Raw genomic sequence first — 164,750 nt, forward strand, 5'->3', positions numbered from 1 at the left:
CCCCTTGCCCATGTCGGACAGGCCTTCCAGCATCCATGCCCGTAGGCGACTGGAACGGGTGGCGGTGGGCGTGGCCATCGAGGACTCCTGCTGTCCGGTACGGCGGAAGGGTCGGTTTTCGGCCATCGGTCGGACGGCGGCCGAGCCACTGTACGCAAAGGACGCGTACGGAACCGGGCGGAGCGCGTATGGAAGCCGTCAAGATCCCCCCGCTGGGCGTTGCCCTCGTCACAACGGACCCGGCCCGAGGGTGCGTCGCGGGCCCGTTCGCCCCGCCGGACACGCCGACCTGGAGCCCGCCGGCAGACCTCTACGGCCCGCCGTCCCCGTGGCCGGGCGACACCGCCGGTCCAGCCACCGCCGATCGCGATTCGGAGCGCACCCCTCCGGACAGCTTGAAGATCATTTTGGACCGGCACACCTTGTGACCCCCTACGCGCCCGCCCTACCGTGCCGGATGCCGCGCCGACCAGTACGACCATCACGACCATCACGACCAGCGTCGTCGGCGCCGGCTCACACCGACTCGCATCGATTCAGGGGGAATCCATGTCCGCAACCGCAGCGCAGCCAGGCCCGCCGGCCCGCTCCGGCGCAGCCACCGCCATCGGCTGGGTGCTCACCATCGGCCTCAACGTGGTGGCCCCGATCGTCACGTACGGGGCACTGACCGACCACGGCTGGAGCGACTTCTCCGCACTCCTGGTGAGTGGCGCCTGGCCGGTCCTCGACACCGTCGTGCACCTGCTCTGGCACCGCAAGCTGGACGAGTTCGCGATCGTCACGATCTTCTTCCTCGTCCTCACCGCCGTCGTCTCGCTCGTCGGGACCCACTCCACCCGCGCGCTGCTCGTCAAGGACTCGGCCGTCACCGGCCTCTTCGGCGTCCTCTGCCTCGCGACCCTCTTCGCGCCCCGGCCGCTGATGTTCTACTTCGGCCGCCGCTTCTCCACGGACGGCACCCCGGAGAGCCACGCCTGGTGGAACGGCCTGTGGCAGTTCGAGGGCTTCCGCGGTGTGATGCGGACGATGACGATCGTCTGGGGCGTCGGGTACCTCGTCGAGGCCGCCGCCCGCGTCGTCCTGTCGTACGTGCTGTCCACCGACGCCATGGTCGTCGTCAACCCGGTCCTCATCTACGGCACCCTCGGCCTCCTCGTCCTCTACACCATCCGCACCGCCAAGCGCTCCCGCGCGGAGGGCGCGGCCCGCGCGGCAGCGGCCGCGGAGGCCGCGGAGGCGGCCGCGACGGCGGCCTGATCCGCGACATGTGCCGGACCGACAGGTCCGGGGAGGGGGCGGGGCGCTGATCTGTGCGCCCCGCCCCCCGACGTACCGTCAGTTCATCCGGTATCCACAGCTATCGAACTCGCATGCGAATGCGGCTATGATCACTCACAGCAAGGCCGTAGCGCAGAGGTCGTCGCGCCCACGCATCGAGCTGGAGGACGTCGGTTCGAATCCGACCGGTCTTGCGCCTACTTGATGCCGACGACGCCGGCATCGCAGATGAGTCGACGATGTCCAGGTCGAAGCGGAACGCCGGTCCCCGGCGACAGACCGGTGGAGTGGTGATGGCCCAGCCGACAACGCCCGTACGCTGCCCGGCGATCGAGCACCCCGACCTGCCCCTGGCCGACCCCGCGCGCCTCGTGCCCCTGCTCGACCGCCTCGCGGACCCACGCGCGCTCACCGGGGACGAGACCTTCCCGCTCGGCACCCTGCGCGCCGACGGGCGCGTCGACCTGTGCAAGCAGGGCCTCGGCCCCGGCGGCGCCGCCCGCCTCGTCCCCGTGGCGGTCGCCTCCCCGCACGCCGCGCATCTGCTCCTCGGCACCGACTCCCTCGGCGACGAGGGCGTACGTTCCCTCGCCGAAGCCCTCACCGAGGCACGCCGCACCGGCAGCGACACCGGCACCGGCGCCGGCCACGGGGTGCGCACCCTCTACCTCGGCTGCAACCGCATCGGCCCGGCCGGTGTGGCCACCCTCGCCGAGGCACTCGCCGACGACACGACCGTCCGCGCCCTGTGGCTCAAGCGGAACCCCGTCGGCGCGGCCGGCGCCCGTACCCTCGCCGGCCTGCTGCGGCGCAACACCACGCTGCGCACCCTCGACCTGGTCAACACCGGGGCCGGAGCGGAGGGCGTACGGGTCCTGCTCGACGCGCTCCTCGACCGCGAGGCCCCGCTCGAACGCCTCTTCCTCGGCGGCAACGGCCTGACCGCCGCCGACGCCCCGCTGCTCGCCGCGCTCGTCCGCGACGCCGGAGTCCGCGAGCTCTACGTCCCGGCCAACCACCTCGGCGACGCGGGCATCGCGATCCTGGCCGCCGCGGCCGACCCCGCCCGCCCCGTCCGGCTCGGCCTCGGTGGCAACGGCATCGGCCCGGCCGGCGCCGCGGCCCTCGCCGACGCCCTCGACGGCATCGACGCCCTCGACCTCGGCCGCACCATGTCCGAACGCAGCCTCGGCGCCCCCGGCAACACCACCGGCGACGCCGGCGCCCACGCGCTCGCCGCGGCCCTCCCCGGCAGCCCGCTGCGCCGCCTCGAACTGCGCCACACCGGCCTCACCGGCCGCGGCGCCAAGACACTGCTCGCGGCCCTCGACGACGCCCACCGCCTCGAATACGTGGGTCTCGGGCCCGGACTGCCCCGCCGGGTCAAGCGCTCGTTCACCGAACGGCTCCGCCCGGTCCGCCCCTCCCACCCCGACCTGCGCGCGATCGGCAGCCTCTACCGATGAGCCGGCCCACGACACCGCCGCCCGGGGCCCTCTCGCCCGCCGACGCCTCCGCCTGGGCCCGTATCCGCCGCTTCGCCGTCCCCGCCTGGATGATCGAGCGCGCCACCGAGGCCCGCCTCGCGGGCGACTGGCGGGAGGCCTGCGCCGCGGCCGCCGTCGACGTTCCGGACGAGCTCGACCCCGAGCGTGTCGCCGACCGCCACGGCCCGGACGTGGCCGCCCGACTGGCCGACGACCTGCGCCACTTCGCACCCGACCTGCTGCGCTGGCACCTGCCGCGCGCCCTGGGCGGCCACACCACCCTCGCCGTCTGCCGCCGGACCGTCCTCGCCGTCTACGGCACCGCAGGGCCGGTCCTCTCCGTCACCAGTCTGCCGATGCTAGAAGGCCCGCAGCGGCTGCGTCTGCACCTCGGCCCCGCTGTGCCTCCGGGCACGCGCGACAGGCTCCACGGCATGGGGTACGCCGTGGAGGACTGGACCTGTGCCCGCCGCTTCTGGGACGCCCGCCACACCGGCGAACTGCGCCTCAGCGCGGGTCCCGTGGCCACCGGCCGCCTGCCCTTCCTGCACCCCGACGGCACCCCGCTCACCCCGGACGAACTGCCCGACACGGACCCTGGTGCGAGCGCCGACCCGGCCACCCGCGCCGAATGGATCGCCGTGCTGCGCTCCCGCGGCGCGCACGTCGAGGCCTACGCCGCCGCCGGAGTCGACCTCGACCTCACGCCACCGGATCCGCAGGCCCAGGGCGGCAGGTACGCCTACCCGCGGATCACGGACGTCGCCGACCTCGTCGCGCACGACGCCCTGGACCTGATCCGCCTCGCCCCCGAACTCCGCCTGCTGTGGAACGCCGGACGGGGTACGCGCTTCCGCGTGCCCGTGAACTGGCGCGGCCTGCTCCGGGCCACCCTCGACGTCACCGACACCGACGCTCCGGTCGTACGGGTCGCGGGCATCGAGCGCCGCCAGGACGAGGACGTCCCGGTGCTGCCCTTGTACGCCCGGCAACTCCTCCCCGACATCGCCCTGCTGCGCGCGGACCGGATCCGGCCCGAGCACCTGCACCCACTGGTCTCCGCCGCCCTGTTCCCGCAGGCCCCGCCCGCCACCGGCCCGGTCGGTTCGTGCGCATCAGTCGAACCGGTACGGGTCCGCTGCGGCGGTGCCTGGCACGAGGTCGTTGTCAGGAGCGGCACCCTGGACATCCCGCACACGCAGCAGGAGCAGCAGCGCGAACACGCCCTGCGTGCCTTCGGCGGCACCATCTCCGGCTGTTTCGCCACCCAGTCGGCCTGGACGACGGGTGAGGGGCGGCTGCCCAGGGCCCTGCAGGCGCAGCGGCGCCGGCTGTTCGAGCACGTCCAGCACGGCGACACCCCCGCGGTCACGGCGCTCCTCGACGCCGGCTGGGACCCGCACGCCCGCGACGCCCGGGGGCGCGGCCTGCTGCACCTCCTGCACCTGCTGGACCACCGGGAGCTGCTGCCGCGGCTGCTCGCCGCCGGGCTCGACCTGGAGGCACGGGACAAGGCCGGCTCCACCCCCCTTCAACTGGCCGTCGCCCAGCAGGGATCGGCCGACCTGGTGCGGGACCTCCTCGACGCCGGGGCCCGTATCGACGTCTTCGACGAGATGGAACTCTCACTCGACCAGGTGATCCGCCGCTACCGGCGGACCGACCTGATGTTCCTGCGCCGCCTCGTACGGAAGGAGCATCCGGGCATCGGCGCCGAGTGGTACGACGACTACCTGGACGAGCGGAACGAGAACGAGGGCTGGGACGAGGAGCCGGACTGGGACGCGGAACCCGCGCCGGATCCCCTCGACGGCCCGTCCGGACCCGACGGACCCGACGGACCCGAATCCTCCCGTGAAGCCGACCCGTTCGGCGACACCGACCCCTTCGACACACCCCGGTCCGCCGCGCCGACGGACAAGGACGACGACGAGATCGAGATCGAGAACGAGGACGAGGACGCCTCCGTATGACCACCACTCCCGCCGCGCCCCGCACCGCCGCCGTCCCCGCGCCCCTCGCGGCGGCCGACGCGCTCAACGCCCGCCTGCGCGCCACCCGCACCGAGACCTCCGCCAACCCGCAACTGGAGGCCCTCGCCCTGGCAGTGACGGCCAACCAGCCCGTCCTGCTGTGGGGCGAGCCCGGCATCGGCAAGTCCGCCGGCATGCAGCAGCTCGCCGACGCCCTCGGTGTCGAGCTCGAGACCGTCGTCGCCAGCGTCCACGAGCCCTCCGACTTCGCCGGCCTGCCGATCGTCGGCGACGACCCGGCCACCACCGGCGTGCCGATGGCCCCGCCGGACTGGGCCGTCCGGCTCGCCCGCACCGGCCACGGCCTGCTGTTCTTCGACGAGTTGTCCTCGGCCCCGCCCGCCGTGCAGGCCGCCCTGCTGCGGGTCGTGCTCGAACGCCGCGTCGGCAGCCTCACCCTCCCCGAGTCGGTACGGATCGTCGCCGCCGCCAACCCGCCCTCCAGCGCCGCCGACGGCTGGCACCTCAGCCCGCCGCTCGCCAACCGCTTCGTCCACCTCGACTGGACCCACGACCCGCGCACCGTCGCCCGCGGCATGGCCGGCACCTGGCCCGAGACCGCCCTGCCGACCGTCGACCCCGCCCGCGTCTCCGGCGCCGTCGCCCGCGCCCGCGGTGTGATCTCCGGCTTCCTCACCGCCCGCCCCGGCCTGGTCCACCACCTGCCCAAGGAGGCCGAGGGCCGAGGCCGCGCCTGGCCGTCCCCGCGCTCCTGGGAGGCGGCGCTGCGGCTGCTCGCCACCGGTTACGCCTCCGGTGCCGGGCAGCAGGCGACGGCGGCCGCCGTCATCGGCGCCGTGGGCGAGGCCGCCGGCATCGAGCTGCTCTCCTACCTGGAGAACCTCGACCTGCCGGACCCCGACCGCGTGCTCGCCGACCCGTCGGCCTTCGCCCTGCCCGAACGCGGCGACCGCCAGCTGGCGTTCCTCGTCGCCGTCGTCGCCGCCGTGCAGAGCGAACCCACCCGCCCGCGCTGGGAGGCGGGCTGGGAGGTCCTCGCCAAGGCCGTCGACGCCGGAGTCCCCGACGTCGCCGCCCGTGCCGCCCGCGACCTCGCCGTCATGCGCGAACCCGACTGGCCCATCCCGTCCGGCATCGACGCCTTCCTGGAACTCCTCCAGCTCGCCGGCGCCCTGCCCGGCGCACGCTGACCGGCGCCGACGACGTGACCGCCACCCGTGGGGGCGAAACCGTGCCGGACGAAGCCGCACCGGGCGAAGCCGTACCTGACGAAGCCGTGCCGGACCGCGACACGGCGCCGCCGCCGGACCTCGACCGCGCCAAGCTGCTCGCCGCGCGCTACAAGGCCACCGAGGCGCGCCCGTACCTCGCCTCCGCCCTCTACGCCCTGACGATCGTGCCCTCCCGCCAGGTGCGCACCATGGCCGTCGACCGCCACTGGCGCTGCTACGTCGCACCCGCCTTCGTCACGGCCACCGCCATCGAGGAACTGGCCGGCGCGTGGATCCACGAGGCGGCCCACCTCCTGCGCGACCACCACGGCCGGGCGGAGCGGCTGCCCGCGGCCGACCAGCGCGACCGGCTGCGGATCAACATCGCGCAGGACTGCGAGATCAACGACGACCTGCTCGCCGACGGACTGCGCCTGCCCGAGGGCCGCATGGTGCCCGGCCTGTTCGGTCTGCCCGACGGCGGACTCTTCGAGGAGTACGTGCCCGGCATCCCGGCCACCCCGCCGCACGCGCTCGACTGCGGCTCCGGCGCCCACGGCGTCCCGGCCCCCTGGGACCTGGGCCAGGGCGGCGCCGACGCCACGAGCGGCCTCAGCCCGGTCGAGGCCGAGGCCCTGCGGCGCCAGACCGCCGAGGCGATCCGGGCCCACCAGCGCTCCCGCGGCTCGGTCCCGGGCGGCTGGCGCCGCTGGGCCGACCAGACCCTCGAACCCGTCGTCGACTGGCGCAAGGCGCTCACCGGCGCCGTCCGCGAGGCCGCCGCCTGGGCGGGCGGCGCCGTCGACTACACGTATCGGCGCCCCTCACGCCGTACTCCCGCGCTCGGTGGCCGGGTCGTGCTGCCCAGCCTGCGCCGCCCGCTGCCCCGGGTGGCCGTCGTCGTCGACACCTCCGGCTCGATGGGCGACGACGACCTCGCCGCGGCCCTCGCCGAGATCTCCGGCGTGCTGCGCGAGGTCGGCATCGGCGGCAACCGGGTCGCCGTCCTCGCCTGCGACGCCGACGTCCAGGCCGTCGCCCGGGTCACCGCCGTCGACCAGGTCGAACTCGCCGGAGGCGGCGGCACCGACATGAGTGTGGGCATCCGGGCCGCGCTCGCCGCACCCGAACCCCCGCAGATCGTCGTCGTCCTCACCGACGGCTACACCCCCTGGCCCGCGGAACCGGTCACCTGCCGCCTGATCGTCGCCCTGATCGGAGCGGACGCGCCGCAGCCCCCGGCGTGGGCGGAGACCGTACGGATCACCTGAACGCGCCCCGCGATCGCACCCGGCACGGAGAACGACGGAAGGGGACAAACGCGAAGCTGGGAGCCGCGGAACCATGCGGGCGGCCGAACCGAAGAGCGCTCGCCCCTTATGTCTCGGATAGGGTGATTCGGTAGGAATCGAGGATTACGCCCCTCGGGGCCCGGCCGATGCGTAGGTCGATGCGTTGGACACTCACCAGTCGCCGAGCAGGGTCCCGCAGCCGCCCCGGGCGGCCGTCGGGTACGCGGGCGTGCTCAACGACCTGCTGCCCATCGCCCTCTGGCGCGAGGACGCCCGCGGGCGGATCGTCGAGTGGTCGCTCGCCGCCCAGGACCTGCTCGGATTCCGTCCCGAGGACGTCATCGGCCGCTTCGCCACCCCCCTCCTGGTGCCCGACGCCAACCGCGAGCTCGCCGCCCGGCTCACCGACCAGGTGCACGCCGGCGAGACCGTGGTGGGCACCCTGCCCGTACGCCACCGCGACGGGCACTCGGTCGCCATGGAGATGTGGATCGTGCCCGCCGCCGACCCCGACGGCCGGCCCGGTGCCATGCTCATCGCCTTCGAGACCTCCCAGGTCCTGCGCATGCGCGACAGCCTCGCCGCCCTGGAATCGCTCTTCACCCAGTCACCCATCGGCCTCGCCACCCTCGGCCCCGACCTGCGCTTCGTGCGCGTCAACGACGCCCTCGCCCGCATGAACGGCGTGCCCGCCGCCCAGCACGTCGGCCACCGGCTCACCGAGGTCGTCCCCGGCGTCAACGCCGGCGCCCTGGAGGCCCTGATGCGCCAGGTCCTCGACACCGGCACCGCCGTCGTCGACGCCCGCCGGGCCGGCCGTACCCCCGCCGACCCCGACCACGACCACATCTGGTCCAACTCCTACGCCCCGCTCCTCGACCACGGCGGCAACCCGCTCGGCGTCATCGCCTCCCTCATCGACATCACCGAGAGCCAGCAGGCCCACATCGAGGTCGAACGCGCCCGCCACCGCTTCGCCCTGCTCGCCGAGGCCGGCGGCCGTATCGGCACCACCCTCGACCTGAGACAGACCGCCGAGGAGGTGGTCGACTTCCTCGTCCCGCAGCTCGCCGACTCCGCCGACGTCCAGCTCCTCGAATCCGTCCTCGAACCCGACGAGTCCACCGCCGCCACCCGCGGCATCCTGCGCCGGCTCGCCGCCCGCTTCCCCGACCCGAGCGCCCCGACCGCCCTGCTCGCCCCCGGGCAGACCTTCCAGATCCCGCTCGACTCCGTCTACGAGTCCGTCATCACCGACGCCACCCCCATGAACCTACGCGTCGACGACATCCCCGCCCTCCTGCGCGACCCGCGGCTCGAAGCCCTGCGCCGCTATCTCGCCACCCGCATCGGCTCCGCCCGCCTCATCCCCCTCGTCGCCCGCGGCAAGGTGCTCGGCACGGTCTCCGTGACCCGGCTGCGCAGCCGCGAACCGTTCGACGAGGAGGACCGGGTGCTGATGGACGAGGTCGTCGCCCGCGCCGCCACCAACATCGACAACGCCCGGCTCTACACCACCCAGCGACAGGCCGCCCTCACCCTCCAGCGCAGCCTCACCAACAACGCCCTCCCCGACGTCCCCGGCCTCGAACTCACCGGCCGCTACCTGCCCGCCAGCGACCACGACGTCGGCGGCGACTGGTTCGACGTCGTCCCGCTGCCCGACGGCCGCACCGCGCTCGTCATAGGCGACGTGATGGGCCACGGTATCCACGCGGCGGCCGTCATGGGCCAGCTCCGCACCGCCGTGCGCACCCTCGCCCGCCACGACATACCGCCTGCCCGGATGCTGAGCTCGCTCGACGCGGTCGTCGCCGACCTCGGCGAGGACGAGATGGCCACCTGCGTGTACGCGGTGTACGACCCCGCCGCCGACCGCTGGACCATCGCCCGGGCCGGCCATCCGCCACCGGCCGCCGTCACCCCCGACGGCGCCGTCACCTTCCTCGACGGCCCGCCCGGCACCCCGCTCGGCACCGGCGCGCACGCGTTCTGCGCCCAGGAGGTCACCCTCCCGGCCGGCAGCCTCCTGGTGCTCTACACCGACGGCCTCGTCGAGGCCCGCGACCGGGACCTCGACGAGGGCATGACCCGCGTCGCCGACGCGCTGCGCGACGCGGACCGCCCGCTGGACGCGCTGTGCGAGGACCTCCTGTCCGGCCTGCCGGAGGGCCCGGCGCAGGACGACGTGGCGCTGCTGCTCGCCCGTACGACCGCGAGCTGAGAGGCGGCGTACGGGTACGGGCGGCGGGCGCCGTCACGGGTGAGAGCGCGGCCGGTCAGCCGGGGCCGCGCTCCAGGATGTCCTTCAGCGTCGCCTCGTCGCGCGGCATCTCCTTGCGCGCGGCGGGTTTGACGACGAGCGGCACCAGAGCGCGGCCGATGCCGTGCCCCTCGAAGTCGAGGGACAGGGTGAGCCGCGAACGGGTGCCCTGGTCCAGCGGCTCGATGCTGCCCTGGACGTCACCACGGACCGGCCCGTCCACCCCGTGGATGTGCCAGCTGTGCGGCGGATCGAGGTCCATGACCTGCATGGTCATGTCGAAGTTCCGGGCGCCCATGTGCCGGGTGACGGCGACCTGCGAACCGACCGCGCCGGGGGTACCGCTCCGCGGTGTCACCTTGACCGCGCTCGCCTGCCACTCGGGCAGGTGGGAGGGGTCGGTGATGTAGGCGAAGACCTCTTCGGGTGTCCGGGAGATGTCGACGGAGGCGTTGATCCTGGACATGTCGCCTCCTTCGCTTGCGCGAGGATGGATCCCTCCCATCGTCCCACGCGGAACGGCCCCCGGGTCGGCCCCGGCCCCGCGTCAGCCCTGGGCTCGGACCCGGTACAGATCCCTGAGCAGGGCGATCTCGGCGCCGTGGGCGAGGAGCTCCTGGTTCATCCACCAGACGACCTCCACGAGCGGGTCCTCGGGGTCGCTGCCGTGCGGATAGCTGCTGAAGCCGACCGTGTCGAGGTCCGCGTCGGTGAGCGTCAGCAGCATCGCGTGCCAGCCCGCCATTCCCCGCTCCAGGTCGGCGAGCGCCGTGGCCGCGTCCCCGCGGCTGTGGAAGTCGTCCCGGGTGAGCGTGCGCCCGCCCGCGGTGTGGTCGGTGCGCAACGTGAACATCTCCGCGAGATGACTCATCCGCCACGCGATCGTGGTGAACGGCGCCGGCTCCGGATGCGGCGCCGGCGTCGCGTCCCGCCCCCACTCCCCGCCCCCGGCAAGGACGGTGGCCCGCTCCCCGGGCCCGTCCTCCCGCCGCCGCACCGACCAGCAGCCCGTCACCGGCTCCCACAGGTATTCGGCGTCGGTCATCGGCGCCACGGAGACCTCGGAGCCGTTGCCGCTGTCCATCACCGGCCCGCGCAGCCGGTTCACCAGCCGGTCGCGGGCGAACGCGAACTGCTGGAGGAGGGGGACGAGACGGGGCGGCGTCGCCATGGAACGCTCCGAGGTGCGGGTGCGGGTGCGGGTGCGGGTGCGGGTGCGGGTGCGGGGGTGGGGCCGGGCACCCGGCACGGTGGCACAGAACTGCGGCCCCGGCCATGGGATTTCGACGTGGGGGAGGGGTGGGGTTGGCCCCGCGGCCCGTCACAGCGTGACGACCGTGACCTCCGTCGCCTTGACGCCCGTCCAGACCGGCGCGCCGTCCGTCAGGCTCAGGTCGGCCGCGGCCTGGGGGGTGATCTCCGCGACGAGCGGGGGGACCCGGTCCGAGGTGATGAGGACGCGCAAGCGGCTGCCGCTCGCCGTGATCTCCCGTACGGTGCCCGGCCAGGCGTTGCGGGGGCTGCCGCCGGGGCGGTCGCGGTGGACGGCGACCGCCTCGGGCGGGATGATCGCGAGGACCTCCGTGCCCGCCGGTACCGGGTCCGCCGCCACCAGCGTGCCGCCGTCGGCGAGGGCGAGCCCGCCGCCGTCGCCGGTCGCCGTGGCCGGCCAGGCGTTGCGGCCCAGCATGCGCGCGACCCAGGGCGAGCGCGGATGGCGCGAGACCTCGGCGGGGGCGGCGTCCTGGAGCGCGCGCCCGTCCTCCAGGACGAGGACCCGGTCGGCCAGGGACACCGCCTCGACCGGGTCGTGGGTGACGATCAGACAGACCCCGCCGAAGCCCGCGAGGTGGCTGCGCAGGGTGTGCCGTACCTGGGCGCGGGTGGTCTGGTCGAGCGCGGCGAGCGGCTCGTCGAGCAGCAGCAGCCGGGGGCGGGCGGCGAGCGCGCGGGCCAGGGCGACCCGTTGGGCCTGACCGCCCGAGAGCTGGGCCGGCCGGCGCCGGGCGAGAGGGCCGACGCCGAGCCGGTCGAGCCAGAGCTGCGCGGCCCGCCGCGCCTCGGCCCGCGGCACGCCCCGGGCCCGTAGACCGTACGCGGTGTTCGCGAGTGCCGACAGATGCGGGAACAGCGCCCCGTCCTGCGGCACCCACGCGACCTGACGGCGGTGCGGCGCGAGGTCGGTGACCTCGGCGTCGCCGAGGGTGAGGCGGGCGTGGGCCCGCGGAGTGAGCCCGAGCAGCGCCCGCAGCAGGGTGGTCTTGCCGGACCCATTGGGGCCGACGACGGCGATCGTCGTGCCGGGCTCTGCGTCAAGGGTCAGCTGATCGAAGCCGGTGACCTCGGCGTGCAGCGCCCAGCGCGCCCCGCCCTCGTCCACAGCGGCCGGCTCGACCAGCCCGACCGGCCCGACCGGCTCGACCGGCTCCGACGCTCCGGGCCCGGGCTCCGAGTCCGTCGGCACGGCCGCGGCCGCCCGCTCGCGCCGCCGCCCGCCCCCCGGCGCCCCCGTCCAGCGCCCGCGCAGCGCGATCAGCACGCCCATCGCGATCACCAGAAGCAGCAGCGAGACGGAGGTCGCGGCCTCAGGGTCGTCCTGGAGCAGCAGGTACACCTCAAGGGGCAGGGTCTGCGTCGTGCCCGGCAGATTGCCCGCGAAGGTGATCGTCGCACCGAACTCGCCCAGCGCCCGCGCCCAGGTGAGCGCCGCGCCCGCGACCAGGCCCGGGGCGACCATCGGCAGCGTGACGGTGAGGAAGACCCGGAGCGGCGAGGCGCCGAGGGACGCCGCCGTCTCCTCGTAACGCGGCCGGAGCCCGCCGAGCGCACCCTCCAGGCTGATGACGAGGAACGGCATGGCGACGAAGGTCGCCGCGACGACCGCGCCCGAGGTGTGGAAGGGCAGCGTGATGCCGAAGGTGTCCTCCAGCCACGGCCCGAGCAGCCCGCGCCGCCCGAAGGCGAGGAGCAGCGCGACACCGCCCACGGTCGGCGGCAGGACCATGGGCAGCAGCACGAGCGAGCGGACGAAGGCCTTGCCGGGGAAGGACACCCGGGCGAGCAGCCAGGCGAGCGGCACGCCGAGCAGCAGCGAGAGGCCGAGGGCCCAGAAGGAGACGAGCAGCGAGAGCCTGAGGGCCTGGACGGTCCCGGGGTCGGTCAGGTGCGTGCCGAGTTCGCTCCACTCGGTGCGCACCAGGATGCCGAGCAGCGGCAGCAGCAGGAACGCGATCGCGAGGAGGGCGGGGACCGCGAGGGCGATCGGGGTGCGGGACCGTTTCATCGGTGCTCGTGCTCGTGCTCGTACTCGGGTGCTCAGACGCGGTCGATGTGCACGTTGGTCGACTTGACCCGGGCGGTGGCCTGCATGCCGACCTCCAGGCCCAGCTCCTCCACCGCCTCCCGGGTGAGCAGCGAGACCAGCCGGTGCGGACCCGCCTGGATCTCGACCTGCGCGGCGACATCGCCGAGCTTGACGGCGGTCACGATGCCGGGGAAGGCGTTGCGGGCCGAGGTGTACGGCTCGTCCTCGTCGCCCGGGCCGCTCTGGGCGAGCTCCACGGAGAACGCGGCCAGATCGCGCCCGTCGATGAGCCGGCGCCCGCCCTCGTCCCGATGGGTGGTGACCCGGCCGGCGTCGGCCCAGCGGCGCGCTGTGTCCGGGCTGACGCCGAGGAGACGCGCGGCCTGGCCGATGGTGTAGGACTGCATGTGCGTCACCCTAGGCGGGGGCCGATCTCATCTGCAATCGCCTGTGGGAGATCCTCCTGGCACCTGCCGTGCTTCCTGGAGGAAGCTCCGAGCCGGCCTCAGACCTGGCTCCGCCCCACCGACTCCACCAGTGGCAGCAGCCGGTGCGCCACCCGCTCGCGCAGCGCGATCTCGGTGCGCGTGCGCACCACCCCCGGCAGCTGGATCAGCCGCTGGATCACGTCCTCCAGGTGCCCGGCGTCCCGCGCCACCACCCGGGTGAGCAGATCGCCGCCGCCCGTGATCGAGAAGGCCTCCACGATCTCCGGCACGCCCGCCAGCGCGTCCCCGACCTCGTCCAGATGCCCCTGGGTGACCTCGATGTGCACGAAGGCGAGCACCGGGTGCCCCAGCGCCGCCGGGGACAGCACGGGCCCGGTGGCCGTGATCACCCCGTCCCGTTCGAGGCGGTCGATCCGGGCCTGCACGGTGCCTCGGGCCACGCCCAGGATCCGCGCGTACTCGCGCACGCTGGTGCGCGGCTGCTCGATGAGGAGCCGCAGGATGCGGGTGTCGAGCTCGTCCACCGCCATGGTCCGTTGGCCCCCTTCTGGTCGAGGTGCAGACGCTCCGACTGTACCAATGGCCCACCTGTGCGAGGCTCGGTTGAGCCAGTGGGCCACCGGATGCTTTCCTTCCGGGGAGAGACGACTGATGGCGCCGCGCACGCGCCGGACCGGCGAGGACGCCGGACCCCGGACCCGCGGCGCCTTCGTCATGTGCAGGTACGTGTGGCGTGAAGAGGGTGTGTGTACGACAGCGGGGGCGGAACGACCGTCGTGAAGAAGGACCCGGCGAAGGGCCTGGCGAACGGCCCGGCGAAGGACCTGGCGAACGGTCTGGCGAAGGGCCTGGAGAGGGGCCTCGCGGCCACCGGCGGGCTGCTGCGCACCATGTGCGTGGCGCCCGACCCCGGCCGGGTCCGGCTGCGCGTCGCGAGCCGCGCCGTGCTCGGCGTCGGCCTCTCCGTCGCCGTCGCCGAACTGGCCGGGCTCTCCCTGACCGCGTCCATCACCGCGGGCCTCGCCGCGCTCCTCGCCCTCTTCACGGTCGCCGACCCCACCGTCCGCAGGCAGGCCGTCACCACCGCGCTGCTCCCGCTCGCGGGCTTCCCCGTGCTCGCGCTCGCCACGCTGCTGCACGGCGCACCGCCGCTGCGTGACCTCGCGTGGCTGCTCGTGATCTTCGCCGGCGTGTACGCGCGCCGCTGGGGGCCGCGCGGGCACGCGCTCGGGATCTTCGCGTTCATGCAGTTCTTCGTGACCCAGTTCCTGCACGCGGTGCCCGCGCAGCTGCCGGAGCTCTTCGGTGCGGTGCTGCTCGCGCTCGGTACGGCCGGTGCGGTCCGCTTCGGCGCCTGGTGCATCGAGCGGCACGTACCGCCGCCGGCCGCGCCCGCGCCGCTGCCCGGCACCGGTCTCGCCCGGCCCAGCACCCGGCAGGCCTTCCAGGCCACCGCCGCCTGCGCCGTGGCGCTCGCGGCCGGTCAGCTGCTCTCGCAGGAGCGCTGGTACTGGGCCGTCGGCACCGCCTGGTGGATCTTCGTCAACACCGCCTCGCGCGGCGAGACCCTGGTCCGCGGCTTCCGCCGGGTCGTCGGCACGGTCACCGGCATCGCCGCCGGCCTGCTCGTGGCGATCCCGCTGGGCGGCTCGCCCGCGCCGACGGCCGCGCTCGTGGCGGTCTGCGTCTTCGGGATCTTCTACACCGCGCCGCTCTCGTACAGCTGGATGATGTTCTTCGTGACCGTCATGGCCGGCCTCCTGTACGGCCTGATGGGCGTCCTGCACCCCGGGCTGCTGCTGCTCCGCTTCGAGGAGACCGCGGTCGGCGCACTCGGCGCGGCGATCGGCGTCGCGCTCCTGCCGGTCACCACCCACGCGGCCACGACCGCCTGGATCCAGCGCGCGGTGAGCTGTGTGCACGCCTGCACCACGGCCGCGGCCCGCCGCCTGGCCGGCGACCCGCACGCCGACCCGGCCGCCCACGCCCACGAGCTCGACCTGCTGCTCGCCCGCGCCCGCCTCACCCTGGCGCCGCTGGTCCACCCGCTGAGCCCGCTGCGTGCCCGCAAGGCCCGTGCCCGGCACGTTCTCGACCTGCTCGACGCCTGTGCCCGCGCGAGCCGTGGCCTGGCCGCCGTGGCCGCCGATCCCGACGCCTCGCACGACGCCCGCCTCGCGGCCGCCGCCTGGCGCGTCGAGTCCGCCGTCCACGCGCTGCTCCCGGCCGTGCCGCCGAGGCGCTCGCAGACCGCCGCCGAGGCCGCCCTCCCCGCCCACCACCCCGGTGCGGAAGCCGCTCTGACCCACTTCCACGCCCTGGAGCACGCCCTCACGGCCCTGGCGACCCCGCTGAGCACCTCTCCGCGCTCGCCGCTCGTCCCGGCGGCCTGACCGCTCCTCTCCCCGGTCCCCGCTGCTCTCCCCGGCCCCCGCTCCTCTCCCCGGCCACCCTCCTTTGACTCCTTTGGCCCTCCTTTGGTCTAGACCGCCTGCTAGCGTCACCCGCAACGGCGGCCGGCAAGTCGTGGCCGGCCCCAGGGACAGGGGAGGCGCCGTGGGTGACACGCGGACAGGGCAGGCGGGCGCGCGGCGCCCGGGGCGGGCGTACATCGGCTCGTTCACGTCGGCCGGCGGGCGGGGGGTCCTCGCCGCCGACGTGGATCCGGAGACGGGCGCTCTCGACATCACCGGTGCGAGCGACGCGGTCGCCGATCCGTCGTTCCTCGCGCTCGACGGAGGCGTGCTCTACGCCGTCTCCGAGACCGAGGACGGCGCCGCGGCGGCCTTCGGCATCGGCGGACCGGCGCCGCGCCCGCTCGGGCGGCCCACGTCCGTCGAGGGCGCGGGACCCACGCACCTCGCCGTGACCGGCGGGCACGTGCTCACCGCGAACTACGCCTCCGGCAGCGTCACCGTGCTGCCCCGCACCGCCGACGGCACCCTGGAGCCGGCCACCGGCCAGGTGCGCCACGAGGGCGGCGGGCCGGTGGCGGACCGGCAGGAAGGGCCGCACGCGCACCAGGTCCTGCCCGACCCCAGCGGGCGCTGGATCCTCGCCGTGGACCTCGGGACCGACTCCGTGTACGTCACCGCCCTCGACCCCGCCACGGGCGCGCTCCGGCCGCACGGCAGCACCGCGCTGCGCCCCGGTACCGGCCCCCGCCACCTCGCGTTCCACCCGGGCGGCGACCACGCCTATGTCCTGAACGAGCTGGAGCCCAGCGTCACCGTGTGCCGCTGGGACGCCGGCGCGGGCGTGCTCACGCCGCTCGGCGAGACCTCCGTCGTCCCCGAGGGCGCCGCCGGGCCCAGCCACCCCTCCGAGGTCGTCGTCGCCCCCGACGGGCGCTTCCTGTGGGCCGCCGTACGCGGCGACGACACCATCGCCGTACTCGCGCTGGACGAGGACGGCGAGAGCGCCCGCCTGGTCGCCTCCGTGCCCTGCGGCGGCCACTGGCCCCGCGACCTGACCCTCGCGCCCTCCGGCCGGCACCTGTACGCGGCGAACGAGCGCTCCGGCGACGTCACCTGGTTCGCGGTCGACCCGGACACCGGCCTGCCCGAGCGGGCCGGGGCGATCCCGGCGCCGGCCGCCTCCTGCGTGGTCTTCGCCTGACGGCCGGCCGCGGGTACGAGAAGGGCCCGCACCGGATCTCTCCGGTGCGGGCCCTCCCCGTCACGGTCGTCGGGTCGTTCCGGCCACGGCGCGTCCGGCGCGCCGGCCGCGGTCAGTGCACCGGCGCACCCGGCTGCGGGGCGATGCCGAGGGCCGACATGAACTGCGAGAGCACCAGCCGGCCGATCGCCGGGTACGCGCCCAGCGGCTCGGCCACCGCGCAGCCCGCCTCCTTGGCGGCCGCGTCGAGCAGGCCCTCGGGCAGCTCGGGGCCGATCAGGTACGGGGCGAGCGCCAGCTGCTCCGAACCGGCGCCGCGCAGCTGCTCGGCGATCGAGGAGATCGAACCCTCCTGGTCGAGCGCCGCCGCCATCACCGGCACCGCGAGGCGGGCCGCGAGCAGCATGCCGGTGATCCCGGCGGCCTGCACGGCCTCCTCGCCGCCGACGGTGGCCAGGATGATGCCGTCGGCCGCCGTGGCGACCGTGAACAGCCGCGCGCGGTCGGCACGGGCCAGGCCGGCCTCGGAGAGCCGCACGTGCAGCGCCTCGGCGAGCAGCGGGTGCGGGCCGAGCACGTCGGTCAGTTCGGCCTTGTTGCCGGCGTCCATGACGGACTGGCGGATCCGGCGGGTCAGCGCGCTGTCGGGGCCCGCGAGCAGCGGCACCACGACCGCGGACGGACCTTCGGGGGCGGCGACCTCGCGGCCGGCGGCCACGGCGATCTCGTAACGCTCGGTGCGCAGGGCGGAGACCTGGGTGAGGACCGCGCCCAGGGTCGGGTACTCGGTGTCGTCGCCGTCCAGGTAGCCGATCACGGCCTCCAGGCCGGGCAGCTCCGAGCGGGCGATGCTCACGACCTCCTCGGCCAGCGAGCGTATGGCGGCCGACGGCGCGCCGGGGACGGCGAGCACCAGGGTCGGAGCGCCCTCGGGCGCCGCCACGGGTTCAGGGCGACGGTGCCGCCCGGACTGGCGGGGTCGCGGCATTCGTACGGGAAGCCCGGGAGTGGGCCCAGTGGGGGAGCTCATGGCGCCGCATGCTACTGGTTTCACGCGCCGCCCGGCTCGCTGAGGTGCGGTCGGGCGACTTCTGCCCCGCTATGTCCGAACTGGCTGGGAACCGCCGTTTACCTGGCGAGTTGGAGCATGCGAACGCCCACCGGACAGGCCCTGGCGGACCCTCGGCGCCGGTCCGCCGAGTGCGGCGCGCGGCGGCCCGAGCGACAGCTCGCCCGTCCTGGACAACCCGCCGCTGAAGGCGACTTCACCCTCCGCCCCGGCGGGAAGCGCGGCGGCCTGGGCGAGGATCCGGGCCGCGACCGGCTCGCCGGCCGCCGCGACGGCTCGGTGAGGGCGCCGGGGAGTCGGGCCCGCAGCCGGTCGCCGGGCGTCGCCATCCCGGCAGCGCAGACGGCGACCGCGAGGACCGCCCCGCCGCCGGCCCGGGCCGCCGGAGCCCACCCCGGCGACGTATCCCGCGCACCGGGGCGGCGGCCGTCACGGCAGCTGCCAGTCCACCGGCTGGGCGTCCTGACGGAGCAGCAGCTCGTTGGTGCGGCTGAACGGCTTGGAGCCGAAGAAGCCGCGGTCGGCCGACATCGGCGAGGGGTGTGAGGACTCGATGGCCGGCAGACTGCCGAGCAGCGGGCGCAGATTGCGCGCGTCCCGCCCCCACAGCACCGACACCAGCGGCTTCCCGCGCGCGGCCAGCGCCCGGATGGCCTGCTCGGTGACGGCCTCCCAGCCCTTGTCCCGGTGCGCGCCCGGACGGCGCGGGGCCGTCGTGAGCGCCCTGTTGAGCAACAGGACGCCCTGCCGGGTCCACGGCGTCAGGTCGCCGTTCGAGGGCCGGGGGAGCCCCAGGTCGTGGTGCATCTCCCGGAAGATGTTCTCCAGGCTCGGCGGCAGCGGGTGCACGTCCGGAGCGACGGAGAAGCTGAGGCCCACGGCATGGCCGGGGGTCGGATAGGGGTCCTGGCCGACGATGAGGACCCGCACCTCGTCGAAGGGCTGCTGGAACGCCCTCAGGACGTTCGCCCCCGACGGGAGGTAGGTCCGCCCGGCGGCGATCTCCTGACGGAGGAAGTCACCCATCCCGGCGATGCGTTCGGCCACCGGCGCGAGCGCGTGCGCCCACCCGGCCTCGACGATTTCGTTCAACGGTCGTGCTGCCACGGCGTCACTCTACTGGCGCACACCGACAACACCCCCGGCCCGGCCGCACGAGGACGGCCCGAGGGCCGCTACACGGCGGTCGTGAAGTGCGCGGCGGCGTCCACGACTCCGGGCACCGCGCGGGCCAGTTGGAGCGCGAGGTCCTCCGGCACGGATTTCGGCAGGGACCCGGTGAGTGTCACCGCGCCGTCCAGGACCCGGACGGTGAGCAGGGCGTTGCCCTCGGGGATCAGGTGCGCGAGGAGTTCGTGGCGTACGTCCTCGGCGAGTTCGGCGTCGGAGCGCAGATAGACCTTGAGCAGGTCGCCCCGGCTGACGACACCGACCGGGCAGCCGTCCTCGTCCACCACCGGCAGCCGCTTGAGGTGTCCGCGCCCCATGAGCCGGGCCGCTCCGGCGATCGTGGTGCCGCGCGGCACGGTGACGGGCGGGGCGGACATCAGAGCGCGGGCCGTCACGGCATGCGCGCCGTCCTCGGTGTCGCCCGGGACCTTGGCGAGCATGTCCGCCTCCGACACCACGCCGACCACCCGCCCCTCGGGCGACAGGACCGGCACCGCGTTCACGCCCCAGCGGCGCAAGGTGCGGACGATCTCCTGGACCGGGGCATCGAGCCGCACGGAGATCACCGCGTGGGTCATCACGTCGTCGACAGTGCGTGGATGCTTCATGGCGGGCCTCCGTCGCTCCTACGCCCAGGGTCCCAACGATCCGAGGGTGCCGTCGCCGTTTCCCGTACGACAAGGGCCGAACGGGGGCCGTCGGGGCCCGGACGGCCCTGGCAGGAGCCGTCGGCGCGTGATTTCCTGAAGGGGAGGAGAGGTCCTCCTGGAAGGACGCGGAGGAACGGCTTCGGGCCGCGCACCGCGCAATCAGGATCCGCGAGAAGTGGATGGGCCCCTCCTCCCGCCGCGCCGGGGGCCGTGAGCGAACCCGACGCGTGCGGGTGCGTCCGTCCTGGCCGGGTGCCAGTCTGGTAGGGCGTGTGCCTCCGCTCACGGCCCGCGCATCCCTACGGGTCCCGGCTCGTATCGTGAGACGCACGGGGCGAACCCCCTCTTCTCGCCCCTGGCATTCGGGTCGTCCACAGGCACGGAGGCGTCCTGGGAAGGGGAGAGAACAGTGGGAGCTCTGATCACCCCTGTCGCCCGGCCTCAGGGGCTCTACGACCGTGAGGCCGAGTGGGACCGGCTGGTCGCACTCGTCGGCGACCCGCGTCCCAGGCCCGTGATCGGTGTCGTCACCGGTCCACGGGGGCACGGCAAGTCGTTTCTGCTCAAGGCACTGGCCCATGCGACGGGCGGGCTCTACTTCTGCGGTCAGGAGGCCGCTCAGGCCGAGACCCTGCGCGCACTCGCCCGGCAGTACGCGCGCCATGCCGGTCTCGCCCAGGCACCTCGATGGACGGGATGGAAGGACGCGCTGCTCGCGCTGGCGGACACGGCACGAGGATCGGCCCTGGTGGTCGTCATCGACGGATTTCCCGAGGTCGTACGGGAGAGCCCAGGGCTCCCGGCCGTCATCAGCGAGGTGTGTCATCGGCTGGGTGACGGCCCGGGCGGTTCCTCCCGGCTGCGGCTGCTGCTCTGCGGCAGCACGACACCGGTGATGAGCCGGCTGCTGAGCGGATCGGCCGCCTGGGTGGACCAGGTCGTGGAGATGGCCCCCCTCGACTACAGACAGGCGCGACGCCTGTGGGCGATCGACGAGCCCGCGCTCGCGCTGCGCGTGCACGCCGTCGTCGGGGGCAGCACCGCCTTCCGCTTCGATCCCGCGGGCGACCGGCCTCCCGGCGGTTTCGCCGACTTCGACCGGTGGATACAAGAACGTGTGCTCAGCCCGCGGTTGCCGCTGTTCTGGAAGGCCGGACACCTCCTGGACACGGTGCCGGATTCCTGGGACGTCGCCGTGTGCCACAGCACCGTGGCCGCGCTCGCCACCGGCCGCACCACCCCCGGAGAGATCGCGGACTTCCTCGACCGGCCGGCGACGGACGTGCCGCACATCCTGTCCCACCTCGAAGGACGCGGCCTGGTCCGCGGCGAGCCCGACGCCTTCCAGCCCGGGCTGATCCACTACCGCATCACCGAACCGCTGCTGGCCTTCGACCACGCCGTCATCCGCCCCCACCGCTCCGAGCTCCTGGACGCGGATGCGGATGCGGATGCGGACGCGGACGGCACGAGGACCGGCGCGGTCTGGCGGCAGGCCCGGTCCGTGTTCGAAACGGACGTCGCGGGCCCGCACTTCGCTCAGATCTGCCGGGAGTGGGCGGCCCGGTTCGCCCCGGCGGCGCTCTTCGCAGACGCGCCGGAATCCGCGGTGTCGGGGTCCCTGCCCCACACGGACAGCGAGCCGGTCGTCATTGACGTCGTGGTGCGCGGCCGGCAGGCCCGCCTCCCCGGTCCGCTGCTGTCGATCGGCCTGGTCTCCTGGGCGCACCCCATGGACACGCCCCACCTCGAACGGCTGCGCGGCCATCTGCCGCACCTCGCCGCCCTCGGCGAGGACACCGGCCGGACCCGCCTCGTCTGCTACTCGGCCGCCGGGTTCGGCCCGGGACTCCGGGAAGCCGAGGCGAACGGGGACGTGCTTCTCGTATCACCCGAGCAGCTGTACGGCGACGGACCGTGGCCGTACGCGACGGAGGAAGGAGGACGCCCGTGACCGACTCGACGCAGCCGTCCCGCACGGGGGAGACCCGGGGCAAGGTCCGCTCCGGCCGACGGGAGATCCCGAGCGACGTGCTCCCCGCGCCGAACGCGGCGGCGCATCTCCAGGTGAAGGGGTTCAGGGCACGTCCCGGGCGCCCCGTGCACACCGTGCGCGTGAGCGCCGTCTTCCTCTGACGTCCCGGCACGACGCCGGAAGCAGTGCCCGACCACCGTCCATGACAAGGGGGGGCGGAAGGAAAAGGAGGAGGCGGCCATGACGACCGCACGCGAGATCATGCACGCCGGTGCCGTCTGTGTGCAGGAGAACGAGACGCTCGTGGACGCCGCGCGCCGCATGAGCGACCTCGGCGTCGGCGCCCTGCCCATCTGCGGGCCCGACAACCGGCTGCACGGAATGATCACCGACCGCGACATCGTGGTGAAGTGCCTCGCCAAGGACAAGGACCCCCGCGACATGACGGCGGGCCACCTCGCCCAGGGCAAGCCGATCACCGTCGACGCGGACACCGACAGCGAACAGGTGCTTCGGACGATGGAAGAGCACCGCATCCGCCGGGTCCCCGTGATCGACGACCACCGGCTCGTCGGAATGATCAGCGAGGCCGACCTGGCCAGGCACCTCGACGAGCAGCAGGTCGGGAAGTTCGTCGAGGCCGTCTGCGCCTGACCGGACCACGGCAGCGGCACGCCGGCCGAGGCGGTCGCACGGGCCGGGACCGCGGCGCGGCCCGAGGCGACAGCGCGGGTGGGCGTGGCGAGACTGGAAGAGAGACGAGAGTGAGGAGGTCGCCGGATGCGACTTCGGTCCTTCCTCGCCCGGTTCCGCTTCATGGGCGCGCCTGGTGCGGCCGTGGCCGCCGTGCCCACCGACCGGACGGGCGATCCCGCCGCCGAACTCGCCCCGGTGCTCACCCGGCTCATGGACGTGCAGGAGGAGGCGGCGGAGATCCGCGCCAGAGCCGCGGAGGAGGCAGCCGCCATCATGCGGCGGGCGGCCCGGCGGGCCGCCGAGATGGCGGCCGACGCGGAGGGCCGGGCACGCCGGGCGCGGGAGGAAGCCATGGCGGCCGCGCTCACCGAGGCCCGGACGGAGGAGGCCGCCCTTCTCGCGGCCGGCCGGAGCGCGGCGGAGCGGGTGCGCAGACGGGCCGGCGAGCGGATCCCCGGTCTTGCCGACCGCGTGGCCGAGGACGCCCTCGGCCGTCTTGAGGGCGGTCGCCTCGACGGCGGTCGCCTCCACGGTGGTCGCCTCGACGGTGAGGGGGGAACCGCGTGGGCGCCGGGTGGGTCGCCGGAGTGATCAGGGCCAGAGCTCTGACATCCCAGCGACTGGGGGCCGCGGCCGCCCGGGAGCTGGCGTCGAGCACGTCTCTCGCGCAGGCGCTGCGCGGCCTGACCGACTCGCCCTATCGAGGAGCCGCCGCGGACGCTGCCACCGCCGCAGGCGCGGACGCCTCGCTCGCCGACGCACAGCGCGGGGTCGCGGAGGCACTGCTGTGGAATCTGCGAGTGCTCGCGGGGTGGCTGCCACCCGGCGGCACGCGCCTGCTCCGGCCGCTTGCCGCGGGCTTCGAGATCGCCAACGTCGAGGCGCTCCTGAGCTCCTTCTCCGGAGCGTCGCCCCCTCCGCGGGCCTACCGGCTCGGTGTGCTCGGCACGGCATGGCGGCGTCTGGAACGGGCCGGTTCCGCAGGCGCTGTCCGCCGGACACTCGCCGCTTCGCCCTGGGGCGATCCCGGTGCCGGAACCCCCTGGGCCGTGTCCGTCGGCATGCGCATGGCCGCCGCCGCCCGGACCGCGGCGGTGGCGCCCGCCCGCTCCTGGGCCGAGGGCAGGGCGGCCCTCCTGACCGCCCGCGAGATGTACGTCCATGGCCGCGTCCTGCCGGAGGCGGTACGGCTCCGCGCGGCGGACGTCCTGGGGGAACGGGCCCTGAGGGCGTCCGGCTTCCGTGACTTCCGCGACCGGCTCCCCGCCGGAGCCCGCTGGGCAATGGAGGGCGTCGACGACCCGGCGGACCTGTGGCGGGCGGAGGCCCGCTGGTGGACGGTCCTCGGCAGGGACGCGGAGGACATGCTGCACGGCGACGGCCCCGCGTACGGCCCCGTCACGGTGGTGGGCGCGGTGGGCGCGTTGTCCGTGGACGCGTGGCGCGTGCGGGCGGCACTCGAACTCGCGGCGCACGGCGGAGGACCGAGGGAGGTGTTCGATGACCTGGTCGGCTGAGCACCTTCTGCCGGTACGGATGCGGCGGGTGGCCCTCGTCGCCCCGACGGCCGCGCTGCGGGACACCCTCGTCCGCGTCGCCGACGCGGGCTGCGTCGAACTGGACCGGGTGGAGCCGGAACAGATGGAGCCGGTCCGGATCGAGAGCGGAGCTGCTCCCGGAGCGGCCACGCCGTCGCCAGGACCCCCGTCCGGCACCGGCCCGTCCGGCACCGGCCCGTCCGGCACCGGCCCGTTTGGCCCGGGCGCCGGAGCGGTCCTCGCACCGGCCGCCCCCGACCTCGACGCGCTGCGGCGGGAACGCCGCGAGGACCTGCTGGCCGGTGAGGCGCAGCTGGCGGCCTTCGACCGGAGCGCCGTCCGGCGCGGCGAGGTCGCGGCGCTGACGGGCTGGTGCCCGGCGACGGACGTGCGGCGGCTCTCGGAGAGGCTGGCTGCCGTGGGCGCGTCGGTGGTCGTGCTCCCGGCGCCACGGGACGTCGAGCCGCCGACGCTCCTGCGGGGCTCGCGTACACCGAAGGGTTCGTTCACCGACCTGGTGACCACCTACGGCGCGGTGCCCTACCGGGACGTGGACCCCTCCTGGCCCTCCGGCGTCGTCTTCGTCGTGATGTTCGGCGTCATGTTCGGAGACGTCGGCTACGGCCTGCTGCTGCTCCTGCTCGCCCTCGCGCTGCGGCGCGGTGTCCCCGCCCTCCTCGCGCGATACCGCCGGCTCTGGCCCTTCCTGGCCGGGGCCGGGACCGCCACCGTCCTGGCCGGCATCGCCTACGGGGAGTTCTTCGGGCCGACCGGGATCCTGCCCGTCCTGTGGCTGGATCCCCTCGACGCGCCGGAGCGGCTGCTGACCGCCTCGATCGTGTTCGGCGGGCTGCTCCTCGCCCTCGCCTACGTGGCGGGCACGGTCAACCGATGGCGCGAGGGCGGCCCGGTGCGTGCCGTGTACGCGCCGTCCGGCTGCGCCGGTTTCGCCGTGTACACGTCCCTCGCTCTCCTGGGTGCCGGGCTGTATCTGGACCAGCGGGCGTACGTCGTCGCGGGCGCCGCTCTGGCCCCGGTCGGGCTGCTCCTCTCGGGCGCGGGGTTCTTCGCCGCGACACCCGGCGGTGCGGCGGGCGCGGCCGAGACCGGGGTGCGCCTCTTCGAGGTCGTCGTGCGGGCCGGCACGAACACCGTGTCCTTCGCCCGCCTCGCGGCGTTCGGCCTCACGCACGCGGCCCTGGCGGACGTCATCTGGACGGGGACCACCGGGCTCGCCCGGCAGGGGCCCGTGCCGTTCGCGGCGGCCGTCGTCCTCTTCACCGTCGCCACCGCCGCCGCGTTCGCCCTTGAGGCACTCGTCGCCGGCGTCCAGGCGCTCAGGCTGGAGTTCTACGAGCTGTTCTCACGCGTCTTCGAGGCGCAAGGACACCCGTTCCGTCCCTGGCACGTGCCCATCGCCGACTCGGAGGTGACCACATGATCGCCTGGTTGCTCGCACTGCCCTTCCTGGCCGGCGGCTTCTGGGTCTTCCGCACGCTCGCCCGGCGCGACGGGAGGCGCTCCGTCCGATGGCTCCTGGTGTCCAACCTGCTGATGCTGGTGGGATCCCTGGCCGTGCTCGTCCTGGGCCTCTCCGGGGTCGCGCTGGGCGCGCCCGCCCAGGCCGCCGCGGCCGAGCCGAACGGCACCGCGCTGATCGCCGCGGCCATCGCGGTGGCCGGGGCGTCGCTCGGCGCGGCCGTGGCCGTCGCCTACACCGGCGCCGCGGCGCTGGCCGCCCTCAGCGAACGGCCGGAGCTCTTCGGACGGGCGATGGTCATCGTGGGGCTCGCCGAGGGCATCGCCGTCTACGGCCTGGTGGTCGCGATCCTTCTGATCGGAAAGGCCTGAGGGATGGGGACCGTCGCGGCCGTCGGTGAGCACATGCGGGTGCGCGGCTTCGTCCTGGCCGGAGTCGACGTCTTCCCGGCGGAGCACGCGGAGGAGGTACGCGAGGCATGGCGGTCGCTGCCGGACCAGGTGTCCCTCGTGATCGTCACCTCTGCGGCGGCCGAGGCACTGGGGCCGGAACTGGAGGACGCCCGCTTCCTCACGGTGGTGATGCCGCGATGAGCCCGCGACGGGACCGGGCGGCACGGCAGGACCGGTGGGACTGGCGGGACCGGCGGGAAACCGCCGGCGGGGAGCTCGACCCGGTGCGCGACGCGCTGCTCCGCGCGGCACGCGCCGACGCCGAAGCCGCCCTGGCGCAGGCCGCCCGCGAGGCCGAGGAGCTCCTGGCCGCGGCCCGTGACGAGTGCGCCGCGCTCGTGGAGCGGGCCCGGCGCCAAGGACAGGCGGACGGAGCGGCGGCCGCGAGGGAGCGCCGCGCCGCCGCCCTGAGGGCCGCCAGAGGCCTCGAACTGGCGGCTGAGGCCGAGGCGTACGCCGAGCTGCGCGCCCGGGTACGTGAGCGGGTCCGCCGGGCGACCGCCGACCGGACCGCCCGCGCCCGCCTGCGGCGGCACGCCCTCGCGCTGCTCGGGCCCCGGGCCGCGACGGCCCCCGGCCCGGAGGGCGGGCTCACGATGGTGGCCCCGGGCCGCCGGGTCGACCTCACCCCCGACACCCTGAGCGACCGGGCCCTTGAGCGGTTCGGCGCGGAGGCGGAGGCCCTGTGGACGCCGTGACCCCGCCGCCCCGGGTGCGGCGGGTGGCCGGCCCCCTGGTGGAGATCGACTACACCGACGGCCTGGCCATGGGGGAGCTGGTCCTGCTGGGCGAGGCCGGGCTCACCGCGGAAGTGGTGGCGATCAAGGGCGAGGCGGCCACCCTCCAGGCGTACGAGTACACCGGCGGTCTGGCCCCCGGCCACCCGGCCCGGCGCCTGCGCAAGCCGCTCTCGGTGCGGCTGAGCCCCGGCCTGCTCGGCGGAGTGTTCGACGGTCTGCTCAGGCCCCTCGGCGGCGCGGGCGAACGCCTGTCACCAGGAGCCTCCGCGGCCCCGCCCGACGAAGGCGGAAGGACCTGGGCCTTCACCCCACGCTCGACCGCCGGACAGCATCTGACGGAGGGCGGGCTGCTCGGCGACCTCGGGGATCTGGGCGACCTCGGCGACCCCCGGGACCTCGGCGGCGGGGCGACGCGCACGGTCCCCCTCCGCCTCCTGGTGCCGCCCGGCTGCACGGGACCCGTCGAGCGCATCGCGCCGGAGGGCCGGTACGGACCGGACGAGGTGCTCGCGGTGGTCGCCGGCACCGAGGTCCGCATCGCGTCCGAGTGGCCGGTGCGCGTACCCCGCCCCGTACGCGAACGCCTCGCCGCCCGCGATCCGCTCACCACCGGACAGCGGGTGATCGATCTGCTCTTCCCTGTGGCCCGGGGGAGCACGGTCGCCGTTCCCGGCGGCTTCGGCACCGGGAAGACCCTGCTGCTCCAGCAGATCGCCAAGTGGTGCGACGCCGACGTCATCGTCTACGTGGGCTGCGGAGAACGCGGCAACGAGATGGCCGACGTGATCGACGAGCTGGCGCAGCTGGAGGACCCGCGCACCGGCGGCCGGCTCTCCGACCGCACCGTGACCATCGCCAACACCTCGAACATGCCGATGATGGCGCGCGAGGCGAGCGTCCACACCGGGGCCACGGTCGCCGAGTACTTCCGGGACATGGGGCTCGACACCGTGGTGATCGCCGACTCCACCTCCCGCTGGGCGGAGGCGCTGCGGGAGTTCGCCGCCCGCATGGGCCGGCTGCCGGCCGAGGAGGGCTACCCGGCCGACCTGGCCTCCGAACTGGCCGCGTTCTACGAACGGGCCGCCGCCGTACGCACCCTCGGCGACACCCGGGGTTCCGTCACCGTCATCGGAGCGGTCTCGCCGCCCGGCGGAGACCTGACCGAACCCGTCACCGCGCACACGGAGCGCTTCGTACGGTGCCTGTGGTCCCTCGACCGCGACCTCGCCTACGCCCGTCACTACCCCGCCGTCTCCTGGCCCGACTCGTTCTCCCGGGACACCGCCGTCTCGGCGGAGGGAGAGCCCGAGGCGGCGACCGAGCGGCGTGCCCGGGTCGCGGCGCGCCTGGCCGAGGCCGACCGGCTCGCCGGCCTGGTCGAACTCCTCGGCCTGACCGCCCTGCCGCCGGGCGAGCGTGTCAGCGTGCTCGGCGGCCGGCTGATCCGCGAGGGCGTTCTCCAGCAGAGCGCGCTCTCGCCCCGGGACGCCTACTGCACCCCGCGGAAGACAGCCGCTCTCGCGGACGCGGTCCTGACCGTGATCGACCGCTGTGCCGTCCTCGTCGACGCCGGCACGGACGTGGAGAGCGTCGAGGCCGTCGACTTCACGCCGGTGCTGCGCGCCCGCGACGCGGCGGGGCCCGAGGACACGGCCGCCGTCACCACGGCCCGTGACACGGTGCTCGCGCGACTGGCGGAGCGGGCGGGGGAGCGGTCGGCAGAGCCGGCGGGGGAGCAGGCGGCGGAGCACTCGGCATGAGCGGCGGCTACGAGGTCGAGTACACCGCCGTACGGGAGCTGCACGGCCCGCTCGTGGTGGTCGAAGGTGTCACGGGCGTGGGCTGGGACGCGTACGTCCGGATCACCCTCGACTCCGGCGAACAGCGCCACGGACTGGTCCTGGAGGTCGACGGGGACCTGGCCGTGGTCGAGGTCTTCGAGGACACCGCCGGGATGAGCCCGGACACCACGCGGGTCGCGTTCGCGGGGACACCCCTGCACGTGCCGGTCGGCGACGGCTGGCTGGGCCGGGTGTGCAACGGGCGGGGCGATCCCGTCGACGGCGGACCGCCGGTCCTGGGCCGGGTCCGGGCGGCGATCGGCGGCACCCCGATCAACCCGGCGCACAGAGAGCCGCCGACGGAGCCGGTACTGACCGGCGTGGCCGCCGTCGACGTGCTCACCACCCTGGTACGCGGCCAGAAGCTGCCCGTCTTCTCCGTCGCCGGCCTGCCCCACCTCGAACTCGCGATCCAGATCGCCGCCCAGTCCTCGTGCGGGGACGAGCCCTTCAGCGTCGTCTTCGCCGGGATGGGGCTCACCCACGCCGACGCCGTGCTCGTCCGCGACGGGCTCGCGGACCGCTCCGCCGACGGCGATCTCGTCCTGCTGCTGAACACTGCGGACGACCCGGTGATCGAACGACTCCTGACGCCACGCCTCGCCCTCACGGTCGCCGAGGACCTGGCGTTCCGCGGCGGCCGTCATGTCCTCGTCGTCATGAGCGACATGACGGCCTACGCGGAAGCGCTGCGCGAGGTCTCCGCCGCCCGCGGGGAGATCCCCGCGCGGCGCGCCTACCCCGGCTATCTGTACAGCGACCTGGCCTCGCTGTACGAACGCTGCGGCCGGATCCGCGGCCGGCCGGGATCGGTCACCGTCCTCCCGGTGCTCACCATGCCGGCCGGGGACATCACCCATCCCGTCCCCGACCTGACCGGATACATCACCGAGGGCCAGATCGTGCTGTCGAACGAGATCCACGCCCAGGGCGTCTACCCTCCGGTCGACGCGCTCGCCTCGCTGTCCAGGCTCATGCGCAAGGGCGCGGGGGAGGGACGGACACGCGAGGACCACCTTCCGGTCGCCGCGCAGCTGATCGCCGCCCTCGCCAGGGCGCGGCAGGTGCGGGAGTTCGCCGATCTGATCGGAGAGCAGGCGCTGAGCCCCGTGGACCGCCGGTACCTGGACCTGCGACAGGCCTACCTGCGGCGCTTCCTCGCGCAGCGGCCCGGCGAGCCGCGCCCCCTGAGCGGGGCACTCGACGAGGCGTGGCACGTGCTGCTGACGCTGCCCGAGGGCGAGCTCGGGATGCTGCCGGAGGCCCTGCTCCGGGCCAGGACGGAGGCGGCCGAGGTGGCAGAGGGCGTGGCACAAGGCGTGGCGGAGGCCGTGACGGGGGCCGTGGCGGAGGACCAGGAGGAGGGCTCATGAGCGGGCGGCGGATTCCGCCGGGCCGGGCGGGCCGGCTGCGCGTGCGCCGGCAGCTCGACACGGCGCTGCGGGGAGCCGGCGTACTGGAACGCAAGCTGATGTTCCTGCTGGACCGGGAACGCGTGCTGCGGGAGGCCGAGGAGGCCGCGGCCCGGCTCTGGTCGTCCCGGCTCCGCGAGGCCGAGACCTGGCTGGTGCGCGGCATGCTGCTGAGCGGGGAAGCGGCCCTCGCCCCAGGGGCCGCGGCCGGCCGGGCGACGGTCACGTTCGCGTACACGACCGCCATGGGCGTACGGCACCCCTCCGGCGTGACGTGCGCACCCGCCGTCCGGTCGCCGGACGACCCGCCCCCGCGCAACACCGCCCTCACCCAGGCAGAGGCTGCCTATCGCGACCTGGTCGAGGCGGCCGCCGAGTACGCCGCCGCGCACGAGGCGTCCCGCCTCGTGGCCGCCGAGGTCCGCAGGACACGGCAGCGCGTCCGCGCGCTGCGCCACCACTGGATCCCGCGCCTCGGCGGAGAACTGGCCGCCGCAGAACAGAGCCTGGAGCAGGCGGAGCACGAGGAATCCGTCCGCAGACAGTGGGCATCCGCACCGACAGGAGCGACGGGCGCGCGTCCGTCGTCCATCTGACTCGGGAGTGCACCATGCGGCCGACGTTCGTTCTGGGGCGTGTCGCGGGGATCCGGATCGGGGTCCACTGGAGCGTTCTGCTGATCTTCGCCGTGATCACCCTCGGGCTCGCGGAGGGCCGCCTTCCCGAGGCCCACCCGGGTCATGGGTGGCCGGCCTACTGGGCGGTCGGGCTCCTCGCCGCCCTGGTCTTCTTCGCCTCGCTGCTCGCGCACGAGCTGGCACACGCGATCCTGGCCCGGCGCAACGGGGTCGAGGTGGACGACATCGTGCTGTGGCTGCTCGGCGGCGCGGCCCGGCTCAAGGCGGAGGCGCCGAACCCGGCCGCGGAGCTGCGGATCGCGGGGGTCGGCCCCCTGGTCAGCCTTCTCCTGGGTGGTCTCTTCACCCTCGCCGCGTGGCTGCTCGACCTGACGTCCGCGCCGGGCCTGGTCGTCGAGGCGGCGGTCTGGCTCGCCGTGATCAACATCCTGCTCGCGGTCTTCAACGCCATCCCGGCCGCGCCGCTCGACGGCGGGCGCCTGCTGCGCGCCTTCCTGTGGTGGCGTACGGGAGACCGGCTGCGCGCGACCGCGGGGGCGACCGCGACCGGACGCGCCTTCGGGTGGCTGCTGATGGTGGTGGGCCTGCTGCTGTTCGTGCGTGGGGATGTCGGGGGCGGACTGTGGCTGGCGATGATCGGCTGGTTCCTGTCCACGGCCGCCACCGTGGAGGGACAGCAGGCGCAGCTGCGTGGGCTGCTCGCCGGGATTCCGGTACGGCAGGCCATGACGCCGGACCCGGTGACGGTGCCGGCCGGCCTCACGGTCGCCGGATTCCTGGCGGGCTCCCGGTACCGCTACCGCCATTCGGCGTTCCCGGTGACCGGAGACGACGGAGGGGGAGGCGGAGAAGGTGACGGATACGGACACGGGGACGGAGTCGGCGCCGTGCCCCTCGGCCTGATGACGCTCGACTCGGCCAGGAAGGTGCCGGAGGACCGGCGCCACACGGTGACCATGGAACAGATCATGGTGCCGCTGTCCCAGGTCACCGTCGCCGGCGCGGACGACCCGCTGGCCGACCTGCTGCCCCGCGTCCAGCCGGGCGCGGAGCACCGCGTCCTCGTGCTCCACGAGGGCAGGCTGGTCGGCATCGTCTCCGCGTCGGACGTCAGCCGCACGGTCACCTGGCTGATGTCGACGACTCCGCGCCCGCGCGGCGGCCGCCGGGGCGCGTAGTGCCCCCATGACGGCATACGGTCGGTGGGACGGGACACGGGAGCGAGGCGGGGCCATGCCGGGACCGGCGAGCGGCGGCGGTGGCGGTGGCGTTGGCGGTGGCGGTGGACGCGGCGGATATCGCGGCGTCCCGCACACGGCGGACCTGCGGGTGGAGGCGTGGGGTCGCACGCGCGAGGAGTGCCTGGCGCAGGCGGTCCGCGGGGTCTGCGCCTCGTTCCTCGACCTGACGAAGGCGGTCGGTGACCGGCGCCGGGACATCGAGGTGAAGGCGGGCAGCGACGAGGACGTGCTCGTCGCCCTGCTCGACGAGGTCGTCTACCGGCTCGACACCGACGGCGAGGTCCCGGTCGACGTGGAGCTGGCCCCGGCCGACGGCGGCGTGCGGGGCGTCCTGTGGACGGCCGACGCCGGGGCGCTGCCCGTGACGGGTGCCGCTCCGAAGGCCGTCACGCTGAACGATCTGACCATGACCGGCGGCCCGGACGGCTGGACCTGCGCGGTGACCCTCGACGTATGACTCCCGCCCGCCCCCCGTGCCTCGCGAGCCCCTCCGCGCGCGGAACCGTGCTCCGGACGGTGTACTGGAAGGGCACCGGGACCGCCCGCCCCGCGATCACCGCACCGCACCGCACCTCGCCCGTACCGCGGAGAGAAGGTGACGGGCATGGCCACCACTCTGGTGGAGGAGACGCCGTACCGGTTCCGTATCGAGCGGCAGGCGCCCATGCGCGTGCCCGGGGTCGTCTTCGCGACCCGCGAGCTGCTGCCGCAAGGGGCGGGGGACCAGGCGCTGGAGCAGGTCAGGAACGTGGCGAGCCTGCCGGGCATCGTCCGCGCCTCGTACGCCATGCCCGACGTGCACTGGGGATACGGCTTCCCGATCGGTGGCGTGGCGGCCACGGACATCGACGCCGGCGGGGTGATCTCGCCCGGCGGCGTGGGGTTCGACATCTCCTGCGGGGTCCGGCTGCTCGCCGCGGACCTCGACCGTGGCGCGCTGGCCCCGTCGACGCGGCGGTTGATGGACATCCTCGGCGACACGGTCCCGCGCGGCCTGGGACCCGGCGGGCTGTGGAAGCTGTCCGGGCGCCCCCAGCTGGAGGAACTCATGGTCGCCGGTGCCGCCTACGCGGTCGAGCGCGGCCGGGGCGTGCCCCGTGACCTGGAGCGCTGCGAGGACCGTGGGACGCTGGCGGGGGCCGATCCCTCGCAGGTCGGCCAGCGGGCGGTGGACCGGGGGCTGCGGCAGGTGGGCAGCCTGGGGTCGGCCAACCACTTCCTGGAGGTGCAGGCCGTGGACCGGGTGTACGACGAGACCGCCGCGACCGCCTTCGGGCTGCACGCCGGCCAGGTGTGCGTCATGATCCACTGCGGGTCGCGCGGTCTGGGGCACCAGGTGTGCAGTGACCACGTCCGCGTCATGGACCAGTCCCTGCGCTCCTTCGGCATCCAGCTGCCGGACCGGCAGCTGGCCTGCGCGCCCGCCGTCTCCACGCCGGGCCGCGCCTACCTGGGAGCGATGGCGGCGGCCGCCAACTACGGGCGCGCCAACCGGCAGTTGCTCACCGAGGCCGCACGCCACGCCTTCGCCGTCGCCACCGGGGCGCAGCTGGACCTGGTCTACGACGTCTCCCACAACATGGCGAAGATCGAGACCCACGAGGTGGACGGTGTACGGCGTCGGCTGTGCGTCCACCGCAAGGGCGCCACCCGCGCCCTGCCGCCCGGGCACCCGGACCTGCCGGACGACCTCGCCCGGTCCGGGCAGCCCGTCCTGGTGCCCGGCACGATGGGGACGGCCTCGTACGTGATGGCCGGCACCCGTGGCAACGAGGCCTTCTGGTCCTCCGCCCACGGTGCCGGACGCGTCTGGAGCCGCCACCAGGCGCTGCGCCATGTCCGCGGTGAGGAGCTGCACGAGGAGCTGGAGTCGCACGGCATCGCGGTCCGGCCGAAGTCCTGGCGGGCGCTCGCCGAGGAGGCGCCCGACGCCTACAAGGACGTCGACGCCGTGGCCGCCGTCACGGAGAGCGCGGGGCTCGCCTCGCTGGTCGCGCGGCTGGTGCCGCTCGGGGTCGTCAAGGGATGACCGGCGCGGATCGGCGTGAGGACGTCGGCGGGCCGGCGGGCGGGGCCGACAGGGTCCCGGCGGGCGGGGCCGCTCAGGTCCCTCGGGTCCCTCGTGGACCAGGGCCCGCCGAGGGCGGCCCGGACGGTTCCTCCAGGACGCTCCAGGCGACCGGGCCGAGCAGGTCGGCCAGCCGCATGAAGACGTCCATGAGCATGTCGTCGACGGTCAGGACGCCCACGACCCGGCGGCCGTCGAGCACGGGCAGGCGCCGGAACCCGGATCTGCGGAAGGTCCGGTAGGCCACGTGGATGTCGTCGGTGACGTTCACCGTCACCACGGGCGAGGTCATCACCGCCTCCACCCGTTCGTCCGCGTCCAGGCCACGGGCGAGTACGCGCACCGCGAGGTCCCGGTCGGTGACGATGCCGCGCAGCGTGCCGCCCTCCGTGACAAGGACGGAGCCGACGTCGTACTCGGCCATCCGCCGGGCGACCTGTCCCAGGAGCGTCCCTGCCGGAACGGACACCGCCGGACGGCTCATCGACTCCGACACACGCATCGGCGGGCTCCTCCGCTAGTCCGGTTCCAGGTACGGGCGGCGGAAGACCAGGGGCCCCGTGCCGTACGGGCGTACGAGCGACAGTGCCCGCGTCACGGCGGCCTCCAGCGAGCCGCTGGTGTCGATCGCGACGGCCTCCGCCCACGGCGGCTCCCGATCCGCCATGGCGAGCGCCACGTCGGGCCCGGCGTCGGACGGCCCGGCGGTACGGGCTTCCAGACGGGCCGCCGTCATCTCGTCCGGGACCCGGCAGCGCAGGGCCACGAGGTCGGCGCTGGTGCGCTCGGCGACCCGCGCGGCGGCCTCACGCTGCCGGGCGTGGGACCAGGTGGCGTCCAGGACGACGGACTCGCCCCGGGACAACAGGGCGGACGCGCGTGCGAGCAGGGCCGCATAGGTCCGGTCGGTCCACTCGGGCGTGTACAGGCCCTCGCCGTAGGGGGCGGGGGCGGGCTGGTCCGCCGGGATGCCCGCGAGTTCCTTGCGCAGACGGTCACTGCTGAGCAGGGTGACGCCCAGGCGGTCGGCCAGCGCGCCGGAGAGCGTGGACTTCCCGCTGCCGGGAAGCCCGCCCACGAGCGTCAGACCGACCGCGGCCGTGCGCAGGTGGCGCAGGGTCGTCGTGACCAGCCGCCGTGCCGCGAGGTCCGCGCCGGGCGCACCCTGACGGGCCTGGATCAGGGAGACCTTGGCGCGGACGAACGCCCGGTACGCGACGTAGTGATGGCTCAGGGAAGGGGGCGCGGGGTCTCCGGAGTACTCGCCGTACCGGCTGAGGAAGAACGCCGCCGACTCCGGCGCGTCGAGCCGTTCGAGGTCCATGGCCAGGAACGCGGCGTCGTCGAGACCGTCGACGTAGCGCAGGCGGTCGTCGAACTCCAGGCAGTCGAGCACCCGCGGGCCGTCGTCGAGACAGAAGACGTCCTCGGCGAGCAGGTCGCCGTGCCCGTCGACGATCCGGCCCTGCTGGACCCGCATGTCGAACAGCGGTTCGCGGCCGGCGAGATAGCGGCGGACCAGCTCCTCTGTCTCCGCCACCCCCTCGGGTACGGGGTCCCCTTCGGCCAGAGCCCGGACCTGCGCGAAACTCGCCTCCCAGCGCCCGGACAGGGCGTCCCGGGTGCCCTGCGCGTCCACCTCCGGCGTGCGAAGGGCGCTCGCGTGGTGGGCCGCGAGCAGTCGGGCGACGGCCCGCAGGGCGTCGTCGACGACCACCCCGTCCCGCACCAGCCGGGACAGGCGGCGCTCCGCCGGCATACGGCGCATCACGACGAGGGGCTCGGGCGCCGTCGCGTCAGGTGCGCGGAACTCGCCCGTACCCAGGTAGACATCGGGTGCGAAGCGCCGGTTGAGCGACACCTCCCGCTCGCACGCGGCCCGGCGGGCCTCCACGGTGGTGTAGTCCACGAACGTGAGGTCGACCGGCTTCTTCAGCTTGTAGGCGCGGTCGCCGACGAAGAAGACGACCGCGGTGTGGGTCTCGCACACCTCCGCCCGCGGGAGCGCGCCGGCTTCGGAGGCGGCGCCCGGGCGGAGCGCGGCCGCGGGCGACTCCCTCGGGTGACCCGGCTCGGTCATGCGGGTCCCCCCGCCACGCATGCGGGCGGGGGAGGACGTGACGCCCCGCGTCACGGCCGGCCACCGCCTGTCGAGACGTCGTCCTTCTCGTACAGGAGCCGGGTGCAGGAGACCGAGACCACCCCGTCGACCGTCGCGCACATCCGCTCGATCGCCGGAATCATGCCCCGGAACGCCACCGTGCCGCCGAGTTCCACCCGGCCGTCGTGCACCTCGACGGACAGGGCGGCCGGATCGAGGCCGAGGGTGCTGCCGAGGACGTCCTCGGAGATCTCGCGGCGGATGTCGTCGTCCTCGCGCAGGAAGATCCCCAGCAGGTCCCGGCGGCTCACGATGCCGACCAGCCGGTCCCCTTCGTCGACGACGGCAAGGCGCTTGACGCCCTGTATCTCCATGAGACGCGCCGCCTCCACCACGGTCCACTCGGGACGTGCGCACACCGGAGGCGCGGACATCAGTTCCTCCGCGCGTGTTCCCTCGGCCTTCACGCGCTCCCACGCCTTGAGCCCCGGCATGGGCGGGAGGTCTCCCGGGGCGTCGGCCTGGTCGGCGGTCTTGCGCAGCAGATCGCCCTCCGAGACGACACCGATCACCCGGTTCCCGGCGTCCACCACGGGCAGCGCGGTGACCTGGTGCCGCGTCAGCAGCTGCACGATCTCCTTGAACGGTGCGTCGCCGCGTACGCTCACGACCTCACGGGTCATCAGCTGGCCGATCCTGCGATGCCGCATCACCGGCTCCTTCCCTGCACGGACGCACCGGCTCCGGCCACCAGGCGAGCGGCGCAGCCGTCCCAGGTGACGAGGACCGGGTAGTCGTCCTCCGTGAGCTCCGTTCCGCTGAGTTCGGCGAGTGCCTCGACGAACTCCAGGAAGTCCAGCGAGTCCATCTCGAACGTGTCCCGCAGGGACGCGCCGGGGTCGAGCCCGGTGAAGTCCGCGTCGGGGACGACGCGTCGGACGGCCTGCCGGACGCACGTCCTTGCCTCGTCGTGGTTCACAGTTCCTCCGGGTGCTGCAGGAGTCGGTCCAGGGCGGTCAGCAGTCGGGCGCCGGTGGCACCGTCGGCCGCGCGGTGGTCGGCGGAGAGCGTCGCGGTCACCAGGGGGCGCACGCCCAGGAGGCCGTCGACGGCGACAGGGCGCTCGACGATCCGGCCGAGGCCGACGAGGGCGACCTGCGGCGGGTAGACGACGCCGAACACGGCCTCGACGCCCTGGTCGCCGAGATTGGTGACGGTGATACTGGGGTCTGCGGTCTCCGAGGACCGCAGACGGCCACGACGTGCCCGCGCCACCAGGTCCTTGACCGCGGCCATCACCTCGGCCACGGAGAGCGTGTCGGCGTGGGCGAGCGCGGGGGCGACAAGGCCGCCGTCCCGCAGGGAGACCGCGATTCCGAGGCGGACCTCGTCCGCCGGGGCGAAGGCGTCGTCGATCCAGTGCCCGTTGAGGTCGGGCACCTCGCGCGCGGCCAGCGCGACCGCCTTGAACATGAGCGCCGCCGGCACCAGGCGGGCGGACAACGGCAGTTCACGGTTGCGGGCGTGCATCCAGTCCAGGGCGGCCGTCATGTCCACGGTCGTGGAGAGGTAGAAGTGCGGGATCTCCCGCTTCGAGCGGGACATCAGACGGGCGGTCGCCGCCCGTGCCGCGTTCGGGAGCGCAGGAGGGGGCTGCGTGGCCCGGGCGGCCTGCGCGACCTGGGAGGGCCGCCTGGCCGGGGAAGCGGTGGCCCTGACGTCGTCCGCCCGTACGGTGCCGTCCCGGCCCGTACCGGTCACCTCCGCGAGATCGACACCGAGCTCGGCGGCGAGCCTCCTCGCCAGCGGCGACGCCTTCACCCGCGCCGCCGGCCCGCCCGCGCTCGGCGCGGACGCCGGCTGCCGTCCCGGCGCCGTCGCCTTCGAACCCGGCGTGGGCGTACGCCGTGCTTCCGGGCCCTCCACATCCGCCCGGGTGATCCGTCCGCCCGGGCCCGAGCCGTGGACCGCCGTCAGGTCGACGTGCCGGTCCTCGGCGATGCGGCGCACCAAGGGGGTCGTGACCGGGGTCGTGACGGGCGCGGTGTCAGGCGTCGTGACAGGCGTCGTGTCAGGCGCCGTGACGGGGGCCGTGCGGGGACGCTCGTCGGCGGACGCGGCGATCACGGCCAGCGGAGTGCCCACCGGCACGCTCGTGCCCTCTTCGACGAGGAGCGCGTCGATCCTCCCGCTGTCGAAGCACTCCACCTCGATCGCGGACTTGGCCGTCTCGACGATCGCGACGATGTCGCCCCGCGTGACCTTGTCGCCAGGATGCACGAGCCACTGCGCCAGCGTGCCCTCGTCCATGTCCGCCCCGAGGGACGGCATCCTGAACTCGGACATCTCAGCCCACCGCCCGGTGCGCCGCCGCCACGATGCCGGCCGGCTGGGGGAGCGCCGCCTCCTCCAGCCGGCGGGCGTACGGGATGGGCACCTCCGCGCTGCAGACCCGCTCGACAGGGGCGTCCAGGTCGAAGAACGCCTGCTCGCAGATGCGGGACTCGATCTCGGCCGACAGGCTGCCGCTGCGCCAGCCCTCGTCGACCACGACGGCCCGGTGGGTGCGTCGCACCGACGCGACGATCGTGGCGTCGTCGAGCGGCCGCAGGGCGCGCAGGTCGAGCACCTCGGCGCTGATCCCCTCGCCCGCCAGCCGCTCCGCCGCTTCGAGGGCCTTGGGCAGGCTGCCGCCGTAGGCGATGACCGTGACGTCGGTCCCCGCGCGGCGGATCGCGGCGCTGTGCAGGTCGACTCCGGTGACCGCCGGATCGAGGGTCCCGGCCGCGTTGTACAGGCTGCCGTGCTCGAAGACGAGCACCGGGTCCGGGTCGGCGAGCGCGGCCGCCAGGAGGTGGCGGGCGTCGTCGAGCGTGGCGGGTGCCAGCACGCGCAGACCCGGGATGTGGGCGTACCAGCCTTCGAGACTGTGGGAGTGCTGGGCCGCCAGCTGCCGTCCCGCGCCCGTCGTCATCCGGATCACCAGCGGCACCCCGAGCTGTCCGCCCGACATGTGCCGCAGGGTGGCGGCGTTGTTCAGGATCTGGTCGAGGGCCAGCAGACTGAAGTTGACGGTCATGATCTCCACGACGGGCCGCATCCCGGCGAGGGCGGCGCCGATACCGGACCCGACGAACGCGGACTCGGAGAGCGGGGTGTCCCGGACCCGGTCGGGGCCGAACTGCTCCAGGAGCCCGAGGCTCACCCCGAAGCAGCCCCCGTAGCGGCCCACGTCCTCGCCCATCAGGAAGACCCGCTCGTCCGAGGCGAGTGCCTCCCGCAACGCTTCCCGCAGGGCCTCCCGGTAGGTGGTGGTTCCGCCGTCCGGGTGCGCGCCGGGTCGGGTGCGAGCGCTCATGACGGAGCCTCCTCGCTCTCGCCGGTGACATGGAGCAGCAGCGTCTCCGCCGGTTCCTCGGGAGCCTGTTCGGCGGCCCGCACCGCGCGGTCGATCACCTCGGTGACCTCGCGTTCCAGGGCGTCCAGGGCCGCCGCGTCGGCCAGGCCGGCGTTCTTCAGACCCGTGGTGAAGCCCGTGATCGGGTCGCGCCGCTTCCACTCCTCGATCTCTTCCTTGGGGCGGTACCGGTCCGGGTCGTACATCGAGTGCGCGCGGAACCGGTAGGTCCGCGCCTCCAGGAAGTGCGGTCCGTTGCCGGCGCGGATGGACTCGACGGCCCCGCACGCCGCCTTCTCCACGGCGTGCACGTCCATGCCGTCGACGGCCCAGGCCGCCATGCCGTACGACGCGGCGCGCATCGCCAGGTCGGTCTGGGCGTGCTCGCGGGCGAGGGCCGTCCCCATCGCGTAGAGGTTGTTCTCGCACACGAAGAGCACGGGCAGTCCCCAGAGCGCGGCCAGGTTGGCGGTCTCGTGGAACTCGCCCTCGGCGAAGGCCCCGTCGCCGAAGAAGCAGCACGTCACCCGGGACTCGCCGCGCATCCGGTCGGCCAGGGCCAGACCGGCCGCGAGCGGCAGTCCGCCGCCGACGATCGCGTTCCCGCCGTAGAAGCGGCGGGCGGAGTCGAAGAGATGCATGGAGCCGCCACGGCCGTGGCTGCAGCCCGTGGTCTTTCCGTACATCTCCGCCATGACGGCCTCGGCGGGCACGCCGCGGGCGAGGGCGTGGCCGTGTTCGCGGTACGTCGAGACCACCGCGTCCTGCTCGGAGAGCGCCTGGTGGACGCCGACGGCCACGGCCTCCTCGCCGATGTACAGGTGGACGAAACCCCGGATCGCGGCCGAACTGTAGAGCTCGACGCACCGCTCCTCGAAGCGGCGGATCAGCAGCATCTGCCGCAGCAGGTCCAGTTCGTGGGCCGATTCCGGGGCGGGAGACGGCGCGGGGGCGGACGCGGGGGCGGATGCCGCGCGGGTACGGGCGCGGCGGGGCCGCTTGGTGTCCGAGGTCCTGGCGGACGTGCCGCCGTGTGCGGTGCCCATCACGGCTCCTTCCCCGAAAGGCCGGGTGCCCCGGCCGTGCCCGCCGTCTCCGGTGTCTCCGGTGTCCCAGGTGTCTCCGGCGTCTCCAGTGTCGACACGTCGCCCTCGGGCAGGCCCAGTTCACGGGCCCGCAGCAGCCGGCGCATCACCTTGCCGCTGCGGGTGTGCGGCAGGTCGTCGACGAACTCGATCTCCCGGGGTGCCACGGCCGGGCCGAGGCGCCGGCGAGCGAACGCCACGAGGTCGCGCCGCAGTTCGTCACCGGCGGGATACTCGGGGCGCAGCAGGACGAAGGCCTTGACGATCGCACCCACCAGCGGATCCGGACGCCCGATGACCCCGGCCTCGGCGACCGCGGGGTGCTCCATGAGCGCGCTCTCCACTTCGAAGGGTCCGATGAGATGCCCGGCGGACTTGATGACGTCGTCCGCGCGGCCCACGAACCAGAACCAGCCGTCGGCGTCGCGGCTGACCAGGTCGCCCGTCAGGTACCAGTCGTCGGCGAAGCACTCCTCGTAGAGCCGTGGTTCGTGCAGGTAGCCGCGGAACATCGACGGCCAGCCCGCCCGGAGCGCGAGCTCCCCCTGCGTGCCGGGCTCCGTCAGGACCCGGACGTGTCCCGCGTCGTCGACCGCGGCCCGGCCGTCCTCACCGCAGGCGAGGACGGCGGCCTCGACGCCGGGGACCGGCCGCCCCATCGAGCCGGGCCGCACGGGATCGGCCGCGAAGCCGGCGATCATGATGGCGCCGGTCTCGGTCTGCCACCAGGTGTCGTGGACGGGCAGCCCGAGCGCCTCCCTGCCCCAGTGGACGGCCTCCGGGTTGAGCGGTTCGCCGACGCTCGCGACGAACCGGAGCGACGAGAGGTCGTGCCGCGCGGAGGGCGGGGTGCCGTCGCGCGGTGCGGCCCGCATGAGCATCCGCAGCGCCGTGGGCGCGGTGTACCAGACGGTCACGTGCTGGCCGGCGAGGATGTCGTACCAACGGCCGGGCGCGAAGTCGCCCTCGTCGACGACGGTCGTCACGCCGAGGGTGAGCGGGGCGATGATGCCGTACGACATGCCGGTGACCCAGCCCGGGTCGGCGGTGCACCAGAACACGTCTCCTTCGTGCAGGTCGAGCGCGCGGGCGGCGGTCGCGCGGTGGGCAAGCACCGCCTCGTGCGCGTGCATCGCGCCCTTGGGGGTGCCCGTGGTGCCGCTGGTGAAATGCAGGAGCGCCAGGTCCTCGGGAGCGGTCGGTCCCACGGTGTACGCGTCGGGGGCGGCGTCCGTCAGGGCGAGGAGGGAGAGGGTGTCCGGTGGCGGATCGTCGCCGGGGTCGAGGAGCAGGACGTGCCGCAGGTGCGGGAGCCGCGACCGTACCGGCGCCACCTTCCGCTCGTACAGCTCCCGGGTCGTCACCAGGGCCCTGGCGCCGCCCAGCTCCATGCGCAGGGCGACGGGTTCGGGGCCGAAGGCGGTGAACAGGGGACAGACGACCCGCCGGGCGCGCAGGGCACCGAGGACGGTGGCGTACAGCTCGGGGCGGCGCCCGAGCAGCGTGAAGACGCGCTCGCCGCGTCCGACGCCGAGCGATTCGAGGACATGGGCGAAGCGGGAGCTGTCGGCCGCGAGCCGGGCGTAGGTCACCGCCCGCACCTGCCCGTCGCGGCCCACGCAGCGCAGTGCGACCCGCTCGCCGTGCCCCTCGCCCAGATGGCGGTCGACGGCCTCGTACCCGATGTTGACGCCACCGCCCGGCAGCCCGGCGAGCCGCGAGAACTCGTGCCGCCACGAGAACGTGGCCCGGGCGCTCTCGTAATCGGGCATGACCGGCGCCACCCAGAGCATGTTCATCGCGGTGGCTCCACGTCGAGAGCGAGATTGTCGTAGGCGTACTCGATCGACTCGTGCAGGGCGACCACCCCGTCGACCGAACGGCACAGCCGCACGATCACCGGGATGTCCGCCCGCTCGTCGACGCGGCCCGCCAGGGTCACGACCCCGTCCGTCACGGTCGCCCGGATCGTGCCGGGCGCGAGCCGCAGGGTGCGATCGAGCACGTCGTGCTCGATCTCGTCGAGGATGGCGGAGTCGCCGCGCAGGAAGGGCCGCAGCAGATCGGTGCGGCTGATGATGCCGACGAGCCGTCCGGTCTCGTCGATCACGGGAAGACGCTTCACGTTCTTGCGGTGCATGGTCCGGGCGGTCTCGACGAGGTTCCAGCCGGGGCGGGCCACGACGGCGGGCGAGCTCATCAGATCGGACGCGGTCTCCGCGTCGGGCAGTCCGCGCTCCAGGGACAGCAGCCGTACGCCCGCCGAGCGGCCCTCCAGATCGGGGAGCTCGGCGGTGGCCCGGAGCAGGTCGGCCTCGGAGACGACGCCGAGCAGGCGCCGGTCCTCGTCGACGACGGGGACGGCGGAGACGTCGTGCTCGGCGAGGAGGCGGGCGATCTCCTTGAACAGGGTGGCGGGAGCGACGGTGACCACGTCGTGCGTCATCACCTCGAAGACGGTGCGATGCTCCATGACACCCTCCTCCACACGATGAGGGGCTCCAGGCTTCCTTCTCACTGTGGCGCCCCGGCATCGTCGGCAGCAGTGCCGAACGGTCCCCTTCCGGGACTGTTGGCCCTATGCGGCCGCCCGGCCTCCACGTGTGGCGGGGACCCGGCCGCCGGCTGCGGCGCGCGCTGCCGGCGACGGATCAGGCACCCTGAGTGCTGATGCCGGGAGGCGAGAGCCATGGCCGCCCACACCGACAACGCCCCCGGCCCCCGATGCCGTGGCTCAGCCGATCACCGCCGCCCGTACGCACAGCACGTCCGGCAGGTGCTCGGCGAGCAGCTGCCAGCTGTCCCCGTCGTCGGCGCTCGCGTACACCTCGCCGTTGCGGTTGCCGAAGTAGATTCCCGCCGGGTCGGCGTCGTCGGTGCACAGGGCGTCGCGCAGCACCGTGCCGTAGTGGTCGCCCGCCGGCAGACCCTCGGTCAGCGGTTCCCAGCTCGCGCCCGCGTCGGTCGTCCGGTAGACCCGGCAGCGCCGGCCGGCCGGGACGCGGTCCGCGTCGGCGTTGATGGGGAACACATAGGCGGTGTCCGGGCGGTGGGGATGGGCGGCCACGGCGAAGCCGAAGTCGGACGGGAGCCCGTCGCCGATGTCGGTCCACCGCGTGCCGCCGTCGTCACTGCGGAACACGCCCCAGTGGTTCTGCAGATACAGCCGGTCCAGATCCCCCGCGTCCTGGGCGATCTTGTGCACGCACTGCCCGAACTCGGGGTGCGGGTCGGGCAGGAAGACCGCCGACACCCCGTCGTTGGACGGGTCCCAGCTCGCACCGCCGTCACGGGAACGGAACACCCCGGCGGTCGACACGGCCACCGTCACCGCCTCCGGGTCCCGCGCGTCGGTGACCACCGTGTGCACCGCCTCGCCGCCCCCGCCCGGCACCCAGCGGTCCCGGGTCGGGTGCTCCCAGAGCGGGCGCACCAGCTCGAAGGACTCGCCGCCGTCGGCGGATCTGAAGAGCGCGGCCGGCTCCGTCCCGGCGTACACGACGCCGGGGGAGTGCGCGGGCGCGGGGTGCAGCTGCCACACCCGCTCCAGCGAAGCCCCGGTGTCCTGAGGGAACCTGACCGCCGGCCGGGGCGGCTCGGTCCAGCTCGCACCGAGGTCGTCGGAGTGGAAGACGGAGGGGCCCCAGTGGGAACTGTCCCCGCCGACCAGGATTCTGGGGCGGTCACCCCGTGTGTCGATCCCGATCGAATAGATCGCCTGCGCGTTGAAGTGAGGGGGCTCGAACTCCCATCGGCCGTCTCGCCCGCGGCCGATGAAGAGCCCCTTGCGGGTGCCCACGGTCAGTAGCACGTCGGTCATGCCGACACCTCCAGGACGCCGTTGTCACGGATACGGGCCAGTCTGCACCCCGCCACTGACAACGACCCCTGGAGCCTGCTCAGCCCCTGGTCAAGGGCGTGTTGCCGGGCTCAGATCGCCCAGGCGTAGGGGGCGGGCGCGGAGATCTCGGCGCCGAGCTCGCGGGCCGCGCGGCGCGGCCAGGACGCGTCGCGCAGCAGCTCGCGGCCGAGCAGCACGGCGTCCGCCTCGCCGTTGGCGACGATCTTCTCGGCCTGCTCGCTCTCCGTGATCAGACCCACGGCCGCGACCGGCAGTCCGGTCTCCGCCCTCACCCGGGCGGCGAAGGGCACCTGGTAGCCGGGGCCGACCGGGATCCTGGCCGGGCCGCCGTTGCCGCCGGTGGACACGTCGAGCAGGTCGACCCCGTGCTCGCGCAGCAGCGCGGCGAGGCGCACGGTCTCGTCCGCCGTCCAGCCCTGCTCCTCCAGCCAGTCGGTGGCCGAGATCCGGAAGAACAGCGGCAGTTCCCCGGGCCAGACGGCGCGCACGGCGTCGACGACCTCCAGAGCGAGCCGGGTGCGGTTCTCGAAGGAGCCGCCGTAGGCGTCGGTGCGCCGGTTGCTGTGCGGGGAGAGGAACTCGCCGATCAGATAGCCGTGGGCGCCGTGCAGCTCCAGGACCTGGAAGCCGGCGGCCAGGGCGCGGCGCGCCGCGGCCACGAACCGGTCGGTGATCCCGTGGATCTGCTCGACCGTCAGCTCGGTCGGCACCTGGTGGTCGTCGGCGAAGGCGACGGGGCTCGGGGCGACCGGCTGCCAGCCCAGGCCGCCGGCGGGGTCGACCGGCCCCCGGCCCACCCACGGCTGCTGGGTGGCGGCCTTGCGGCCGGCGTGCCCGATCTGGATGCCGGGGACGGTCCCTTGTTCGGTGAGGAACGCGGCGATCCGGCGCAGGCCCTCGATCTGGGCGTCGTCCCAGATGCCGAGGTCGTACGGGCTGATCCGGCCCTCGGGCGCGACGGCGGTCGCCTCCAGGAGGATCAGACCGGCGCCGCCGGTGGCCCGGGCCGCGTAGTGCGCGAAGTGCCAGTCGCCCGCGATGCCCGCCTCCGGGCCCGTCGGCGCCGCCGAGTACTGGCACATCGGGGCCATCCAGACCCGGTTCGGGACGGTGACGGACCGCAGGGTGAAGGGCTCGAACAGGGCGGCGCTCATGACGGACTCCTCGTCGGCGTGACGGATGCTGCCTCGGGCTGACCCTCGTACGATACTCATCGTAGTACGGCACCTGTCAAACTACGAGGATTCTCGTACAATGAAGTCCCCCGTTCCCGAGAGCCGTGGAGCCCCAGCCGTGACCACCGCGACGACCAACCCCCGGGTCCTGGCGCACCCCGCACGCGAGGAGATCCGCCTCGAAGGCGTGCTCCACGCCCTCTCCGACGCGGTCCGACTCCAGATCGTCCGCGACATGGTGCGGGGTGAGGGCCAGGAGTTCGCCTGCTCCGCCTTCGTCCTGCCGGTCACCAAGTCGACGACCACCCACCACTTCCGCGTCCTGCGCGAGAGCGGTGTCGTCCGGCAGCTCTACCGGGGCACGACCAAGCTCAACATCCTGCGCCGCGACGACCTCGACGCCCTCTTCCCCGGCCTCCTGGACAGCATCCTCGCGGCCACCGAGGCCCAGTCGGCCCGCCTGGGCGAGCCGTAGGACCCTACAGCGACCGCATCCGGTCGATCTCGGCCGACTGCTGAGCGATCACATCGCTCGCCATCTCCTCCACGAGCACGTTGTTGCCCTGGCTCAGCACGTCCGCCGCCATCGTGATCGCGCCCTCGTGGTGGGTGATCATCAGCTTGACGAAGAGGGTGTCGAAGGCCGGGCCCCTGGCCGCCCGCAGCTGCGCGAGCTGGGCCTCGGTCGCCATTCCCGGCATGGCGTGGTGGTCGTGGCCCGCCATGGGCCGCGGGCCGCCGTTGTTCTTCAGCCAGCCCTCCATCGCCCCGATCTCCGGTCCCTGTGCCGCCGAGATGCGCTCGGCGACCTTGCGGACCTGCGGGTTGCCGGCGCGACTCGGGGCGAGCGCGGTCATGGTGAGGGCCTGGCGATGGTGCTCGATCATCATCTGCACATAGCCGTAGTCGGCGCCGTTGGGACGCTCGTCCGGCATCAGCCGCGCCGCCTCGTCGGGGGAGACCCGCTTGGCGGGCTCACCCGGCTTGCCCGGTGCCACGATTCCCGGACTCTTCGCCGAACCCCCGCCCGCGGGAGTCGACTTGGTGGCATCTGGCGCCGACTCGCAGGCGCCCAGGGCGAGTACGGCGGAGAGGGTGAGCAGAACGGCGACGGCACCACGGACGCGACGGACACGACTGAGACGACGGACACGACGGTTCGACAACACGACCTCCACGGGCACTTGGGCGACTTCGGTCACGTGAGCGACTCCGGTCACGCGGTCAACGGCGGCGGTTCGAGGAAATTTCATTACTTCTCTGTTGCCATCTGTTGAGATGTGCACGCAAAGGAAGATACTGCCGGGGTCCATCCGTCGTTCAACTGCGAACGAAATCCAGAGAGGACGGAGTGACTTCGTGCGTACCACGAGTACCCCGCGTGCACGGATCAGAGGGCTGGGTGCGGCGACCGCCGTGGCAGGTCTGCTGATCGGACTGTTCACCGCAGGACCCGCGGCCGCCACACCCGACCCGGGCGACACGACGCCCGTACGGAACGACGTCACCGCGGCGCAGGCGGCCGATGCCCGCGCCGCCATCGCGAGCGGTGAGATACCCGGCGTGGACGAGATCGTCCACAGCCCCAACATCGAACACCTCGTCAACATCCCCAAGGACGCCCTCAAGGGCACCAACTCGGACCTGGCGTTCCAGGGGAAGTACGCCTTCGCCGGCAACTACGACGGCTTCCGGGTCTTCGACATCAGCGACCCGGCGAACCCGAAGACCGTCACCCAGGTGCTCTGCCCCGGATCCCAGAACGACGTGTCCGTCTCGGGCGACCTGCTCTTCCTGTCCACCGACTCCTCCCGGAGCGACAACTCCTGCGCCAGCACCTCGCAGCCCGCCTCGGTGAAGGAATCCTGGGAGGGCATGAAGATCTTCGACATCAGCGACGTCGCCAACCCGAAGTACGTCGCCGCCGTCGAGACCTTCTGCGGTTCGCACACCCACACCCTGGTGCCGGAGCGCGACAACGTCTACGTGTACGTCTCGTCGTACGGGCCCAACGCCGCCTTCCCCGACTGCCGGCCGCCGCACGACGGCATCTCGGTGATCAAGGTCCCGCGTGACGCGCCCGAGCAGGCCAGGGTGGTCGGCTTCCCGGTGCTCTTCCCGGGCGAGGGCCCGGACGGCGGCGGCAACCCCGGCGCGCCCACCAACCCGGGCGTCAGCAAGACCAGCGGCTGCCACGACATCACCGTGCTCCCGGGCAAGGACCTGGCCGCCGGCGCCTGCATGGGCGACGGCATCCTCTTCGACATCAAGAACCCCGAGAACCCGCGGGTGATCGACCGGGTCCAGGACAACGTCAACTTCGCGTTCTGGCACTCCGCGACCTTCAACCAGAAGGCCGACAAGGTCGTCTTCACCGACGAGCTGGGCGGCGGCGGGGCGGCCACCTGCAACGCGACCATCGGCCCGAACCGGGGTGCCGACGGCATCTACGACATCGTCGGCAAGGGCGACGACCGCAAGCTGGTCTTCCGCAGCTACTACAAGATCCCGCGCCACCAGGCCGACACCGAGAACTGCGTCGCCCACAACGGCTCGCTGATCCCGGTCAAGGGCAAGGACCTGATGGTCCAGGCCTGGTACCAGGGCGGAATCTCCGTCTGGGACTTCACCGACTCCCGCCGCCCGAAGGAGATCGCCTACTTCGAGCGCGGCCCGATCTCCGCCACCACCCTGGTCGGCGGCGGCTCCTGGTCCGCCTACTACTACAACGGCTTCATCTACTCCAACGACCTCGTCAAGGGCTTCGACGTGCTGAAGCTCAGCGACAAGCGCACCGACAAGGCGGCGCGGATCCGGATGGACGAGCTCAACGTCCAGACCCAGCCGGACTACTTCGCGGACTTCGGCGACAAGGACTGACGCGGAACCAGGTCGGACCCCTCCGGTCCGGCCTGCCCCTCCGGTCCCGCCTGCCCGGCCGTTCGGGCCGGGCCGATCAGCCGCGTGCCGTCGGGCGGACCCCCGTCCGGCGGCACGCCCTGCTCCCAGTCGAGCCCGTACCGCTGGAACAGCTCGGCCCGCAGCCGGGCCCCCGGCATCGGCGCCCCCGGCAGCAGCTCCGCGAACACCGCGCCCATGAGCAGCGCCCGCAGCAGCGGGTACTCGGTGTCCACGTCCTCGGCGCCGTAGCGGGCGACCGTGTCCCGCAGCAGCGCCGCGAGCCGCTGCTGCTCGGGGCACTGCACGAAGCCCTCGGCCTGGAGGATGCCCGCCATGTGCGTGCGCATGAGCACCGGCCGCTCCTCGCCGAGACCCAGGATCGCGTCGATCGCCCGGGCGAGCCGCTCCCGGCCGTCCTCGGTGCGGGGCTCGCGCTCCAGGGCCGCCTCCAGGGTGCGGTGCATCAGCCGGTGCACCGCGGACTGCAGCAGCTGGCGCTTGCCCGGGAAGTAGTACGAGACGAGGCCGCGGGCCGATCCGGCGCGCTCGGCGATGTCGCCCAGGGTGGTCGCCTCGTACCCGCGCTCCGAGACGAGGTCCACGGTGGCCGCAAGGATCCGGTCACGGGACCGCCGCCGAAGCTCTTCATTGACCGATGCGCTACGCGGGGACATGCTGGACTCCTGCGTTGACTGGCTCCGAGCCAATATACTCAGCGCGTCCTGCCGTCGCGCCCTCGTGGCCGGAGGCGGGACCTGCCGTCTGTTCTGGGCGACGCGGGGGATCGTCCAGAACAGGCGGGCTCATCGTGTGTCTTCCATTCTGCTCCCGGCCCCGGTGTCCGCCGAGGGCGTTCTACGCGCCGCCACCAGCCGGTACGTGACGATCGTCACCGCCACGCAGCACCAGCCGAACAGCCAGCCGGCCAGCACGTCCGAGGGCCAGTGGACACCCAGATAGACCCGGGTCCAGCCGACGCCCGCCACGGACACGAGGGCCGCCCCGGCGAGCGTGCCCCAGCCCCGCCGGCCCTCCCGCCAGTGCAGCGCGAGCGCCCACAGCAGCAGCCCGCAGGCCACCGTCGCCGCCATCGCGTGGCCGGAGGGGAAGGCTCCGTACGGCGCCGAGTCGACCGGATCCGGCCATTGCGGTCGCTCGCGGCCCACCGCCGCCTTCAGGCCCGCCTGCAGCAGCCAGGCGACCAGGGTGCCGCCCGTGATCCACAGCGCGAGCAGCCGCTCGCGCCGGATCAGCAGCCACACCACCGCGAGCAGGGTCAGGGCGCGCATGGTCCACGGGTCCCAGACCCAGTCGGTGAGGATCCGGTTGAGGTGGGTGAAACCGGGGTGGGCGAGCGCACTGCGGTGCAGCGCCTCGGCGACGTCCCGGTCGAACGACAGCAACGGGGACCACCCCACGGCCACGAGCACGAGGAGCAGCACGCCCAGGGCGCCGGTCACGACGGCGGAGATGCGCATGGCCGCATCCTGCCCGACACCGCCCCGGCGCCGTACGCGGGCCCCGCCCCGTGTCTCGCGCCCCGCGCCCGGGCCCGCCGCATTCGGACCCTGGCCGTGCCTGAGCCTGCGCCTGCGGGGGCGGGGGCAGGGGGCGTGCCCTCCGTGGCGCTTCTCCTCGGCCTCGGCGGGCCCGGGAAGGCCGAGCCTCTCGGCGCAGAGGGCCTGGGGAGACCCCAGGCGCCGTGGCTGCCCGGCCTGATCCAAGGCACACGGCCGCCCGGCCGCGTCCGCTCGCGGCGTAGTCCGAGCGGCCTCGCCCTGCGCTCTCAGCGCGCAGGGTGCGAGCGCCGCGAGGACTGGGAGCGTCGGACGACCGCCGGGGCGAGCGCCGCCGCAGCCGCCCCCGCCGTCAGCCCAGCGCCCTCAGTGCCGGGACCAGGGCCACGAGGATCGGGAGGGCCGGGACGAGGGCCGCTGCGGCGGTGAGTCGGAGGCGGCGGCCTGCGGTCAGGCGGGGGGTGGCGCTCAGGAGGCGGTTCACCCGGCCCGGGAGGCCCGTGTCGGCGGGCTGGTGGGGGCCGAACACACCGCGGTCCTCGTTGAGTTCCACGAGCGCGAGCGCGATCGTGAGGCGTCCGAAGCGGCGCGAGGCCACGTCGTCCGCCGCCAGCTCCACGAGCCGGTGCATCTCGGCGCGGAAGGCCGCGAAGACCGGCACGCCCGGGAAACCGTCCGCGAGCGCCGCCGAGCAGTGCAGCAGCCAGTCGTGTCGTGCCCGGGCGTGCCCCTGCTCGTGGGCGAGCACCGCGTCCAGCTGCCGCCCCTTGAGCCGGCTCAGCGCCGCCGTGGTGATGACGAGCTGCGGCGTCCCGCCGGGCAGCCACCAGGCGCCGGCCCGCTCGCCCTCCAGGACCACGAGCCGGGCGTTTCCCGCGGGCTCCTCGCCGGGCAACAGCGGCGCCCGCACCAGGAGTTCGGTACGGCGCTGCTTGCGGCGGGCGCGTGCCTGCCCGATCTCCCGGCCCAGCATCGCCCCGGTCCAGAGCCCGCCCGCCGCGAGCACCACGGCGAGCACCGCCGACCACGGCCCGTGCGTCCCCAGCTCGTACGCCTCGACGACCGCGCGCGGCGCGGGCGCGAAGACCTGCCCGCGCACCGCCTTCCAGGCCGCCGCCGCGCTGAACGTCATCGACAGCGCGAAACTCAGCAGCGCCTCGGCCACCACGCACTGCCACACCCACAGCGCCACCACGGGTTCCCGGTCCACCCAGTCGGCCCGCGCGAGCAGCCGCGGGGCGACGACAGCGGTCAGGACGCCGAGCGCGAGCAGCGCGAGGGATACCGACATGCCGTCAGCCTATGAGTGCGGTAACAAGCGGGATACGCCCTTGCCGGGCAAGTGACGTACGCCACGGTTTGGCAGCGCCCCACCGGCCCCACCGACCACCGCCGCCCCGCCCCGCCGCGCTCACAGCGCGAGCAGCATCGCCAGCATGGCGAGCCCCATCGACAGCCGGCACACCAGCGTCAGTTCCGCGCCACCCGCGCCCCCCGCCCGTATCCCCGCGGCCCCCGCCGCCGGCACCAGGCGCGCGCCCGAACGCAGCACGTACACCCCGTAATAGGCGAGCAGCAGGCCGGTCAGCACGGGTATCCCGCCGGTCGCGGCGACCGCGCCGTGCCCGCCGTGCCCCGCGTGCCCGCCCTGTGCCCCGGGCGCCGCGGCCATCGCGAGCGCCATGTAGACCATGGCGAGCGAGCCCACCAGATGATGCAGATGGTGCCCGCCGTGCCGCACCGCGGAGACCAGCCCGTGCAGGGCCGCGAGGCCGAACACCCCGGCGTACAGCACCCAGCTCCACTCCGGCGGGCTGAGCACCGCGGCCGGCAGCGCCATCGCCGCCATGCCGAAGCCCATCACCGCCTCGCTCCCGGCCGAGCCGCGCTCCGCCGCGCCGGCCGCCCGCATGCGCAGCAGGCAGTACGCCCCGCTGGCCGCGCACAGCACCACCAGCAACCACCCGGACAACGCCGGTCCGTGCACGCCGCACACCCCCCTTCTCGCGGCTCCGTCTCCGAGGGCATGCCCGGCGGCCGGCGCGGCCACGCGGGCGCTCGGGCGCGCACGGGTGTACGAGGGGGGAGTGCGGGGGCGCGTGAGACGCCCGGTCATGATCCGCAAGGCATGCCCTAGGCTCGGACCGATCGCGTCCGCCGATCAGCCGCGCCCGAGGGGAGACCGCACACCATGGACACCGCCGCGCCCCGGCAGACCGCCTCCATCACCTACCGCGACGCCGTCCTGGACGACGTCCCCGTGCTCGTCCCGCTGGTCGAGTCGGCCTACCGGGGCGACTCCAGCCGGGCCGGCTGGACCACCGAGGCGGACATCCTGCAGGGCCAGCGCACCGACGCGGAGGGCGTCGAGGCGGTCATCACCACGCCCGGCAGCCGGCTGATGGTGGTCGAGCAGGACGGCGAGGTCGTCGCCTGCTGCCAGCTGGAACACCGCGGCGAGGCCGCCTACTTCGGCATGTTCGCGGTCCGCCCGGAGCTCCAGGGCGCCGGGCTCGGCCGCCGGATCATCACCGAGGCCGAGCGCCGGGTGCGCGAGCTGTGGGACGTGCGCGAGATGCACATGACGGTGATCTCGGTGCGCGAGGAGCTGGTCGCCTGGTACGAGCGCCGGGGCTACCGCCGTACGGGCCGGATGACGCCCTTCCCGTACGGCGACGAGCGCTTCGGCGTGCCGCAGCGGGACGACCTGCAGTTCGAGCTCCTGGTCAAGCCGCTCGTCTGAGCCGTACCCACGCCCTGCCCGGAGGCCCGGAGGCCCGCAGGCCCGGAGGCCCGCAGACCCCGGCCGCTCGGGCGGCTCAGGCCGTGAAGCGGCCGGTACGGCGGATCTCCGGGCGGTCCGTGGTGGCCCCGTCCAGGCCCAGGGCGCGCGCGAGCCGCAGCTCGTCCTGGGTGTTCACCACCCAGCCGATCACCCGCAGTCCCGCCCGGTGCGCCTTGTCGACGGTGTGCAGGGTCAGATGGCGGATGTTGAGGACGAGCGCCGCCGCGCCCACCGCGAGCGCGCGCTCCACCACCTCGCCCTGACCCCGGTCCGCGACGAGCGCCGTGCGCACCCCGGGGACCAGGCCGCGGATCTCCGCGAGTGCCTCGTCGTGGAAGGACAGCACCTCCACCCGCCCGGTCAGGTTCTGCTCGGTGAGCACCTCAGCCAGCGCCCGCGCCGCCGTGACGTCCTTGATCTCTGCCTGGAGCGGCGCCCTGACCGCCGTCAGGACCTCCTCGAAGACGGGCACCCGCTCCCCGCCGCCCGCGTCGAGCGCCTTCAGCTCCGCGAGCGTCTTGCCGGCGATCGGCCCGGTGCCGTCCGTGGTCCGGTCGACCTCGGCGTCGTGCATGACGACGAGCGCGCCGTCCGCGCTCAGGTGGAGGTCGAGTTCGATGACGTCCATGCCGGCCTGCTCGGCGCGGACGAAGGAGAGCAGCGTGTTCTCGGGCGCGACGCCCATGACTCCACGGTGACCGATGGTGAGGAAACTCAAGATCTTCTCGCTTCCGTCGGGGTCCGGCCCCGGCCGCGCCGGGCGCCGATCGGCTCCTCGCGCAGCCTAACGGCTGGGGACGAAACGGGAAGCGGGCGCGCGGAACCCCTCTTTTCTCGACCCTGCACCCCATCGGACAGGAAAATCAGCGGTGACAAGGGGGGTCTGACAGGAGAATTTTTCCCTCCCCCTCTTGTGGGGGAGATCCGGACGCGGTTACCGTTGCTTGACGCAAGGTTCTCCTGTGGAGGAAGAGAAATGACGGAAATTCTTGTGCAGGACGTGACCCGTGAGGGCATAGCCACCGACACCGCGGTGACCGATCACCCCGCCTGGGCCGAGCTCAAGAATGCCGTGGAGGAGCTCCGCCCCTGGCAGAGCAAGGACGGCTCCATCGACTTCGACGCCGAGGGCGCCCCGGCTCGTGCCCACGCCGAGCAGACCGTCGAGCGCATCGCCGTCGCGGTCGAGCAGCTCTCCCCGCTGCTCCCGCACGACGCCGCCTACCACCGCGCCCTCGCCGCCGACCTGCGCAAGTGGTCCGCGGCCGGCTTCGAGGTCCCGGACTTCCTGGACTCCCTCATGGAGTTCCACCCGGCCGCCGAGCGTGCCGACGGCACCCCGCACCTCGTGCTCTTCCCGATGTACACCCAGAACGGCAACCCGGACCGCAACCTCGAAGCCGTCGTGCTCCGCATGGTGTGGCCCGAGTGGCTGGCCGAGCTCGAGGCCACCCGCTTCGACAACCCCGGCTACTGCGGCATCACCTTCGAGGACTTCACGTCCGGCTACGACACCAACTCGGCCGTGCTCTTCCCCGAGACCGTCGCCGTGCGCGAGGTGCCGGAGAGCTTCTCCTGGGGCGCCATCTTCTGCGACCGCGAGGCCGCGCGCTTCCGCAAGGTGACCGAGGCCGCCGTCGACATCCTCGGCGTCGAACTGCCCGAGGACATCGCCACCCTGCTCGGCGACCAGAAGCGCTGCGAGGAGACCTTCGCCCTCTGGGACCTGATCCACGACCGCGCCCACAGCCGCGGTGACCTCCCCTTCGACCCCTTCATGATCAAGCAGCGCCAGCCGTTCTGGATGTACGGCCTGGAGGAGCTGCGCTGCGACCTGACCTCCTTCAAGGAGGCGGTGCAGCTGGAGGCCGAGGGCAACGAGCACGGCCGTGACGTGCAGTACGCCGTGCTGTTCGACCGGATGTTCCGCTTCCCGCTCACCGGCGACCGCAACCGCAACTACGACGGCCTCGGCGGCCAGCTGCTCTTCGCGTACCTGCACCGGCACGACGTGGTGCGCTGGACCGACAACAAGCTGACCATCGACTGGGACCGGGCCCCCGAGGTCACCAACCAGCTCTGCGCCGAGATCGAGAAGCTCTACCGCGACGGCATCGACCGCCCGAAGCTGGTCCACTGGCTCAAGTCGTACGAGCTGGTCTCCACCTACCTCGCCCCGCACCCGGGCTCGAAGTGGGCCAAGGGCGCCGACGCCCTGGACGTGACCCTCCCGCCGCGCAAGCTCGTCGACGACGTGCTTCCGGACGAGTTTCCGCTCAGCATGTTCTTTGAGGCCCTTGCGAAGAAGCTCAAGGGTGTGATCGCCTCGACGAAGGGGATCACCGCCGACGACGTCGTGCGGGCCGAGCAGGCCGCCGCGTGACCCGGACGGAACCGGCGGACGGGGCGGCAGAGGCGAGCGACCAGGAGGCGACGACCATGACTGGCAACGGCAACGGCGGCACGCTGGACGGAGCCGTCATCGCGGTCGCGGGCGCCGCCGGCCCCGCGGGCCGCGCGACCCTGCTGCGCCTCGCCGAGGCGGGCGCCACCGTGGTCGCCTCCGACGCCGACCCGGCGCGCCTTGCCGAGGCGGTCGACGCCGCCCGTTACGCCCACGGCGGCGCGACGGTCACCGGCGACACCGTCGACCTGCTCGACCTGGAGGCCACCCGCGAGTGGGCCGCCAAGACCGAGAAGGAGTTCGGGCGGATCGACGGCCTGGTCCACCTCGTCGGCGGCTGGCGCGGCGCGCCCTCCTTCGCGGAGACCGACCTCAAGGACTGGGACTTCCTGGAGAAGCTCCTGATCCGTACGGTCCAGCACACCTCGCTCGCCTTCCACGACGGCCTGCTCCGCAGCGGCGGCCGCGGCCGTTACGCCCTGGTCAGCCAGGTCGGCGCGCACAAGCCGCAGGCCAACAACGCCGCGTACAACGCCGGCAAGGCGGCGGCCGAGGCCTGGACCCTCGCCATGGCGGACTCGTTCCGCAAACTGGGGGGCGACGAAGGGCCGCAGGCGGCCGCTGCGATCCTGGTGATCAAGGCACTGGTGCACGACGCGATGCGCGCGGAGCGCCCCAATGCGAAGTTCGCGGGCTTCACCGATGTCAAGGAACTGGCCGACGCCGTCGCCGGACTCTGGGAGCGGCCCGCACAGGAAGTGAATGGACAGCGCCTGTGGCTGACCCCCAAGCCCTGACCGCGGCCGCGGCCTCCAGGACCGACGCCCGTCGTCACCACGACCCGTCGGTCCGCGGGTTCGCCAGCGACAACTACGCCGGCGTCCACCCGGAGATCCTGGCGGCCATCGCCCTCGCCAACGGCGGCCACCAGGTCGCCTACGGCGAGGACGCGTACACCGACCACCTGCAGCGTGTCATCCACAGCCACTTCGGCCCCTCGGCCGAGGCGTTCCCGGTCTTCAACGGGACCGGGGCCAACGTGACCGCGCTGCAGGCGCTCACCGACCGCTGGGGCGCCGTGATCTGCGCCGAGTCCGCGCACATCAACGTGGACGAGGGCGGCGCGCCCGAGCGGATGGGCGGCCTCAAGCTGCTCACCGTGCCCACCCCGGACGGCAAGCTCACCCCCGAGCTCATCGACCGGCAGGCCTGGGGCTGGGAGGACGAGCACCGGGCGATGCCGCAGGTCGTCTCGATCACCCAGAACACCGAGCTCGGCACCGTCTACACGGTCGACGAGATCCGGGCGATCGTGGAGCACGCCCACGGCAAGGGCATGAAGGTCCACCTCGACGGCGCCCGCATAGCCAATGCGGCCGCCTCGCTCGACGTGCCGATGCGCGCGTTCACCAACGCGGTGGGCGTCGACGTCATCTCGTACGGCGGCACCAAGAACGGCATGCTCTTCGGCGAGGCCGTCGTCGTCCTCAACCCGGACGCCGTCAGCCACATGAAGCACCTGCGCAAGCTGTCCATGCAGCTGGCATCGAAGATGCGCTTCGTGTCGGTCCAGCTGGAGGCGCTGCTCGCCAAGGACCTGTGGCTGCGCAACGCGCGGCACGCCAACGCGATGGCCCGGCGTCTCGCCGAGGGCGTGCGCGGCGTGGACGGGGTGGAGATCCTCTACCCGGTCCAGGCCAACGCGGTCTTCGCCCGGCTGCCGCACGAGGTCAGCCGGCGCCTGCAGGAGCGTTTCCGCTTCTACTTCTGGGACGAGACGGCCGGCGATGTGCGCTGGATGTGCTCCTTCGACACCACGGAGGACGACGTGGACGCGTTCCTCCAGGCGCTGAAGGAAGAGATGGCGCGCTAGTCTCCGGCGATCGCGCAGGAGTGTGCGGCCGGACGGAGGTCACCGACTTCCGTCCGGCCGCACACTTGTGCGTACAAGAGTTCAATGGAGTGGACCGAGTAGTCCTCTGTGCTGGACCGCATGACCGAGCTCGCCGAGCTGCTCGTGGAGGTCAGCCCCGGGGCCCGGATCACCGTCCGCGGCCCCGAGTGGCTCAGGGGGACCCCAGTGACCCCGGGGGACCCCGGAAGGTCCCTACCGCTCGCTACTGCTCGGCGTGCCGCTCCGCGGCCTTGAGCTCCTCCGGCGTCGGCGCCGTGCCCCCGAGGTGGGCGGGCACCCACCAGGTGTCGCTCGCGTCCTTCGGGCGTACGGGATAGGCCCGCTGCGCCGCCTCCAGGAGCTCCTGCACGCGCTCGCGCAGGCGCCGGGTGATCGCGCCCGCGTACTGGTCGGCCGGCGCCTGCACCGGCTCGCCGACCCGGATCGTGATCGGGATGTGGGCGCGCTTGAAGTTGCGCGGCCGGCCCTTGGTCCACACCCGCTGGGTGCCCCAGAGCGCCATCGGGATCAGCGGCACGCCGGCCTCCTGCGCCAGGCGCGCCGCACCCGACTTGAAGCTCTTCAGCGTGAACGACTGCGAGATGGTCGCCTCGGGGAAGACGCCCACGATCTCGCCGGAGCGCAGCGCCTTCAGCGCGTGCTGGTAGGCGTGCTCGCCCTGGGAGCGGTCCACCGGGATGTGCTTCATCGCGCGCATCAGCGGCCCCGACACCTTGTGCCGGAAGACGGACTCCTTCGCCATGAAACGCACCAGGCGCTTCTGCGGCAGCGCGGCGAGGCCGGTGAAGATGAAGTCCAGATAGCTGATGTGATTGCTCACGAGGACCGCGCCGCCCTGGCGCGGGATGTGCTCCGACCCCTGGGTGTCGATCTTCAGGTCCAGCGCCTTGAACATGGTCAGGGCGGCGCCGATGACCGGCCGATAGACGAGCTCTGCCATCTGGGGGGAACCCCTTACGTCTGTGCCTGGGGAGGGTTCTCCCGGCGAAGTTACGCGGCCGTAGGTTTTCGGCTTTGGGCAGATCGTGCCCCATGTGGGAGCCGGTGACCAGTCCTGGCGGCTTCGTACGGGGAGATTCTCGTCACTCCGGGTGGTCATGGCGGGAATCGAACGGCACCGTGGGACGCTGCACCGGGCGGGGAAGGCCGGCGAAGAAGGAAGCGGGGTACGCGGAGATGACCGAGGTCAGCGAGGTCCTGGGCGCGGCGGAGCTGGGCACCGGGCTCGGCGAGCGGGCCACCCTGGTCCAGTTCTCCACGGCCTTCTGCCAGCCCTGCCGGGCCACCCGCAGAACCCTCGCCGAGGTGGCAGCCCTGGTTGACGGCGTCGGGCATGTGGAGATCGACGCCGAGGAGCGGCTGGACCTCGTCCGCGCGTTCGGGATCGTCCGTACGCCCACGGTCCTGGTCCTCGACCGGGCGGGCCGGATCGTCCGGCGGGCCGCCGGACAGCCCCGTAAGGCCGATGTCATCGCCGCGCTCGGACGGGTGCTCTGACACGTCCACATGCTGGCGAATCCGTCCGCATCCTGATACGCACACTTGACTGAGCACGTCAACGATCGTCACTCTGGCGCAATGCCCCCTGAACTCCTTCTCTACGGCCGGGCCCACGTGGACCTCGGCCGCACCGCGAGCGCGTGCTGTCCGGGTGTCTGACGCACCCGCGACCCCTCTCCCGCCGCCCTCGCAGAAGGACAACTCCATGACGGTCTCGCCCGAGCTCCGCACGCTCCCGACGATTCCCTCCGCGGTTCCCTCCGCGCCCTCCCCCCGCGTCTCCTTCGCCGCCGATCCCGCCCCCGCCCCCGCCCCTGTCGTCGGTGCCCCGCGCCCCGGCTCGCCCGATCTGCTGCGTTCCGTCTTCCGGCAGCACGCCGCCGGTGTCGCGGTCATCACCGCCCACGGCGACGGGCGCCCGGTCGGCTTCACCGCCACCTCGCTCAACTCCGTGGCCGCCGAGCCCCCGCTGATCTCCTTCGGCGTCGGTACGGGCTCCTCCTGCTGGCCCGTCATCTCCGGGGCCGAGCACATCGGCGTCCACATACTCGGCGAGCACCAGGAGGCGCTGGCCGCCACCTTCGCCCGCAGCGGCGCCGACCGCTTCGCCGCGCCCACCCGCTGGAGCCTCGGGCCCGAGGGCGTGCCGGTCCTGGACGGGGTCCTAGCCTGGCTGGTGTGCCGGGTGGTGGCCAAGGTCCCGGCCGGCGACCACCGGATCGTGATCGCCCAGGTGGTGGCCGGCGACCCGGACGGCGCAGGCCGTCCGCTCCTCTACCACCAGGGGCGCTTCAACGCCCTGCGCGACTGAGAGTTCCCGTACGGACGCCCGCGGGGGCGTTGGCAAGGTCACACGGCTGAGCGCTTGCTCACTGGTAACGAACTGGGTGTACTGGCGAGTAATATTTCGCTCGGGGCGTCAGCGCCCCGACCGGAAAACCGCCCTTCAGGCGCCTATGCTGCGAGCAACAAGGCAGCCCAGTTATGACGATGCAGTAGGAGAGCCGGCGTGAGCTTGAGGATCGTTGTCTGTGTGAAGTACGTGCCGGACGCCACGGGCGACCGGAAGTTCGCGGACGACCTGACGGTCGACCGTGACGACGTCGACGGTCTCCTTTCGGAGCTCGACGAGTACGCGGTCGAGCAGGCGCTGCAGATCGCCGAGGAGGCGGACGACGCCGAGGTCACCGTCCTCACGGTCGGTCCGGAGGACGCCAAGGACGCCCTGCGCAAGGCGCTGTCCATGGGTGCCGACAAGGCCGTCCACGTCGAGGACGACGACCTGCACGGCAGCGACGTCATGGGCACCTCGCTGGTGCTCGCCAAGGCGCTCGAGAAGACCGGCTACGACGTCGTCATCGCCGGTATGGCCTCCACCGACGGCACCATGGGCGTCCTTCCGGCGATCCTGGCCGAGCGTCTGGGCGTCCCGCAGGTCACCCTGCTCTCCGAGGTCAAGATCGAGGACGGCGTCGTGCGCGGCCGCCGCGACGGCGACACCGCCTCCGAGCAGCTGGAGGCCTCCCTCCCGGCCGTCGTCTCCGTGACGGACCAGTCGGGCGAGGCCCGCTACCCGTCCTTCAAGGGCATCATGGCCGCCAAGAAGAAGCCGGTGGAGTCCCTGGACCTGTCCGACCTCGACATCGAGGCGGAGGAGGTCGGCCTGGAGGGCTCCTGGACCAAGGTCGACGAGGCGAACGAGCGCCCGGCCCGCAGCAAGGGCACGATCGTCACGGACGAGGGCGAGGGCGGCAAGCAGCTGGCCGAGTTCCTCGCGAGCCAGAAGTTCATCTAGCTGCTGGGGTCCGGGGGGCGCCCCCCGGACCGGCACAGCATCTAAGGCTCGCGCGAGCCGTACAGACTGCCCCCTTTTCGTTCGCAGGAGATTGAAGTCCCATGGCTGAGATTCTCGTCTACGTCGACCACGTCGACGGAGCCGTCCGCAAGCCCACCCTGGAGCTGCTGACCCTCGCCCGCCGCCTCGGCGAGCCGGTCGCCCTCGCGCTCGGCAACGGCGCCGCCGACACCGCCGCCGCGCTCGCCGAGCACGGCGCCGTGAAGATCCTCACCGCCGACGCCCCCGAGTTCGCCGAGTACCTCGTCGTCCCGAAGGTGGAGGCCCTCCAGGCCGCGTACGAGGCCGTCTCCCCGGCCGCCGTGCTTGTCCCGTCCTCCGCCGAGGGCAAGGAGATCGCCGCCCGCCTCGCCGTCCGCATCGGCTCCGGCATCATCACCGACGCCGTGGACCTGGAGGCCGGGGACGAGGGCCCGGTCGCGACGCAGTCCGCGTTCGCCGCCTCGTACACCACCAAGTCCCGGGTCTCCAAGGGCACCCCGGTCATCACGGTCAAGCCGAACTCGGCCCCCGTGGAGGCCGCCCCGGCCGCCGGCACCGTCGAGGCGCTCGCCGTCTCCTTCTCGGAGAAGGCCCACGGCACCAAGATCACCGCGCGCACCCCGCGCGAGTCGACCGGCCGCCCGGAGCTGACCGAGGCCGCGATCGTGGTCTCCGGCGGCCGTGGCGTCAACGGTGCCGAGAACTTCGGGATCATCGAGGCGCTCGCCGACTCGCTCGGTGCCGCCGTCGGCGCCTCCCGCGCCGCCGTCGACGCCGGCTGGTACCCGCACTCCAACCAGGTCGGCCAGACCGGCAAGTCCGTCTCGCCGCAGCTGTACATCGCCTCCGGCATCTCCGGTGCGATCCAGCACCGCGCGGGCATGCAGACCTCGAAGACCATCGTCGCGATCAACAAGGACGCCGAGGCGCCGATCTTCGACCTGGTCGACTACGGCGTCGTCGGCGACCTGTTCGACGTCGTCCCGCAGCTGACCCAGGAGATCCAGGCCCGCAAGGGCTGATCTCGGGGCTGATCTGCTGTTCCGTTCCGGTCCGGGGGCCGCGTGGTGATCTTCACCGCGCGGCCCCCGGCCGTTTCGGCCCTTCCGCGGACACCCGTTGGACACCCATTGACGCAGCTCCGGGCCGACCGTTAACTTCGCCATACGGATTGTTGATTCCGTGCAGCGGAAAACAGGAGGATGAGGGATGGGCCAGCAGGAGAGGCCGGAGAAGGTGCCGACGAGCCTCGCGGGCGCGGTCAGCGAGGCCATCAGCGCCTCCCTCGCCGCCGTGGACGCCGAGCTGGACCGGCGCTACCCGGGGGACCCCGGCACCCGCCAGCCCGTCCACACGGTCTACGTCCCCGGCGACGTCTTCGACGCCGGCACCATCCGCGCCTGGGGCGACCAGGCCCTCGCCGCCCTCGACGAGCACGCCCCCGACGCCGCCGCCTTCGCCCGGGTCCTCGGCCTCTCCGACGCCCTCGCCGAGGACGTCCACGGCCGCGTCCGCGCCAAGCTGGAGCGCGAGCCGATCGAGGACCTGCGCGTGGACTTCGAGGACGGGTACGGGGGGACGGGCGGGGCCGCCGAGGACGCCGACGCCGCCCGCGCCGCCCGCATCATCACCCGGGCGTACGCGGACGGGAGCGCCGCCCCGTACATGGGCATCCGGATGAAGTGCATGGAGGCCGCCGTACGCGACCGCGGCATCCGCACCACCGATGTCTTCCTCACCGGCCTCATGGAGCACGGCGGCCTGCCGGACGGCCTCGTCCTCACCCTCCCCAAGGTCACCTACCCCGAACAGGTCACCGCCTTCGTCCGCCTCCTGGAGGCCTTCGAGAAGGCCCACGGCCTCGACGCCGGCCGGCTCGGCTTCGAGATCCAGATCGAGACCAGCCAGGCCATCCTCGCCGCCGACGGCACCGCCACCGTCGCCCGCATGATCGGCGCCGCCGAGGGCCGCGCCACCGGCCTCCACTACGGCACCTTCGACTACAGCGCCTGCCTCGGCGTCTCCGCCGCCTACCAGGCCAGCGACCACCCGGCCGCCGACCACGCCAAGGCGATCATGCAGGTCGCGGCGGCGGGGACCGGCGTCCGCGTCTCCGACGGCTCCACCAACGTCCTCCCGGTCGGCTCCACCGCCCACGTCCACGAGGCCTGGAGGCTCCACTACGGCCTCACCCGCCGCGCTTTGGCCCGCGCCTACTACCAGGGCTGGGACATGCACCCCGGGCACCTCCCCACCCGCTACGCCGCCGTCTTCGCCTTCTACCGCGAGGGCTTCGAGACCGCCGCCAAGCGCCTCTCCGCGTACGCCAACCACGCCGGTGGCGACGTCATGGACGAGCCCGCCACCGCCAAGGCGCTCGCCTCCTACCTCCTGCGCGGACTCCAGTGCGGCGCCCTCGACACCGCCGAGGTCGACGCCCTGACCGGGCTGACCCGCGCCGACCTGGAGCGCTTCTCGGCCCCGCGCCGCGGCGACCTCACGGCGACCGCCCCGTAGCCGCGCGGCCGCGTGGTCGCGCACGCGCGTGGTCGCGCCACGGTGGCGGTAAACGCCACTTTTCCGCCAACTGCCCCGTACCCTGAACGAGTTCACGCGCTAGGCGAACTCGCAGGGAACGGGGCAGCGGTGTCATCGGGGGAGAACGGGCGGCTCGCGGGCCGCTACAGAATCGTGCGTCAGCTCGGCCGGGGCGGCATGGGGGTGGTCTGGCAGGCCGTCGACGAGGTGCTCGGCCGCGAGGTGGCCGTCAAGGAACTACGCACCTACACCGACACCCCGGCCGCCGAACTGGCCGGCATGCGGCTGCGGATGCAGCGCGAGGCCCGCGCCGCCGCCCGGGTCCGCCACCCCGGAGTCGTGGCCGTCCACGATGTCACCGAGCACGAGGGCCGGCCGGTCATCGTCATGGAACTCGTCGACGGGCCCTCCCTGGACGACGTGCTGGCCGACCGGGGCCCGCTCGACCCGCGCGAGGCCGCCCGCATCGGCGCCCACGTCCTCACGGCGCTGGCCGCCGCGCACGGGGCCGGCGTGCTCCACCGGGACGTCAAGCCCGGCAACATCCTGCTCGACCGCTCGGGCCGAGTGGTCCTGACGGACTTCGGCATCGCCACGATGGACGACCCCGGCGACGGCTCCGCCGCCCGGCTCACCCGCAGCGGCGAGATCATCGGCTCCCTGGACTTCCTCTCCCCGGAGCGCGCGCAGGGGGCCGCGCCGGCCGCCGCCGCGGACGTCTGGGCCCTGGGCGCCACCCTCTACGCGGCGGTCGAGGGCACCAGCCCCTTCCGCCGCACCTCCACCTGGTCCACACTCGCCGCCATCGTCACGGACCCCCTTCCGCCCCCGACCCGGTCGGGCCCGCTGACCCCGGTCCTGCTGCGCCTGCTGACGAAGGACCCGCTGACCCGCCCGGACGCGAGGGAGGCGGCGGCACTGCTGGCGGCGGTGGCGGGCGGGGCCTCCGGTGGCGCCGCGGCCTCGGGTACCGGCCTGACTGTGCCGCCGGGACCGGGCGGGGCCTCCGGCTCCCCGACGGGAGCGGAGGGCGTACGCGCGGGCTCGACGGACATCGCTGAGGCGTGGCCCGCCGCTCCCGCTCCCGCTGCCGCTCTCGCCGCTTCCGGTGGAGCCTTCGGCCCGCCGGCGGAGGCGCACGGCCCGGCCGCGCGGCCCGGCGAGCCTGCCTCCGGGGCGGGCACGCCCGGTGATGCGTCCGGGCCCCCGACCGGGGCGCACGGACCCGCGCCCGCCGAGGGATACGAGGCCGGGACACCTGTCGCCGGGGCAGGGGCGGGCGCGCGTGGTGGGTCCGGCGGTGGCTTCGGTGTCCCGGCAGCGGCGTATGGTCCGGTGCCTGCTGGTGCTTCGTCGGGCGAGACGTCCGCGGACGCGCCTGTCGCCGGGGCGGGGGCGGGCGCGCGTGGTGGGTCTGGCGGTGGCTTCGGTGTCCCGGCCGCGGCGTATGGTCCGGTGCCTGCCGGCGCTTCGTCGGGCGTGACGTCCCCGGACGCGCCTGTCGCCGGGGCGGCGCCGGAGTCCTCCGGGCGCCGCGGTGCGGGCGCGACGCAGCCGTCCCCCCTGCGGCAGGGGACCGGGACTTCAGGGGCGGGGCGGCGGCACGGAGGCAGCGCCGCGCCGCGCAGGGCGCGCGGGCTCGTCGCCGCGGCCGTGGCCGGGGTGGTGCTGGTCGGCGGCGGTGTCACGTACGCGCTGATGGATCGCGCGCCCGACGGGCACACGGCGGGTGGCGAGCCGGGACAGCCCGGCGCCGACGCGAGCCGGGAACCCGGGCGGGTGATCGACGGCGGTGCGGAAGGCACCGCGACGCCCGCCGACGGCAGGACTCCGGGCCCCGGGCAGAGCGCCCGCCTGGATGCGAGCGGTTCGGCCACGGCCGCCACGCCGACGGACGGGGCGAAGGGCGCGCCGACGGCCGGCGGCCCGGCGACGTCCGGTGCGCAGCCGGGCGCGCACACCGCCGCGGCCCCGCCCGCGACCACCGCGCCGCCCGCGACCACGGCCGCAGCCCCGCCGCCCGCCGCGAGCGGATGCACGCCGGCCGGCTCCTCGGCGACCTGCCAGGTGGTACGGACGGCCACCAGCACCCGCTACGACGGCGGCGAGATGGGCACCGTGGCCCCCGGCCCGCAGGTGTTCTTCTGTCAGGTGGACCTGGACCGGACGGAGTCGTACGGGGGCCGGACCAGCCGGTGGTTCGCGAGGACCGACGACGACAGCGGCAACACCAACGTGTACGTCAGCGTGCTCCATCTCAGCGGCGGTGCGGCCGGCGGTCCGGTGGAAGGGCTCCGCATCTGCTGATCGTCCGCCCGGCCGCCGGATGCCGAGCCGAGCAACGGCGCGGCGACGCCGGAGCAGGCCGGGGCCGGCACCGAGGCGCGCGTACGTGACGCTTCCGCACGCTTCGCGGAACCGGCCGCCGCAGCTGCGGCCGGTTCGACGGCGAAGCCGGTGACGAGGAGGAACAGGCCGGCCGGTACACCGCTCCGAACAGCATGGTCAAGGCGAAGTCGAGGCCTCGCACGGCACGGGCGGTGGCCTCGGCGTGGGCCGTCATGGTGTCTTACGGCTCGAAGAGAGGCGGGCGGACCGGCCGAGGGCGGGGCGCGCGGTCACTGCTCTGCCGGCGGCGCGATCTCGCCCGAGCCCCGGGCGATGAGACGGGTCCCCAGGACCACCGTCTCCGGCGCCCCGGCCACCCCGTCGAGGCGCCGGAAGAGCCGCTCGGCCGCCGAGCGGCCGAGCGCCGCCGCGTCCTGCGCGATGACCGTGATGCCCAGCAGGTCGGCCAGCTCGATGTCGTCGAACCCGACGAGGGCGACCGGCCGTTCACGCCCCGCGAGCACCCGGACCGCGGTCACGGTCACCCGGTTGTTGCCCGCGAACAGCGCCGTGACCGGCTCAGGACCGGACAGCATCGCCTCGACCGCCGCCGCCACCCGCTCCGCGTCCGTCGGCCCGAGCGCCACCCACTCCTCGGCCACGTCGAGCCCCGCGTCCTCCATCGCCGCCCGGTAGCCGCGCAGCCGCTCCGTCGCGGTGTGGATGCGCGGCAGGTCGCCGATGAAACCGATCCGGCGGTGGCCGTGCGCGATCAGGTGCGCCACGCCCGCCCGTGCGCCGCCGAAGCTGTCCGAGAGGACCGTGTCCGCCTCGATCCGGCCCGCCGGCCGGTCCACGAAGACGGTCGCGACGCCCGCCCGTATCTCCGGCTCCAGATAGCGGTGGTCGCCGCCCGCCGGGATGACGATGAGTCCGTCCACTCGGCGCGCGCACAGCGCGAGCGCCAACTCCTGCTCGCGGTCCGGGTCCTCGGCGCTGGAGCCGTTGATGAGCAGCGCCCCGTGCGCCCGCGCGACCTCCTCGACGGCGCGGCTCAGCGGACCGTAGAACGGGTCCGCCAGATCCTCCAGGACCAGTCCGACCGACGCCGTGCGCCCCTTGCGCAGCACCCGCGCGCTGTCGTTGCGGCGGAAGCCGAGCGACTCGATGGCGTCCTGCACCCGCCGCTCGGTGTCGGGCGTGACGCCCGGCTCGCCGTTGACGACCCGCGAGACGGTCTTCAGGCCCACGCCCGCCCGGGCGGCGACGTCCTTCATGGTGGGCCGATTGCCGTAACGGTGCTCGGGGCGGCGGGCGATGTCGGCCACGGCGTGAGGTTCCTCCGTCGGGTGTGCGATCGGGCGCTCAGATGCGTATCGATCTCGTTGCTGTCGAGCATAGGCCCTGGACAACGTTGTCAGAGGCGGGAAGACTGTAGGTCACACCCACCGTCCCCACAGAGACCCGGAGCCCATGCGCACTGACCTCGTCGTCGCCCTCGACATCGGCGGCACCAAGATCGCCGGAGCGCTGGTCGACGCCGGGGGCCGTATCCGGGTGCGCGCCCAGCGGCCCACGCCCGCGCGCGAGGACGGCGAGACGGTGATGAAGGCCGTGACGGCGGTGCTCGGCGAGCTCGCGGAGTCCCCGCTGTGGGCCGAGGCGGGGGCCGTCGGCATCGGCAGTGCCGGCCCGGTGGACGCCTCGGCCGGCACCGTCAGCCCGGTCAACGTGCCCGGCTGGCGCGAGTTCCCGCTGGTCGACCGGGTGCGGCGGGCCACCGGCGGACGGCCCCTCACCCTGATCGGCGACGGCGTCGCGATGACCGCCGCCGAGCACTGGCAGGGCGCCGCGCGTGGCCACGACAACGCGCTGTGTCTGGTCGTCTCCACCGGCGTCGGCGGCGGCCTCGTCCTCGGCGGACGGATCCACCCCGGACCCACCGGCAACGCCGGGCACATCGGCCACATCAGCGTCGACCTGGACGGCGACCCCTGCGCCTGCGGCGGGCGCGGCTGCGTCGAACGGATCGCCAGCGGCCCGCACATCGCGCGCCGCGCGCTGGACAACGGCTGGCGGCCCGGCCCCGACGGCGACGCCTCCGCCGCCGCGGTGGCCGCCGCGGCCCGGGCCGGCGACCCGGTGGCCGTCGCCTCCTTCGAGCGCGCCGCGCAGGCCCTGGCCGCCGGGATCGCCGCCACCGCCTCCCTGGTCGAGATCGACATCGCGGTCGTCGGCGGGGGAGTGGCCGGCGCCGGGGAGGTCCTCTTCGCGCCGCTGCGCCGCGCCCTCCGCTCGTACGCCACGCTCTCCTTCGTCCGCGGCCTCACGGTCGTGCCCGCCCTCACCGGCACCGACGCCGGTCTCCTCGGCGCCGCCGCGGCCGCCGCCGCGCAGCCGGAGGGCGATCCGGTACGGCGCTGAGCGCGTCCGGGGCCGGGCCGCACCCGTAGCGGCATCCGTGGCGGCACCCGGAGCCGTACGGACGGCGCACGCCGGGCCCCGGGGCGTACGCCGGGCGCGCGGGCCCGGTCCGACGCGCGGGGGCGGCGCCCCTGGGCCCGCACCGCCACCGCGTCCGGCGAGCGCGGTTCCCCGCGGACCGGGAATCCGTCGGACCCCGGCGCCCCCTCCGCCCGTGACGGCGGCCCGCGGGCCGTGTCCGCGGTGTGCCGCGCGGCCGTGGACCGGCACGCGCTGGGGGTGCCCCGGTTCCCCCGCCCGCCGCGCCCGGGCCGCCGCCGCCCGCGGGTTTCCGTGGCAGGGTGGTGCGGGCAAGCCACTGGGTGCCGACGAAGAGGGGGAATCGTGATCGTCTGGATCAACGGGGCGTTCGGGGCGGGGAAGTCGAGCACCGCGCGCGAACTGGTCGAGCTGATCCCGAACAGCACCCTGTACGACCCCGAGTCCACCGACGGCGCGCTGCGCCGGATGCTTCCGCGTAAGCGTCTCGCGGAGGTCACCGACGTCCAGGACCTGCCCATCTGGCGGCGCCTCGTCGTGGACACCGCCGCCGCGCTGCTCGCCGAGCTCGGCGGGGTGCTCGTGGTCCCGATGACCCTGCTGCGGCAGGAGTACCGGGACGAGATCTTCGGCGGCCTCGCGGCCCGCCGGATCGAGGTCCGGCATGTCCTGCTCACCCCCGACGAAACGATCCTGCGCACCCGGATCGAACACCGCGCGACGCTCGCGGACACCGTCGACGCCACTGAGCCGGCGGCGCTCGCCGGGGCCACCGGTGAGGCGCCGACCGGGGTGTCCGGCGCGGGCGTGGACGGCGGTGAGGCACTGGCCGAGGCGGCCGGCGCAGTCCTGGCCGCCGACGAGAGCCCGGCCGAGGTGTTCCGTGCGGGCCAGGGCACCGATGTGGGGCCGGCCGGGGAGACCGGCGCGGGCGTGGTCGGCGGTGAGACTCCGGCCGAGGTGGCGATAAGCGGCCGAGCCGCAGGAGAGACCCCTCCCGAGGCGGAGCTCACCGCCCGGGCCACCGGCGGGACACCGGAGGAGGCCCCCGGCGCGGGCGTGGGCACTGGCGAGAGCCCGGCCAGCGTGTCCGGGGCGGTCGTGGGCACTGGCGAGAGCCCGGCCAGCGTGTCCGGCATGGGCGTGGGCGCCGGCGAGATGCCGGCAGAGCCGGGCGCTCCGGCCGGCCGGTGGTGCCGCGGGCAGCTCGACCGCTACCGGCGCGCGCGTGACGGCTGGCTCGCCGCCGACGCGTACGCCGTCGACAACTCCGCGCTCAGCGCCGCCGAGACCGCCCGGGCCGTCGCCGACGCCGTCACCAGCGGACGCGCCGCCCCCTGCGGCATCGTCCAGACCCCCGAGCCGACCGGCGAGACGCTCGCCGCCGGCGTCCTGCTCTTCGACGAGGACGACCGCTTCCTGCTCGTCGACCCCACCTACAAGCCCGGCTGGGAGTTCCCCGGCGGCGTCGTCGAGCCCGGCGAGGCGCCCGCCCGCGCGGGCATGCGCGAGGTCGCCGAGGAGATAGGGCTCCGCCTCGACACCGTGCCCAGGCTGCTCCTGGTCGACTGGGAACGCCCCCAGCCGCCCGGTTACGGCGGACTGCGCCTGCTCTTCGACGGCGGCCGGCTGCCCGCCGCCGACGCCGAACGTCTGCTGCTGCCCGGTGCCGAACTCCGCGCCTGGCGCTTCGTCACCGAGGCCGAGGCCGCCGACCTGCTGCCCCCGGTCCGCTACGCCCGCCTCCGCTGGGCCCTGCGCGCCCGCGAACGCGGCACCGTCCTCAACCTGGAGGCCGGCGTCCCGGTGGGGTGACGCGGGGCGGACTGGCCGAACCGCCAGGCCCTACCGCCCTTCCGGACTCCGCGCCGCCATCCGGCCCGCCACGAAGCGCACCTCTTCCGGCATGCCCGTGGCCGACGCCGCGCCCACCACCGCCGCGATCTCCCGGTCCTCGTGCAGCACACGCAGCAGCGGGCCGTCGGTGACGAGGCGGACCTGGGTCCAGGGATGGGCCCAGACCAGGGTCGCGTACTGCCAGAGCTGGAGCTGACGGTCGGTCAGGCGCAGCTGATACGGGGAGAAGTCGACAGAGGCCCGGCGGCTCGCGGGCGGCGCGGGCTCCGCCCACACCCCGTAGGTGCAGAGGACCGTCTCGCCCGGCGCGATCGTCTCCTTGCGCGTCCCGTGCTCGCGGCCCGCCGAGAACCCGGCGAACACGACGACGCCGAAGCAGACGGCCGCGACCGGCGCCGCGGCCCACCGCAGCGGGCCGCCGGTCACCAGTTCGAGGAAGATGTACACGCCGCCGGTCGCCGCGGCGGCGGCCCCGCCGAGGATCCCGGCCCGCCGGATCCGCCGCGAACTTGCGCGTTCGCCCGCGCCCTGGCGCACCGGGCGCCGTTCCGTCGTACTCACAGGGGAAAGGACGGCGTGCGGCGCACCGAGGTTCCCCGTACGGCGCCCCTTACCGCTCCTGAGCCTGTGCGGCCGCCCTCGCCAGGCGCGCCGCCGTGTCCGTCGTCACCGGCTCGCCGTGCCCGCAGCACAGCACCGACGGGCGCAGGTCCGCGAGGCGGCGCATCGAGGCGAGGGCCCCGGCCCGGTCCACGTGGAAGACGCCGAACATCACGTCCGGGATCGACGCGACCGTGTCGCCGCTGAACAGCACGCCGTGGCGCGGCAGATGGACCGCGATCGAGCCGGGCGTGTGGCCCGGGGCGTGCACCACCACCGCGCCGTCGGCGAAGTCCAGGACCTCGCCGTCCGTGAGTTCCCGGTCCACCCGGGTCGGCGGCGCCTCCGGGACGGTGAGCCCGTGGGCGTACAGCGGCCGCTCCCAGTCCAGCAAGTCGGGCTCGGGAACCGGGAGTTCGCCCCGCACCATCGGGGCGTCCAGGGCGTGCGCCAGGATCTCGGCGCCGAAGCGATCGGCCAACTCCCCGGCCGCGCCCACATGGTCGCGATGGCAGTGGGTGAGCACGATCCGCCGCAGCCCGGCCGGATCGAGGCCGGCACCGCGCAGACCCGACGCGATCTCGTCCGCCGAGCCCGCCCAGCCGGCGTCGATCAGCGTCAACTCCTCGCCGTCCCGCCAGAGCCAGGCCTGGCCGATGGAGAAGCGCAGCATGTGGAGCCGGGGAGCGATCTCTACGAGGTCCATGCGGCGAACGTACGTCCGCGTCCTCGAATCCGGCACGGGTCTACGCTCCGGGCGAGTTCCGCCCAGAGCGTGACCACGGCATCAACTGCGGCGACTACGCCTTCGAGCTCGCGTAGTTGACCAGGAACAGCGCCTCGGCCACCGACAGACGCTCCAGCTCCTGCGGCGACACGGACTCGTTCACCGCGTGGATCTGCGCCTCCGGCTCGCTCAGGCCGATCAGCAGAATCTCCGACTCCGGGTACAGCGAGGCCAGCGTGTTGCACAGCGGGATGGAGCCGCCGAGGCCCGCGGCCTGCATCTCCTCACCCGGGTACGCGATCCGCATCGCCTCCGCCATCGAGGTGTACGCCGGGCTGGAGGTGTCCGCCTGGAACGGCTGGCCCTGGCCGACCTTCTCCAGGGTCACCCGCGCGTTCCACGGCGTGTGCTTCTCGATGTGCGCGAACAGCAGCTCCGTCGCCTTCGCCGCGTCCTGGCCGGGCGGCACCCGCAGGCTGACCTGCGCGCGGGCGGTCGACGGGATCGACGCGGTCGCGCCGGCCACCGGCTGCGCGTCGATGCCGACGACGGTCACGGCCGGGCGCGCCCAGATCCGGTCGGCGACCGTGCCGGCGCCCGGCAGGTCCACACCGTCGAGCACCTTCGCGTCCTTGCGGAAGTCGGCGTCCGGGTACTGCAGGCCCTCCCACACCGCGTCCGCCGGCATTTCGTCGATCACCGTGTCACCGGCCTCGTCGCGCAGCGAGTCGAGCACCCGGATGAGCGCAGCGAGCGCGTCCGGCGCGGCGCCGCCGAACTGACCCGAGTGCAGATTGCCCTGCAGCGTGTCGATCGTGACCCGGATCATCGTCATACCGCGCAGCGTCGCCGTCACCGTCGGCAGGCCGACCCGGAAGTTGCCGGCGTCGCCGATGACGATCGCGTCCGCCGTCAGGAGTTCGGGGTGCGCCTCCGCGTACCGCTCCAGACCGCCGGTGCCCTGCTCCTCCGAGCCCTCCACGATCATCTTGACGGTGACCGGCACACCGCCGTTCGCCTTCAGGGCGCGCAGCGCGAGCAGGTGCATGATGAAGCCGCCCTTGCAGTCGGCCGTGCCGCGCCCGTACCAGCGCCCGTCCTCACGCTCGGTCAGCTCGAACGCCGGGGTCAGCCACTCCGACTCGGCCAGCATCGGCTGCACGTCGTAGTGCGCGTACAGGAGCACGGTCGGCGCGCCCGCCGGGCCGGGCAGCACGCCGTACACCGACTGCGTACCGTCCGGGGTGTCGAGCAGCGCCACCTCCTGGAAGTCCTCGGCGCGCAGCGCGTCGGCCACCCAGTTCGCGGCGGCCTCGCACTCGCTGCGCGGGGCGACGGTCTCGTCCGCGACCGACTGGAAGGCCACCAGCTCCGTCAGCTCCGCCTTGGCGCGGGGCATCAGGGATGCGACGGTCTCGGCGATCGGATTCGCGGTCATGGGCACGCTCCTGGTGGGTGCGACGTTGTCAGGACGACGCCGTGTATCGGTTGTACGGCGAACGCACGCCCGATCCTACGGCGCGGGGCGGCCCGGACGGCCCCCCTACCGCGCCGTAGGATGCGTCCAGAGCAGGAACCACCGGTCGGATCAGGAGCAGAAGCACATCGTGAGCAGCGAGAACGCAGACGCCGGAGCGGCAGAGGGCGCGGCGCAGGCCGGTACGGGGCCGGTGGGCCCGGACGAGGAGCGGCAGGTCTGGGACGTGGTCGTCGTCGGCGCCGGTCCCGCCGGGGCCTCGGCGGCCTACGCGGCGGCCGTCGCCGGCCGCCGGGTGCTGCTCCTGGAGAAGGCCGAACTGCCCCGCTACAAGACCTGCGGCGGCGGCATCATCGGCCCCTCGCGCGACGCGCTGCCGCCCGGTTTCGAACTGCCGCTCCAGGACCGGGTGCACGCCGTCACCTTCCAGCTCGGCGGGCGCTTCGCCCGGACCCGCCGCTCCCGCAAGATGCTCTTCGGGCTCATCAACCGGCCCGAGTTCGACGCCCAGCTCGTCGAGCACGCCCAGAAGGCGGGCGCCGAGCTGCGCACCGGAGTGACCGTCAGCCGGGTCGAGCAGCACGGCCCGTCCGTGCCGGACCGGCGCACGGTCGCCGTCGTGCTCGCCGACGGCGAGACCGTCCTGGCCCACGCGGTCGTCGGCGCCGACGGCAGCGCCAGCCGGATAGGGGCGCACGTCGGCGTCAAGCTCGGCCAGGTCGACCTCGGTCTGGAGGCGGAGATCCCGGTGCCGCCGTCGGTGGCGGAGGACTGGAAGGGCCGGGTGCTCATCGACTGGGGCCCGCTGCCCGGCAGTTACGGCTGGGTGTTCCCCAAGGGCGACACGCTCACCGTCGGCGTCATCTCGGCGCGCGGCGAGGGCGCGGCGACCAAGCGTTATCTGGAGGACTTCATCGCGGGCCTCGGGCTCGCGGGCTTCGAACCGGCCGTCTCCTCCGGGCATCTGACCCGCTGCCGCACCGACGACTCGCCGCTCTCCCGCGGCCGGGTCCTGGTCTGCGGCGACGCGGCCGGCCTCCTGGAGCCGTGGACCCGCGAGGGCATCTCGTTCGCGCTGCGCTCCGGGCGCCTCGCGGGGGAGTGGGCGGTCCGGATCGCGGAGGCGGGCGACGCGGTGGACGCGCGCCGGCAGGCGCTCAACTACGCCTTCGCCATCAAGGCCGGGCTCGGCGTCGAGATGGCCGTGGGGCGCCGGATGCTCGCGGTGTTCGAGCGGCGGCCGGGGCTCCTGCACGCGGCCATAACCGGTGTGCGGCCGGCCTGGAAGGCCTTCGCGGACATCACGCGCGGGGCGACGACGCTGGCCGGCCTGGTCCGCGGCAACGGGCTCGCGCGCCGGGCGCTCGATCTGCTCGACCGGTCCATGGACACCTCGGTGGGTGTGGGGCCGGCGGGACGTGGGGTGACGCCGCGCAAGGACGAGCCCAAGGACGAGGTCTCGTAGGGCTGTTGTGATGCGGTGGCGGGGTCCGGCCGGATGGCCGGACCCCGCCCTTGTCGGGCGTCAGACCTCGCTGATCCGGAAGACCGGGTGCTTGGGCGCGATGGCCCGCAGCTCCTCGTCCGTCGAGTCGGGTCCGACGCCCCCGAAGAAGACGCCGACCTCGGCCTTCCAGCGCTTGAGGTAGGCGCGGAGCAGTACGGGCTTGTCGTCGTCGGCGATCTCGACGGCCGTGAACGGCTGCACGTGCTTGCCGAGGTGCAGCTCCCCGCCGCCGGCCGCCCGCATGTTGTGGGTCCACTGGACGTGGCCGCGCGGGGCGATCAGGTACTGGGCGCCGTCCACGGTCAGCAGATTGACGGGGGTGGTGCGCCATTCGCCGCTCTTGCGGCCGCGTACGGCGAGGACCCGGGAGCCCCAGACGCTGATGCCGCGCCGGGTGAGCCAGGCGACGGACCGGTTCATGACGTGGACGGTGAACCAGCCGGGCTTCATGACGTGGTCGGTGGTCTGGGCGGACATCGGAGCCTCCATGCGGCCGGCGCGAGCTATGGGGTGAGCGCCGCTCCAAAGTGTGAGCGGTGCTCTCGCTTGAGACCAGTGTGCACGGATCCGTGTGCTCAAGCAAGAGCGGTGCTCTCGTTTCGGTGCGGTGCTCCAAAACATGGCACACTGCTCTCCATGACCACCGTCCAAGGAGCCCGCGCCCGCGCCCGGATCGAGATCACCGCCGCCATCAAGGACGAGGCCCGCCGGCAGCTCGCCGCCGAGGGCGCGGCGAAGCTCTCGCTGCGCGCCGTCGCGCGCGAACTCGGCATGGTCTCCTCCGCGCTCTACCGCTACTTCCCGAGCCGCGACGACCTGCTGACCGCGCTGATCATCGACGCCTACGACTCCGTCGGCGCGGCCGCCGAACAGGCCCACGCCGCCGCCGCGAAGGCCGTCCCCGGCGACCACCTGGCCCACTGGACCGCCACCTGCCGGGCCGTCCGCGACTGGGCCGTCGGCCACCCCCACGAGTACGCCCTGATCTACGGCTCCCCGGTCCCCGGCTACACCGCCCCGCAGGACACCATCGCCCCCGCCTCCCGCGTCGGACTGCTGCTCGTGTCCACCGCCCGGGCCGCGTACCACGACAAGAGCGTCACCCCGCCACCGCTCCCGGCCACCCTCCACCCCGAGGCCGAGCGACTGGCCGCCGACCTCGCCCCCGACCTGCCGCCACCGCTCGCCGTCGCCCTCGTCTTCGCCTGGGCCCAGCTCTTCGGCCTGATCTCCTTCGAGGTCTTCGGCCAGTTCAACAACGTCGTCGAGGACCGCGAAGCCTTCTTCGCCACCGCCGCCGAGCGCCTCGGCCGCGACGTGGGCCTGCTGCGGAAGCCGTGACCGGGGCGGCCCGGCGGCGGCGCGCCGGCTGTAGGTCTTGAAGAGGCGCCGCTACGGCCGAGCCAGCGGGCTGAGACCGAGGGCGCGGGGGACGTGCAGGGGACCGCGTTCGGGACGTAAAGCGTGATTTGTGGCGCGGAAAGAAGGCCCTCGAACCTGGCCGGACCCGACCGCGCCGTAAATCATGCAGTCCCGAATGCGGTCGCCGGAACGGCACCCGCGCCCCCCACCCACGACCCGCGCCCCCCACCCCGTACTCCCCCGGGAGTACGGGTGACCACCCCGCCCGGCGGACGCCCCCGCGCCCCGGCCCCGTCTAGCGTGGCCGCATGGACGAACAGCCCACCAGCACCCCGGCCCCCGGCGGCGACGGACCACCGGAAGCCCGGGGCCCCTGGCACCGCGGGCCCTGGCACGGCGGGCCCTGGGGCCTGGCGGCGCGCGGGCCGGGCGCCGGGCTGCCCTGGCGGTCGACCGTGGCCGTCGGGGTGTTCGTGCTCGTCGGGTCCGGGTACGCGGCGCGCAACCAGCCCGAGCGGCTCGGGCTCGACACCCTCGGGCGGCTGCTGCTCGTCCTCATGGTGCTGCCGCTGCTCGCGCGGCACCGGCGGCCCGTGCCCGTGGTGTTCGCGGTGGCGGTCGTGACGCTCGCCTACCTGGCCGCGGGATACGCGTACGGGCCGGTCTTCGTCCCGGTCGCGCTCGCCTGCTTCGCCGCCGTCGTGCACGGGCACCGGCGGGCCGCGTGGTGGGCGCTCGGGCTGCTCTGGGCCGGGCACCTGCTGCTGGCGCACTGGCTGTACCGCTATCTGCCGCCCGCCGGTGACGGCCCGGCGTCCTGGGGCCAGGAACTCCCGGTCGCCGCCTTCGTCGTGGCCATCCTCGCCGCCTCCGAACTCGTCCGCGTACGCCGCGAGCAGTGGGCCAAGGAGCGGGCCGAGCGCGCCGCGGCCGAGCGGCGGCGGGCCGACGAGGAACGCCTGCGGATCGCCCGCGAGCTCCACGACGTCCTCGCCCACTCCCTCTCCGTGATCAACGTGCAGGCCGGCGTCGGCCTCGCCCTGCTCGACTCCGACCCCGGCCAGGCCCGTACCGCGCTCACCACCATCAAGGCCGCGAGCAAGGAGGCGCTCGGCGAGGTACGGCAGGTGCTCGACACCCTCCGCGCGCCCGGCGACGCGCCCCGCGCCCCCGCGCCCGGCCTCGACCGGCTCCCGGAGCTGGTCGAACAGGCCGCCGCGGCCGGGCTCACCGTACGCACCGAGACCGAGGGGCGGCCGCGCCGGCTGCCGCCCGGGACCGAACTCGCCGCCTTCCGGATCGTGCAGGAGGCCCTGACCAACGTGGTGCGCCACTCCGGCTCCCGCACCGCCACCGTCGTCCTCGGCTACCGCCCCGGCGCCCTGGAACTCAGCGTCGACGACGCGGGCCCGGCCACCGGCGGCGACGCCGGCGGCAGCGGCAACGGACTCGCCGGGATGCGGGAGCGGGCCGCCGCGCTCGGTGGCACCATCGAGGCGGGCACCCGGCCGGACGGCGGCTTCCGGGTGCGCGCCAGCCTCCCCGTCCGCCCCGAGGAGCCGACCCCGTGAGCCCCGACACGCCCGAGCCGACCGACACGCCCGAGCCGACCGGCACGCCCGAGCCGACCGGCACGCCCGAGACATCGGACCCGCCCGCGATCCGGGTGCTGCTCGCCGACGACCAGTCCCTCGTCCGGGCCGGTTTCCACGCCCTCCTGTCGGCCCAGCCGGACATCGAGGTCGCAGGCGAGGCCGCGGACGGCGCGGAGGCCGTCGCGCAGGTCCGCGCCCTGCGCCCCGACGTCGTCCTCATGGACATCCGGATGCCCCGGCTCGACGGCCTCGCCGCCACCCGCGAGATCACCGGCGACCCGGGACTCGCCGCGGTGAAGGTGGTCATGCTGACCACCTTCGAGCTCGACGAGTACGTCTTCGAGGCCATCCGCTCCGGCGCCTCGGGCTTCCTGGTGAAGGACACCGAGCCGGAGGAACTGCTGCGCGCCGTCCGCGCGGTGACCGAGGGCGACGCGCTCCTCTCGCCCGGCGTCACCCGCCGCCTGATCGAGGAGTTCGCGGCCCGCTCGAAGGCGCCCGCGCGCGCGGCCGGTCTCGACGAACTCACCGAACGGGAGCGGGAGGTGATGGCCCTGGTCGGCCTCGGCCTGTCCAACGAGGAGATCGCCCGCCGCCTGGTCGTCAGCCCGCTGACCGCCAAGACCCATGTGAGCCGCACCATGGTGAAGCTCGGCGCCCGCGACCGGGCCCAACTCGTCGTCCTCGCCTACGAGTCGGGCCTGGTCCGCCCCGGCTGGCTCGGTTAGGCGGCCCGTCCGGCGGATCAGGGCCGGACAGGCGCTGGTCCCGGTACGGGCGACCCGGAGGCCACTCACCAGGTGATGCCGGAGTTCTCCCGCCACAGCCGGGCGAGCCCCGCGTCCCCGGCCACCGTCACCGCGTCCAGCGGAAGCCGGTTCCACAGTGTGAGGTACAACTCGCCGGCAGAACCGCTCAGTTCGCAGTCGGCGGGGCCGCCGTCGCCCCCGTCCGCGTTCCGCTCGGCGCGGGGCGCCTCCGGGGACAGGTGTACGGACCAGAGGTCGCCCGTGTCCGTGGCCCGGACGCGCAGCAGCCGCGGCTGCTCCGTACGCACCCGGCTCCGGTCCCGGCCGTGGAAGGCGCGTACCAGCTCGTCCACGCCGTCGGCGGCGAGCGCCGGGTCCACCGGCCCCGGACCCGCGGGGAGCGCCGACTCGGCGTCCGCGCGGTGCACGGTGGTCTCGTGGGCCTGGCGGCGCGCCCAGAAGGCGAGCGGCGACGGCGCGGGCAGGAAGCTCCAGCACTCCAGGTCGGCCGGGGCGGAGCGCAGGGCGGCCACGAGCCCCTCGTGCCCCTCGCGCACGTACGTGAGGAGCGCGTCGCCGTCGAGATCGGGCTCTCCGCCGTCCGGCTGGTACGAGGTGTGGCCCTCGGCGACGAAGGCCGTGGCCCAGCGGTGCACCATCGTGGTGTGCCGCAGCAGGTCGCGCACCCGCCAGCCGGGGCAGGCGGGGACCTCGGCGTCCGGCCCGGCCGCCGCCGCGGCCGTCAGGAGCGCCTTGCCCGCCGTGTCGAGCGCGTCGATGTGCGTGTCGATGCTCAGGGTGTCCATGTCACGGATTATGTCGACGCGGCCCGTCGCGCGGGCCGCCGCCCCGGCGCCGTCTGGCTCAACGCGCCCCGGGCGCCCGCCTGTCCCGCGCCGCCCAGCCCATCGCGGCCGCCCCCGCCGCGAGCACCGCGACCGTGGTGAGCGCGACCGGCAGCGAGAACCAGTCCGCCAGGAAGCCGATGGACGGCGGGCCGAGCAGCATGCCGCCGTAGCCGAGGGTGGACGCGGTGGCGACGCCGCTCGGTCCGGTGAGCGCGCCGGCGCGGGCCACGGCGACCGGGAAGATGTTGGCCAGGCCGAGACCGGTCACGGCGAAACCGAGCAGGGCCGCCCAGACGCTGGGCGCGAGCGCGCCGAGCAGCATGCCCGCGGCGGCGGTGAGGCCGCCCGCGACCAGGGTGCGGGTCTGGCCGAGGCGTTCGAGCAGGGCGGTGCCGGAGAGCCGGCCGACGGTCATGGTGAGGGCGAACAGCGAGTAGCCGGCCGCCGCGACGCCGGGGTGCGCGTCCAGGTCCTGCGCCAGGTGCAGGGCGCCCCAGTCGGCGAGGGCACCCTCCCCGTACGCCGTGCACAGCGCGATCACACCGAAGACGAGGACCGTCCGGCGCGCCCCGGCGGACCGCCGGGCAGGGCCGGGTTCCCGACGGGCCGGGGTGGGGAGTGCCTCGGGCGGGGCGGGGGAGGGATGCCGCAGGAGTACGGGGCCGGCGGCGGCCGTCAGGAGCAGTCCGGCGACGGTGAGGCCGAGCAGATGCGCGGTGGGGGAGAGGACGCTGGCGACGAGGCCGCCGAGTCCGGCGCCGAGCATGCCGCCGAGGCTGAAGGCAGCGTGGAAGCTCGGCATCACAGGCCTGCGCAGGGCGGCGACCAGGTCGACGGCGGCGCTGTTCATGGCGACGTTGATCCCGCCGTACGCCGCGCCGAAGACCAGCAGGACCAGGCCGAGGGCGAGCGGGGAGCGGGTCAGCGCCGGGAGGGCCAGGGAGAGCGAGAGGAGCACCGCCGTGGCCACGGTGACGGGGTGGCTGCCGTACCGGCGGCACAGGCGCCCGGTGAGCGTCATGGTGACGACGGCGCCCGCGGACACGCCGAGCAGTGCCAGGCCGAGGTCGCCGGCGGTCGCGCCGGTCTGCTGCTTGATGGCCGGGATGCGGACCACCCAGCCGGCGAAGAGGAAGCCGTCGAGGGCGAAGAACAGGGTCAGGGCGGAGCGGAGGCGGGTCAGGGGGAGGGGTGCGGTGTCTCCGCGGGTTCCCCCCGATACGGCCGTCCGCACTTTGTTTAGTAGCGGCACAAACTCAGGATAGGGGTGGCGGCCCGACGGATTCAACCCGGCGGACGCGCGCGCCCCGGCGCCCCGTGACCCGGCGGACGCGCACGCCCCGGCGCCCCGGAGACGGCGAGCGCGCGCCCCCGCAGGGTCCGGAACCGGCCGAAGGAGGGTGGTGGGGGTTCCCGGAGCGGCGATCATGGGAGACTCGGGGCCATGAACGGCAAGGCGACGACGACCCGGACACGGCTGGACAGGGGGCGCAGCGCGCTCGGACCCGCGCTCGAACTCGTGCACACGGGCCGCGCCCCCACGCGCGCCGTGCTCACCGCCGAGCTCGGCGTCACCCGCGCCACCGCCGGCGCCGTCGCCGCCGAACTGGAGGCGCTCGGCCTGATCCGCGTCGACTCCAACCCGGGCGCCGCCGCCGGCTCCCAGGGCCGCCCCTCGCACCGGCTCACCATCGACGAGAAGGGCCCCGTCGCCCTCGCCGCCCAGGTGCACGCCGACGGCTTCCGCGCCGCCCTGGTCGGCCTCGGCGGCACCATCGAGGCCACCGCCCCCGGCTGCGTGACCGTCTCCGCCGACCCCGCCCAGGTGCTCGGCGCCGTCGTCGACGCCGGGGCCGCGCTGCTCCGCGCCAGCGGCCGGCGCTGCGTCGGCGCCGGGCTCGCCGCGCCCTCCGCGGTCGCCGAACCCGAGGGCACCGCCCTCAACCCGCTGCACCTCGCCTGGCCGGCCGGTGCGCCGGTCCGCGAGATCTTCGCCGAGCGGGTCCGCGCCGCCGGCATCGAGGGCCCCGCCTTCACCGGCAACGACGTCAACCTCGCCGCCCTCGCCGAGCACCGGCACGGCGCGGGCCGCGGTGCCAAGGACCTGCTGTGCGTGGCCACCGGCCACCGCGGCGTCGGCGGCGCGCTCGTTCTCGACGGGCGCCTGCACACCGGGAGTTCGGGTCTGGCCCTGGAGGTCGGCCACCTCACCGTCAACCCCGAGGGCCGTCCCTGCCATTGCGGCTCGCGCGGCTGTCTCGACGTCGAGACCGACCCGCTCGCCTTCCTCACCGTCGCCGGGCGCGCGCCCGGCCCCGAGGTCTCGCTGCTCCAGCAGGCCCGCGACCTGCTCCGTGACCACGCCGACGACCCCGGAGTCCGCGCCGCCACCGAGGAGTTGATCGACCGGCTCGGCCTCGGGCTGGCCGGCCTGGTCAACATCCTCAACCCCGACCGGATCATCCTCGGCGGCCTCCACCGCGAACTCCTCGACGCCGACCCGGGGCGGCTGCGCGCCGTGGTCGCCGACCGCAGCCTGTGGGGCCGCAGCGGCGGCGTACCGATCCTGCCCTGCACCCTCGACCACAACAGCCTGGTCGGCGCCGCCGAACTCGCCTGGCAGCCGGTCCTCGACGACCCCCTAAATGCCTTGGGCGGCACGGGCGACGCGGGCTAGGGTCGCGCCTCGTGACCGAAACCCCTTCCGCAGAGCCCGCCGAGACCGCGAACACCACCGACACCGCCGCCGGACCGCCGGCCTTCGGTACCGGACTCACCTTCCACGGCCCCCTCTCCGAGGCCCGGGTCGACGCCATGATCGAGCGGCTCGCCGCCGCCTCGCCCGGCACGATCCTCGACATCGGCTGCGGCTGGGGCGAGTTCCTGCTGAGCCTGGTCGCCGCCGTCCCCGGCGCCAAGGGCCTCGGGATCGACATCAACGGCGACGACCTCGCCCTGGGCCGGCAGCTCGCCGCCGAGCGCCGGCTCGACGCACGTGTCGAGTACGCCGAGGAGTCCGGGTACGGCACGACCCGCGGCCCCGCCGACACCGTGCTGTGCCTCGGTTCGGGCCAGGCGCTGTGCGACCCCGAGGCCCCGTACGACCTCGTCGCCATCCTGCGCGAACTGCGCCGTCTTGTCCGGCCCGGGGGCCGCGTCCTGTTGGGCGAGGGCTTCTGGCAGCGCACCCCCACGGACGCCGAACTCGCCCGGATGTGGCCCGGCGCCCGCGCCGACGACCACACCACCCTCGACGTCCTCGTGGACCTCGCGATCGAGGCGGGCTTCCGGCCGGCCTGGATCGAGACGGCGAGCCCGGAGGAGTGGGAGGCGTTCGAGTCCGGCTACCGGCAGGCCACCGAACTCTGGCTCGCCGCCCACCCCGACCACCCGCTCGCCGCGGAGACCCGCGCCAAGGTCGACCGCCAGCGCTCCCAGTGGCTCGGCTACCGCGGCCTCCTCGGCATCGCCTACCTCACCCTGGTGCCGGTCGGCTGACGGCAGTCGACTGACGGCGGGCGGCGGGCGTCGGGCGCCGGCCGAAATCCACTGGGGCGGGGCCGACGGGAACCCCTAGGGTGACCGCGTGACGACGCGGATGATCATCCTCAACGGCGGCTCCAGCTCAGGGAAGACCGGCATGGTGCGCTGCCTCCAGGCCGTGCTCCCCGAGCCGTGGCTGGCCTTCGGCGTCGACGACTTCGTCGACGCCCTGCCCGCCGGGCTCGAAGGCAGCCCGGGCGGCATCGAGTTCGCCGCCGACGGCGAGGTGACCGTCGGACCGGTGTTCCGCGCCCTGGAGGCGGCCTGGACCGAGGGCATCGTCGCCATGGCCCGGGCGGGCGCCCGGATCGTCGTCGACGACGTCTTCCTCGGCGGCGCCGCCTCGCAGGAGCGCTGGCGCGCCGCCACCGCCGGGCTCGGCGTGCTCTGGGTCGGCGTCCGCTGCGCGCCGGAGGTCGCCGCCGCCCGCGAGATCGCCCGCGGCGACCGCACCTCCGGCATGGCCGCGCGGCAGGCCGAACTCGTGCACCAGGGCGTGACGTACGACCTGGAGGTCGACACCACCCGCACCGAGTCGCTCGACTGCGCGCGGACGATCGCCGCGCACGTGCGCCGCTGAACCGCCCGCCTACCAGCGGCGTCCGGGAGCGATTTCGGCGCGCCCCGGGGCCGACAGGTGCAGCACCTGGAAACGGTCGGCGTTCGGCTCCACGGCGCCGGGGTCGGCCCACAGGGTGAAGGTCAGCAGCTCCCAGTGACGCGGATCGACGGCGACGGCCCGCGCCACCACGCCGTCGCGCCCGACATCGGCAGCATGCCGTTCCAGGGCGCGCTCGACCGCCTCGGCCGGGGTGAGCCGCTCCGGAACCGGCCGGCGGCGGCGCGTCGCGACGCGCGGTGCGGAGGCGGTCGCCGGGCCCTCGTCGTACGCGAGCACCGTCCAGTGCTGGACCACCGGCCGGCCGAAGTCCTCGACGATGCCCTGGAATCCGGGCCCCCACAGGAACGTGTTCATCCCGGCCGGTTCGGCCCACAGATAGAACGGCGCGTACTGGTTCACCGGTGAGCCGTCCGCCCGCTCGCGCATCAGATACGCCTTCAGGCCGAGGCCCGGGAAGGCGTCGAGGAGATGCCCGCGGGTCGCGACCCGCTTGCGGATGATCTCCATGTCGTAGTCCGCGGGCAGGGTGATGTCGTACTGCAGGGCGTGCATGAGCCGGGCTCCTCACATCGTCATCTGCGCATCGTCGTCAGGGGGCGTCAGCGGGCGGTACGGGGCGCGAGCAGCGCGAGCAGGCCGCGTACGGCCGTGTCGAAGGCGGCGGGGGAGCCGGAGGCGCGGGCGAGCACATAGCCGCCCTGGACGGTCGCGACGATCGTCGCCGCGAGCTCCCCGGCGTCGAGCGGACCGCCGGACTCCCCGCCGAACTCCCCACCGTCCAGGCCCTCCTGGACGATCTCGGCGAGCCGGCCCCGCAGCCAGCCGATCGTCTCGTCGACCGGCGCGCGCAGGGTGTCGTCCCCGATGACCTCGGGGTCCATCGTCAGCCGCCCCACCGGGCAGCCGCGCAACACATCGCGCTCGCGCAGCAGATACGCCTCGATCCGCGCGTACGCCGACCCCTCGCCGCCCAACACCCGCTCGGCGGCGGCCCGCAGCTCCGCCGCGCTCCGCCGGATCGCGGCCGCCGCCAGGTCCTGCTTGCCGTCGAAGTGGTGGTACATGCTGCCCTGGCCCGCCCCCGCGGCCTGCTGGATCGCCTTCGGGCTGGTGCCGACATAGCCGCGCTCCCACAGCAGCTCGCGGGTGGCCTCGATCAGGCGCTCGGACGCGCCGGCGTTCAGGGCGGCAGCACTCATGCGCCTCACTGTACATACCAGTAGGTACAGAGTCGAGGGAGCACCCGCGAGGGCCCCTTCTACTCCCGCCGTCGTACGCGCGAAGCCGCTGGCCGTACGACGACTCGGGGGCCCGTCCGGAGCGAGTCTCGAAGCACCGACCACCGGAGGAGCTGAACCACCATGAACACCCTCGCCCACGCGGGCCCCGGCCCGTGGATCCTCTTCGTCCCGCTCGTCTGGGCAGCCGTGATCTTCACCGTGATCACCCTGGTGCGCCGCTTCGGCCCGCGCCGCGGACACGGAATGGGCGGCCCCGGCGGCCCCGGCGCCTCCCGCGTCGACGAGCAGTCCCCGATCGCGCTGCTCGGCCACCGCTTCGCCGCGGGCGAGATCGACGAGGACGAGTACTGGCGCCGGCTGACCGTCCTGGAGGAGCAGTTCGGGCGGCGCACGACCGATGACAAGGGGCGCCGCCGATGACCACCACCCTCGCCCTTCCCGCCGCCGCGCGGGTCGTCGACGCCGTGAAGGTCTACGGCTCCGGCGACACCGAGGTCCGGGCCCTCGACGGGGTGAGCGTCGGCTTCCCGGCCGGCCGCTTCACCGCGATCATGGGCCCCTCGGGCTCCGGCAAGTCCACCCTGATGCACTGCGCCGCCGGACTCGACACCCTCACCTCCGGCTCCGCCCTGATCGGCGACACCGATCTGTCCGCACTCGACGACCGCGGGCTCACCCTGCTGCGCCGCGAGCGGATCGGCTTCGTCTTCCAGGCCTTCAACCTGCTGCCGACGCTGACCGTCGCCGAGAACATCACGCTGCCGCTCGACCTCGCCGGGATCGCCCCCGACCGGGCCCGGCTCGACGCCCTGATCGACACCGTCGGCCTGCGCGACCGGCTGCACCACCGCCCGAGCGAGCTGTCCGGCGGCCAGCAGCAGCGGGTCGCCGTCGCCCGGGCCTTCGCCGGCGCCCCGGACGTCGTCTTCGCCGACGAACCCACCGGCAACCTCGACTCCCGCTCGGGCGAGGAGGTGCTGCGGCTGCTCGGCGACACCGTGCGCGGCACCGGCCGCACGGTCGTCATGGTCACCCACGACCCGGTGGCCGCCGCGCACGCCGACGAGGTCGTCTTCCTCGCCGACGGACGTCTGGTCGACCGGATGCAGGCACCGACGGCCGAGCGCGTCCTCGACCGGATGAAGTCCCTCGACGGGCCCGCTCACGACTCCCTCGCGGAGAGAGGAGCGCCGGCATGACCGCCACCGGACACACCACCGGGCATGCCTCCGCGCACACCACCGGTACGCCGAGCACCACCCGCGCCACCCTCCGCCTCGGCCTCGCCGCCCTGCGCACCCACCGGCGCCGCTTCCTCGGCACCTTCGTCGCGGTGCTGCTCGGCGTCGCCTTCCTCACCGGCACCCTCGTCATGGGCGACACCCTGCGGGCCGGCTTCGACACCCTCTTCACGGATGCCTACCGCGGCACCGACGCCGTCGTCCGCAGTACGAGCGTGGTCACCGCGGCGGGCGAGGCCCAGGGCACGCGTGGCCCCGTCGACGCCGCCCTCGCCGAGCGGATCGCCGAGGTACCCGGCGTCGCGGCGGCCGTCCCGCGCGTCGAGGGCGCCGGCCAGCTCGTCGGCACGAACGGGAAGCCCGTCGGCGGCCAGGGACCGCCCACCCTCGCCGGCACCTGGATCCCGGACCCCGAGCTCAACCCGTACGCCCTGGCCGAGGGCCGCGCCCCGCAGAAGTCCGGCGAGGTCGTCGTCAACCGCGGCGCCGCCGAGGCCGGCGGTCTCGCGGTCGGCTCCACCACCGTCCTTCGCACCCCCGACCCGGTGCGCGTGACCGTCGTCGGCCTCGCCACCTTCGGCGGCGCGGACGGCATGGGCCAGGTCACCTACACCGGCCTGACCGCCGCCGACGCCGAGAAGTACCTCGCGCCGAAGGCCGGCCAGGCCACCGACATCCTCGTCCGGGCCGGCCCCGGCACCTCGCAGGAGGAACTGGCCGACGCCCTGGCGCCCGTACTCCCGCACGACGTCGAGGCGATCACCGGACAGCAGGCCACCGACGAGAGCAACGAGACCATCTCCGGCCGCTTCCTCGGCCTGTTCACCACCCTGCTGCTCGTCTTCAGCGGCATCGCCCTGCTGGTCTCGGTGTTCTCCATCCACAACACCTTCGCCATCGTCGTCGCCCAGCGCACCCGCGAGAACGCCCTGCTGCGCGCCCTGGGCGCCGAGCGCCGCCAGGTCGTCACCATGACCCTGGCCGAGGCGCTCGCCGTCGCGGTGCTCGCCTCGGCCGCCGGACTCCTCGGCGGCATCGGCATCGCCGCCGGTCTCCAGGCCCTCTTCCCGGCGGTCGGCTTCCCCTTCCCCGAGGGCGATCTGGTGATCGGCGCGGTGCCGCTCGCGCTGCCCTTCGCGGTCGGGCTCGCCGTCTGCGTCGGCTCGGCCCTGCTGCCCGCCGTACGGGCCGGGCGCACCGCCCCGCTCGCCGCGCTGCGCGAGACCGCCGTGGACGACTCCGCCGCCTCCGGCCGCCGCACCGCGCTCGGTGCCGGGCTGCTGCTGCTCGCCGTCGGCCTGGTGCTGGTGGGCGTGCTCGCGGTGCCGTCCCTGTGGCTCGCCGGGTCCGGCGCGGTCCTCGCCCTCGCGGCCTTCGTGGTCCTGGGCCCGGTGGCCTCCTCGTACGCCGTACGCGTCCTCGGCGGACCGCTGCGCGGGACCAACCGGGGGCTCGCGCGCCGCAACGCGCTGCGCAGCCCGCGCCGTACCGCCGCGACCGCCACCGCGCTGATGATCGGCGTGGCCGTCGTCTCGCTCTTCACGGTCTTCGGCGCGTCCCTGAAGGCGACCATGGACGACACGGTGTCCCGCTCCTTCGCGGGCGACGTGGCCGTCAGCACGCCCTCGTTCGGCGCGGGCGGCAGCGGGCTCAGCCCGCGTCTCGCGCCCGCCGTGGCCGCGCTGCCCGAGGTGGACACCGCGGTCGGCCTGGGCCGGGGGATCGCCGAGGTCGACGGGCGGGGCCGGGCCCTGACCGTCACCGACCCGGCGGCGCTCTCCCACGTCCTCGACCTCGGCGCCGTACGCGGCTCGCTGTCCGGACTCGGCACGGACGGCATCGCGGTGGCGGACGACGAGGCCGAGCGGTACGGGCTCGTGCCCGGCCGCAGCGCGCGGTTGACGTTCCCCGACGGGACCCGGCAGACCTTCACCGTACGGGCCGTGTACGAGCGCGCCGACCTGGCCGGGGACTATCTGGTCACCCGTCAGGCCTGGGCCCCGCACCGGACCCAGGACGCGGACCGGCTCGTCGCCGTGACCTTCAGGGACGGTGTCCCGGCCGAGACGGGCGAGGCGGCGGTGCAGGGGGTCGCGGAACGCTTCGGCAACCCCGAGGTGCAGACCCGCGAGGAGTACGCGGAGTCCTCGGCGGCCGGCATCGACATGATGCTGACCCTGGTCTACGCACTGCTCGCGCTCGCCGTCCTGATCGCCCTGCTCGGCATCGCCAACACGCTGACCCTCGCGGTGCACGAGCGCACCCGCGAACTGGGCCTGCTGCGAGCGGTCGGCCAGACCCGGGCGCAGCTGCGGGCCATGGTCCGCTGGGAGTCCGTGCTCGTCGCGGCCTTCGGCACGGTCGGCGGGCTGCTGCTCGGCGGCTTCCTCGGCTGGGTCCTGGTCACGGCCTCCGACGGAGCGTCGGACAGCGCGTTCAGCTTCGCCCTGCCGCCGGCCCGGCTCGCCGTGGTCGCCCTGATCGGGCTCGCCGCGGGCGTCGTCGCGGCCTGGAGGCCGGCTCGCCGGGCGGCCCGCCTGGACGTGCTGCGGGCCATCGCGACCGAGTGACGGAGTGGCCGAGTGACGGTCAGCGCGCGTCAGCGGGCGTCAGCGCGCCGCCGACTCCACCAGGCCCGCTGCGCCGAGCGGTACGGCGCCGATCGGTACGGCACCGAGCGGTACGGCGTCGACCAGCGGGCCGTCGGTGGTGGCGCCGTGCACGGCGTGGACGTGCGGCAGGACGGCCACCGGGGTGGACGGCGCCTGGAGGGTGAACCAGACGGTCTTCCCGGCCTCGCCCTGCGGGCGCACGCCCCAGCTCTCGCTCATCGCCTCGATGATGGCGAGGCCGCGGCCGGAGGTCGCGAACTCGTCGTCCGTGTCGTCCGGTTCGGCGACGTCCGGTATCCGGGGGTCGTTGTCGCGGACGGAGACGGTGAGACGGTCGAGCAGCAGTGCCAGCTCGACGGTGCACAACTTGTCCGGCTGTGCGTGCCGGTGGACATTGGTCAGGAGCTCGGTGACACCGAGTGCGGCAAGGTCGATCAATGAATCGAGCTGCCAGTGGCGCAACTGCGCCGAAACGATTCTGCGGACCTGACCGATCCGCGCGGGCAGAGCCTGGAGCTCCACCGTGCAGTACCTGCTGGGCTCGCTGATCACGGCTGCGACTCCCCGAAATAGGTCCCGAAGAAGACGAAGATTCGGATCTGTCATGCGGTGTAGCAGGGCGGCGGACTGGATCACAGCGTCACCGCCGGTAAACCCTCGGTGAGGTGGTTCCAGCCTGAACCAGTGGTGACCGGGTCGCAACTCGCGGCGATCCGCCGCAGGTCAGAGGCGGGTTCGGCGCTCGGTCAGGAGGTCCTGGCGTCGGCCGGGAGCGTCCTGGCAACGGTCAGGCGTGGCCCGTGGCCTTCTTCAGCGCCTCCAGGAAGCGCCCCGAGCCCGAGATCCGGTAGCGCGTGCCGTTCACCTTCGCCACCGCCTCGTCGTCCTTCGCGAACCACGGGCGGCCCGCCCGGACCGTACCGAGCGGCGCGCTGTCGATCTCGGTGCCGTAACTCGTGAGCAGCGACAGGCGTCCGTCCTCGATGCGGACCTCGCCCGCGCGGGTCAGCTCGCGGGGCCAGCGTTCGATCCGTACCCGCGTGGCCGTGAACTCCGGCTCCGGCTCCGACCCCGACTCCGGCTCCCGCTCCGACCCCGGCTCCGACTCGCGCTCCGACATGGTGCTCCGCCCCCTTCGCGCAGGCTGTCTGCACCCAGTGTGCCGGGCCGCGCCGCCGGACACCAGCAGGCCTTCTGCAAGGCACTCCTATGGACTCTCAAAGGGAACGTTTGCCCAGGTGGGAGCGGTATTGTCGGGCAGTGGGGAACCCCCGTGAACACCCGCCACGAGCCTTCCCGCGGGCACCCCGCGGGCACCGTGAGAAGAGGCAGACACGCATGACCAGCACCACCGGCCCCCTGGCCACCGTCGATGTCGACCGCAGCGACTCCGGCTACCGGTCCTGGCTCAAGGAGGCCGTGCGCAAGGTGCACGCCGACGCGAACCGCTCGGCCGACACCCATCTGCTGCGATTCCCGCTGCCCGAGAGCTGGGGGATCGACCTGTACCTCAAGGACGAGTCGACCCATCCCACCGGCAGCCTCAAGCACCGGCTCGCCCGCTCGCTCTTCCTCTACGGCCTGTGCAACGGCTGGATCCGGCCCGGCGCGCCCGTCATCGAGGCATCCAGCGGCTCGACCGCCGTCTCCGAGGCCTACTTCGCCAAGCTGATCGGCGTCCCGTTCATCGCCGTCATGCCCCGCACCACCAGCCCCGAGAAGTGCCGGCTCATCGAGTTCCACGGCGGCCGCTGCCACTTCGTGGACGACCCGCGCACGATGTACGACGAGGCCGCGGCCCTCGCCGAGCGCACCGGCGGCCACTACATGGACCAGTTCACGTACGCGGAGCGGGCCACCGACTGGCGCGGCAACAACAACATCGCCGAGTCGATGTACCAGCAGCTGAAGCTGGAGCGCTATCCCGAGCCGGCCTGGATCGTCGCCACCGCGGGCACCGGCGGCACCTCGGCCACCATCGCCCGCTACGTGCACTACATGCAGTACGACACCCGGATCTGTGTGGCCGACCCGGAGAACTCCTGTTTCTTCGACGGCTGGGTGCACGAGGATCCGGAGGCCACCTCCGACTGCGGCTCGCGCATCGAGGGCATCGGGCGGCCGCGCATGGAGCCGAGCTTCGTGCCCGGCGCCGTCGACCGGATGATGAAGGTCCCGGACGCGGCCAGCGTCGCCGCGGTCCGCGCCCTGGAGACCGTGATCGGCCGCAAGGCGGGAGGGTCCACCGGCACCGGCCTGTGGAGCGCGCTGAAGATCGTCGCCGAGATGGTCGCCGAGCAGCGCACCGGCAGCGTCGTCACGCTCATCTGCGACCCGGGCGAGCGCTACCTCGACAAGTACTACTCGGACGACTGGCTGGCCGCCCAGGGCCTCGACATCGCGCCGTACCGCGCCGCTATCGACCGGTTCCTGGCGACGGGTGTCTGGCCGGAGTGAGCCGCCGGTCCAGATTGCGCATCGCGTCCCGGAACGACCTGCCGACGCCCGGCCGGGCCAGCCGCATCACCAGCCGGCAGGGGCCGTTGCCGTCCACGGCCATGGTCCAGCGCACCCGGGTGCCGTCCGCCGCGGGGGAGAGTGTCCACTCCTCCAGGAGCGCGGTCAGGCCCGGGGCGTTGGTCTCGTCGATCCGGTACGCGTAGCGCGCGCCCGGGTCGCTCGCCAGGATGGTCTCGCGGAACTCGACCCCGCCGCGCAGCCGGACCGTCCGCCCGGCGCCGCCGTCGACCGGCGTCGCGGACGTCACCGCGGTGAACCACGAGGGGGTGCTGCCGAGTTCGACCGCGAGCGAGCGGTACACGGCCGCGGGCGGCGCGGCCAACTCGGCGGAGAACACCAGGCGCAGGGGCGCGGACTCGGCGAAGTCGAGCTCCACCGGCCGGAGTCGGCGCTGCATGGCCGTACCTCCCGTCTCTCGGGGTCGTGACCCACCACCGTAACTGACTTTCCGTCAGTGGCGCAGTGGTTCGTCGCGCGCGTGCGAAAGCCCTTCGGCCGGCCGCCGCGAGCGGCCGGCCGAGCGCAGACCCCGACGCCGGGCGCCGCCCGGCGCGTGGGCCGCCACGCCTCGGCGGGCGCCGGCGCCGCGACCGCCCGACCCGCCCGACCCGCTCGACCCGCCCCACCCGTGGCCGGTCCGCGCGGGCGTGCCCTGCTACGCCCCGGCGCCGCCCTCGGCGTCCTCCGGTTCCTCGTCCTCGGTCTCCGGGTCGTCCTCGCCCGCCACGACCAGACCCGGCAGATGTTCCGCCATCTCCGCCCGCACCTCCGGCGACACCCCCGGGTCCGTGACCAGGGCGTCCACCTCGTCGAGCGAGGCGAAGGAACTCAGGCCCACCGTCCCCCACTTGGTGTGGTCCGCGACCACCACCACCCGCCGCGCCGCCTGCACCAGGCGCCGATTGGTCTCCGCCTCCGCCAGGTTGGGCGTCGACAGGCCGGCCTCCACCGAGATGCCGTGGACGCCCAGGAACAGCGCGTCGAAGTGCAGCGAGCGGATCGCCTGGTCCGCCACCGGCCCCACGAGCGCGTCCGACGGCGTCCGCACCCCGCCCGTGAGGACCACCGTCGCCGCCCCCGGCAGCGCCTCGCCGCCCGCACCCGACTGCTGCGCCTCGTGGAACACGTCCGCGACCCGCACCGAGTTCGTCACCACCGTGAGCTCGGGCACCTCGAGCAGGTGCCGGGCAAGTGCGAAGGTCGTCGTACCGCCCGAGAGGGCGATGGCCGTGCCCGGCCGCACCATCCGCGCCGCCGTCCGCGCGATCTCCTCCTTCGCGCCCAGTTCGAGCGCCGACTTCGCCTCGAAGCCCGGCTCGTGGACGCTCGCCTCGACCACCGGCACCGCGCCGCCGTGCACCTTGGCCAGCACGCCCTGCCGGGCCAGCGCGTCCAGGTCGCGGCGGACCGTCATGTCGGAGACGTTGAGGCGGCGGGTCAGCTCGTTGACCCGTACACCGCCGCGCCGGCGCACCTCGTCGAGGATCAGCGCGCGCCGCTGTTCCGCCAGCAGGTTCTGATGGTCACTCACCGCCGGGGCCGGTCCTTTCCGCAGGAATGGGGAACAACGGAGGAAGGGCGTCGGATTCGGTGAGGGCGGTGCCACCGGGCGCGGCCGTCCGCGATCCTGGTTGCCGCCGTCGAACCCTTCGGCCCGATCCTCCCACCCGAGATCCTCCCACCCCGGAACCTCCTGTCCCAGATCCTCCCATTCAGAGAGCGAGTCACCGACGTGTCCCCTGCCACACCCGACCCGAGGAACGGGGGTGCGGCGCTCGAACTGCTCGTCCACGGCGTGGGCGGAGCCACCGCGGCCGACATGCTGGACGACCCGCGCACCGTGCGGGTCACCGGTGACAGGACGGCCGCCGTGTTCCGCCGCGGGGACGACGTCGACGCCGAGGAACACCCCGAGCGGTACGCCGACGGGCCCGTGCCCGAGGCCTACTGCTGGTCCAACCTGACCTCCGGCAACGGCACCCGCGCCCTGTGGCTGCTGCTCCTGCCGTTCATGGTCGCCAACCTCGCCCACTGGATGCGCCCGCCCGCCGAGGGCCGGGCCCGGCTCGTACGCCTCTACGGCGTGCTCGTACGGCTCGTCGCGCTCACCCTCACCGTGCTCCTCACCGCCGCCGCCTGCGAGGTCGCGCTCGATCTGACGGCCTGGCAGTGCGCGGGCGCGGCCGCCTGCGCCGGGCAGCGCTCCTGGCTCGGCTTCCTGTCCGCCGAGCACGGCGGCTGGTGGGCGCAGCCCGGCCGCCGCCTCGCGCTCGCCGCGCTCGTCCCGACCGCCCTCGTCGGTCTGCTCTGGTACCTGTCCAACCGCACCTGGAGCGCGTACGAGGCCCAGCGCCCGCCCACCGGATACGACGCCGAGCCGGAGCCGGAGCCGGAGCCGGAGCCGGACCGGGACCGGGAGTCGGCGCCCGTGCCCGTCGGCGACACCGAGGCCGCCGACGCCGCCACCCCCGGCCCCGCCACCCCCGTCGAACTCCGCCCCGCCCTCGGCCGCCCCGGCTTCTGGTACGGCCGCCGCCTCGTCGCGCGCCTGCGCGCCGCCCACACCGCCGCCGGGTTCCTCACCGTCGCCGCCGCGCTCGCCGGGGCCGCCGCGAGCCAGGACCAGCGCACCGCGCCCGGCGGCGCCCAGGAGCTCCTCGGCAGGCTGCTCCAGGGCGTCCTCGTCGTCCTCGCCCTCGTCGTGCTCTGGGTGGTCTGCCGGCGCGGCCGCAGCGAGCACCGGCTCGACCTGCGCATCGAACGCGCCCTGGTCTCCTGGCTGCCCGCCTCCGCACTGCTGCTGCTCGCGCTCACCGCGCTGCACACCGGCTGGTCCCGCCCCGGCTGGACCTCCGGCGGCACCCTGCCCGGCACCGGAGTCTTCGGCGTCCTCACCCTCGCCCAGGGCGGCCTGGTCGTCGCCCTCGCCGCGGTCGCCCTGCTGCTCCACCGCCGCACAGGCCCGCGCCGCGACCCGCGCACCGCCCTGTACGGCCTCGGCGGCCCCGCCACCGCCATGCTCGCCTGCGCCCTCGGCGGCGTCATGTCCGGCGGCGTCGCCCAGCGCGTCGCCGACTGGCTCGACGGCGCCGCCACCCCCGGCACCGGCGACGGCCCGATCACCGGGCCGCCCGTGCTGCTCAGCTGGCAGGCCTCCGTCATCCCCGTCCTGCTTCTGCTGCTCCTCGCGCCCACCGCCCTGCTCGTCGTCCGCACCGTGCTCGCCGGCCGCCGGCTCCGCCCGGCCGTCGACGCCGCCTACCGGGAAGCCGACCCCGACCGGCTGCGCACCGACCAGATCGCGGCGAGCCGGGCCCGCGCCGCGCTCACCGACTCCGCGCCCGTGCTCATCGGCGTCGTCTCCGGCGCCACCCTGCTGCTCGGCGCGGCCTCCGTCGCCGGCGCCTGGGCCAGCGGCAACGTCCCCGGCCGGGCCTTCGACGGCGCCCACCCGGCGCTGGCCTCGGCCGCCACCGCCGCCCAGGCCCTCGGCTCCTGGATGATCGGCTTCGGCTTCCTGCTCTTCGTCACCCTGGGCCGCCGCGCCTACAAGGACCCCTCCGCACGCCGCACCATCGGCATCCTGTGGGACGTCGGCACCTTCTGGCCGCGCGCCGCCCACCCCTTCGCCCCACCCTGCTACGCCGAGCGGGCCGTCCCCGACCTCACCTGGCGGATGAGCTCCTGGACCCGGAGCACCGGCGGCCGCCTCGTCATCTCCGGCCACTCGCAGGGCAGCGTGCTCGCCGCCGCCGCGGTCTGGCAGCTGCCGCCCGCCACCCGCGGCCGGGTCGCCCTGCTCACCTACGGCTCGCCGCTCGAACGCCTCTACGGGCGCTGGTTCCCCGCCTACTTCGGCCCCGAGGCGCTGCGCGGCCTGCACCGCACGGTGCACTGCTGGAGCAATCTGTACCGGGCCACCGACCCCATCGGCGGCCCCGTCCGGGTCCCCGCCGAGGACGACCGGCCGGACGTCGACCGGCCCGAGCTGCTCGACCCCGTCGCGTACGGCCGCACCCGCGAACACCCGCTGCCCGAACCGATCCTGGGCCACTCCGACTACCAGGCCGACCCGGCCTTCGCCGCCGCACGCGCCGCCCTGCTCGACCGACTGCCGCCCGCGCTGCCCAAGCAGCGGCGAGTGAGCCGGGCCCCTGAACCGAGCCCCTAAATCACGGCAGTTCGGGAAGGTCCTCCGGGTAGAGCAGGGTCAGGTCGTCCGTGCTCGGTTCCGCGAGCGCGGCGACCCGGCCCGCGTGCCGCTCCACCATCGCCTCGAAGGTCTGGCGCGCGGTGCGCCCGTTGCCGAAGGTCGGGCCCTTGGGCAGCTCGGCGAAGTACTTCACCAGAGCCTCGCCGCTGCCCTCCGCCAACCGGTACTCGTGCTCCTCGGCCTGCTGCTCCACGATCCGCAGCAGCTCCTCCGGAACGTAGTCCGTGAAGGAGATGGTCCGTGAGAAACGGGACGCCACACCCGGGTTGACGGTCAGGAAGCGCTCCATCTCCGCCGTGTACCCGGCGGCGATCACCACCACGGCGTCCCGGTGGTCCTCCATCAGCTTCACCAGGGTGTCGATCGCCTCGCGCCCGAAGTCCCGCCCCGAATCCTCCGGCGCGAGCGCATAGGCCTCGTCGACGAACAGCACCCCGCCGCGCGCCCGGTCGAAGGCCTCCTGGGTGCGGATCGCGGTCGAGCCGATGTGCTCGCCCACCAGGTCGACCCGGGACACCTCGACCAGATGGCCCCGCTCCAGGACCCCCAGGGCGGCGAGCACTTCCCCGTACAACCGGGCCACCGTCGTCTTGCCCGTCCCCGGGTTGCCCGTGAAGACCAGATGCCGGCGCGCCGAGACCGCCTTGAGGCCCGCCTGCTGCCGGCGCCGGCCCACCTCGATCATGTTCGTCAGCGTCCGCACCTCGTGCTTGACGCTCTCCAGGCCCACCAGCGCGTCCAGTTCGCCGAGCACCTCCCGCGAGGACCGCGACGCCACCGGCTGCGGCGCCGGAACCGGCGGCGGCACCGCGGCGGGGGAGCGGGGCGCGGGCACCGTGCCGAGCAGGCCGCCCGTCGACCGGGTGGCCGTGACCACCCCGCCCGCCTCGGGCAGGGCCGGGGCGCGCACCTGGCTCTCGTCGCTGGTGCAGTCCTCCGCGACCGGCCCCTCCTCGGGGAACTCGTAACCACCGCGCGAGCAGCGCTCCGTACGGCACTTGCGCAGGGTCGTCCGGCAGCCGTCCATCACATGGAAGCCGTAGCCCCCGCTGCCCGTCACCCGGCAGCCCAGGAACGAGCCGCGGCCCTCCGCCGACACATAGAAACCGGCCTCGGCCGGCGAGGTGACCGTGCACCGCTCGATCGTCGGATCCGCGCCCTTGGTGACGATGACACCCGTCTGCACCGCGTCGATGGTGCAGCCGCCGAGCGTGCCGCCGCTGCCGTGGTCCCGGAACCAGGCGCCCGTGGACGCCTCCCGGATCCGGCAGTCGTCCAGCTGCGCCGTGGCCCCGTCGCTCACCGACACGGCCGTGTTCCGCACCTGCGACAGATCGCTGTCCACGACGTCCGCGCGCGAACCCCGGTCGAGGACGAAGAGCGCGTCCGGCACGTCGTGCACCCGGCAGGAGTCCAGCACGGCCGTCGCACCGTCGCTCACCCACACCGCCGGATAGTCGCCGGTGCTGTCGTGGATCTCGCACTGGTTGGCGTCCACCCGGGTCCCCGGGTCCCACACCGAGAGCCCGTTGCGCCCGAACCGCCGCACCGTCGACCGGGTCAGCGTCAGGACCGAACGGGAGCGCAGATCCACCGCGTTCTCCGGCACGTCGTGGATGTCGCAGTCGGAGAGCGTCAGCACCGCGTCCGTGTCCAGGGTGATGCCGTCGGCCGAAGTCCGGTGCACCGCCGAGTCCGTGAGGTGCGCGGTCGCCCGGGCCGCGATCTGCAGACCCGCGCCCTTGATCTCGTACACCTCGCAGCCGATGCCCTCAAGACCACTGCCCTCGCCGGTCACCGTGATCCCGGCGCCCGAGGCGTGGTGCACCCGGCAGCGCTCGAGTCGGGGATGCCCGCCGCCGCGCACCGAGACCCCGGACTGCCCGGCGGACACGATCTCGCACTCCTCGAACACGCCGCCCGCACCGTCGAGCACGGCGATCCCGACCCCGGCGGGATTGTCGACCGTGCAGCGCCGCACCGTCGGCCGGGCCGCGCCCCGTACCTCCAGACCGGCCGCCGACCTCGTGACGATCCGCAGATCGAGCAGCTCGGGCGTGCCGTCCTCGACGAGCAGCGCGGGCGCCGCCGCGTCCTGCCCCTCGACGTGCAGGTCCTGGAGCGTGGCCGAGGCCCGTACGGTCAGCGGTACGCCGTCGGCGGGCGCGATCCGCACCGAGCCCACCGACCCGTCGCCGCCCCGCAGGGTGACGGCCCGCCGGATCACGAGGTTCTCCCGGTAGGTGCCCGGGGCCACGGTGAGGACGTCCCCGTCGCCCGCGGCCTCCAGGGCGGCGGCGAGGGAGGGGTACTCGCCCGTGCGGCGCCGCCACCGCGACGTACCGGTGTGCGTCACCTGGACCGTGCCCTGTGCCATGGGTGTGCTCTGCCCCCACCTCGTGCGTCGACTGTCCGGCGCCCCACCGTAGCGTGCGCGGCGCCACCGGGTTGACGGGTCGCCCGGCTCTCCTCCGGCCGGCTCTCCTCCGCCCGGCTCTCCCGTCCCCGGCCGGCTGCCGCCGGGTCAGCTGCCCGTGCCCGTACGGCCCCAGTCCGGACCCGCCTGGGCCCAGGCGCGGTCCAGACGCGCGTACCGCCGCTGTGTCAGCCGGTGCACGACGAGCCGGCGCAGGCCCTCCACCAGGAACGCGGCGAGCAGCGCCACGGTGAGCCCGGCGATCAGCGCGTGCGCGCGGGCCGTGTCGGGGTGCATGGGCGGGGTGACCGCCCGGCCCGCCCGGTCCGTCCACAGGGGGAAGACGTCACCCGCGTGCGCGTGGTTCCTGGTGGTCGTCACCGTCCCGGTGCGCGCGCTGCCGTCCGGCGCGGTCCAGTTCGCCACGACGGCGGGCCGCAGCCGCTGCTCCGCGCCGAGCTCCCCGTCCCGGTCGGCCTCGCCGGCCGTGTCGGCCGGGCGCACCACCTGGGCCACGGTCGGCACCCGTTCCTGCTGTTGCAGACGCACCGAGCGCTGGAGCGAGGCGTTCGCGGAGACGCCGGCGGCCCAGCCGGCCGCGGGCACGCCCAGGCAGAGGAGCAGGGCGGCGACCAGCGCCACCCAGGCCTCGACCAGGTCCGTGGTCCGGCGCAGGGGATTGTGCCGCCAGCGCCAGAGCCCCGTGGCTGCACGCACGCTCCGCACCCCCTCGACTCGTCGACGGTTCCGGGACGGACCCCTGGGGCCCGTCCGGCGGTTGCCGCTCTTCCAACGAGTGTCCCCCGGGGGTGGGTTCCGCGCCTCCCGGGGAAGTTTCCGGCCGTCGTGCGGCCACCCCGGGAAGCAGGCCAGGATCGCTCGGCCGTGGACCGCTCGGTGGAGGATCGCTCGGTGGAGGAACGCTCGGTGGAGGACGGCTCAGTCGAGGATCTTGACCGGGTCGCCGACCCGGATCACGCCCTGGTGCTCAGGCACCAGGTTCTGGCCGAAGATCAACCGGTTCCCGTCCGCGCGGTGCCGCGCGAGGGTGCGCAGCGGCTCCTTGCCGCGCTCGCCGGTGCCCTGGTCGGTGGTGGTGACCACGCAGCGGCCGCAGTTCCGGGCGACCCGGAAGACGACGTCGCCGATGGACAGGCGCCGCCAGCCGTCCTCGGCCCAGGGCGCGGTGCCGTCGACGACCACGTTCGGCCGGAAGCGGTTCATCGGCAGCGGGCCCTCGTCGGCGTGATCGCCCTGGGCGATCAGGGAGTTGAGAGCGTCGAGAGAGGAGGTGGTGGTGAGGAGCAGCGGATAGCCGTCGGCGAAGCTGACGGTCTCGCCGGGCAGCGCGAAATCGGGGTCGACCGGGCGGCGCCGGGCCGGGTCGTCCATGTGGACGAGCCGCACGTCGCTTTCGAGGTAGGCACTGAACCAGGCGTCGGCGGCCGGGTCGGCCGGCACGGCCTCCACCATGGTGCCGAAGATCTCCACCGGGATCGTGCCGCCTTCGCCGGCGGTGCTCACCGGCTCCGGCACCCGGACGGTGAGTTCCTCCCTGCCGGGCCCGGACAGCGTGACCGAGCCGTCCGGCAGCAGCGCGGCGGAGGCCAACGCCAGCCGTGCGTGCTGGCGTTGGGTCACGACCTTGCCCGCGGTGTCCACCACGGTCCAGCGGCGGTCACCGGCCAGTCCCCATGGCTGGACCTCCGCCTCCGCGGGGGTGAACCCGCGCAGTGCCTTGACCGGGTGGACATGGACGGAGCGCAAGACAGGATTCGGCATGCCCTCATCCTGCCAGTCGCCCCGCCCGGCGCGGTCGTCAGTATCCGCGGCCCTGGTAGGGGCGGTTGTACGGGTCGTCGTACGGCGAGGGGGCGGGCGCCGGGGCAGGGCGCGGCGCCGCCGGGCGCATCGCCTCGTACCCGGTGGCCATCGGACGCGGCGGCTGCGGCGCCTGCGGGCCCGGGTAGCCGCGCGGGGCGACCGGCTGCTGCGGGATGTACGGGGTGGGCGCGGGCTGCAGCGGCACCGGGGCCATCAGCTGCGTGGCCGGGGCGGCCTGCGGGGCCGCGGGCTGCGGGTAGCCGTACGCGCCCGCGTGGCCGTGCCCATGGGTGTGGTAGGCCGGGGCGGGGGGCTGTGGGGAGGGCGCCGCCGGGAGGGCGGGCAGGGCCGCGGGCAGCGCCGGCAGATAGCCGCTGCTGCTTCCGGCGTAGCCGTTGCCGGTGTCGTACGCGGAGGGCACTCGGATCGGGGCGATCTGAGGCGTGCCCCGTTCTGCGACGAGGGAGTCGTAGATCGGGGTGTCGGGGAACGACGGCGCGGTGTAGTAACCGCCTCCGTAGGTGGAGCGCGGGGAGGTCATGGCCATAAGTTAAGCCCACGATGTGCTGGATGGGGAGCCCGGTAAGAGGGTTGTTTGACGGGTTCGTTGGGACCGCCGATCGGTAATGTGAGCGAATCTGACAAAAACGGTCGCCAAACACGTCCAAGATCCGGAAAAACCCGAGCTGGGGAGGGGTTACCCGCGGGTCGGGCAGGGCACTTCGGCGGTCCGTTCGGACCTTGTGCAAAGAAATCCTGACGCGTACGGCGACCGGATGGCCGCTGATGTTCACGCGTGATGTTCACGCACGCGGGGGCAAGAGTTCCCCGAACCCGTCATCGTCCGGTCGCTCTTCGTGTCGGAATGCGCGCGGCGACGCCGGGTGCGCATTTCGGAGCGGCCGGGTCCGGCGGGTCCGCCCGGAGTTCCGGGCGGTCGGACCCGGGACGGCGCGCCGTCAGCGATCGCGGGCGGTCAGGGTCGCGGGCGGTCAGCGGTCGGGGGCGGTCTCGGGGCGTGCGTACGTCCGCCCCTTCCAGGCGGCTCCCCGGCCCCGGTAGTGCTGGACGGCCGAGTCCACCGTCATCAGCAGGTAGAGGAGCGCGGTGAACGGGAGCAGCGGCGCGAGCCAGGGCGGCTGCCGGTAGTAGCGGAGCATCGGCAGATACGTCCCCGCCATCACCGCCCAGGCGAGCCCGCCGGCCCAGGCGGCCGCCGAGTCCCCGGCGAGCAGGCCCGCGACCAGGGTGCCGGGCGGCACCAGATAGACCAGGGCCAGACCCGCGACCGTGCCCGCGAGCAGCAGCGGGCTGTGCCGCAGCTGCGCGTAGGCGCTGCGCGCGACCATCCACCACAGATCGGCGAGCCTCGGATACGGGCGGACGCTGTCCACCCGGTCGGCGAGCCCCAGCCACACCCGGCCGCCCGCCCGGCGCACCGCGCGGGCCAGCGACACGTCGTCGATCACCGCCTGCCGGATCGCCTCCGGCACCCCGGCCCGCCGGGCCGTCTCCGTCCGCAGCAGCACACAGCCGCCGGCCGCCGCCGTCGCGAGCGGCCGGCGCCCGTCGATCCCGCGGTTGATCCAGCGGAACGGATAGAGCTGGCAGAAGAAGTAGACGAAGGCCGGCACGATCAGGCGCTCCCAGCCGCTCGCCACCCGCAGCCGCGCCATCTGCGACACCAGGTCGATCCCGTGCCCGGTCGCAGCCCGCACGAGCAGCCGCAGACTGTCCGGCTCGTGCGCGATGTCCGCGTCCGTCAGGAGCAGGAACTCCGGTCCACGCGCGCGTGCCAGCGCCATGCCGTGCCGCAGCGCCCACAGCTTGCCCGTCCAGCCCGGCTCCGGTTCGCCCGGCGAGACCACCGTCAGCTGGAGCCCGCCGTGGCAGTCGGCCAGTTCCCTGGCGAGCCGACCGGTGCCGTCCGAGCTGCCGTCGTCGACCAGGATCACCTCGGCCCGCCCCGGATAGTCCTGGGCGAGCAGCGAGGGCAGGCTCAGCGGCAGCACCTCGGCCTCGTCCCGGGCGGGGACCACGACCACCACCCCCGGCCACTCCGCCGGCGTCCCGGAGGGCGCGGGAAGCCGCTGGTCGGTGCGCCAGAAGAAGCCCTGGCCCAGGAGCAGCCACCCCCAGACGGCCAGAGCGGCGATCGCGATCCACGCAAGCGGGCTCATTCGCCGCAGTCTGCCCCAGATCGGCGGGGAATCAAGGGTGGTCGGCTAGGGTGACCGGGTGAAGATCGCACTGATGGACTCCGGAATCGGCCTGCTCCCGGCAGCGGAGGCGGTCCGCCGCATGAGGCCCGACGCGGACCTCGTGCTCTCCTCCGACCCCGACGGCATGCCGTGGGGCCCGCACACGCCCGGGGAGATCACTGAGCTCGCCCTCGCCGTCGCCCGGGCCGCCGCCGCGCACGAGCCGGACGCCCTGATCGTCGGCTGCAACACCGCCACCGTGCACGCGCTGCCCGCGCTGCGCGCCGCGCTCGAGCCCCGTATCCCGGTGATCGGCACCGTGCCCGCGATCAAGCCGGCCGCGGTCGGCGGCGGCAAGGTCGCCATCTGGGCCACCCCCGCTACCACCGGCAGTCCCTACCAGCGCGGTCTCATCCGCGACTTCGCCGACGGCGCCGAGGTCACCGAGGTGCCCTGCCCCGGTCTGGCCGACGCCGTCGAGCACGCCGACACCGAGGCCGTACGCCGGGCCGTCGCCGCCGCGGCGGAGCTGACGCCCCCGGACGTCCGGGCCCTCGTGCTCGGCTGCACCCACTACGAACTCGTCGAGGAGCAGATCCGGGCGGCCCTGCCGCGCGCCGCCGGGCAGCCGGAGCTTGTTTTCCACGGCTCCGCCGGGGCAGTCGCCGCACAGGCGCTGCGGCGGATCGGCGCCGAGGCCGACCCCGCGGCGGCCCCCACGGGCGGCCTGACCGTGCTCCACAGCGGCCGGCCGGGCACGCTCACCCCGGCCGCGCTCGCCTATGCGCAGGGCCGCGTCCTCGCGGTGGCGGCCGTCGCGCACTGAGCGTGTCCGGACGGCTCCGCCCGAGGCGCCGCGACCGCGGAACGTGCGTAGGCTGTCACCATGAGGGACCATTCCCCGAAACAGGGTCCCGAGGGACCCGCACCACCGGTCTGGACCGGCCACGCGACCAACCGGCTGCAATGGCTTCCGGCGATCGGCGGGATCGCCTGCCTCGCGCTCGGCGTGCTGCTCGCCGTCGAGTCGCCATGGGCCTCGGGCGACGCCCCGCTCCTGATGGCCGTCATCGGCTGCATCGCCGCCGGCCTCCTCGTGCTCTTCGGCACGCTGGCCTTCGTCCACGTCGCCGTCCGGGTCGACGACCGGGCGATGGAGGTGCGCTGCGGGCACATCGGCGTCCCGCGCCGCCGCATCCCGCTGTCCCACGTCGTCGACGCCGACGTCGACCCCTCCGTCACCCCGCGCCAGTGGGGCGGCTGGGGCTACCGCTGGCGCCCCGAGAAGGGCACCGCCGTCATCGTCCGCCGCGGCGAGGGCCTGGTCCTGCGCCTCGGCGACGGCCGCACCTTCACGGTCACGGTCGACGACGCGGAGTCGGCCGCCCGCACCATCCGCACCCTCCTGCACCGCGCGGCACCCCCGAAGCCACCGGCCCCGACGGGCCGGGCGGGGGCCTAGGGGGTGTCTCGCCGATCATGCCGGGCTCCCGGCGTCTGGCACCGCGCCTCGCCGCGTTGTCGTCGGTCGGCAACTCCCCCGTTGCCCTTCGGGCACGGGAGGTGCCCCCTCCGCGTTGACTCCCTCCTCCGCCTTGCGATCCACGCCACCAGACGCCGCTCGCTGATCCGGCCTGATCGGCGAGACACCCCCTGGCGCACGCCCCGCCCGGCGTGCGAGGCACCGAAGGGGCGCGTGAGACGGGACGTGCTCCTGGTGGGAGCGCCGGGCGCCGTAGACTCCGGCACGTGAGCACCGTCATCGCCCCCGCCGACGCGCCCGAGTCCACCCCCGCCCCGGAGCGGGCCCGCGGCCTGCGGCTGCTGCTGCGGCCCGGTGCGGCCGTGCTGTCCGGGCTGCTGCTCTTCCTGAGCTTCCCGCCCCGGCCGCTGTGGTGGCTCGCGCTGCCCGGCTTCGCACTGCTCGGCTGGACACTGCGGGGCCGCCGGGCGCGGGCCGGGTTCGGACTCGGCTATCTGGCCGGGCTCGGCTTCCTGATGCCGCTGCTCTCGTGGACCGGCGAGGAGGTCGGGCCCCTGCCGTGGGTCGCCCTCGCCGCCGTGTCGGCCCTCTTCGTCGGCGCCGTCGGCCTCGGCATCGCTGTGGTCTCCCGGCTGCCCGCCTGGCCGGTGTTCGCCGCCGCCGTGTGGGTGCTCGGGGAGGCGGCACGCGCGCGCGTGCCGTTCGGCGGGTTCCCCTGGGGCAAGATCGCCTTCGGGCAGGCGGACGGGATCTTCCTGCCGCTCGCGGCCGTCGGCGGCACCCCGGTGCTCGGTTTCGCCGTCGCCCTGTGCGGCTTCGGCCTGTACGAGGCGGTGCGCCTGGTCCTCGCCCGGCGGGCCGCGCCCCGGAGCCGTACCGGGGAACCGGCGGACCCGGACGCGCCCCCGGCGCAGGCCCAGGTCCCGGCCCCTGCTCCGACCTCTGCTCCGACCTCCGCCCCGGCCCCCGCGCGCGGGCCGCTGCTCGCCGCCGCGCTCGCCGTCCTGGTGCCCGTCGCCGGCGCCCTCGCCGCGCTCCCGCTGGTGTCCGACGCGCCGGAGGACGGCACCGCCACCGTCGCCGCCGTGCAGGGCAACGTGCCCCGCCTCGGCCTCGACTTCAACTCCCAGCGCCGCGCGGTCCTCGACAACCACGCCAACCGCACCCGCGAGCTCGCCGCGGCGGTGAAGGCCGGCAAGGAGCCGCAGCCCGACTTCGTGCTGTGGCCGGAGAACTCGTCCGACATCGACCCGTACGCCAACCCCGACGCGTACCAGGTGATCGACGAGGCGGTCCGCGAGGTGAACGCGCCGACCGTGATCGGCTCCGTCATCGCCCCCGAGACCGGCAACCTGCGCAACACCCTCATCCAGTGGGACCCCGAGAAGGGGCCGGTCGCCGAGTACGACAAGCGGCATGTGCAGCCCTTCGGCGAGTACATCCCGATGCGGTCCTTCGTGCGCCTGTTCAGCAGCGACGTCGACCGGGTGCGGCGCGACTTCGGGCCGGGCAACAAGGTCGGCGTCTTCGACCTGGCCGGTACGAAGGTGGGCCTGGCCACCTGCTACGAGGCGGCCTTCGACTGGGCGGTCCGCGACACCGTGACCGATGGCGCGCAGCTGATCACCGTGCCCAGCAACAACGCCACCTTCGGGCGCAGCGAGATGACCTACCAGCAGCTCGCGATGTCCCGGGTGCGCGCCGTCGAGCACAGCCGCAGCGTGGTCGTCCCGGTCACCAGCGGGGTCAGCGCGGTCATCCGGCCGGACGGCACCATCGTCGCGAAGACCGCGATGTTCACCCCGGACGTCCTGGTCGAGAAGGTGCCGCTGCGCTCCTCGCTGACCCCGGCGACCCGGATGGGCACCCTGCCCGAGGCGCTGCTCGTCGCGGTCGCGGCGGCCGGTCTCGGCTGGTCGGTGACCCGGTCCGTGCGCGCCCGCAGGGCCCGTACCGCCTGAGGGGACCGCTCGGGCGGAAACGCCGCCGGTCCCGGTCCGCTGCCGGCGGCCGGGCCGCCCGTAGATGATCTAGGGTCGGGTCATGGGCACCCCTGACTTCATTCGTGACATCCGCGCCTCGGCCGGCCACCAGCTGCTCTTCCTGCCGGGCGTCTCCGCCGTCGTCTTCGACGACCGGGGGCGCGTGCTGCTCGGGCGCCGCGCGGACACCGGGATGTGGGCGATCGTCGGCGGCATCGTCGAGCCCGGCGAGCAGCCGGCCGCGTGCGCGGTGCGCGAGGTGTACGAGGAGACGGGCGTGCGCTGCGAAGTGGAGCGGATCGTGCTCGTGCAGACCCTGCGCAAGCCCGTCGTGTACCCCAACGGCGACCAGTGCCAGTTCATGGACGTCTCGTTCCGCTGCCGGGCCGTCGGCGGCGAGGCCCGGGTCAACGACGAGGAGTCGACCGAGGTCGGCTGGTTCGAGCTCGACGCCCTTCCCGAGATGAAGCGCTTCTCCCACTTCCGCATCGAACAGGCACTCAAGGACGAACCCGCGTGGTTCGATCACACGCCCCAGGGCTGAACTGTGTGTTCGGAGCACATCGGTCGGGGGTGGGGTGCTTCATAGGGTGCGGAGCATGAACGCCCCCATCACCACGGGACCCGTTCCCGCCCAGGCCGTCGTGCCCCGGCCCGCCCCCGGGCCCGTCACCCTCGACCTCTCCGGGCGCACCGCGCTCGTCACCGGCGCGGCCGGCGGCATCGGCCGCGCCTGCACCCTGCGGCTCGCCGCCGCCGGAGCCCGGGTCAGAGCCGTCGACCGGGCGGCCGAAGGCCTCGACGCGCTGGCCGAGGCCGCCCGGGACCTGCCCGGCGCCGTCGAGGCCCAGCTGCTCGACCTCACCGACCTGGACGCCGCCGAGGCCGCCGCCGCCGGCACCGACATCCTCGTGAACAACGCCGGGATCCAGCTCGTCCGCCCCCTCCACGAGTTCCCGCCGGACGTTTTCCACACCGTCCTCACCGTGATGCTGGAGGCCCCGTTCCGGCTGATCAGGGGCGCGCTGCCGGAGATGTACGCACGGGGCTGGGGCCGGATCGTGAACATCTCCTCCGTCCACGGACTGCGCGCCTCCGCCTTCAAGTCCGCCTATGTGGCCGCCAAGCACGGTCTGGAGGGCCTGTCCAAGACCGCCGCCCTCGAAGGCGCCCCGCACGGCGTCACCTCCAACTGCGTCAACCCCGGCTATGTGCGCACCCCGCTGGTCGAACGGCAGATCGCCGACCAGGCCGTCGCCCACGGCATCCCCGCCGAGCGGGTGCTGACCGAGGTGCTGCTCAAGGACGCGGCCCTGAAACGGCTGATCGAGCCCGAGGAGGTCGCGGAGGCCGTGCTCTACCTCTGCACCCCGCAGGCCTCCTTCGTCACCGGCACCTCGCTCACCCTCGACGGGGGCTGGACGGCCCACTGATCCGGCCGCCAGGGGGTGCCCGCGTCGTCCACGGGCGGTTGTCCACAGGCAGTTGTCCACAGGGCTGGTGCGACCCCCGGTGCGACCGGTATCCCTGTGACCATGACCCACGAACAGGCCGTCTACCTGGAGCTCCTCGCCCGCGGCGCCGCCACCGAGGCGTACGACCGCCCCGGGCTGCTCGCCCGTGCGAGCGGCGCGGGGCCCGAGGAACTGGCCGCGCTCGAAGAGGCCAAACTGCTCGCGCTCCGCGTCCGGGCCGAGCTGGAGGGCCGGCGCCGCCGCGAGGCCGAGCTCTCGGCGCTCTTCGAGACCGCCCACGACCTCGCGGGCCTGCGCGACCTGGACGACGTGCTGCGCGCCATCGTGCAGCGCGCCCGCTCCCTGCTCGGCACCGAGGTGGCCTACCTCAGCCTCAACGACCCGGTGCGGGGCGACACCTACATGCGGGTCACCGAGGGTTCCGTCTCCGCCCGGTTCCAGCAGGTCAGACTCGGCATGGGAGAGGGGCTCGGCGGCCTGGTGGCCCAGACCGCCCGCCCCTACGTCACCGACGACTACTTCCGCGACGAGCGCTTCCAGCACACCGAGGCCATCGACAGCGCCGTCGGCGACGAGGGCCTTGTCGCCATCCTCGGCGTGCCGCTCACCCTCGGCAGCCAGGTCATCGGCGTGCTCTTCGCCGCCGACCGGCGGGCCAGGGTCTTCGAACGCGAGCAGGTCGCGCTGCTCGGCTCGTTCGCGGCACACGCCGCCGTCGCCATCGACACCGCCAACCTGCTCGCCGAGACCCGCTCCGCACTCGCCGAGCTGGAGCGGGCCAACGGCATCATCCGCGAGCACAGCGGGTCCATCGAGCGGGCCTCCGAGGTCCACGACCGGCTCACCGAACTCGTCCTGCGCGGCGGCGGGGTCCACGACGTGGCCGCGGCCGTCTCCGAAGTCCTCGGCGGCACCGTCGAGTTCGTCGACGAGCGGCCCGGCTCCTCCCGTATCGCCGAGGGCCATGCCACCCGGGACGGCGACGACTGGATCGCCGCCGTGTCCGCCGGCGGCGAGACCTTCGGCGCCCTCGTCCTGCACGACCGGCCCGGCGTGGACCCCGTCGACCTGCGCACCCTGGAGCGGGCCGCGCTCGTCACCTCCCTGCTGCTGCTCGCCCGCCGCTCCGCCGGCGAGGCCGAGCAGCGGGTCCGCGGCGAGCTCCTGGACGACCTGCTCGACGCGCCCGACCGCGACCGGCGCCTGCTGCGCGAGCGTGCCGCCCGGCTGCGCGCCGACACCGACGTCCCGCACGTGGTCCTGGCCGCCCGGATCGACCGGGGCGGCGCCGGGGGAGAGACCGATCCCGGCGTACGCGAGAGTGCCGACCGGCAGCGGCTGAGCTCCGCCGCCTCGCATCTGGCCGCCACCCGGCACGGCCTGGCCTCGGCCAGGGACGGCGGCACCGTCCTGCTGCTGCCCCTCGGCCCCGGAGAGACCGCCGCCGAGCTCGCCCGGCAGACCGCGAGACACCTGGGCGGCGCGCTGCGTGAACCCGTCACCGTCGGCGCCTCCGCACCCGTCGCCGCACCCCTCGCCCACCCCGACCGGGTCGCCCCCGCCTACGAGGAGGCCCGCCGCTGCCTCGACGCCCTGCACCTGCTGCACCGGCAGGGCGAGGGCGCCGCGAGCGAGGACCTCGGCTTCCTCGGGCTGCTGCTCGCCGACACCCGTGACATCGAGGGCTTCGTCGAGCGCACCATCGGCCAGGTCGTCACCTACGACCGGCGCCGCGGCACCGATCTGGTGCGCACCCTGGACGCCTACTTCGCCAGCGGGATGAGCCCCGCCCGCACCAAGGACGACCTGCACGTGCACGTCAACACCGTGGCCCAGCGCCTGGAGCGGATCGGCCGGCTCCTCGGCCCCGACTGGCAGAGCCCGGCCCGCGCCCTGGAGATACAGCTGGCCCTCCGGCTGCACGCCCTCTCCTCGGCCGTCATACGCTGACGGCGCCCCGTTCCTTCCCCCTTCCGTCCCCCTCCCGTTCCCATGTGCTCCCCGATCCGCCCCCCCCGTACGGCCCCAGGAGGTCGCCCGATGACCGGACGCCTTGCAGACCTGCCGCTCACCGGCATCACCGTCGTCAGCCTCGAACAGGCGGTGGCCGCCCCCTTCGCCACCCGCCAGCTCGCCGACCTCGGCGCCCGCGTGATCAAGGTCGAGCGGCCCGGCGACGGCGACTTCGCCCGGCGCTACGACACCACCGTGCACGGCGAGTCCAGCTATTTCGTCTGGCTCAACCGCTCGAAGGAGTCGATCACCCTCGACCTCAAGACCGACGCCGGCCGCGAGGTCCTGGAGCGGCTGCTCGCCCGGGCCGACGTGTTCGTGCAGAACCTGGCCCCCGGAGCCGCCGCCCGCCTCGGCCTCGCCCCCGAGGCACTCGCCGAGCGCTTCCCCTCGCTGATCCCGGCCGGCCTCTCCGGCTACGGCACCAGCGGTCCGTGGTCCGAGCGCAAGGCCTACGACCTGCTCGTGCAGTGCCAGACCGGCCTGGTCTCGCTCACCGGCAACGAGCACGGCACCGCCCGCGCCGGGATCTCCGTCGCCGACATCGCCGGCGGGATGTACCTGTACACCGGGATCCTCACCGCCCTGTTCACCCGCGCCACCACCGGCCGGGCCAGGGCCGTCGAGGTCTCCCTCTTCGAGGCGCTCGCCGAGTGGATGCACCAGCCCGCCTACTACACCCGCTTCGGCGGCACCCAGCCGCCGCGCATCGGCACCCGGCACGCCACCATCGCCCCCTACGGCGCCTTCACCGCCGCCGACGGCAAGGACGTGCTGTTCTCCATCCAGAACGAACGCGAATGGGCCGCCCTGTGCGAGCGGTTCCTCAAGCGGCCCGAACTCACCGAGGACCCGCGGTTCGCCACCGGCTCCGACCGGGTCGCCCACCGCGACGCGCTCGACGCCCTGGTGGCTGAGCGGTTCACGGAGCTGGACAGCGCGGCCGCGGGCGCGATCCTCGACGAGGCCGGCATCGCCAACGCCGGCGTCAACGACATGGAGGCGTTCCTGAACCACCCGGTCCTGGAGGCCCGGGAGCGCTGGCGGGACGTACGGATACCCGGCGGCACGCCCGTCCCCGCGCTGCGGCCGCCCGCCGACCTGGCCGGCACCGAGCCGCGCATGGACCCCGTCCCCGCCATCGGCGAGCACACCGAGCCGGTCCTCGCCGAACTCGGCTACGGGCCGGAGGACATCGCGGCACTGCGCGCCGCCCACGCCGTCTGACCCCGGTCACGGCACTCGCCGCTCCGCGGCGTCGCGTCACGGCGCCCGGTACAGGCCGGTCAACAGCTCGATGACCGCCTGCGCCGCCGGGTGCGGGTCGTCGCGCCACCAGGCGAGCCGGACCGCGACCGGTTCGGCGTCGCGCACCGGGCGGTAGACCACGCCCGGGCGGCGGTACTGGCTGGCCGTCGCCTCGGCGCTCATGCCGATCCGGCGGCCGGTGGAGATCGCCGTCAGCCAGTCGTCCACGTCGCTGGTCTCCTCCGTCGCCGGCCGGGCGTCCGGCGGCCACAGCTCCGGCGTCGTGGTCCCGGTGCGCGGATCGACCAGGAGCGTGTGCCCGGTGAGATCGGCGAGGCGTACCGAACGGCGCCGGGCCAGCGGCTCGTCGGCGGCCATCACGCACAGCCGCCGCTCCAGGCCGACGATCGCCGAGTCGAACCGCCGGTCCTCGAGCGGCCTGCGCAGCACCGCCAGGTCGCAGGAGCCCTCGGCGAGCCCGGCGGTGGGCGAGTTCACCCGCACCAGCTGGAGCTCCGTCCCCGGGTGCGCCGCCGCCCACTGCCGCTGGAAGGCCGGGGTGTGCCGGCCGAGCGCCGACCAGGCGTAGCCGACGCGCAGCGTGCCCTCCCCGGCGGCCGCCACCCGTAGCAGCTCCGCCGCCTCCGCGAGCACCCGGCGGGCGTGCGCCACCACCCGCGTCCCGGTGGCCGTCGGCGTCACTGACCGCGAGGTGCGCCGCAACAGGCGTACGTCCAGGGCCTGTTCCAGCGCGGCCAGGGTGCGGGAGACCGCGGCCTGGGAGACGCCGAGCCGGAGGGCGGCGTCCGTGAAGGTGCCCTCGTCGACGATCGCGACCAGACAGCGCAGCTGCCGCAGCTCGATATCCATACGCCCAGCGTATAGATACCAGCCGATCATGCATTTTGCGCAAACGGCCGCGGCGAGAACGATCGCCCCATGCCCGCAGACCTCGCCGCCTCCTCCTCCCCTTCCCCTTCCCCCTCTCCGTCCTCCTCCTCGTCGTCCGTTTCCCCCGCCTCACCCGCGTCCGAAGCGCCCCGGACCTCGGCGGCCGGTGTGGCCGCCATGCTGGGCAGCGGCCTGTCCACCCAGATCGGCGCCGCGACCGCCTCCTTCGCCTTTCCCGTCATCGGGCCGCTCGGCGTGGTCGCCGTCCGCCAGTACGTCGCCGCCCTCGTCCTGATCGCCGTCGGCCGGCCCCGGCTGCGCGCGTTCACCTGGCGGCAGTGGTGGCCGGTGCTCCTCCTTGCGGGCGTCTTCGGCACGATGAACCTCTCCCTCTACACGGCCATCGACCGGGTCGGCCTCGGCCTCGCCGTGACCCTGGAGTTCCTCGGCCCGCTCGCCATCGCCCTCGCCGCCACCCGCCGCCGCGTCGACGCCGCCTGCGCCGTCCTCGCCGCGGCCGGGGTGGTCACCCTGATGCGCCCGCAGCCCTCCACCGACTACCTCGGCCTGGCCGTCGGCGTGCTCGGCGGGGCCTGCTGGGCGGCGTACATCCTGCTCAACCGCACCGTCGGCCGTCGCATCCCCGGCGCCCAGGGCAGCGCCGCCGCGGCCGGTCTGTCCGCGCTGGCCTTCCTCCCCATCGGCGTCCTCGTCGCGGTCCACCACCCCCCGACGCCCACCGCCCTCGCCTGCGCCGTCGCCGCCGGCGTCCTCTCCACGGCCGTCCCCTATCTGGTCGACCTCTTCACCCTCCGCCATGTCCCACCGGCCGCCTTCGGCCTTTTCATGAGCGTCAACCCGGTGCTCGCCGCCCTGGTCGGGTGGATCGGCCTCGGTCAGCGGCTCGGCCTGCTCGACGCGGCGGCGATCGCCGCGGTCGTCACCGCGAACGCGGCCAGCATCCTCACCTCACGCCGCTGATCACGCCCCTGATCACGCCGGTGACCCGGCCGTCACGACCCGCCGTCCGGGCCCTCCTCCGCCAGGGCCCGCTCCACCGCCCGCTCCTCGCGCAGCGCCGAGTGCACCGACCACACCACCGACACCAGGGGCACCGCCACCACCGCACCCACGAAGCCCGCCGCGATCGAGCCGGCGACCACCGAGATCGCCACCACCAGGGGATGCAGCCGCACCGCCCAGCTCATCACCAGCGGATGCAGCAGATGGCCCTCGATCTGGCCGATCACCACGATCAGCGCGACCACGATCCCCGCCACCAGCGGCCCCTTCGCGGCCAGCGCGACCACCGCGGCGACCGCGAGCGCCACCGGGGAGCCGATCAGCGGGATGAACGCGGCCGCGAACTCCAGCAGGGCGAGCGGCACCGCGAGCGGCACGTCGAGCAGCCACAGGGCGAGACCCACAAGCACCGCGTTCGTCGCCGCCACCAGGACGATGCCGTGGGTGTAGCCGGTGAAGGTGCGCCAGGCCGCCCGACCGCCGACGTCCACCCGGGCCTGCGCGGATCCCGGCAACTGCTCCCGGAACCAGGTCCACTGACGGTCGCCCGAGTAGATGAACAGCACCGCCGAGAACAACGCGAGCGCCAGCGTCGTCAACACCGCGACCAGCTGGTGCGCCCCGCTCACCGCCTCACTGATCAGCGTCGAACGATGGCTGGAGAGGAACTGCCCGATCCGCGCCTGCACATCCGAGAGCGCCCCCGGATCGAGCCGGAACGGCGGCCGCTCCAGCCAGTGCTCGATCCGCCCGGCCCCGTCCCGGAACTCCCGCACCAGCGTCGTGCGCTCGCCCGCCACCGCCTCGCCGACCAGCGCGAGCACGCCCAGGACCAGGGCGATGCCGCCGAGCACCGTCACGGCCACCGCGAGCGAGCGCGGCAGGCCGCGGGCGACGAGGTCCGCCACCGGCCGCAGCAGCGCGGTGATCACCAGACCGAGGAAGACCGCCACCCCGATCTCGTGGAACCGCCCGAGCACCGCGAAGAGGCCGTAGACGAGCGTGCCGACGACCAGCAGCCGCCACGCGTAGGCGGCGGCCGTACGGAGAAACGGGGCGACCGCGGGAGGCGAGCCTGGCTGCATGGCCTCGACGTACCACCCGCGCGCCGCCCGCCAACGCCCCCGCCCGCACATTCGCCCGACCGGACCGTCCAGGAGTCCCGGGCCGTCCACGGCCGGACCGCCCTCGCGCCACCCGTACCCGGGTCAGACCACCAGATCCGAGGGATCCGTGTTCGCCCCGCACAGCACCACGCACACCTTCTCGCCGCGCTCCGGCCGGTAGCCGCCCGACAGCGCGGCCAGGGCGGTCGCCGCCGCGTGCTCGACCACGAGCCGCCGCTCGTCCCACAGCGCCCGCCGCGCCCGTACGATCTCGGCGTCCGGCACCAGGAGCGTACGGACCCCGTCCTGCCGGGCCGCGTGCAGCGCCGCCGCCGACACCCGCCGGGCACCGAGCGAGTCCGCCGCCACCGAGTCCACCGGCACGTCCACCGGCGCCCCCGCCGCGAGCGCGGCGTCCAGGGCCCGGCAGTGCTCCGGCTCCACCGCCACCGTCCGGATCCCGTGCTCCCGCGCCGCCGTCGCCACCCCCGCGAAGAGACCGCCCCCGCCGACCGACACCACCACCGTGTCCAGGCCGGGAATCCGGTCCCGGAGCTCCTCCAGCAGCGTGCCCGCCCCGGCCGCGATCAGCGGATGGTCGTACGCGTGCGAGGCCAGCGCCCCGCTCCCGGCCGCGAACTCCTCGCAGGCCGCCAGCGCCTCCGCGTACTCCGTACCGACGAGCCGCACCTCCGCCCCGTACCCGCGCAGCCGCTCCACCTTCACCCGCGGTGCCGTCTCCGGCAGGAACACCGTCGCCCGTACGCCGAGGTCCCGCGCCGCCCACGCACAGGCGAGCCCGGCGTTGCCGCCGGACGCGATCGTCACCCCCGCCTCGGGGAGGGTGCCGGACTCGTGGTGCGCCTGAAGGAAGTTCCGTGCGCCGCGCGCCTTGAACGAGCCGGTGTGCTGGAGGAACTCAAGCGCGAGGAAGAGTTCGTGACCCGCCTCCCCGCCGTCGCCGCCGGGTACGACCGTGACCGGCCGGACCCGGTCCGCGACGCGTTCGACCGCCGCCTTCACGTCTCCGTGGCTGAGGGTCTGCACGCTGCCGCTCCTTCCGAATCTCGATGTGGAACTCGCTGTGGATCTCGATCTCGCCCCATCCGGGCACCACACTAGGGCAGTTGCACTATGTTCCTGCCTCGTGGACCAGTTGACCGCTGAAGACCCCACCCATATCGGCCCGTACCGGCTCATCGCCCGCCTCGGCGCGGGCGGCATGGGCCTCGTGTACCTGGGGCGCTCCGAAGTCGGCCGCACCGTGGCCGTGAAGGTCGTGCAGGCCGAGTACGCGGGGAACGCCGAGTTCCGGCGCCGCTTCGCGCGCGAGGTGGCCGCCGCCCGGCGGGTCGGGGGCGACTGGACGGCGGCGGTGCTCGACGCCGACCACGAGGCCGCGGTGCCCTGGGTGGCGACCCAGTACATCCCCGGGCCCGACCTGCACTCCGTCGTGGCCGAGGACTTCGGCCCGCTGCCCGAGCACTCCGTCCGCGCCCTCGCCAACCGGCTGGCCCTCGCGCTCCGCGCCGTCCACGAGGCCGGGCTCATCCACCGCGACCTCAAGCCGTCCAACGTCCTGGTGACCGTGGACGGCCCGCGCGTCATCGACTTCGGCATCGCCCGCGCCATGGACAGCCTCCCCGGGGACAGCCTGCACACCCGCACCGGCATGCTCATCGGCTCACCCGGCTTCATGTCCCCCGAGCAGGTCCGCGGACTCGAACTCACCCCGGCCAGCGACGTGTTCTGCCTCGGCGCGGTACTCGTGTACGCGGCGACCGGGCGCATGCTGTTCGGCGCCACGGACACCGGCCTCAACGCCCATCTGTTCCGGGTGGCCGAGGAGGAGGCCGACCTCACCGGCGTACCGGACTCGCTCGTCGACCTCGTCCGCGCCTGTCTGGAGAAGGAACCGGCCCGGCGGCCCACGCCGCAGCAGGTCGCCGAACGCACGGCCACGGACGACACCGAGGAGTGGCTGCCGGGCTCCGTGCTCGCCCAACTCGGCCGCCACGCCGCCCGGTTGCTCGACTTCGCCCCGCCGCCCGCGGCGACCCCGGCGGCCGCGCCCACCCCGCAGACCCCCGTCGTACCGGCCCAGCCGGACCCGCGGGTCGCGCTCGCACAGCAGGCGGCCGGGCCGGGCGCGTACACCCCGACGGCACCCGCGCACGCGGCACCGTACGCGTACGGCGGCGCGGGCGCCGTGCCCGTGGGGGCGGCCGTGGGCCCCACCGCGCCCCGTGGCGCCGCGCCCGGACGCTCGCGGCGCCGGTGGACGCTCGCCCTGGCCGCCCTCGTCCAGCTGCTCGTGGTGATCGACGCGGCGGCCCTCACCCGCAACGCCCGCTACCTCCAGGCCGACCTCGGCATCGACGGGGAGTCCATGGGCCTGGTGTTCCAGGCGTACGCGGTCGCGCTCGGCGCCCTGCTGCCGCTCGGCGGGCATCTCGTCGACCGCCTCGGGCGCAAGGCGACCATGGTCACCGGGCTCGCCGCCTCCATCGTGGCCGCCGTCCTCGAAGGCTTCATGATCGACGCCGTGTCCGACGGACGGTCCACGGCCGGCGTGCTGATCGGCTCCCGCGTGCTCCACGGCTGCGCGGCCGCGCTCCTCACCCCGGCCGCGCTCTCCCTGGTGGCCCGGAGCTCGACCGACCCGAAGGAACGGCGTACCGCCTTCGCCGTGTACGCGGTCGTGGTCACCGGAGGCGGCGCCGCGGGTGCGGCCGTCGCCGGATTCTTCCTCGAAACGCTCAGCTGGCGGCTGGTCATCTACGCCGGGATCCCGTGGGCCGTCCTCGCCCTGATCCTCGTGGCGCGCCTCGTCGACGGGCGTGCGGCCGAGCCGGGCGCCCCCGAGCGCGGCCCCTTCGACCTGCCCGGTGTGCTGCTCGGCGGCGCCGGGCTCGGCGCGCTCGCGTACGGACTCGACGGCATCCACGACGTGTACGAGGAAGTGCGGCCTGTCGCCGTGGTGGTGGGCCTCGTCGGCCTGGCGCTGATCGCCGTCTTCCTGTGGCAGCAGCGCACGGCGGCCGCCCCGCTCCTCGGCCCCGACACGCTCAAGGACCGGGCCCGGGTGGGCGCGTACGGCGGCCTGGTCCTGCTCGGCGTCGGCCTGTTCGGCCTGTACCACGGGGCGGGCATGCGGCTCGAACACGTCGACGGCGTCGCCCCGTTCGCGGCCGGCCTGATGGTGATCCCGGCGATCCCGGCCGCCGCCGTGGGCGTGCGCCTCGCGTCCGTCCGGCTCGCGGGAGGCGCCGGGCCCCGGTCCTCGATCCTCCTGGGCACGCTCCTGATGGGCGCCGGGCTCGGCCTCCTCGGCGGGCTCCCGCCGACGAGCGGTTACTTCGCCGCCGTCCTCCCCGCCCTGCTCCTCACCGGCTTCGCCGCCGGCCTGGCCCTCCTCCCGCTCTCCTCCCTCGCCGTCCCGGACGCGCCCGGCGTCCGCACCGGCGCCGCCGCCTCGCTCGCCGCGTACGGCGCGCCGCTCGGCGGCCTGATCGGCGCCCTGGCCGCCGGCGACGCCCTCGCCATCGGCGCCCTCGCGGGCGCCGTGGCGGCTCTTCTCGCCGCGCTCGTCGGCGGGTTGACGACGCGAGTGTCGGCGGGCTCGTAGGCGTCTCGGTGAGGCGAGGTGGCGGCCGTCCCGGCCGAGCACCGTCCCGACTACGCGCAGACCGGCGGAGGCCGAGGCGGGCGGTGAGGCCGATGCCCGCGACGGAGGCGTCCTTCTAGATCCCCAGCCGGCGCATGGGCCCGTGTCCTCTCCGTTCCGTCCGCTCCGGCGGGGTTCATGGCAGACGCGCAGCTCACGGCCCCGGCCGGGCCCACGGGCGCTGGCGGGATCGCGCCAGCGCGTGTTCACGCAGCCCGGCACCCCTGGCCCGGCTGCCGGCGCCCGGCCAGGATGAGGACCGCGACGCGCACCCCCACGGCACGGGGAACCAGCGCGTCCACGGCATGGACCGGGTGGCGCCCCGGAGGAGTCACTACGGCGGAGGAACCTCCCCCCTCCCCGCCGAGGTCGCGGCACCGCCCGGTCCGGCCGTGCAGTTCGCCCCCGGCGGCTCAGTGCCCGCGGTAGCGGGCGAGCAGTGGGGGCAGATAGTCGGCGCAAGGGCCTGGTGCGGGCGCCGACTTCCCGGCGTCAGACTCATCGGGGTCGGACCGCTCGAAGTCGGATGCGGTGAAGGCGAGTTCGTCGAGTTCGGGGACGAGACCGCGCGCGGTCTCCGCGGCGATCAGTCCGGCATGACACCGGCGCACCCGCGCGGCCGGAACGGCGGGTGCCAGGAAGTGGAACCCGAGGCTGCCGAACCGCGCCCCTCGGGTCAGCGCCCACAGCCCCAGCTCCGACTCCCGTACGACGAGGCCGACTTCCTCGGCCAGCTCGACGGCCGCGTGCCGCCGCAGCACGGCGAGGTCCAACGGCTGTCCCGGCGGGGGAGGTTCGGCACCGCCGCCCGGCAGGCTCCACCGGCCGGGCGTCGCCGTCGTGCGCGAGCCGCGCCCGAGGACGAGGCCCTCTTCGGTCGGCAGCAGTACGGTCACATAGACGGAACCCGGTACGGCACCGGGCGGGCGGAGTGACCGCAGGGCGCGGCTCCGGTACGTCATCCGGGCCCACCGCACCACCGTGCGGCCGGGCGCGGGCCTGTCGAGGCCGAGGGCGGCGACGAGCGGTCCGTCGAAGGCTGTCGGGTTGGCGGCCGTGGCCTCGGCCCAGTGGCGGTCGACCGCCCAGCGCTCGGCGGCGGAGAGCGGAGGCGGCGGACACTCGACGAAGTCGATCCGCGTCGAGTCCGTCGAGTCCGTCGTGCCGGCCGGGTCGCCGGGGTCGCCCGGCGCGATGAACTCGACGGGTGGGCCGGGTGGTTCGGGTGGTGTGCCGTGTGCCGCCCCAGGGCTCGGACGGTCGCCCTTGCGGCTCATGCCGGGACGCTGCCGGTGGTGGTCGCCGCCGCTTCCCAGGCCCGGGTCAGTCCGTCCAGCCAGGCCGGCGGCAACTCGGCCGCGTCCCACTCCGCGCGCAGCTCCTCCGGCGTCGTCAGCAGACGTTCCAGGACGGAGATGCTGGTGGGGGAGTGCAGCAGGGAGTAGCGGCCGTGGATGGCGATGGGGCTGCCCGGGCCGTACTCGGCGTACATCCGTGCCACGCGGTCCTTCCGGTCCTCCGCGAACCGCGTCAACCTACCCGCGTACGCGGCACGCTGACGTGCCGTCATGGTGCCGAGGACGGCGGTGAGGACCTGCTCGGAGACCTCCGGGTCGAGGTCGGAGACATCGGTGAAGGAGAGATAGAGCGGCAGGACGACGACCTTCGCGCGCTCCAGTTCCATGCGTCCCACCGGCGGCCGCGGCTCCGCCCCGTCGCCGCCGTCCGCCCCGTCGCCTTCCGTGGTCCCGCGGGCGACCGCCTCGCGCAGGGTCCGGTCGGCGCGGGCGCCGAGCCCGTCGGCCGCGGCGCGCGCGCCGTCCAGCCAGGCGGCCGCGTAGGGCTCGCCCTTCTCCTCCGGGGCGCCCTGGGCGAGGGTGTCCAGTTCGCGCCGGGCCAGGGCGAGGGCCCCGGCCTCGACGAGTCCGATCAGCTCTTCCGCGTCACCGGAGTAGACCCCGGCCCGCGCGAGGAGCTGGACCAGCGTCGTCTTCGCGTTGCGGACGTCGGCCTCGTCCAGCCGGAGCCGGTCTTCCTCGGTGGCGTTCAATGGTCCTCCTCGTCGCAAGCGTCGCGCGCCGTGAGCCTACGTGGCCGGGGCGGCGCGCCGCAGACGGGCACACGGACGAGTGCTCTGGACAGCCCGGACCGCGCGCCGTAGCCTCCGAGGTGCATATTCAATTTGTTGAGTATCAATCTGAGTCGCCGTACGAGGAGAGGCCGGACCATGCACCCGTTCCGCAAGGCCGTGGAGGACCGCGACACCGCCGCCATCGAGGCACTGCTCGCCGAGGACGTCGTCTTCACCAGCCCCGTCGCCTTCAAGCCGTACCCGGGCAAGGCGATCACCGCCGCCATCCTGCGCGGGGTGATGCGGGTCTTCGAGGATTTCGTGTACGTACGCGAGATCGCCGACGCGGGTGGCCGCGACCACGCCCTCGTCTTCACCGCCACGGTCGGCGGGAAGCGGATCCAGGGCTGCGACTTCCTGCACTTCGACGAGGACGGGAAGATCGACGACTTCACCGTCATGGTCCGGCCGCTCTCCGCCGCCCAGGCGCTCGCCGAGGCGATGGGCGCCCAGTTCGAGCGCATCGCGCGGGAGGCCGGTGAGGCGGCCGGCGCCGCCTGAGGTCTTGAGCGGCGGCAGGGTTCAGGCCGTCGGCCGGGCCGACACTCAGTCAGCCCTCGGCACCGCCACCACCTGCACCTCGTCCTCGTACACGATCCGTCCCGGATCCGCCGACTCGATCCGCTCGTACCCCACCCCGTGCGCGGCGAGCAGCTCCAGGTACCCCGGCACCCGGTCGAGAAGATGGCCGGCGGTGCTCTTGAACCAGGCCACGGCGCCGGGGTTCACCTCCGGGTCGTACACGCCCGGATCGGTCTCGGACGGGTTCGGGTACGCGGCGTCGTACCAGTCGTTGGCGGCCCGCCAGAAGCGGTGCTCCGCCTCGCTCAGAAGTCCTTGCCGCGCGAGCCCGTTGGCCAGCGCGAAGACACCCGGGAAGTGCCCGCGTGGGCTGCGCTCCGTGCCCTGGAAGCGGATGAACCGGGCGGCGGCGGCCGAGGTGGTCATGAGGCCGCGCCCGGCCGGCGCGGGGCGGGGGCGCGGCCGGCCTCCGGTGCGTACGGGCCGGCCGGCGTGCGCGCCTGCGGGTTGCGGCCCGGCGGGCCGAAGCGGACCGGGACTCCGGGGGACCAGAGCACGCTCACCGGGTCGCCCGGCGGGCGGGTGAGACCGGCCGCCGCGATGAGGTCCTCGTCGTACGAGAGGAGCTCGGCGCGGTGCAGCGGCCAGCGCGGGTGCGCGTTCGGCAGGTGGCGTGTGCGGCCGAGAGCGGTGGTGTGCAGGCCCCAGCGGGCGGTCAGGAAGTGTTCGAGCGCCGTCGGTTCGGTGACCCGCTCGCCGATCCGCACCGCGAGGGCGCTGCGCGCGCCGCGCGGCCCCGGCCCGCGCCGGCGGCTGGTGTACGTCACGGTGTCGCCGTCCCGCCGGACCGCCATCTTCGACCAGACGTACGGGAGCCGGAACGCCCACCGGCCGATCGCCACCGGCAGCAGCCGCGAGGCGTCGAGCGAGCGGAAGACCACGCCCCGGCGCCCGTGCTCGTCCACCGAGTACAGCCGTACGTTCGTCTCCGGGAAGCTTCCGAGGTACGGGACACCGGGGAGCCGGAACCAGCCGACCCGGTGCATTCGGAACGCCACCAGGCCGACGTGCGTGGCGCCCTCGAACGTGTCGGGCACCGTCCCCGGCGGCAGCAGCGGCGCCACCTCGGCCGGGTCCACCGCCCAGTGCAGAAAGGCCAGGTCGAGCCAGGACTGGGTGAGCAGGGTCGGCCCGGCGAGATGCGGCGGGTCGGCCGTTATCGGCTCGGGGGAGAGGGCGAGGCCGGGGCCGGGGCCGTGAGCGGGGGTCATGGGGTGCCGGGGCGGGGCGGTGTGCTGCGAGGGCGGCATCGCAGCAGTATGACAAGCCCGCACCACCGGCCCGCCGCACCGCCGCACCGCCGCACGGCCGGCCCGCCGGCCCGCCGGCCCGGCTCCCGCATTCCCGGCCCCCGGCGGGCCTGCCGCCCGAGCAACTCCACCAGGCGTCCGTGCGCACGGCGCTGACCACCTGAAACGTGGTGAACGACGACTCGAACACCTGGTAGATTGATCCTCGTCGCCGCGGCCCGCAGGGCCCGGAGCGCACACCTTGTCCGGGTGGCGGAATGGCAGACGCGCTAGCTTGAGGTGCTAGTGCCCTTTATCGGGCGTGGGGGTTCAAGTCCCCCCTCGGACACCAGGGTTCACCCGTGATGGGGTGGCAGGGCTTCGGCCCCGCCACCCCATCACGCATTTCCGCACCCGAGTCCACCTCACCCCACCCCACCCCGCACCAAAACTGTCAGGAACCTTTACTAACTCCCGCCGTCCCGGCACTATGTCGTGCACCCATCACGCCCGTCCCGTCCCCCACCCGGAGGTGGCGCATGGCACGACCGGCTCACTCGGCCCGGCGGCGTACGATCCCGGCCGCTCTCGCGGCGGCCCTGAGCGCCCTCGTCCTCACCCTGCTCGGCACCATGACCTCGCCGCCGCACGCCGATGCGGCCCCCGCCTGGACCCTGCGCTGGTCGCCCGACCCCGCGACCGCCAAACTCGGGGCCTTCGAGACCGTCGAGGACGACCGCGCCGACTCGCACCCCGGCGGACAGCCGCACATCAAGGTCGCCGGCGACGCCTACCGCTTCGACATGCACATGGTCGACCGCGACTCCGCCACCGACCGGCAGCGCCAGGAGGTCACCGGCAACCGCACCTCCTCCGCCGGCTATCTCTCCTGGAAGCCCGGCGAGACCTGGCGTGTCACATACTCGATGTACATCCCCGGCTCGCTCATGGCGACCACGACCTTCACCCACATCATGCAGACCAAGCAGCCCGGCGACGGATCCTCGCCGATCACGGTCACCTCGCTGCGCCGCGTCAACGGCAGGCAGACCATCGAGCACAAGATCTTCGCGGGAGACATCCTGGTCGGCCGCACCGACCTCGAACCGCTGCAGAACAAGTGGATCGACATCGAGTACGAGATGAAGATCGGCGACGGTACGGCGGGCTCCGTCCGCTGGGTGGTCAAGAGCGGCGGCACCACCGTCGTGGACGCCACCAAGACCGGCGTCGACACCTTCCTCGCCGACCGGGTGCGCCCCAAGTGGGGCATCTACCGCTCCCTCGGCGACACCTCGGGCTCCCTGCGCGACACCTATCTGCTGCTCCGCAACATGCGCGCCTACCAGCTCACCGGCTCCGGCTCCGGCACCCCCACCCCCACCCCCACCCCCACGCCGACTCCCACCCCGGCCCCCGGCACCCTGCTCTCCCAGGGCCGGCCCGCCACCGCCTCCTCCGTCGAGGCCGCCGGACTCGAGGCCGGCAAGGCCGTCGACGGACAGTCCGGCACCCGCTGGGCCTCCGCCGAGGGGGTCGACCCGCAGTGGCTCCGCGTCGACCTCGGCGCCCCCGCCGCCCTCTCCCGCGTCCGCCTCGACTGGGAAGCCGCCCACGCCCGTGCGTACCGCGTCCAGGGCTCCCTCGACGGCACCACCTGGACCGACCTCCACAGCACCACGACCGGCGACGGCGGCACCGACGAGATCCCGGTGACCGGCACCGCCCGCTACGTCCGGGTGTACGGGACCCAGCGCGCCACCCCGTACGGCTACTCGCTCTACGAGCTCAAGGTCTACGGCACCCCGGCTGTCACCCTGTCGAAGCCGTAGGCGGCGGGGGGGCCTCCCGGGCCCGAACGGATCGTTGTCCCGTACAGGAAGATTGCCCCGAAGCTCTGGTCGTGCTCCGGTCCGCTGCGTACACTCCACCCTCGGTGCGGATACCGCGCGGTATCCGCCGGGTGATCCGCACCGAGGAGCGGGAGGGCGTGCGTATGGCAGCGGAACCGGTTCCCCGGCGCGAAGTGGTCACCCGCAGCCCGGGTGCCACGGCCGTGCCCGCGGCGTACCGGCCCGCCGCCGAGCGGTCCGACCGGCTGCCGCCCGCCGTCCACACCGAGGTGCGCCGGCTGATCCGCGCCCAGCTGCGGGCCGGTCTCGCCGTCGGCGGCACCCTCGCCGTGCTGGTCGCGACCCTGCCCCTGCTGCTGCGCGAACTCCCCGGCACCGGCCTCGGGCCGGTGCCCCCGCTCCTCGTCTGGGGCGTGCTCGGCATCGCCGTGTACCCGCTCTTCCTCGCCCTCGCCGGCTGGTACGTGCGGCGCGCCGAACGCAACGAGCGGGAGTACACCCGGGCCGTCGAAGGGGCCTGAGTGGAGCCGGGTACCAGGGTCCGTACACGTGTGGAGCCCCGTACGAGAACGACGGCGGGCGCCGGGGCCGCCGCGTGAACCAGCCCTACGGTGTGGTCGCCGTCTTCGCCGTGATCGTCGCCACGGTCGCGGTCGGCGCCCTCGGACTGCGCATCTCCCGCACCACCTCCGACTTCTACGTGGCCTCGCGCAGCGTGCCCGCCCGCCTCAACGCCGCCGCCATCAGCGGCGAGTACCTCTCCGCCGCGTCCTTCCTCGGCATCGCCGGACTCGTCCTCGCGCAGGGCGTCGACATGCTGTGGTTCCCGGTCGGCTACACCGCCGGCTATCTGGTCCTGCTCGCCTTCGTGGCCGCCCCGCTGCGCCGATCCGGCGCCTACACGCTGCCCGACTTCGCCGAGGCGCGCCTGGAGTCGCGCGCCGTCCGGCGCGCCGCCGGGATTCTCGTCGTGGTCGTCGGCTGGCTCTATCTGGTGCCGCAGCTCCAGGGCGCGGGACTCACCCTCGGTGCCCTCACCGGACTGCCCCACTGGTCCGGCGGGCTCATCGTCGCCGTGGTCGTCGCCCTGTCCGTCGCGGCGGGCGGCATGCGCTCCATCACCTTCGTCCAGGCCTTCCAGTACTGGCTGAAACTCACCGCGCTGCTCGTGCCGCTGCTCTTCCTGCTGTTCGCCTGGTACGCCGACGGGCGGCCCGGCCCCGCCCTCGACGAGCCGCCCGGCTTCCGCAAGCACAGCCAGGTGCGCATCGACGACACCCTCACCCTCGGCCTCGACGCGCCGCTGCGGGTCACCGTCACCGGCACCGTCGACGGGCGCCGCCACGCCGCCGAGGAGGTCGATCTGGCGGCCGGCCGGCACCGCGTCGAGGCCGGCACCGTCCTCGGCTTCCCCGCCGGCAGCCCCGTGCCCGAGCGGTCCGGCGCCTCCGCCGACTTCGCCACCGACTCCGGGACCAACACCGGCTGGGCCGAGCCACGCGGCCGCGCGGGCGAGGAACACCCGCTCTACGCCACATACGGACTGATCTTCGCCACCTTCATGGGCGCCATGGGACTCCCGCATGTCGTGGTCCGCTTCTACACCAACCCCGACGGCCGGGCCGCCCGCCGCACCACCGTCGTCGTCCTCGGGCTCGTCGGCGTCTTCTACCTGCTCGCGCCGGTGTACGGGGCCCTCGGCCGGGTGTACGCGCCCGACCTGCTGCTCACCGGCAGTACCGACACCGCCGTCCTGATGCTGCCCGACCGGCTCGTGGGTGGCACCGCGGGCGATCTGCTCGGCGCGCTGCTCGCCGCCGGCGCCTGCGCCGCGTTCCTGTCCACCGCCTCCGGCCTCACCATGGCCGTCGCGGGCGTCCTCACCCAGGACTTCCTGCCCTCGCCGCGCGGCGTACGGCACTTCCGCCTCGCCGCCGCGGTCGCCGTGGCCGTACCGGCCGCCGCCCACGTCGTCGTCCAGGGACTGTCCGTCGCCAACGCCGTCGGCCTCGCCTTCGCCGTCGCCGCCTCGTCCTTCTGCCCGCTGCTGCTGCTCGGCATCTGGTGGCGCCGGCTCACCGCCGCGGGCGCCGTCGCCGGCATGGTCGCCGGAGGCGGGGCCGCGCTCACCGCCGTCCTCGCCACCGTCGCGGGCCGGCCGGACTCCGGCTGGCCGCGCGCCCTGCTCGCCTGGCCGGCCGTGTGGACCGTACCCCTCGGCTTCCTCACCATGATCCTGGTCTCCCTCGCCACCCGGAAGAGCGTCCCGGCCGGCACCGACGCCATCATGGCGCGGCTGCACCTGCCCGAACCGCGTCCGCCCCACCACCCGACCGCCGGATCCTGGAAGGCGCGCCGATGACCGTGCTGTTGCTGCTGCTCTGCTGCTCCGTGGTCGGCGCGGTCTGCTTCGCCGCGGGTGCCGCCAACGCGCGGCGCGCGCGGTACGTGCTCGGCGCCGGGTACGTACGGGGCGCGCGGCGGCGGGGGAGCGGTGGGCGCGGCGGCTGGGGCGAGGGTCCGGGCCCGGACTCGGACACCGTCGAACGGGCCACCTTCCAGACCCTGCACACCGCGTCCCTGGCCGCGCCGCCGCTGCGCGCCGGGCTCGCGCCGGACACCGCCCGCAAGGCGGTGCGCCGGCTCCGGCCGCTGCTCGGCACGCAGTCCCTCGCGCTCACCGGTCTCGACGGCGTGCTCGCCTGGGAGGGCACCGGCGAGCACCACGGCGAAGAGCTCGCCGCGCATGTCGAGAAGGCGGTGCAGGCCGGGCGCTCCCGCACCTTCTCCGTGGACTGCGACCGGGCCGACTGCGCCGTACGCTTCGGGGTCGTCGCCCCGCTCACGGCGGGCGGGCGTCCCAAGGGCGCCCTCGCGGCCTTCGGCTCGCACGACTCGGCCGCCGTCGCCCGGGCCACCGAGGAGGTCGCCCGCTGGGTCTCCGTCCAGCTCGAACTCGCGGAGCTCGACCGGGCCCGCAGCAGCCTCATCGAGGCGGAGATCCGGGCCCTGCGCGCCCAGATCTCCCCGCACTTCATCTACAACTCGCTCGCCGCCATCGCCTCGTTCGTCCGCACCGACCCCGAGCGTGCCCGTGAACTCCTCCTGGAATTCGCCGACTTCACTCGCTACTCGTTCCGCCGGCACGGCGAGTTCACCACCCTGGCCGAGGAGCTGGGCTCCATCGAGCAGTACCTGGAGCTGGTCCGGGCCCGTTTCGGCGACCGCCTTCAGGTCACCCTCCAGATCGCCCCGGAGGTGCTGCCCGTCGCCCTCCCGTTCCTCTGCCTCCAGCCCCTGGTGGAGAACGCCGTGAAGCACGGGCTCGAGGACTCCGTCGACCGCAGCCTCATCACCATCGCGGCCGTGGACGAGGGCTCTGCCGCGCGTGTCAGCATCGAGGACAACGGCGTCGGCATGGACCCGGAGCGGCTGCGCCGCATCCTGCACGGCGAGGGCGGCCCCACCACCGGCATCGGGCTCCGCAACGTCGACGAACGGCTCCGCCAGGTCTACGGGCCGCACGAGGGGCTGGTCATCGAGACCGGTGTCGGCGCCGGAACGAAGATCACGTTGCGCATCCCGAAGTACCACGCGGGCGTGCACGCGGAGGCGCCGGCCACCCGCCGGTAGCCGGCGCTCCACTCCCGTACCTCAGGCGCCTACCGCGCCAGGAACTCCTGCCGCAGCGACTCCAGGATGTCCGCCGCCTCTGGGAGGCCCACGGCGCGGCAGCGGGCGGCGGCGGCCGCGAGCCGCGTGACGGCGGCGTCGCGGCGCTCCAGGCCGTTGCCCTCGATCAGGGCGGCGATGCGTACGGCCTCGGCGCGCGGCACCTCGCCCTCCTCTCCGCCCCGCTCGTGGGCGGCGACCGCGGCCTCGACCGCCACCAGGGCCTCGGGGAAGCGCTGGGCCTCCGCGAGGACCCGGGCCCGGCGGTAGTGGACGGAACCCTGCTCGTACCAGAGCGCGAAGTCCTCCGTGTCCTGGGGCTCGGCCGCGAGCAGCGCGTCGGCCCGGGTCAGATGCTCCAGGGCCGCGTCCACGCCCTCCTCCTCCCGGGCGAGCATCGTCAGACGGGCGAACTCGCGCATCATGTGGGCGAGCATCGGCGGGTTCGGCGCCTCGGTGTGCGCGGCGACGGCCCGGTCGTACGCCGTGGCCGCCGCGTCCCAGCGGTCGGCCATCGCCAGCGTGACCGCCGCCTCCGCGGCCACCAGGGTGTGGACGGCGGGGTCCTCCTCCCAGCCGGCGACGGTGTCCGCGAGCCGCAGGAACTCCTCGGCCGCGGGCAGCTGCTCACCGAGCTCCCGCAGACCGCGCGCGAGGTTCAGCCGCGCCTGCGCGAGCATCCGCTCGTCGAGGCCGTCGGCCGCCTCGTCGGAGAGCACCGACTCCAGGACGGCGACGGCGTCGGCCTGCTGTCCCGAACGGGCGAGGACGTCGGCGAGCTGGAGCCGGACGTCCGTGGCCTGCTCCCGGTCCCCGTCCTGGTCGTACCGCGCGGCCGCCTCCGAGAGATACCGGACCGCGCCGCCGAAGTCCCCCTGGTGCGAGGAGGCGTGACCGAGCAGCGCGTACGACGGGGCCAGCGGGAAGCCGGCGTCGTCGTGGCGCACCGCGTCGCCGATCGCCTGGTGCAGCAGCTCCACGGCCTCGGCCGGTTCCTGCCGGGCGAGCAGGAACTGGGCGAGCAGACACCGCGGCCGCGAGCCGCGCCAGGGCCGGCCGGCCGCCGTCACATCGGCCAGGGCCGCGCGCAGCTCGGTCTCGGCCAGGGCGAGGTTCCCGCGCCGCCCGGCCAGATCGGCGACGTACTGGCGCGCGTTGGCCGTCTGATGGGGCGCGGACAGGCGCTCGGACTCCGTCCGCAGCCTCCCGCAGAACGCGTCGAACCGCGCCACGGAGGCCTCCGACGGCTCGGGCATCTGCTCCATGACCTCGCGATAGGCGCTGTACGCGGCGGCGTTCAGGACCATCAGATGGTGGAGGGCCCGGGCCCTGCCGACGTCGTTGCCGGAGTGTTCCGCCGCCACGGTCTCACCGGCACCGGCACCGGCACCGGCACCGGACGCCTCGCCGGTGAACGGGGCCTCGGACATGAGCCGTTCCGCCTCGGCGAGGACGGCGTCGATCCCGGCCGCGGTCTCCTCCCGGGCGGTCTTCTCGCCGTCCTTCCACTCGGCACCCCACGCCAGGGCGTTGGCCCGTGCGGCGAGCGCCTGCCACGGCATGCCCGCACGGGCGAACAGTCCGGCCGCCCGGTCCTGTTCGGCGGCGAACTCGGTCCTGCGCTCCGCGTTGCCGTGCCCGTCCGCCCGGTGGTCGGCGAGCTCGGCCTCCAGGAGTTCCCGCGGACCGAGCCGGTGGTCGTGCGGATCGGGGGCGGTGCCGTCGGCGATGCGCCGGGCGACCCGCTCCCACAGCCGGTGCTCGGAGGGGCGGCCCTCGCCGGACAGGCGGCGGGCCGCGCGCACCAGCTCGACGAAGTCCTCCGGGATCTCGACGGCGGCCGCCGCGGCAGCGTCGCCGGACCCCGGCGTGGCGTCCGCGGACCCGTGGCCCGCGGCCGGGCGGACCACGGCCGTGCGCAGTCCGAGCGGCAGCGGCTCGGCGAGCAGCGGCTCCCGGTCGAGCCGGGTCCGCCGGCGGTCGCCGACGGCCGGGGTGCCGTTGCGGGCGTCGAACGCGGCGGCCAGCGGGTCGGCCTCGGCGCGGACCTGGCCGAGGAGTTCGGCCGCCGTCCAGTTCCGGCCGGGCGGGCCGGCCACCGTGGTGTCCCCGTGCCCCTGGGCCACGATCCGGGCGAGCAGCACCTCGACTCCGGTGAGGAAGTCGAGCCGGGCGAGCGGCGCGCCCGTCGCCTCGAACAGGCCGCGGTTCTCGGCGAGGATCTCCAGGCCCCGGCCCTCGTTGCGGGACAGGGCGCAGAACTCCAGGTGCAGGCCCACCTCCTGCTGCATCCCGGTGTTGCCGCGCACCCTGCGGTAGCCGGTGAGGTGGTGGGAGCGTGCCTCGTCGGTGCGGCCGGTGCGCAGCAGCGGCAGCAGGGCGCGCGCCTGGCTCGATTGGGGCTCCTCGGAGCAGGTCTGGGACCCGTCGAGCACGGGAGCCCAGGCGTCGAGCGCCGCCGAGTCCTCACCGGCGGCGAGCAGGTGCCGGGCCACGGCGCGGGTCTCGCAGGCCTCGCAGTCGCTCAGGTCCGTACGGGGCCGGGTGATCCACAGGTCGTACGCGTCGGCGGTGCCCACGCCCGTGTGCGCGGCGACATGGTGGCGCATCGCGGCCACCGGCTGCATGCCGTGCCCGCTCGCCTCGTACCGCTCGCGCATCCGGTCGATCCAGCCGCGGATGGTGGCCAGCGGCACGTCGGGCACCTGGATCAGGGAGGTGGTCACCCACTTGAAGCGCCAGAAGACCTGGTGGGCCTCCCATTCGCTGAAGGACTCCGGAGCGGTGTCCCACAGCTTGAGCAGCCGGGCGAAGACGACCGGCGCCTTGCGGTGCTCGCCGGTGAACTCGTACGAGGTCATCAGTTCGAGCAGGGCGGTGACCAGGAGGTCCGGCTTGTCGAACTGCTCGGCCGCCTCGGCGAGCTCCTCGGCGGTGACGGTGCGCTGCAGACCGTGCGGGCGTTCGTGGTTCTCCCGCATCGCCTCGAACACGGCCTCGGGGGTGTCCAGCATCTCTACAGTTCCTTCCGGGGCTCGGTGCCGGGGGTGTCCGTGCCGGGGGTGTCCGCGCCGGGGTGGTGCATGGCGTGGCTGAGCAGCCCCATGAAGGCGCGGTTGAGCAGGGCGCTCTCGCTCGCCCTGAGCGGGCGGCGGCTCAGCAGCAGCGCCTGCCCGTACAGCGCCTCGGCCGTGGTGACGGCGAGTCCGCGCTCGGTGATGGTGACGGCCTGCCGGACCAGCGGGTTGAGGTGGTTCAGGACCAGCTGGGCGCGCGGGGTCTCGTTGCGCAGGGAGCCGAGGATGTCGGCCCACAGCCCGTCGCTGTCGGCGGCGAGGCCCGCCCGGGTGCGCTCGTGGCGCGCCTCGCGGTTGTCGAGCAGCAGCGCGGGCGCGGTGACGGGCTGGAAGTCCCGCAGCACGACGTCGCAGTCGTGCACGCCGATCGTCTCGCGGGCCACGGCGAGGAAGCCCGCGGCGCGCAGCTCGGCCGTCGGGTCGACGGCGTCGAGATGGGCGGTCACGGTGGCCGGGTCGAGGTCGGAGACGGCCGTGCCCGGGCGGATCTCCGGCAGCCGGAGCACCAGGTCCCGGTCGTAGGTGTAGCCGCCGTTGACGACACCGAGGCCGGCGGCCGAGGCGATCGGCGCGACCTGGCGGAACTCCTCGACGCTGCGGGTGACGAGCAGCGTCGGATGGGTCCGCGCGAACTCCTCCAGGGTGACGTTGCCGTCGGTGGTCTCGAACGGCAGCCACGGCAGCACGATCCGCAGCAGCTCGTCGTCGTAGCGGGCGAGCGCCTTCACCGCGAGGTGATGGGTGTCGATGAAGCGGTGCAGGAGGGCCGGGTCGCTGGCGGCGAGCCCGGTGAGCCAGTCCCGGATCCGCTCGCCGAGCGCGTCCCGCACCGCGGACAGGGTGCCGTCCTCGTACAGCGACTCGCGCGACGCGGTCGGCCGCAGGCTGGTGGTGTCGACCACACAGCGCACGAAGAACGCCCAGTCCGGGAGCAGTTCGGGCGCCTGGTCGGTGAGCAGCATGCCCTTGAGGTGCACCCGGTGGCCGGCCCGCTGGGCCGGGCTGACCGCGGTCGGCAGCACATAGGCCACGCCGCGCAGCCCGGCCGCCGGCAGGTCGAGCTCGATGGTGTCGAGCGGCGTGAAGTCGAACAGCTCCCGGCAGTGCGCGGTCAGCGCCTCCTTGCGGGCGAGCGGCGAGCGGTGGCTCCGCTCCCACGGCGGCGCCGCGTTCACCCGGTGGGCCGTGCCGCGCGGGTCCACGACGGTGACCTCGTGGCGCAGCAGCCCGCCGTAGTGCCGGGCGAGCGCGACGACCTGGTCGGGGCTCGTCCACTCGGCGTTGTCGGCGCGCGGGGTCAGCCGCACGGTGGTGCCCGGCTCGGGCATCGCCGAGGCCGGCAGCGTGCGGATCGTGTACCGGCCGTCGGAGTGCCCGCGCCATTCGACGGCGGGGGCCGCCGGGTCGGCCGCCGACCTGCTGAGCACCGTGATCTCGTCGGCCACCACGAAGCAGGCGAGCAGTCCGATGCCGAACTGGCCGATGAACTCCCCGCGCGCCGCGTCGAGTCCGGCGCCGTCGAGCCCGCCGTCGGCGGTGCGCTTGGAGCTGCGCCCGATGGTGGCGAGGAAGCGGTGCACATCGGCCTCGGTCAGCCCGACGCCGGTGTCCGTGACGGTGAGGGTGTCACCGGTGCGCACGGTGATGCTGCCGGGCGCGCCGGGCGTCAGCGCCTGCCGTGCGGTGATCGCGTCGACGGCGTTCTGCAGCAGCTCGCGCAGATAGACGCGGGGGCTGGAGTAGAGGTGGTGGGAGAGCAGGTCGACCAGGCCGCGCAGGTCGACCTGGAAGGTGTGGGCGGTCTCGGTCCGATGCGAGTGGGACACCTGGATGACGTCTTTCTGACGGTACGACGGTACGGAGGAAGGTACGGGCGCCCCGGAGAGGCCGGCGCCCGGAAGGGCCGGGGCCCCGGGCTCAGCGGCCCGCGGCCGAACGCTGCTTGCGGTAGGCGGCCACCGGGTCGTTGTCGAGGTACTGCCACGGGAACTCGGTCACCCGGCCCCCGGTGGCCTCGAAGCACTCGCGCGCGGCCTCCCGCTCGCCGGCGAGCGCGAACGCCATCGCGAAGCTGTTGAGTATCTGGAGCCGCCCGGTGCGCGGGGCGAAGTCCGCGTGCCGGTACGAGTGCTCGGCGGCCCGCCGCAGCTCCGCCACCACCTCGGGGCGGCGGATGTAGGCGGCGTCCGCGCCGGAGTCGAGCGCGAGCCAGTGCTCCAGGTGCGCGACGGCGACGAGCTGCCCGAGCGCCGTGCCCGCGGGCGCGCCGAAGGCGGACTCCCGCGCGAAGGCGTGCATCTCCTCGTGCGAACCGCTCCACTTCTCGCAGACCTGCTGCAACTGCTGCTGGTGCACGCCCAGGTGGTACGGGTCCCGGCGCACGGCCGCCTCGAACCGGCGCCGCGCGGTGACCTGGCCGACCGGCAGGCCGCGCCCGGTCATGAGGAGCCCGTACCAGGGCGAGGTCCACGCCGGTTCGCGCTCGGCCACCTCGTACAGCCAGGTCTCGGCCGTACGCAGCCGCTCGTGGAACACCTGGAACTGGTCGCGCGAGACGTACTCGGCCCGCAGACCGGAGCGGGCCTCCCAGCCCCAGGAGACCTGCCGCAGCCCGGCGACCAGCCGCGGCAGCGCCGCGTCCGGCTCGGCGTCGAGCACCGCGCCGATCCACCGCTCCACTCCGGCGGTGTCCGCGACGGCCATCAGCAGCTCCGCCCGGTCCCCGCTCTCCGGCCGCCCCTCCAGGACCGGCCGCAGCGCCGCCCAGTCCCCGGCCTCGGCGGCCTCCCGGGCGCGTGTCACCTCGGGATCACCGCAGTCCCGCTCCAGCGTCGCCGCCGGCCGCCCGCCCCATTTCCCGAGCGTGAGCCCCCACTCACGAAGCAAAGCCATGTCCCCACCCCTCGCACTGTCGAACGGGCAGGTCAGAACACGCCCCACCCGATGGACTAGTGAGTATCACGAGCGACCGACAATCGCACAGGAGTATCCACAGCTCCGGCCGTCCACCCGCCGGAACCCGCGCTTCCCCCTCGTACAGAATTCCGAGAAGATTCCCCGGCGTTTTCCGTTATCCGGTGCGGCGCCCCCGGTCTCCCAAGGTGTCGGGCATCGGCAACAGGCAGGACGACAGGATGAGGCAAGGCATGCAAGCAGCACCGCACGGGACCGAGCTGGTGAGGGCCGCCCAGTCCGGCGACCCCCGGGCGCAGGACCGGCTCGTCGCCGACCACCTGCCGCTCGTCTACAACATCGTGGGCCGCGCCATGAACGGGCACCACGACGTGGACGACGTCGTACAGGAGACCATGCTGCGCGCGCTGGACGGCCTCGGCGGACTGCGCGCCCCGGACAGCTTCCGGTCCTGGCTCGTCGCCATCGCCATGAACACCCTGCGCTCCCACTGGCAGCGGCAGCAGGCCCGGTACGCCGCCGGCGCCCTCGACGACGCGCGCGACCTCGCCCACCCCGGCGGCGACTTCGTCGACCTCGCCGTCGCCCGGCTCCAGCTCTCCGGACAGCGCCGCGAGACCGCCGAGGCCACCCGCTGGCTCGAACCCGAGGACAGCGCCCTGCTCTCCCTGTGGTGGCTGGAGTGCGCCGGCGAACTCTCCCGCCACGAGGTCGCCGCGGCCCTCGAACTGACACCGGAGCACACCGCCGTACGCGTCCAGCGTATGAAGACCCAGCTGGAGACCGCCCGGGTCGTCGTCCGCGCGCTGTCCGCCCAGCCCCTCTGCCCCGCCCTCCGCGACGGCCTCGCCGCCTGGGACGGGCACCCCTCCGCCCTCTGGCGCAAGCGCATAGCCCGGCACGCGCGCGCGTGCCCCCACTGCGCGGGCCTCTGGCACGGCCTGGTCCCCGCCGAAGGACTCCTCGCCGGACTGCTCCTCGTGCCCCCGGCCGCCCTGCTGCTCGGCGCCGTCCGGGACGGCGCCGGTCTCGGTCCCGTCGCGCCCACGGCGGCGAACGGGACGGCGACCGTGACGGCGCACGGGACGGCGACGGCGTCCACGGCCGGTGCCCGTGGCGGCCGGGCCCGGCACGCCGCGCACGCCGCGCACTCCGCCGCGGAGACCGCCGGCCGCGGCGCCCGCCGCCGCGAGCGCGAACGGCGGCGCGGCCGGCGCCGGGCGGCCGCCGCGGCGGGCCTCGCCGTGGCCGCCGTCACCGGAGGCGCCTTCTACCTCACCACCGGCCCCGACGCCGGCGATCCCGACCCGGCCGAGGTCACCAGCGCCGCCGCCCCGGACACCGCCGACGGCACCTCCCTCACCCCCGACGGGGCCGACCCTTCCACCACCTCCGCGAGCCCCACGACGAGCCCCTCCGCCCGGCCCAGCAGCCGCCCGCCCAAACCCTCGCCCACCCGCACCACCACCAAGCCGGCCCCGCCGCGCACCACCGCACCCGCGCCCCGCCCCACCCGTCCCACAAGCACCGCGGGCAGCGGTGGCAGCGGCGGCGGCACGAGCGACCCGAACGCGAGCGAGGCCCAGCAGGTCATCGACCTGACCAACGCCGAACGGGCCAAGGCCGGCTGCGGCCCCGTCACCGCCAACACCCTGCTCACCCGCGCCGCGCAGGGCCACTCCGACGACATGGCCGCCCGGAACTTCTTCGACCACACCAACCCCGACGGCGCCGACCCCGGCGACCGCGTCACCGCCGCCGGCTACCGCTGGTCGACCTACGGCGAGAACATCGCCAAGGGCCAGCGCACCCCCGCCGAGGTCATGGACGCCTGGATGAACAGCCCCGGCCACCGCGCCAACATCCTCAACTGCTCCTTCAAGGAGATCGGCATCGGCATCCACGACGCCGGCGGCCCCTACTGGACCCAGGTCTTCGGCGCCCAGTAGTGCCGGCGGCGGTCCGTTGCCGCCCGGTGGGCGGATCGCGCCGCGCCGTGCGGCGTGCTCGACAGGCCGGGCGGGCCGGGGCCGCCTACCGTTGATCCGATGCGACGCGTTCCGAGATGGGCCCTGGTGCCGTCGGGCTCCGCCCCCGTGGTCCTGGTCACCGGCTGGACGACCGCCGCCGCCCTCGAAGGCCCGTCCTACGACGCCGTGCGGCAGACCATCAGCGTCCTCGCGGCCTACGGCGCCGCGGGGTTCTGGATCATGACCGGTGCCCTGTTCGCCGTCGGCGTCTGCCACCTCGGCACGGCCTGGGCGCTGCGCGCCGCGGCGCCCGCCGGGCGGGTCGCCCTGGCCGCCGGCGGAGTGGCCGCCCTGGTCGTGGCCCTGGTGCCGGCGCCCAGCAGCGGCGGCTCGCTGAAGCACGGCTCCGTCGCCGCCACCGGTTTCGCGTTCCTCGCCCTGTGGCCGCTGCTCGCCTCGGTACGGGGCGGGACGCCGGCCCCGTGGGCGCTGCGGCCGCTGCCCGCCCTCCTGGCCACGGCGTCGATGGGGGCCGGTGCGCTGTGGTACCTCGTCGCGACCGACCGCGACGGGCCCGCGGGAGTCGCCGAACGCCTGGTCACCTGCCTGCAGTCGCTGTGGCCGCTGGTCGTGGTCCTCTCGTGCCTGTGGCACCAGCGGCGGACGAGGACCCGACCCCCGTCCCCGTCCCCGCCCGCGTCCCCGTCCCCGCCGGCGGCCCGCTGATCCGGCCACTGTCGGTGCCGCGTCGTAGGGTCGCCGGTATGAGCACTTCCGACGACGTCCGCGCGCTCGCGCTCGCCCTCCCGGAGACCACGGAGAAGGAGGCCTGGTCGATGCCCACCTTCCGGGTCGCCGGGAAGATGTTCCTGACCCTGCCCGAGCGGGAGACCTCGATGGCCGTGCGCTGCCCCAAGGAGGAGCGCGACGAGCTGGCCCTCGCGGAGCCGGAGAAGTTCTGGGTGGCTGACCACGAGGCGTCCTTCGCCTGGGTACGGGTGCGGCTCGCCGCCGTCGACGACGCGGACGAGCTCCGGGCGATCGTCGTCGACTCCTGGCGGCAGGCGGCCCCGCCCCGGCTCCTCAAGGAGCACCCGGACCTCGCCGCCCCGGCCTGAGGCACCCGAGACGCCTGCGGTCAGAGCCAGCCGTTGCGCTTGAATCCCCGGTGCAGCAGGAAACACGCCGTCGCCATGACCGAGAGGACGAGGGGGTAGCCGTAGGCCCAGCGGAGTTCGGGCATGTGCTCGAAGTTCATGCCGTAGATCCCGCACACCATCGTCGGCACGGCGACGATCGCCGCCCACGCGGTGATCTTGCGCATGTCCTCGTTCTGCGCGACCGTCACCTGCGCCAGATGCGCCTGCAGGATCGAGTCGATGAGTCCGTCGAAGGCGTTGATCTGCTCGGTGGCGCGCGCGAGATGGTCACCGACATCGCGGAAGTACGGGCGTATCGCCGGGTCGACGACGGCCGGCGGCCGGGTGATCAGCGCGTCGAGCGGACGGGCGAGCGGCACCGTGGCCCGCTTCAGTTCCAGCAGCTCCCGCTTGAGCTGGTAGATCCGCCCCGGGTCCGCCGCCGGCGCCGTCCGGGGCGCGAACACCTCGGTCTCCACCAGCTCGATGTCGTTCTGGACGGCGTCCACGACCGCGAGGTACTCGTCCACGACATGGTCCGCGAGGGCGTAGAGCACCGCCGACGGGCCGTACGCCAGCTGTTCGGGGTGCGCCTCCAGGTCCTCGCGCAGCGGCCCGAGCGACCCGTGCCGGCCGTGCCGTACCGTGACGACGAAGTCCGGGCCGGTGAACACCATGAGCTCGCCCGTGTCCACGACCTCGCTGGTGGCGGTCAGCGCCTCGTGCTCGACGTACGTCACCGTCTTGAACACCGCGAAGAGCACGTCCCCGTACTGCTCCAGCTTCGGCCGCTGATGCGCGTGCACGGCGTCCTCGACGGCCAGGGGATGCAGCCCGAACAGCTCGGCCACGCCCGCGAACTCCGCCTCGCTCGGCTCGTGCAGCCCCAGCCACACGAAGCCGCCCCGCCCGGCGTGCCTGCGCAGATGCCGTACGGTCTCGGCGACCCCGCCCGAGTCCGCGAGGCGCTTCCCGTCCCGGTAGACGACACAGTTGACCACGGTGCTGCCGAGCGGCGAACGGGCCGGGTGGCTGAGATCCACACGGCGTATCCGGCGCGCGAGGCGGGCCATCCTGCGCAGTCCGCCGACCATCGACATACGGGCTCCTTCGCTGAGGTGGCCGCTCAGTCTGCCAGGCGTTCCGCCGGGAGAGCCGCGTAGGCCGCCCGGAGCCGCGCGAGCACCGGGTCGTCGGCGGGGAAGCGGTGCCCGTCCACGGCGTGGACGGCGCGCACGCCGATCGCCGCGTTGGTGGCGAAGGCGGCCCGCAGGGCGGGGAGCTCGACGGTACGCACGGGCCGGGCCGGCGGGCCCGGGTGGGCTTCCCGGAGCAGCCGCATCGTCACCCCGGGCAGCACGTCCGCCGCCGGCCACACCACCCGCCCGTCGGCGTCCACGAACCCCACGTTCCAGGTGCACCCCTCCGTGACCAGCTCCTCCCCGCCGGGCCCCGGCTCGATGAACAGCACGTCGTCGAACCCGGACCGCCGGGCCTCGCGCCGCAGCGCGAGCTGCCCGAAGAGCCCCACGTGCTTCACGGCGGGCACATCGCGCCGGTACGGCCGGGCCGTCACCCGCAGCGGCGGCGGAAACAGGCCACCGGCCGGCCGTACGGTCACCAGCACATGCGGGTCGCCGGCCGGCTCCGCCGGGCGCGCGATGTCCAGCGCCGGGTCGAAGACGGTCACCCGTACGTTCAGGGGCCCGTCCCGCCCCTCCACCGCCTGCCGTACGTACGCCCGTACGCGCTCCGGATCCAGCGCCGCCCCGAACACGGTGTCGCAGTCCCGTACCAGGCGCTCCAGATGCAGCGCGAGCCCGCGCACGCCGCCGCCCTCCTCGACCCGCAGCGTGGTGAAATGTCCGTAGCCGGTCAGGGCGAGCGCCGTCAGCTGGGCGGTGGACGCGGGGACTCCGTCGACAGTTGCCATGCGCCCAGTCTGGCGAAGGGCGCGAAACAAGCGCATGATCCCCTCGCGTGTTACCTGCTGGTACGCCATGATGGGGCCGACCAACCAGATGTGGCTACAGGCATTCAGACGGGCGGGGCTGAGGCAGCGGTGACGACTTCCGAGGTACGGACCAGGGTGCACGCCTTCCGGGACGACGCCCTGGGCGAGCACGACGCGGTGGGGCTCGCCGCCGCCATCCGGAGCGGCGAACTCGGGGCGGCCGAGGTCGCCCGGGACGCGGCGGCGCGGGTGCGGGAGGTCGAGGCACGGCTGCACGCGGTCCAGGTGTACGCCGACACGCCGGCCGTGTCCGACGGCGGTCCCGGCGGCGCGTCCGGGAGCGGGGCCTTCGCGGGCGTGCCCAGCTTCGTCAAGGACAACGCCGACCGGCAGGGCCTGCCCACCGGCCACGGCAGCGCGGCCTTCACCCCGCGCCCCGCCCGCCAGGACGCGCCGTTCGTGCGCCAGTTCCTCAGCACCGGCGTCACCGTCCTCGGCAAGACCCGGCTGCCCGAGTTCGGCTTCAGCCCGACGACCGAGTACGACGGCGCCGAACCCGTCCGCAACCCGTGGAACACCGGCCACTCGGCGGGCGGTTCCTCCGGCGGCAGCGCCGCCCTGGTCGCGGCGGGCGCCGTGCCGATCGCGCACGCCAACGACGGCGGCGGCTCGATCCGCATCCCGTCCGCCTGCTGCGGACTCGTCGGCCTCAAGCCCAGCCGCGGCCGCGTCGTCGCCAACGCCCAGAGCAGCCGGCTGCCGCTCGACCTCGTCGCGGACGGCGTCGTCAGCCGCTCCGTGCGCGACACCGCCGCGTTCCTGGCCGCCGCCGAACGCCACTGGAGCAACCCGAAGCTGCCGCCCGTCGGCCTGGTCGAAGGCCCTTCCGGGAAGCGGCTGCGGATCGGCCTGCTGCTCGACTCGCCCAACGGCGTCCGGCCCGACGCCGCCACCCGCGCCGCCGTCACCGACACCGCGAAGACCCTCGAAAAGCTCGGCCACCGCGTGGAGCCGGTGCAACCCGTCTTCGACCCGCACTTCACCCAGGACTTCCTCACCTACTGGGGCCTGCTCTCCTTCCTCATCGGCGCCACCGGCCGCACCTACGGCACCGCCTTCGACCGCCGCCGCATGGACCCGCTGAGCCGCGGCCTGCGCTCGACGTACCTGGAGAACTGGCGTGGTACCCCCGGTGTGCTGCGCCGCCTGCGCCGTACGAAGCAGGCGTACGCGGCGGCCTTCCGCGGCCACGACCTGCTGATGTCCCCGGTGCTCGCCCACACCACGCCGCCGATCGGCCACCTCAGCCCGACGGTCCCGTACCCGACCCTGGTCGAGCGCATCCTCGCCTATGTCGCGTACACCCCGATCGACAACGTGGTCGGCACCCCCTCGCTCTCCCTCCCGGCGGCCGCCGCGACCGACGGCGGACTCCCGATCGGCGTGATGTTCTCGGCCCGCCCCGGCGCCGAACGCACCCTGCTCGACCTCGCGTTCACCCTGGAGGCCGAGCGCCCGTTCCGCCGCATCCAGGACGACGGAACCGGCCCCGTATGACCGACACGACGGCGCACGCGCCGGAGCAGGACCGGGCCCCCTCCGTGAGGGTCGAGCGGGACGGGCCGGTGACGACCGTCGTGCTGTCGCGTCCGCAGGCCCGTAACGCGGTGGACGGGCCGACGGCCGCCCTTCTCGTCGACGCCTTCCGGGAGTTCGAGGCCGACGACGAGGCCTCGGTCGCCGTGCTGTGGGGCGAGGGCGGGACCTTCTGCGCGGGGGCCGATCTCAAGGCGGTCGGGACGCCGCGCGGCAGTCGGGTGGCGCCCGACGGGGACGGGCCCATGGGGCCGACACGGCTGAGGCTGAGCAAGCCGGTGATCGCGGCGGTCGCCGGGCACGCCGTGGCGGGCGGTCTCGAACTCGCGCTGTGGTGCGATCTGCGGGTGGTGGAGGAGGACGCCGAGTTCGGTGTGTTCTGCCGGCGGTGGGGCGTGCCGCTGATCGACGGCGGCACGGTCCGGCTGCCCCGGCTCATCGGCGAGAGCCGGGCCATGGACCTGATCCTCACCGGACGCCCCGTGTCCGCCGCCGAGGCGCATGCCATCGGGCTCGCCAACCGCCTGGTGCCACCGGGGGAGTCCCGCGCCGCCGCCGAGGAACTCGCCCGGCGGATCGCCGCGTTCCCGCAGCTGTGCCTGCGGCACGACCGGATGTCCGTCCTCGAACAGCACGGGCTGCCCGAGGACGAGGCGATGGCCGGTGAACTGCGCCACGGAATGGTCCCGTTGACGGCGGGCGAGACCTCGGCCGGTGCGGCCCGCTTCGCCTCGGGAGCGGGCCGGCACGGCACCTTCGCGGACTGACTCCCTTGCGGGCCGACTTCCCCGGCCTGACGGTCAGTTGACCGACCGGCCGAAGAACTCCACCTCGGCGACGGCGACCTGCTTGCGCGGGTCGGCGCGCCAGGCCGTGCCGAGCACCAGGCGTACGGACAGCGCGTCGCGGACCCGCAGATCGAGGCGCTGGGTGCCGCCGTCGTTCAGCCGGTGGTGCGTGACGTGTGTCGTGCCGGAGGAGTCGGTGACCGCGAGGTCGAAGGTGCGCGGGCCGGCCTGTCCGTCCGCCTGGGTGGTGTTCTTCGAACTGCCGGGTGTGATCAGGACGTTGAGCAGATCCGTCGGCTCGCCGAACCGCGCCTCCAGGAACTGGCCGGCCGAGTCGCCCCCGTACCCCGTGCCCCACCAGGTGTCGGAGTAGCCGTCGCCCGCGAGCTTCGGGTCCCGCTTCGGCGCGGAGTGGGAGGCCGTCCAGGAGACCGGGACCACCGGGACCCGGGTGGCGAAGTGGTCCTGCACCGCGCGGGCGGCCGGCGGGCCGCCGATGACACCGCCCACCACCACGGCCACGACACCCGCGCCGATCAGCGCGCGCACGATCCAGCGGCTCCGGTCCCGGACGAGCCCGGGCCGCCGGCCCGCGTACGGGCCGTCCGCCGACTCCAGGGTGTCCGGCGCCATCGGGGTCGCACAGGACCGGCAGAAGTGCCGCCCCCGCTCGTTGACGCTCAGGCACGCCGGGCACGGCAGCCCGTCCCGTACGGGCGCCGGCGCGGCGGCGGCCCGTACCGCCGGCGCCGCCGCCTCGGGGCGGGCGGGAAGGACGGGCGCGGCGACGGGCGGCGCCTCGTCGTCCGCGTGCTCCGGCACCGGGACGAGGAGGGAACGGGCGATGGCGTTCCCGGACCCGGTCCGGGGCTCCACCGGCTCGGCCGAGGGCGTCGCCGGGAGCGGCGCCGTGTCGTCCTCCGCTCCGGCGGGGCCGGCCTCCGCACGTACCGGCGTCTGCGGTTCCGGTTCCGGTCCGGGACCGGGCGTCGCCGCTTCCGCCGCTTCCGCCGCTTCCGCCGCCTCCGTCTCCCGGGCGGCCGCGGTGGCCGGGGCGCCCGGGGTGGCGGAGCCCGACGCGGGCGTGTCCCAGCGCAGGAACGCGCCGCAGCCGTCGCAGAAGGACTGGTCGCTCTTGCGGACCGGACTCCCGCACTCCGGGCACGCCCGCGAGGGGGAGGGGGAGGGGGAGGGGGAGGGGGAGGGGGACGGAGTGGCGGACGAGGTCGCGTCGCTCATGGGGTTCAGGCTCCTTCGGAGGTACGGGACGTGGTCACGGCGACCGTGAACGGCAGGTGGGCCGGGCGCGCCGCGGCCACCACCGCGCGCAGCCGGTGCGGGTCCACCGCGGCCGGGTCCGCGACCCGGAGGACGACCCGCACCCCGGCCACGGGCGTGCCGGGGAACGGGCCGAGCGGGCGCGCCGACCAGCTCGCGCCGCCGCTCTCGGTGATCTCGGGGTCGGTGCCGAAGGCCAGCCGCACCGCCGCCGCGAGCCCCTGCCGGGTGCCGCGCACCCGGTGCAGGGCGACCGCCGAGGCGACCGCGTGCCGGCGCACCGCGAGCGGTTCGGCGCCCGTGAGCTCGGCGCCCACCCAGGTCGCCAGGTGGTCGACGAAGTCTTCCGGCGCGAGCAGGGGCGAGAAATACGCCTCCAGCGAGTCCAGGACGTGGAAGAGGGGCGCGAGGACCACGTCGAGACCGGCCACGAACCGCTGCCCGAAGTCGTCCTCGGCGTACACGGCGGGCAGCGCCGCGCCCAGCGGGTGCGGCGTCGCAAGGCCGGGCACCGTGCCCCGAGCGGATCCGCTCACCGGGCCTCGACCACCCGGACGCGGTGGTCGAACGGGAACAGCAGCGCCGACGGCGCCAGTTCGATCCGGTCCGTCGCGTCACCGCGCCGCCCGGTCAGCGGGTCGGCCGGGTGCAGCAGCACCTCGTCCACCAGCTCCACGCCCGGCACCCGCTGCAGCGCGGCGAACACCTCGCCCGCCCGCAGCGGGCGCCCGAAAGGCCAGCCCTCGCCGTGCGCCCCGCCGGTCAGCGGGTCCAGGTACGCGTAGAGGGTGTCGAGCGCGTCGGCCCGCACCCGCTCCACCTCCGCCGCGCGGAAGGCGTGCAGCGTCGCCACCACCGTCACGCCCTGGTAGTACGGCGGGCCCACCGCGAGCCGGGTGCCCAGCGGGCGCCGCTCGTCGAGGAACCCGGTCACCCGCGCGAGCAGCTCCTCGCCCGGCACCAGCTGCTCGAAGCGCAGCCGCCCGCCCCGGTCGGGCACCGCCTGCGGCACCACCAGGACCCGGACCGCGTTGTCCCCGATCTGCGCCCCACCGTCGGACTCGTCCACCGCCAGGCACGCGATCCGTGCGGTCTCCGGCGCCGCGCGCCGCGCCAGCTCCTCGTAGTCGCGGGCGGTCACGGCCCGTTCCTGGGCGCGGAGCGTGATCGGCGCCCGCGTCTTCGCCTCCTCGACGGTCTCGCCGTCGACCCCGCCGCGCGCCGCCTCACGGTTCTCGACCCGGGCGATGTACGGGATGGAGCTGCGCAGGACGGTGATCGTGCCCCGGGCCACGTTGCCCGCCCGGCCGCCCCCGGTGCCGTACCGCACCGCGCGGATCGCGGCGCCCTTCGGCGGGACCGCGCCGAACTGCCGTACCGTGCCGTCGGGTTGGCGGACGGCCGGGCCGAAGGCGAGTTCGCCGGTGGTGGCGTCCAGGGTGAAGTGCCGGTCGCCGGGCCGCGAGGCGGCGAAGTCGGCCACCGCCGTCCACTCCCGCCAGCCGGACTCCGGGTCCTGCTCGCCGGAGCCGGAGCCGGAGCCGGAGCCGGAGCCGGAGCCGGAGCCGGAGCCGGAGCCAGTGGCGGTGCCGGATCCGGTGCCGTAGCCATGGCCGGATGCGGAGTCCGATGCGGCGTCGGCGGCCTCGGCGCCGTCGGCCCGTTCGGCGACCTGGAGCAGCAGCGGCGGCCGGTCCACGACCGGCGCGTGCGCGAGCCGCATCCGCTGCCCGGGCACGCCTTCCGACTCACCCAGACCCTCGTCCCGCACGGTCTCCGCGTGCGCCGCCCGCACCGTGCCGCCGATGGTGAACGCCCGGGCCGAGCGCACCGTCGGCGACTCGCTGTACGAAGGCAGCCCGGCCGCCGCCTCCACCACCCGGCAGCGCACCCAGCCCGCGTCATGGCCGCCGAGCCGCGACACCGCGTGCCCGGACGGCATGTGCAGGACCACCTCGCCCGGCCGGTTGAGGCCGCCCGTGGTGTCCTCGTCGACCTCGCAGGGCGTCCAGCCCGCGCTCGTCGTCCACGCCTCCCACACCAGCGGGGGCCGGCGCGGGTCCACGCCGACGCCGTCCACCCGGCTGTCCAGGTCGAGCACGAGCACACAGTCCGGCACGGCCGCCGACAGGCCGAACAGCAGCGCGTCGCCGACCCTCGGCAGCGCCGTGAAGGCCGGTACGTCCTCACCGCCGAGGACGTCCTGCGACCGGTCCTCGGGCGTCCCGCCCGCCTCGTGGCGCAGCATCCGGTCCAACGCGCAGGGCACCACGGTCAGTTCGGCGGTCGTCGCGAACACGACCGCCTCCTCCGTCTCCGTGCGTCCGGTCGCCACCTCCGTGCCGGCCGGCAGCACCACCGGCTCGGGCTGCGGCGCGGACAGCCGGAAGGTGATGTCCGCGCGGGCCGCGGCGGGCGGGAACAACGTCACGCCGAGCAGGTCGAGGAAGGCCAGATGGTTCTTCTCCGGCACCCGGTTGAGCCGGTACACGAGCTGGTCCGCCATGTGCGCGACGGCCTCGATGAGGGTGACGCCCGGGTCGGAGACGTTGTGGTCCGTCCACTCGGGACACGCCTGCTGGACATAGCGCTTGGCGTCGTCGACGAACTGCTGGAACCGCCGGTCGTCGAGATGGGGTGAGGGCAGGGCCATGGCGGATCTTTCAGTCCTCGGAGGGGATGACGTAGAAGGGGAAGACGAGACTGCGCGGGTTGTTGGCGCCGCGCACCCGGTACCGCACGTCGATGTGGAGGGTCGTCGGCTCGCCGGGCGCGGGCGCCACCGTGACCTCCTCGACCTCGATCCGCGGCTCCCAGCGGTCGAGCGACGACAGCACCTCGTACCGGATCCGGCCCATCGTCGCGTCGTTGACCGGGGAGAACACCAACTCGTGGACCGCGCAGCCGAATTCTGGACGCATCGGCCGTTCGCCGGGCGCCGTCGCCAGGACGAGCCGCATCGACTCCTCGATCTCGCGGTCGCGTCGTACGAGGGCGATGGCCCCGCCCGGACCGGTGCGCAGCGGGAACGCCCAGCCGGCGCCGATGAAGCGCTCACTCATGACGGTCCTCCCTCCTCGGAACTCGGAACTCAGAACTCGGAACTCAGAACGGCAGGTTCGCCGCGACCGGATTCGGCAGCGGCACGGTCGAGGTGACGAGGGCGGGCGCGTTGATCACTGCCTGGGTCAGCGCCGTCACCTTGAACTTCGGCCCGGCCTTGATGTCCACGCCGAGCTTGGCGTCCAGGGAGATCCGCCCTTGCGCCGACAGCGTCAGATCCCTGCCCGAGGCGACCGTGATGCCCCGGGCGCCGGTGATGGTGACCGTGCCGTCGCTGTCGATGGTCAGGGTGGTCCGGGCCTCGTTCAGCTCGATGCTCAGCTTCCCCTGCCCGGTGCGCAGCCGAACGCCGTGCGACGCCCGGGTCCGGCCGGCGTCCTCGCGCAGCTCGACGGTGTGCCCGGTGCGCGAGGTCAGCGCCCGCCACTGCACCCGCCCGCTCGTCGGATCCACGGCCGCCGCCCCGTCGGTCGCCGGGGTGTGCCGGTCCACCCCGTTGTACAGGCCCGCCAGGACGTACGGGTGCTCCAGCGACCCTCGGTCGAAGGCGCACAGGACCTCGTCGTCGACCTCGGGCAGCATCAGCCCGCCGCCCGCCCGGCCGCCGAGCTGGGCGACCCGGCACCAGCCGCTCTCGTAGGTGTCCGAGAGCCACGGGAAGCGCAGCCGCACCCGGCCCAGATGCAGCGGGTCCTTGGTGTTGGTGACCAGGGCCACCGCCACCCCCGGCATCGGCGGTGCCGGCTCCGCGCCGCCCGAGGCCGTCCCGTACAGCGAACGGAACTGCCGCCCCGACACCGTCAGCCACGTCGTGAACTGCCGCCCCGACGCGAAGACATGACGCACCCCGGTCGCCGTGTACCGCCCCTCGAACGGGAACCCCGCGCCCTTCACCGCCACCGGCTGCCCCGGCTTGAGAGCGGGGTTGCCGGTCACGGCCACCTCCACCTCCGCGAACGAGCCCGTCACGTCGTCGGCGAGCGCCGCGGCCGCCTGCGCCACCTCCGACTGCGTCGTGAACGGAGTTCCGGTGGCGGTGAGTTCGGCCGGTCCGAACGGAGCGGACAGCTGCGCCGGAGTGATGTCCGAGACGATCTCCCGGCTCGCGACGGTGGGTGTCCGCGCCGACAGCGCCTGCTTCGTGCGCGGATCCCAGCCCCGCACGTCCACCTGGCGGACCTGCCCCGCGGCCGTCACCGACACCCGGCTGTGCAGCGTGTTCGACCCGAAGTCCAGGACGTACGGGCTCTGCGCGGCCGGCGTGGTGTCGGACGGGGCGCCCGACGCCGGCGGCAGGGCGGCAAACACCAGCCGGCCCGCCGGATCGAGCGAGAGCCGTACGTCGTTCTCCCGGGCGAGGCGCGACAGGAAGTCCCAGTCGGTGATGTTGGGCTGGGTCGCCAGCTCGTACACGGTCGGCGTCGCCTCGATCCGGCCGACCGGGACGCCGCTCAGCGCCGCGAGCTTGCGCGCGATGTCCGAGGCCGTCATGTTCGGATAGCCCTCGACCCGCCGGTTGCGCAGCAGCCGGTGCCCCGGGTCGTACCCGCGCAGGATCAGATAGCGCCCGTGCCCCGGCGTCGCGTCCACCTCGACCGCCGTGACCTCGCCCGTCAGCATCGGCTCACCGCGCTTGCCGTCCGTGAACGGCGAAAGGACCGCCATCGCCCCCACCTTCAGGAAGGGGAACTTCTCGGTCAGCGCGCCGTCCTTGTCCGCGAACGTCAGCTGGAACGCCGACGGCACGTTCACGCTCGCATCTACCCAGCCCTCGGTCAGCCGCGCCGCCAGCGGCTCCGGCAGCGGCGTGCCGTCGAGCTGCACATGGAGGACGGTGGTGAATGTCTTCTCGCTCATGAGATGCCCTCGGTTTCCGGCGGGTCGGTGCGTGGCGTCGCGTGTGGGTGGGTGTGGGTGTGGGTGTGGGTGTGGGCGTGGGTGTGCGTCACTGTGCGTCGGTGGCGGACGGCAGCAGCAGTTCCGTGCCGGGGCGCAGCTGCATCGGGTCGTCGATCCCGTTCGCCTCGGCGATCACCCGCCAGCGCGTCGCGTCCCCGTACTCCCGCCAGGCCAGCGACGCCAACGAGTCCCCGGCCACCGCCCGGTGCACCCGCCGCGCCGACAGCGCGCCCGAGGTGGGGTTCTGACGCTTCGTCGCCGAAGCGATCTCGGTCAGCGACAGCGCGCACGTCGCCCGCAGCGGCACCCCGCTCGGGCTGAACAAGGTGTACGTCGCCGACACCGACGTCACGTACGCGACCAGCCGCACCGTCGAGAACGACCCCCACGAGAACTCCACCCAGGGCGGCGACGGCGCCTTCGCCTCGATGCTCTGCTGCGTCACCTCGCAGCACGAGAGCAGCAGTTCCACCTGTGTCTGCACGACCGTCGACGACGGCGTCCCCGACGCGTCCAGGAACACCTCGACGTCCATCGACGCCGGCTCGGCCCCGGTGAACTTCGGCGGCGCGCCCCGGTCGTAGGCCACGTTCGGCTCGGTGAGCCAGTGCGCCGAGCGGCTCAGCCTCAACTGGTCCGGATTGAACTGGAACGTGACCTCGCCCAGCTTCCCGCCCATCGCGCCGCCCAGATCCGTCGGCGGCTGATGGATCGCCAGCGAGGCCCGCGAGAGCCCGCGCGCCGCCTTCCCGCCCGTCACCGCGGCCATCGCTACAGACCCCCCGCGTCCGTGAACCCGTGATGCGCGATCTCCAGCGTCTCCGTCGCCACCCCCGGACTCGCCGGATCGAGCGTCGGCCCCGTCCACCGCACCGGCAGCACCTCCACCAGCCCCCACTGCGCGACCACCGACTTGTCGGCGCGCAACGCCGCGATCTGCGCGGTCGGCCGGGTGATGCCCGTCGCGAGCGACGAGATCCACGCGGCGACGCGGGCGGTGTCCGAGGTGAGAGGCCGGGTCAGCCGGATCGTCGAGAACGTCACCCGGGTCGGCAACTGCCACACGAATCCGTTGTTCCCGCCCTCGTGCCGCTGCTCCACCTCCACCTCGGAGGACAGCCCGTCGCAGCCGTTGAACAGACCGAGGTCCTGGCCGTCGATCGTCAGCTTGAAGAAGACGGTGGAAGCGGGGTCCTGGGGCAGGGGCATGGTGGCGGTCTCTCGGTCGTCGGGTACGGGGGTGGGGCACGGGTTGCGGGTTACGCGTCTCTGGTCACCGGGTGTGGTCGCGCAGGCGGCCGACCCGCTCGCGGTCCGCCCGCAGTTCGGCGCGGAGCAGCCGCGACAGCGGCGTGACGAGCCGGCGCGCCAACTCGTCGAGGTGGGCGGGGGATTCGGGCTGGGCGGAGGTGGGGGCTGGTGCCGGTGTTGTCGGTGGCGACTTCTTCGTCGCCGTTGTGCGCTGGACGGGGGCGGCGGGGAGCGGGGCGATGGGCGCAGGTGCGGGTGCGGGTGCGGGTACGAGGCTGGGGGTGGCGCTCCGTTGGAGGGGCGCGCGGGTGGGGGCGGCAGCGGGTACGGCCCTGGGCGCGACGGGCATGCGCGGGGGCGTTGCCGGGGTGGTCGCCCGGGGTGCCGCCGGGGGTGCCGCGACCTCCGGCACGCTCGGCGCCAGCGGCCGGGCCGTCGCCAACGGCCGTACGGCGCTCCGCTGGACGACGCCCGGCGCGGTGGCCCGGGGCACGTCGGTGAGCGTGACGAGGGGAAGAGGCTCGGGCGCCACGGGCTCGGGCGCGGGGGCCGGGGTCGGGGCCGGGGCCTTTTGGACGGGTGCGGGCGTGGGCGCGGGCGGGGGTTCGGGTGCTGGAGTGATCGGCGCCCCGATGGGTGACCGCCGCGCCGGCGTCTTGGTGTTCCAGTCCGCCCCCGGCGCCCTCCGCGAACGCCGCACGGCCGGCCCCCGTCGCCCGGGCGACTCGTCCGCCCTGTCGGGAACCCCGGACCCGGCGGGGGAAACCGGGTCCGGGGAGTTGTGGGACCGCCCGTCGTCGGACGCGCCGGTCGGCGCGGCGGCGCGCTGAACGGGCGCCGGGACGGGGGCGGGGGTGCCGCCGACCGGGGCGAGCCGGCGCGAGGGCTGGGCGGAGGGGGAGTGGACGAGGGGCGAGCGGGGGGTGGTGGACGGGCGTACGACGGGGGGCGTGGTCCGGAGGGCGTGCGCGCCTTCGGCCGCTCGCTGGACGGCGGGCTGCGAGGCGGCCTGGGCCGCTGGCTGGATGGTGGGAGCGTGCGAGGACCCATCGGCCGTGCGAGGAGCCGTGCCCTGCGGCGTCTGGCTGGCGCGCGAGCCGTCGGCTGCGCGGTGGACGGCGGGCGCGAGGGCGTTGGTCTGCGGAGCCTCGGCCCCGGGCCGCGCGGCGCGCGAGCCATCGGCCGCTCGCTGGATGGCGGGCAGGGCCGAGGGGATGTCGGTCTTGGGAGCCTGGGCGGCCTCGGGCCGCACGGATCGTGCGTCCTGAGAGGCCACGGTCGTGCGCTGGACGGCGGGCGCTGGTGCGGGCAGTGGGCCGGTGGCGCGGTGGTTGTCGGCGGCGGGCTGGGGCCGTACAGGTGCGCCGACAGGGGTGCGCGGGGCCGGCCGACCTTCGGGCATGGGTGCAGCCATGCCGGCCTTCGGGGCCTGGGCCTCGGGCGGTGCGGGCCGGGTGGTCGCGGTGCGCGGGCCCTCCGGCGCGCGCTGAACGGTGGCCTCCGGCGTGGTGCCGTGACGGGGGTTCGCCAAGGGGGCGACCCGGACCGGCGCGGGGGCAGCAGTGTTCTCCTCCGCCCTCGCGGGCTGCGCGGTCGCCGCTGCTCGCTGCACGGAGGCCCGCTGCGGGGACTCCGGCCGCGCCGGGGCCGAGGTGGCGCCGGTTCGGCCGCCTGCGGCGGGTGCCGGCGGCTGCTGCGCAGCCAGCGAGGCCGGGGTGTTGGCCCGAAGCGGCTGAGGAGCGGTGGTACGCGGGCCCTCCGGGACCGCGGCTTCAGGCCGGTCGGGCAGGGCGGTCGATGAACGCGGGTCCTGGGGGCCCGCGGCTGCACGCTGGGTGGCGGCCGTCGGTGTTGCGGTCGTGGTTCCGGTCTTCGGCGCCGCAGACTCGGCCCGTGCGGGGCCGGATGAGTTCGTGTGCGAGTCCCGGGTGCTCGCCGCCGCGCGCTGGGCGGGGGCTGGGCGGTTGCCCGGGGTGGGCTGGGGCCGGGTCGGACCGAGGGCGGATGTGTCCGCCGCCTCGGCGGTCGGGGTGGCCGGCTGCGCGGCCTCGGGCCGTACCGGCCGCGCACCGGTGGCGCCGGGTTCCGACCGTACGGGCGTGGGAGCAGCGGCGGTGCCCTCGGCTCGCGCCGGAGCCGGTGAGGGCTGCCGGATCTGCGGGTCGTCGGACCCGTCCCGTACGGGAAGGCCGAGGGGCGTACGCCGGGCCGGCGGTTCGGCGACCGTGCGCTGTACGGCGGCCTTCGCCTTGGTGCCCGAGGCGGCAGCCGTGTGCGCTGACGGCGTTCCGGCCTGTGGAGCCCCAGGCGCGGCCTCCCGTACCGGCGCCGAGGAGGCCTCAGGCCTGGTCCCTCCAGGCCGCGCCCCGGCGCGCGCCGCGACCCCGGGCGACCTCGTCGCCTCGGTCCCCGCCCGCTGCACGGCCGGGGCCGGAGGCCTCTGCCCCGCCTCGGTCCGTACGGGCATGGGCGTGGGCGTGGGTTCGCCCGTCGCCTGCGCCTCCCCGGCCCGTACCGCGGCCGGCAGCCTCACCCCCGGCAGTTCCGTCGTCTTCGCGGGCACCGCGCGCACCGCGTCGAGCAGCACGCCCGCCGGGGCGTCCGGAAGGGCGCCGTGGCCCAGGTCGGACTGGAAGGAGGGGTTCCAGTGGGTCGCCAGCGAGGTGGCGAAGCCCTGTTCGGCGACGGGGCGCGGGGGTGCGAGGACCCGCTGGACGGGCGGGAGGGACTGCCACGCCGTGCCGGACGCCGACTCCGGCACCTCCGGCACCTCCGCCGGCTCCGCCGGAACCGCCGTCACCGACTCCTCGCGCGAACCCCGGCTCCGCCGCCCGCGCCACCTGTCGAACATGCCCATCTCCTCCAACCCCCTTTCCCTGTACCGTCGTCAACCCTGTGCCGCCGCCCGCTCCACCAGCGCCGCCGCCCGCGCCACGTACCCGCGCCGGTCCGCGTGCTCCAGGTCGAGGACGGCGTCCATGCTCCAGTGGAAGTGGAAGGCGAGGTACGCGGTCTCCTCCTCGATGAGATCGACCGCGTACGTCACGATTCCCCCAGGCGGCTCCCGGCCAGTTCGACCTCGAAGGACTCCTCGCAGTGCGGGCAGGCGACGGCGGCCCTGGTGTGGCCCTCCGCGTTGATCTGCCGGTAGAAGTCCTGGAGGAACGCCAGGTCGGAGGCGAACATGTTCTCCACCGTCCCGTCGTGCACCGACGGGAGCGAGCCGAGGCGGGTGATCACCCGGCCGAGCAGGACGACCGACAGATACGCCGGGTTCTCGCGGACCCGCACGTCCCGCAGCGGCACCAGCTCGTCCCGGGCCGTGGCCAGCCGCATGGCGCCCCGGCGGTGCACGGTGCCCGACTCGTCGACGTAACCGCGCGGCAGCTCGAACTCGAACTCGGTCCGCAGCGGCTCCTGTCGGGGAGCCGCCACCTCCGGCACCCCGGGTGCGCCCGCACCCGATCCCTCGCGTCGCACCGGATCAGCCGAGGGTCAGCTCTTCGAAGGTGATCGTGACCTGCTCGGTGAGCGCCGCGGCGTCACCGGCCTTGGTCCCGCTCAACTCCACCTTCGTGCACCAGGCGTTGCGCAGGTTGTAGCGCTTCACCTCACGGAGCTCGTAGTCCAGGAAGATGATCGAGGCGTCCTTGCGGGCCTGGCCCATGTTGCCCGCGATGGAGGCCGCGATCCACTCGGTGAAGGCCTGGGACTGCGTGGCGCCGCGCGTCACCGTGCACTCGCCGGCCTTCTTGACGCCGGGGAGCTTCTTGATGATCGGCTTGCCGTCCGCCGAGACCTGCTGGTACTCGATGACGTCCTGCTCCATGGAGAGGCTGCTGATCTCCTGCAGGGTCTCGACCATGACGCCGTCGATCTGCAGGCCGAAATTGTGTGTGGTGAGCGCGTCACCGGTGTCCAGAGCCATGCGGGGTCACTCCTGTTCGTGCGAAGGGAAAAGAGGGGAAGAGGACGGATACGAGGACGAGGGCGAGGACGGGAGCGGGAGGCGCGGCCGCTACTCCTCCAACTCCCCGCCGCCGCCCTGGAACTGGGCGAGCCGGAACACCACGAACTCGGCCGGCTTCACCGGCGCGATGCCGATCTCGCAGACCACGCGGCCCAGGTCGACCGACTCCGGCGGGTTCGTCTCGGCGTCGCACTTCACGTAGAACGCGTCCTCGGCGCGCTGCCCGAACAGCGCGCCCTGGCGCCACTCGTTGACGAGGAACGCCGAGATGTTGCGGCGGATCCGCGCCCACAGCGACTGGTCGTTGGGCTCGAAGACGACCCACTGGGTGCCGACGAGGATCGACTCCTCGAGGTAGTTGAAGTACCGGCGCACGTTCAGGTAGCGCCAGGCCGGGTCGGAGGCCAGGGTCCGCGCGCCCCAGACCCGGATGCCGCGGCCGGGGAAGGCGCGGACGCAGTTCACGCCGATCGGGTTGAGCAGGTCCTGCTCGCCGCGGGTGATCTGGAGCTCCAGGTCGACCGCGCCGCGCACGATCTCGTTCGCCGGGGCCTTGTGCACTCCGCGCTCGGCGTCGTTGCGGGCCCAGACGCCGGCCATGTGGCCGGACGGCGGCACGATGCGGGTCTGGCCGGTGGACGGGTCGAAGGACTTGATCCACGGGTAGTAGAGGGCCGCGTAGCGCGAGTCGTAACCGGCGCTCTCCTGGCGCCACTTGCGCACGTCGCGGGCGTTGAGACCGGGCGGCGGGTCGAGCAGCGCCATCCGGTCGCCCATCAGCTCGCAGTGGGCGATCAGACCGAGCTGCACGGCCTTGACCTGCTCGGCGTCGATCAGACCCTGCTGGTGCGCGCCCATCAGGTCGGGCACGGCAACCATGCTGATCTCGTCGAAGGCCTCAAGGCCGCCGAAGCCGGTGCGGTCGGCGGAGTCGCCGATGAAACGGCCGGGTTCGAGCGCGCCCGAACCGGCCGCTGCAGCCGATCCGGCCGCCACGGCCGCAGCCTGCGCGGGGAGCGACGGGCGTTCGGCGGGCGGGGTGAGCGTCACGGCCTGGGCGTCGGGGCGGGCGAGTTGCCCGCCGGCCGCCGCCTCCTCGACCACGATCGTCTTCGAGCGCTGCTTGACCTGTGTGACGACGTAGTTCCGCGAGCCCTTCTTCGCCGACGCCTCGAAGCTCTCGACGACCTTCTCGCCGTCCTTCACGAGCAGCTTGAAGCGCTCGCCGTCCGCGCCGTCGGCGTCCTGGACCTCGACCGTCAGCGCCCCGCCGGCCTCGGTGCCGGCGGCGATCGCCGCCACCTTGAAGGTGCCCAGTGCGACCGCCTCGCCGGCCACCAGTTCGCGCGGCGCCGCCCCCGTGCCGCCCGTTCCCGCGGCCGTGTTCGCGCCGGCGGCCGCCTCACCGGCCGGGCCCTGCGCGTTCCCGCCGCCGACCCGTACGACGTACGCCGCCGTGCCCCCGTTGTCGAAGAAGCCGTACACCGAGTGGGCCAGGTAGTAGCCGTCCGTGAACTCCCCGAACGACGCCACGTACTGCGACCAGTTGGTGACGAGCACGGGCTCGTTCAGCGGGCCGGTCGGCGCGAGACCCACGAACGCGGCGACGGAGGTGCCCACGCCCTCGATGGGGCGGGAGCCGCCGGCGACTTCCTCGACGTAGACACCGGGGGACAGATAGGTGGGCATGGGTGCTCGCTCCTAGGGGAAGGACGGGGGACGAACGTGCGGGTGCGGGGCGGCCGGTGGTCGGCACACCCGCGGCCGTCGTCGGCATCCGTGACGCGTACGCCATCGACTCTTCCGCCACGCCGAGGCCGCGACCAGGGAGAAGAGGGCCGTCACGAGGGCAGGAGCGGCTGCCCTCGCGTGCACGTCCACCTGCGCGGGGCGGCGTCCCGACCCCGTACGGGCCGGCGCCCTCGCCCGTACGCCCAGGTCCACGCGGCCTGCCGCACCCCGCGCCCCGGCACCCTGCATGTACGCGTCCGCCCGCGCGGGCAGCCGACCGTGCCCCTGACCGGGGACTTTCGGGCAACCGGCCGGCCCCTTCGGGCACTTAACCTGCGCCCATGACCATGTGGACCTCTCTGGATCCGGCCGACGTGACCGTCGAGCCAGGGGCCCGGACCTCCGCTCGGCTGCGTGTGCGCAACACCGGGGACACCGTCGAGGAATACCGGCTCTCGCTCGTCGGCAAACCCTCGGGGTGGTCCCGGGTGGAGCCGGACGTCCTCCGCCTCTACCCGGGCAGCGAGGGGACCGCCGAGATCTCGTTCGCCCCGCCGCGCTCGCCGGACGTGGCGGCCGGACCGATCCCGTACGGCATCCGTGTCGAGCCCCGCGAGAACGCCGCAGCCCGCGACGTCGTGGAGGGACGGCTGACCGTCACGCCCTTCACCGAGATACGGGCCGAGCTGCTGCCGCCCGCGCTCACCGGCCGCTTCCGCGGGCGGGCCCGCATCGCCGTCGACAATCTGGGCAACACGCCGCTCACCGCGTCGCTGCTCGTCCGGGACGACGCGAACCGGCTCGCCTTCGACCTGCGGCCCAATGCCGTGCAGATCGCCCCCGGCCGCGCCGCCTTCGGCGACCTGGTCGTGCGCCCGCAGAACGTGCGGTGGACCGGCGGCGAGGAGTCGCACCGGTTCACCCTGGCGGTGCGCCGCTCCGGCGACGACACCTCGCTCGACCTCGACGCGACCTTCGACCAGCGTCCCGTCCTCGGCCCCTGGCTGATGGTCGCGGCCGGCCTCCTGGTGACCGGCGTGATCGCCTTCGTCGCCCTCTGGATGGGCTTCTCCCCGAAGATCACCAGCGCGGCGAAGGAGACCCGGGCGACCGGGGCGCCCGCGCCGCTGCCGCAGGGCGACGGTGACACGCTGCCCGACGCGCCTCCGCCGAGCCCGTCCGGTACGCCCCCGCCCGGTGGCGACCAGCCTGGCGGCGACCCGCCCCCCGGCGACGGCGGTGCCCCTCCGGGCGACGGCGGCGGCGACCAGGGCGGGGGAGCCTCCCCGGGCGGTGGTGGCGGGGGAGGTGGCGGAGGCGGCGGCCAGGTGCCCCCGCCGCCGACGACCACCCGGCACACGGTCCCGCCGTGGCGGCCCGGCGATCCGAAGGACGTGGTGGTCGAGTTCGCCCAGGCCCGCCTCGCCGCCCTCGGCAGCAATAACTCCTGCACGCTGAAGGGCAGTTGGAGTCCTGGCGTCATCGACGCGCCGACCCGAGCCTCCCTCGTCTGTTACCAGCGGGCCGTCGTCGCCGTCGGGCAGCGGGACGGCACGAATTCGGCCGCGATCTTCCGCACCGACATCGAGGGCACGCTCGGCCGCGCGACGCTCACCTCGCTCTGGGCGCAGGGCATCAGCCCCGACGAGGTGAAGGCGGGAAGCCGGACCTGGGAGAACACCGCGCTGATGGGGGCCTTCTGGTGGGCGATCAACCGTGACTTCACCGACCCCGGCGACATGGACCGGGTCCGCGACTACGCCCGGCTCGGCATCGACCACTTCCGCCTCCAGAAGGATGCGACGACGCTCTACAGCAGCAATGTCGCCGATCACATTCGGACCTATCAGGCGGCTGTCGGCCTGCCGGTCACCGGCACGGCCGACTGGAAGACGCTCAACAAGATGGTCGGCGGCAGTGTGAAGTAGCCGGGAGAGAAAGGAAGTCGGGGGCCGTCCGCGTTGTGGACGGCCCCCGACCTCTTCTCTTTGCCGGGTCTGCTACGGGGACCAGGGCGCCGTCGCGTCCGTCACCAGGCGGCCCGCCTTCCGGTACTCGCGGCGGGCCCCGGCGAGCAGATCCTCGCCCATGACCGCCGCGTCGGGGCCGGTCCCGCGCGCCGCCGCCAGATAGCCGGCCGTCACCGCGGCCGACCGGATCGCACCGCCCGCCAGCTCGAACTCCTTCGCGCAGCGCGCGATGTCCTCGTCCAGTCCCTCCGCACGCGGCACACCGGCCAGACACGAGTGCCAGAGCGCGACCCGCTGCTCGGCGTCCGGGAACGGGAAGTCCACCACCAGATCGAGCCGGCGCGTGAAGGCCTCGTCGATGTTCGCCCGCAGATTGGTCGTGAGCACCGCGATCCCGTCGAAGGCCTCCAGGCGCTGCAACAGATAGGCGCTCTCCAGGTTCGCGTACCGGTCGTGCGAACTGCGCACCTCCGAGCGCTTCCCGAAGACGGCGTCCGCCTCGTCGAAGAGCAGCACGCAGTCGGTGCGGTCGACCTCGGCGAAGATCCGCTCCAGGTTCTTCTCGGTCTCGCCCACGTACTTGTCGACCACCGACGACAGGTCCACCACATAGAGATCCAGGCCGAGTTCACCCGCGACGACCTCCGCGCCCAGCGTCTTCCCAGTGCCCGACTCCCCGGCGAACAGCGCGACGACACCGCGCCCCCGGCCTCCGCCGGTGCGCAGCCGCCACTCGCCGAGTACACGGTCCCGGTGCCGGGCCCGCCCGGTCAGCTCGCGCAGCAGACCGAGCGGCTCCTCGGGCAGCACGATGTCGGCGAAGCCCACGGCGGGCCGCACCCGCCGCGCGCGGCTGTCGAGCAGCGGCGCCGACACCAGCCGCGCGCCCCGCTGCACATGCTCGCGGGTCAGACCCCCGCCCTCGAACGCGGCAAGCGCCCGCGCCGCCCGCGCCGCGCGGCGGATCTGGTCCCCGCCGAGCCGGTAGGGCGCGACCGCCTCGTCGAGGTCGAAGTCACCGCGGAAGGCGGTGGTGGAGGGGTGGTCCTGCGGGGCGCGGGTGCCGGGGGCGGTCGACGCGGGGTGGCCGACCGGGTTTGTCGACGTGGGGTGGCCGCACGGGTCGGTCGACGCGGGCCGGCCGGTCCTCGGTTCGCCCGGGTCGGTCGGGTGTGTCGCCTGGTCGGCCGGGCCGGTTCGGGCGGGTCGGTCGGCTCGGTGGGCCGGGCGGGCATGCTCAGCCCCGGCAGGCCCGGTAGCCCCGGCGGTCCTGGCAGGCTCGGCAGGCCCGGTAGCCCCGGTAGCCCCGGCAGGCCCGGCAGGCCCGGCGGTCTCGGCGGTCTCGGCGGTCCCGGCAGCCCCGGTGGTCCTGGCAGGCTCGGTAGCCCCGGTGGTCCTGGCAGGCCCGGTAGCCCCGGTAGCCCCGGCGGCCCCGGCAGTCCCGGTAGCCCCGGCGGTCCTGGCAGGCTCGGCAGGCCCGGTAGCCCCGGCGGTCCCGGCAGGCCCGGCGGTCCCGACGGCCTCGCCGGTCGGCTCGCCCAGCTCGCGGTGCCACAGCGCGGCCGAGGACCGGACGTCGCCCGGCGCCTCCAGGGCCACCAGCTCGGCCGTCGGCAGCCAGGCCGGATCGAGCGCATCGCCGCCGGCCAGGACCACCGTCGTCCCGCCCACTGCGGCCAGGACCCGTACCAGCGGCCCCGGCTCCGGCGGCAGCGGCTCGACGACCACCGCGGCGCCTCGGAGCCGGGCCTCGCGGATCAGGACCCGGGCCGCCTCCGCGTCCACGCCCTCCGGCCGGTGGCGCAGCACCGGCCGCCCGGCCGCCCGCAGCGCGGCCACGACCGCCTCCGTCGCGGCACCGGGCACGCGTTCGCGCAGATGGACGGTCACGGGGCCGGCCGCGGCGACCCGTGCGGCGAGCGTCCCGAGCGGGCCACCGGGCACCGGTTCGGCCCCCGTCCCCGCCCCTGTCGGCGGCAGCAACTCCACGCCGCTGCCGCCCAGTCGGGCGTCCAGACGGGTGTCGTCACCGAGGAGATGGGCGATCACCCGCTCCGGCACCCGAAGCGCTCGCCCGGGCAGCGGCCGGTCCTCGTCCTCGACCTCCAGGAGGCCGCCCGCGCGCAGCGGGGCCGCCGGATGGAAACGGGCGCGGGCCGCCGGGTCGGCCGGACCCGTGGCGGCGAGGTCGAGGGCCAGGGCCACCGTGGCGCGGCGCCGTCCGACATCGTCGTTGAGGTACCCGTACAACGCCTCGAAGCCGCGGTCCACGTCGGGCGCGAGCGCGGTGAGGAGGAGGTGCGCGTCGAGTACGGAGAGCCCGAAGGCGCGGACGAGTGCGGCGAGCCGCCCCGTACCGCCCTCGGGCGACACCAGAGGTGAGGGCGGGGCAGGCGCCGCGAGGGCACTGGACGATCCGAGCGCCCCGGGCACGCCAGGTGCACTGGGCGACCCGGGCGGGACAGGCGGGACAGGCGGCCCGGACGATGCGGGTTGGTCTGACGATCCGGCCGCGCTGTCGGAACCGTCCGCACCGTCTGGACCGGCCGACAGGTATGCACCAGCTGCCCTGTCCACCCCAGCCGCCCCAGCCGCCTCGGCCGGGTCGTCCGCTCCCGCCGGGTCGGACCGGCCAGCCGGCGTCGACCCCGCCTCCGCGCCCGCCGGCGGCGCCTGGGTCGCGATCCGCAGCGCCGTCTCCCCGGTCACGTACAGCCCGCGCATCGGATCGCCCGCCGTCGGGTCGTCCGCGCTGCGCGCCGCGACGAGCGCCGCGACCCGGGTCCGCAGCGCGCCGATCAGCTCCAGCAGGTCGCCGCTCATGTCGTCGTCCATGACCTCGCTCATGCGCGGCCCCCGCGCGCGCCGTCGCTCGTCCGCGGCAGCGGGCCGCGGGCCGTGACGCCACCCGGTCGGCGCAGCATCCTCGGCGCCGAGTCGTCCGGTACCCCGTCGATCCCGCGCACCAGGACCTCGGCGCCCTCCGTGACCGGCGGGGCCGCCCCGTACACCGGAGTGACCGGGAAGGGGGTGGTGACCACGACGTCGAGCGAGGGCTTCAGCTCGCCGCCGAGCGCGGACCAGATCTCGGCGAGCGAGCGCGACTCGGCCGGCGGCACGGCGACGGTGAGGGGCAGGGTCGGGCTGATCGGGCGGACCGACTCCGGTACGGCGTCGCCGGAGAGGACCTCGTGAGGGAGGAGGAGGGCCAACGCGCCGGAGAGGAGCCGGTGTTCGTCCTCCGGGCGGGCGGTCCACGCCGTCACCAGGTACGAGAGCCGGAACCAGCGCGGCGGCTGGCGGCGGCGGGTCACGATGCCCTGGGCGTCGCGTTCGGCGACGGCGCCGCGTTCGCGCCGGGCCGTGTCCTCACGGATGTCGTAGAGATAGGCGTTCAGGGTCGGGGCGGTGCGGCGGGCCGCCCAGTCGCGGGTCGGTGCCTCGAAGGCGACGTCGCCCGTCACGGCCGGTGCGAGCAACTGCCGCAGCGATGCGTCGATTTCATGGATCATCAGATGTAGCCCTCGCGGAGCGCGTACGCGACGGCATGCGCCCTGTTGGTGAGTTGGAGCCGGGTCATCAGCGCGTGCAGGATGTTCTTGACGGTGCGTTCGGAGTAGGCGAGCTTCTCGCTGATCTGGCGGGTCTCGAAGCCCTCGGCGAGCAGCCGCAGTACGTCGACCTCGCGCGGGGCCATGCCGAACAGGGGCACCGTCCCGCTCGTGCCCGCACCGGCCGCCGTGGCGCGCTGGAGCCGCCCCACCTGGTCGAGCAGCCGGCTCACCAGGTCGGGCGGCAGCTCGCCCTCGCCGCGGGCCGCGCTGTGGACGGCGCTCAACAGGCGTTCCTCGGTGGCCTGATGGCGCCAGATGATGGCCCGTACGCCGTACTCGACCACCGTCAGGAGGTCGGGCTCGCGCAGCTCGCGGGCGACGAGCACGACCCGCTGGTCGCAGCCGGCGCGCAGCAGGCGGCGCAGCTCGGCGGTGGTCGGCTCGTCGATCCGGTCGGCGAGCATGATGGCGACCGCGGCGGCGTCCGGCTGCTTGGCCCCGGGCATGTCGTGCCCGGCGCCCATGTCGTGCCCGGCCACCACGTCGATGGTCGGCTGATGCCGCAGATGGCTGATGAGCCCGGCCCTGCTGAGCGGATCGGATGCGTGGACGGTCACCGTCACGCGCTGGGTGAGCATTTCCCCTACCTGCTCTCTCACTCGTCCGACCGCCGTCCGTGCGCGCGCCGTTCGGGCGCGGGCCGGTGGTCGAGGCGTTGGCCGGGCGGACGAACCGGTGTCCCCGCGGCCGGTGGCACGTGAGGTGAGCCCCCCTGTGCTCGGTGGTCGGTGTGTCTGCTGGTCCGTGGCGACGCGTCGGCCACGGTGGTCGCCGCCAGGCTCGCAGCTCGTACTCACGTTCCACTGTCGTCGCGCTAACGTCGCTCTGCCGCCGGGCACGGCGGCGGCACGGACTGAAGGCGGTGGCGGAGCGATGGCGCGGGATCTGTACAACGTGCGGGTGCTCGGTGGGGGCAGCGGGTCTTCGTCGAGGCCGAGGACCTGACCCGGCTCAGGCTCTGACTGGCGCCGCACCGTACGTCCTGAGCCCGCACCGTACGCCCTGATCCGCGAAAATGCGTGGCGGGGCAGGGGCCAGGCCCGGAAGACTCGCCCCATGGCTGACATGGCTGACATGGCGGCGTTCCGGGAAGCGGTCACCGCGTGGGCGGCGGGCGGCCCCGGCGACCCCGCGCGCGAGCTCGCCGAGCGCCTGCCCGTACGGACCGTGGTCCTGCTCGAAGGCCCGAGCGACGTCGCGGCCGTCGACGCGCTCGCCGCCCGCCGCGGCCGTGACCTGGCCGCCGAGGGCGTCTGCGTGCTCTCCATGGGCGGCGCCATGAACGTTGCCCGCTACACCCGCCTCCTCGGCCCGCCGGGACTCGGCCTGCGCCTCACCGGCCTGTGCGACGAGCGGGAGAGCGACTGGTTCGCGCGCGGCTGGGCACGGGCGGGTCTCGGCGGGCGGGAGGACTTCTACGTCTGCGCCGCGGACCTGGAGGACGAACTCGTCCGCGCTCTCGGCCCCGACCGCGTCATGGCCCTCGTCCACGCCGAGGGCGACCACCGCGCCCTCACCACCTTCCTCCGCCAGCCCGCCCAGCGCACCCGCGCCCCCGGCCACCAACTCCGCCGCTTCCTCGGCACCAAGAAGGGCCGCAAGATCCACTACGGCCGCGTGCTGACCGAGGCACTGCCTGCGGACTCCGTGCCGGAGCCGCTGGAGGCACTGCTCGCCGCGGTCTGACGAGGGCCGCCGCCCCCGGCCGTCGTCTCGCACGGCCGGGGGCGGCGGCCCTCCAGGTCACCAGGTCACCAGGCCGTCAGGCCGTGATCCAGTCGCTCGTGGCGATCACCGGCTGGACGCCGTCGCGGTGGATCGTGCCCTCGATCAGGCCGTACATGCGGTCCGCCGCGTAGTACACCTCGTTGTCGTTCTTCAGGCCGAAGGGCTCGAGATCGACGAGGAAGTGGTGCTTGTTCGGGAGGTTGAGGCGGACCTCGTTGACGCTCTGGCAGTGGTCGAGGACGCGCTCGGCCATCGCGTTGAGGGTCTGCTGGAGGGAGTAGCTGTACGTCTCCGCGAACGCCTCCAGCATGTGGCGCCGGGCGGACTTGTACGAGCGGTCCCAGTCGAAGTCCCCGGCGCCGGCGGCGAGCGCGGAGTGCGCCCAGCGGGCCGTGACCTTGGTGGCCAGGATGCGGTCGTACGCCTCCTCAAGGGTCGTGTACTTGTCCTTGATGAAGCCGTGGAACTCGGAGTTCGTCGAGTTCATGACGGTCAGGTCCTTCAGGCCCGAGATGACCTGGAGCTGCCCGGTCTGGCCGCTGTACGTGACCTGGGCGGTGCGCACCTCCTGGCCCTTGCGGACGAAGGAGTGCTGCTCGGCGCGGGTCGGCACCGAGATGCGGTCCCAGGCGAACTCCTCCACGCGGATCTGCGCCTCGTGGATCACCGGCTGCGAGTGCACGAAGTGCTTCGCCAGCAGGATCGCGAACGCCTCGGGGGAGGCGATGCCGTGCTCCTTGGCGAAGGCGTAGATCGTGTTCTTGGTGGTGTCGGTCGGCAGGCAGTGGCCGTTGTCGCCGGTCAGGTGCACGTCGCGGAACTCGCCGCGCAGGGCGACGGAGACGTTCAGGTCGCGGATCTCGTGCCAGGCGCCCTCGTTGCCCTGACGGGTGATCTTGACGATGCGGTTCTCGGCCTTGCCGTACTGGTTCTGGGCCAGGACGTGCTTGCTCATGGCGTTCGCTCCTGCGGGTACGTGGATACGTTGTCCCCGTACGCCCGGCGTCCAACGCGGCGGCCGAAACCGCCCCGCGCTCCCCGCCGTCCGGCCCTCGCGCCCTGGGCCGCCCCGGGACTGACGAGCATCCCGGTCCGTAGGTGTTGTCGTCACGGATTGCAGCACAGGCATCCCCCGGTCGACAAGAGGCCGGACCGACGGCGTGTGCATTCAGGACGGGCACGGCGTGAACCGTCAGGACCGCCACGGCGTGAACCGTGTCTCATCGGCCCGCCCCGCCTTGCTATGCAACTCGTTGCATAGAAGGATCGGTGCCATGGCGCTCGAACACGCGATCCTCGTCTCGCTCCTTGAACAGCCGGGCTCCGGCTACGAGCTGGCCCGGCGCTTCGAGCGGTCCATCGGCTACTTCTGGACCGCCACCCACCAGCAGATCTACCGCGTGCTCAAGCGCATGGAGAACGACGGCTGGGTCGCCGCCCGCGACGTGCCGCAGCGCGGCCGGCCGGACAAGCGCGAGTACTTGGTCGCCAACCTCGGCCGGGCCGCGCTCTCCTCCTGGCTGCACGACCCCATCGAGCCCGAGTCCGTACGCCACGACCTGGCCGTGAAGATCCGGGGCGCCGCCTTCGACGACCCGGCCGGCCTGATCCACGAGGTGGAACGGCACCGGCAGGTCCACCAGGACCGGCTTGCGCACTACCTGGCGGGCGAGACCCGCGACTTCGGTGCGCCGCAGGCTCCGGACCCGGACTCGCCGCAGGCCCCGGACCCCGGCTCGCCCGGTGCGCCCGACGCCGAGCGCGAGCTCCAGCACGTCGTCCTGCGCGGCGGCATCGCGTACGAACGCATGATGATCGCCTGGCTGGACGACGTGCTCGCCACGCTCGCCCGCTTCGGCCCGGCCCGCGCGGATCAGGCCCGCCCCGACGCGGACCGCTGAGCCCCTCCCCGTACCCACAAGCACACCCGCACGCACCCGATCCCGACCAGCCGAAAGGCATCCTCGCCATGGCCGACCAGCTGCTGTTCAACCCGCGCACCTACGACCCCGCGCACTTCGACCCGGAGACGCGCCGGCTGCTGCGCGCCACCGTCGACTGGTTCGAGGAGCGCGGCAAGCGGCAGCTGATCGAGGACTACCGCACCCGCGCCTGGCTCGGCGACTTCCTCGCCTTCGCCGCCAAGGAGAACCTCTTCGCCACCTTCCTCACCCCGGCCTCCGCCGCCGGTGAGGGCGAGACCGACAAGCGCTGGGACACCGCCCGGATCGCCGCGCTCAACGAGATCCTCGGCTTCTACGGGCTCGACTACTGGTACGCCTGGCAGGTCACGATCCTCGGCCTCGGGCCCGTCTGGCAGAGCGACAACGCCGCCGCGCGCGAGCGCGCCGCCGAACTCCTGCGCCAGGGCGAGGTGTTCGCGTTCGGCCTGTCGGAGAAGACGCACGGCGCCGACATCTACTCCACCGACATGCTGCTCACCCCGGACGGCGAGGGCGGCTTCCGCGCCACCGGCTCCAAGTACTACATCGGCAACGGCAACGCCGCCGGCCTCGTCTCCGTCTTCGGCCGCCGCACCGACGTCGAGGGCCCCGACGGCTATGTCTTCTTCGCCGCCGACAGCCGCCACCCCGCGTACCACCTGGTCAAGAACGTCGTCGACTCCTCGAAGTTCGTCAGCGAGTTCCGCCTGGAGGACTACCCGGTGGCGGCCGAGGACGTCCTGCACACCGGGCGCGCCGCCTTCGACGCCGCGCTCAACACCGTCAACGTCGGCAAGTTCAACCTGTGCACCGCGTCCATCGGCATCTGCGAGCACGCGATGTACGAGGCCGTCACCCACGCGCAGAACCGGATCCTGTACGGCCGGCCGGTCACCGCCTTCCCGCACGTGCGGCGCGAACTGACCGACGCCTACGTGCGGTTGGTCGGAATGAAGCTGTTCAGCGACCGCGCGGTGGACTACTTCCGGACCGCCGGTCCCGACGACCGCCGCTACCTCCTCTTCAATCCGATGACGAAGATGAAGGTCACCACGGAGGGCGAGAAGGTCATCGACCTCATGTGGGACGTCATCGCCGCGAAGGGCTTCGAGAAGGACAACTACTTCGCGCAGGCGGCCGTCGAGATCCGCAGCCTGCCGAAGCTGGAGGGCACGGTCCACGTCAACCTGGCGCTGATCCTCAAGTTCATGCGCAACCACCTCCTCGCCCCCGCCGCGTACGAGCCGGTGCCGGCCCGCCTCGACGCCGCGGACGACGCCTTCCTCTTCCGCCAGGGCCCCGCCCGTGGCCTCGGCGCGGTGCGCTTCCACGACTGGCGCCCGGCCTTCGACACGTACGCGCACCTCCCGAACGTCACCCGCTTCCGCGAACAGGCCGACGCGCTCTGCGAGTTCGTCACCACGGCCGCCCCCGACGAGGAGCAGAGCCGCGACCTCGACCTGCTGCTCGCGGTCGGCCAGCTCTTCGCCCTCGTCGTCCACGCCCAGCTGGTCCTGGAGCAGAGCGCGCTCACCGCCCTCGACGAGGACGTCCTCGACGAGCTCTTCGCGGTCCTCGTCCGCGACTTCTCCTCCCACGCCGTCGAACTCCACGGCAAGGACTCCGCCACCCCCGCCCAGCAGACCTGGTCCCTGTCCGCCCTCCGCCGCCCGGCCGTCGACCCGGCCCGCACGGACCGCGTCTGGCAGCGGGTGGAGGCCCTCTCGGGCGCGTACGAGATGGCGCTGTAGGCCACGGCGGCCCGGACCGCCCCCAGCAGTCTCACCCGGAGCCGCCTCCGGACCCCCGCCGGGTCCGGAGGCGGCTCCGTCCTGTCTCACGGATTGGGCGGACGGCCGCCGGGCGGTAAAGCGCGAGAAAATTCCTCCCCGGGATGCTGCGGTTCCCGTACGGAGCATGAGCGCCGTCTTAGCGCGTTGTTAACGTCCAAAACATCCGCCGAACTACTTCGTGACAACGAATTCCGCAGCCATCAGACCATTGACCTGCGGTTCCGTGCAGGCTTCCATTCAGCCCGGGAGCCACGGACAGCAGTCACCCCTCACATCACCGGCCGCCTCGGAGGCGATACCGCTCCCACCCGAACCCCGGAACACGCACGCACCGATCGGATCCGCCTGATGACCGACACTCTCAGCGCCCCCCACGCCCTGGCGCCCCAGACCGGCCCCGTGCCGCAGAAACTCAAGCGTTCCATCGGTGTCGTCGGCGGCACCCTCCTGACGCTGTCGTGCGTCACCCCCGCCTCGACCCTCTTCGTGGTGGTCCCCGACCTCTTCGGCAGCGTCGGCACCTTCACCGCCCTCACCATCGCCATCGGCTCCCTGCTCTGCATCGGCGTGGCCTTCGTCTACTCCGAACTCGGCACCCTCATCCCCAGCGCCGGCGGCGAGTACGCGATCGTCTCCACCCTCGCGGGCCGCCTCGCCGGCTGGCTGGTGTTCGTGCTCTCGCTGCTCGTGGTGATGATCGTGCCGCCGGTGATCGCCATGGGCACCGCCGACTACCTCGCCCCGCTGGTGCACATCCCGGCCCCCGTCGCCGGCGCCGGCGTGATGCTCCTCGCGACCCTCGCCGGTCTCCTCGACCTGCGCGCCAACGCCTGGATCACCGGCATCTTCCTGGTCCTCGAAGTGATCGCGGCCGGCCTCGTCGCCGTCCTCGGCTTCACCCACTCGCAGCGCGGCCTCGGCACCCTGGTGCACGGCCAGGTCGGGGGCGAGGGCGGCGCCCACTCGCTCGTCACCGGCGCCCTGGTCGTCTCCGGCCTCGCCATCGCCCTCTTCGTCACCCAGGGCTTCTCGACCGCCGTCTACCTCTCCGAGGAGCTGGAGAACCCGCGCCACAGCGTCGCCCGCACCGTGCTCGCGACCCTCGCCATCTCCACCGCCGTCATCCTCGTCCCCGTCATCGCCATCACCCTCGGCGCCGGCGACCTGGAGACCCTCACCGGCGGCGACATCAGCGGCATGATCACCGCCTGGTCCAACTCCGCCGTCGGCACCTTCATCAGCCTCTGCGTCGCGCTCGCCATCATCAACGCCGGCATCGTGATGGTCATCCAGAACTCCCGCGTGCTCTTCGCCTCCGCCCGCGACAAGGCCTGGCCCGAGCCGGTCAACAACGCCCTGTCCCGCCTCGGCCGCTTCGGCTCGCCGTGGGTGGCCACGCTGCTGGTGGGCGTGCCCGGCGCCGCGCTCTGCTTCGTCAACCTCGACACCCTCTACGGCGTCACCGGCGTCTCCGTCACCGGCATGTACCTCCTGGTCGCGGTCGCCGCCCTGTTCAGCCGCCGCGGCGCGCACCGCCACGTCGCGGCCTGGCGCATGCCGCTCTGGCCGGCCGTCCCGGTCCTGCTCATCGGCGTCCTCGCGTACGTCCTGTACATGCAGGACACCGAGTACCTGCTGTGGACCGGCGGCATCACGGCCGTCGCCACCCTCTACTGGGCGCTCTACCTGCGCCCGCGCCAGGACACCCGCTGGTTGGTCAGCATCCCCGAGGACGAGCACCACGTCTGACCGGGAGGACGACGCGGAGGGGGCCGGGGGCCGGGGCGGCGGACACCGCCCCGGCCGCACCCGGCCGGCCCGCAGGCCCGCGATGGCGGCGACCTCCTCCTCGGCGGCGGTCAGCCCGGCGAGGATGCCGGAGG

146 protein-coding genes, 1 tRNA gene and 4 pseudogenes (1 of these 151 running past the window's edge) are annotated in these 164,750 nt (G+C 74.3%); 78 read left to right on the plus strand and 73 right to left on the minus strand.

The window, feature by feature from the left end:
* Positions 1–78, minus strand: the 5' end (the start) of a protein-coding gene (locus tag AB0C73_RS08115; protein ID WP_362526051.1) for an amino acid transporter. 1,878 nt of this gene lie to the left of the window's left edge; the window shows 78 of its 1,956 coding nt (coding positions 1–78); the start codon lies at positions 76–78; its stop codon lies beyond the left edge, outside the window.
* 471 nt (positions 79–549) lie between these two features.
* Here AB0C73_RS08115 and AB0C73_RS08120 point away from each other — a divergent pair, with 471 nt between their 5' ends.
* The 7 genes and pseudogenes from AB0C73_RS08120 (at position 550) to AB0C73_RS08150 (ending at position 9,489) form a co-directional block, all read left to right on the plus strand.
* A complete protein-coding gene (locus AB0C73_RS08120) occupies positions 550–1,260 on the plus strand; it encodes a VC0807 family protein (RefSeq protein WP_362526053.1) in 711 nt (236 codons plus the stop codon).
* Positions 1,261–1,402: 142 nt separating this feature from the next.
* Positions 1,403–1,475: pseudogene (locus tag AB0C73_RS08125) on the plus strand.
* Positions 1,476–1,574: 99 nt separating this feature from the next.
* On the plus strand, positions 1,575–2,747 hold the full coding sequence (locus tag AB0C73_RS08130; protein WP_362526056.1) for a gala protein: 1,173 nt from the start codon (positions 1,575–1,577) through the stop codon (positions 2,745–2,747).
* Positions 2,744–4,741 carry an ankyrin repeat domain-containing protein gene (locus tag AB0C73_RS08135; RefSeq protein WP_362526059.1) on the plus strand — a complete coding sequence of 666 codons (1,998 nt, stop codon included), beginning with the start codon at positions 2,744–2,746 and terminating at the stop codon, positions 4,739–4,741. Before AB0C73_RS08130 ends, AB0C73_RS08135 begins: the two co-directional genes overlap by 4 nt.
* The gene (locus AB0C73_RS08140) at positions 4,738–5,952 is read left to right on the plus strand and encodes an AAA family ATPase (RefSeq protein ID WP_362526062.1); all 1,215 of its coding nucleotides are present in this window, start codon (positions 4,738–4,740) and stop codon (positions 5,950–5,952) included. The genes AB0C73_RS08135 and AB0C73_RS08140 overlap by 4 nt, the downstream gene beginning before the upstream one ends.
* Before the next feature lie 86 nt (positions 5,953–6,038).
* Positions 6,039–7,244: a VWA-like domain-containing protein gene (locus AB0C73_RS08145; RefSeq protein ID WP_362526374.1), complete on the plus strand. Its 1,206-nt coding sequence runs from the start codon at positions 6,039–6,041 to the stop codon at positions 7,242–7,244.
* A gap of 184 nt (positions 7,245–7,428) precedes the next feature.
* On the plus strand, positions 7,429–9,489 hold the full coding sequence (locus AB0C73_RS08150) for a SpoIIE family protein phosphatase (protein ID WP_362526065.1): 2,061 nt from the start codon (positions 7,429–7,431) through the stop codon (positions 9,487–9,489).
* A 55-nt stretch (positions 9,490–9,544) separates the two neighbouring features.
* Here the strand turns inward: AB0C73_RS08150 and AB0C73_RS08155 are convergent, their stop codons facing one another.
* The 5 genes from AB0C73_RS08155 to AB0C73_RS08175 form a co-directional block, all read right to left on the minus strand.
* Positions 9,545–9,994 carry an SRPBCC family protein gene (locus AB0C73_RS08155; protein ID WP_362526066.1) on the minus strand — a complete coding sequence of 150 codons (450 nt, stop codon included), beginning with the start codon at positions 9,992–9,994 and terminating at the stop codon, positions 9,545–9,547.
* Positions 9,995–10,075: 81 nt separating this feature from the next.
* On the minus strand, positions 10,076–10,699 hold the full coding sequence (locus AB0C73_RS08160; protein WP_362526068.1) for a DinB family protein: 624 nt from the start codon (positions 10,697–10,699) through the stop codon (positions 10,076–10,078).
* Between the two features lie 150 nt (positions 10,700–10,849).
* Positions 10,850–12,811, minus strand: a complete 1,962-nt coding sequence (locus AB0C73_RS08165; RefSeq protein WP_362526071.1) for an ABC transporter permease — start codon at positions 12,809–12,811, stop codon at positions 10,850–10,852.
* Positions 12,812–12,843: 32 nt separating this feature from the next.
* The gene (locus AB0C73_RS08170) at positions 12,844–13,239 is read right to left on the minus strand and encodes a helix-turn-helix transcriptional regulator (protein WP_362526073.1); all 396 of its coding nucleotides are present in this window, start codon (positions 13,237–13,239) and stop codon (positions 12,844–12,846) included.
* Positions 13,240–13,337: 98 nt separating this feature from the next.
* Positions 13,338–13,811, minus strand: a complete 474-nt coding sequence (locus AB0C73_RS08175; RefSeq protein ID WP_362526076.1) for an Lrp/AsnC family transcriptional regulator — start codon at positions 13,809–13,811, stop codon at positions 13,338–13,340.
* Between the two features lie 360 nt (positions 13,812–14,171).
* Between AB0C73_RS08175 and AB0C73_RS08180 the strand changes: the two genes are divergently transcribed.
* Positions 14,172–15,674, plus strand: coding sequence for an FUSC family protein (locus tag AB0C73_RS08180; RefSeq protein ID WP_362526376.1), 1,503 nt, complete (start codon positions 14,172–14,174; stop codon positions 15,672–15,674).
* Between the two features lie 163 nt (positions 15,675–15,837).
* Complete coding sequence (locus tag AB0C73_RS08185; protein ID WP_362526078.1) at positions 15,838–16,899, plus strand: lactonase family protein; 1,062 nt, start codon at positions 15,838–15,840, stop codon at positions 16,897–16,899.
* Between the two features lie 112 nt (positions 16,900–17,011).
* On the opposite strand, the gene AB0C73_RS08190 is transcribed toward AB0C73_RS08185, so the two are convergent.
* From AB0C73_RS08190 to AB0C73_RS08200, 3 genes are all read right to left on the minus strand, one after another.
* Positions 17,012–17,929: a hypothetical protein gene (locus AB0C73_RS08190; RefSeq protein ID WP_362526080.1), complete on the minus strand. Its 918-nt coding sequence runs from the start codon at positions 17,927–17,929 to the stop codon at positions 17,012–17,014.
* Positions 17,930–18,397: 468 nt separating this feature from the next.
* Positions 18,398–19,075 carry a uracil-DNA glycosylase gene (locus tag AB0C73_RS08195; protein ID WP_362526083.1) on the minus strand — a complete coding sequence of 226 codons (678 nt, stop codon included), beginning with the start codon at positions 19,073–19,075 and terminating at the stop codon, positions 18,398–18,400.
* 68 nt (positions 19,076–19,143) lie between these two features.
* Positions 19,144–19,746 carry a CBS domain-containing protein gene (locus tag AB0C73_RS08200; protein ID WP_362526085.1) on the minus strand — a complete coding sequence of 201 codons (603 nt, stop codon included), beginning with the start codon at positions 19,744–19,746 and terminating at the stop codon, positions 19,144–19,146.
* A gap of 451 nt (positions 19,747–20,197) precedes the next feature.
* Between AB0C73_RS08200 and AB0C73_RS08205 the strand changes: the two genes are divergently transcribed.
* The 15 genes from AB0C73_RS08205 to AB0C73_RS08275 all read left to right on the plus strand — a co-directional run bounded on the left by AB0C73_RS08205 (position 20,198) and on the right by AB0C73_RS08275 (position 33,833).
* Entirely contained in the window at positions 20,198–21,742 is a 1,545-nt protein-coding gene (locus AB0C73_RS08205; protein WP_362526088.1) for an ATP-binding protein, read from the plus strand.
* Positions 21,739–21,924 carry a hypothetical protein gene (locus tag AB0C73_RS08210; RefSeq protein ID WP_362526091.1) on the plus strand — a complete coding sequence of 62 codons (186 nt, stop codon included), beginning with the start codon at positions 21,739–21,741 and terminating at the stop codon, positions 21,922–21,924. The genes AB0C73_RS08205 and AB0C73_RS08210 overlap by 4 nt, the downstream gene beginning before the upstream one ends.
* A gap of 79 nt (positions 21,925–22,003) precedes the next feature.
* Complete coding sequence (locus tag AB0C73_RS08215) at positions 22,004–22,417, plus strand: CBS domain-containing protein (protein ID WP_362526093.1); 414 nt, start codon at positions 22,004–22,006, stop codon at positions 22,415–22,417.
* Positions 22,418–22,543: 126 nt separating this feature from the next.
* Entirely contained in the window at positions 22,544–23,050 is a 507-nt protein-coding gene (locus AB0C73_RS08220) for a hypothetical protein (RefSeq protein ID WP_362526095.1), read from the plus strand.
* Entirely contained in the window at positions 23,023–23,976 is a 954-nt protein-coding gene (locus AB0C73_RS08225; RefSeq protein ID WP_362526097.1) for a hypothetical protein, read from the plus strand. Before AB0C73_RS08220 ends, AB0C73_RS08225 begins: the two co-directional genes overlap by 28 nt.
* Positions 23,960–25,438 carry a V-type ATPase 116kDa subunit family protein gene (locus tag AB0C73_RS08230; protein WP_362526099.1) on the plus strand — a complete coding sequence of 493 codons (1,479 nt, stop codon included), beginning with the start codon at positions 23,960–23,962 and terminating at the stop codon, positions 25,436–25,438. Before AB0C73_RS08225 ends, AB0C73_RS08230 begins: the two co-directional genes overlap by 17 nt.
* Entirely contained in the window at positions 25,435–25,848 is a 414-nt protein-coding gene (locus AB0C73_RS08235) for an ATP synthase subunit C (protein WP_362526101.1), read from the plus strand. The genes AB0C73_RS08230 and AB0C73_RS08235 overlap by 4 nt, the downstream gene beginning before the upstream one ends.
* Before the next feature lie 3 nt (positions 25,849–25,851).
* The gene (locus AB0C73_RS08240) at positions 25,852–26,070 is read left to right on the plus strand and encodes a V-type ATP synthase subunit F (RefSeq protein ID WP_362526104.1); all 219 of its coding nucleotides are present in this window, start codon (positions 25,852–25,854) and stop codon (positions 26,068–26,070) included.
* Positions 26,067–26,627 carry a hypothetical protein gene (locus tag AB0C73_RS08245; RefSeq protein WP_362526107.1) on the plus strand — a complete coding sequence of 187 codons (561 nt, stop codon included), beginning with the start codon at positions 26,067–26,069 and terminating at the stop codon, positions 26,625–26,627. The genes AB0C73_RS08240 and AB0C73_RS08245 overlap by 4 nt, the downstream gene beginning before the upstream one ends.
* Positions 26,615–28,432 (plus strand): V-type ATP synthase subunit A, encoded by a 1,818-nt coding sequence (locus tag AB0C73_RS08250; protein ID WP_362526109.1) that lies wholly within the window; start codon positions 26,615–26,617, stop codon positions 28,430–28,432. Before AB0C73_RS08245 ends, AB0C73_RS08250 begins: the two co-directional genes overlap by 13 nt.
* Complete coding sequence (locus AB0C73_RS08255; RefSeq protein WP_362526111.1) at positions 28,429–29,886, plus strand: V-type ATP synthase subunit B; 1,458 nt, start codon at positions 28,429–28,431, stop codon at positions 29,884–29,886. Before AB0C73_RS08250 ends, AB0C73_RS08255 begins: the two co-directional genes overlap by 4 nt.
* Positions 29,883–30,521 carry a V-type ATP synthase subunit D gene (locus AB0C73_RS08260; protein WP_362526113.1) on the plus strand — a complete coding sequence of 213 codons (639 nt, stop codon included), beginning with the start codon at positions 29,883–29,885 and terminating at the stop codon, positions 30,519–30,521. The genes AB0C73_RS08255 and AB0C73_RS08260 overlap by 4 nt, the downstream gene beginning before the upstream one ends.
* Before the next feature lie 14 nt (positions 30,522–30,535).
* Positions 30,536–31,741 carry a site-2 protease family protein gene (locus AB0C73_RS08265; protein ID WP_362526115.1) on the plus strand — a complete coding sequence of 402 codons (1,206 nt, stop codon included), beginning with the start codon at positions 30,536–30,538 and terminating at the stop codon, positions 31,739–31,741.
* Positions 31,742–31,796: 55 nt separating this feature from the next.
* The gene (locus AB0C73_RS08270; protein ID WP_362526117.1) at positions 31,797–32,261 is read left to right on the plus strand and encodes an archease; all 465 of its coding nucleotides are present in this window, start codon (positions 31,797–31,799) and stop codon (positions 32,259–32,261) included.
* A gap of 147 nt (positions 32,262–32,408) precedes the next feature.
* Positions 32,409–33,833 carry an RtcB family protein gene (locus tag AB0C73_RS08275; RefSeq protein WP_362526119.1) on the plus strand — a complete coding sequence of 475 codons (1,425 nt, stop codon included), beginning with the start codon at positions 32,409–32,411 and terminating at the stop codon, positions 33,831–33,833.
* 73 nt (positions 33,834–33,906) lie between these two features.
* On the opposite strand, the gene AB0C73_RS08280 is transcribed toward AB0C73_RS08275, so the two are convergent.
* From AB0C73_RS08280 to AB0C73_RS08330, 11 genes are all read right to left on the minus strand, one after another.
* Entirely contained in the window at positions 33,907–34,374 is a 468-nt protein-coding gene (locus AB0C73_RS08280) for a CBS domain-containing protein (protein WP_362526121.1), read from the minus strand.
* Positions 34,375–34,389: 15 nt separating this feature from the next.
* Positions 34,390–35,862, minus strand: coding sequence for an AAA family ATPase (locus AB0C73_RS08285; RefSeq protein ID WP_362526379.1), 1,473 nt, complete (start codon positions 35,860–35,862; stop codon positions 34,390–34,392).
* Between the two features lie 140 nt (positions 35,863–36,002).
* The gene (locus AB0C73_RS08290) at positions 36,003–36,683 is read right to left on the minus strand and encodes a CBS domain-containing protein (RefSeq protein WP_362526122.1); all 681 of its coding nucleotides are present in this window, start codon (positions 36,681–36,683) and stop codon (positions 36,003–36,005) included.
* A complete protein-coding gene (locus AB0C73_RS08295) occupies positions 36,683–36,952 on the minus strand; it encodes a phosphopantetheine-binding protein (protein ID WP_362526126.1) in 270 nt (89 codons plus the stop codon). Before AB0C73_RS08295 ends, AB0C73_RS08290 begins: the two co-directional genes overlap by 1 nt.
* Entirely contained in the window at positions 36,949–38,319 is a 1,371-nt protein-coding gene (locus AB0C73_RS08300) for a 2-oxo acid dehydrogenase subunit E2 (protein WP_362526127.1), read from the minus strand. The genes AB0C73_RS08295 and AB0C73_RS08300 overlap by 4 nt, the downstream gene beginning before the upstream one ends.
* 1 nt (position 38,320) lies before the next feature.
* Positions 38,321–39,331 carry an alpha-ketoacid dehydrogenase subunit beta gene (locus AB0C73_RS08305; RefSeq protein WP_362526129.1) on the minus strand — a complete coding sequence of 337 codons (1,011 nt, stop codon included), beginning with the start codon at positions 39,329–39,331 and terminating at the stop codon, positions 38,321–38,323.
* Positions 39,328–40,416, minus strand: coding sequence for a pyruvate dehydrogenase (acetyl-transferring) E1 component subunit alpha (gene pdhA, locus AB0C73_RS08310; protein ID WP_362526131.1), 1,089 nt, complete (start codon positions 40,414–40,416; stop codon positions 39,328–39,330). The genes AB0C73_RS08305 and pdhA overlap by 4 nt, the downstream gene beginning before the upstream one ends.
* Positions 40,416–42,254, minus strand: a complete 1,839-nt coding sequence (gene acsA, locus AB0C73_RS08315) for an acetate--CoA ligase (RefSeq protein ID WP_362526133.1) — start codon at positions 42,252–42,254, stop codon at positions 40,416–40,418. The genes pdhA and acsA overlap by 1 nt, the downstream gene beginning before the upstream one ends.
* Entirely contained in the window at positions 42,251–42,928 is a 678-nt protein-coding gene (locus tag AB0C73_RS08320) for a CBS domain-containing protein (RefSeq protein WP_362526134.1), read from the minus strand. Before AB0C73_RS08320 ends, acsA begins: the two co-directional genes overlap by 4 nt.
* 261 nt (positions 42,929–43,189) lie before the next feature.
* Positions 43,190–44,275, minus strand: coding sequence for an exo-alpha-sialidase (locus AB0C73_RS08325; RefSeq protein ID WP_362526136.1), 1,086 nt, complete (start codon positions 44,273–44,275; stop codon positions 43,190–43,192).
* A gap of 110 nt (positions 44,276–44,385) precedes the next feature.
* Positions 44,386–45,471 carry an NADH:flavin oxidoreductase/NADH oxidase gene (locus AB0C73_RS08330; RefSeq protein ID WP_362526138.1) on the minus strand — a complete coding sequence of 362 codons (1,086 nt, stop codon included), beginning with the start codon at positions 45,469–45,471 and terminating at the stop codon, positions 44,386–44,388.
* 139 nt (positions 45,472–45,610) lie between these two features.
* Between AB0C73_RS08330 and AB0C73_RS08335 the strand changes: the two genes are divergently transcribed.
* A complete protein-coding gene (locus AB0C73_RS08335; protein ID WP_362526140.1) occupies positions 45,611–45,967 on the plus strand; it encodes a helix-turn-helix transcriptional regulator in 357 nt (118 codons plus the stop codon).
* A gap of 4 nt (positions 45,968–45,971) precedes the next feature.
* Here AB0C73_RS08335 and AB0C73_RS08340 read toward each other — a convergent pair whose 3' ends face one another.
* The gene (locus tag AB0C73_RS08340; protein ID WP_362526382.1) at positions 45,972–46,595 is read right to left on the minus strand and encodes a DUF305 domain-containing protein; all 624 of its coding nucleotides are present in this window, start codon (positions 46,593–46,595) and stop codon (positions 45,972–45,974) included.
* Between the two features lie 256 nt (positions 46,596–46,851).
* Between AB0C73_RS08340 and AB0C73_RS08345 the strand changes: the two genes are divergently transcribed.
* Positions 46,852–48,372: a hypothetical protein gene (locus AB0C73_RS08345; RefSeq protein ID WP_362526143.1), complete on the plus strand. Its 1,521-nt coding sequence runs from the start codon at positions 46,852–46,854 to the stop codon at positions 48,370–48,372.
* Here AB0C73_RS08345 and AB0C73_RS08350 read toward each other — a convergent pair.
* The 4 genes from AB0C73_RS08350 to AB0C73_RS08365 all read right to left on the minus strand — a co-directional run bounded on the left by AB0C73_RS08350 (position 48,342) and on the right by AB0C73_RS08365 (position 51,897).
* Complete coding sequence (locus tag AB0C73_RS08350) at positions 48,342–49,067, minus strand: helix-turn-helix domain-containing protein (RefSeq protein WP_362526145.1); 726 nt, start codon at positions 49,065–49,067, stop codon at positions 48,342–48,344. The two genes, AB0C73_RS08345 and AB0C73_RS08350, sit on opposite strands and share 31 nt — an antisense overlap.
* A 129-nt stretch (positions 49,068–49,196) precedes the next feature.
* Positions 49,197–49,871 carry a phosphatase PAP2 family protein gene (locus AB0C73_RS08355; RefSeq protein WP_362526147.1) on the minus strand — a complete coding sequence of 225 codons (675 nt, stop codon included), beginning with the start codon at positions 49,869–49,871 and terminating at the stop codon, positions 49,197–49,199.
* Positions 49,872–50,262: 391 nt separating this feature from the next.
* Positions 50,263–51,201, minus strand: coding sequence for a M56 family metallopeptidase (locus AB0C73_RS08360; RefSeq protein WP_362526150.1), 939 nt, complete (start codon positions 51,199–51,201; stop codon positions 50,263–50,265).
* A 120-nt stretch (positions 51,202–51,321) separates the two neighbouring features.
* A complete protein-coding gene (locus AB0C73_RS08365) occupies positions 51,322–51,897 on the minus strand; it encodes a DUF5134 domain-containing protein (RefSeq protein ID WP_362526152.1) in 576 nt (191 codons plus the stop codon).
* A gap of 204 nt (positions 51,898–52,101) precedes the next feature.
* On the opposite strand from AB0C73_RS08365, the gene AB0C73_RS08370 reads away from it, so the two are divergent.
* The gene (locus tag AB0C73_RS08370) at positions 52,102–52,653 is read left to right on the plus strand and encodes a GNAT family N-acetyltransferase (RefSeq protein WP_362526154.1); all 552 of its coding nucleotides are present in this window, start codon (positions 52,102–52,104) and stop codon (positions 52,651–52,653) included.
* A gap of 76 nt (positions 52,654–52,729) precedes the next feature.
* On the opposite strand, the gene AB0C73_RS08375 is transcribed toward AB0C73_RS08370, so the two are convergent.
* Positions 52,730–53,413: a glycerophosphodiester phosphodiesterase family protein gene (locus tag AB0C73_RS08375; protein WP_362526157.1), complete on the minus strand. Its 684-nt coding sequence runs from the start codon at positions 53,411–53,413 to the stop codon at positions 52,730–52,732.
* Between the two features lie 258 nt (positions 53,414–53,671).
* Here AB0C73_RS08375 and AB0C73_RS08380 point away from each other — a divergent pair, with 258 nt between their 5' ends.
* Genes AB0C73_RS08380 through AB0C73_RS08390 form a run of 3 tightly spaced genes read left to right on the plus strand, consistent with a single transcriptional unit; the run spans position 53,672 to position 56,972 of the window.
* Complete coding sequence (locus AB0C73_RS08380) at positions 53,672–55,078, plus strand: DUF6421 family protein (protein WP_362526159.1); 1,407 nt, start codon at positions 53,672–53,674, stop codon at positions 55,076–55,078.
* A gap of 56 nt (positions 55,079–55,134) precedes the next feature.
* Complete coding sequence (locus AB0C73_RS08385; RefSeq protein ID WP_362526384.1) at positions 55,135–55,896, plus strand: SDR family oxidoreductase; 762 nt, start codon at positions 55,135–55,137, stop codon at positions 55,894–55,896.
* Positions 55,893–56,972 (plus strand): low specificity L-threonine aldolase, encoded by a 1,080-nt coding sequence (locus tag AB0C73_RS08390; protein WP_362526387.1) that lies wholly within the window; start codon positions 55,893–55,895, stop codon positions 56,970–56,972. The genes AB0C73_RS08385 and AB0C73_RS08390 overlap by 4 nt, the downstream gene beginning before the upstream one ends.
* 244 nt (positions 56,973–57,216) lie before the next feature.
* Here AB0C73_RS08390 and AB0C73_RS08395 read toward each other — a convergent pair whose 3' ends face one another.
* The gene (locus AB0C73_RS08395) at positions 57,217–57,954 is read right to left on the minus strand and encodes a lysophospholipid acyltransferase family protein (protein ID WP_362526161.1); all 738 of its coding nucleotides are present in this window, start codon (positions 57,952–57,954) and stop codon (positions 57,217–57,219) included.
* A gap of 236 nt (positions 57,955–58,190) precedes the next feature.
* Between AB0C73_RS08395 and AB0C73_RS08400 the strand changes: the two genes are divergently transcribed.
* From AB0C73_RS08400 to AB0C73_RS08430, 7 genes are all read left to right on the plus strand, one after another.
* Positions 58,191–58,511, plus strand: a complete 321-nt coding sequence (locus AB0C73_RS08400; RefSeq protein WP_362526162.1) for a thioredoxin family protein — start codon at positions 58,191–58,193, stop codon at positions 58,509–58,511.
* An 81-nt stretch (positions 58,512–58,592) separates the two neighbouring features.
* Entirely contained in the window at positions 58,593–58,673 is an 81-nt protein-coding gene (locus tag AB0C73_RS08405; RefSeq protein WP_362526390.1) for a putative leader peptide, read from the plus strand.
* A gap of 46 nt (positions 58,674–58,719) precedes the next feature.
* Complete coding sequence (locus tag AB0C73_RS08410; RefSeq protein WP_362526164.1) at positions 58,720–59,325, plus strand: flavin reductase family protein; 606 nt, start codon at positions 58,720–58,722, stop codon at positions 59,323–59,325.
* 198 nt (positions 59,326–59,523) lie between these two features.
* Positions 59,524–60,309 carry an electron transfer flavoprotein subunit beta/FixA family protein gene (locus AB0C73_RS08415; RefSeq protein WP_362526166.1) on the plus strand — a complete coding sequence of 262 codons (786 nt, stop codon included), beginning with the start codon at positions 59,524–59,526 and terminating at the stop codon, positions 60,307–60,309.
* 101 nt (positions 60,310–60,410) lie between these two features.
* Complete coding sequence (locus AB0C73_RS08420; protein ID WP_362526168.1) at positions 60,411–61,373, plus strand: electron transfer flavoprotein subunit alpha/FixB family protein; 963 nt, start codon at positions 60,411–60,413, stop codon at positions 61,371–61,373.
* A 187-nt stretch (positions 61,374–61,560) separates the two neighbouring features.
* Positions 61,561–62,868: an aldolase/citrate lyase family protein gene (locus AB0C73_RS08425; RefSeq protein ID WP_362526171.1), complete on the plus strand. Its 1,308-nt coding sequence runs from the start codon at positions 61,561–61,563 to the stop codon at positions 62,866–62,868.
* 129 nt (positions 62,869–62,997) lie between these two features.
* Complete coding sequence (locus tag AB0C73_RS08430) at positions 62,998–65,196, plus strand: protein kinase (RefSeq protein WP_362526173.1); 2,199 nt, start codon at positions 62,998–63,000, stop codon at positions 65,194–65,196.
* 311 nt (positions 65,197–65,507) lie between these two features.
* Here AB0C73_RS08430 and AB0C73_RS08435 read toward each other — a convergent pair whose 3' ends face one another.
* The gene (locus tag AB0C73_RS08435) at positions 65,508–66,545 is read right to left on the minus strand and encodes a LacI family DNA-binding transcriptional regulator (protein WP_362526175.1); all 1,038 of its coding nucleotides are present in this window, start codon (positions 66,543–66,545) and stop codon (positions 65,508–65,510) included.
* A 145-nt stretch (positions 66,546–66,690) separates the two neighbouring features.
* Between AB0C73_RS08435 and AB0C73_RS08440 the strand changes: the two genes are divergently transcribed.
* The 3 genes and pseudogenes from AB0C73_RS08440 to AB0C73_RS08450 all read left to right on the plus strand — a co-directional run.
* Positions 66,691–67,641 carry an ROK family protein gene (locus AB0C73_RS08440; protein ID WP_362526177.1) on the plus strand — a complete coding sequence of 317 codons (951 nt, stop codon included), beginning with the start codon at positions 66,691–66,693 and terminating at the stop codon, positions 67,639–67,641.
* A 384-nt stretch (positions 67,642–68,025) separates the two neighbouring features.
* Positions 68,026–68,427 (plus strand): annotated as a pseudogene (locus AB0C73_RS08445) (AAA family ATPase); the annotation flags it as partial.
* A 459-nt stretch (positions 68,428–68,886) separates the two neighbouring features.
* Positions 68,887–69,495, plus strand: a pseudogene (locus tag AB0C73_RS08450) (NUDIX hydrolase); the annotation flags it as partial.
* 30 nt (positions 69,496–69,525) lie between these two features.
* On the opposite strand, the gene AB0C73_RS08455 reads toward AB0C73_RS08450, so the two are convergent.
* The 3 genes from AB0C73_RS08455 to AB0C73_RS08465 all read right to left on the minus strand — a co-directional run bounded on the left by AB0C73_RS08455 (position 69,526) and on the right by AB0C73_RS08465 (position 72,302).
* Complete coding sequence (locus AB0C73_RS08455) at positions 69,526–70,098, minus strand: hypothetical protein (RefSeq protein WP_362526179.1); 573 nt, start codon at positions 70,096–70,098, stop codon at positions 69,526–69,528.
* 49 nt (positions 70,099–70,147) lie between these two features.
* Complete coding sequence (locus AB0C73_RS08460) at positions 70,148–70,843, minus strand: MBL fold metallo-hydrolase (protein WP_362526181.1); 696 nt, start codon at positions 70,841–70,843, stop codon at positions 70,148–70,150.
* Positions 70,844–70,937: 94 nt separating this feature from the next.
* On the minus strand, positions 70,938–72,302 hold the full coding sequence (locus AB0C73_RS08465) for a dipeptidase (protein ID WP_362526183.1): 1,365 nt from the start codon (positions 72,300–72,302) through the stop codon (positions 70,938–70,940).
* 169 nt (positions 72,303–72,471) lie between these two features.
* On the opposite strand from AB0C73_RS08465, the gene AB0C73_RS08470 reads away from it, so the two are divergent.
* Positions 72,472–73,806: a geranylgeranyl reductase family protein gene (locus AB0C73_RS08470; RefSeq protein ID WP_362526184.1), complete on the plus strand. Its 1,335-nt coding sequence runs from the start codon at positions 72,472–72,474 to the stop codon at positions 73,804–73,806.
* 60 nt (positions 73,807–73,866) lie between these two features.
* On the opposite strand, the gene AB0C73_RS08475 is transcribed toward AB0C73_RS08470, so the two are convergent.
* Positions 73,867–74,325 (minus strand): nitroreductase family deazaflavin-dependent oxidoreductase, encoded by a 459-nt coding sequence (locus AB0C73_RS08475; RefSeq protein WP_362526186.1) that lies wholly within the window; start codon positions 74,323–74,325, stop codon positions 73,867–73,869.
* Between the two features lie 159 nt (positions 74,326–74,484).
* Here AB0C73_RS08475 and AB0C73_RS08480 point away from each other — a divergent pair, with 159 nt between their 5' ends.
* The 3 genes from AB0C73_RS08480 (at position 74,485) to AB0C73_RS08490 (ending at position 77,533) form a co-directional block, all read left to right on the plus strand.
* Complete coding sequence (locus tag AB0C73_RS08480; RefSeq protein ID WP_362526187.1) at positions 74,485–75,189, plus strand: TetR/AcrR family transcriptional regulator; 705 nt, start codon at positions 74,485–74,487, stop codon at positions 75,187–75,189.
* Between the two features lie 329 nt (positions 75,190–75,518).
* Entirely contained in the window at positions 75,519–76,781 is a 1,263-nt protein-coding gene (locus AB0C73_RS08485) for a sensor histidine kinase (RefSeq protein WP_362526189.1), read from the plus strand.
* 89 nt (positions 76,782–76,870) lie between these two features.
* Positions 76,871–77,533 (plus strand): response regulator transcription factor, encoded by a 663-nt coding sequence (locus AB0C73_RS08490; protein ID WP_362526393.1) that lies wholly within the window; start codon positions 76,871–76,873, stop codon positions 77,531–77,533.
* Positions 77,534–77,598: 65 nt separating this feature from the next.
* Here AB0C73_RS08490 and AB0C73_RS08495 read toward each other — a convergent pair whose 3' ends face one another.
* The gene (locus AB0C73_RS08495) at positions 77,599–78,351 is read right to left on the minus strand and encodes a maleylpyruvate isomerase family mycothiol-dependent enzyme (protein WP_362526396.1); all 753 of its coding nucleotides are present in this window, start codon (positions 78,349–78,351) and stop codon (positions 77,599–77,601) included.
* 67 nt (positions 78,352–78,418) lie between these two features.
* Entirely contained in the window at positions 78,419–79,654 is a 1,236-nt protein-coding gene (locus tag AB0C73_RS08500) for an MFS transporter (RefSeq protein WP_362526191.1), read from the minus strand.
* A 192-nt stretch (positions 79,655–79,846) separates the two neighbouring features.
* Between AB0C73_RS08500 and AB0C73_RS08505 the strand changes: the two genes are divergently transcribed.
* The 3 genes from AB0C73_RS08505 to cpt all read left to right on the plus strand — a co-directional run bounded on the left by AB0C73_RS08505 (position 79,847) and on the right by cpt (position 82,525).
* Positions 79,847–81,079, plus strand: a complete 1,233-nt coding sequence (locus tag AB0C73_RS08505) for an ROK family protein (RefSeq protein ID WP_362526194.1) — start codon at positions 79,847–79,849, stop codon at positions 81,077–81,079.
* 11 nt (positions 81,080–81,090) lie between these two features.
* A complete protein-coding gene (locus tag AB0C73_RS08510) occupies positions 81,091–81,900 on the plus strand; it encodes a class I SAM-dependent methyltransferase (RefSeq protein ID WP_362526196.1) in 810 nt (269 codons plus the stop codon).
* Positions 81,901–82,000: 100 nt separating this feature from the next.
* A complete protein-coding gene (gene cpt / locus AB0C73_RS08515) occupies positions 82,001–82,525 on the plus strand; it encodes a chloramphenicol phosphotransferase CPT (RefSeq protein ID WP_362526399.1) in 525 nt (174 codons plus the stop codon).
* 9 nt (positions 82,526–82,534) lie between these two features.
* Here cpt and AB0C73_RS08520 read toward each other — a convergent pair whose 3' ends face one another.
* Both AB0C73_RS08520 and AB0C73_RS08525 read right to left on the minus strand, forming a co-directional pair.
* Positions 82,535–83,119 carry a DUF4865 family protein gene (locus AB0C73_RS08520; protein WP_362526197.1) on the minus strand — a complete coding sequence of 195 codons (585 nt, stop codon included), beginning with the start codon at positions 83,117–83,119 and terminating at the stop codon, positions 82,535–82,537.
* A 47-nt stretch (positions 83,120–83,166) separates the two neighbouring features.
* Entirely contained in the window at positions 83,167–83,766 is a 600-nt protein-coding gene (locus AB0C73_RS08525; protein ID WP_362526200.1) for a helix-turn-helix domain-containing protein, read from the minus strand.
* Positions 83,767–83,928: 162 nt separating this feature from the next.
* On the opposite strand from AB0C73_RS08525, the gene AB0C73_RS08530 reads away from it, so the two are divergent.
* From AB0C73_RS08530 to AB0C73_RS08540, 3 genes are read left to right on the plus strand one after another with little or no spacing between them, the layout of a single operon-like run.
* On the plus strand, positions 83,929–84,228 hold the full coding sequence (locus AB0C73_RS08530) for an SHOCT domain-containing protein (RefSeq protein WP_362526201.1): 300 nt from the start codon (positions 83,929–83,931) through the stop codon (positions 84,226–84,228).
* On the plus strand, positions 84,225–85,007 hold the full coding sequence (locus AB0C73_RS08535; RefSeq protein ID WP_362526204.1) for an ABC transporter ATP-binding protein: 783 nt from the start codon (positions 84,225–84,227) through the stop codon (positions 85,005–85,007). The genes AB0C73_RS08530 and AB0C73_RS08535 overlap by 4 nt, the downstream gene beginning before the upstream one ends.
* On the plus strand, positions 85,004–87,619 hold the full coding sequence (locus AB0C73_RS08540; RefSeq protein WP_362526207.1) for an FtsX-like permease family protein: 2,616 nt from the start codon (positions 85,004–85,006) through the stop codon (positions 87,617–87,619). The genes AB0C73_RS08535 and AB0C73_RS08540 overlap by 4 nt, the downstream gene beginning before the upstream one ends.
* 39 nt (positions 87,620–87,658) lie before the next feature.
* Here the strand turns inward: AB0C73_RS08540 and AB0C73_RS08545 are convergent, their stop codons facing one another.
* Both AB0C73_RS08545 and AB0C73_RS08550 read right to left on the minus strand, forming a co-directional pair.
* Positions 87,659–88,213: an ATP-binding protein gene (locus AB0C73_RS08545; protein WP_362526209.1), complete on the minus strand. Its 555-nt coding sequence runs from the start codon at positions 88,211–88,213 to the stop codon at positions 87,659–87,661.
* 235 nt (positions 88,214–88,448) lie between these two features.
* Positions 88,449–88,781, minus strand: a complete 333-nt coding sequence (locus tag AB0C73_RS08550) for a hypothetical protein (RefSeq protein ID WP_362526212.1) — start codon at positions 88,779–88,781, stop codon at positions 88,449–88,451.
* Between the two features lie 218 nt (positions 88,782–88,999).
* On the opposite strand from AB0C73_RS08550, the gene AB0C73_RS08555 reads away from it, so the two are divergent.
* Complete coding sequence (locus AB0C73_RS08555) at positions 89,000–90,118, plus strand: PLP-dependent cysteine synthase family protein (RefSeq protein ID WP_362526215.1); 1,119 nt, start codon at positions 89,000–89,002, stop codon at positions 90,116–90,118.
* On the opposite strand, the gene AB0C73_RS08560 is transcribed toward AB0C73_RS08555, so the two are convergent.
* Together AB0C73_RS08560 and AB0C73_RS08565 are read right to left on the minus strand one after the other, a co-directional pair.
* Positions 90,078–90,578 (minus strand): SRPBCC family protein, encoded by a 501-nt coding sequence (locus AB0C73_RS08560; RefSeq protein ID WP_362526217.1) that lies wholly within the window; start codon positions 90,576–90,578, stop codon positions 90,078–90,080. The two genes, AB0C73_RS08555 and AB0C73_RS08560, sit on opposite strands and share 41 nt — an antisense overlap.
* Positions 90,579–90,836: 258 nt before the next feature.
* The gene (locus AB0C73_RS08565) at positions 90,837–91,712 is read right to left on the minus strand and encodes a DeoR/GlpR family DNA-binding transcription regulator (RefSeq protein WP_362526220.1); all 876 of its coding nucleotides are present in this window, start codon (positions 91,710–91,712) and stop codon (positions 90,837–90,839) included.
* A gap of 201 nt (positions 91,713–91,913) precedes the next feature.
* On the opposite strand from AB0C73_RS08565, the gene AB0C73_RS08570 reads away from it, so the two are divergent.
* Positions 91,914–94,352: a hypothetical protein gene (locus AB0C73_RS08570; protein WP_362526223.1), complete on the plus strand. Its 2,439-nt coding sequence runs from the start codon at positions 91,914–91,916 to the stop codon at positions 94,350–94,352.
* 1 nt (position 94,353) lies between these two features.
* Here the strand turns inward: AB0C73_RS08570 and AB0C73_RS08575 are convergent, their stop codons facing one another.
* The 5 genes from AB0C73_RS08575 to AB0C73_RS08595 all read right to left on the minus strand — a co-directional run bounded on the left by AB0C73_RS08575 (position 94,354) and on the right by AB0C73_RS08595 (position 100,814).
* Positions 94,354–96,771 (minus strand): right-handed parallel beta-helix repeat-containing protein, encoded by a 2,418-nt coding sequence (locus AB0C73_RS08575; protein WP_362526225.1) that lies wholly within the window; start codon positions 96,769–96,771, stop codon positions 94,354–94,356.
* A gap of 147 nt (positions 96,772–96,918) precedes the next feature.
* Positions 96,919–97,527: a hypothetical protein gene (locus tag AB0C73_RS08580; RefSeq protein ID WP_362526228.1), complete on the minus strand. Its 609-nt coding sequence runs from the start codon at positions 97,525–97,527 to the stop codon at positions 96,919–96,921.
* Between the two features lie 222 nt (positions 97,528–97,749).
* Positions 97,750–98,592, minus strand: coding sequence for an MOSC N-terminal beta barrel domain-containing protein (locus AB0C73_RS08585; protein ID WP_362526230.1), 843 nt, complete (start codon positions 98,590–98,592; stop codon positions 97,750–97,752).
* Between the two features lie 37 nt (positions 98,593–98,629).
* On the minus strand, positions 98,630–99,175 hold the full coding sequence (locus AB0C73_RS08590) for a DUF6643 family protein (protein WP_362526233.1): 546 nt from the start codon (positions 99,173–99,175) through the stop codon (positions 98,630–98,632).
* A gap of 451 nt (positions 99,176–99,626) precedes the next feature.
* Positions 99,627–100,814 carry a glycosyltransferase gene (locus AB0C73_RS08595; protein WP_362526235.1) on the minus strand — a complete coding sequence of 396 codons (1,188 nt, stop codon included), beginning with the start codon at positions 100,812–100,814 and terminating at the stop codon, positions 99,627–99,629.
* A gap of 58 nt (positions 100,815–100,872) precedes the next feature.
* On the opposite strand from AB0C73_RS08595, the gene AB0C73_RS08600 reads away from it, so the two are divergent.
* The 7 genes from AB0C73_RS08600 (at position 100,873) to AB0C73_RS08630 (ending at position 109,015) form a co-directional block, all read left to right on the plus strand.
* On the plus strand, positions 100,873–101,661 hold the full coding sequence (locus AB0C73_RS08600) for an aspartate/glutamate racemase family protein (protein WP_362526237.1): 789 nt from the start codon (positions 100,873–100,875) through the stop codon (positions 101,659–101,661).
* A 60-nt stretch (positions 101,662–101,721) separates the two neighbouring features.
* Positions 101,722–102,297, plus strand: coding sequence for a hypothetical protein (locus AB0C73_RS08605; RefSeq protein WP_362526238.1), 576 nt, complete (start codon positions 101,722–101,724; stop codon positions 102,295–102,297).
* A 299-nt stretch (positions 102,298–102,596) separates the two neighbouring features.
* Positions 102,597–104,279 (plus strand): apolipoprotein N-acyltransferase, encoded by a 1,683-nt coding sequence (gene lnt / locus AB0C73_RS08610; protein ID WP_362526402.1) that lies wholly within the window; start codon positions 102,597–102,599, stop codon positions 104,277–104,279.
* An 82-nt stretch (positions 104,280–104,361) separates the two neighbouring features.
* Entirely contained in the window at positions 104,362–104,844 is a 483-nt protein-coding gene (locus AB0C73_RS08615) for an NUDIX domain-containing protein (protein WP_362526240.1), read from the plus strand.
* Between the two features lie 55 nt (positions 104,845–104,899).
* A complete protein-coding gene (locus AB0C73_RS08620; protein ID WP_362526242.1) occupies positions 104,900–105,733 on the plus strand; it encodes a 3-hydroxybutyrate dehydrogenase in 834 nt (277 codons plus the stop codon).
* Between the two features lie 102 nt (positions 105,734–105,835).
* A complete protein-coding gene (locus AB0C73_RS08625) occupies positions 105,836–107,725 on the plus strand; it encodes a GAF domain-containing protein (protein WP_362526245.1) in 1,890 nt (629 codons plus the stop codon).
* Positions 107,726–107,815: 90 nt separating this feature from the next.
* Positions 107,816–109,015 carry a CaiB/BaiF CoA-transferase family protein gene (locus tag AB0C73_RS08630; protein WP_362526248.1) on the plus strand — a complete coding sequence of 400 codons (1,200 nt, stop codon included), beginning with the start codon at positions 107,816–107,818 and terminating at the stop codon, positions 109,013–109,015.
* A 36-nt stretch (positions 109,016–109,051) separates the two neighbouring features.
* On the opposite strand, the gene AB0C73_RS08635 is transcribed toward AB0C73_RS08630, so the two are convergent.
* Positions 109,052–109,906, minus strand: a complete 855-nt coding sequence (locus AB0C73_RS08635) for a LysR family transcriptional regulator (RefSeq protein WP_362526250.1) — start codon at positions 109,904–109,906, stop codon at positions 109,052–109,054.
* A gap of 69 nt (positions 109,907–109,975) precedes the next feature.
* On the opposite strand from AB0C73_RS08635, the gene AB0C73_RS08640 reads away from it, so the two are divergent.
* The gene (locus tag AB0C73_RS08640; protein ID WP_362526252.1) at positions 109,976–110,908 is read left to right on the plus strand and encodes an EamA family transporter; all 933 of its coding nucleotides are present in this window, start codon (positions 109,976–109,978) and stop codon (positions 110,906–110,908) included.
* Between the two features lie 32 nt (positions 110,909–110,940).
* On the opposite strand, the gene AB0C73_RS08645 is transcribed toward AB0C73_RS08640, so the two are convergent.
* Positions 110,941–112,035 carry an AI-2E family transporter gene (locus tag AB0C73_RS08645; protein ID WP_362526255.1) on the minus strand — a complete coding sequence of 365 codons (1,095 nt, stop codon included), beginning with the start codon at positions 112,033–112,035 and terminating at the stop codon, positions 110,941–110,943.
* A gap of 123 nt (positions 112,036–112,158) precedes the next feature.
* Positions 112,159–113,103, minus strand: coding sequence for a threonine/serine dehydratase (locus AB0C73_RS08650; RefSeq protein ID WP_362526257.1), 945 nt, complete (start codon positions 113,101–113,103; stop codon positions 112,159–112,161).
* Positions 113,104–113,203: 100 nt separating this feature from the next.
* Here AB0C73_RS08650 and AB0C73_RS08655 point away from each other — a divergent pair, with 100 nt between their 5' ends.
* Complete coding sequence (locus AB0C73_RS08655; RefSeq protein ID WP_362526259.1) at positions 113,204–115,684, plus strand: MFS transporter; 2,481 nt, start codon at positions 113,204–113,206, stop codon at positions 115,682–115,684.
* A gap of 452 nt (positions 115,685–116,136) precedes the next feature.
* On the opposite strand, the gene AB0C73_RS08660 is transcribed toward AB0C73_RS08655, so the two are convergent.
* Positions 116,137–117,000, minus strand: a complete 864-nt coding sequence (locus tag AB0C73_RS08660; protein WP_362526261.1) for an NUDIX hydrolase — start codon at positions 116,998–117,000, stop codon at positions 116,137–116,139.
* Entirely contained in the window at positions 116,997–117,773 is a 777-nt protein-coding gene (locus AB0C73_RS08665) for a hypothetical protein (RefSeq protein ID WP_362526263.1), read from the minus strand. The genes AB0C73_RS08660 and AB0C73_RS08665 overlap by 4 nt, the downstream gene beginning before the upstream one ends.
* 177 nt (positions 117,774–117,950) lie before the next feature.
* Between AB0C73_RS08665 and AB0C73_RS08670 the strand changes: the two genes are divergently transcribed.
* Positions 117,951–118,355, plus strand: a complete 405-nt coding sequence (locus AB0C73_RS08670; RefSeq protein ID WP_362526265.1) for a nuclear transport factor 2 family protein — start codon at positions 117,951–117,953, stop codon at positions 118,353–118,355.
* Between the two features lie 45 nt (positions 118,356–118,400).
* Here the strand turns inward: AB0C73_RS08670 and AB0C73_RS08675 are convergent, their stop codons facing one another.
* Together AB0C73_RS08675 and AB0C73_RS08680 are read right to left on the minus strand one after the other, a co-directional pair.
* On the minus strand, positions 118,401–118,802 hold the full coding sequence (locus AB0C73_RS08675) for a hypothetical protein (RefSeq protein ID WP_362526268.1): 402 nt from the start codon (positions 118,800–118,802) through the stop codon (positions 118,401–118,403).
* Positions 118,799–119,647 carry a DUF2071 domain-containing protein gene (locus tag AB0C73_RS08680; RefSeq protein WP_362526405.1) on the minus strand — a complete coding sequence of 283 codons (849 nt, stop codon included), beginning with the start codon at positions 119,645–119,647 and terminating at the stop codon, positions 118,799–118,801. The genes AB0C73_RS08675 and AB0C73_RS08680 overlap by 4 nt, the downstream gene beginning before the upstream one ends.
* A 282-nt stretch (positions 119,648–119,929) precedes the next feature.
* Between AB0C73_RS08680 and AB0C73_RS08685 the strand changes: the two genes are divergently transcribed.
* The 6 genes and pseudogenes from AB0C73_RS08685 (at position 119,930) to AB0C73_RS08710 (ending at position 125,151) form a co-directional block, all read left to right on the plus strand.
* Positions 119,930–120,017: transfer RNA gene (locus AB0C73_RS08685), tRNA-Leu, on the plus strand.
* 280 nt (positions 120,018–120,297) lie between these two features.
* Positions 120,298–121,017: pseudogene (locus tag AB0C73_RS08690) on the plus strand (Tat pathway signal sequence domain protein); the annotation flags it as partial.
* Positions 121,000–121,497, plus strand: coding sequence for a discoidin domain-containing protein (locus AB0C73_RS08695; RefSeq protein WP_362526408.1), 498 nt, complete (start codon positions 121,000–121,002; stop codon positions 121,495–121,497). The pseudogene AB0C73_RS08690 and the gene AB0C73_RS08695, both read left to right, overlap by 18 nt.
* A gap of 164 nt (positions 121,498–121,661) precedes the next feature.
* Positions 121,662–122,039 (plus strand): hypothetical protein, encoded by a 378-nt coding sequence (locus tag AB0C73_RS08700; RefSeq protein WP_362526271.1) that lies wholly within the window; start codon positions 121,662–121,664, stop codon positions 122,037–122,039.
* Between the two features lie 74 nt (positions 122,040–122,113).
* Positions 122,114–123,880, plus strand: a complete 1,767-nt coding sequence (locus AB0C73_RS08705) for a cation acetate symporter (protein ID WP_362526272.1) — start codon at positions 122,114–122,116, stop codon at positions 123,878–123,880.
* A complete protein-coding gene (locus AB0C73_RS08710; protein WP_362526274.1) occupies positions 123,877–125,151 on the plus strand; it encodes a histidine kinase in 1,275 nt (424 codons plus the stop codon). The genes AB0C73_RS08705 and AB0C73_RS08710 overlap by 4 nt, the downstream gene beginning before the upstream one ends.
* A gap of 29 nt (positions 125,152–125,180) precedes the next feature.
* On the opposite strand, the gene AB0C73_RS08715 is transcribed toward AB0C73_RS08710, so the two are convergent.
* From AB0C73_RS08715 to AB0C73_RS08725, 3 genes are all read right to left on the minus strand, one after another.
* On the minus strand, positions 125,181–128,204 hold the full coding sequence (locus AB0C73_RS08715) for a hypothetical protein (protein WP_362526277.1): 3,024 nt from the start codon (positions 128,202–128,204) through the stop codon (positions 125,181–125,183).
* 2 nt (positions 128,205–128,206) lie between these two features.
* Positions 128,207–130,093, minus strand: a complete 1,887-nt coding sequence (locus AB0C73_RS08720; RefSeq protein WP_362526280.1) for an HSP90 family protein — start codon at positions 130,091–130,093, stop codon at positions 128,207–128,209.
* A gap of 91 nt (positions 130,094–130,184) precedes the next feature.
* Positions 130,185–131,159: a hypothetical protein gene (locus tag AB0C73_RS08725; protein WP_362526283.1), complete on the minus strand. Its 975-nt coding sequence runs from the start codon at positions 131,157–131,159 to the stop codon at positions 130,185–130,187.
* 254 nt (positions 131,160–131,413) lie between these two features.
* Here AB0C73_RS08725 and AB0C73_RS08730 point away from each other — a divergent pair, with 254 nt between their 5' ends.
* From AB0C73_RS08730 to AB0C73_RS08740, 3 genes are all read left to right on the plus strand, one after another.
* Positions 131,414–133,129, plus strand: coding sequence for a sigma-70 family RNA polymerase sigma factor (locus tag AB0C73_RS08730; protein WP_362526286.1), 1,716 nt, complete (start codon positions 131,414–131,416; stop codon positions 133,127–133,129).
* Positions 133,130–133,228: 99 nt separating this feature from the next.
* Positions 133,229–133,876 carry a DUF998 domain-containing protein gene (locus tag AB0C73_RS08735; protein WP_362526289.1) on the plus strand — a complete coding sequence of 216 codons (648 nt, stop codon included), beginning with the start codon at positions 133,229–133,231 and terminating at the stop codon, positions 133,874–133,876.
* Between the two features lie 38 nt (positions 133,877–133,914).
* On the plus strand, positions 133,915–134,268 hold the full coding sequence (locus AB0C73_RS08740; protein WP_362526291.1) for an MmcQ/YjbR family DNA-binding protein: 354 nt from the start codon (positions 133,915–133,917) through the stop codon (positions 134,266–134,268).
* Between the two features lie 20 nt (positions 134,269–134,288).
* Here the strand turns inward: AB0C73_RS08740 and AB0C73_RS08745 are convergent, their stop codons facing one another.
* Both AB0C73_RS08745 and AB0C73_RS08750 read right to left on the minus strand, forming a co-directional pair.
* Entirely contained in the window at positions 134,289–135,389 is a 1,101-nt protein-coding gene (locus AB0C73_RS08745; protein ID WP_362526293.1) for a magnesium and cobalt transport protein CorA, read from the minus strand.
* Between the two features lie 26 nt (positions 135,390–135,415).
* Positions 135,416–136,222 carry an aminotransferase class IV gene (locus AB0C73_RS08750; RefSeq protein WP_362526295.1) on the minus strand — a complete coding sequence of 269 codons (807 nt, stop codon included), beginning with the start codon at positions 136,220–136,222 and terminating at the stop codon, positions 135,416–135,418.
* Positions 136,223–136,351: 129 nt separating this feature from the next.
* On the opposite strand from AB0C73_RS08750, the gene AB0C73_RS08755 reads away from it, so the two are divergent.
* Both AB0C73_RS08755 and AB0C73_RS08760 read left to right on the plus strand, forming a co-directional pair.
* On the plus strand, positions 136,352–137,800 hold the full coding sequence (locus tag AB0C73_RS08755) for an amidase (protein ID WP_362526298.1): 1,449 nt from the start codon (positions 136,352–136,354) through the stop codon (positions 137,798–137,800).
* Positions 137,797–138,606: a crotonase/enoyl-CoA hydratase family protein gene (locus AB0C73_RS08760; RefSeq protein WP_362526300.1), complete on the plus strand. Its 810-nt coding sequence runs from the start codon at positions 137,797–137,799 to the stop codon at positions 138,604–138,606. Before AB0C73_RS08755 ends, AB0C73_RS08760 begins: the two co-directional genes overlap by 4 nt.
* Before the next feature lie 33 nt (positions 138,607–138,639).
* Here AB0C73_RS08760 and AB0C73_RS08765 read toward each other — a convergent pair whose 3' ends face one another.
* The 12 genes from AB0C73_RS08765 to AB0C73_RS08820 all read right to left on the minus strand — a co-directional run bounded on the left by AB0C73_RS08765 (position 138,640) and on the right by AB0C73_RS08820 (position 151,777).
* On the minus strand, positions 138,640–139,866 hold the full coding sequence (locus AB0C73_RS08765) for a hypothetical protein (RefSeq protein ID WP_362526303.1): 1,227 nt from the start codon (positions 139,864–139,866) through the stop codon (positions 138,640–138,642).
* 5 nt (positions 139,867–139,871) lie between these two features.
* Positions 139,872–140,441, minus strand: coding sequence for a phage tail protein (locus AB0C73_RS08770; protein ID WP_362526305.1), 570 nt, complete (start codon positions 140,439–140,441; stop codon positions 139,872–139,874).
* Positions 140,438–142,558 (minus strand): putative baseplate assembly protein, encoded by a 2,121-nt coding sequence (locus AB0C73_RS08775; RefSeq protein ID WP_362526308.1) that lies wholly within the window; start codon positions 142,556–142,558, stop codon positions 140,438–140,440. The genes AB0C73_RS08770 and AB0C73_RS08775 overlap by 4 nt, the downstream gene beginning before the upstream one ends.
* A 10-nt stretch (positions 142,559–142,568) precedes the next feature.
* Positions 142,569–142,967, minus strand: a complete 399-nt coding sequence (locus AB0C73_RS08780) for a GPW/gp25 family protein (protein ID WP_362526310.1) — start codon at positions 142,965–142,967, stop codon at positions 142,569–142,571.
* Positions 142,968–143,010: 43 nt separating this feature from the next.
* Entirely contained in the window at positions 143,011–144,825 is a 1,815-nt protein-coding gene (locus AB0C73_RS08785) for a VgrG-related protein (protein ID WP_362526313.1), read from the minus strand.
* Positions 144,826–144,913: 88 nt separating this feature from the next.
* Positions 144,914–145,636, minus strand: a complete 723-nt coding sequence (locus AB0C73_RS08790) for a LysM peptidoglycan-binding domain-containing protein (RefSeq protein ID WP_362526315.1) — start codon at positions 145,634–145,636, stop codon at positions 144,914–144,916.
* A gap of 2 nt (positions 145,637–145,638) precedes the next feature.
* Entirely contained in the window at positions 145,639–146,076 is a 438-nt protein-coding gene (locus AB0C73_RS08795; RefSeq protein ID WP_362526317.1) for a phage tail protein, read from the minus strand.
* Between the two features lie 64 nt (positions 146,077–146,140).
* The gene (locus tag AB0C73_RS08800; RefSeq protein WP_362526319.1) at positions 146,141–148,969 is read right to left on the minus strand and encodes a hypothetical protein; all 2,829 of its coding nucleotides are present in this window, start codon (positions 148,967–148,969) and stop codon (positions 146,141–146,143) included.
* 36 nt (positions 148,970–149,005) lie between these two features.
* Positions 149,006–149,164 carry a DUF6760 family protein gene (locus AB0C73_RS08805; protein ID WP_362526321.1) on the minus strand — a complete coding sequence of 53 codons (159 nt, stop codon included), beginning with the start codon at positions 149,162–149,164 and terminating at the stop codon, positions 149,006–149,008.
* Entirely contained in the window at positions 149,161–149,562 is a 402-nt protein-coding gene (locus AB0C73_RS08810) for a hypothetical protein (RefSeq protein ID WP_362526411.1), read from the minus strand. Before AB0C73_RS08810 ends, AB0C73_RS08805 begins: the two co-directional genes overlap by 4 nt.
* Before the next feature lie 40 nt (positions 149,563–149,602).
* Positions 149,603–150,046, minus strand: a complete 444-nt coding sequence (locus tag AB0C73_RS08815) for a phage tail protein (protein WP_362526322.1) — start codon at positions 150,044–150,046, stop codon at positions 149,603–149,605.
* 90 nt (positions 150,047–150,136) lie between these two features.
* On the minus strand, positions 150,137–151,777 hold the full coding sequence (locus AB0C73_RS08820; RefSeq protein ID WP_362526325.1) for a phage tail sheath subtilisin-like domain-containing protein: 1,641 nt from the start codon (positions 151,775–151,777) through the stop codon (positions 150,137–150,139).
* 383 nt (positions 151,778–152,160) lie between these two features.
* Here AB0C73_RS08820 and AB0C73_RS08825 point away from each other — a divergent pair, with 383 nt between their 5' ends.
* Positions 152,161–153,747 carry a peptidoglycan-binding protein gene (locus tag AB0C73_RS08825; protein WP_362526328.1) on the plus strand — a complete coding sequence of 529 codons (1,587 nt, stop codon included), beginning with the start codon at positions 152,161–152,163 and terminating at the stop codon, positions 153,745–153,747.
* A 72-nt stretch (positions 153,748–153,819) separates the two neighbouring features.
* Here AB0C73_RS08825 and AB0C73_RS08830 read toward each other — a convergent pair whose 3' ends face one another.
* The 3 genes from AB0C73_RS08830 to AB0C73_RS08840 are packed head-to-tail and all read right to left on the minus strand — an operon-like array spanning position 153,820 to position 157,981.
* The gene (locus AB0C73_RS08830) at positions 153,820–156,636 is read right to left on the minus strand and encodes an AAA family ATPase (RefSeq protein WP_362526331.1); all 2,817 of its coding nucleotides are present in this window, start codon (positions 156,634–156,636) and stop codon (positions 153,820–153,822) included.
* On the minus strand, positions 156,633–157,301 hold the full coding sequence (locus AB0C73_RS08835; RefSeq protein WP_362526334.1) for a DUF4255 domain-containing protein: 669 nt from the start codon (positions 157,299–157,301) through the stop codon (positions 156,633–156,635). Before AB0C73_RS08835 ends, AB0C73_RS08830 begins: the two co-directional genes overlap by 4 nt.
* Complete coding sequence (locus tag AB0C73_RS08840; RefSeq protein WP_362526337.1) at positions 157,301–157,981, minus strand: response regulator transcription factor; 681 nt, start codon at positions 157,979–157,981, stop codon at positions 157,301–157,303. The genes AB0C73_RS08835 and AB0C73_RS08840 overlap by 1 nt, the downstream gene beginning before the upstream one ends.
* A gap of 487 nt (positions 157,982–158,468) precedes the next feature.
* Here AB0C73_RS08840 and AB0C73_RS08845 point away from each other — a divergent pair, with 487 nt between their 5' ends.
* Positions 158,469–159,089 (plus strand): TOPRIM nucleotidyl transferase/hydrolase domain-containing protein, encoded by a 621-nt coding sequence (locus tag AB0C73_RS08845; protein ID WP_362526414.1) that lies wholly within the window; start codon positions 158,469–158,471, stop codon positions 159,087–159,089.
* A gap of 76 nt (positions 159,090–159,165) precedes the next feature.
* On the opposite strand, the gene pucL is transcribed toward AB0C73_RS08845, so the two are convergent.
* Complete coding sequence (pucL, locus tag AB0C73_RS08850) at positions 159,166–160,086, minus strand: factor-independent urate hydroxylase (RefSeq protein ID WP_362526339.1); 921 nt, start codon at positions 160,084–160,086, stop codon at positions 159,166–159,168.
* A gap of 319 nt (positions 160,087–160,405) precedes the next feature.
* On the opposite strand from pucL, the gene AB0C73_RS08855 reads away from it, so the two are divergent.
* The 3 genes from AB0C73_RS08855 (at position 160,406) to AB0C73_RS08865 (ending at position 164,616) form a co-directional block, all read left to right on the plus strand.
* The gene (locus AB0C73_RS08855; protein WP_362526342.1) at positions 160,406–161,032 is read left to right on the plus strand and encodes a PadR family transcriptional regulator; all 627 of its coding nucleotides are present in this window, start codon (positions 160,406–160,408) and stop codon (positions 161,030–161,032) included.
* A 68-nt stretch (positions 161,033–161,100) separates the two neighbouring features.
* Positions 161,101–162,825 carry an acyl-CoA dehydrogenase family protein gene (locus AB0C73_RS08860; protein WP_362526344.1) on the plus strand — a complete coding sequence of 575 codons (1,725 nt, stop codon included), beginning with the start codon at positions 161,101–161,103 and terminating at the stop codon, positions 162,823–162,825.
* Positions 162,826–163,215: 390 nt separating this feature from the next.
* Entirely contained in the window at positions 163,216–164,616 is a 1,401-nt protein-coding gene (locus AB0C73_RS08865; protein WP_362526346.1) for an APC family permease, read from the plus strand.
* The last annotated feature ends 134 nt before the right edge of the window (positions 164,617–164,750 follow it).

Origin of the sequence: Streptomyces sp. NPDC048623, from assembly GCF_040650755.1 — a bacterium.
GTDB lineage: Bacteria > Actinomycetota > Actinomycetes > Streptomycetales > Streptomycetaceae > Streptomyces.

What these genes read in the sequence shown, in the direction of transcription:
- AB0C73_RS08120 (WP_362526053.1), top strand. Translation starts at nt 550, where the DNA reads ATGTCCGCAACCGCAGCGCAGCCAGGCCCGCCGGCCCGCTCCGGCGCA.
- AB0C73_RS08130 (WP_362526056.1), top strand. Translation starts at nt 1,575, where the DNA reads ATGGCCCAGCCGACAACGCCCGTACGCTGCCCGGCGATCGAGCACCCC.
- AB0C73_RS08135 (WP_362526059.1), top strand. Translation starts at nt 2,744, where the DNA reads ATGAGCCGGCCCACGACACCGCCGCCCGGGGCCCTCTCGCCCGCCGAC.
- AB0C73_RS08140 (WP_362526062.1), top strand. Translation starts at nt 4,738, where the DNA reads ATGACCACCACTCCCGCCGCGCCCCGCACCGCCGCCGTCCCCGCGCCC.
- AB0C73_RS08155 (WP_362526066.1), bottom strand. Translation starts at nt 9,994, where the DNA reads ATGTCCAGGATCAACGCCTCCGTCGACATCTCCCGGACACCCGAAGAG.
- AB0C73_RS08160 (WP_362526068.1), bottom strand. Translation starts at nt 10,699, where the DNA reads ATGGCGACGCCGCCCCGTCTCGTCCCCCTCCTCCAGCAGTTCGCGTTC.
- AB0C73_RS08165 (WP_362526071.1), bottom strand. Translation starts at nt 12,811, where the DNA reads ATGAAACGGTCCCGCACCCCGATCGCCCTCGCGGTCCCCGCCCTCCTC.
- AB0C73_RS08170 (WP_362526073.1), bottom strand. Translation starts at nt 13,239, where the DNA reads ATGCAGTCCTACACCATCGGCCAGGCCGCGCGTCTCCTCGGCGTCAGC.
- AB0C73_RS08175 (WP_362526076.1), bottom strand. Translation starts at nt 13,811, where the DNA reads ATGGCGGTGGACGAGCTCGACACCCGCATCCTGCGGCTCCTCATCGAG.
- AB0C73_RS08180 (WP_362526376.1), top strand. Translation starts at nt 14,172, where the DNA reads ATGTGCGTGGCGCCCGACCCCGGCCGGGTCCGGCTGCGCGTCGCGAGC.
- AB0C73_RS08190 (WP_362526080.1), bottom strand. Translation starts at nt 17,929, where the DNA reads ATGAGCTCCCCCACTGGGCCCACTCCCGGGCTTCCCGTACGAATGCCG.
- AB0C73_RS08200 (WP_362526085.1), bottom strand. Translation starts at nt 19,746, where the DNA reads ATGAAGCATCCACGCACTGTCGACGACGTGATGACCCACGCGGTGATC.
- AB0C73_RS08215 (WP_362526093.1), top strand. Translation starts at nt 22,004, where the DNA reads ATGACGACCGCACGCGAGATCATGCACGCCGGTGCCGTCTGTGTGCAG.
- AB0C73_RS08220 (WP_362526095.1), top strand. Translation starts at nt 22,544, where the DNA reads ATGCGACTTCGGTCCTTCCTCGCCCGGTTCCGCTTCATGGGCGCGCCT.
- AB0C73_RS08230 (WP_362526099.1), top strand. Translation starts at nt 23,960, where the DNA reads ATGACCTGGTCGGCTGAGCACCTTCTGCCGGTACGGATGCGGCGGGTG.
- AB0C73_RS08235 (WP_362526101.1), top strand. Translation starts at nt 25,435, where the DNA reads ATGATCGCCTGGTTGCTCGCACTGCCCTTCCTGGCCGGCGGCTTCTGG.
- AB0C73_RS08240 (WP_362526104.1), top strand. Translation starts at nt 25,852, where the DNA reads ATGGGGACCGTCGCGGCCGTCGGTGAGCACATGCGGGTGCGCGGCTTC.
- AB0C73_RS08245 (WP_362526107.1), top strand. Translation starts at nt 26,067, where the DNA reads ATGAGCCCGCGACGGGACCGGGCGGCACGGCAGGACCGGTGGGACTGG.
- AB0C73_RS08255 (WP_362526111.1), top strand. Translation starts at nt 28,429, where the DNA reads ATGAGCGGCGGCTACGAGGTCGAGTACACCGCCGTACGGGAGCTGCAC.
- AB0C73_RS08260 (WP_362526113.1), top strand. Translation starts at nt 29,883, where the DNA reads ATGAGCGGGCGGCGGATTCCGCCGGGCCGGGCGGGCCGGCTGCGCGTG.
- AB0C73_RS08265 (WP_362526115.1), top strand. Translation starts at nt 30,536, where the DNA reads ATGCGGCCGACGTTCGTTCTGGGGCGTGTCGCGGGGATCCGGATCGGG.
- AB0C73_RS08270 (WP_362526117.1), top strand. Translation starts at nt 31,797, where the DNA reads ATGCCGGGACCGGCGAGCGGCGGCGGTGGCGGTGGCGTTGGCGGTGGC.
- AB0C73_RS08275 (WP_362526119.1), top strand. Translation starts at nt 32,409, where the DNA reads ATGGCCACCACTCTGGTGGAGGAGACGCCGTACCGGTTCCGTATCGAG.
- AB0C73_RS08280 (WP_362526121.1), bottom strand. Translation starts at nt 34,374, where the DNA reads ATGCGTGTGTCGGAGTCGATGAGCCGTCCGGCGGTGTCCGTTCCGGCA.
- AB0C73_RS08290 (WP_362526122.1), bottom strand. Translation starts at nt 36,683, where the DNA reads ATGCGGCATCGCAGGATCGGCCAGCTGATGACCCGTGAGGTCGTGAGC.
- AB0C73_RS08300 (WP_362526127.1), bottom strand. Translation starts at nt 38,319, where the DNA reads ATGTCCGAGTTCAGGATGCCGTCCCTCGGGGCGGACATGGACGAGGGC.
- AB0C73_RS08305 (WP_362526129.1), bottom strand. Translation starts at nt 39,331, where the DNA reads ATGAGCGCTCGCACCCGACCCGGCGCGCACCCGGACGGCGGAACCACC.
- pdhA (WP_362526131.1), bottom strand. Translation starts at nt 40,416, where the DNA reads ATGGGCACCGCACACGGCGGCACGTCCGCCAGGACCTCGGACACCAAG.
- acsA (WP_362526133.1), bottom strand. Translation starts at nt 42,254, where the DNA reads ATGAACATGCTCTGGGTGGCGCCGGTCATGCCCGATTACGAGAGCGCC.
- AB0C73_RS08320 (WP_362526134.1), bottom strand. Translation starts at nt 42,928, where the DNA reads ATGGAGCATCGCACCGTCTTCGAGGTGATGACGCACGACGTGGTCACC.
- AB0C73_RS08325 (WP_362526136.1), bottom strand. Translation starts at nt 44,275, where the DNA reads ATGACCGACGTGCTACTGACCGTGGGCACCCGCAAGGGGCTCTTCATC.
- AB0C73_RS08330 (WP_362526138.1), bottom strand. Translation starts at nt 45,471, where the DNA reads ATGAGCGCCGCCCTGTTCGAGCCCTTCACCCTGCGGTCCGTCACCGTC.
- AB0C73_RS08350 (WP_362526145.1), bottom strand. Translation starts at nt 49,067, where the DNA reads ATGTCCCCGCGTAGCGCATCGGTCAATGAAGAGCTTCGGCGGCGGTCC.
- AB0C73_RS08355 (WP_362526147.1), bottom strand. Translation starts at nt 49,871, where the DNA reads ATGCGCATCTCCGCCGTCGTGACCGGCGCCCTGGGCGTGCTGCTCCTC.
- AB0C73_RS08360 (WP_362526150.1), bottom strand. Translation starts at nt 51,201, where the DNA reads ATGTCGGTATCCCTCGCGCTGCTCGCGCTCGGCGTCCTGACCGCTGTC.
- AB0C73_RS08370 (WP_362526154.1), top strand. Translation starts at nt 52,102, where the DNA reads ATGGACACCGCCGCGCCCCGGCAGACCGCCTCCATCACCTACCGCGAC.
- AB0C73_RS08380 (WP_362526159.1), top strand. Translation starts at nt 53,672, where the DNA reads ATGACGGAAATTCTTGTGCAGGACGTGACCCGTGAGGGCATAGCCACC.
- AB0C73_RS08385 (WP_362526384.1), top strand. Translation starts at nt 55,135, where the DNA reads ATGACTGGCAACGGCAACGGCGGCACGCTGGACGGAGCCGTCATCGCG.
- AB0C73_RS08395 (WP_362526161.1), bottom strand. Translation starts at nt 57,954, where the DNA reads ATGGCAGAGCTCGTCTATCGGCCGGTCATCGGCGCCGCCCTGACCATG.
- AB0C73_RS08400 (WP_362526162.1), top strand. Translation starts at nt 58,191, where the DNA reads ATGACCGAGGTCAGCGAGGTCCTGGGCGCGGCGGAGCTGGGCACCGGG.
- AB0C73_RS08405 (WP_362526390.1), top strand. Translation starts at nt 58,593, where the DNA reads ATGCCCCCTGAACTCCTTCTCTACGGCCGGGCCCACGTGGACCTCGGC.
- AB0C73_RS08410 (WP_362526164.1), top strand. Translation starts at nt 58,720, where the DNA reads ATGACGGTCTCGCCCGAGCTCCGCACGCTCCCGACGATTCCCTCCGCG.
- AB0C73_RS08420 (WP_362526168.1), top strand. Translation starts at nt 60,411, where the DNA reads ATGGCTGAGATTCTCGTCTACGTCGACCACGTCGACGGAGCCGTCCGC.
- AB0C73_RS08425 (WP_362526171.1), top strand. Translation starts at nt 61,561, where the DNA reads ATGGGCCAGCAGGAGAGGCCGGAGAAGGTGCCGACGAGCCTCGCGGGC.
- AB0C73_RS08440 (WP_362526177.1), top strand. Translation starts at nt 66,691, where the DNA reads ATGCGCACTGACCTCGTCGTCGCCCTCGACATCGGCGGCACCAAGATC.
- AB0C73_RS08460 (WP_362526181.1), bottom strand. Translation starts at nt 70,843, where the DNA reads ATGGACCTCGTAGAGATCGCTCCCCGGCTCCACATGCTGCGCTTCTCC.
- AB0C73_RS08465 (WP_362526183.1), bottom strand. Translation starts at nt 72,302, where the DNA reads ATGACCGCGAATCCGATCGCCGAGACCGTCGCATCCCTGATGCCCCGC.
- AB0C73_RS08475 (WP_362526186.1), bottom strand. Translation starts at nt 74,325, where the DNA reads ATGTCCGCCCAGACCACCGACCACGTCATGAAGCCCGGCTGGTTCACC.
- AB0C73_RS08480 (WP_362526187.1), top strand. Translation starts at nt 74,485, where the DNA reads ATGACCACCGTCCAAGGAGCCCGCGCCCGCGCCCGGATCGAGATCACC.
- AB0C73_RS08485 (WP_362526189.1), top strand. Translation starts at nt 75,519, where the DNA reads ATGGACGAACAGCCCACCAGCACCCCGGCCCCCGGCGGCGACGGACCA.
- AB0C73_RS08505 (WP_362526194.1), top strand. Translation starts at nt 79,847, where the DNA reads ATGAACGGCAAGGCGACGACGACCCGGACACGGCTGGACAGGGGGCGC.
- cpt (WP_362526399.1), top strand. Translation starts at nt 82,001, where the DNA reads ATGATCATCCTCAACGGCGGCTCCAGCTCAGGGAAGACCGGCATGGTG.
- AB0C73_RS08520 (WP_362526197.1), bottom strand. Translation starts at nt 83,119, where the DNA reads ATGCACGCCCTGCAGTACGACATCACCCTGCCCGCGGACTACGACATG.
- AB0C73_RS08525 (WP_362526200.1), bottom strand. Translation starts at nt 83,766, where the DNA reads ATGAGTGCTGCCGCCCTGAACGCCGGCGCGTCCGAGCGCCTGATCGAG.
- AB0C73_RS08530 (WP_362526201.1), top strand. Translation starts at nt 83,929, where the DNA reads ATGAACACCCTCGCCCACGCGGGCCCCGGCCCGTGGATCCTCTTCGTC.
- AB0C73_RS08535 (WP_362526204.1), top strand. Translation starts at nt 84,225, where the DNA reads ATGACCACCACCCTCGCCCTTCCCGCCGCCGCGCGGGTCGTCGACGCC.
- AB0C73_RS08540 (WP_362526207.1), top strand. Translation starts at nt 85,004, where the DNA reads ATGACCGCCACCGGACACACCACCGGGCATGCCTCCGCGCACACCACC.
- AB0C73_RS08550 (WP_362526212.1), bottom strand. Translation starts at nt 88,781, where the DNA reads ATGTCGGAGCGCGAGTCGGAGCCGGGGTCGGAGCGGGAGCCGGAGTCG.
- AB0C73_RS08555 (WP_362526215.1), top strand. Translation starts at nt 89,000, where the DNA reads ATGACCAGCACCACCGGCCCCCTGGCCACCGTCGATGTCGACCGCAGC.
- AB0C73_RS08560 (WP_362526217.1), bottom strand. Translation starts at nt 90,578, where the DNA reads ATGCAGCGCCGACTCCGGCCGGTGGAGCTCGACTTCGCCGAGTCCGCG.
- AB0C73_RS08575 (WP_362526225.1), bottom strand. Translation starts at nt 96,771, where the DNA reads ATGGCACAGGGCACGGTCCAGGTGACGCACACCGGTACGTCGCGGTGG.
- AB0C73_RS08585 (WP_362526230.1), bottom strand. Translation starts at nt 98,592, where the DNA reads ATGCCGAATCCTGTCTTGCGCTCCGTCCATGTCCACCCGGTCAAGGCA.
- AB0C73_RS08590 (WP_362526233.1), bottom strand. Translation starts at nt 99,175, where the DNA reads ATGACCTCCCCGCGCTCCACCTACGGAGGCGGTTACTACACCGCGCCG.
- AB0C73_RS08595 (WP_362526235.1), bottom strand. Translation starts at nt 100,814, where the DNA reads ATGAGCCCGCTTGCGTGGATCGCGATCGCCGCTCTGGCCGTCTGGGGG.
- AB0C73_RS08605 (WP_362526238.1), top strand. Translation starts at nt 101,722, where the DNA reads ATGAGGGACCATTCCCCGAAACAGGGTCCCGAGGGACCCGCACCACCG.
- AB0C73_RS08615 (WP_362526240.1), top strand. Translation starts at nt 104,362, where the DNA reads ATGGGCACCCCTGACTTCATTCGTGACATCCGCGCCTCGGCCGGCCAC.
- AB0C73_RS08620 (WP_362526242.1), top strand. Translation starts at nt 104,900, where the DNA reads ATGAACGCCCCCATCACCACGGGACCCGTTCCCGCCCAGGCCGTCGTG.
- AB0C73_RS08625 (WP_362526245.1), top strand. Translation starts at nt 105,836, where the DNA reads ATGACCCACGAACAGGCCGTCTACCTGGAGCTCCTCGCCCGCGGCGCC.
- AB0C73_RS08630 (WP_362526248.1), top strand. Translation starts at nt 107,816, where the DNA reads ATGACCGGACGCCTTGCAGACCTGCCGCTCACCGGCATCACCGTCGTC.
- AB0C73_RS08635 (WP_362526250.1), bottom strand. Translation starts at nt 109,906, where the DNA reads ATGGATATCGAGCTGCGGCAGCTGCGCTGTCTGGTCGCGATCGTCGAC.
- AB0C73_RS08640 (WP_362526252.1), top strand. Translation starts at nt 109,976, where the DNA reads ATGCCCGCAGACCTCGCCGCCTCCTCCTCCCCTTCCCCTTCCCCCTCT.
- AB0C73_RS08645 (WP_362526255.1), bottom strand. Translation starts at nt 112,035, where the DNA reads ATGCAGCCAGGCTCGCCTCCCGCGGTCGCCCCGTTTCTCCGTACGGCC.
- AB0C73_RS08660 (WP_362526261.1), bottom strand. Translation starts at nt 117,000, where the DNA reads ATGAGCCGCAAGGGCGACCGTCCGAGCCCTGGGGCGGCACACGGCACA.
- AB0C73_RS08670 (WP_362526265.1), top strand. Translation starts at nt 117,951, where the DNA reads ATGCACCCGTTCCGCAAGGCCGTGGAGGACCGCGACACCGCCGCCATC.
- AB0C73_RS08675 (WP_362526268.1), bottom strand. Translation starts at nt 118,802, where the DNA reads ATGACCACCTCGGCCGCCGCCGCCCGGTTCATCCGCTTCCAGGGCACG.
- AB0C73_RS08680 (WP_362526405.1), bottom strand. Translation starts at nt 119,647, where the DNA reads ATGACCCCCGCTCACGGCCCCGGCCCCGGCCTCGCCCTCTCCCCCGAG.
- AB0C73_RS08695 (WP_362526408.1), top strand. Translation starts at nt 121,000, where the DNA reads ATGCGCGCCTACCAGCTCACCGGCTCCGGCTCCGGCACCCCCACCCCC.
- AB0C73_RS08700 (WP_362526271.1), top strand. Translation starts at nt 121,662, where the DNA reads ATGGCAGCGGAACCGGTTCCCCGGCGCGAAGTGGTCACCCGCAGCCCG.
- AB0C73_RS08710 (WP_362526274.1), top strand. Translation starts at nt 123,877, where the DNA reads ATGACCGTGCTGTTGCTGCTGCTCTGCTGCTCCGTGGTCGGCGCGGTC.
- AB0C73_RS08715 (WP_362526277.1), bottom strand. Translation starts at nt 128,204, where the DNA reads ATGCTGGACACCCCCGAGGCCGTGTTCGAGGCGATGCGGGAGAACCAC.
- AB0C73_RS08725 (WP_362526283.1), bottom strand. Translation starts at nt 131,159, where the DNA reads ATGGCTTTGCTTCGTGAGTGGGGGCTCACGCTCGGGAAATGGGGCGGG.
- AB0C73_RS08730 (WP_362526286.1), top strand. Translation starts at nt 131,414, where the DNA reads ATGCAAGCAGCACCGCACGGGACCGAGCTGGTGAGGGCCGCCCAGTCC.
- AB0C73_RS08735 (WP_362526289.1), top strand. Translation starts at nt 133,229, where the DNA reads ATGCGACGCGTTCCGAGATGGGCCCTGGTGCCGTCGGGCTCCGCCCCC.
- AB0C73_RS08740 (WP_362526291.1), top strand. Translation starts at nt 133,915, where the DNA reads ATGAGCACTTCCGACGACGTCCGCGCGCTCGCGCTCGCCCTCCCGGAG.
- AB0C73_RS08745 (WP_362526293.1), bottom strand. Translation starts at nt 135,389, where the DNA reads ATGTCGATGGTCGGCGGACTGCGCAGGATGGCCCGCCTCGCGCGCCGG.
- AB0C73_RS08750 (WP_362526295.1), bottom strand. Translation starts at nt 136,222, where the DNA reads ATGGCAACTGTCGACGGAGTCCCCGCGTCCACCGCCCAGCTGACGGCG.
- AB0C73_RS08760 (WP_362526300.1), top strand. Translation starts at nt 137,797, where the DNA reads ATGACCGACACGACGGCGCACGCGCCGGAGCAGGACCGGGCCCCCTCC.
- AB0C73_RS08765 (WP_362526303.1), bottom strand. Translation starts at nt 139,866, where the DNA reads ATGAGCGACGCGACCTCGTCCGCCACTCCGTCCCCCTCCCCCTCCCCC.
- AB0C73_RS08775 (WP_362526308.1), bottom strand. Translation starts at nt 142,558, where the DNA reads ATGGCCCTGCCCTCACCCCATCTCGACGACCGGCGGTTCCAGCAGTTC.
- AB0C73_RS08780 (WP_362526310.1), bottom strand. Translation starts at nt 142,967, where the DNA reads ATGAGTGAGCGCTTCATCGGCGCCGGCTGGGCGTTCCCGCTGCGCACC.
- AB0C73_RS08785 (WP_362526313.1), bottom strand. Translation starts at nt 144,825, where the DNA reads ATGAGCGAGAAGACATTCACCACCGTCCTCCATGTGCAGCTCGACGGC.
- AB0C73_RS08790 (WP_362526315.1), bottom strand. Translation starts at nt 145,636, where the DNA reads ATGGCCGCGGTGACGGGCGGGAAGGCGGCGCGCGGGCTCTCGCGGGCC.
- AB0C73_RS08795 (WP_362526317.1), bottom strand. Translation starts at nt 146,076, where the DNA reads ATGCCCCTGCCCCAGGACCCCGCTTCCACCGTCTTCTTCAAGCTGACG.
- AB0C73_RS08800 (WP_362526319.1), bottom strand. Translation starts at nt 148,969, where the DNA reads ATGTTCGACAGGTGGCGCGGGCGGCGGAGCCGGGGTTCGCGCGAGGAG.
- AB0C73_RS08815 (WP_362526322.1), bottom strand. Translation starts at nt 150,046, where the DNA reads ATGGCTCTGGACACCGGTGACGCGCTCACCACACACAATTTCGGCCTG.
- AB0C73_RS08820 (WP_362526325.1), bottom strand. Translation starts at nt 151,777, where the DNA reads ATGCCCACCTATCTGTCCCCCGGTGTCTACGTCGAGGAAGTCGCCGGC.
- AB0C73_RS08825 (WP_362526328.1), top strand. Translation starts at nt 152,161, where the DNA reads ATGACCATGTGGACCTCTCTGGATCCGGCCGACGTGACCGTCGAGCCA.
- AB0C73_RS08830 (WP_362526331.1), bottom strand. Translation starts at nt 156,636, where the DNA reads ATGAGCGAGGTCATGGACGACGACATGAGCGGCGACCTGCTGGAGCTG.
- AB0C73_RS08835 (WP_362526334.1), bottom strand. Translation starts at nt 157,301, where the DNA reads ATGATCCATGAAATCGACGCATCGCTGCGGCAGTTGCTCGCACCGGCC.
- AB0C73_RS08840 (WP_362526337.1), bottom strand. Translation starts at nt 157,981, where the DNA reads ATGCTCACCCAGCGCGTGACGGTGACCGTCCACGCATCCGATCCGCTC.
- AB0C73_RS08845 (WP_362526414.1), top strand. Translation starts at nt 158,469, where the DNA reads ATGGCTGACATGGCGGCGTTCCGGGAAGCGGTCACCGCGTGGGCGGCG.
- pucL (WP_362526339.1), bottom strand. Translation starts at nt 160,086, where the DNA reads ATGAGCAAGCACGTCCTGGCCCAGAACCAGTACGGCAAGGCCGAGAAC.
- AB0C73_RS08855 (WP_362526342.1), top strand. Translation starts at nt 160,406, where the DNA reads ATGGCGCTCGAACACGCGATCCTCGTCTCGCTCCTTGAACAGCCGGGC.
- AB0C73_RS08860 (WP_362526344.1), top strand. Translation starts at nt 161,101, where the DNA reads ATGGCCGACCAGCTGCTGTTCAACCCGCGCACCTACGACCCCGCGCAC.
- AB0C73_RS08865 (WP_362526346.1), top strand. Translation starts at nt 163,216, where the DNA reads ATGACCGACACTCTCAGCGCCCCCCACGCCCTGGCGCCCCAGACCGGC.